General features: G+C 71.5%; 202 protein-coding genes, 2 tRNA genes, 10 pseudogenes and 1 riboswitch (2 of these 215 cut by a window edge). Of the genes and pseudogenes, 119 read left to right on the plus strand and 95 right to left on the minus strand.

Annotation, left to right across the window (positions count from 1 at the left end):
• A protein-coding gene (locus N6H00_RS25735; protein WP_443073033.1) for a SpoIIE family protein phosphatase crosses the window boundary here: on the plus strand, positions 1-293 show its 3' portion. 2,410 nt of this gene lie to the left of the window's left edge; only the last 293 of its 2,703 coding nucleotides appear in the window; its start codon lies beyond the left edge, outside the window; the stop codon is at positions 291-293.
• 240 nt (positions 294-533) lie between these two features.
• Here N6H00_RS25735 and N6H00_RS25740 read toward each other — a convergent pair whose 3' ends face one another.
• From N6H00_RS25740 to N6H00_RS25755, 4 genes are all read right to left on the minus strand, one after another.
• The gene (locus tag N6H00_RS25740; protein WP_268974201.1) at positions 534-1,304 is read right to left on the minus strand and encodes a succinate dehydrogenase/fumarate reductase iron-sulfur subunit; all 771 of its coding nucleotides are present in this window, start codon (positions 1,302-1,304) and stop codon (positions 534-536) included.
• Positions 1,301-3,277, minus strand: a complete 1,977-nt coding sequence (locus tag N6H00_RS25745; protein WP_268974202.1) for a fumarate reductase/succinate dehydrogenase flavoprotein subunit — start codon at positions 3,275-3,277, stop codon at positions 1,301-1,303. Before N6H00_RS25745 ends, N6H00_RS25740 begins: the two co-directional genes overlap by 4 nt.
• A gap of 15 nt (positions 3,278-3,292) precedes the next feature.
• Positions 3,293-4,138: a hypothetical protein gene (locus N6H00_RS25750; protein ID WP_268974203.1), complete on the minus strand. Its 846-nt coding sequence runs from the start codon at positions 4,136-4,138 to the stop codon at positions 3,293-3,295.
• A gap of 75 nt (positions 4,139-4,213) precedes the next feature.
• On the minus strand, positions 4,214-4,498 hold the full coding sequence (locus N6H00_RS25755) for a hypothetical protein (protein WP_268974204.1): 285 nt from the start codon (positions 4,496-4,498) through the stop codon (positions 4,214-4,216).
• A 307-nt stretch (positions 4,499-4,805) separates the two neighbouring features.
• On the opposite strand from N6H00_RS25755, the gene N6H00_RS25760 reads away from it, so the two are divergent.
• The 7 genes from N6H00_RS25760 to N6H00_RS25790 all read left to right on the plus strand — a co-directional run bounded on the left by N6H00_RS25760 (position 4,806) and on the right by N6H00_RS25790 (position 15,660).
• Positions 4,806-6,938 (plus strand): ABC transporter family substrate-binding protein, encoded by a 2,133-nt coding sequence (locus N6H00_RS25760; protein ID WP_268974205.1) that lies wholly within the window; start codon positions 4,806-4,808, stop codon positions 6,936-6,938.
• Between the two features lie 362 nt (positions 6,939-7,300).
• Positions 7,301-9,196 (plus strand): translational GTPase TypA, encoded by a 1,896-nt coding sequence (gene typA / locus N6H00_RS25765; RefSeq protein WP_268974206.1) that lies wholly within the window; start codon positions 7,301-7,303, stop codon positions 9,194-9,196.
• Between the two features lie 545 nt (positions 9,197-9,741).
• Positions 9,742-11,382 (plus strand): peptide ABC transporter substrate-binding protein, encoded by a 1,641-nt coding sequence (locus tag N6H00_RS25770; protein WP_268974207.1) that lies wholly within the window; start codon positions 9,742-9,744, stop codon positions 11,380-11,382.
• Between the two features lie 149 nt (positions 11,383-11,531).
• Positions 11,532-12,458, plus strand: coding sequence for an ABC transporter permease (locus N6H00_RS25775; protein WP_268974208.1), 927 nt, complete (start codon positions 11,532-11,534; stop codon positions 12,456-12,458).
• Complete coding sequence (locus N6H00_RS25780; RefSeq protein ID WP_268974209.1) at positions 12,451-13,440, plus strand: ABC transporter permease; 990 nt, start codon at positions 12,451-12,453, stop codon at positions 13,438-13,440. The genes N6H00_RS25775 and N6H00_RS25780 overlap by 8 nt, the downstream gene beginning before the upstream one ends.
• 11 nt (positions 13,441-13,451) lie before the next feature.
• A complete protein-coding gene (locus N6H00_RS25785) occupies positions 13,452-14,510 on the plus strand; it encodes an ABC transporter ATP-binding protein (protein WP_268974210.1) in 1,059 nt (352 codons plus the stop codon).
• Positions 14,503-15,660 (plus strand): ABC transporter ATP-binding protein, encoded by a 1,158-nt coding sequence (locus N6H00_RS25790; protein WP_268974211.1) that lies wholly within the window; start codon positions 14,503-14,505, stop codon positions 15,658-15,660. Before N6H00_RS25785 ends, N6H00_RS25790 begins: the two co-directional genes overlap by 8 nt.
• Before the next feature lie 83 nt (positions 15,661-15,743).
• On the opposite strand, the gene N6H00_RS25795 is transcribed toward N6H00_RS25790, so the two are convergent.
• On the minus strand, positions 15,744-16,001 hold the full coding sequence (locus N6H00_RS25795) for an ATP-binding protein (RefSeq protein WP_268974212.1): 258 nt from the start codon (positions 15,999-16,001) through the stop codon (positions 15,744-15,746).
• 24 nt (positions 16,002-16,025) lie between these two features.
• On the opposite strand from N6H00_RS25795, the gene N6H00_RS40230 reads away from it, so the two are divergent.
• The 9 genes from N6H00_RS40230 (at position 16,026) to N6H00_RS25840 (ending at position 25,676) form a co-directional block, all read left to right on the plus strand.
• Positions 16,026-16,466, plus strand: a complete 441-nt coding sequence (locus tag N6H00_RS40230) for a DUF397 domain-containing protein (RefSeq protein ID WP_329618555.1) — start codon at positions 16,026-16,028, stop codon at positions 16,464-16,466.
• Positions 16,467-16,553: 87 nt separating this feature from the next.
• Complete coding sequence (locus N6H00_RS25805; protein ID WP_268974213.1) at positions 16,554-17,495, plus strand: hypothetical protein; 942 nt, start codon at positions 16,554-16,556, stop codon at positions 17,493-17,495.
• A gap of 419 nt (positions 17,496-17,914) precedes the next feature.
• A complete protein-coding gene (locus N6H00_RS25810) occupies positions 17,915-18,832 on the plus strand; it encodes an aminoglycoside phosphotransferase family protein (RefSeq protein ID WP_268974214.1) in 918 nt (305 codons plus the stop codon).
• 279 nt (positions 18,833-19,111) lie between these two features.
• Positions 19,112-20,755, plus strand: a complete 1,644-nt coding sequence (locus tag N6H00_RS25815; protein ID WP_268974215.1) for a peptide ABC transporter substrate-binding protein — start codon at positions 19,112-19,114, stop codon at positions 20,753-20,755.
• A gap of 3 nt (positions 20,756-20,758) precedes the next feature.
• Positions 20,759-21,682, plus strand: a complete 924-nt coding sequence (locus N6H00_RS25820; protein ID WP_268974216.1) for an ABC transporter permease — start codon at positions 20,759-20,761, stop codon at positions 21,680-21,682.
• Positions 21,675-22,715: an ABC transporter permease gene (locus tag N6H00_RS25825; RefSeq protein WP_268974217.1), complete on the plus strand. Its 1,041-nt coding sequence runs from the start codon at positions 21,675-21,677 to the stop codon at positions 22,713-22,715. Before N6H00_RS25820 ends, N6H00_RS25825 begins: the two co-directional genes overlap by 8 nt.
• Positions 22,716-22,717: 2 nt before the next feature.
• Entirely contained in the window at positions 22,718-23,815 is a 1,098-nt protein-coding gene (locus N6H00_RS25830) for an ABC transporter ATP-binding protein (RefSeq protein ID WP_268974218.1), read from the plus strand.
• The gene (locus N6H00_RS25835) at positions 23,790-24,842 is read left to right on the plus strand and encodes an ABC transporter ATP-binding protein (protein ID WP_268974219.1); all 1,053 of its coding nucleotides are present in this window, start codon (positions 23,790-23,792) and stop codon (positions 24,840-24,842) included. The genes N6H00_RS25830 and N6H00_RS25835 overlap by 26 nt, the downstream gene beginning before the upstream one ends.
• A gap of 51 nt (positions 24,843-24,893) precedes the next feature.
• Complete coding sequence (locus N6H00_RS25840; protein ID WP_268974220.1) at positions 24,894-25,676, plus strand: GNAT family N-acetyltransferase; 783 nt, start codon at positions 24,894-24,896, stop codon at positions 25,674-25,676.
• Between the two features lie 84 nt (positions 25,677-25,760).
• On the opposite strand, the gene N6H00_RS25845 is transcribed toward N6H00_RS25840, so the two are convergent.
• The 5 genes from N6H00_RS25845 to N6H00_RS25865 form a co-directional block, all read right to left on the minus strand.
• Positions 25,761-26,879, minus strand: a complete 1,119-nt coding sequence (locus N6H00_RS25845) for an ABC transporter ATP-binding protein (RefSeq protein WP_268974221.1) — start codon at positions 26,877-26,879, stop codon at positions 25,761-25,763.
• Between the two features lie 12 nt (positions 26,880-26,891).
• Complete coding sequence (locus tag N6H00_RS25850) at positions 26,892-27,959, minus strand: ABC transporter ATP-binding protein (RefSeq protein ID WP_268974222.1); 1,068 nt, start codon at positions 27,957-27,959, stop codon at positions 26,892-26,894.
• Positions 27,960-27,981: 22 nt separating this feature from the next.
• Positions 27,982-28,959: an ABC transporter permease gene (locus N6H00_RS25855; RefSeq protein WP_268974223.1), complete on the minus strand. Its 978-nt coding sequence runs from the start codon at positions 28,957-28,959 to the stop codon at positions 27,982-27,984.
• A 98-nt stretch (positions 28,960-29,057) separates the two neighbouring features.
• Positions 29,058-30,848: an ABC transporter substrate-binding protein gene (locus tag N6H00_RS25860; protein ID WP_268974224.1), complete on the minus strand. Its 1,791-nt coding sequence runs from the start codon at positions 30,846-30,848 to the stop codon at positions 29,058-29,060.
• Between the two features lie 73 nt (positions 30,849-30,921).
• On the minus strand, positions 30,922-31,926 hold the full coding sequence (locus tag N6H00_RS25865) for an ABC transporter permease (protein WP_268974225.1): 1,005 nt from the start codon (positions 31,924-31,926) through the stop codon (positions 30,922-30,924).
• Between the two features lie 479 nt (positions 31,927-32,405).
• Between N6H00_RS25865 and N6H00_RS25870 the strand changes: the two genes are divergently transcribed.
• Positions 32,406-33,674 (plus strand): hypothetical protein, encoded by a 1,269-nt coding sequence (locus tag N6H00_RS25870; protein WP_268974226.1) that lies wholly within the window; start codon positions 32,406-32,408, stop codon positions 33,672-33,674.
• A gap of 33 nt (positions 33,675-33,707) precedes the next feature.
• Here N6H00_RS25870 and N6H00_RS25875 read toward each other — a convergent pair whose 3' ends face one another.
• The gene (locus N6H00_RS25875; RefSeq protein ID WP_268974227.1) at positions 33,708-35,870 is read right to left on the minus strand and encodes a S9 family peptidase; all 2,163 of its coding nucleotides are present in this window, start codon (positions 35,868-35,870) and stop codon (positions 33,708-33,710) included.
• 327 nt (positions 35,871-36,197) lie between these two features.
• Here N6H00_RS25875 and N6H00_RS25880 point away from each other — a divergent pair, with 327 nt between their 5' ends.
• The 4 genes from N6H00_RS25880 to N6H00_RS25895 all read left to right on the plus strand — a co-directional run bounded on the left by N6H00_RS25880 (position 36,198) and on the right by N6H00_RS25895 (position 40,203).
• Positions 36,198-36,392 carry a hypothetical protein gene (locus N6H00_RS25880; protein ID WP_268974228.1) on the plus strand — a complete coding sequence of 65 codons (195 nt, stop codon included), beginning with the start codon at positions 36,198-36,200 and terminating at the stop codon, positions 36,390-36,392.
• 62 nt (positions 36,393-36,454) lie between these two features.
• Positions 36,455-37,339 carry an N-acetyl-1-D-myo-inositol-2-amino-2-deoxy-alpha-D-glucopyranoside deacetylase gene (gene mshB, locus N6H00_RS25885; protein ID WP_268974229.1) on the plus strand — a complete coding sequence of 295 codons (885 nt, stop codon included), beginning with the start codon at positions 36,455-36,457 and terminating at the stop codon, positions 37,337-37,339.
• Entirely contained in the window at positions 37,336-37,704 is a 369-nt protein-coding gene (locus N6H00_RS25890) for a DUF6113 family protein (RefSeq protein WP_268974230.1), read from the plus strand. The genes mshB and N6H00_RS25890 overlap by 4 nt, the downstream gene beginning before the upstream one ends.
• Positions 37,705-37,899: 195 nt before the next feature.
• A complete protein-coding gene (locus tag N6H00_RS25895; RefSeq protein WP_268974231.1) occupies positions 37,900-40,203 on the plus strand; it encodes a peptidoglycan binding domain-containing protein in 2,304 nt (767 codons plus the stop codon).
• A 229-nt stretch (positions 40,204-40,432) separates the two neighbouring features.
• Here N6H00_RS25895 and N6H00_RS25900 read toward each other — a convergent pair whose 3' ends face one another.
• Complete coding sequence (locus N6H00_RS25900) at positions 40,433-41,269, minus strand: transglutaminase-like domain-containing protein (protein WP_268974232.1); 837 nt, start codon at positions 41,267-41,269, stop codon at positions 40,433-40,435.
• Between the two features lie 18 nt (positions 41,270-41,287).
• Entirely contained in the window at positions 41,288-42,301 is a 1,014-nt protein-coding gene (locus N6H00_RS25905; RefSeq protein ID WP_268974233.1) for a GNAT family N-acetyltransferase, read from the minus strand.
• Between the two features lie 114 nt (positions 42,302-42,415).
• On the opposite strand from N6H00_RS25905, the gene fdxA reads away from it, so the two are divergent.
• Both fdxA and dapC read left to right on the plus strand, forming a co-directional pair.
• A complete protein-coding gene (gene fdxA, locus N6H00_RS25910; protein ID WP_014054705.1) occupies positions 42,416-42,742 on the plus strand; it encodes a ferredoxin in 327 nt (108 codons plus the stop codon).
• 187 nt (positions 42,743-42,929) lie between these two features.
• On the plus strand, positions 42,930-44,051 hold the full coding sequence (gene dapC, locus N6H00_RS25915; RefSeq protein WP_268974234.1) for a succinyldiaminopimelate transaminase: 1,122 nt from the start codon (positions 42,930-42,932) through the stop codon (positions 44,049-44,051).
• A gap of 84 nt (positions 44,052-44,135) precedes the next feature.
• On the opposite strand, the gene N6H00_RS25920 is transcribed toward dapC, so the two are convergent.
• Positions 44,136-44,726, minus strand: a complete 591-nt coding sequence (locus N6H00_RS25920; protein WP_268974235.1) for an ATP-binding protein — start codon at positions 44,724-44,726, stop codon at positions 44,136-44,138.
• A 464-nt stretch (positions 44,727-45,190) separates the two neighbouring features.
• Between N6H00_RS25920 and dapE the strand changes: the two genes are divergently transcribed.
• Positions 45,191-46,261, plus strand: coding sequence for a succinyl-diaminopimelate desuccinylase (gene dapE, locus N6H00_RS25925; protein WP_268974236.1), 1,071 nt, complete (start codon positions 45,191-45,193; stop codon positions 46,259-46,261).
• Between the two features lie 209 nt (positions 46,262-46,470).
• Positions 46,471-47,223: a TIGR00730 family Rossman fold protein gene (locus N6H00_RS25930; protein WP_268974237.1), complete on the plus strand. Its 753-nt coding sequence runs from the start codon at positions 46,471-46,473 to the stop codon at positions 47,221-47,223.
• Between the two features lie 72 nt (positions 47,224-47,295).
• Here N6H00_RS25930 and folP read toward each other — a convergent pair whose 3' ends face one another.
• On the minus strand, positions 47,296-48,156 hold the full coding sequence (folP, locus tag N6H00_RS25935; protein WP_268977110.1) for a dihydropteroate synthase: 861 nt from the start codon (positions 48,154-48,156) through the stop codon (positions 47,296-47,298).
• 136 nt (positions 48,157-48,292) lie between these two features.
• Here folP and N6H00_RS25940 point away from each other — a divergent pair, with 136 nt between their 5' ends.
• Both N6H00_RS25940 and N6H00_RS25945 read left to right on the plus strand, forming a co-directional pair.
• Entirely contained in the window at positions 48,293-48,727 is a 435-nt protein-coding gene (locus N6H00_RS25940) for a DivIVA domain-containing protein (protein WP_268974238.1), read from the plus strand.
• Positions 48,724-49,320, plus strand: coding sequence for a DNA-3-methyladenine glycosylase I (locus N6H00_RS25945; RefSeq protein WP_268974239.1), 597 nt, complete (start codon positions 48,724-48,726; stop codon positions 49,318-49,320). The genes N6H00_RS25940 and N6H00_RS25945 overlap by 4 nt, the downstream gene beginning before the upstream one ends.
• 41 nt (positions 49,321-49,361) lie before the next feature.
• On the opposite strand, the gene N6H00_RS25950 is transcribed toward N6H00_RS25945, so the two are convergent.
• Positions 49,362-50,165, minus strand: a complete 804-nt coding sequence (locus N6H00_RS25950; protein ID WP_268974240.1) for an enoyl-CoA hydratase-related protein — start codon at positions 50,163-50,165, stop codon at positions 49,362-49,364.
• 355 nt (positions 50,166-50,520) lie between these two features.
• On the opposite strand from N6H00_RS25950, the gene N6H00_RS25955 reads away from it, so the two are divergent.
• Positions 50,521-50,688 carry a DUF3117 domain-containing protein gene (locus N6H00_RS25955; protein ID WP_003966491.1) on the plus strand — a complete coding sequence of 56 codons (168 nt, stop codon included), beginning with the start codon at positions 50,521-50,523 and terminating at the stop codon, positions 50,686-50,688.
• 174 nt (positions 50,689-50,862) lie between these two features.
• On the opposite strand, the gene N6H00_RS25960 is transcribed toward N6H00_RS25955, so the two are convergent.
• The gene (locus N6H00_RS25960) at positions 50,863-51,528 is read right to left on the minus strand and encodes an O-methyltransferase (protein ID WP_268974241.1); all 666 of its coding nucleotides are present in this window, start codon (positions 51,526-51,528) and stop codon (positions 50,863-50,865) included.
• A 130-nt stretch (positions 51,529-51,658) separates the two neighbouring features.
• Here N6H00_RS25960 and sigE point away from each other — a divergent pair, with 130 nt between their 5' ends.
• The 5 genes from sigE to N6H00_RS25985 all read left to right on the plus strand — a co-directional run bounded on the left by sigE (position 51,659) and on the right by N6H00_RS25985 (position 56,725).
• The gene (gene sigE / locus N6H00_RS25965) at positions 51,659-52,441 is read left to right on the plus strand and encodes an RNA polymerase sigma factor SigE (RefSeq protein ID WP_268974242.1); all 783 of its coding nucleotides are present in this window, start codon (positions 51,659-51,661) and stop codon (positions 52,439-52,441) included.
• The gene (locus tag N6H00_RS25970) at positions 52,438-53,373 is read left to right on the plus strand and encodes an anti-sigma factor family protein (protein WP_268974243.1); all 936 of its coding nucleotides are present in this window, start codon (positions 52,438-52,440) and stop codon (positions 53,371-53,373) included. Before sigE ends, N6H00_RS25970 begins: the two co-directional genes overlap by 4 nt.
• Before the next feature lie 302 nt (positions 53,374-53,675).
• Entirely contained in the window at positions 53,676-55,376 is a 1,701-nt protein-coding gene (locus N6H00_RS25975) for a S1C family serine protease (protein WP_268974244.1), read from the plus strand.
• Between the two features lie 100 nt (positions 55,377-55,476).
• Positions 55,477-55,947, plus strand: coding sequence for a sec-independent translocase (locus tag N6H00_RS25980; protein ID WP_268974245.1), 471 nt, complete (start codon positions 55,477-55,479; stop codon positions 55,945-55,947).
• A gap of 118 nt (positions 55,948-56,065) precedes the next feature.
• On the plus strand, positions 56,066-56,725 hold the full coding sequence (locus N6H00_RS25985) for a hypothetical protein (RefSeq protein ID WP_268974246.1): 660 nt from the start codon (positions 56,066-56,068) through the stop codon (positions 56,723-56,725).
• 87 nt (positions 56,726-56,812) lie between these two features.
• Here the strand turns inward: N6H00_RS25985 and N6H00_RS25990 are convergent, their stop codons facing one another.
• From N6H00_RS25990 to N6H00_RS26000, 3 genes are read right to left on the minus strand one after another with little or no spacing between them, the layout of a single operon-like run.
• A complete protein-coding gene (locus N6H00_RS25990) occupies positions 56,813-57,967 on the minus strand; it encodes an Mrp/NBP35 family ATP-binding protein (RefSeq protein ID WP_268974247.1) in 1,155 nt (384 codons plus the stop codon).
• 42 nt (positions 57,968-58,009) lie between these two features.
• The gene (locus N6H00_RS25995) at positions 58,010-58,540 is read right to left on the minus strand and encodes a DUF1003 domain-containing protein (RefSeq protein ID WP_268974248.1); all 531 of its coding nucleotides are present in this window, start codon (positions 58,538-58,540) and stop codon (positions 58,010-58,012) included.
• Positions 58,530-59,813 (minus strand): magnesium transporter MgtE N-terminal domain-containing protein, encoded by a 1,284-nt coding sequence (locus N6H00_RS26000; protein ID WP_268974249.1) that lies wholly within the window; start codon positions 59,811-59,813, stop codon positions 58,530-58,532. The genes N6H00_RS25995 and N6H00_RS26000 overlap by 11 nt, the downstream gene beginning before the upstream one ends.
• Before the next feature lie 220 nt (positions 59,814-60,033).
• On the opposite strand from N6H00_RS26000, the gene N6H00_RS26005 reads away from it, so the two are divergent.
• Positions 60,034-60,750 (plus strand): hypothetical protein, encoded by a 717-nt coding sequence (locus N6H00_RS26005; RefSeq protein ID WP_268977111.1) that lies wholly within the window; start codon positions 60,034-60,036, stop codon positions 60,748-60,750.
• A gap of 92 nt (positions 60,751-60,842) precedes the next feature.
• Here the strand turns inward: N6H00_RS26005 and N6H00_RS26010 are convergent, their stop codons facing one another.
• Positions 60,843-61,373 (minus strand): hypothetical protein, encoded by a 531-nt coding sequence (locus N6H00_RS26010; RefSeq protein WP_268974250.1) that lies wholly within the window; start codon positions 61,371-61,373, stop codon positions 60,843-60,845.
• Between the two features lie 85 nt (positions 61,374-61,458).
• On the opposite strand from N6H00_RS26010, the gene N6H00_RS26015 reads away from it, so the two are divergent.
• Positions 61,459-62,439 (plus strand): DMT family transporter, encoded by a 981-nt coding sequence (locus tag N6H00_RS26015; protein ID WP_268974251.1) that lies wholly within the window; start codon positions 61,459-61,461, stop codon positions 62,437-62,439.
• Here the strand turns inward: N6H00_RS26015 and corA are convergent.
• Complete coding sequence (corA, locus tag N6H00_RS26020; RefSeq protein ID WP_268974252.1) at positions 62,436-63,536, minus strand: magnesium/cobalt transporter CorA; 1,101 nt, start codon at positions 63,534-63,536, stop codon at positions 62,436-62,438. The two genes, N6H00_RS26015 and corA, sit on opposite strands and share 4 nt — an antisense overlap.
• Positions 63,537-63,985: 449 nt before the next feature.
• Between corA and N6H00_RS26025 the strand changes: the two genes are divergently transcribed.
• The 3 genes from N6H00_RS26025 to N6H00_RS26035 all read left to right on the plus strand — a co-directional run bounded on the left by N6H00_RS26025 (position 63,986) and on the right by N6H00_RS26035 (position 66,447).
• Positions 63,986-64,591: a suppressor of fused domain protein gene (locus N6H00_RS26025; protein WP_268974253.1), complete on the plus strand. Its 606-nt coding sequence runs from the start codon at positions 63,986-63,988 to the stop codon at positions 64,589-64,591.
• Positions 64,592-64,783: 192 nt separating this feature from the next.
• On the plus strand, positions 64,784-65,425 hold the full coding sequence (locus N6H00_RS26030) for a DUF6758 family protein (protein WP_268974254.1): 642 nt from the start codon (positions 64,784-64,786) through the stop codon (positions 65,423-65,425).
• A gap of 167 nt (positions 65,426-65,592) precedes the next feature.
• Positions 65,593-66,447, plus strand: a complete 855-nt coding sequence (locus N6H00_RS26035; protein WP_268974255.1) for a PHP domain-containing protein — start codon at positions 65,593-65,595, stop codon at positions 66,445-66,447.
• Positions 66,448-66,593: 146 nt separating this feature from the next.
• Here the strand turns inward: N6H00_RS26035 and N6H00_RS26040 are convergent, their stop codons facing one another.
• Complete coding sequence (locus N6H00_RS26040) at positions 66,594-66,746, minus strand: hypothetical protein (protein ID WP_268974256.1); 153 nt, start codon at positions 66,744-66,746, stop codon at positions 66,594-66,596.
• A 213-nt stretch (positions 66,747-66,959) separates the two neighbouring features.
• Between N6H00_RS26040 and N6H00_RS26045 the strand changes: the two genes are divergently transcribed.
• The gene (locus N6H00_RS26045; protein WP_268974257.1) at positions 66,960-67,889 is read left to right on the plus strand and encodes an NYN domain-containing protein; all 930 of its coding nucleotides are present in this window, start codon (positions 66,960-66,962) and stop codon (positions 67,887-67,889) included.
• Positions 67,890-67,929: 40 nt separating this feature from the next.
• Here N6H00_RS26045 and N6H00_RS26050 read toward each other — a convergent pair whose 3' ends face one another.
• Together N6H00_RS26050 and N6H00_RS26055 are read right to left on the minus strand one after the other, a co-directional pair.
• Positions 67,930-68,796: an alpha/beta fold hydrolase gene (locus tag N6H00_RS26050; protein WP_268974258.1), complete on the minus strand. Its 867-nt coding sequence runs from the start codon at positions 68,794-68,796 to the stop codon at positions 67,930-67,932.
• Positions 68,797-68,926: 130 nt separating this feature from the next.
• Positions 68,927-71,447 (minus strand): annotated as a pseudogene (locus N6H00_RS26055) (DEAD/DEAH box helicase).
• Between the two features lie 329 nt (positions 71,448-71,776).
• On the opposite strand from N6H00_RS26055, the gene N6H00_RS26060 reads away from it, so the two are divergent.
• Positions 71,777-72,610, plus strand: coding sequence for a ferritin-like fold-containing protein (locus tag N6H00_RS26060; protein WP_443073036.1), 834 nt, complete (start codon positions 71,777-71,779; stop codon positions 72,608-72,610).
• Positions 72,611-72,739: 129 nt separating this feature from the next.
• Here N6H00_RS26060 and N6H00_RS26065 read toward each other — a convergent pair whose 3' ends face one another.
• The 4 genes from N6H00_RS26065 to N6H00_RS26080 form a co-directional block, all read right to left on the minus strand.
• Complete coding sequence (locus N6H00_RS26065) at positions 72,740-73,012, minus strand: hypothetical protein (protein WP_268974261.1); 273 nt, start codon at positions 73,010-73,012, stop codon at positions 72,740-72,742.
• 218 nt (positions 73,013-73,230) lie between these two features.
• Positions 73,231-73,458: a DUF3107 domain-containing protein gene (locus N6H00_RS26070; protein WP_268974262.1), complete on the minus strand. Its 228-nt coding sequence runs from the start codon at positions 73,456-73,458 to the stop codon at positions 73,231-73,233.
• A gap of 175 nt (positions 73,459-73,633) precedes the next feature.
• Positions 73,634-74,275: a TetR/AcrR family transcriptional regulator gene (locus N6H00_RS26075; protein ID WP_268974263.1), complete on the minus strand. Its 642-nt coding sequence runs from the start codon at positions 74,273-74,275 to the stop codon at positions 73,634-73,636.
• A 137-nt stretch (positions 74,276-74,412) separates the two neighbouring features.
• On the minus strand, positions 74,413-74,643 hold the full coding sequence (locus N6H00_RS26080; protein WP_268974264.1) for a hypothetical protein: 231 nt from the start codon (positions 74,641-74,643) through the stop codon (positions 74,413-74,415).
• A gap of 145 nt (positions 74,644-74,788) precedes the next feature.
• On the opposite strand from N6H00_RS26080, the gene N6H00_RS26085 reads away from it, so the two are divergent.
• The 7 genes from N6H00_RS26085 (at position 74,789) to moeZ (ending at position 84,001) form a co-directional block, all read left to right on the plus strand.
• Positions 74,789-75,823 (plus strand): alpha/beta fold hydrolase, encoded by a 1,035-nt coding sequence (locus N6H00_RS26085; RefSeq protein WP_268974265.1) that lies wholly within the window; start codon positions 74,789-74,791, stop codon positions 75,821-75,823.
• Entirely contained in the window at positions 75,807-77,351 is a 1,545-nt protein-coding gene (locus N6H00_RS26090; protein ID WP_268974266.1) for a DUF3152 domain-containing protein, read from the plus strand. Before N6H00_RS26085 ends, N6H00_RS26090 begins: the two co-directional genes overlap by 17 nt.
• Before the next feature lie 204 nt (positions 77,352-77,555).
• Positions 77,556-79,481: a DUF3492 domain-containing protein gene (locus tag N6H00_RS26095; protein WP_268974267.1), complete on the plus strand. Its 1,926-nt coding sequence runs from the start codon at positions 77,556-77,558 to the stop codon at positions 79,479-79,481.
• On the plus strand, positions 79,478-80,803 hold the full coding sequence (locus N6H00_RS26100; RefSeq protein ID WP_268974268.1) for a hypothetical protein: 1,326 nt from the start codon (positions 79,478-79,480) through the stop codon (positions 80,801-80,803). Before N6H00_RS26095 ends, N6H00_RS26100 begins: the two co-directional genes overlap by 4 nt.
• A 120-nt stretch (positions 80,804-80,923) precedes the next feature.
• Positions 80,924-81,982 (plus strand): NAD-dependent epimerase/dehydratase family protein, encoded by a 1,059-nt coding sequence (locus N6H00_RS26105; RefSeq protein WP_268974269.1) that lies wholly within the window; start codon positions 80,924-80,926, stop codon positions 81,980-81,982.
• Positions 81,970-82,737 carry a spherulation-specific family 4 protein gene (locus N6H00_RS26110; protein ID WP_268974270.1) on the plus strand — a complete coding sequence of 256 codons (768 nt, stop codon included), beginning with the start codon at positions 81,970-81,972 and terminating at the stop codon, positions 82,735-82,737. Before N6H00_RS26105 ends, N6H00_RS26110 begins: the two co-directional genes overlap by 13 nt.
• An 85-nt stretch (positions 82,738-82,822) precedes the next feature.
• Positions 82,823-84,001, plus strand: coding sequence for an adenylyltransferase/sulfurtransferase MoeZ (gene moeZ / locus N6H00_RS26115; RefSeq protein ID WP_268974271.1), 1,179 nt, complete (start codon positions 82,823-82,825; stop codon positions 83,999-84,001).
• 114 nt (positions 84,002-84,115) lie between these two features.
• On the opposite strand, the gene N6H00_RS26120 is transcribed toward moeZ, so the two are convergent.
• The 3 genes from N6H00_RS26120 to N6H00_RS26130 form a co-directional block, all read right to left on the minus strand.
• On the minus strand, positions 84,116-85,732 hold the full coding sequence (locus N6H00_RS26120; protein WP_268974272.1) for an alpha/beta hydrolase: 1,617 nt from the start codon (positions 85,730-85,732) through the stop codon (positions 84,116-84,118).
• 72 nt (positions 85,733-85,804) lie between these two features.
• A complete protein-coding gene (locus N6H00_RS26125) occupies positions 85,805-87,313 on the minus strand; it encodes an alpha/beta hydrolase (RefSeq protein ID WP_268974273.1) in 1,509 nt (502 codons plus the stop codon).
• Positions 87,314-87,568: 255 nt separating this feature from the next.
• Positions 87,569-90,415 carry a flippase-like domain-containing protein gene (locus N6H00_RS26130; protein ID WP_268974274.1) on the minus strand — a complete coding sequence of 949 codons (2,847 nt, stop codon included), beginning with the start codon at positions 90,413-90,415 and terminating at the stop codon, positions 87,569-87,571.
• A 219-nt stretch (positions 90,416-90,634) separates the two neighbouring features.
• On the opposite strand from N6H00_RS26130, the gene N6H00_RS26135 reads away from it, so the two are divergent.
• The 5 genes from N6H00_RS26135 to nudC all read left to right on the plus strand — a co-directional run bounded on the left by N6H00_RS26135 (position 90,635) and on the right by nudC (position 101,043).
• On the plus strand, positions 90,635-91,015 hold the full coding sequence (locus N6H00_RS26135) for an MGMT family protein (protein ID WP_329618556.1): 381 nt from the start codon (positions 90,635-90,637) through the stop codon (positions 91,013-91,015).
• A gap of 621 nt (positions 91,016-91,636) precedes the next feature.
• Positions 91,637-94,852 carry an ATP-dependent helicase gene (locus N6H00_RS26140; RefSeq protein ID WP_443073242.1) on the plus strand — a complete coding sequence of 1,072 codons (3,216 nt, stop codon included), beginning with the start codon at positions 91,637-91,639 and terminating at the stop codon, positions 94,850-94,852.
• 152 nt (positions 94,853-95,004) lie between these two features.
• Positions 95,005-98,598, plus strand: coding sequence for a UvrD-helicase domain-containing protein (locus N6H00_RS26145; RefSeq protein WP_268974277.1), 3,594 nt, complete (start codon positions 95,005-95,007; stop codon positions 98,596-98,598).
• Between the two features lie 54 nt (positions 98,599-98,652).
• On the plus strand, positions 98,653-100,053 hold the full coding sequence (locus N6H00_RS26150) for a M20/M25/M40 family metallo-hydrolase (RefSeq protein ID WP_268974278.1): 1,401 nt from the start codon (positions 98,653-98,655) through the stop codon (positions 100,051-100,053).
• Positions 100,054-100,107: 54 nt separating this feature from the next.
• Positions 100,108-101,043 (plus strand): NAD(+) diphosphatase, encoded by a 936-nt coding sequence (nudC, locus tag N6H00_RS26155; RefSeq protein ID WP_268974279.1) that lies wholly within the window; start codon positions 100,108-100,110, stop codon positions 101,041-101,043.
• A gap of 35 nt (positions 101,044-101,078) precedes the next feature.
• Here the strand turns inward: nudC and N6H00_RS26160 are convergent.
• Positions 101,079-101,165, minus strand: a pseudogene (locus tag N6H00_RS26160) (NrdH-redoxin); the annotation flags it as partial.
• A gap of 62 nt (positions 101,166-101,227) precedes the next feature.
• Here N6H00_RS26160 and N6H00_RS26165 point away from each other — a divergent pair.
• Positions 101,228-101,857, plus strand: coding sequence for a recombinase family protein (locus N6H00_RS26165; protein WP_268974280.1), 630 nt, complete (start codon positions 101,228-101,230; stop codon positions 101,855-101,857).
• A 242-nt stretch (positions 101,858-102,099) separates the two neighbouring features.
• On the opposite strand, the gene N6H00_RS26170 is transcribed toward N6H00_RS26165, so the two are convergent.
• Positions 102,100-102,720: a recombinase family protein gene (locus N6H00_RS26170; protein ID WP_268977112.1), complete on the minus strand. Its 621-nt coding sequence runs from the start codon at positions 102,718-102,720 to the stop codon at positions 102,100-102,102.
• 108 nt (positions 102,721-102,828) lie between these two features.
• Here N6H00_RS26170 and N6H00_RS26175 point away from each other — a divergent pair, with 108 nt between their 5' ends.
• Positions 102,829-103,641, plus strand: a complete 813-nt coding sequence (locus tag N6H00_RS26175) for a sulfite exporter TauE/SafE family protein (protein ID WP_268974281.1) — start codon at positions 102,829-102,831, stop codon at positions 103,639-103,641.
• A 30-nt stretch (positions 103,642-103,671) separates the two neighbouring features.
• Here the strand turns inward: N6H00_RS26175 and N6H00_RS26180 are convergent, their stop codons facing one another.
• The 5 genes from N6H00_RS26180 to N6H00_RS26200 all read right to left on the minus strand — a co-directional run bounded on the left by N6H00_RS26180 (position 103,672) and on the right by N6H00_RS26200 (position 108,460).
• The gene (locus tag N6H00_RS26180) at positions 103,672-104,034 is read right to left on the minus strand and encodes an SDR family NAD(P)-dependent oxidoreductase (protein WP_268974282.1); all 363 of its coding nucleotides are present in this window, start codon (positions 104,032-104,034) and stop codon (positions 103,672-103,674) included.
• Between the two features lie 12 nt (positions 104,035-104,046).
• Positions 104,047-105,363 carry a phytoene desaturase family protein gene (locus tag N6H00_RS26185; protein ID WP_268974283.1) on the minus strand — a complete coding sequence of 439 codons (1,317 nt, stop codon included), beginning with the start codon at positions 105,361-105,363 and terminating at the stop codon, positions 104,047-104,049.
• Between the two features lie 3 nt (positions 105,364-105,366).
• Positions 105,367-106,209, minus strand: a complete 843-nt coding sequence (locus N6H00_RS26190; RefSeq protein ID WP_268974284.1) for a hypothetical protein — start codon at positions 106,207-106,209, stop codon at positions 105,367-105,369.
• A 27-nt stretch (positions 106,210-106,236) separates the two neighbouring features.
• Positions 106,237-107,283 (minus strand): aldo/keto reductase, encoded by a 1,047-nt coding sequence (locus N6H00_RS26195; RefSeq protein WP_268974285.1) that lies wholly within the window; start codon positions 107,281-107,283, stop codon positions 106,237-106,239.
• 310 nt (positions 107,284-107,593) lie between these two features.
• The gene (locus N6H00_RS26200; protein ID WP_268974286.1) at positions 107,594-108,460 is read right to left on the minus strand and encodes a helix-turn-helix domain-containing protein; all 867 of its coding nucleotides are present in this window, start codon (positions 108,458-108,460) and stop codon (positions 107,594-107,596) included.
• A 321-nt stretch (positions 108,461-108,781) separates the two neighbouring features.
• Here N6H00_RS26200 and N6H00_RS40595 point away from each other — a divergent pair.
• The 3 pseudogenes from N6H00_RS40595 to N6H00_RS26210 form a co-directional block, all read left to right on the plus strand.
• Positions 108,782-108,940 (plus strand): annotated as a pseudogene (locus tag N6H00_RS40595) (SDR family oxidoreductase); the annotation flags it as partial.
• A 310-nt stretch (positions 108,941-109,250) separates the two neighbouring features.
• Positions 109,251-109,622 (plus strand): annotated as a pseudogene (locus N6H00_RS40600) (DUF4158 domain-containing protein); the annotation flags it as partial.
• A gap of 238 nt (positions 109,623-109,860) precedes the next feature.
• Positions 109,861-112,250, plus strand: a pseudogene (locus N6H00_RS26210) (Tn3 family transposase).
• Positions 112,251-112,323: 73 nt separating this feature from the next.
• Here N6H00_RS26210 and N6H00_RS26215 read toward each other — a convergent pair.
• Positions 112,324-112,842, minus strand: a complete 519-nt coding sequence (locus tag N6H00_RS26215; RefSeq protein WP_268974288.1) for a hypothetical protein — start codon at positions 112,840-112,842, stop codon at positions 112,324-112,326.
• A 589-nt stretch (positions 112,843-113,431) separates the two neighbouring features.
• On the opposite strand from N6H00_RS26215, the pseudogene N6H00_RS26220 reads away from it, so the two are divergent.
• Positions 113,432-114,084: pseudogene (locus N6H00_RS26220) on the plus strand (XRE family transcriptional regulator).
• Between the two features lie 115 nt (positions 114,085-114,199).
• On the opposite strand, the gene N6H00_RS26225 reads toward N6H00_RS26220, so the two are convergent.
• On the minus strand, positions 114,200-114,457 hold the full coding sequence (locus tag N6H00_RS26225) for a mycoredoxin (protein WP_268974289.1): 258 nt from the start codon (positions 114,455-114,457) through the stop codon (positions 114,200-114,202).
• A 168-nt stretch (positions 114,458-114,625) separates the two neighbouring features.
• On the opposite strand from N6H00_RS26225, the gene N6H00_RS26230 reads away from it, so the two are divergent.
• The 4 genes from N6H00_RS26230 to N6H00_RS26245 all read left to right on the plus strand — a co-directional run bounded on the left by N6H00_RS26230 (position 114,626) and on the right by N6H00_RS26245 (position 118,114).
• Complete coding sequence (locus N6H00_RS26230; protein WP_268974290.1) at positions 114,626-116,920, plus strand: ATP-dependent DNA helicase UvrD2; 2,295 nt, start codon at positions 114,626-114,628, stop codon at positions 116,918-116,920.
• A gap of 141 nt (positions 116,921-117,061) precedes the next feature.
• The gene (locus tag N6H00_RS26235; RefSeq protein ID WP_268974291.1) at positions 117,062-117,328 is read left to right on the plus strand and encodes a hypothetical protein; all 267 of its coding nucleotides are present in this window, start codon (positions 117,062-117,064) and stop codon (positions 117,326-117,328) included.
• A gap of 115 nt (positions 117,329-117,443) precedes the next feature.
• Entirely contained in the window at positions 117,444-117,806 is a 363-nt protein-coding gene (locus N6H00_RS26240) for a WhiB family transcriptional regulator (protein WP_329618557.1), read from the plus strand.
• Entirely contained in the window at positions 117,803-118,114 is a 312-nt protein-coding gene (locus N6H00_RS26245) for a hypothetical protein (RefSeq protein ID WP_268974292.1), read from the plus strand. The genes N6H00_RS26240 and N6H00_RS26245 overlap by 4 nt, the downstream gene beginning before the upstream one ends.
• 205 nt (positions 118,115-118,319) lie before the next feature.
• Here N6H00_RS26245 and N6H00_RS26250 read toward each other — a convergent pair whose 3' ends face one another.
• Positions 118,320-119,777 (minus strand): ABC1 kinase family protein, encoded by a 1,458-nt coding sequence (locus N6H00_RS26250; protein WP_268974293.1) that lies wholly within the window; start codon positions 119,775-119,777, stop codon positions 118,320-118,322.
• Between the two features lie 76 nt (positions 119,778-119,853).
• Positions 119,854-120,975, minus strand: coding sequence for a ThiF family adenylyltransferase (locus N6H00_RS26255; protein ID WP_268974294.1), 1,122 nt, complete (start codon positions 120,973-120,975; stop codon positions 119,854-119,856).
• Positions 120,976-121,274: 299 nt separating this feature from the next.
• Between N6H00_RS26255 and N6H00_RS26260 the strand changes: the two genes are divergently transcribed.
• From N6H00_RS26260 to N6H00_RS26275, 4 genes are all read left to right on the plus strand, one after another.
• Complete coding sequence (locus N6H00_RS26260; protein ID WP_268974295.1) at positions 121,275-121,910, plus strand: M48 metallopeptidase family protein; 636 nt, start codon at positions 121,275-121,277, stop codon at positions 121,908-121,910.
• Between the two features lie 104 nt (positions 121,911-122,014).
• Positions 122,015-123,817, plus strand: a complete 1,803-nt coding sequence (locus N6H00_RS26265) for a TerD family protein (RefSeq protein ID WP_268974296.1) — start codon at positions 122,015-122,017, stop codon at positions 123,815-123,817.
• A gap of 11 nt (positions 123,818-123,828) precedes the next feature.
• Complete coding sequence (locus N6H00_RS26270; RefSeq protein WP_268974297.1) at positions 123,829-124,512, plus strand: AIM24 family protein; 684 nt, start codon at positions 123,829-123,831, stop codon at positions 124,510-124,512.
• A gap of 16 nt (positions 124,513-124,528) precedes the next feature.
• Positions 124,529-125,287, plus strand: a complete 759-nt coding sequence (locus N6H00_RS26275; RefSeq protein WP_268974298.1) for an AIM24 family protein — start codon at positions 124,529-124,531, stop codon at positions 125,285-125,287.
• 90 nt (positions 125,288-125,377) lie between these two features.
• On the opposite strand, the gene N6H00_RS26280 is transcribed toward N6H00_RS26275, so the two are convergent.
• Together N6H00_RS26280 and N6H00_RS26285 are read right to left on the minus strand one after the other, a co-directional pair.
• Positions 125,378-125,905: an NUDIX hydrolase gene (locus tag N6H00_RS26280; protein WP_268974299.1), complete on the minus strand. Its 528-nt coding sequence runs from the start codon at positions 125,903-125,905 to the stop codon at positions 125,378-125,380.
• Positions 125,902-127,386: a zinc-dependent metalloprotease gene (locus N6H00_RS26285; RefSeq protein ID WP_268974300.1), complete on the minus strand. Its 1,485-nt coding sequence runs from the start codon at positions 127,384-127,386 to the stop codon at positions 125,902-125,904. Before N6H00_RS26285 ends, N6H00_RS26280 begins: the two co-directional genes overlap by 4 nt.
• Positions 127,387-127,577: 191 nt before the next feature.
• Here N6H00_RS26285 and N6H00_RS26290 point away from each other — a divergent pair, with 191 nt between their 5' ends.
• The 3 genes from N6H00_RS26290 to N6H00_RS26300 all read left to right on the plus strand — a co-directional run bounded on the left by N6H00_RS26290 (position 127,578) and on the right by N6H00_RS26300 (position 130,821).
• Complete coding sequence (locus tag N6H00_RS26290; protein ID WP_268974301.1) at positions 127,578-128,687, plus strand: NAD-dependent epimerase/dehydratase family protein; 1,110 nt, start codon at positions 127,578-127,580, stop codon at positions 128,685-128,687.
• Between the two features lie 169 nt (positions 128,688-128,856).
• Complete coding sequence (locus N6H00_RS26295; protein ID WP_432280636.1) at positions 128,857-129,315, plus strand: molybdenum cofactor biosynthesis protein MoaE; 459 nt, start codon at positions 128,857-128,859, stop codon at positions 129,313-129,315.
• 411 nt (positions 129,316-129,726) lie between these two features.
• Positions 129,727-130,821: a YlbL family protein gene (locus tag N6H00_RS26300; RefSeq protein WP_268974303.1), complete on the plus strand. Its 1,095-nt coding sequence runs from the start codon at positions 129,727-129,729 to the stop codon at positions 130,819-130,821.
• Between the two features lie 33 nt (positions 130,822-130,854).
• Here the strand turns inward: N6H00_RS26300 and N6H00_RS26305 are convergent, their stop codons facing one another.
• Positions 130,855-131,418 (minus strand): PPA1309 family protein, encoded by a 564-nt coding sequence (locus N6H00_RS26305; protein ID WP_268974304.1) that lies wholly within the window; start codon positions 131,416-131,418, stop codon positions 130,855-130,857.
• Between the two features lie 134 nt (positions 131,419-131,552).
• On the opposite strand from N6H00_RS26305, the gene N6H00_RS26310 reads away from it, so the two are divergent.
• The 4 genes from N6H00_RS26310 (at position 131,553) to N6H00_RS26325 (ending at position 136,845) form a co-directional block, all read left to right on the plus strand.
• On the plus strand, positions 131,553-134,510 hold the full coding sequence (locus N6H00_RS26310; protein WP_268977114.1) for a UPF0182 family membrane protein: 2,958 nt from the start codon (positions 131,553-131,555) through the stop codon (positions 134,508-134,510).
• 69 nt (positions 134,511-134,579) lie between these two features.
• Positions 134,580-134,653, plus strand: a tRNA-Met gene (locus N6H00_RS26315).
• A gap of 181 nt (positions 134,654-134,834) precedes the next feature.
• Positions 134,835-136,667: a tetratricopeptide repeat protein gene (locus N6H00_RS26320; RefSeq protein WP_268974305.1), complete on the plus strand. Its 1,833-nt coding sequence runs from the start codon at positions 134,835-134,837 to the stop codon at positions 136,665-136,667.
• 101 nt (positions 136,668-136,768) lie between these two features.
• Positions 136,769-136,845, plus strand: a tRNA-Met gene (locus N6H00_RS26325).
• A gap of 130 nt (positions 136,846-136,975) precedes the next feature.
• On the opposite strand, the gene N6H00_RS26330 is transcribed toward N6H00_RS26325, so the two are convergent.
• Positions 136,976-137,389 carry a Fur family transcriptional regulator gene (locus N6H00_RS26330; RefSeq protein WP_268974306.1) on the minus strand — a complete coding sequence of 138 codons (414 nt, stop codon included), beginning with the start codon at positions 137,387-137,389 and terminating at the stop codon, positions 136,976-136,978.
• A 113-nt stretch (positions 137,390-137,502) separates the two neighbouring features.
• On the opposite strand from N6H00_RS26330, the gene N6H00_RS26335 reads away from it, so the two are divergent.
• Positions 137,503-139,017 (plus strand): catalase, encoded by a 1,515-nt coding sequence (locus tag N6H00_RS26335; protein ID WP_268974307.1) that lies wholly within the window; start codon positions 137,503-137,505, stop codon positions 139,015-139,017.
• A gap of 129 nt (positions 139,018-139,146) precedes the next feature.
• Here N6H00_RS26335 and N6H00_RS26340 read toward each other — a convergent pair whose 3' ends face one another.
• Together N6H00_RS26340 and hisN are read right to left on the minus strand one after the other, a co-directional pair.
• Positions 139,147-139,539: a CBS domain-containing protein gene (locus N6H00_RS26340; RefSeq protein WP_268977115.1), complete on the minus strand. Its 393-nt coding sequence runs from the start codon at positions 139,537-139,539 to the stop codon at positions 139,147-139,149.
• Positions 139,540-139,768: 229 nt separating this feature from the next.
• Positions 139,769-140,563: a histidinol-phosphatase gene (hisN, locus tag N6H00_RS26345; protein WP_268974308.1), complete on the minus strand. Its 795-nt coding sequence runs from the start codon at positions 140,561-140,563 to the stop codon at positions 139,769-139,771.
• A 225-nt stretch (positions 140,564-140,788) separates the two neighbouring features.
• Between hisN and N6H00_RS26350 the strand changes: the two genes are divergently transcribed.
• On the plus strand, positions 140,789-141,385 hold the full coding sequence (locus tag N6H00_RS26350) for a TetR/AcrR family transcriptional regulator (RefSeq protein ID WP_268974309.1): 597 nt from the start codon (positions 140,789-140,791) through the stop codon (positions 141,383-141,385).
• Positions 141,386-141,434: 49 nt separating this feature from the next.
• On the opposite strand, the gene N6H00_RS26355 is transcribed toward N6H00_RS26350, so the two are convergent.
• From N6H00_RS26355 to N6H00_RS26370, 4 genes are all read right to left on the minus strand, one after another.
• A complete protein-coding gene (locus tag N6H00_RS26355; protein ID WP_065964228.1) occupies positions 141,435-141,758 on the minus strand; it encodes a DMT family transporter in 324 nt (107 codons plus the stop codon).
• Positions 141,759-141,881: 123 nt separating this feature from the next.
• A complete protein-coding gene (rsgA, locus tag N6H00_RS26360; RefSeq protein WP_268974310.1) occupies positions 141,882-142,889 on the minus strand; it encodes a ribosome small subunit-dependent GTPase A in 1,008 nt (335 codons plus the stop codon).
• A gap of 12 nt (positions 142,890-142,901) precedes the next feature.
• Positions 142,902-144,281 (minus strand): 3-phosphoshikimate 1-carboxyvinyltransferase, encoded by a 1,380-nt coding sequence (gene aroA / locus N6H00_RS26365; protein WP_268974311.1) that lies wholly within the window; start codon positions 144,279-144,281, stop codon positions 142,902-142,904.
• A gap of 117 nt (positions 144,282-144,398) precedes the next feature.
• Positions 144,399-145,112, minus strand: coding sequence for a M50 family metallopeptidase (locus N6H00_RS26370; protein ID WP_268974312.1), 714 nt, complete (start codon positions 145,110-145,112; stop codon positions 144,399-144,401).
• Between the two features lie 49 nt (positions 145,113-145,161).
• On the opposite strand from N6H00_RS26370, the gene N6H00_RS26375 reads away from it, so the two are divergent.
• From N6H00_RS26375 to def, 8 genes are all read left to right on the plus strand, one after another.
• The gene (locus tag N6H00_RS26375) at positions 145,162-145,989 is read left to right on the plus strand and encodes an SOS response-associated peptidase (RefSeq protein WP_268974313.1); all 828 of its coding nucleotides are present in this window, start codon (positions 145,162-145,164) and stop codon (positions 145,987-145,989) included.
• A gap of 53 nt (positions 145,990-146,042) precedes the next feature.
• Positions 146,043-146,711, plus strand: coding sequence for an alpha/beta hydrolase family protein (locus tag N6H00_RS26380; RefSeq protein ID WP_268977116.1), 669 nt, complete (start codon positions 146,043-146,045; stop codon positions 146,709-146,711).
• A 311-nt stretch (positions 146,712-147,022) separates the two neighbouring features.
• Positions 147,023-147,709: a sigma-70 family RNA polymerase sigma factor gene (locus N6H00_RS26385; protein ID WP_329618695.1), complete on the plus strand. Its 687-nt coding sequence runs from the start codon at positions 147,023-147,025 to the stop codon at positions 147,707-147,709.
• Entirely contained in the window at positions 147,706-148,035 is a 330-nt protein-coding gene (gene rsrA / locus N6H00_RS26390) for a mycothiol system anti-sigma-R factor (protein ID WP_268974315.1), read from the plus strand. The genes N6H00_RS26385 and rsrA overlap by 4 nt, the downstream gene beginning before the upstream one ends.
• Positions 148,036-148,221: 186 nt before the next feature.
• The gene (locus tag N6H00_RS26395; RefSeq protein ID WP_329618558.1) at positions 148,222-149,661 is read left to right on the plus strand and encodes an HD-GYP domain-containing protein; all 1,440 of its coding nucleotides are present in this window, start codon (positions 148,222-148,224) and stop codon (positions 149,659-149,661) included.
• A 359-nt stretch (positions 149,662-150,020) separates the two neighbouring features.
• Positions 150,021-151,346: an HD-GYP domain-containing protein gene (locus tag N6H00_RS26400; RefSeq protein WP_443073243.1), complete on the plus strand. Its 1,326-nt coding sequence runs from the start codon at positions 150,021-150,023 to the stop codon at positions 151,344-151,346.
• 232 nt (positions 151,347-151,578) lie between these two features.
• On the plus strand, positions 151,579-152,565 hold the full coding sequence (locus tag N6H00_RS26405) for a tetratricopeptide repeat protein (protein WP_020868546.1): 987 nt from the start codon (positions 151,579-151,581) through the stop codon (positions 152,563-152,565).
• A gap of 138 nt (positions 152,566-152,703) precedes the next feature.
• Positions 152,704-153,333, plus strand: a complete 630-nt coding sequence (def, locus tag N6H00_RS26410) for a peptide deformylase (RefSeq protein ID WP_268974317.1) — start codon at positions 152,704-152,706, stop codon at positions 153,331-153,333.
• A 77-nt stretch (positions 153,334-153,410) separates the two neighbouring features.
• Here def and N6H00_RS26415 read toward each other — a convergent pair whose 3' ends face one another.
• The 3 genes from N6H00_RS26415 to N6H00_RS26425 form a co-directional block, all read right to left on the minus strand.
• The gene (locus N6H00_RS26415) at positions 153,411-154,421 is read right to left on the minus strand and encodes a ribonucleotide-diphosphate reductase subunit beta (RefSeq protein ID WP_268974318.1); all 1,011 of its coding nucleotides are present in this window, start codon (positions 154,419-154,421) and stop codon (positions 153,411-153,413) included.
• Between the two features lie 2 nt (positions 154,422-154,423).
• Entirely contained in the window at positions 154,424-156,856 is a 2,433-nt protein-coding gene (locus N6H00_RS26420; protein WP_268974319.1) for a ribonucleoside-diphosphate reductase subunit alpha, read from the minus strand.
• A gap of 135 nt (positions 156,857-156,991) precedes the next feature.
• A riboswitch (cobalamin riboswitch) is annotated at positions 156,992-157,151 on the minus strand.
• A gap of 37 nt (positions 157,152-157,188) precedes the next feature.
• Positions 157,189-158,697 carry an FGGY-family carbohydrate kinase gene (locus N6H00_RS26425; RefSeq protein WP_268974320.1) on the minus strand — a complete coding sequence of 503 codons (1,509 nt, stop codon included), beginning with the start codon at positions 158,695-158,697 and terminating at the stop codon, positions 157,189-157,191.
• 151 nt (positions 158,698-158,848) lie between these two features.
• Here N6H00_RS26425 and N6H00_RS26430 point away from each other — a divergent pair, with 151 nt between their 5' ends.
• The 4 genes and pseudogenes from N6H00_RS26430 to N6H00_RS26445 form a co-directional block, all read left to right on the plus strand.
• Positions 158,849-159,481, plus strand: a complete 633-nt coding sequence (locus N6H00_RS26430; RefSeq protein WP_268974321.1) for a histidine phosphatase family protein — start codon at positions 158,849-158,851, stop codon at positions 159,479-159,481.
• An 8-nt stretch (positions 159,482-159,489) separates the two neighbouring features.
• A complete protein-coding gene (locus N6H00_RS26435; protein WP_268974322.1) occupies positions 159,490-160,314 on the plus strand; it encodes a DeoR/GlpR family DNA-binding transcription regulator in 825 nt (274 codons plus the stop codon).
• Positions 160,315-160,365: 51 nt separating this feature from the next.
• Positions 160,366-160,779 (plus strand): annotated as a pseudogene (locus N6H00_RS26440) (FGGY family carbohydrate kinase); the annotation flags it as partial.
• Between the two features lie 726 nt (positions 160,780-161,505).
• Positions 161,506-162,501, plus strand: a pseudogene (locus N6H00_RS26445) (FGGY-family carbohydrate kinase); the annotation flags it as partial.
• Positions 162,502-162,516: 15 nt separating this feature from the next.
• Here the strand turns inward: N6H00_RS26445 and N6H00_RS26450 are convergent.
• Genes N6H00_RS26450 through N6H00_RS26460 form a run of 3 tightly spaced genes read right to left on the minus strand, consistent with a single transcriptional unit; the run spans position 162,517 to position 163,568 of the window.
• Entirely contained in the window at positions 162,517-163,023 is a 507-nt protein-coding gene (locus tag N6H00_RS26450) for a GNAT family N-acetyltransferase (protein WP_268974323.1), read from the minus strand.
• A 54-nt stretch (positions 163,024-163,077) separates the two neighbouring features.
• Positions 163,078-163,236: a DUF7196 family protein gene (locus N6H00_RS26455; RefSeq protein WP_268974324.1), complete on the minus strand. Its 159-nt coding sequence runs from the start codon at positions 163,234-163,236 to the stop codon at positions 163,078-163,080.
• A 44-nt stretch (positions 163,237-163,280) separates the two neighbouring features.
• Entirely contained in the window at positions 163,281-163,568 is a 288-nt protein-coding gene (locus N6H00_RS26460; RefSeq protein WP_268974325.1) for a hypothetical protein, read from the minus strand.
• A 395-nt stretch (positions 163,569-163,963) separates the two neighbouring features.
• Between N6H00_RS26460 and N6H00_RS26465 the strand changes: the two genes are divergently transcribed.
• The gene (locus N6H00_RS26465; protein WP_268974326.1) at positions 163,964-164,899 is read left to right on the plus strand and encodes an IPT/TIG domain-containing protein; all 936 of its coding nucleotides are present in this window, start codon (positions 163,964-163,966) and stop codon (positions 164,897-164,899) included.
• A gap of 132 nt (positions 164,900-165,031) precedes the next feature.
• Here N6H00_RS26465 and N6H00_RS26470 read toward each other — a convergent pair whose 3' ends face one another.
• From N6H00_RS26470 to N6H00_RS26480, 3 genes are all read right to left on the minus strand, one after another.
• Entirely contained in the window at positions 165,032-165,910 is an 879-nt protein-coding gene (locus N6H00_RS26470) for a patatin-like phospholipase family protein (RefSeq protein WP_268974327.1), read from the minus strand.
• Positions 165,911-165,979: 69 nt separating this feature from the next.
• Positions 165,980-166,906, minus strand: coding sequence for an oxidoreductase (locus N6H00_RS26475; RefSeq protein WP_268974328.1), 927 nt, complete (start codon positions 166,904-166,906; stop codon positions 165,980-165,982).
• Between the two features lie 41 nt (positions 166,907-166,947).
• Positions 166,948-167,391, minus strand: coding sequence for an ester cyclase (locus tag N6H00_RS26480; RefSeq protein WP_268974329.1), 444 nt, complete (start codon positions 167,389-167,391; stop codon positions 166,948-166,950).
• Between the two features lie 183 nt (positions 167,392-167,574).
• Here N6H00_RS26480 and N6H00_RS26485 point away from each other — a divergent pair, with 183 nt between their 5' ends.
• Entirely contained in the window at positions 167,575-168,249 is a 675-nt protein-coding gene (locus tag N6H00_RS26485; RefSeq protein WP_268974330.1) for a TetR/AcrR family transcriptional regulator, read from the plus strand.
• A 63-nt stretch (positions 168,250-168,312) separates the two neighbouring features.
• Here the strand turns inward: N6H00_RS26485 and N6H00_RS26490 are convergent, their stop codons facing one another.
• The 4 genes from N6H00_RS26490 to N6H00_RS26505 all read right to left on the minus strand — a co-directional run bounded on the left by N6H00_RS26490 (position 168,313) and on the right by N6H00_RS26505 (position 170,268).
• On the minus strand, positions 168,313-168,867 hold the full coding sequence (locus N6H00_RS26490) for a TetR family transcriptional regulator (protein ID WP_268974331.1): 555 nt from the start codon (positions 168,865-168,867) through the stop codon (positions 168,313-168,315).
• Positions 168,868-169,068: 201 nt separating this feature from the next.
• On the minus strand, positions 169,069-169,467 hold the full coding sequence (locus N6H00_RS26495) for a TetR-like C-terminal domain-containing protein (RefSeq protein WP_329618696.1): 399 nt from the start codon (positions 169,465-169,467) through the stop codon (positions 169,069-169,071).
• Positions 169,468-169,479: 12 nt separating this feature from the next.
• Entirely contained in the window at positions 169,480-169,671 is a 192-nt protein-coding gene (locus N6H00_RS26500) for a helix-turn-helix domain-containing protein (protein ID WP_268974332.1), read from the minus strand.
• A gap of 39 nt (positions 169,672-169,710) precedes the next feature.
• Entirely contained in the window at positions 169,711-170,268 is a 558-nt protein-coding gene (locus N6H00_RS26505; protein WP_268974333.1) for a TetR family transcriptional regulator, read from the minus strand.
• Positions 170,269-170,392: 124 nt separating this feature from the next.
• Between N6H00_RS26505 and N6H00_RS26510 the strand changes: the two genes are divergently transcribed.
• Complete coding sequence (locus tag N6H00_RS26510; protein ID WP_268974334.1) at positions 170,393-171,307, plus strand: SDR family oxidoreductase; 915 nt, start codon at positions 170,393-170,395, stop codon at positions 171,305-171,307.
• 12 nt (positions 171,308-171,319) lie between these two features.
• On the opposite strand, the gene N6H00_RS26515 is transcribed toward N6H00_RS26510, so the two are convergent.
• Entirely contained in the window at positions 171,320-171,520 is a 201-nt protein-coding gene (locus N6H00_RS26515; protein WP_268974335.1) for a DUF397 domain-containing protein, read from the minus strand.
• A gap of 1 nt (position 171,521) precedes the next feature.
• Positions 171,522-172,382 (minus strand): helix-turn-helix domain-containing protein, encoded by an 861-nt coding sequence (locus N6H00_RS26520; protein ID WP_268974336.1) that lies wholly within the window; start codon positions 172,380-172,382, stop codon positions 171,522-171,524.
• A 152-nt stretch (positions 172,383-172,534) separates the two neighbouring features.
• On the opposite strand from N6H00_RS26520, the gene N6H00_RS26525 reads away from it, so the two are divergent.
• On the plus strand, positions 172,535-173,026 hold the full coding sequence (locus tag N6H00_RS26525; RefSeq protein WP_268974337.1) for an ATP-binding protein: 492 nt from the start codon (positions 172,535-172,537) through the stop codon (positions 173,024-173,026).
• Positions 173,027-173,044: 18 nt separating this feature from the next.
• Here N6H00_RS26525 and N6H00_RS26530 read toward each other — a convergent pair whose 3' ends face one another.
• Entirely contained in the window at positions 173,045-173,713 is a 669-nt protein-coding gene (locus N6H00_RS26530) for a hypothetical protein (protein ID WP_268974338.1), read from the minus strand.
• A 203-nt stretch (positions 173,714-173,916) separates the two neighbouring features.
• On the opposite strand from N6H00_RS26530, the gene N6H00_RS26535 reads away from it, so the two are divergent.
• Positions 173,917-174,567 carry a hypothetical protein gene (locus tag N6H00_RS26535; RefSeq protein ID WP_268974339.1) on the plus strand — a complete coding sequence of 217 codons (651 nt, stop codon included), beginning with the start codon at positions 173,917-173,919 and terminating at the stop codon, positions 174,565-174,567.
• A 102-nt stretch (positions 174,568-174,669) separates the two neighbouring features.
• On the opposite strand, the gene mctP is transcribed toward N6H00_RS26535, so the two are convergent.
• The 3 genes from mctP to N6H00_RS26550 all read right to left on the minus strand — a co-directional run bounded on the left by mctP (position 174,670) and on the right by N6H00_RS26550 (position 177,546).
• On the minus strand, positions 174,670-176,283 hold the full coding sequence (gene mctP, locus N6H00_RS26540) for a monocarboxylate uptake permease MctP (RefSeq protein ID WP_268974340.1): 1,614 nt from the start codon (positions 176,281-176,283) through the stop codon (positions 174,670-174,672).
• Positions 176,280-176,540, minus strand: a complete 261-nt coding sequence (locus N6H00_RS26545) for a DUF3311 domain-containing protein (RefSeq protein ID WP_268974341.1) — start codon at positions 176,538-176,540, stop codon at positions 176,280-176,282. The genes mctP and N6H00_RS26545 overlap by 4 nt, the downstream gene beginning before the upstream one ends.
• Before the next feature lie 211 nt (positions 176,541-176,751).
• Complete coding sequence (locus N6H00_RS26550) at positions 176,752-177,546, minus strand: GntR family transcriptional regulator (RefSeq protein WP_268977119.1); 795 nt, start codon at positions 177,544-177,546, stop codon at positions 176,752-176,754.
• Positions 177,547-177,832: 286 nt separating this feature from the next.
• Here N6H00_RS26550 and N6H00_RS26555 point away from each other — a divergent pair, with 286 nt between their 5' ends.
• The 6 genes from N6H00_RS26555 to N6H00_RS26580 all read left to right on the plus strand — a co-directional run bounded on the left by N6H00_RS26555 (position 177,833) and on the right by N6H00_RS26580 (position 185,425).
• Positions 177,833-179,104, plus strand: coding sequence for an extracellular solute-binding protein (locus N6H00_RS26555; RefSeq protein WP_268974342.1), 1,272 nt, complete (start codon positions 177,833-177,835; stop codon positions 179,102-179,104).
• A 5-nt stretch (positions 179,105-179,109) separates the two neighbouring features.
• Positions 179,110-180,111 (plus strand): carbohydrate ABC transporter permease, encoded by a 1,002-nt coding sequence (locus tag N6H00_RS26560; RefSeq protein WP_268974343.1) that lies wholly within the window; start codon positions 179,110-179,112, stop codon positions 180,109-180,111.
• Complete coding sequence (locus N6H00_RS26565; protein WP_268974344.1) at positions 180,108-180,938, plus strand: carbohydrate ABC transporter permease; 831 nt, start codon at positions 180,108-180,110, stop codon at positions 180,936-180,938. Before N6H00_RS26560 ends, N6H00_RS26565 begins: the two co-directional genes overlap by 4 nt.
• A gap of 9 nt (positions 180,939-180,947) precedes the next feature.
• The gene (locus N6H00_RS26570) at positions 180,948-182,507 is read left to right on the plus strand and encodes a glycoside hydrolase family 3 protein (RefSeq protein WP_268974345.1); all 1,560 of its coding nucleotides are present in this window, start codon (positions 180,948-180,950) and stop codon (positions 182,505-182,507) included.
• 43 nt (positions 182,508-182,550) lie between these two features.
• A complete protein-coding gene (locus N6H00_RS26575; protein WP_268974346.1) occupies positions 182,551-183,621 on the plus strand; it encodes an SIS domain-containing protein in 1,071 nt (356 codons plus the stop codon).
• Between the two features lie 334 nt (positions 183,622-183,955).
• Positions 183,956-185,425, plus strand: coding sequence for a sensor histidine kinase (locus N6H00_RS26580; RefSeq protein WP_268974347.1), 1,470 nt, complete (start codon positions 183,956-183,958; stop codon positions 185,423-185,425).
• Between the two features lie 188 nt (positions 185,426-185,613).
• Here the strand turns inward: N6H00_RS26580 and N6H00_RS26585 are convergent, their stop codons facing one another.
• Entirely contained in the window at positions 185,614-185,871 is a 258-nt protein-coding gene (locus tag N6H00_RS26585) for a WhiB family transcriptional regulator (protein WP_014054815.1), read from the minus strand.
• A 317-nt stretch (positions 185,872-186,188) separates the two neighbouring features.
• Complete coding sequence (locus N6H00_RS26590) at positions 186,189-187,157, minus strand: diacylglycerol/lipid kinase family protein (RefSeq protein WP_268974348.1); 969 nt, start codon at positions 187,155-187,157, stop codon at positions 186,189-186,191.
• A gap of 102 nt (positions 187,158-187,259) precedes the next feature.
• Between N6H00_RS26590 and N6H00_RS26595 the strand changes: the two genes are divergently transcribed.
• The gene (locus N6H00_RS26595) at positions 187,260-187,796 is read left to right on the plus strand and encodes a hypothetical protein (protein WP_268974349.1); all 537 of its coding nucleotides are present in this window, start codon (positions 187,260-187,262) and stop codon (positions 187,794-187,796) included.
• Positions 187,797-188,197: 401 nt separating this feature from the next.
• Here N6H00_RS26595 and N6H00_RS26600 read toward each other — a convergent pair whose 3' ends face one another.
• The 4 genes from N6H00_RS26600 to N6H00_RS26615 form a co-directional block, all read right to left on the minus strand.
• Positions 188,198-189,103: an RNA polymerase sigma factor SigF gene (locus tag N6H00_RS26600; protein ID WP_432280637.1), complete on the minus strand. Its 906-nt coding sequence runs from the start codon at positions 189,101-189,103 to the stop codon at positions 188,198-188,200.
• A gap of 17 nt (positions 189,104-189,120) precedes the next feature.
• A complete protein-coding gene (locus N6H00_RS26605; protein ID WP_014054819.1) occupies positions 189,121-189,534 on the minus strand; it encodes an anti-sigma regulatory factor in 414 nt (137 codons plus the stop codon).
• 246 nt (positions 189,535-189,780) lie between these two features.
• Positions 189,781-190,338, minus strand: coding sequence for a GNAT family N-acetyltransferase (locus N6H00_RS26610; RefSeq protein WP_268974350.1), 558 nt, complete (start codon positions 190,336-190,338; stop codon positions 189,781-189,783).
• 113 nt (positions 190,339-190,451) lie between these two features.
• Positions 190,452-190,712 carry a UBP-type zinc finger domain-containing protein gene (locus N6H00_RS26615; protein ID WP_268974351.1) on the minus strand — a complete coding sequence of 87 codons (261 nt, stop codon included), beginning with the start codon at positions 190,710-190,712 and terminating at the stop codon, positions 190,452-190,454.
• 77 nt (positions 190,713-190,789) lie between these two features.
• On the opposite strand from N6H00_RS26615, the gene N6H00_RS26620 reads away from it, so the two are divergent.
• Positions 190,790-192,403 (plus strand): Na+/H+ antiporter, encoded by a 1,614-nt coding sequence (locus N6H00_RS26620; RefSeq protein WP_268974352.1) that lies wholly within the window; start codon positions 190,790-190,792, stop codon positions 192,401-192,403.
• 161 nt (positions 192,404-192,564) lie between these two features.
• On the opposite strand, the gene N6H00_RS26625 is transcribed toward N6H00_RS26620, so the two are convergent.
• Positions 192,565-193,155 (minus strand): N-acetylmuramoyl-L-alanine amidase, encoded by a 591-nt coding sequence (locus tag N6H00_RS26625; RefSeq protein WP_268974353.1) that lies wholly within the window; start codon positions 193,153-193,155, stop codon positions 192,565-192,567.
• Between the two features lie 188 nt (positions 193,156-193,343).
• Between N6H00_RS26625 and N6H00_RS26630 the strand changes: the two genes are divergently transcribed.
• From N6H00_RS26630 to N6H00_RS26640, 3 genes are all read left to right on the plus strand, one after another.
• Positions 193,344-194,255 (plus strand): glutaminase, encoded by a 912-nt coding sequence (locus N6H00_RS26630; RefSeq protein WP_268977121.1) that lies wholly within the window; start codon positions 193,344-193,346, stop codon positions 194,253-194,255.
• 92 nt (positions 194,256-194,347) lie between these two features.
• On the plus strand, positions 194,348-194,572 hold the full coding sequence (locus tag N6H00_RS26635; protein WP_268974354.1) for a hypothetical protein: 225 nt from the start codon (positions 194,348-194,350) through the stop codon (positions 194,570-194,572).
• Positions 194,569-195,333 (plus strand): helix-turn-helix domain-containing protein, encoded by a 765-nt coding sequence (locus N6H00_RS26640; protein WP_268974355.1) that lies wholly within the window; start codon positions 194,569-194,571, stop codon positions 195,331-195,333. The genes N6H00_RS26635 and N6H00_RS26640 overlap by 4 nt, the downstream gene beginning before the upstream one ends.
• On the opposite strand, the gene N6H00_RS26645 is transcribed toward N6H00_RS26640, so the two are convergent.
• Positions 195,322-195,717, minus strand: coding sequence for a VOC family protein (locus N6H00_RS26645; protein ID WP_268974356.1), 396 nt, complete (start codon positions 195,715-195,717; stop codon positions 195,322-195,324). The genes N6H00_RS26640 and N6H00_RS26645 overlap by 12 nt on opposite strands.
• 107 nt (positions 195,718-195,824) lie before the next feature.
• Positions 195,825-196,763, minus strand: coding sequence for a beta-ketoacyl-ACP synthase III (locus tag N6H00_RS26650; RefSeq protein ID WP_268974357.1), 939 nt, complete (start codon positions 196,761-196,763; stop codon positions 195,825-195,827).
• A 388-nt stretch (positions 196,764-197,151) separates the two neighbouring features.
• On the opposite strand from N6H00_RS26650, the gene N6H00_RS26655 reads away from it, so the two are divergent.
• Both N6H00_RS26655 and N6H00_RS26660 read left to right on the plus strand, forming a co-directional pair.
• A complete protein-coding gene (locus tag N6H00_RS26655) occupies positions 197,152-197,544 on the plus strand; it encodes an STAS domain-containing protein (RefSeq protein ID WP_268974358.1) in 393 nt (130 codons plus the stop codon).
• Positions 197,545-197,770: 226 nt separating this feature from the next.
• On the plus strand, positions 197,771-198,196 hold the full coding sequence (locus tag N6H00_RS26660) for an STAS domain-containing protein (RefSeq protein WP_268974359.1): 426 nt from the start codon (positions 197,771-197,773) through the stop codon (positions 198,194-198,196).
• Positions 198,197-198,304: 108 nt separating this feature from the next.
• Here the strand turns inward: N6H00_RS26660 and N6H00_RS26665 are convergent, their stop codons facing one another.
• Positions 198,305-198,517 (minus strand): hypothetical protein, encoded by a 213-nt coding sequence (locus N6H00_RS26665; protein ID WP_268977122.1) that lies wholly within the window; start codon positions 198,515-198,517, stop codon positions 198,305-198,307.
• Positions 198,518-198,751: 234 nt separating this feature from the next.
• On the minus strand, positions 198,752-199,417 hold the full coding sequence (gene snpA / locus N6H00_RS26670) for a snapalysin (protein WP_268974360.1): 666 nt from the start codon (positions 199,415-199,417) through the stop codon (positions 198,752-198,754).
• 305 nt (positions 199,418-199,722) lie between these two features.
• Here snpA and N6H00_RS26675 point away from each other — a divergent pair, with 305 nt between their 5' ends.
• A complete protein-coding gene (locus N6H00_RS26675; protein WP_443073044.1) occupies positions 199,723-200,859 on the plus strand; it encodes a LysR family transcriptional regulator in 1,137 nt (378 codons plus the stop codon).
• Between the two features lie 61 nt (positions 200,860-200,920).
• Here the strand turns inward: N6H00_RS26675 and N6H00_RS26680 are convergent, their stop codons facing one another.
• Positions 200,921-203,380, minus strand: a complete 2,460-nt coding sequence (locus N6H00_RS26680) for a SpoIIE family protein phosphatase (protein WP_268974361.1) — start codon at positions 203,378-203,380, stop codon at positions 200,921-200,923.
• 213 nt (positions 203,381-203,593) lie between these two features.
• Here N6H00_RS26680 and N6H00_RS26685 point away from each other — a divergent pair, with 213 nt between their 5' ends.
• The 3 genes and pseudogenes from N6H00_RS26685 to N6H00_RS26695 all read left to right on the plus strand — a co-directional run bounded on the left by N6H00_RS26685 (position 203,594) and on the right by N6H00_RS26695 (position 205,090).
• On the plus strand, positions 203,594-204,169 hold the full coding sequence (locus N6H00_RS26685) for a TetR/AcrR family transcriptional regulator (protein ID WP_268974362.1): 576 nt from the start codon (positions 203,594-203,596) through the stop codon (positions 204,167-204,169).
• Between the two features lie 169 nt (positions 204,170-204,338).
• Positions 204,339-204,434, plus strand: a pseudogene (locus tag N6H00_RS26690) (IS982 family transposase); the annotation flags it as partial.
• A 446-nt stretch (positions 204,435-204,880) separates the two neighbouring features.
• On the plus strand, positions 204,881-205,090 hold the full coding sequence (locus N6H00_RS26695) for a type A2 lantipeptide (RefSeq protein ID WP_268974363.1): 210 nt from the start codon (positions 204,881-204,883) through the stop codon (positions 205,088-205,090).
• 407 nt (positions 205,091-205,497) lie between these two features.
• Here N6H00_RS26695 and sodN read toward each other — a convergent pair whose 3' ends face one another.
• Positions 205,498-205,893, minus strand: a complete 396-nt coding sequence (gene sodN / locus N6H00_RS26700; protein ID WP_268974364.1) for a superoxide dismutase, Ni — start codon at positions 205,891-205,893, stop codon at positions 205,498-205,500.
• A gap of 159 nt (positions 205,894-206,052) precedes the next feature.
• Here sodN and sodX point away from each other — a divergent pair.
• Positions 206,053-206,361 (plus strand): annotated as a pseudogene (gene sodX / locus N6H00_RS26705) (nickel-type superoxide dismutase maturation protease); the annotation flags it as partial.
• 56 nt (positions 206,362-206,417) lie between these two features.
• Here sodX and N6H00_RS26710 read toward each other — a convergent pair.
• Positions 206,418-207,080: a CGNR zinc finger domain-containing protein gene (locus N6H00_RS26710; RefSeq protein ID WP_329618559.1), complete on the minus strand. Its 663-nt coding sequence runs from the start codon at positions 207,078-207,080 to the stop codon at positions 206,418-206,420.
• A gap of 120 nt (positions 207,081-207,200) precedes the next feature.
• On the opposite strand from N6H00_RS26710, the gene N6H00_RS26715 reads away from it, so the two are divergent.
• The gene (locus tag N6H00_RS26715; protein ID WP_268974366.1) at positions 207,201-207,977 is read left to right on the plus strand and encodes a class I SAM-dependent methyltransferase; all 777 of its coding nucleotides are present in this window, start codon (positions 207,201-207,203) and stop codon (positions 207,975-207,977) included.
• A gap of 127 nt (positions 207,978-208,104) precedes the next feature.
• Here the strand turns inward: N6H00_RS26715 and N6H00_RS26720 are convergent, their stop codons facing one another.
• From N6H00_RS26720 to N6H00_RS26730, 3 genes are read right to left on the minus strand one after another with little or no spacing between them, the layout of a single operon-like run.
• A complete protein-coding gene (locus N6H00_RS26720) occupies positions 208,105-208,866 on the minus strand; it encodes an amino acid ABC transporter ATP-binding protein (RefSeq protein ID WP_329618560.1) in 762 nt (253 codons plus the stop codon).
• Positions 208,863-209,801 carry an amino acid ABC transporter permease gene (locus N6H00_RS26725; RefSeq protein ID WP_268974367.1) on the minus strand — a complete coding sequence of 313 codons (939 nt, stop codon included), beginning with the start codon at positions 209,799-209,801 and terminating at the stop codon, positions 208,863-208,865. Before N6H00_RS26725 ends, N6H00_RS26720 begins: the two co-directional genes overlap by 4 nt.
• Before the next feature lie 46 nt (positions 209,802-209,847).
• Positions 209,848-210,801, minus strand: coding sequence for an ABC transporter substrate-binding protein (locus N6H00_RS26730; RefSeq protein ID WP_268974368.1), 954 nt, complete (start codon positions 210,799-210,801; stop codon positions 209,848-209,850).
• Between the two features lie 539 nt (positions 210,802-211,340).
• Here N6H00_RS26730 and N6H00_RS26735 point away from each other — a divergent pair.
• Together N6H00_RS26735 and N6H00_RS26740 are read left to right on the plus strand one after the other, a co-directional pair.
• Positions 211,341-212,573 (plus strand): NAD(P)-dependent malic enzyme, encoded by a 1,233-nt coding sequence (locus N6H00_RS26735; RefSeq protein ID WP_268974369.1) that lies wholly within the window; start codon positions 211,341-211,343, stop codon positions 212,571-212,573.
• Between the two features lie 226 nt (positions 212,574-212,799).
• Positions 212,800-213,762, plus strand: a complete 963-nt coding sequence (locus tag N6H00_RS26740) for a zinc-binding dehydrogenase (protein ID WP_268974370.1) — start codon at positions 212,800-212,802, stop codon at positions 213,760-213,762.
• 10 nt (positions 213,763-213,772) lie between these two features.
• On the opposite strand, the gene N6H00_RS26745 is transcribed toward N6H00_RS26740, so the two are convergent.
• The 3 genes from N6H00_RS26745 to N6H00_RS26755 all read right to left on the minus strand — a co-directional run bounded on the left by N6H00_RS26745 (position 213,773) and on the right by N6H00_RS26755 (position 216,772).
• A complete protein-coding gene (locus tag N6H00_RS26745) occupies positions 213,773-214,516 on the minus strand; it encodes an antibiotic biosynthesis monooxygenase (RefSeq protein ID WP_268974371.1) in 744 nt (247 codons plus the stop codon).
• 184 nt (positions 214,517-214,700) lie between these two features.
• On the minus strand, positions 214,701-215,846 hold the full coding sequence (locus N6H00_RS26750) for a PadR family transcriptional regulator (RefSeq protein WP_268974372.1): 1,146 nt from the start codon (positions 215,844-215,846) through the stop codon (positions 214,701-214,703).
• Positions 215,846-216,772 (minus strand): DUF4097 family beta strand repeat-containing protein, encoded by a 927-nt coding sequence (locus tag N6H00_RS26755; protein ID WP_268974373.1) that lies wholly within the window; start codon positions 216,770-216,772, stop codon positions 215,846-215,848. Before N6H00_RS26755 ends, N6H00_RS26750 begins: the two co-directional genes overlap by 1 nt.
• Before the next feature lie 360 nt (positions 216,773-217,132).
• On the opposite strand from N6H00_RS26755, the gene N6H00_RS26760 reads away from it, so the two are divergent.
• From N6H00_RS26760 to N6H00_RS26770, 3 genes are read left to right on the plus strand one after another with little or no spacing between them, the layout of a single operon-like run.
• Positions 217,133-219,991: a non-ribosomal peptide synthetase gene (locus tag N6H00_RS26760; protein ID WP_268974374.1), complete on the plus strand. Its 2,859-nt coding sequence runs from the start codon at positions 217,133-217,135 to the stop codon at positions 219,989-219,991.
• A 34-nt stretch (positions 219,992-220,025) separates the two neighbouring features.
• Positions 220,026-221,015, plus strand: coding sequence for an NAD-dependent epimerase/dehydratase family protein (locus tag N6H00_RS26765; protein WP_268974375.1), 990 nt, complete (start codon positions 220,026-220,028; stop codon positions 221,013-221,015).
• A 15-nt stretch (positions 221,016-221,030) separates the two neighbouring features.
• Positions 221,031-221,429, plus strand: coding sequence for a nuclear transport factor 2 family protein (locus N6H00_RS26770; RefSeq protein WP_268974376.1), 399 nt, complete (start codon positions 221,031-221,033; stop codon positions 221,427-221,429).
• A 68-nt stretch (positions 221,430-221,497) separates the two neighbouring features.
• On the opposite strand, the gene N6H00_RS26775 is transcribed toward N6H00_RS26770, so the two are convergent.
• Positions 221,498-222,118: a malonic semialdehyde reductase gene (locus N6H00_RS26775; protein ID WP_268974377.1), complete on the minus strand. Its 621-nt coding sequence runs from the start codon at positions 222,116-222,118 to the stop codon at positions 221,498-221,500.
• A gap of 116 nt (positions 222,119-222,234) precedes the next feature.
• Between N6H00_RS26775 and N6H00_RS26780 the strand changes: the two genes are divergently transcribed.
• Together N6H00_RS26780 and N6H00_RS26785 are read left to right on the plus strand one after the other, a co-directional pair.
• Entirely contained in the window at positions 222,235-222,951 is a 717-nt protein-coding gene (locus N6H00_RS26780; RefSeq protein ID WP_268974378.1) for a TetR/AcrR family transcriptional regulator, read from the plus strand.
• A 20-nt stretch (positions 222,952-222,971) separates the two neighbouring features.
• On the plus strand, positions 222,972-223,787 hold the full coding sequence (locus N6H00_RS26785) for an AfsR/SARP family transcriptional regulator (protein WP_268977124.1): 816 nt from the start codon (positions 222,972-222,974) through the stop codon (positions 223,785-223,787).
• A gap of 90 nt (positions 223,788-223,877) precedes the next feature.
• Here N6H00_RS26785 and N6H00_RS26790 read toward each other — a convergent pair whose 3' ends face one another.
• Positions 223,878-224,060: a DUF6104 family protein gene (locus N6H00_RS26790; protein ID WP_030823239.1), complete on the minus strand. Its 183-nt coding sequence runs from the start codon at positions 224,058-224,060 to the stop codon at positions 223,878-223,880.
• Positions 224,061-224,271: 211 nt separating this feature from the next.
• On the minus strand, positions 224,272-227,742 hold the 3' portion of the coding sequence (locus tag N6H00_RS26795) for a multifunctional oxoglutarate decarboxylase/oxoglutarate dehydrogenase thiamine pyrophosphate-binding subunit/dihydrolipoyllysine-residue succinyltransferase subunit (RefSeq protein WP_268974379.1). It continues 354 nt past the right edge of the window; 3,471 of the gene's 3,825 nt are visible here — the last part of the coding sequence; its start codon lies off the right edge, out of view — the gene reads right to left on this strand; its stop codon occupies positions 224,272-224,274.

Below are 227,742 nucleotides of genomic sequence, written 5' to 3' on the forward strand. Positions count from 1 at the left end.
GCGAGCTGGTGACGAACGCCCTGCGGTACGGCGAGGGCGAGATCCGGCTGCGGCTGCTGCTGGACCGCACGCTGGTGTGCGAGGTCTGGGACGGCGGTCTGGTCCAGCCCCGGCGGCGGCGCGCCCGGGACACCGACGAGGGCGGGCGGGGACTTCAGCTGGTCGGGCTGCTCAGCGCGGGCTGGGGAAGCCGGCGGACCCCGCTCGGCAAGACCGTCTGGTTCGAGCTGGCGCTCCCGGACGGCCAGTCCTCGGGACCGGACTCGGTGGAGGCGCTGCTCAGCCTGTGGTGACGACGGGCGGAGCCATCCATGGCGGGCCCGCCGGCACCCTGCTTCACCTGCCCGGACCCACCCATGGCGGGCCCCGCCGGCACCCTGCTTCGCCCGGCCCTTCGTCCGCGACGACCGGCCCCCTCCGGCCGACGAGCCGACCCGCGCGGGACCCTCCCGTCGCGCGCCGCGGGTCGGCTCGGGCGGCGGGCCGCCGTCGGCGGGCCCGCGACACGACGAGGGACGTCACCGCCCCGGCGGCTACTGCCCGCGACGGCGGATCTTGTTGCCGAGCCAGACCAGCGGATCGTACTTACGGTCCACCGCCCGCTCCTTGAGCGGGATCAGGGCGTTATCGGTGATCTTGATCTGTTCGGGGCAGACCTCCGTACAGCACTTGGTGATGTTGCAGTAACCCAGACCGTGCTCCTCCTGGGCGGCGCGCTTGCGGTCGAGGCCGGTGTCGGCCGCCGCGTCCAGCGGGTGCATGTCCAGCTCCGCGACCCGCATCAGGAAGCGCGGCCCGGCGAACGCCTCCTTGTTCTCCTCGAAGTCGCGCACCACATGGCAGGTGTCCTGGCACAGGAAGCATTCGATGCACTTGCGGAACTCCTGCGAGCGCCCCACGTCCTCCTGCCACATCCGGTACTCGCCCGGCCCCAGCCCCTCCGGCGGTACGAAGGACGGCACCTCACGGGCCTTGGCGTAGTTGAAGGACACGTCCGTCACCAGGTCCCGCACCACCGGGAAGGCGCGCAGCGGGGTGATGGTGATCGTCTCGTCCTGGTCGAACACCGACATCCGGGTCATGCACAGCAGCCGGGGCCGGCCGTTGACCTCGGCGCTGCACGACCCGCACTTGCCCGCCTTGCAGTTCCAGCGGACCGCCAGATCGGGGGCCTGGGTCGCCTGGAGCCGGTGGACGATGTCGAGGACGACCTCGCCCTCGTTGACCTCGACGCGGAAGTCCTTCAGACCGCCGCCGTCCCGGTCGCCCCGCCACACCCGGAAGTGGGCCTCATACGCGCTCACTGGGTCAGCTCCTCGTCCGTCAGGTACTTCACCAGCTCGTCCTTTTCGAACAGGTTCAGCAGATCGGGCCGGATGGGCGGCATCTCACGCCGCTCCAGCCGGATCTGGCCGCGTCCGGTGTCGGGTGCCGCCAGACCGCCCGAGGGGTCGGAGAGCCGGCAGACCAGATTGAGCCGCCGCCATGCGCGGTCCATCTCCGGACAGTCGTCGCGGGTGTGCCCGCCACGGCTCTCCGTCCGCTCCAGCGCGGCGCGCGCCACGCACTCGCTGACCAGCAGCATGTTGCGCAGATCGATGGCCAGGTGCCAGCCGGGGTTGAACTGCCGGTGCCCCTCGACCCCGGCGCGGCGCGCCCGGACCCGCAGATCCGCCAGCCGGTGCAGCGCCTCCTCCATCTCCTCGGCCCTCCTGATGATCCCCACCAGGTCGTTCATCGACTGCTGGAGCTGCTGGTGGAGGGTGTACGGGTTTTCCGGCGGCGCGGACGGCCCCGCGACGGCCTCCGTCGGTTCCCCCGCCTCCCCCGGCTCGCCGGCCTCGGCGCTGAACGGGCGCAGCGCCTCGGCCGCCGCCAGGTCCAGCTGGGCCTCGTCCGGCACCGGGCGGGCGCCGGAGGCCGCGACCTGTTGGGCGTACCGGGCCGCGTGGAGCCCGGCGCGGCGCCCGAAGACCAGCAGGTCGGAGAGGGAGTTGCCGCCGAGCCGGTTGGAGCCGTGCATACCGCCCGCGACCTCGCCCGCGGCGAACAGTCCGGGCACCCCGGTCGCGGCCGCGGTGTCCGGGTCGACGTCCACCCCGCCCATCACGTAGTGACAGGTGGGGCCCACCTCCATGGGCTCGGCGGTGATGTCGACGTCCGCGAGCTCCTTGAACTGGTGGTGCATCGAGGGCAGCCGCCGCTTGATCACCTCGGCGGACATCCGGGTGGAGACGTCGAGGAAGACCCCGCCGTGCGGGGAGCCCCGGCCCGCCTTCACCTCGGCGTTGATGGCGCGGGCCACCTCGTCGCGGGGGAGCAGCTCGGGCGGGCGGCGGTTGTGGTCCGGGTCCTCGTACCAGCGGTCGGCCTCGTCCTCGGACTGGGCGTACTTCTCCTTGAAGACGTCCGGGATGTAGTCGAACATGAACCGCTTGCCCTCGCTGTTGCGCAGCACCCCGCCGTCGCCGCGCACCGACTCGGTGACCAGGATCCCCTTGACCGAGGGCGGCCAGACCATACCGGTGGGATGGAACTGCACGAACTCCATGTTGATCAGCGGGGCGCCCGCGAGCAGGGCCAGCGCGTGGCCGTCGCCGGTGTACTCCCAGGAGTTCGAGGTGACCTTGAAGGACTTGCCGATACCGCCGGTGGCCAGCACCACGGCCGGGGCCTCCAGGGTGAAGAACCGGCCGGACTCGCGCTCGTAGCCGAAGACCCCGGCGACCCGGTCGCCGTCCTTGACGATGCGGGTGACCGTGCACTCCTGGAAGACCTTCAGCCGGGCCTCGTAGTCGCCGGTCGCGGCCTTGTCCTCCTGCTGGAGGGAGACGATCTTCTGCTGGAGGGTGCGGATCAGCTCCAGCCCGGTGCGGTCCCCGACATGGGCGAGACGGGGGTACTCATGGCCGCCGAAGTTCCGCTGGGAGATCTTCCCCTCCGGGGTGCGGTCGAAGAGCGCGCCCCAGGTCTCCAGCTCCCAGACCCGGTCCGGGGCCTCCTGGGCGTGCAGCTCGGCCATCCGCCAGTGGTTGAGGAACTTGCCCCCGCGCATGGTGTCGCGGAAGTGCACCTGCCAGTTGTCGCGCTCGTTGACGTTGCCCATGCTGGCCGCGATGCCGCCCTCGGCCATCACCGTATGGGCCTTGCCGAACAGCGACTTGCAGATGACGGCGCAGCGCATGCCCTGCTCGCGGGCCTCGATCGCGGCCCGCAGCCCGGCGCCGCCCGCGCCGATCACGACCACGTCCCACGCCTGCCGCTCGACTTGCGTCATCGATGAGCACCTCTCCTAGAAAAAGCGGGGATCGTCGAAGGCACCGCTGGCCACCAGATAGACGTAGAAGTCCGCGACGGCGACGCTGATCAGAGAGGCCCAGGCGAGCTGCATATGGCGCATGTTGAGCTCGCTCACCCAGCCCCAGAGCCGGTAGCGCACCGGATGCCGGGAGAAGTGCTTCAGCCGGCCGCCGACGATATGCCGGCAGGAGTGGCAGGAGAGGGTGTACGCCCAGATCAGCACGATGTTGACGAGCAGCACCAGCGTGCCCAGTCCCATATGGCCCCAGCGGCCGTGCTCGTCCCGGAAGCCGAGCACGGTGTCGTAGGTGAGGATCCCCGCGACGATCACCGCGAAGTAGAAGAAGTAGCGGTGGACGTTCTGGAGGATCAGCGGGAAGCGGGTCTCGCCGGTGTAAGTGGCGCGCGGCTCGGCGACGGCGCAGGCGGGCGGTGAGGCCCAGAAGCCCCGGTAATACGCCTTGCGGTAGTAGTAGCAGGTGAGCCGGAAGCCCAGCGGGAAGATCAGGATCAGCAGCGCGGGGGACAGGCCCCACCACGCGCCGAAGATCTCCCAGTTGGCGCCGCCCTTCATCGGTACGCAGTTCTGCGCGATACAGGGCGAGTAGAAGGGGGAGACGTACGGCTCGGCGTAGTAGTCGTCCCCGGCGAAGGCCCGCCAGGTGGAGTAGACGACGAACGCGAACAGCCCGGCGGCGGTGACCGCCGGAGCGAGCCACCAGCGGTCGCTGCGCAGATGGCGGCCGGGGATGGCGGCACGGGAGGCGCTGTGCACCCCGTGCGGGGCCGTCCGGCGGTCGGGGGGCGTGACGGCTTGCGGATCGGTGCCTGTGGCCAAGGGGAACTCCGCGGTGGAGTGGTGTGGGGAGACGGTGGGGCGCATCCCGCCGACGCGGGGCGCGCCGGACCGTCCCTAGGGCGCGTGGCGATCGCGCGCGCCGAGGCCCTCGTCATCGACGTCCGACCACAGCGCACTGTTGTACGGCGCGTCGGGGACCAGAACCATCTCGGGGCGTGATCGCTCCTCGGGAGCCGTCTCGCGCAACAGGGCGAGGCTCTCGCGCAGGTGGTCCGCGTCGGTGCGGACCCGGCGTATCTCCAGCCCGTCGGTGCCGACCCGCTGCTCCAGCCGGGAGACGGAGCGGACCAGGTCATCGAGACAGCGTTGGACGGCCGTCAAGTCGTCGTTCAAGGACATGACTTGCCCTCACTTCCGCGGTTGCGGTTGGCGACGCTCATGCGACAGCGAGTGTTACGCGCCGCGGTCGTGGTTGTGAAGGGATCTGTCGTGATTGGCGGAGCCACCGGCGCGATTCCGCCGCAGCGCGCCGGAGCGCGCGCCCGTCGCATTGATCCGGTCGGGTGATCCTTTCCCCTCGTGGCCGTCTCCGTGGCCGTCTCAGCGTGCTGTCCCATGAACCGTCGCTTTGAGTGAGGAGTATATGCGATCAACGTCACATTGTGCCAAATGCGCATATATCCGTCACCCTGCGGAGGTACGAGCCATGCCCATCGCCAAGCGCCGCCGCGCCATGTTGCTCGCCGCGGGGGTGATCCTGCCGCTTCCCGTGCTGACCGGCTGTAGCTCGGACGACGACGGCCCGCCGCCGCGCGCCGCCTGGGACATCGCCTCCGCACCACGCACCGGGACCACCGGCACCGGAACCCTGCGCTGGGCCCTGGACGCGATGCCCGCCACCTTCAACACCTTCCGGCCACAGGCCGACACGGGCACCCAGCGGGTCGCCGGCGCCGTGCTGCCCTCCCTCTACACCCTCGACGCCCGGGGCAGGCCGCAGCGCAACGGCGACTATCTGACCGCCGCCGACGTCACCTCGAGCGATCCCAGGCAGGTCGTGGTCTACAAGCTCAACCCCAAGGCGGTGTGGAGCGACGGGCGCCCGATCGGCGCGGAGGACTTCCAGGCCCAGTGGAAGGCGCTGCGCGGCACCGACGCGGCGTACGGGACGGCGCGCAACGCCGGATACGACCGGATCGCGAAGATCGAACCCGGGGACAAGGAGCACGAGGTCAAGGTCACCTTCGCCAAGCCGTACACCGACTGGCGCTCGCTGTTCACCCCGCTGTACCCGAAGAGCGTGATGGGCAACCCGGCGGTCTTCTCCGCGGCGGCCGGCAAGGGCCTCGCGGTCGGCGCCGGGCCCTTCATGGTGCGCCAGGTCACGGACACCTCCGTCACCCTCGTCCGCAACCCCCGCTGGTGGGGCGACCGGGCCCGGCTGAGCCGGATGATGTTCCTGGCGGTGCCGGCCGAGAAGCGGGCCGAGGCCCTGATCGCCGGGCAGCTGGACCTGGCCGAGGTGGACCGGACCACCGCCCGGCGCATCCGGGCCGCCAGTCCCGGCAAGCAGGCCGCGGGCGCCACCCGGGGCTCCTCGGCCCCGGGCGAGGCGGGCGCGCCGGAGCCGTCCGCCGGCGGTCGGGAGGCGGCGGACGGACGGGAGGCCGCCGGGGCGGCGGCGGGAGCCGGCGCCGGCACGAACCGGTCGCGGACCCGGGCGCTCGGCAGGTTCACCCTGCGCAAGGCCCTGGACCCCGCCTACACCCAGCTCGCCCTCAACGGCACCAAGGGCCCGCTCGCCGATGAGCGGGTGCGCCGCGCGGTGGCCCGCGCGATCGACCGCAAGGCCCTCGCGAAGCTGGTGCTGAAGCCGCTGGGGCTGCCGGCCGACCCGCTCGGCAACCATCTGCTGATGGCGGGCCAGTCGGGCTACAAGGACCACAGCGGTGCCCTCGGCGCCCCGGACACCCATGCCGCGCAGTCGCTGCTCGCCGACGCGGGCTGGCGGGCGAACGACGCGGGCCGGCAGAAGGCGCTCGACGGCAAGACGGACGACCGGGGCAGGCGGCGGAGCGCCCCGACGGCCATGGCCACGGACCCCGCCACGGCTCCGGCCACGGACTCGTACGCGTACTCACCCGGCACGGACCCGGACTCCTACGCGCCCGGCACGGACCCCGCCGCCCAGGGCGCCCCGAATTCCGCCACCGAGAGCGCCTCCGGCACCGCCACCGAGAGCGCCTCCGGTGCCGCCCCCGCGGCCGGGGACGCGGGGCGGTCCGGACGGGTCGGGGAGACGGCGGTCGTACGGAAGAAGGGGCGGCCGCTGGTGCTGCGCTTCGTCCTCCCCGACGACCGGACCGGCGCCCAGCTGCGCACGGTCGGCGAGCGCATCGCGCGGATGCTGGAGAAGATCGGCGTCCGTACCGAGATCACCAGGGTTCCGGGCGAGAGCTACTTCCGGGACCACATCGTCACCGGCGACTACGACCTGGCCCTCTACTCCTGGCCCGCCTCCGCCTACCCGGCCACCGACGGCCGTCCGATCTACGCCAAGCCGCAGCCCGCCGCCGACGGCTCCCTGGTCGTCGAGCAGAACTACACCCGGGTGGGCACGGACCAGATCGACCAGCTCTTCGACCAGGCGCTCACCGAGCTGGACGGCGGCACCTCCCGTTCCCTGGTCAGCCGCGCGGACTCGCGGATCTGGGCGGCGGCCGGATCGATTCCGCTCTATCAGCGCCCCCAGCTGGTCGCGGTGCGCAAGGGACTGGTCAACGCGGGCGCCTTCGGCTTCGCCACCCCCCGCTACCAGGACATCGGCTTCCGTCGCTAGGCCCTGTCTGACAAATAGCGCCGTCCGCCGGAGGCGGTGCTCGCGGCGTCTGGTGCAGGGGGTACCTCCCAGCGGTAGCTGGGGGAGCATCGCAAGGCGGAGGATCGTCCTCGTAGTGGGCCTACTCGGACGACTCCGACAACGCAGCGAGGTGCCGTGCCAGGCGTCGCGAGCAAGGCGGGATTTGTCAGACAGGGCCTAGAGCCGCTGGACAGGACGGCGGGCGCGGGGACGGGCTGCGGCATCCGTCCCCGCGCCCTCCCCGTACCATGGGGGTGAGGCCGAGGCGTGATCAGCCCGGCGGAAGGCGCGCCGCACCAGGAGCGCGCCGCCACCCACGAAACCGGGAGAAGCGCGCTTTCATGCCCACGCGCCACGACATTCGTAACGTCGCCATCGTCGCCCACGTCGACCACGGCAAGACGACCCTCGTCGACGCCATGCTCAAGCAGGCGGGTGCGTTCGCCGCTCACCAGCAGGTGGACGACCGGGTCATGGACTCCAACGACCTGGAGCGCGAGAAGGGCATCACCATTCTCGCGAAGAACACCGCCGTGAAGTACCACCCGGCGGACGGCGGCGACCCCGTCACCATCAACATCATCGACACGCCCGGCCACGCCGACTTCGGCGGTGAGGTCGAGCGCGGTCTGTCCATGGTCGACGCGGTGGTCCTGCTGGTGGACGCCTCCGAGGGGCCGCTGCCGCAGACCCGCTTCGTGCTGCGCAAGGCGCTCCAGGCCAAGCTGCCGGTGATCCTGTGCATCAACAAGACGGACCGCCCGGACTCCCGGATCGACGAGGTCGTCAACGAGGCGTACGACCTGTTCCTGGACCTGGACGCGACCGAGGAGCAGATCGAGTTCCCCATCGTCTACGCCTGTGCGCGCGACGGTGTGGCCTCGCTGACCAAGCCGGAGGACGGCACCGTCCCGGCCGACAGCGACAGCCTCCAGCCGTTCTTCTCCACCCTGCTGGAGACCGTCCCGGCGCCCGAGTACGACGCGGCCGCGCCGCTCCAGGCCCATGTCACCAACCTGGACGCGGACAACTTCCTCGGCCGGATCGCGCTGCTCAGGGTCGAGCAGGGCGAGCTGAAGAAGGGCCAGACGGTCGCGTGGATCAAGCGCGACGGCACCATCTCCAACGTCCGGATCACCGAGCTGCTGATGACCGAGGCGCTCACCCGCAAGCCCGCCGAGGTGGCCGGCCCCGGTGACATCTGCGCCGTCGCGGGCATTCCCGACATCATGATCGGCGAGACCCTGGCCGATCCGGAGAACCCGATCGCGCTGCCGCTGATCACCGTCGACGAGCCCGCCATCTCGATGACCATCGGCACCAACACCTCCCCGCTGGTCGGCCGTGGCCCCGGCGGCAAAGGCGCGGACAAGTCGGCCGTGAAGGACCGGAAGGTCACCGCCCGGCTGGTCAAGGACCGCCTCGAGCGCGAGCTGATCGGTAACGTCTCGCTGCGCGTGCTGCCCACCGACCGCCCGGACGCCTGGGAGGTGCAGGGCCGGGGCGAGCTGGCGCTGGCGATCCTGGTGGAGACCATGCGCCGGGAGGGCTTCGAGCTGACCGTCGGCAAGCCGCAGGTGGTCACCCGCGAGATCGACGGCAAGGTGCACGAGCCGGTCGAGCGCATCACCATCGACGTGCCCGAGGAGCACATGGGCGCGGTCACCCAGCTCATGGGCACCCGCAAGGGCCGGATGGACAACATGTCCAACCACGGCTCCGGCTGGGTCCGCATGGAGTTCATCGTCCCCTCCCGCGGTCTGATCGGCTTCCGCACCGAGTTCCTGACCTCGACCCGCGGCACCGGTATCGCGCACTCCATCCACGAGGGCCACGAGCCGTGGTTCGGCGAGCTGAAGACCCGTAACAACGGCTCGCTGGTGGCCGACCGCGCGGGCGCGGTGACCGCCTTCGCGATGACCAACCTCCAGGAGCGCGGTGTGCTGTTCGTCTCGCCGGGCACCGAGGTGTACGAGGGCATGATCGTCGGCGAGAACTCCCGCTCCGACGACATGGACGTCAACATCACCAAGGAGAAGAAGCTCACCAACATGCGGTCCTCCACCGCGGATGTGACCGAGTCCCTGGTCCCGCCGCGGCTGCTGTCGCTCGAGCAGTCCCTGGAGTTCTGCCGCGACGACGAGTGCGTCGAGGTGACGCCGGAGACGGTGCGCATCCGCAAGGTGGTGCTCGACCAGAAGGAGCGCGCCCGGACCGCCGCCCGCGCCAAGCGCTGAGGCGTACGGCCACGCCCCCGGGCGCTGACGCGTACGGTCGCGCGCCGGGCCCGGGAGGGGCCATGCCGCGCGCCGATGCGCACCCCCGGCGCCGGTCACTGAGCGTAGGCGCCCCACCGTGCGTCCGTGAGCTGCCAACGGCCCGGACCCACCGCTTCCACAGCGGGGGTCCGGGCCGTTGCCATGTCAGGAAGGTGTCAGTCAAGCGGTTATGCGGATTCGTGTGTCCGGATATCGGTGTCCGGGCTCCGCATGATGTGTTAACAGTCCGTTTCGCGTGTGTCTGTCTGGGGCAGTTTTGTCCGGATTTCGAAGCTCCGCGCGTAGATGCTGTGACCAAAGCGAGACCCATAAGGTGTGGTTTAAGGGCCGGACGTGCTCAATCATGGGGTCCATTGAGCTCGGGTCAATGGGTCACACGCTGTGGGGAGCGCGGACCTACGAGCGCATCTGGGGGGTTCCGGTCCCTTTCGCTGTCAGGGGTGTCAGCGTGTCTCCGGGCGCCCCCTCTCGTAGTGACAGTGGACTCCTGAGGAGGCAAACCCATGCGCGGTGCCAAGAGCGCCAAGTGGGTCGCGTTGGCAGCGGTTGTGGCGCTGGCCGCGACCGCCTGTGGTGGCGGCGACAGTGACAGCGGCAGCAATGACATGAACAAGGGCACGGCGGACCCGGACGGGATCATCACCGCCCAGCTCGGCGAGCCGCAGAACCCGCTCCAGCCGGCGAACGCCAAGGAGAGCCAGGGCAGCCGCGTGCTGCGGGCGATCTTCGCGGGTCTGGTGGACTACGAGCCGGGCACCGGCAAGCTGGTCTACGTCAACGCCGAGTCCGTCACGCCCAACAAGGACTCCTCGGTCTGGACCGTCAAGCTCAAGCCGGGCTGGAAGTTCCACAACGGCGAGACCGTGACCGCCAAGTCCTACGTGGACTCCTGGAACTGGTCGGCCAACGTCTCGAACAACCAGACCAACTCCAGCTGGTTCCAGGACATCAAGGGCTACGAGGACGTCCACCCGGACAAGGGCAAGCCCAAGGCCGACAAGATGTCCGGCCTCAAGGTCGTCAACGACAACGAGTTCAAGATCGAGCTCAACGGCCCGGTCTCGTACTTCGCCTACAAGCTGGGCTACGACGTGTGGGCCCCGCTGCCCACCGGCTTCTTCAAGGACCCCAAGGGCTTCGGTGAGAAGCCGGTCGGCAACGGCCCCTACAAGTTCGTCTCCTGGGACCACAAGAAGCTGATCAAGGTCCGCAAGTTCGAGGGCTACCAGGGCCCGAACAAGGCCAAGAACGGCGGCATCGACTTCAAGAACTACACCACCGCCGACGCGGCCTACTCGGACCTGCGCTCGAACAACCTCGACTGGATCGAGCAGGTTCCGACCACCGCGCTCACCAACTACAAGAGCGACCTGGGCAGCCGCGCGATCGACGAGGAGTACTCGGCGGTCCAGTCGATCGTCCCGGCCTTCTACACCAAGCAGTTCAAGGACATCGACCCCAAGGTCATCCAGGGTCTGTCCATGGCGATCGACCGTGACACGATCACCAAGACCGTGCTGCACGGCTCCCGCACCCCGGCCGACAGCTTCGTCGCCCGCGGAGTGCTCGGCTACAAGGCCGGCGCGCTGAAGGAGCAGGTCACCTACGACCCGGCCAAGGCCAAGGCGCTCATCAAGGAGGGCGGCGGCGTCCCGGGCAACAAGATCTCGATCCAGTACAACGCCGACCAGGACCACAAGCCCTGGGTGGACGCGGTCTGCAACAGCATCCGCAAGGCCACCGGCGTCGACTGCGTCGGCGACTCCAAGCCCGACTTCCAGGCCGACCTGAACGCCCGTGACAAGCACCAGGTCAAGTCCATGTACCGCGGTGGCTGGGTGCTCGACTACCCGGTCAACTCGAACTTCATGAGGGACCTCTACGGCTCCAAGGCGGCCGGTAACACCAGCGGCTACGCCAACAAGGAGTTCGACGAGCTCGCCGACAAGGCCGACAAGGCCGCCACCCTGGACGAGACCGTGAAGCTCTACCAGCAGGCGGAGCAGGTCCTCGCGAAGGACATGCCGGCGATCCCGCTGTGGTTCTACAAGGTCAACAGCGGCCAGTCCAACAAGATCCTGGGCAAGATCCCCTACGGCCAGGACGGCGACCCCATCTTCACCGACGTGCAGGTGAAGAAGTAATCATCGGGACCAGCCGGCCGGTGCCGCCGCTCCTCCCACCGGGGAGCGGCGGCACCGGTCCGCAGGCGTGAGGCCCGCAGCTCATCCCCCCACCCGCGTGGCGCAGACGAGACGTGGCCTTCGCCGCCCCCCAACGGCATGGAGGCATAATGGGGCGCTACGTCGCCAGGCGACTGCTCCAGATGATCCCGGTCTTCATCGGGACCACACTGATTATTTTCCTCATGGTCCACGTCCTCCCCGGTGATCCCATCCGGGCGATGTGGGGAGACAAGGCCGCGGACCCCGCGCAGGTCGCGTCGCTCCGCCATGAGTTCGGGCTGGACCAGCCCCTGTGGAAGCAGTACCTCGACTACATGGCCGACCTCTTCCAGGGAGACTTCGGCAAGACCTTCGGCGGCCGCCCGGTCTCCGAGGAGATGGGCATGGCCTTCCCGGTGACCCTCCGCCTCGCGGCGGTGGCCCTCACCATCGAAATGATCGTCGGCATCGGGCTCGGCGCCTGGGCCGGTCTGCGGGCCGGCCGCGCCGCCGACACCGGCGTGCTGATCTTCACGATGATCGTCATCTCGATGCCGGTCTTCGTCTTCGGCTACCTGGCCCGGTTCATCTTCGCCGACGAACTCGGCTGGCTGCCGCCGAACGTGCAGGACTCGATGGACGTCCAGCAGCTGCTGCTGCCCGGCTTCGTCCTCGCGATGCTCTCCATGGCGTATGTGGCCCGGCTGACCCGGACCACGTTCGCGGAGAACCTGCGCGCCGACTACATGCGCACCGCGCTCGCCAAGGGCCTGCCGCGCCGCCGGATCGTCGGCGTCCATCTGCTGCGCAACTCGCTCATCCCCGTGGTCACCTTCCTCGGCACCGACGTCGGCGCGCTGGTCGGCGGCGCGGTGGTCACCGAGGGCATCTTCAACGTCCAGGGCGTCGGCAATCTGCTCTTCAAGGCGCTCGGGCAGCGGGAAGGCTCCACCATCGTCGGCATCGTGACCGTCTTCGTTCTCGTCATCCTGCTGATCAATCTGCTCGTCGACCTGCTGTACGCGGTCCTGGACCCGAGGATCCGGTATGCCTGACGTGACCAAATCCCCGTCCGGATCGCCGTCCGGCACGGCAGTCGGCACGGCGGTCGACGCCGTGGCCCCGCCGACCGAGGTGGACACCGCCCCCGTTGCCGGCCCCGCCCCCCAGGGCAAGCCGCGCTCGCTGTGGGGCGACGCCTGGTACGAACTGCGCCATCGCCCGCTGTTCTGGATCTCGGCGGTGCTGCTGGTGCTGCTGCTGTTCATCGCGGCGTTCCCCGGCCTGTTCACCGGCGCCGACCCGCGCGACGGCGACCTGACCAACCACTTCCTCAGCAAGCCCGAGCTGACCCACTTCTTCCAGGCCGACTGGTTCGGCTACGACGGTCAGGGCCGCTCCATCTACGCCCGCGTCATCTACGGCACCCGCGCCTCGATCATGGTCGGCGTCGGCGTGACCGTGGTGGTGACCCTCTTCGGCGGTCTGCTGGGCATGGTGGCCGGGTACTTCGGCGGCTGGATCGACTCGATCATCTCCCGGCTCGTCGACATCTTCTTCGGTCTGCCGTTCCTGCTCGGCGCGATGGTCGTCCTGAACGCGTTCACCGAGCGCAAGGTGTACGTGGTCATCGCGGCCCTCGCCTTCCTCGGCTGGACGACGATCGCCCGGGTGATGCGCAGTTCGGTGATCACGGCCAAGCAGGCGGACTACGTCACCGCGGCGCGGGCGCTCGGCGCGGGCACGCCCCGGATCCTCTTCCGGCACGTCCTGCCGAACGCGCTGGCCCCCACCATCGTGGTGGCCACCATCTCCCTCGGCGCGTACATCTCCGCCGAGGCCACGCTGTCCTTCCTCGGCCTCGGCCTCGCCGACCCCACCATCTCCTGGGGCATCGACATCTCCGACGCCAAGGACGCCATCCGGGACAACCCGCATGTGATGCTGTTCCCGGCCGGAATGCTGAGCCTGACCGTCTTCGCATTCATCACGCTCGGCGACGCGGTGCGCGACGCCCTCGACCCCAAGCTGCGCTGAGGAGGGCGTACGTGACCACCATCGAGAAGACCGCGGACGACGCCGTCCGTCAGGGCGCCGGCGACGACGGCACCCCGCTGCTGGAAGTCCGCGACCTGCATGTGGAGTTCCACACCCGGGACGGTGTCGCCAAGGCCGTCAACGGCGTCAACTACAACGTCCACGCCGGTGAGACGCTCGCCGTCCTCGGCGAATCCGGCTCCGGCAAGTCCGTGACCGCCCAGGCGATCATGGGCATCCTCGACATGCCGCCCGGCAAGATCCCGCAGGGCCAGATCCTGTTCCGGGGCGAGGACATGCTCACCATGTCGGGGGAGGAGCGCCGCAAGATCCGCGGCCAGAAGATCGCCATGATCTTCCAGGACGCCCTCTCGGCGCTGAACCCGGTGCTCACCGTGGGCTACCAGCTCGGCGAGATGTTCCGGGTCCACCAGGGCCTGTCCAAGAAGGAGGCCAAGGCCAAGGCCATCGAGCTGATGGACCGGGTGCGCATCCCGGCGGCCAAGGAGCGGGTGAGTGACTACCCGCACCAGTTCTCCGGCGGTATGCGCCAGCGCATCATGATCGCCATGGCGATGGCGCTGGAGCCGGACCTGATCATCGCCGACGAGCCGACCACCGCCCTGGACGTGACCGTCCAGGCCCAGGTGATGGACCTGCTCGCGGAGCTCCAGCGCGAGTACCACATGGGTCTGATCCTGATCACCCACGACCTGGGCGTGGTGGCGGACGTCGCCGACAAGATCGCCGTGATGTACGCGGGACGGATCGTGGAGACCGCCCCCGTGCACGAGCTCTACAAGCGCCCCGCCCACCCGTACACCCGCGGTCTGCTGGACTCGATCCCGCGGCTGGACCGCAAGGGCCAGGAGCTCTACGCGATCAAGGGTCTGCCGCCCAATCTGCTCAAGATCCCCTCGGGCTGTGCCTTCAACCCGCGCTGCCCCAAGGCGCAGGACATCTGCCGTACGGAGGTCCCCGCCCTGGTACCGGTCACCGAGCAGGACGGCACGGAGCTGCCGGGCCGCGGCAGCGCCTGCCACTTCTGGAAGGAGACCCTCCATGGCTGACACCGAGAAGACCGAGACGGCCGTGGAGCCGGCCGCGGACGCCACCCCCAACGTCACGGAGGTGGAGACGGTCGACGCGGCCACCGAGGACGAGGCGGTCGCCGCGCTCGAGGCGAAGGTCGACCGCGGCGAGCCGATCCTCCAGGTGCGCAACCTGGTCAAGCACTTCCCGCTGACCCAGGGCATCCTCTTCAAGCGGCAGATCGGCGCCGTCAAGGCGGTCGACGGCGTCTCCTTCGACCTCTACCAGGGCGAGACCCTCGGCATCGTCGGCGAGTCGGGCTGCGGCAAGTCCACCGTCGCCAAGCTGCTGATGACCCTGGAGACCGCCACCGCGGGCGAGGTCTTCTACAAGGGCCAGGACATCACCAAGCTGTCGGGCCGCGCGCTGCGGGCCGTCCGCCGCAACATCCAGATGGTGTTCCAGGACCCCTACACCTCGCTCAACCCGCGCATGACGGTGGGCGACATCATCGGGGAGCCCTTCGAGATCCACCCCGAGGTGGCCCCCAAGGGCGACCGCCGCCGCAAGGTCCAGGAACTCCTGGACGTGGTGGGCCTCAACCCCGAGTACATCAACCGCTATCCGCACCAGTTCTCCGGCGGCCAGCGCCAGCGCATCGGCATCGCCCGCGGGCTCGCCCTCAACCCGGAGATCATCATCTGCGACGAGCCGGTCTCCGCGCTCGACGTCTCCGTCCAGGCACAGGTCATCAACCTGATGGAGGGCCTCCAGGACGAGTTCAACCTCTCCTACATCTTCATCGCCCACGACCTGTCCATCGTCCGGCACATCTCCGACCGGGTCGGCGTGATGTACCTGGGCAAGATGGCCGAGATCGGCTCCGACACCGAGATCTACGACCACCCGACGCACCCCTACACCCAGGCGCTGCTGTCGGCCGTCCCGGTCCCGGACCCGGAGTCGCGCGAGGGCCGCGAGCGCATCATCCTCACCGGCGACGTCCCCTCCCCGGCCAACCCGCCCTCCGGCTGCCGCTTCCGCACCCGCTGCTGGAAGGCCGAGGACAAGTGCGCCAAGGAGACCCCGCTCCTGGCCATCCCCGAGCGCTTCGCCGGCACGGATTCGCCGGCGGCGCACGAGTCGGCGTGCCACTTCGCGGAGGAGAAGGACGTGGTCCACGCCTGACGCTTCCGCGCGGGCCGCTGCCGAACGACGAGGGCCCGCCCGGACCGTGCTGATCACGGTCCGGGCGGGCCCTCCCCGTCGTTTCAGGCCCCGTCCGACTCGGTCCAATGCCGCACCCGGACGGGCGTCGGCGGGTTCAGCGTGAACCATACGTCCTTGCCGGTGACGCCCGCGTCCTTGCCGGTGTAGTCCTGTACCCCCCAGGTGCCGGAGCACGACTCGACGATCGTGAGGCCGCGCCCACCCTCGTCCTCGGCGGCAGCCGCCCCCGACTGCGGCAGCCCGCACCCGGAGTCCCACATGGTGACCCGGAAGTCGGACGGTGTGGGCTCCCAGTCCATGCCCTCCGCTAGGAAGGCGCACACATGTCTCAGCTCGCGTGGCGCAAGTCGAGCTTCAGCGAGGGCCACACCGACACCTGCGTGGAGATCGCCACCGACTCCACCGGCACCCGTCACCTCCGTGAGAGCGACGACCCGGAGGTCGTCATGGCTACGAACCCCGCCGCGCTCCGCGCGTTCCTGCGGGCCGCGAAGGCGGGGGAGTCGCACTCGACCCCGCCCCGCCCGGTACCCCTCGCCGCAGTGCTTGATCTGACGCAACTAATGCATCAAGCGATTCCAGGGGGTACCCCCAACCCCTGGCCCCCTGCTGTCCGGCATCGACACTGGCCTCCCGCGCACGGATGCCGCCACCCGCGCCCACATCAACCGGCCCGGCGGCCGGCGACGCGGCCCGCGCCCCGGCGGCTCCTTGTGCTCCAGCGGTTCCATGTGCTCCCGTCGGCTGATTCTCACTCCTCCTGAGTGATGACACGTATGCGCCCGGCGGTTGACGCCCGTGAGGGCAGGGTGAATGAGACTTGAACTCCCTTTCCTCAGTTGGGAGTTCAGGTGGACCGGTGGGATTGGGTCGGGCGGGTCGCGGCGTATGGGGCAGCGCTGGCGCTAACGCCCTACCTGCTGATCAAGGTGTCGTGGGTGGTCGGTTCGCTCTTGGGGCTGCTGCCGGTAGGGACCGGGTTCGGCAAGACGGAGTGGGTGGTGCTCAACAGCGCAACGATCGGTATGGCAGGGATCGGAATCGCGGTGGCGCTCGCGCTGGTGCGGCCGTGGGGGATGCGCATACCGGGAGCGCCGTTGGCTTTCTGCGCTTGGGTGGGGACGGGGTTCCTCGTCCCGGTGTTGCCGTACGCCGTTCTCAGTCCGCTGCTGGGCTCGGCGGATGGCAATCCGAACAGTGGGAGTGACGCCGGCCCGTCGATGCCGGTATGGGAGGCCGCGCTGGTTCAGATCGGGTTTGTAGGCATGGGGCTGGGTCTGGCCATCGCGCTGCCCACGTACTTGCGGCGGCGCTGGCCGGACGCGTTCGCGGGCCGGCTCGGGGACGGTGGGGAGAGCTCGCCAAGGGTGCTGCCATGGATGGCCGTGGTCGGTGCCGCAGTCGGTCTCATCTGGCTGTACTGGGCGGTGGGCGGCACCGTAGGTGTCGCCCACCGCGGCGAGCGGGACCTCGCTTGGTATGTGCTGTCCGGAGTTCTCGGGCTTTGGGCGTTCGTGGCGTCCGCCGCCACCTGGGCTGCCGTCCGAGGCCGGCCCGCACGAGTCCCTCGGTGGGGTCCAATGGCGCTCGGCTGGATTGGCTCGGGCTCATTGTTCGCCTGGAGCGGCTGGAAGCTTCCGTTCACCCTGTACCTGGCAGTCGCGCAACCGGCCGATGCGGCCCTGCCGGAAAACCTCGCGCTCGCGGCAGTCTTGCACCTCGCAGCAGTGGGGGCGGGCGCCGCAATGCTGCGAGCGCTCGTTCGTACGCGGCTGGTGTCATCGAACTCGTAGACGATCCTCTCTCCCGTGGCGCTGTGGCGGCTGGACGTCGCCCTGCGGGAGATGGTCGCTCCGCCGACGCATACAGGCCATGAAGCGTCATCGAGCGCGGAAGCTGTGCCAGAACCGATTCTCGTGAACAAAGCCAGGCGGTCGGCGACGGTGCCCGGCCCCTTATTCCCCGGTGTGACCGCCCACAGCTTTGGCAGGGGAACCGGTCAGCGCATGGCGGCGTCCATCCTGGCACTCTGCCGATCATGACTTCTGACCGAGGACCGTTTCCGTGCTGGTCTACAACGACACGGGGCACCTCCCCGATGAGCTTCGGTGGACCGGTTTTCCAGCGGACCTTCACCTCTGACGCCTCGGCCGTAATCGCTTGACGCAGATCCGCCCGGAACCAGGCCGCTCCCCGATTACCGTTGCTCCACATGACGGCCACCGAGATGGACATCACCGAGGACCTGATCCGGGATCTGCTGCGCGAGCAGCACCCCGACCTGGCGGATCGTCCCTTGAAGCTCGGAGCGCTCGGCTGGGACAACCAAGTGTGGCGGCTCGGTGACGACCTCGCCGTCCGGATGCCTTGGGCGACGCGGTCCGCGGACGCGCTGCTGCGCAAGGAACACGCCTGGCTGCCCCTCCTGGCCCCGCGTCTTCCTCTGCAAATTCCCGTCCCGCAGCGTCTTGGCGAGCCCTCCGAACGGTTTCCGCGGCCCTGGCTCATCACCACCTGGGTGCCGGGCGAGCCCGCCGACCGCGCCCCCGCTACGCGCGCCGCGGAGGCGGCCGTCACCCTGGCCGACTTCCTGACCGCCCTCCACCGCCCCGCTCCCGACGGGGCGCCCTCCGGCCGGGACCGCGGTGGCCGGTTGGCCGACACCGCCGAATACTTCACCCGAGAGCTCGCCTCGGCCACCGAATCGGGGCTGATCCGCGACCCGGACGCCGTTCGCGCGGTCTGGGAGGACGCCGCCGCCGCGCCGGACTGGGCAGGTCCACGCCTCTGGCTCCACGGCGACCTGCATCCAGCCAACATCCTGACCACGAACGGCACCTTCTCCGGCGTGATCGACTTCGGTGATCTCTTCGCCGGCGACCCGGCCTGCGACCTCGCCGCCGCCTGGATCCTGCTGCCGGACGGCGCCGTCGACCGCTTCCACCAGACCTACCAGCCGAGCCCGGACGCCGCGACGCTGCGCCGCGCCCGCGGCTGGGCGGTGCTGCGCGCCCTCGTCGGCATCCACGTCGGAGACGCCGGCGTCCACGGCCGCCCCGGAGGCAAGCCCACCTGGGGCCCACCCGCCCACGCCTCACTGCGACGCCTCATCGCATCGGCCCACCAGTGATCGGGCATCCCGCCGGCCCGACTGCGTGATCTCACGCAACTCATGCATCAAACGGCTTCCGGATATCCGGTAACAAGGCTTGAAACAGTGGCTGTTGATGCGGGACAGTGCTGAAGAAAGCGCTTGCCGAGCGAGGGACGTACCGCTCGGCTCGCGCTTCACCAAGCCTCCCCACCTCCGGCCCGCCACCCCGGACAGCGGTCATCGACGTGCGCCGCCGCCGCGGCCGATGTCAGATGGGCCTAAGGCGGATCTTGGACCGGATCCTCGGGAGGCGCCATGCGTCGCGGAGTCCCGTATTCCCTGCGTGTCAGGCGCACGCTGTCCGTCCTCTGCGTGTCCGCCGTCGCCCTGCCCCTGACGGCCTGTGGCGGCGGGGACGGTGGTGCCGAGCCCGGTGTCATCCGCTCGTCCTGGGGCGATCCCCCCAATCCGCTGGAGCCGGCCAACACCAACGACGTCCAGGGCGGCAAGGTGCTGGACATGATCTTCCGGGGGCTCAAGCGCTACGACCCGCGGACCGGCGAGGCCAAGAACGCGCTCGCGGACCGGATCGAGAGCTCCGACCAGCGGAACTACACCATCACCCTGAAGAAGGGCCGGCGGTTCGCCAACGGGGAGAAGGTCACCGCCGCCTCCTTCGTCGACGCCTGGAACTACGGCGCCCGGATCGACCACCAGCAGCGCAACGCGTACTTCTTCGAGTACATCGAGGGCTATGACAAGGTCCATCCCGCCTCCGGCGGCGCCCCTACCGCCAAGACCCTCTCCGGACTGCGGGTCAAGGACGAGCGGACCTTCACCGTCCGGCTCACCCAGAAGTTCTCCACCTGGCCCAAGACCCTGGGCTACAACGCCTACGTACCGCTGCCCCGGGCGTTCTTCGAGGACCATGCCGCCTGGCTGAACAAGCCCATCGGCAACGGCCCGTACCGGGTGCGGTCCTACACCAAGGGCTCGGTGATGAAGCTGCGCGCCTGGGACGGGTATCCAGGACCCGACAAGGCCCGTAACAAGGGGGTCGATCTGCGGGTCTACACCGACAACAACACCGCCTACACCGATCTCCAGGCGGGCAATCTCGATCTGGTCGACGACGTCCCGGCGCAGCAGCTGAAGTTCGTCCGCTCCGATCTCGGCGACCGCTACCTCAACCAGCCCGCCGGGATCATCCAGACCCTCACCTTCCCGATGTACGACCGCGCCTGGAGCGGCCCGGCCAAGGCGGGGCTCCGCCGGGGGATCTCGATGGCGATCAACCGGGCGCAGATCACCGAGCGGATCTTCCACGGCACCCGCACCCCCGCGACCGACTGGACCTCCCCGGTCCTGCGCCACCAGGGCGGCTACCGGCCGGGGCTGTGCGGGGGCGCCTGCCGCTACGACCCGGTCCGGGCGCGCAAGCTGATCAAGGCGGCCGGGGGGCTGCCGGGCGGCCGGATGACGATCACGTACAACGCCGACACCGGCTCCCACAAGGACTGGGTGGACGCGGTCTGCAACAGCGTCAACACCGTGCTGAGAAGCGACCGGGCGTGTCTCGGCAGACCGGTCGGCACCTTCGCCGACTACCGCAACAAGATGGCGGGCAAGAAGATGACCGGGCCGTTCCGGGCCGGCTGGCAGATGGACTATCCGCTGATCCAGAACTTCCTCCAGCCGCTCTACTACACCGGCGCCTCCTCCAACGACGGCCACTTCAGCGACACCGGCTTCGACCGGCTGGTGAACCAGGCCAACGCCGCCTCCGCCGACGGCCGGGCCATCGCCGGGTTCCAGGACGCGGAGAAGATCCTCGCCGCGCAGATGCCCGCCATTCCGCTGTGGTACCAGAACGGCAGCGCGGGCTATTCGCGGCGGCTCAGCCAGGTGGCGCTCAATCAGTTCAGCGTCCCGGTCTACGCGCAGATCAGGGTGGGCTGAGCCATGGGCCGCTATACGCTGCGGCGGCTGCTGCAGATGATCCCGGTGTTCATCGGCTCCACCTTCCTGATCTTCTTCATGGTGTACGCGCTCGGCGACCCGGTCGCCGCGCTCTTCGGCGACAAGGCCCCCGACCCCGCCACCGCCGCCCGCATCCGTAAGGACCTCTATCTCGACGAGCCGCTGTGGCGCCAGTACCTGCACTACATGGGGCAGATCTTCAGCGGGCACTTCGGTACGGCGTTCAACGGCCGGCCGGTGACCGAGCTGATGGCGAGCGCGTTCCCCGTCACCCTCCGGCTCACCCTGGTCGCGGTCGTCTTCGAGATGGCGCTGGGCGTCACCCTGGGCGTGCTCAGCGGGCTGCGCCGCGGCCGGGGACTGGACACCTCGGTGCTGCTGCTCACCCTGGTCGTGGTCTCCGTCCCGACCTTCGTCAGCGGCACGGTGCTCCAGTATCTGTTCGGCGTGAGCTGGGGCTGGGCCAGGCCGTCGGTCTCCCCCGAGGCGCCGCTGGGCGAACTGCTGCTGCCCGGGGTGGTGCTGGGGCTGGTGTCGCTCGCGTACACCACCCGCCTCACCCGTACCTCCATCGTGGAGAACGCCCGCGCCGACTACGTCCGCACCGCCGTCGCCAAGGGGCTGCCGCGCCACCGGATCGTCACCCGGCATCTGCTGCGCAACTCGCTGATCCCGGTGGTGACCTTCATCGGCACGGACATCGGCGCGCTGATGGGCGGGGCCATCGTCACCGAGCGGATCTTCAACATCCACGGGGTGGGCTACCAGCTCTACCAGGGCATCCTGCGCCAGAACTCGCCGACCGTCGTCGGCTTCGTGACCATCTTGGTGATCGTCTTCCTGCTCGCCAATCTGCTCGTCGACCTCCTCTACGCCGTGCTCGACCCGAGGATCCGGTATGCCTGAGCCTTTTGACACGCGCTACCCCATGAGCTACGACATGACCGAGGCGACCGCACCGGCCGACCGCGGCGGCGGCCCCGTGGACCTCGCCGTCTCCGGCCGCCGGCCCCTGACGGGCGGCCCCCGGCGCCGCCCCTTCCCCTGGCGCAAGGCGTCCGGCCGCCGCTCCGGAGGGCCGGCCGGAGCGGCGGCCGGACGGGGACTGTGGTCCGACGCCTGGCACGATCTGCGCCGCAACCCGGTCTTCATCCTCTCCGCGCTGATCATCCTCTTCCTCGTCGTGATCGCGATCTGGCCGCAGCTGATCGCGAGTGGTAACCCGTACCACGGCGACCTCGCCAAGGCGCAGGACGGCCCGGCCCCCGGCCACCCCTTCGGCTACGACCTCCAGGGCCGCGATGTCTACACCCGCACCGTCTACGGCGCCCGTACCTCCATCACCGTCGGCATCTGCGCCACCCTCGGTGCGGCGCTGCTGGGCAGTGTGCTGGGCGGGCTCGCCGGGTACTTCGGCGGCTGGTGGGACGCGCTGCTCTCACGCGTCGCCGATGTCTTCTTCGCCATCCCGATCCTGCTGGGCGGGCTGGTCTTCCTGTCCGTGGTCACCAGCGGCTCGGTCTGGCCGGTCGTCGGCTTCATCGTGCTGCTGGGCTGGCCGCAGATCTCCCGGATCGCCCGCGGCTCGGTGGTGACCGTCAAGGAGCACGACTACGTACAGGCGGCGCGGGCGCTCGGCGCGAGCGGCCGCCGGACGCTGCTGCGCCATATCGCGCCCAATGCCGTGGCCCCCGTGATCGTCGTCTCGACCATCGCGCTGGGCACCTACATCTCGCTGGAGGCCACGCTGTCCTTCCTGGGCGTGGGGCTCAAACCGCCCACCGTCTCCTGGGGCATCGACATCTCCTCCGCCGCCACCCAGATCCGCAACGCGCCGCACATGCTGATGTGGCCGGCCGGGGCGCTGTCCATCACGGTCCTGGCGTTCATCATGCTCGGCGACGCGGTGCGCGACGCCCTCGACCCCAAGCTGCGCTAGCCATGGCGGCCCGCCTGCTGGAGGTACGGGACCTCCGCGTCGAATTCCGCACCCGGGACGGGATCGCCGAGGCCGTCGGCGGGGTGAGCTACGGCGTGGACGCGGGCCGCACCCTCGCCGTGCTGGGCGAGTCGGGGTCCGGCAAGTCCGTGACCGCCCAGGCGGTCATGGGCATCCTCGACTCCCCGCCCGGCCGGGTCACCGGCGGCCAGGTGCTGTTCCGGGGGCGGGACCTGCTGACGATGGGCGCGCGGGAGCGCCGCCGGATCCGGGGCGCCGAGATGGCGATGATCTTCCAGGACGCGCTCTCCGCCCTCAACCCGGTGCTCCCCGTGGGCGCCCAGCTCGCCGAGATGTACCAGGTGCACCGCGGGATGTCCCGCAAGGACGCCCGGCGGCGGGCGGTGGAGCTGATGGACCGGGTCCGCATCCCGGCGGCGGGGCAGCGGGCCGGGGACTATCCGCACCAGTTCTCCGGGGGCATGCGCCAGCGCATCATGATCGCCATGGCGATGGCGCTGGAGCCGGACCTGATCATCGCCGACGAGCCGACCACGGCTCTGGACGTCACCGTCCAGGCCCAGGTCATGGAGCTGCTCGCGGAGCTGCGCCGGGAGTACGCCATGGGACTGGTCCTGATCACCCATGACCTGGGCGTGGTCGCGGACGTGGCCGACACCATCGCCGTGATGTACGCGGGCCGGATCGTGGAGACCGCTCCGGTGCGCGACCTCTACCGCCGCCCTGCCCACCCCTACACCCGGGGACTGCTGGACTCGGTGCCGCGCGTGGACCACCGGGCCGACGGGAGTAGCCGGGCGAACGGGGAGGACCACCGGGCCAATGGGGGCCACCGGGCCAACGGGGGCCACCGGGGCGAGCGGCTCTACGCGATCAAGGGAGCGCCGCCCAGCCCCCTGGCCATGCCCTCCGGCTGCCCCTTCAACCCCCGCTGCCCGCGCGCCCAGGAGATCTGCCGTGTCGAGCGCCCGCCGCTGTACGAGGTGACGGCGGCGGGCACGTCCGCCCCGTCCGGGCGGACCAGCGCCTGCCACTTCTGGAAGGACGAACTCGATGCCCTCGCCCCCCTCGACGCCTGAGTCCGCCACCGCGCCCGTCCTCGAGGTCCGCGACCTCGCCAAGCACTATCCGCTGACGCGGGGGGTGCTGGTGAAGCGGCGGATCGGCGCGGTCCGGGCGGTCGACACGGTTTCCTTCGCCCTGCGGCGCGGGGAGACGCTCGGCATCGTCGGCGAGTCCGGCTGCGGCAAGTCCACCGTCGCCAAGCTGCTGGTCGGCCTGGAGCGGCCGACCGCCGGGTCGATCCACTACCGGGGCGAGGACATCTCCCGGCTGTCCGGCCGGGCGCTGCGGGCGGTCCGCCGCAACATCCAGATGGTGTTCCAGGACCCCTACACCTCGCTCAACCCGCGCATGACGGTGGGCGACATCATCGGCGAACCCTTCGAGATCCACCCCGAGGCGGCGCCCAAGGGCGACCGGCGGCGGGCGGTCCAGGAGCTGCTGGAGGTGGTGGGGCTCAGTCCCGAACACCTCAACCGCTATCCGCACCAGTTCTCCGGCGGCCAGCGCCAGCGCGTCGGCATCGCCCGGGGCCTGGCCCTGCGGCCGGACGTCATCGTCGCGGACGAGCCGGTCTCGGCGCTGGACGTATCGGTGCAGGCGCAGGTGGTCAACCTGATGGAGAGCCTCCAGGACGAGTTCGGCCTGTCCTACGTCTTCATCGCCCACGACCTGTCGGTGGTCCGGCACATCTCCGACCGGATCGCCGTGATGTACCTGGGCCGCATCGCCGAAACGGGAACGGGCCCCGAGATCTACGACCACCCCACCCACCCGTACACCCAGGCGCTGCTCTCCGCCGTCCCGGTCCCGGACCCGGAGTCGTACCAGGGCCGCGAGCGCATCGTCCTGACCGGCGACGTCCCCTCCCCGGCCAACCCGCCCTCCGGCTGCCGCTTCCGCACCCGCTGCTGGAAGGCCCAGGACCGCTGCGCGGCGCAGGCACCGGCGCTGACGGTCCCGGCGGGCCTGCCGGGGGCGGCCGCGCATCCGTCGGCGTGCCACTTCGCGGAGGAGCGCCAGGTGGTGCGGACGCCGTCCTGAGCCGGCGGGATACGGCCGCTCCGGCGGGATGCGGCCGCTTATGATCGCGGGATGCCACGAGACGACCTTCAGCGGGTCCGGGACTTCCGGCTCTCCTTCGCCCGTCGCCAGGCGGCCGAGGTGCGGGAGGTACCGGGCGGGTTCCTGGTGCTGGACGTACGGTACGCGCGTTCCCATGAGCACAATCAGCTGCATGTCGTCGGGCCCGCCGACCCCGAGGGACTGCCCGGTCTCGCCGACGAGACCCTGGCGCCCTTGCCGCACCGCCGGATCACGGTCCATGACGAGGCCCTCGGGCTGGTCTGTGTGCCCGTGCTGGAGCGGGCCGGGTACCGCCACGTCACCGAGGTGCTGATGGTGCACACCGGCCCGGTGCCCAAGGCGTCGGCGGCCGATGTGGTGGAGCGGGAGCTGGGGCCGGAGCCGCATGGGCTGCTGCGGCGGGCGGTGACGGCGCAGCAGCGGCGGTGGATGCCGGACGCGGACGAGCGGACCGTGCACGACCTCGTGGAGCGGCGCGAGGCCCGGCGGGCGGGGGCCGAGGAGGTGCTCTTCCTGGCCGCCCATGACGACAGCGGCGAGGTCGTCTCGTGGGCCGATCTGTATCTGGCGCCCGCCGCCGGAATCGCCCAGATCGAGGAGGTGGTGACCGCCGAGCCGTACCTCCGCCGTGGCTACGCCGACGCCGTCGTGACCGCCGCGCTGCGCCGCGCGGCCGCCGCCGGATGCGCGCTGCGGTTCCTCGTCGCCGACCAGGACGACTGGCCGCTGCACTGGTACGGCCGCCGCGGGTTCACCGCCGTCGGCCGTACGCACGCCTTCACGCGCTGCTGAGTCGCCGCTTCACGCGCTGCTGAGCCGCCGTTTCACGCGCTGCCGGGCCGCCGTTTCACGCGCTGCCGAGTCAGCCGCTTCGGGTCACGGCTCCTTGCGCGGCGGCGCGTCCGGGCCCGCCTCGGCCGCGATCAGCGCCGGGTCGAGGACGACGTCCTCCGCGCGGGCCTGGAGGCTCGGGTCCTCGGGGAAGTGGCAGGCGGACAGGTGGCCCTCGCGGTTGCCGTCCAGCCGCAGCAGCGCGGGCTCCTGCCGGGCGCACAGGTCCTGGGCCTTCCAGCAGCGGGTGCGGAAGCGGCAGCCGGTGGGCGGGTTGATGGGGGAGGGCACGTCCCCGGCGAGCCGGATGCGTTCCCGGGGAGCGGCGTCCGCGGCGTCCTCGGCCATCACCACCGCCGCGTCCGGGACGGCGGACAGCAGGGCGTGGGTGTACGGGTGGCGGGGGCGGCGGTAGATGGAGTCGCGGTCGCCCACCTCGACCACCTTGCCCAGGTACATCACGGCGACGCGCTGGGAGAAGTGGCGTACTACGGCGAGGTCGTGGGCGATGAACAGGAAGGCGATGCCCAGGTCCCGCTGGAGCTGCTGGAGCAGGTTGACGACCTGCGCCTGGATGGAGACGTCCAGCGCCGAGACGGGTTCGTCGGCGACGATCAGCCTGGGTTCGAGGGCGAGCGCGCGGGCCACGCCGATGCGCTGGCGCTGGCCGCCGGAGAACTCGTGCGGGAAGCGGTTGTAGTGCTCGGGGTTGAGGCCCACGATCTCCAGCAGTTCGCGCACCCGGGCCTCCCGGCCGCCCGGCGGATCGATCCCGTTGATCTGCATCGGGCCGGAGATGATGGTGCCGACGGTCTGCCGGGGGTTCAGCGAGGAGTACGGATCCTGGAAGATCATCTGGATCTCGGAGCGGATCGGGGCGAGCTCCTTGCGGCCCGCGTGGGTGATGTCCCGGCCCCGGTAGGTGATCTTTCCGCCGGTGGGCTCCAGCAGCCGGGTGAGCAGCCGGCCCGTGGTGGACTTGCCGCAGCCGGACTCGCCGACCAGCCCGAAGCTCTCCCCGGCGTGCACGGTCAGATCGACCCCGTCGACCGCCTGCACGGCCCCGACCTTCCGCCTGACCGGGAAGCCACCCATGATCGGGAAGTGTTTGGTCAGCTTCTCGGCGACCAGGAGGGGTTCGGGGGTGCCCGACTCGATGCCCATTCGTCAGCGCTCCTAGCTCAGCCGGGGCTTGATCTGCTCGGTGAAGAGGGTCTGTTTCCGCTCGGCCGTCAGGTGGCAGGCGGCGCCCCGGCCGTCCGGGAGCACGGGGCGCTCGGTGGCACAGCGGTCGCCCGCCACCTGGTCCGGATAGGGGCACCGCGGATGGAAGGGGCAGCCCGGCGGCGGGTTGAGCAGGCTCGGCGGGGAGCCGGGGATGGGGCTGAGCGGCTCGTCCACGGCCGAGGACAGCCGCGGCATGGAGCCCAGCAGCCCCCAGGTGTACGGGTGCTGGGGCGCGCGCAGCACCTCGCGGACCGTACCGCGCTCCACGGCCCGGCCCGCGTACATCACCAGCAGGTCGTCGGCGGTGTTGGCGACCACCCCCAGGTCATGGGTGATGAGGATGATCGCCGAGCCGAACTCCTGCTGGAGGTCCTTCAGCAGATCCAGGATCTGGGCCTGGACGGTCACGTCGAGGGCGGTGGTCGGCTCGTCGGCGATCAGCAGATCGGGGTCGCAGACCAGCGCCATCGCGATCATCGCGCGTTGCCGCATCCCGCCGGAGAACTGGTGCGGATAGTCGTCCACCCGCAGCCGCGCGTTGGGGATGCCGACCTTCTCCAGCATCTCGATCGCGCGGGCGCGGGCCTCGCGCTTGGACGCGCCGGTGTGCTTGCGGTACGGCTCGGCGATCTGGCGGCCCACCGTGTAGTACGGCGACAGGGCGGTCAGCGGGTCCTGGAAGATCATCGCCATGGTGTTGCCGCGCAGCCGCTCCAGGGTGCGCTCGGGCGCCCCGGTCAGCTCCTGCCCATCCAGCAGGATCTCGCCGGTGACGGTGGTGGTGCGCGGGTCGTGCAGGCCCAGCACGGTGAGGTTGGTGACGGACTTGCCGGAGCCGGACTCGCCCACGATGCCGAGCGTCCGGCCGCGCTGAAGGTCGAAGGAGAGGCCGTCGACGGCCTTGACGACGCCGTCCTCGGTCGAGAAGCGGACGTACAGGTCGCGTACGGACAGGAAGGCGCCGGGGTCGGCCTCGGGGGGCGTCGCGCCGTCGTCGGGCTTGGTGAGTGTGGTCATCTCGGCAGCAGCTCCGGATCGGTCAGGCGAGGCGCACGCGCGGGTCGATGAAGGCGTAGGCGGCGTCGACCAGGATGTTGAACACCACGATGGCCGCGGAGCTGACCAGCATCACCCCCATCAGCATCGGCAGATCGGTGAGCTGGACGGATTCCACCGCCAGCCGTCCGATGCCGTGCAGGGTGAAGGTGTACTCGGTGACCATGGCCCCGCCGAAGAGCGATCCGAGGTCGATGCCGAAGATGGTGACGATCGGGGCGATGGCGCCGCGCCAGGCGTAGCGGAAGAAGACCGTACGGCCGGCCAGCCCCTTGGCCCGCGCCGTGCGGACATGGTCCTCCTGGAGCTGCTCGACCATCTGGGAGCGGGTCATCCGGCTGTAGTTGGCCATGAAGATCAGCGACAGCACCAGCCAGGGCAGCAGCATCCCGCTGAACCACTTCGCCGGATTGTCGGTGAAGGGGTAGTAGGCGGGCTGATCCATGATCCCCAGCCCGCTGACGAACCAGGCCAGGGCGAGCACCCCGACGAAGTAGATCTGCATCGAGGCGCCGAGCAGCGACAGTGAGCTGACGAACTTGTCGATCCAGGTGCCGCGCCGCCAGGCCGCGATCATGCCGATGCCGACGCCGAAGACCAGGAAGACGGCGGCGCCGCCGATGGCGAGCGAGAGGGTGGTGGGGAAGCGGTCCACGATGGTGCCCCAGACCGGCTCCTGGCTGACGAAGGAGTAGCCGAAGCAGGGGGCGTCGCAGTGTCCCACCGCGAAGTCCCGCCCGGCGACGATCCCCACCATGAACTTCCAGTACTGGACCGGCACCGGCTGGTCCAGGCCCAGATTCTTGTTGATCATGGCGAGCGAGGTGGGGTCGCAGTTCTTGCCGCAGGCGAGCCGGGCCGGTTCGGCGGGCAGGGCGAAGAAGAGGAAGAACGTGATCGCGCTGATCAGGATCAGGATCACGATCGCGCCGAGGGACCGGCGGGCGAGGAATCTCAACATGGCGTCGGTGATCTTCCGCTAGGGGCGGGGCCCGGCCGCACCGCGCCGGTGCGGGGGCGCGGTGCGGCCGGGTTCCGGTGGCCTGGTGACGGCCGCGGCTACTTGATGAAGACGGCCGTCGGGTCCACGGCGCCGTAGACCGAGTTGAACTTCACACCGCCCAGCCCTGAGCCCCAGAGGGTGAACAGCCGGTTGTAGAAGGTCGGGACGGCGGGGATGTCATCGGTGAGGATCTTCTCGCTGAGCTTGATCCACTCCGAGGTGGCCCGGCTCAGATCGCTGACCTTGGTCACCTTGGCGATCTCGTCGTTGACCGACGGGACGTTGAGGTGCGAGTAGTTCGCGGAGTCGTCGTAGACGTTCTCGCCGCCGTACACCGGCGGGACCACGGTCGAGGCGGACGGCCAGTCGGCACCCCACGAGGACCGGTACAGGTCGTACTTGTTCTTGACCTTCCCGATCTGCGTGTAATAGGTCGACTGGTCGATCTCCTTCTTCTGGACGTCGAACCCGGCCCGCTCCAGGGCCTGCTCGACGACCACCGAGGCGTCCTGGTGGGTGTCGCCGTTGCCGTAGGCGTAGACGAGCTCGTAGCCCTCCTTGCCCGCCTCCTTCAGCAGCTCCTTGGCCTTCTTGGCGTTGCCGCCCGGGTACTTCTTCTTCTGGAACGGGTCGAAGGAGGGGTCGTAGCCCTTGAGGGTGGGGCCGACCAGCCCGCCGCCGACCTCACCGGCCTTCGGGCCGCCGAACTGCTGGAGATACTGACCGCTGGGGAAGGCCCAGGCGATCGCCTCACGCACCTTCTTGTCCTTGACCCGATCGGTGTTGATCGAAACGACGTCCACATAGGGCTGCGTTTCGGTCAGCGACCGGGACATCGCCTCCTTGTCCTTCAGGACCGTGGAGATCTGCGAGGGGTCGACCGCGTTGGTCCACGTCATCCCGTTCCGGTCGGCGCCCTTGTCGGCCTGGAGCCGGCGGGTGGAGTCCACCCACTGGTGGCCGAAGGAGACGTCGAATGTGTCGACGTACTGATGGCGTATCGGGTCGGTCTTGGGGTCCCACTGGTCGTTCCTGACGAACTGGATGCCCTTGCCCGGCTTATAGTTCCGGATCTTGTACGGACCGGAGGCCAGTGGGGCCTTGTCGTACTTCTCCTTGGTGTCCTTGTCCGGCGGCACCGCCCCGATGTTGGGCATGGCGACCGCGAACGGCACCTCGGCGCGCGGCTGGTCGAAGTGGAAGACGATGGTCTTGTCGTCCGGGGTGTCCAGCACCGACGCGGGCAGATGCTTGCCCTTGTAGGGGCCGTCCGGAAGCGCCTCGCGGTACTTCTGGCCCTCACCGGAGAGCCACTGCTGGAGATAGGTCGGGCCGGCGGCCTCGAACGGCGCGTAGAGCCGCTCCACGGCGTGCCGGACGTCCTTGGAGGTGATGGGCGTGCCGTCCTCGTACTTCAGCCCGTCCTTGAGGGTGTACGTCCAGGTGCGGCCGCCGTCGGAGGACGTGCCGGTGTCGGTGGCGAGGTCGCCGACCAGCTTGGCCTTGCCCGTCTTGTCGTCGAACTGGTAGTTCGTCAGGGACCGGTTGTAGAGCGTCTGCATGATCAGCTCATCGCTGACGTAGATCTGCCCCGGGTCCAGGTGCTCGAAGGCGTCCCGCTGGAGCACCGTGACGGTGCCGCCCTTCTTGGCGCCCGGCAGGTCCTTGGCGGGGCCCGTGGAGTCGGCGGCGGTGCCCAGGGTGATGTCCTGGGACTCCATCGTGGGCTCCTTGGAGTCCTTGGGGTCCGAGCCGCCGCCTCCACTGCTGCACCCCGCGAGCGCCAGCGCCCCCGCGGCCAGGGCGGCGGCGTAGGTACGCGCTCTGCGACTGTTCTTCGGCGTCATCGTGGTCACTGCACCTGCCTCATCGGACGGAAGACTTGCCGTTCTCTGCCTTGGGCCCGTGCCGGCCCCCCGGTCACCGCGTGGTCTTCGGGTCCATCGCGTCCCGGACCGAGTCCCCGAGCAGGTTGAAGGCGACCACGAAGACCACCATGGCGATGCCGGGGAAGAACATGTAGGTGATGTCGCCCTCGTAGAAGTTCGCGCCCTTGGCGAACATCCGGCCCCAGTCGGGCGTCGGCTCCACCACGCCGACCCCGAGGAAGGACAGCGCCGCCTCCGCCGTCACGAAGTTCGGCAGCATCAGCGTGGCCTGCACCAGGATGGGCGTGACGAGGTTGGGCAGCAGCTCCTTGCGGACGATCCGCCACGGCGAGGCGCCGGTCACCCTGGCCGCCTCGATGAACTCCCGCTCCCGCAGCGACAGCACCTGGCCCCGCAGCAGCCGGGCCAGCTGCATCCAGCCCAGCAGCCACAACACCAGCACCAGGGCCGTCACCCGGAAATAGGTGGGCGTCTCCTTCTGCGGGCTGACGAACAGCGCGGTGACCACCGGCATGAAGGCGACGAAGAACAGCTGCTGGGGAAAGGACAGCAGCAGATCGATGAGGCGGCCGAGGAAGTAGTCGGTGCGGCCGCCCACGTAGCCCGCGACCACGCCGATCACGATGCCGGTGAGCGTGGACAGCGCGGTCGCGGCCAGCCCGATCAGCAGTGAGGTGCGGATGCCGTAGAGGAGCTGGGTCAGCACGTCGCGGCCCAGCTTGGGCTCGATGCCGAACCAGAACTCGCCGTCGATGCCCCCGTTGGGCTTCATCGGATAGCCGGTGAGGGGATCCAGCAGCTCGGGCCGGTCCAGGCCGTAGGTGGTGTACGGATCCTTGCCGTACAGCCAGGAGATCACCGGCGCCAGCACGGCGACGGCGAAGAAGAAGGCCACCACGCACGCGGAGATCACACCGGTGCGGTCGCGTCGGAAGCGCCGCCACATCAGCCGGCTGGGCGCCAGACCGGCAGGCGCCTCGCCCTCCGTGCCCGGGGCGGTCTTCTCGACCACACCGGTCTGGGATGGACTCGTCATCGTGTGGCGTCCCCCCGCACTGGTGTCACACACCGTCAACTGACGTTGTCTATGCGCGTCATGTCGTTGGCCCGCTCGCCATGGTGGTGCGGGCGTGTCGGGTTGAGCGGACTTTCGCAATCGGGGAACGGCCCAGTCAAGGGGCGGGGGAGGGTGGATGTGCCCCGCGTTCGAGTCTTGAGCGAAGATTTGGCAGATCGAGGTCCGGACGTGCTTGACAGAGATCCCCCATGGGGGACAAAGCATGGGCTATAGGGATGAAGCGCGTTAACGCACAGGCAACTTCACTGTCGCAACACCGATATACGGACGCGTCAGGCTGAACTGCGTACGGCCGTGCGGGTGCCGTAGACCGGCCGGGGCGCGCCATGTCGCCCCGGCCGGTCACCTGCCCCGGCGGTCGCCGGACGGTCACAATCCGTATTTTTCTTCGCCCCGCGACGGTTGCCCGGGGTGCCAGGCGGGGGAGACCTACGGCTATGGGGCAGGGACGGATACTCAACAGCGGAGCGCGCGTCTTCGGCGCACTCGTCTGCGCGGTCCTCGGGCTGATCTCGCTGGCGTGGATCATCCGCGATCTCGACAAGGCCGATGAGGCGAGCCATCTGTGGTGGACGTGGTCGGGGCTGCCGTTCCGGGCCGTCGGAGGGGTTTTCGGCTCCTCGCTGCTCGACCTCGTTCTGCTGCTGGTCTACGCGGTCGTCGGGATCACCGCCCTGCGTTCACCGGCCGCCGCGGGCGCGCTCGGCGCCGTCGCGGCCGTGACCGTCGCGGTGCGCCTGCCCAGCCTGTGGAATCTGAACTCCGACTGGCTGCAAGGCATCCCGGACGACCTGAAGACGCGGGCGAACCTCACCGCCTGGGCCCAGGTGGTGTTCGGGGGCCTGCTGCTGGCCGTGGTGGCCGCCGCCCGCCGCCCCGCCGACCTCGCCCCGCCCGGCGCGCCGGTCCCGCCCGCCGGCCGGCCGCCAGGCCGTCCCTCACCGGGGGCGGCGGTCACCGGCGCGCTGTTCCTCGGCGCCGTCGGGGCCGTCATCGCCGCCTGGCAGATCTACTGGGTCCAGGACCGGGGCTGGGACGTCTACGAGTACGCGCTCACCGGCGAGCACACCCTGCCCACCCTGCTCTCGGCGCCCGGTGCCTGGACCGCGTGGACGGCGGTCGCGCTGTGCCTGGCCGCCGCGGGCGCCGCGCTCGCGCGGGCCCCGCTGGCCCGGCCCCTGGGGATGACGGCGGCGGCGCTGGTCGTGGGGACCGGCCTCAGCGAGACCTCGCTCTACCTCAAGCTGGAGTACGTGGAGCACTTCGACGATCTGCCGACGGTGGGCGTGCTGAGCGTGCTCAGCGGCTTCTTCAACGTGATCGCGGGGCTGATCGCCCTGCTCGCGCTGGCGCGGCGGGGTGTGCACGAGGGCGTCGAGGGCGTCGGGAGTGCCGCGTACGGCCCGTACGGCCCGTACGGCGGCGCGCCCGCGTACGGCGGCTACGACGGCCGGGGACCCGGCGGCTACGACGGCCACGGGCCCGGGCCCTACGGGGACCAAGGGGGCGGCGGTTACGGCTCCGGGGGCTACGACGGCGGCGGGTACGGCGGCGGGGGTTACGGCGGTGGCGGCTCCGGCGGCGGGGGTTACGGTCCGCCGCCCGCCACGCCGCCGCTGACGCCCCCTCCGCCCCGGACCCCGCCGGCCGCGCCCCCGCCGCCGGCCGCACCGCCCCCGCCGCCGTCGCCCCCGCCGGGCTGGTGACGGCGGACCGGCGAGGGCCCGGGGCCGCGCGGGCTACCGCAGCCCGAGCGACCGCTTGAGGAAGTCCACCTGGAGCAGGAGCAGATTCTCCGCGACCTGCTCCTGCGGGGTCATATGGGTCACCCCGGACAGCGGCACCACCTCGTGCGGACGGCCCGCGGCCAGCAGCGCCGAGGAGAGCCGCAGGGCGTGCGCGACCACCACGTTGTCGTCCGCCAGACCGTGGATGATCATCATCGGCCGGACGGTCTCCGCGGCGCCCGACAGCCCCTCGTCGGTCACCAGCGAGTTGGCCGCGTAGACCTCGGGCTGCTCGTCCGGATGACCCAGGTACCGCTCGGTGTAGTGGGTGTCGTACAGCCGCATATCGGTGGCCGGGGCGCCCACCACGGCCGCGTGGAAGACGTCGGGACGGCGCAGCGCCCCCAGCGCGGCCAGATAGCCGCCGTAGGACCAGCCGCGGATGGCCACCCGGCCGAGGTCCAGCGGATACCGTTCGGCGAGCGCGGTCAGCGCCTCGATCTGGTCCTCCAGCGGGACGGCCGCCATCTCGTCGCGCACCGCCTTCTCCCAGGCGGGGGAGCGGCCGGGGGTGCCGCGGCCGTCCGCGACGATCACCGCGAAGCCCTGGTCGGCGAACCACTGCGAGGTGAGATGGGCGTTGTGTGAGGCGAGCACGCGCTGGCCGTGCGGTCCGCCGTAGGGGTCCATCAGGACCGGCAGCGGTCCGTCGCCCTCCTGGTAGCCGCTGGGCAGCAGCACGGCGCAGGGGATGTCCCGCTTGCCCGCGAAGACGAGGTCGGGGCGGGCGGTGATGACGGGCCGCTCCGCGCACGAGTCGATCTCGGCGAGGCGTTCGGCCGCGCCGTGGTCGCCGGGCCGGAGGATCTCCACGCTCACCCCCGGCCGCTCCACCCTCGTGGAGGACAGCGCGATCACCTCGCCGCCGCGCACGGCGGAGTGGACCGCCGGGACGGGCTGCTTGCCGACCGGCTCCCAGCCGCCCTGGTCGCCGCTGCCCCGGAACCAGGCGCGGTGGACATCGATCTCGCCCGGGTGCTCGGGCAGGGGCGCCCCGGCCCCCGGGGAGGCGGAGAAGAGGACGTCGTCCGTGCCGATGTCGAGGACCGCGCGTACCTGGAGGGCGTCGGAGGTGAGTTTGCGGTCACCGACCATCAGCACCCGGGCGCCGCCCTCATCCGCGATGCGGACGAGCCGTCCATCTTCCGTCCAGGCCGGGACGCCGGGGAAAAGTTCCAGCCAAACCGCGTCCTCGTCGGCGTGGACCGTGCTGGTCCGTCCGGTCTCGGTGTCCACGGCCAGGTACAGCTGGCTGCGCTGGTCCCTGGCCTGGACCAGAAGCAGCGGCGGACCGTAGGCGGACCAGTGCACCCGCGCGAGGTACGGATAGCGCTCCCGGTCCCACTCGATCTCCGTACGGGAGCCGTCCAGACCGAGCAGAACCAGCCGTACTTCGGCGTTGGCGGTGCCCGCGGCGGGATAGGCGATCTCCGTCGGCTGCCGGCCGGGGTGCGCCGGGTCGGCGATCCACCAGCGCTGGACGGGGGCGTCGTCGGCCCGTGCGACCAGCAGGGCGTCGCTCTCCGGCGACCACCAGAAGCCGCGTGAGCGGCCCATCTCCTCGGCCGCGATGAACTCCGCGAGGCCGTAGGTGACGGTGTCGCCCTCCGGCTCCGCGAGGGCCCGGTCATCCTCGCCGTCGACGCCCGTGACCCGCAGCGCCCCGCCCGCCGCATAGGCGATGCGGCGGCCGTCGGGAGAGGGCCGCGGGTCCACGACCGGGCCGGGAACGCGCAGCTCACGAGTGGTTCCGGAGACCAGATCGGTGGTGAAGAGCCGCCCGGAGAGGGCGAACGCGGCCCGCTCCACCGCCGTGTCGACCCCGTAGCCGACCACCCCGGCCGACCCCTCGCGGCTGCGCTCGCGCCGCGCCCGCTCCTCGGGGGACAGCTCCTCGTCGGCGCCGCCGAGCAACTCGGCCGGGTCGGCGGCGGGGTATTCACGCTGCCCGGTGAGGTCGTACACCCACAGGAGGCCGGTCCGGTCGGTGCCCGAGCGGGAACGCAGGAAGACGACGCGTGAATCGTCGGGGGCCACGGTGAGGGCCCGCGGTGTCCCGAGGGTGAAACGTTGGGTGCGCGCGTGCTGCCGTGGGAACGAGAGCTGTCCGGTCATGGGGCGAGCGTACGGCCAAGGATCATCGGCGAGGAAGCGCGGGCATCGAGGGGCGGGACGGCGTCGCCCGCGGTACGGCCGGCCGGGGGGACGCCGGTCCCGGACCGGCCAACGCGCCGCGCACGAAGGCGAGATGGCGCATAACCAACGAGAACCGGTCCGCTGGAAGCCGAAGTTGGTGCGATCAGGCATGCGCCCCTGTCATGCTCCCGTGCACCGAGTCGTGTGCGCGCAGCCATAGTTATGATCGATTGCGCATAGTGGGTAGGCCCCCTGTGGCATCTATATGTTGTCTGTCCGAGTGCGTGTACCTGGAGGTGAGCCGCTGTGGCGCTCTCGATCTCGATGTCAGTGCTGCTGCTGATCATCGTCTTCCTGCTCGTCAACAAGGCCGGGCTGAAGGCGGTGCACGCGGTCGTGTGCGTCCTCCTCGGCTTCTATCTGGCCAGCTCCTCGGTCGCTCCGACGATCGACGACCTCACCACCAACGTGGCGGACATGATCGGCGGAGTGAAGCTCTGACGCCGAGCGGGACCGGGGCGTGCGTTTCATGGGCACTGGTGTGCGAATCGTAGGCTGTGCCCATGACCGTTCTTCCCGCCCGTCGTCTGCTCCTGGTGCACGCACATCCGGACGACGAGTCGATCAATAACGGCGCGACCATGGCGAAGTACGCCGCCGAGGGCGCACACGTCACCCTGGTGACCTGCACCCTCGGTGAGGAGGGCGAGGTCATCCCGCCTGCCCTCGCGCATCTCGCCGCCGACCGCGACGACGCGCTCGGACCGCACCGGATCGGCGAACTCGCCGCGGCCATGGACGCCTTGGGGGTCGAGGACCACCGCTTCCTGGGCGGGCCCGGCCGCTATCGCGACTCCGGAATGATGGGTGCCCCGCAGAACGACCGGCCGGACTGCTTCTGGCAGGCCGACCCGGACGAGGCCGCGGGGCATCTGGTGGCCGTGGTCCGCGAGGTCCGGCCGCAGGTCCTGGTGGCCTACGACACCAACGGGGGGTACGGACACCCCGATCACATCCAGGCGCACCGCGTGGCGATGCGCGCCGTGGAACTGGCCGCCGATCCGGCCTTCCGCCCGGACCTCGGCGAGCCGCATGACATCGCCAAGGTCTACTGGAACTGCGTGCCGCGCTCGGCCGTCGAGGAGGGCTTCGCCCGGCTGCGGGCGGCGGGCCGGGACTCCCTCTTCTCCGGTATCGCCACGGTCGACGACGTCCCCGGAGTGGTGGCGGACGCGGAGGTCACCGCGGTCATCGACGGCACCCCCCACGCGGAGGCCAAGGCGGCGGCGATGCGCGCCCACGCCACCCAGATCGCGGTGGACGGGCCCTTCTTCGCGCTCTCCAACGACCTGGGGCAGCCGATGTTCATCCATGAGCACTACCGGCTCGTCAAGGGCGAGGCCGGGGCGGACCGCGAGGACGACCTGTTCGCGGGGGTGACGGCATGACGGCCCTGCGTCTGGGTGCGTACGCCCTGCTGGCCCTGGCCGGGGCGCTGGTCGGCGTCGCGGGTGCGCTGGTCCAAGCGGCGTGGTTCCCCGGCGGGTTGCTGCTCGCACTGCTCGCGGTGGCGGGCCTGTGCTACGGCGGGGTCAAGGTCATGGGCGCCCGGATGGGCGGCGGAGTGCCCGCGGGGGCCTGGGCGGTGGTCGTGCTGCTGCTCACCTCCTCCCGTCCGGAAGGGGACTTCCTTTTCGGCGCGGGGCTCGGTTCGTACGCCTTTCTCCTCGGCGGGATGTTCATCGGTGTGATGTGCGCCACGCTTCCGTTGGTTCCGCAACCTCCCGGTTCGCCGGTCCGACTTGGTAAGTGACGTGACGTTTTCGGCATGCGTCCCCGGCGCTCGGCGGCCCGTCGGACATGCGGCGAAGGGTGCGCCACGGGCGTACCGGATGCGGCGATACGACGGTCGTCAAGTGCGCCTCCGCGCCGCCCAGTAAGGTGGTGCCGCCGCCGAGCCGCCCGCGCGAGGTCTGACGGGCGGCGGAGCTAACTGGGAGAACCTGCTTTGAGCCGTGAATCTGACAGTTCGTCCTCCGGGCCCCGGGAGGGAAGCGGCGGTGCCGCCTACCCGTCGGGCACCCCGCCGTACGGATCCCGCCAGTACCCCTCGCCGAGCCCCGTGCAGGACGCCCCGCAGGGTGGCTCCGGTGACGGGCAGGCGCGTGCCGCGGCCAAGCCGGAGGAGCCGAAGACCGAGACCACGCTGACGACCCGGATCAAGATCAACATTCCGGGGTCGCGGCCCATCCCGCCGGTGGTCATGCGCACGCCCGTCGCTGAGGACGGCGTACCCGCGCCGCGCTCCGGCGAGGACGCCGCCGCCGAGCGCACCAGCGCCCTGCCCCGCGTCGACTTCACGCCGACGCCGGAGCGCGGTGTGCCGGCCGAGCCCGGCGGGGCCAAGGAGACCTCCGAGCCCCGGGAGAAGAAGAGCGGCAAGAGCGAGGGGGAGCGGACCAGCGACTGGTTCTCCCCGCGCAAGCCCAAGGGAGGCGGCTCGTCCGCCACCGGCGGCATGCCGACGCGGCCGAAGCCCTCGGCCCCGGCCCCGGAGACCACCCAGCAGTTCCCGGCGCCGGACACTACGCAGGGTTTTGCGGCCCCGGACGCCACCCAGGGTTTTGCGGCCCCGGACGCCACCCAGGGTTTTGCGGCGCCGGACACCACGCAGGGCTTCCCGGCCCCGGACACCACGCAGGGTTTTGCCGCGCCGGACACCACGCAGGGTTTCCCGGCCCCGGACACCACCCAGGGTTTCCCGGCACCGCAGCCGGGTGGCGGGCCCGTCGCCGACCTGCCGTACTTCACCGACGGCCAGGCACCGGCCGCCGGTCAGCCCGAGCCGGGCGGATCCACCACCGGCCCGGCCACCGGCGACATGTTCATGCCGCCGTCCCCTGGTGCCGGTCAGCGTGACAGCGAGCTGCTGGCCCCGCCCGGACCGGGCCTCGCGAGTGATCCGTACGGCGGTGACCGGCAGTCCCCTCCGGGCGGTGTGGGGCCGCTGGCCGGGGCCGGTGCGGCCGCCCAGCCGCCGACCCCGCCGGGCGGTTCGCCGCTGTCCGGCAATCTCGGCGCCACCACTGGCGCGGGCCCGCTGACCGGCCCCGGCGCGGGGAAGGCGGGCGACCTCGGCACCGAGCCGTCCTCGCCGTTCCGCGACCCCGAGCCCACGCCGGGCGGCGGGGTGCCGCCCACGCAGGTCTCCAGCGACACGCTGGTCAGCGGGGTGCCCGTGGTACCGCCGGCCGAGGGCAGGGCCAAGCCGCCGTCCCCGCCCGCCGCGGGCGGCCCGGGGGCTCCGGCACCCGGCGGCGACAGCGCCCCGGCGCCGTCCGCCCCCAAGGCGGGCAAGCCCAAGAAGAAGGGCCGCTCCAAGGTCGTCATGGCCGCGGGTCTGCTGTTCGTGGTCGTGGGCGGGGCCTACGCCGCCGGTCTGGTGATGAACCACGCCGATGTGCCCAACGGCACCACCGTCCTCGGCATTGACATCGGCGGCACCTCCAAGGAGGTCGCCGTCGACAAGCTCGACACCGCGCTGGGCAAACGCACCACCGCCCCGCTGACGGTGTCGGTCGACGGTCAGCAGAAGGAGATCAAGCCCTCCGTCGCGGGCCTGGCGCTCGACACCGAGGCCACGGTCCGGAACGTCGCCGGCCGGGACTACAACCCGGTCACCGTCATCGGCTCGCTCTTCGGCGGCACCCATGAGGCCGACCCGGCGGTCACGGTCGACGAGGAGAAGCTGCGGGACGCCCTGGAGCGGCTCGCGGGCGACTCCGGCACGGCCCGCGAGGGCGGCATCACCTTCACCTCCGGCCGGGCCGTCCCGGTGTACGGCAAGGAGGGCAAGGCGCTGGACGTGGACAAGGCGGTCAAGGCCGTCTCGGACGCGTTCCGGCAGCGCGCCGAGACCGGCCAGAACAAGGCCATCACCCTGCCGGTGAGCGTGCGGCGCCCCACGGTCAGCAAGGCCGAGGTCGACAAGAAGATGAAGAGCTTCGCCGAGCCCGCGATGTCGGGGCTGGTCACGGTCCAGACGGACCCCCAGCACTCGATCCCGTTCGGCCCGGACAAGTCGCTGCCGAAGATCCTCTCCATGCGGGTGGTCGACGGCCAGCTGGTGGAGCACTACAACCTGACCGTCCTCAAGGAGCTGTACGGCAGCACCTTCGACGGCGTTCTGCTCGAGCGGGGCGACGGTTCGAAGAAGCCCGTCACCCCGGAGGACGTGGAGTCGGCGCTGCGGATGGCGCTGCGCGGCAAGACGCCCAGCGAGCGCATCGGCATCATCGGCAAGGACAACTGACCACGCCGGCAAGCACAGACCGAACGACGCGGCCCCCGCCCGGCACCGGGCGGGGGCCGCGTCATGTGGCTGACCCGGCCGAGTGGACCGACGGCGGCGATCCGAAGTGCCGCCCCGGCGGGCGCCGCCGGACGGCCGCCGGGGCCGGTGGGCGGCGACGGCCGTGTCGGGGCGGCGGGTGTGGCGGTGAACCGTGGCCGAGGCGGCGCGGAAATCCGTCGGAAGGGCCCTAGTTGAGCAGTGCGCGGGCCGCGCGGGCCTGGCGGCGCACGTCCTCGGCGGCGTCGGGCTCCACCGCCGCCACCACCTCCGCGTACTCCTCCAGCTCCTTGGCGCCGGTCACGAAGTCGCCCCGCTCCACGAGCAGCCGCGCCCGCTCGTAGCGCAGCTTCGCGGGGTGGCTGGGCAGCAGCAGGGACAGCTCGACCGCCCAGAGCTGGACATCGGTGCGCTCGGGGCGGGCGGACGCCCAGGCGCGGATGTTGTTGAGGATGCGCAGCACGATGTCCAGCGGCCCGGCCGGGGTCAGCATCGACGGCGGGAGCGGGGTGCCCGTGGCCCCCGACACCAGCGTCGCCGCGTCCTCGTCCGACAGCGGCCGCCCGCCGTCGAACGGATCGGCCAGCACATGGCTGCCGTACGGGTCGCCGAAGCCGACCACGAAGCGGCCCGGCAGCCCCAGCCCGTACACCGGCGCGCCCGCCCGCCGCGCCACCTCCAGCCACACCACGGACAGCAGGATCGGCAGCCCGCGGCGGCGCCGCAGCACCTGGTGGAGGAGCGAGGACTCCAGCCGCCGGTACTCTGCCGCGCCGCCCCGGAAGTCATGGCGCTCGCCGAGGAGGCGGGCCAGGGCTGCGGCCCAGTCCTCGGGGCCGCCGGGGGAGAAGGGGAGCTGACCGGCCAGCCGGTCGAGTTCGATCTGCGCTTCGTCGATTCCCGCCTCGTCCAGTCCGGGGTCGGCCTCCATGCCCACCAGCAGGCACAGCAGCGCCAGATCGGGGCGCTCTTCGCGGGCCGCGTCGGCGAACCGCCGGCGGCGGGAGGTGTCGTTCATCCGTGGCATAGCCGCCTCGTACCCCGCTCAGGGCACATCCTCCCGGGGTGCGCGCCAGTGATGGTAGACGTGATGGACGGTGAACCCCATGCCCTCGTACAGGGCGTTCGCACCGCCATTGTCCGTCTCCACCTGGAGATACGCGGCCGAGGCGCCCTCGTCGAGCGCCTTGCGGGCCAGTGCGGTCATCACCGCCTTGGCCAGGCCCTGGCGCCGCCGCTCGGGGGCGGTCTCCACGGCGGCGAACCCGGCCCAGCGGCCGTCCACCACACAGCGCCCGATCGCGGCCGGGGCGCCGCCGCCTTCGCCCGCTATGGTCGCGAACCACACCGACGGGCCGCCCGACAGCACCGCCCGCGCCTCCGGGGAGGGCTCGGCGGACCGCTGGTAGCGGGCCATCCAGGCGTCGTCGAGACGGCGGGAGAGGGTGACGGCGGAGATGTCGGCGTCCAGGTCGGCGATGGGGGCGAGCGCCGCGATCCGTATCTGTACGGAGACCTCCCGCGTCCAGCCACGGCTCTCCAGCTCGGCGGCGAGCACCTCCTGGGTGCCCTCGGCGCCCGTGCTGACCTGGATGTACGCGGGCAGCTCGCGTGCCGCGTACCATTCGATCACCCGGCGCAGCGCCGCGTCCAGATCCATCCCGGGGTCGCCGAGGGGCAGCACCGAATTGGCGCGCCGGGTGAATCCGCCGGAGGCGCGCAGCGTCCACTCGCCCAGCTGCTCGCCGACCACCGGCGGCCAGCCGCGGGCGGCGACCCGGTCCAGCTCGGGCGCGTTCGCCGCGGGACCGCGCCGGCGGGCCGGAGCGGCGGGCACCACTTTGCCCGCCACCAGGGACGACTCGGCGAGGCGCACCGCCTCACCGGTACGCCGGGTGATCGCCAGCGTACCCTCGGTCCACGATGTGAGCACCCCTACCACGTCGGTGAAGGTGGCGGCGGGCTCGCGCTCCCCGGTCAGAACTCTGACCGAGACGCGTTTTCCCACGTCATCGGGGGTGATCCGAACTTCAAGACGTCCGCCAGTGGTGAAATCCACAGCTCTGTCAGCCCCTCGTGTGCGTCTGGTACCCAAGAACGGCGATACTAGGTGCGGGCATCGACGACGCCGCGCTCCCGCGCGATAGCAGCCCTAACGAGGAGGAACGTCAGCGTGACCTACGTCATCGCGCAGCCTTGTGTCGACCTGAAAGACAAGGCGTGCATCGAGGAGTGCCCCGTCGACTGTATCTACGAGGGCCAGCGGTCCTTGTACATCCACCCGGACGAATGCGTCGACTGCGGGGCCTGTGAGCCGGTCTGCCCGGTCGAGGCGATCTTCTACGAGGACGACACTCCCGAGGAGTGGAAGGACTACTACAAGGCGAACGTCGAGTTCTTCGACGAGCTCGGTTCGCCCGGTGGTGCGAGCAAGCTGGGCCTGATCGAGCGGGACCACCCCTTCATCGCCGCGCTTCCGCCGCAGGAGCACGACGAGTGACCCTGCCCCGGCATTAGTGCCCGGTAGCAGCCGGCGGTCCCGTATGGCCTGTGGCCTGCGGGACCGGGCTGTTTCCCGGGCGAACCCCGGCGTCCAGCGGCTTCCCGGTGTCCACCGGGTTTCCCGGTGGACACCGGGCCCCCCGGGCTCCTCGGTCCGGGCAGTTCAGAAGAAAGCGAGCCACCCCGTGCCACCCGTCTCCGCCCGTCTCCCGGTCTTCCCCTGGGACCGGCTCGAACCGTACAAGGCGACCGCCGCGGCCCACCCCGACGGCATCGTCGACCTCTCGGTGGGCACCCCCGTCGACCCGGTTCCCGAGCTGGTCCGCGCGGCGCTCGCCGACGCGGCGGACAGCCCCGGCTATCCGACCGTCTGGGGCACGGCCGCGCTGCGGGACGCCCTCACCGGCTGGGTGGAGCGGCGGCTGGGCGCGGCCCGGGTGGCCCACACCCAGGTGCTGCCGGTGGTCGGCTCCAAGGAGCTGGTGGCCTCGCTGCCGTCGCAGCTGGGCCTGGGCCCCGGCGACCGGGTCGCCTTCCCGCGGCTCGCCTACCCCACGTACGAGGTGGGCGCGCGGCTGGCAGGCGCCGAGCCGGTGCCGTACGACACGCAGACATTTGCGGCTGGCGCCGCGGGCACGGAGCTGGACCCGGCCGGGCTGAAGCTGCTGTGGCTCAACTCCCCGTCCAACCCCACCGGCCGGGTGCTCTCCAAGGACGAGCTGCGCACCGCGGTCGCCTGGGCCCGTGCGCACGGGGTGCTGGTGGTCAGCGACGAGTGCTATCTGGAGCTGGGCTGGGAGGCGGACCCGCTCTCCGTGCTCCACCCGGAGATCTCCGGCGGGTCCTTCGAGGGCCTGGTGGCGGTCCACTCGCTGTCCAAGCGGTCCAATCTGGCGGGCTACCGGGCGGCCTTCCTCGCCGGTGACGAGGCGGTGCTGGGCGAGCTGCTGAAGATCCGCAAGCACGGCGGGATGATGGTGCCCGCGCCGGTGCAGGCGGCCACGATCGCGGCGCTCGGCGACGACAAGCACGTGGCGGAGCAGCGCGACCGTTACGAACGGCGCCGCGCCGCGCTGCGCTCGGCGCTGGAGGGCCACGGCTTCCGCATCGAGCACAGCGAGGCGTCGCTGTATCTGTGGGCGACGCGGGACGAGCCGTGCTGGGACACCGTGGGCGCCCTCGCCGAGCTGGGCATCCTGGTGGCGCCGGGCGAGTTCTACGGTGCGGCGGGGGAGCGGCATGTGCGGGTCGCGTTCACGGCGACCGACGAGCGGGTCGCGGCCGCGGTCCGCCGCCTGGCGGGCTGAGGGCGCGCCGCCTGGCGGGCTGAACAGCGGAAGGGGCCCGGGGGGGTTACGACTCCCCGGGCCCCCGCTCGTCGTCCCGCCCGATCAGCCGAGCAGCGGCAGGCCCTTGATCGGCAGACCCTTGACCGGGAGGTCCGGGCCCTGCTGGGCGCTGGGCGCGGGAGCCTCCGCGGCGGCCGGGGCGGCGGCAGCCGGGGCGGCGGCGCGGGCGGACCGGACCGCCGTGCCCTTGCCCTTGGCGTGGGCGCCGCTCTTGCCCTTACCGTGCCTGGGAGCCTTGCCCTCGCCCTTACCGGCGACCTTGGCGTGGGCGGGCTTGGCGTGGGCGGCCTTGTGACCCTTCGCTGCCTTCGCATCCTTGGCGGGCTTCGCCGGCTTGGCGGGCTTGGCCGCCGGGGCCGGGTGCGCCGGGGCGGCCCTGCCCGGCAGGATCTCCTTGATGGTTCCGCCGGCCTTGCCGCTGACGTCACCCGCCGTGCTTCCGACCTGCTGCGAGGCGGCATCGGCGACCTCACCGACGGTGGCGGCGTCCAACGAGGACAGCCCCAGCTTGGGGGTCTGCGGCTGGGCCGGCTCCGCCGCACTCGCGGCGCCGGCGGCACCGACGACAGGAGCCGCGCTCGCCGCGACCAGCAGTGCGGTCCGGGCGATCCGACGGGTGAGAGGGAGGGACATGGTGCTCCTTTGACGGAGGGACAATCGGCGTGGGATGTCCGGTGATTCGGACGCTGTGAATATCGCGTGAGCCACCCGAAGGTTGCGGTATGCCAAGGTAAAGAGTTGGCAACGCATCGCATTATCCTTTTCTGCGCGTCATACGCCCGGACCATTCCTTCGTATGCGCCACCGAATGCCCGGACAACCGCTCTGAACTGCGGTGATCCCGTGCGCTATCGCGCCGGAACGATCCGTGCCGCCGCCCCGGAAAACCCCTTGGCCGAACTCCGGTCGGCCGTGGAATTCCGCGCATTCCGTTCACGCCCGCGGTAAGAGAGACGTTCGATGCGCAACTCGTCCGAGTGGGCCACCGCCCAGTGCGGATCCCCCGGCCGCGCAGCCTCGTGCGCTCCCGGGCCGCCGGGTGGGACCCCGGGCCCGGGGCCACAGGGCGGCAGTGGCGACCGGCTAGGGTCGCGGGTATGGCACATCCAGCACTCGACCTGTCCCTGGACGCGGCCCGGCTCACCGCCCGGCTCGTCGACTTCCCCTCGGTCAGCGGTGAGGAGAAGGCGCTCGCCGACGCCGTCGAGCAGGCCCTGCGGGCCCTGCCACACCTGACCGTCGACCGGGACGCGGACGCCGTCGTCGCCCGGACGAACCTCGGGCGGGACGAGCGGGTCGTGCTGGCCGGTCATCTGGACACCGTGCCGATCGCCGACAACGTGCCCTCCCGGCTCGACGAGAACGGGGTGCTGTGGGGCTGCGGCACCTCCGACATGAAGTCCGGCGTCGCCGTACAGCTGCGCATGGCCGCCACCGTGCCCGCCCCCAACCGCGACCTGACCTTCGTCTTCTACGACCACGAGGAGGTCGCCGCCGAGCTCAACGGGCTGGGCCGGCTGGCCAGGAACCACCCGGAGTGGCTGGCCGGCGACTTCGCCGTGCTGCTGGAGCCCACCGAAGGCAAGGTCGAGGGCGGCTGCCAGGGCACGCTGCGGGTGGAGGTGACCACGCGGGGACGGCGGGCCCACTCCGCGCGCAGCTGGCTCGGGGAGAACGCCATCCACAAGGCCGCGCCGATCCTGGACCGGCTGGCCGGCTACGTCCCCCGGCGAGTGGAGATCGACGGGCTCACCTACCGCGAGGGCCTCAACGCGGTACGGATCGACGGCGGTCACGCGACCAACGTCATCCCGGACTTCTGCACCGTGACCGTGAACTACCGGTTCGCCCCCGACCGTTCGGAGGAGGAGGCGGTCGCGCATGTGCGGGAGGTCTTCACCGGCTTCGAGGTCGAGTTCACCGACAGCGCGCCCGGCGCGCTGCCCGGTCTCGCCCATCCGTCGGCCGCCGCCTTCGTGGACACGCTCGGGGTGGAGGTGGCCCCCAAGGACGGCTGGACCGATGTCGCCCGCTTCTCGGCGCTCGGCGTGCCCGCCGTCAACTACGGGCCCGGCGATCCGAAGCTCGCGCACACCCGCGAGGAGCATGTGCCGGTCGCCGCGGTCCTGGCGGCCGAGGAGCGGCTGCGGGCCTGGCTGACCCGCTGACGGTACGGCCGGCGGCCCGCCACGGCCGGTGGTCCGGGCACGGCCGGTGGTCCCGCCACGGCCGGCGGCGCCTGGCGCGGCGGGGCACCGTGTGATCAGCGGTTCGGTGGGTGAGCGTGGCCCGGATTTCGACTCCGGGCCGCCCGCCGGGGCCTACTCTGAACCACAGGTCTTTGACCAGATCTTGGTCTTGGCGAAGGGAGCACACAATGGGCAACGCCGAAGAAGAGCGAGCGCTGCACGAGCAGCGTCTGGGCCCGGTCGTGCGCCGCCGCCACCAGATGCGACCCGGTACGACCGATCAGCGGCTGCTGGACACCCAGGGGGCCACCCACTGGGTGCACGAGGACCCGTTCCGGGTGCTGCGCATCCAGTCGGAGTTCGTCGAGGGGTTCGGCACCCTGGCGGAGCTCGGCCCGGCGATCAGCGTGTTCGGTTCCGCCCGTACGCCCGAGGGTTCCCCGGAGTACGAGGCGGGGGTGCGGATCGGCCGGGCCCTCGCCGAGGCGGGCTTCGGAGTGATCACCGGCGGCGGCCCCGGCGCGATGGAGGCCGCCAACCGCGGCGCGAGCGAGGCGGGCGGCGTCTCGGTCGGCCTGGGCATCGAGCTGCCGTACGAGCAGGGCCTGAACCCATATGTCGACATCGGGGTCAACTTCCGCTACTTCTTCGTACGGAAAACGATGTTCGTGAAGTATGCCCAGGGGTTCGTGGTGCTCCCCGGGGGGCTCGGCACGCTCGACGAGTGCTTCGAGGCGCTCACCCTCGTCCAGACCAAGAAGGTCACCCGCTTCCCGATCGTCCTCTTCGGCAGCTCCTACTGGCAGGGGCTGGTGGACTGGGTCACGAACACCCTCATCGGGCAGGGCAAGGCGTCCTCGCAGGACCTGGAGCTGTTCCACCTCACCGACGACATCGACGAGGTGATCGATCTGGTGACCAAGGAGTCCGGTGGCGTCTGACCGCGCCCTCCTTACGGCTCTCTCCGGCTCCTTACGATTCCGTTCGGCCGGACCGGCCGCTAAGGGCCCGGTTCAGGCCAGTCCTCGGCGGGCGACCGCCGGGGGCCGGTGGCCCGCGATGGCCGACACCATGTCCAGCACCTGACGGGTCTCGGCCACCTCGTGCACCCGGTAGACCCGGGCCCCCAGCCAGGCCGATACGGCGGTCGTCGCGAGCGTGCCGATCAGCCGCTCCTTGACCGGGCGGTCCAGGCTCTCGCCGACGAAGTCCTTGTTGGACAGCGAGACCAGGACGGGCCAGCCGGTCTCCGTGAGCTCGCCCAGCCGGCGGGTGGCCTCCAGCGAATGACGGGTGTTCTTACCGAAGTCATGACCCGGGTCGATCATGATCCCGTCGCGCCGCACCCCCAGCGCGACGGCGCGCTCCGCGAGCTCCAGGGTGACCCGCAGGATGTCCTCCACCACGTCGTCGTAGCCGATCCGGTGCGGCCGGGTGCGCGGCTGGGCCCCGCCCGCGTGGGTGCACACCAGCCCGGCGCCGTAGCGGGCGGCGACCTCGGCCAGTTCGGGGTCGACCCCGCCCCAGGCGTCGTTGAGCAGATCCGCGCCCGCCGCGCAGACCGCCTCGCCGACCTCATGGCGCCAGGTGTCCACGCTGATCACCACGTCCGGGTGGCGCCTGCGCACCTCGGCCACGAAGCCCACCGTGCGCCGCACCTCCTCCTCGGCGCTGACCTCGTCACCCGGCCCGGCCTTGACCCCGCCGATGTCGATGATCGCGGCGCCGTCCGCGACCGCCTGCTCCACCCGGTCCAGGGCGGGCTCGTCGCGGAACGTCGCCCCCTGGTCGTAGAAGGAATCCGGCGTCCGGTTCACGATCGCCATGATCACCCGCTCGTTCTCGCCGAACTCACGTCGTCCCAGCCGCAGCATCCGTACTTCCTTCACGTCTTCTTCCAGGTTGCGGGCAGCGACGATAACTGTCGGAGGGGCATGGCACGATCGAGGCAGACAGTCATCGAGGCCGACCGACACAGACTCAACCATGCATCTCGGGGAGACGATCACCGTGTTCTTGTTCTTGCTGATCGCGCTGGTCGTGGTGGTCGGCGGGGTCACGCTCGCCGTCGTCGGTGGCGGTGACGGCCCGCTGGCCGAGGCACCCCCGGACCGGCTGGACGATCCGCTGCCCGCCGACCGGCCGCTGGCGCGCGGCGATGTGGAGGCGCTGCGGCTGCCCATGACGCTGCGGGGCTACCGGATGGCGGACGTCGACGATGTGCTGGGCCGCCTCGGCGCCGAGCTCGCCGAGCGCGACGCCCGGATCGCCGAGCTGGAGGCGGTGCTCGCGGGCGCGCCCCCCAAGCCGTCGTCGCCTCCCATCCCGTCGTCGCCACCCCAGCCGTTGTCGCCGCCCTCCGTGCCCGGCTCCGATCCGCTGGCGGGCCCCGAGGGTGGCGACCACGGCTTCCAGGCGCGCGGTGACGAAGGGCGTGGCGCATGAGCGGGCAGGGCGTGGTCCCGGGGCCGGACGGGCTGCCGCGCTGTCCCTGGGGCCTGGAGGCCGAGACCATGGCCGACTACCGCCTCTACCACGACACGGAGTGGGGCCGTCCGGTCCACGGCGATGACGCGCTCTATGAGCGGATCTGTCTGGAGGCGTTCCAGTCCGGGCTGTCCTGGCTGACGATCCTGCGCCGCCGGGAGGGGTTCCGGGCCGCCTTCGCCGACTTCTCGATCGAGAAGGTGGCGGAGTTCACCGAGGCCGATGAGCGGCGGCTGCTCGCCGACCCCGGCATCATCCGCAACCGGGCCAAGATCACCGCCACCATCGCCAACGCCCGCGCGGCGGCCGAGCTGGCCCCCGGTGAGCTGGACGAGCTGATCTGGTCCCACGCCCCGGACCCCGGCGGCCGCCCGGTCCCGCGGACCACCGCCGACGTCCTCGCGATCACCCCGGAGTCCACGGCCCTCAGCCGCGAGCTCAAAAAGCGCGGCTTCCGCTTCGTCGGACCCACCACCGCCTATGCGCTGATGCAGGCGTGCGGCCTGGTCAACGACCATCTCGCCGACTGCCATATCCGCGCCGCGGTCTGATCGCCCCGGCGCCCTGCGCCCGGCGGGCCGGGTCGAGCCGGTCAGCGGCCGGTGAACCGCGGCTTCTCCTTGTTCACGAAGGCGTTCACCGCGATGGCGTGGTCGTCCGACGCCCCCGCGCGGCGCTGAAGTTCGTCCTCCTTGCCCAGGGCCTCGGTGAGGGTGTGGCCCGCGGCGAAGGCGAGGGACTCCTTGAGCGCCGCATAGGCCGCGGTGGGGCCCTCGGCCAGTCGCCGGGCGACCGCCGCCGCCTCGGTGGCGAGTTCGGCGGCCGGCACCACCCGGTGGGCGATGCCCAGGTCGAGCGCCTCCTGGGCGTCGATACCGCGCGGGAAGAGCAGCAGGTCCGCGGCGCGGCCGTAGCCGATCAGCCGCTGGAGGGTCCAGGAGACCCCGGAGTCGGCGGTCAGCGCGACCCCGGCGAAGGACGTGTTGAAGGAGGCGGTGTCGGCGACGATCCGGTAGTCGGCGGCGAAGGCGAAGCCCGCCCCGGCGCCCGCCGCGACACCGTTGACGGCGGCGACCACCGGCTTGGGCATCCCGGCGATCGCGGTGACGATCGGGTTGTAGTGCAGCGACACCGTGCTCATGGTCGAGCCCTCGCCGCTGCCCTCGCGGTCGGCGGCCAGCAGCCCGATGTGCTCCTTGAGGTCCTGGCCGACGCAGAAGGCGCGGCCGGAGCCGATGAGCAGCACGGCCCGCACCGCCGGGTCCTCCGCGGCTTCCAGCAGCGCGTCGCGCAGCGCCACCTTGGTGTCGATGTTCAGGGCGTTCATCGCGTCGGGACGGTTGAGCGTGATCGTCGCGAGTCCCTCGGTGAGGTCGTAGAGCACGGTGTCGGCCATAGCGGTCCTCCGGGGATGGGGCTGGGTCGCGGGCGGCTCGGGCGGCGGCCGCACCGGCGGGGGCGTCACCGGCCCCGCCGCGGCGGTCAGCGCACAGCATGCCGGAGATCATGACCGACCGACATGTGACCTGCGTCAAAGAACCGACCCTTCGTTCGGTGACAGCGGGCGTACGCTACCGCGATCCCCTCCCCGAATTGGGTGGTTTTGGGCTGGCGCTCCGCACAGGCGTTGCCGACCGATGTTGGTCATCGGGTCGTGCCATGCGGGATAATGAGGGGGAAGCAACGTGTTCGATGCCGGTGACACCTGGGTTGTCGGCTGCGATGAGCTGGTTTCAGGAAGGGGAACGAGCATGGCGGCCATGAAGCCGCGGACGGGCGACGGCCCGCTCGAGGTGACCAAGGAGGGGCGGGGCATCGTCATGCGCGTTCCGCTCGAAGGCGGCGGTCGGCTCGTCGTCGAGCTGACACCGGACGAGGCCGACGCCCTCGGCGACGCCCTGAAGAAGGTCGTCGGCTGAAAGGCTTGAGGCCCCACCATCACCCGTGCGCTGCCCCGGCGGCCGGTACGTCAGGTACCGACCGCCGGGGCAGTGCTTGTTGAGGGGCCCGGTACGGGCCGGGGGCGCCCCGGCGCGAGCGCGGGAGCCTTGTCCGGGAGCCGCGGGAGCGGGGGACCGGCCGTCCCGGCCGTCTCAGCCCCGCTTGACCGCGCAGAGCAGACCGTCGCCGACCGGCAGCAGGGACGACTGGAGCACGGTGGACTCGCGTATGGTCCGCAGCAGCTCACGCACCCGCAGCACCTCGGTGGGCTGTGCGGCGGAGTCCACGGTCCGCCCGTTGGCGAAGACCCCCTCGAAGCAGACCAGCCCCCCGGGGCGCAGCAGGCGCAACGATTCACCGAGGTAGTCCAGGCATTCCAGCCGGTCGCCGTCGCAGAAGACCAGGTCGTATCCGCCGTCGGCCAGCCGGGGCAGTACGTCGAGGGCGCGGCCGGGGATGAAGCGCGCCCGGTTCCCGGTGAACCCGGCCGCGCGGAACGCCTGCCGGGCGAACTGCTGCATCTCCGGTTCGGTGTCCACGGTGGTCAGCACGCCGTCCGGACGCATTCCCCGCAGCAGATGGATGCCCGAGACGCCCGTCCCGGTGCCGATCTCGGCGACGGCCTTGGCGTCGGCGGCGGCGGCGAGCAGCCCCAGCGCGGCGCCGGTGCCGGCCGACACCGAGCGCAGCCCTGACTCCCGGGCCCGGTCGCGGGCCCAGTGAAGGGCTTCGTCCTCGGCGACGAACGCGTCGGCGAACGCCCAGCTCGTCTGCCGGTTGCCGGTAATGACCCTCTCCTGTCCCCGTAGTTGGCGCAACGGTGACTGTATCCGCTGCGCACGGGAACCCGCAGATGGGACCAGGCGTTGTAGAGGCCGGGGGGACCGTATGGATCACGACCAAATGCAGGCCAAAAATGCTTATCCGGAGCTAACGGGCGAGGTGGATATGGTAGGGGCTCTACTGGACACCACCAGAGCCGACAGGGGAGGTGCGGCTGCGGCCGGTGACCGGAGAGTGCTGAGGCGCTTTCGCAGGTCAGCGGGCGAGCCGAAATCCGTGACCAACAACGCTGACCGTTCCGGTTCCGCCGATTCCGCCACCACCGCGACCTTCGCCACGGACGCGGACGCGCCGGCGTGGACGCCTCCCACCTGGGAGGAGATCGTCAGCACCCACAGCGCACGGGTCTACCGCCTCGCCTATCGGCTCACCGGTAACCAGCACGACGCCGAGGATCTCACCCAGGAAGTGTTCGTCCGCGTCTTCCGCTCGCTGTCGACGTACACCCCGGGCACGTTCGAGGGCTGGCTGCACCGCATCACCACCAATCTCTTCCTCGACATGGTCCGCCGCCGGCAGCGCATCCGCTTCGACGCTCTCGGCGAGGACGCGGCGGAGCGGCTCCCCAGCCGCGAGCCCTCTCCCCAGCAGCACTTCAACGACACCCACTTCGACGCCGATGTGCAGCAGGCGCTGGACACCCTGGCCCCGGAGTTCCGCGCGGCCGTGGTGCTCTGTGACATCGAGGGGCTGTCGTACGAGGAGATCGCGGCCACTCTGGGCGTCAAGCTGGGCACCGTGCGCAGTCGCATCCACCGCGGCCGCTCGCATCTGCGCAAGGCGCTGAAGCACCGCGCCCCCGCGGCGCGGACCGCACAGCAGGAGGTCGCCGGGGTGGCGCCGAGTGTCACGGCCCCCCGGCTGAGCGGGGAGGTCGGAATCGCGTGACCCGATCAGGCGGTCCGTCCCCCGCCGAGCAGCATCTCGGCGACCGCCTTGCGGCTCTGGTCGACGGTGAGCTGGGGCATGACGCGCGCGAGCGCGTCCTCGCCCACCTCGCCACCTGCTGCAAGTGCAAGGCGGAGGCCGATGCTCAGCGTCGGCTGAAGAATGTGTTCGCCCAGACGGCGCCCCCGGCCCCGTCCGAGGGCTTTCTGGCGCGTCTGCAGGGCCTGCCGGCCGCGGGCGGCGAGGACGGTATGGGGGGCGGCTCCCCTTTCGGTTCCTCGGGCCTCTTCGGTCCGCGCGATATGCGCGGCACCTCGCGGGACGTCCGTGAGGTGCGCGATGTCCGGGAGCCGGAGGAGAGACAGAGACGGGAGCGGACGTTCGCCTTCGTGCCCGTGATGCCCCCGGGCACCGCGATCGCACCGGCGGCGTCGGCGCGCGCCTCGCGTCAGCGCGGCTTCAGGATCCATGAGGTGGAGCGCCCGGCCCCGCGCCGCAGGTTCGCTTTCGCGGCGGCCGGAGCGGTCTCCCTGGCGGCCTTCGCGCTCGGCGCGGCCCTTCCCCTGGAGGCGGCGGTCGACCCCCCGGGAGCCTCGGCCGACGGCGCCGACTCCGCGGTCACCCCGGTCGGCACCGATCCTGTGGTGAACGCGGGCGTCCGCGAGCGGACCCGCCAGGAAGTCGGGCTGCTGGCCACCACCGACACCCGGACGGTCACCCCGTCCCCCTCGGCCACCCCGCATCCACCGGCCCTGCGCCAGCCCGCCGGGGCGGCGCTGAATCCGCTGATACAGCCGATTCTTTCGGTCACGGAGCTGCTGCGGATGTCGAACTCCACGCCCCCGGCTCCCGCGCCGACCCAGCTGGAGGTCCCGTCCCGGCCCGCCTCGGGCAGCTCGCCGTATCCAGGGGCCACCCCGCCTTCGAAGTAGCACGCCGGCGAGGACGGCGCGTCTTCGCCGGTCATGACCTCGTCTGCGCGGATCATGACAAGGACATGCGGTCCGCCCTGCGCGAGCGACGCCGGACCTGGTTGAATCGCCCCCGGGCAGTGCGGCGGTGCCTTCGAGCCTCCGGGCGCTTGGACGTTCCGGCTCCGGGCACCTCCCGGCGGTAGCTTGGGGCAAGCTGTTGGGCGCCTGCCGTCATGCCCCGGGTGCTTGGTCTTTCCGGCTGGGGGCACCGCCCAGCGGTAGCTGGGGGAGAACCGAGCCCAAAAAAGGGGGGCCTGAACATGGACGAGCCGAAGCCGAAGTGGTGGAGCCGTCCGGCCGCGCGGCCCGGTGAGCGGCCGACCGGCGCGGTGGACGGCGCCGAGGGGCGTACCGTCGAGGAGCGTACGGAGCCGGCCGCCGCCGGGGCGCCGCCGGAGCCGCTGGACGGGCCCGAGGAGGGCCGGGCGCCCGAGGAGCGGTCGCCGCGGCCGCTGCACGAGCCCGACCCGTACAGCACCCCGCCCTACGGCGACCCCGGGCCCTGGGCCCCGGCCCCGCCCGTCCAGCACCCGGCGGCGACCCCCGCGCAGGGCACCCAGCTGCCGCCGGGGACGACCCAGGCGCCGCCCCCGGCCCCCGGGACGACCCCACCCCATGGCACCCCCCATGGCACCGTCCCGCCGCCCGCCGCGGGGGCCGTACCGCGGCAGAGCGCGCCCCCGCCCCTGCCGCACCCCGGGATGACCCCGCCGCACGGCACCCAGCTGCCCGCGGGGCCCGGAGAGCCCCACCCGGGCGCCCTGGTCGCGCAGCCCGCCCCGACCGCCCAGTGGCGCGGTTACGACCCCTGGGCCGTGGTCCCGCCGCCCGCCGCGCCGGCGAAGACGGTCTCCCGCCGCCGTGCCTGGCTCGCGGTGCTGCTGATCGCCTTGGTCGCGGGGTGTGTCGGCGGCGGTATCGGCGCGTACGCGGAGCGGGACAGCGCCTCCGGGGGCGTCGAGGTGAAGCTGCCGCAGGCCCCGGCCGAGAAGCAGACCAGGGCGCCGGACAGTATCGCCGGGATCGCCGCGCGTTCGCTGCCCGGTGTGGTGACCATCCATGTGCGCGGCAGCTCGGAGGAGGGCACCGGCACCGGCTTCGTCCTGGACAAGCAGGGCCATATCCTCACCAACAACCATGTCGTGCAGCCCGCCGGGACGGACGGCGACATATCGGTGACCTTCAACAGCGGCCAGGACGCCGACGCCGAGGTCATCGGGCGCGACGCCGGTTATGACCTCGCGGTCGTCAAGGTCGACGGGGTGTCCGGGCTCACCCCGCTGCCGCTGGGCAACTCCGACTCCGTGCGCGTCGGCGACCCCGTCGTGGCCATCGGCGCCCCCTTCGACCTGGCGGGCACGGTCACCTCCGGGATCATCAGCGCCAAGGAGCGTCCCATCACCGCGGGCGGCGAGGAGGAGGACGGCAGCGACGTCAGCTATGTCGACGCGCTCCAGACCGACGCCCCGATCAACCCGGGCAACTCCGGCGGTCCCCTGGTCGACAGCAAGGCGCGGGTCATCGGGATCAACAGCGCGATCCGGGCGGCCGACGACGGCTCGGGCCTCGGCGGCGGCCAGGGCGGCAGCATCGGTCTGGGCTTCGCCATCCCGATCAACCAGGGCAAGCGGGTCGCCGAGGAGCTGATCAACACCGGGAAGGCCACGCATCCGGTGATCGGCGTCACGCTCGACATGGGGTACACGGGCGACGGCGCCCGGGTGAACACCGAGGGCGCGGGCGGCGGCCCGCCGGTCACCTCCGGCGGCCCCGGTGACAAGGCGGGGATCGAGGCCGGTGACGTGATCACGGAGGTGGACGGCGTCCAGGTGCACAGCGGACAGGAGCTGATCGTGAAGATCCGCAGCCACCGCCCCGGGGACCGGCTGAAGCTCACCGTCGAGCGCGATGGCGAGGAGCACACCGCGGAGCTGACACTGGGCTCGGCGAGCAGCGGCTGACGCCCGATGTTGGTCCGGGCGTCTCCCGCGCCGCCCCCACCGCCAGGTACGGTGTTGAGTGGCCCAGGCCGGGGCCACAGACGTCTTGAGGAGCTGCAAGGTGCTGGACATAGGACCTCTCGAGCTTGTCGCGCTCGTTGTCCTTGCGGTGATCGTCTTCGGCCCGGACAAGCTTCCGAAGGTGATTCGGGATGTGTCGGGGTTCATCCGGAAGATCCGGGAGTTCTCCGACAGCGCCAAAGAGGACATCCGTTCCGAGCTGGGGCCGGAGTTCAAGGACTTCGAGTTCGAGGACCTCAACCCCAAGACGTTCGTGCGCAAGCATGTGCTGGACTCCGATGAACTGGGCCTGAAGGAGATCCGTAACGGCTTCGACCTCCGCAAGGAGATGGCCGAGGTCGCCGACGCGGTGAACGGCCGGGAGAGTGATCCCCAGCAGGGCTCTTCAGGGGCCTCGGGCAGCACTCCGCCGTCCCTGTCCAAGGGTGGCTCCAGCACGCCTGACCTGCTGCGCAAGCGCGAGGAGCCGAAGCGCGACGAGCATCCGCCGTTCGACTCAGACGCCACTTGATCCCCCCGTATGCGGGGGCTGGTTGACCCGTATGGCTATCCTCCCTTTGTCCGGGGTGAGGGTCGCCCGAGGGGGGCGGGCCGCCCACGACGCAGGGCAATGAGGAGGCCGCGCGCACATGGAGACCACGGGTCGGCTAGGGGTACGAGGGGTTGCGGCGGCCACGCGAGGGGTGCCCGCCGAGGCCCGGCGGAGCGTCGAGGGCTATCTGATGGCCGACTTCCCCTGGTACGGACTTGACGAGGCGTTCACCGGACCCCGCTGGCTGATGCAGGTGGGCACGGCCGCCGACGGCATCGTGGAGTACGGCTCGACCGGCCATGGCGAGGAGCCGTCGCTGCGGGTCGAGACCGAGATGGACCAGCAGCGCTTCACGGTGGTCGTCACCGTCGCCGGCCGCCCGGTGCGGGACAGCGCCGACGGCACCGGCAAGCTGGAGGCCACCTCGGTCTCCTCCGCCGCCTGGCTGGCCGGCTCCGGTCTGCTGTCGTGCACCTGGCCCACCCGGATGGAGCGGGCGCTGCGCCAGGACTGGCTGGACCAGCAGACCGCGCTCGCCTGGGAGCTGGCGGACGATCTGGCGGGTGAGGGCTGGTCGGGGCTGTCCCTCCCGGTGGACGGAGTGCCGGCCGACTTCCACTACCGCGAGTCGGAGTACGGCTGGGTGCTGGCCGGATCGGCGGGCCAGAACGTGCACATCGGCGCGTACGGGCGCGGGATGAGCGCCTACGGCCTGGGGTTCGCGGTGGTCAAGGACATCACCCGCTACGACGCGTAGCGGCCGGCCCATGGCATGGGCGCATACGGCGGGGGCGGCCCTTGAGGAGGGCCGCCCCCGCCGTATGCCGTGCCGGGCCGCGTGGTCTCAGAACTTGTTGCGCGGGGTGACGCCCAGGGACATGCCCGCGAGGCCGCGCTGCCGTCCGCCGATCTTGCCCGCGATCGCCTTGAGCGCGCTGCCCGCAGGGGAGTCCGGGTCGGTCAGCACGACCGGCTTGCCCTCGTCGCCGCCCTCGCGCAGCCGTACGTCGATCGGGATGGCGCCCAGCACCGGCACCGTCGTACCGGTGGTCCGGCTGAGCCCGTCGGCGACCAACTGGCCGCCGCCCGTGCCGAAGACGTCGACCATCTCGTCGCAGTGCGGGCAGGGCAGCCCGGACATGTTCTCCACCACGCCGACGATCTTCTGATGGGTCTGGACGGCGATCGCGCCGGCCCGCTCGGCCACCTCGGCGGCGGCCTGCTGCGGCGTGGTCACCACCAGGATCTCGGCGTTGGGCACCAGCTGGGCGACGGAGATCGCGATGTCGCCGGTGCCCGGCGGGAGGTCGAGCAGCAGCACATCGAGGTCGCCCCAGTAGACGTCGGCCAGGAACTGCTGGAGCGCGCGGTGCAGCATCGGGCCGCGCCAGACCACCGGGGCGTTCCCGGGGGTGAACATCCCGATCGAGATCACCTTCACGCCGTTCGCCGACGGCGGCATGATCATGTTCTCGACCTGGGTGGGCCGTCCTTCGGCGCCCAGCATGCGGGGCACCGAGTGACCGTAGATGTCGGCGTCGACCACACCGACCTTGAGCCCGTCGGCGGCCATCGCGGCGGCCAGGTTGACCGTCACCGAGGACTTGCCGACCCCGCCCTTGCCGGAGGCCACCGCGTAGACCCGGGTCAGCGAGCCGGGCTTGGCGAAGGGCACCTCGCGCTCGGCCTGGCCGCCGCGCAGCGAGGCGGCCAGCTCACGCCGCTGCTCATCGCTCATCACCTCGAGGCTGACCGTGACATCGGTCACACCCTCGACCCCGGCGACCGCCGTCCGCACGTTGCCGGTGATCGTGTCCCGCATCGGGCAGCCGGAGACCGTGAGGTAGACCACCACCGCGACCGAGCCGTCCGCCGCGATCTCGACGGATTTGACCATGCCGAGTTCGGTGATCGGCTTGTGGATCTCCGGGTCGTTGACCGTGGCGAGCGCGGCGCGCACCGCGTCTTCGCTCGGCGCTGGGAGGGTGTCGGTAGCCATACGGAGATGGTACGGCGCCGCGAGCGGGGTGCGGGATGGCCGTCAGCGGTCGCGTTCCTCACTCGGCCGGGTCTCGCCGTGGCCGCCCGGCCGCGGGGCGGCCCGTCCGCCGTCCGGCTCCTGGCGCAGGTCCTCCAGCTGGTCGCGGAGCCAGTCGCGGGTGGCGACCTCGCCCAGGCCGGTCCGCAGCGCCGCGATCTCCCGGGTGAGGAACTCGGTGTCGGCGATGGACCGCTCGTTCTGTTTACGGTCCCGTTCGAGGTTGACGCGGTCGCGGTCGGCCTGCCGGTACTGGGCCAGCAGGATCAGCGGGGCGGAGTACGACGCCTGGAGGGAGAGCATCAGCGTCAGGAAGATGAACGGGAAGGGGTCGAACCGCAGCCGCGGCGGCGCCAGGAGGTTCCAGGCCAGCCATAAGGTGACGAAGACCGTCATCCAGGCGATGAACCGCCCGGTGCCCAGGAAACGCGCGATCCGCTCCGACGCCTTGCCGAACGCCTCGGGGTCCCAGCGCGGCAGCGGGCTGCGGCGCCGCGCCCTGGGCCGGTCCAGACGGCTGCTGTCACCGTCCATCGGCGGTCTCCGGCAGTGCCATGCCATTGTGCAGCTCGCGCTCCCGCCAGTCGGACGGCAGCAGATGGTCCAGCACATCGTCGACCGTCACCGCGCCGAGCAGGGAGCCGGTCTCGTCCACCACGGGCGCCGCGAGCAGGTTGTAGGTGGCCAGATGGCCGGCCACGACGGGCAGCGAGGTGTCCGGCGGCAGCGTCGGCAGATCGGTGTCGACGGACGAGCCGACGAGGGTGAACGGCGGGTCGCGCAGCAGCCGTTGGAAGTGGATGGTGCCCAGATAGCGTCCGGTGGGCGTCTCGTCGGGCGGGCGGCACACATACACCTGGGCGGCGAGCGCGGGGGTCAGGTCCTGTTCGCGCACCCGGGCGAGGGCGTCGGCGACGGTGGCGTCCGGGCGCAGCACGATCGGCTCGGTCGTCATCAGACCGCCCGCCGACCCCTCCTCGTACGACATCAGCCGGCGCATGTCCGCCGCGTCACGGGGGCGCATCAGGCCCAGCAGCCGCTCCTTGTCGGGTTCGGGCAGCTCGGAGAGCAGATCGGCCGCGTCGTCGGGGTCCATGGCTTCCAGGACGTCGGCCGCGCGCTCCTCCTTGAGCTTGCCGAGGATCTCCACCTGGTCGTCGTCGGGCAGCTCCTCCAGGACGTCCGCGAGCCGGTCGTCGTCCAGGGCCGCCGCCACCTCGCCCCGGCGCTTCGCGGACAGGTGGTGCAGCACATTGGCCAGGTCGGCGGGGCGCAGCTGCTCGAAGGTGGCCAGCAGGTTCTCCGCGCCCTGCCCCTGCTCCTCCAGTGAGAAGCCGGTGACCGCCGACCAGTCCACGGTCAGCGTCTCGCCGCGACGGCGCAGCGCACCGGTCTTGCCGCGGCGTATGAAGACCTTGTCGATCTCCCACTCGCGGCGCGCGGGCAGCTGGGTCATCGACACGTCGAGGACCGTGACCGCCTCCCCGGTCTCGACCAGCCGCACCGTGCGGTCGAGCAGTTCGCCGAGGACCAGGGTCTCGGTGGGGCGCTGTTCGAAGCGGCGCATGTTGAGTACGCCGGTGATGATGACCTGGCCGGACTCCACACCGGTCACCCGCGTCATGGGCAGGAAGATCCGGCGGCGGCCGACCACCTCGACCACCAGGCCGAGCACCCGCGGCGGGCGGCCGGCCAGCCGCAGCATCGCCACGACATCGCGCACCCGCCCCACCTGGTCGCCGTTCGGGTCGAAGACGGCGACGCCCGCGAGATGCGAGACGAAGATCCGGGGGGCGCCTGCCGGCATGCCCTGCCTCCCCTCGTATGTGGGGTTTCGCGGCGATATACGGTACTGATTCGCTCTTCTTCGGGTTCAGGCTAACGTGCCCGCACCTGACCTGCCGCTGGACGGAGGCGCCGCGGCATCCTGCGGACACCGCTGGACGGCACCGGTACGCTGCCCTACTGCACCGGCATCAGGAGGCAGAGCGGACGTGCGCACCCGGAACAGGGCTGTCGTTGCGGCGATGTGCGCGGGGTTGGCCGCGACGCTCGCCGCGTGTGGCGGCGGGGAGAAAGACCCCGACGCGGGAACGAACGGCGTGGGAAAGCTTCCCGCCGCGAAGATCGAGAGCAAAGCCCGTAAGGCGGCCGAGGACGCGGATTCGGTGCGGCTCTCCGGCAGTCTCGTCACCAAGGGAGTCACCTACAAGCTCAATATGCGGCTGAAGTCCGACGGCGGCACGGGCCAGGTCTCCACCAAGGGCTCCACCTTCGAGCTGCTCCGCGTCGACAAGGAGCTCTACCTCAAGGCCGACGCGGACTTCTGGTCGCACGACGGCGAGGACGCGGGGGACAGCGGCTCGGACACGGACGACGCGGCCGACAAGCTCGACAACAAGTATGTGAAGGTCCCCTCCGACGACCCCTCCTACCAGCGGCTCAGCGGCTTCACCGATATGAGCCTGCTGCTGGACGGGCTGCTCGGACTCCAGGGTGAGATCGCCACGGGCGACCACGGCCAGGTGGGCGGCGTGCGGACGATCCGCATCAGCGCCGGCGAGGACGGGGCGGGCGGATCGCTCGACGTCTCCCTGGAGGGCCGGCCCTACCCGCTCCAGCTGCGGCGGGCGGGCGGCGCGGGCGTGATCCGGCTGGCGGACTGGAACAAGGACTTCCAGCTCACCGCCCCGGCGAAGGGCCATGTCCTCGACTACGGGCAGCAGCTCCCGGGGACGCCGTAGCCGCGCGCGAGCGCGTTCGTGGCATCCGTAAGGACGCCACCGTCCGTGGGACCGGAGTCCGTGAGACCGGCGGCGTCCGTAAGGGAGCGGTTCTAGCCCTTGCGGACGCGCTTCTTGCGGCGGGCGAGAAGCTTCGGGAGGGCCGCCGGGATCGGGCGGCGGGTGATCGCCGGGGACGGCAGCGGGGCCGCCGCCAGGGAGTCCGTGGGGTGCTCGGCCAGCGCCCCGGGCGCGGGCTCCAGCCGCAGCACCCGGCATTCGCGCGCCCAGCGCTCCGCGATGTGGTCGGCGTCCACCGCGTTCAGCCGCTTGCCCTTGAGCTCGTCGACCACGGCTGTCCACGCCTCGTCGCCCGGCGCCAGCTCGACCACCCGCGCGGGCCAGCTGACCAGGCGCCCGCCCTTGTCCTTGCTGCGCACCGTCACGGTGGCGGTTCCGCCGTCGGCCAGACCCAGGTCGCGCAGGGGCTGCTCGTCGGGGCCGTCCCCGACGAGACAGGCCGCGCCCTCGTGCCAGATGTGCCACAGGGCGCGCGGGGCACCCTCGGTGCCCTGGACCCAGATGAGGGCGGACTTCTTGGCCGCCTCCTCGACAAGGGCACGGTCCATCGGCGTCTGCGTCATGCCGACAGCCTAGGCCAGCCACGCGCCCGTTCCAGCCAGTGAAATGTCAGTTCCGTCATACGACCATGGGTCTTACTCTGGCGCCGTGTCCACCGCTCGTACCGCCCGTACCGCAGCCCACCCCGCCACCCCCACCGCGCCCGGTGACGGCGGCCGTGTCCCCGGCGCCGTTCCTCTGGACATCGCGCTCCTTACGGTCGCCATCGCGGGGGTCTCGCTCTCCGCGCCGCTGGCCGCCGCGACGGCGGCGCCCGCGCTGGCCATCGCCTTCTGGCGCAACGCCATGGCCGTGGGCGCGCTCACCCCGTTCGCGCTGTGGCGCCACCGGGGCGAGCTGCGCGGGATGGGCCGCCGGGCGGTGCTGCTGTCGGCCGGGGCGGGGGCACTGCTCGCGGTGCACTTCGGGACCTGGCTGCCGAGCCTGCACATGACCTCCGTCGCCTCCTCGACCGCCCTGGTGACCACGACCCCCATCTGGACGGCGCTGCTGCTGCGGCTGCGCGGTCACCGCCCGCCCGCGCTCGCCTGGCTGGGCATGGGGCTCGCGATCCTCGGTGTGGTGATTCTCACCGGGGTCGACCTGTCCGCCTCCCCGCGCGCCCTGCTGGGCGACGCGCTCGCGCTGCTGGGCGGGATGGCGGCGGCCGGTTACGTGCTGCTCGGGGCGGAGGTGCGCCGTTCGGTGAGCACCACCGCGTACGCCTACGTCTGCTACGCCACCACCAGCGTGCTCCTGCTGGTCACCTGCCTGGTGGCGGGCGCGGAGCTCGGCGGCTACAGCGGCAGCACCTGGCTGCGACTGGTCGCCCTGATGGTCACCGCACAGCTGCTGGGGCACACCCTGATCAACCGGGTGGTCAAGGGCCTGGGCCCCTCCGTCACCTCGACCGCGATCCTCCTGGAGACCCCCGGGGCGGCCCTGATCGCTGCCCTGTGGCTGGGCCAGCTGCCGTCCGTGGCCGCCTACCCGGCGCTCGCGGTGATCCTCGGCGGACTCGCGCTGGTCATCATGGCGGACGGGAAGAGCCGTACGGACGGCCCCCGAGCCGGTTCCGGAGTCTCCTAGAGCCAGCCGTTGCGCTTGAAGCCGCGGTGGATCGCGAAGCAGATGCCCACCGTGACGATGAGCACGGTCGGGTAGCCGAACTTCCAGCGCAGCTCCGGCATGTAGTCGAAGTTCATGCCGTAGATCCCCGCGATCATCGTCGGCACGGCGAAGATCGCCGCCCAGGACGTGATCTTCCGCATGTCCTCGTTCTGCGCGACCGTCGCCTGCGCCAGATTGGCCTGGAGGATCGAGTTCAGCAGATCGTCGAAGGCCAGCACCTGCTCGCTGACCCGCGCCAGGTGGTCCGCGACATCCCGGAAGTACGTCTGGATGTCCGGGTCCACCAGCCGCATCGGACGCTCGCTCAGCAGCTGCATCGGCCGCAGCAGCGGCGAGACGGCCCGCTTGAACTCCAGGACCTCGCGCTTGAGCTGGTAGATCCGGCCCGCGTCGCCGCCCCGCCGGGAGGTCGCCGCGGAGAAGACGTCGATCTCGACCTCGTCGATGTCGTCCTGGACCGCGTCGGCGACCGCGAGATAGCCGTCGACGACCTGGTCGGCGATGGCGTGCAGCACCGCCGAGGGGCCCTTGGCCAGCAGCTCGGGGTCCTGCTGGAGCCGGTGGCGCAGGGCGCGCAACGAGCCCTGGCCGCCGTGCCGCACGGTCACGATGAAGTTCCGGCCGGTGAAGCACATCACCTCACCGGTCTCCACCACCTCGCTGGTCGAGGTGAGTTCGGCGTGCTCGACGTAGTGGATCGTCTTGAAGACGGTGAAGAGGGTGTCGTCGTACCGCTCCAGCTTGGGCCGCTGGTGCGCCTGCACCGCGTCCTCGACCGCCAGCGGGTGCAGCCCGAACTCCTGGGCGATGCCCGCGAACTCGCGCTCGGTGGGCTCGTGCAGCCCGATCCAGGCGAACCCGCCCTCCTCGCGGACCCGCTCCATGGCCTTCGCCGGGCTCACGTGGTCGCTGACCCGCTTGCCGTCGCGGTAGACCCCGCAGTCGACCACGGCGCTGGTGACCGACGGGTCACGCGTCGCGTCGTAGTCGCTGGAGGCGCGGGCACGGCGCAGGGCGGGGCGGACGGCTGCGCGCAGGTCACGGATCATCGACATGACGGGCTCCTTCACGGGCCGGCCGTCAGCGGCGGGCGCGCGGCGCAGCGCTGCGCCCGGAAGGTGGACGTACGGCATCCCCGTGCCCGTACGTCCGCAAAGCGGGCGGCGCTCCGTGCGATGGCGCTGACGGAAGTTCGCGGAACTGAACAAAGCGGTTCGAAGGCGCTCTACCGTCAGATGCCCTGGATGCGAGATGGCTTCGCGTGTTTCACCGCCGGGCGGCGGGGTACGGAAGGTTTCAGATCATGCGGTCGCATACCAAGGGGAAACGACGGGAGAACTGTCGGTACTGCACGGTCGACTAGGATCCACCGCAGCCCCACCTCCTCCGGCCGGTCCCCCATGAGGGACGACGTGTAACTCCCTGGGCAGGGATTAAGGCTATCAGTCGGCAGAACCGTTACGTCGCCGCTTTGCCTGTTCGATACGCGATCTATGCTCACCGCATGTCAGACGTTCTTCAGCTGGTCGAGACCCGGTTGATCACCGCGCTGGGCGAGCCGGACGCCCGCGCGGGCATCACGTTCCTCGGCGCCGACCGCATTGACGTGCTGCGATTCCGGGACGAGAACGCCGTGATCCGCTATGCCACCCTCGGCATGTCGGACCATCCGATGACCAGCCCGACCGCCACCGTCGCCGACCCCCTGCGCGGGCCGCGCGCCGAGCTGGTGCTGACCGTACGGGCCGGCGGCCGCGGCCCCGACCTCTCCGTCCTCGACGAGGTGCTCCGCCCGCTCGCCGTGCTGGCCGCCTCACCCCAGGTCGAGGGGGTCGTGGTGACCCCCGGCGCGTCGCTGGACCTCGGCGGGCCGCTGTGGCCCGGGGCGGCCTTCACCTCCGTCCTCGTCGCCGAACCGGGCGGTCTGGTCGAGGACTTGGAGCTGCTCGAACCGATGGAGCCGGTGCGCTTCCTGCCACTGCTGCCGATGACCGCGAACGAGGCGGCGTGGAAGCGGGTGCACGGCGCCGGCGCCCTCCAGGACCGCTGGCTGCGGCACGGCACGGATCTGCGCGATCCGGTGCGCACCGGGGTGCCGTTGGGGGACTGAGGCGCCGCTGCCCTCGCGTACGGAGTCCGCGCGCCGTCTCGTACGGAAACCCGCGCGCGCCGTCTCGTACGGAAAGCCCGCGGGCGAGGGGCGGCGGGCGAAGGGCGGCGCGCGGAAACTCCTGCGGGAAGTGACCTCCGGACGGGTGATCGTCCTTGACGCGAGGACGACCGGGGAGGACCGTGGGGCCCTATGAGGGGCGAACCCAGTTGCCCGAAGTGCGGTGGCCGGGTGCGAGCGCCCGGTCTCTTCACCGACTCCTGGCAGTGCGGAGTGCACGGCACGGTGCACCCCCTCCAGCCGGTCGTTCCGCCGAGCGTCGAAGCACTCGTGGTGGTCACCAACCGCGCCCGGGTGCCCGTATGGATGCCCTGGCCGCTGCCCGTGGGCTGGCTGTTCACCGGTGTGGCGTGCGCCGGGGACGACCGCAGCGGCGGCCGCGCCACCGCCGTGGCCTGCTCCGGCCCCGGACCGCTGGGCGGCCCGGGGGAGCTGCTGCTGATCGCCGAGGAGCTGGGCGTCGGGCTCGGCGCGCGCTTCGCGGGGATCCCGGGGCCCGATCCGGGGCCGGGGATGCGGGTGGACAAGCCGCCGCACGTCAAGGTGCTGGCCGCCGGGCGGCCCACCCCGCTGTGGCATGTCGAGGGCACCCCGGACGACCGCGCGGTCTTCGCGGGCGAGGCGTGCGGGCTGTGGCTGTGGGCGGTCGTCTGGCCCGAGCAGACCGGGTTGCTGATGTACGACGAGATGGTGCTCACCGATCTGCGGGACGCCGGGGCCGAGGTCGACCTGGTGCCCTGCGGCGCGCTCTCCCCACGGCTGCTGTCGCCCTGACACCCCGGCCCCCGTTCGCCCGGTGGCCGCTCCGGCGTTCGTCCTGCGTGCTCGCCCCACAGGTGCTCACGCGGTGACGGCCGGGGGCACTGGACCGCCGTGTCCGGCCGGTGGTTATGCTGAGGCGTCCCGCCGGTCCACCCCGAACGCAGCTTGGAGTCCGAGCCGTGCGCATCGATCTGCACACCCACTCCACTGCGTCGGACGGTACGGACACCCCCGCCGAGCTGGTGCGCAACGCAGCCGCCGCAGGGCTGGACGTCGTCGCGCTCACCGACCACGACACCGTCGGCGGCTATGCGGAGGCCACCCGGGCGCTGCCCGCCGGGCTGACGCTGATCACCGGCGCCGAGCTGTCCTGCCGCCTCAACGGTGTGAGCCTGCACATGCTGGCGTACCTCTTCGACCCGGCCGAGCCCGAGCTGGCGAGCGAGCGTGAGCTGGTGCGCGACGACCGGGTGCCCCGGGCGCGGGCCATGGTCGGGAAGCTGCGCGAGCTGGGCGTGCCGATCACCTGGGAGCGGGTGGCGGAGATCGCCGGGGACGGGGCCGTAGGACGGCCGCACATAGCCACCGCACTGGTCGAGCTGGGCGTCGTGGCGAGCGTCTCGGACGCCTTCACCCAGGACTGGCTGGCCGACGGCGGCCGGGCACACGTGGAGAAGCACGAGCTGGACCCCTTCGAGGCGATCCGGCTGATCAAGGGCGCGGGCGGGGTCGCGGTCTTCGCGCACCCGCTGGCCGTCAAGCGGGGCCAGTGCGTACCGGAGAGCGCGATCGGCGAGCTGGCGGCGGCGGGCCTGGACGGTATCGAGGTCGACCACATGGACCACAGCGAGGACACCCGGGCCCGGCTGCGCGGTCTCGCCGCCGAGCTCGGACTGCTCACCACCGGCTCCAGCGACTATCACGGCAGCCGTAAGACCTGTCGGCTCGGCGAGCACACGACCGACCCCGAGGTCTACGGCGAGATCGTGCGCCGGGCGACCGGGGCCGCCCCGGTGCCGGGCGCGGCCGGCTGAGCGCACCCCCGCGCACGCGGCGGGGGATCGTCAACGGGGCCACCGCCACCCGAATGGTCCACACCCTCTGACATCGCACGAGCGCCCCCGTACCGTCACGTACGGGGGCGCTCGATGCTCTGTCGCGGCTGGAGGGCCTTACGGCACTACCGGGCAGCGGTGTCGGCTGGACGGATGTAGATGCGCTGGCCGATCGCGGCGGCCTGCTGCACGATCCGGTTGACGGAGGCGGCGTCTACGACGGTGCTGTCAACGGCGCTGCCATCGACATCGTCAAGGCGCATGATCTCGAAGCGCAAAGCTTCTCCCTTCGTCTGATCCTCCTGAAGGAGAACTGATGTGTACGGAGCCGCGCAGCGTCGCTGCCGCGCCCTCCTGTACGTGTTCAACCAGAGGGTGCCCCGAAAACATTCCCTACGCTAATAAAAATTTTTCGCTGCCTAAGTATCCGCTGGTGGCGGAGCAGGGTGCGGTTGTGCCTCTCACACGGCCGCCCGGAGAATGAACCGCGTATGAGTGAAGCCATGCCTCCGGGCCAACCAGACCTCGCCTCGATCGCCGCGGGCATCGAGCGCACGAACGAGCTGCTCCAGCGCGTGCTCGCCGAGGTCGCGACCACGCCCTCGACGCACGCGATCTTCGTGGACGCGGGGTACGTCTACGCGGCCGCCGGCCGGCTCGTCGCGGGCACGGAGGACCGCCGCGCCTTCGAGCTGGACGCCGAGGGGCTCATCGAGGCGTTCATCGACAAGGCGCGCACGATCTTCCCGGACAGCAGGCTGCTGCGCGTCTACTGGTTCGACGGCGCCCGGCGCCGGATCCACACCCCGGAGCAGCAGAGCATCGCGGAGCTGCCCGACGTCAAGGTCCGGCTGGGCAACCTCAACGCCAACAACCAGCAGAAGGGCGTCGACTCCCTCATCCGCTCCGATCTGGAATCCCTCGCCCGCCACCGCGCCATCGGCGACGCCGTGCTGATCGGCGGCGACGAGGACCTGGTCTCCGCCGTCGAGGCGGCCCAGGGCTACGGGGCGCGCGTCCACCTATGGGGCATCGAGGCCCTGGAGGGGCGCAACCAGGCCGAGCCGTTGCTGTGGGAGGTCGACAGCCAGCGCACCTTCGACCTCGACTTCTGCAAGCCGTACGTCACCCGGCGGGCCGCCGGCTACGAGCCGAACGGCGACGCGCCGCTGTGCGGGCCCGCCCCGACCCGGGACGAGGTGCGCTTCGTCGGGGCGCAGATCGCCGCCCAGTGGCTGTCCTCACGCGGCCGTGACACGCTCGCGGAGCTGCTGCCGGGCCACCCGTATCTGCCCGGTTCCGTGGACCAGGAGCTGCTGATCGACGCGGAGGGGCTGCTGCGGCTCTCCCTGCGCGCCCACGCCGATCTGCGGCGCGCCCTGCGGGACGGCTTCTGGGAGCATCTACAGGCGCAGTACTGAGCCGATCCGGCCCTGGCCGATCCGATCCGCCGCCTCCGGCTCAGCCCAGGTCGCGCCAGAAGCCGATCAGGGCCTCGGCGGTGAGGTGGGCCCGCTCGGTGTTGGGGGAGTGCCCGGCACCCTCGATCACGGTCCGGCGGGCGGCCAGCCGTCCGGCCATCTCGTCCATCAGCGGCACCGGCCAGGCGTAGTCCGCCTCGCCCGACAGCACATGGATGCGCAGCCGCACCGCCGCCAGCTCATCGACCCGGTCCGGCTCATCGGTCAGCTGCCGTCCCGTGACGATCAGCTGCTCCGGTACGGTGCCGAGCCAGCGCTGACGCAGGAACTCCGCCACCCCCGGCGGGGTCGCCGCGTCGGCCGCCTCGGGCGGATCCAGCTCGCGCATCGCCTGCCATACGGACTCCATGTCCATCACGGTCAGCGCGTCGATCAGCAGCTTGATCCGGGCGCGCTGCGGGGCGGAGATGGCCGCCGGGCCGGAACTCATGATCGTCAGTGAGGCGAACGCCCCGGGATCGCGCAGTACGGCGGCCCGCGCGATCAGACCGCCGAGCGAATGCCCGAGCAGATGGACGGGGTCCCCGACCTCCGCGCTCACGGCGGTGGCCTGCGCGAGAACGTCCTGTGCCAGCTCGTCCAGGGCGTACGCGGCCTCCTTACGGGGGCCGGGAGTCTCGTACTGCCCCCGCCCGTCGACGGCGACGACCCGGAACCCGGCCGTGGCGAGCGGCTCCAGCAGCGCGATGAAGTCCTCCTTGCTCCCCGTGAACCCCGGGACCAGGAGGACGGTCCCGCGCGCGGCCGAAGCGGGCCGCGCGTCATGGACGGCGAACTCCCCGCGCGAGGTCCGGAGCCGGTACGCGCGGGCGCATGCGGGCAGTGTGAGAAACGGCGGCCTGCTCATGGGCACGAGGCTATACAGGGCGCGGGAAACGGCACGTGAACGGCCAGGGGCCCGCGCCGCGGTGTCGCGGAACGGGCCCCTGGCCGTGATCTGCCGCCGCCGGCCGCATGTGCCGCGCAGCGCTCTTGGCTCAGCCCTCGGCCGTGACCTCGACGGCCTCGGCCGCCTTGGTGCGCGTGCGGCGCCGGGGCTTGGTGGCCTCGGTGGTGCCTTCGGCGGTCTCGGCCGCCGGTTCTGCCGCGGTTGCCTTGGTGCGGGTGCGCCGCCGGGGCTTGGTGGCCTCGGTGGTGCCTTCGGCGGTTTCGACGGCTGCCTCGGCCGTCTTGGCCGCCGGTTCCGCCGTGGTTGCCTTGGTGCGGGTGCGCCGGGGCTTGGCGGGGGCTTCGGTGGCTTCCGTCTCGGGCTGCGCGTCGGTGGTGGTGGCCTTGGTGGTGGCGCGGGTGCGGCGCTTGGGCTTGGCCGTCTCGGTGGTGCCTTCGGCGGTTTCGACGGCTGCCTCGGCCGCCTCGGCTGTCTTGGTGCGCGTACGGCGCCGGGGCTTGGTGGCCTCCGTGGCGTCGGCTGCCTCGGCCGTCTCGACGGCCTCAGCGGCCTTGGCGCGGGTGCGGCGGCGCGGCTTGGCGGTGGCCTCTGCGGCCTCCGGCTGCGTCTCGACGGTCTCGACGGCCTCGACGGGGCTTGCAGCCTCCGCCGTGCCCTCGGCCGCTTCCACGGCCGTCTGGGCCGCCTCAGTGGCCTTGGCGCGGGTGCGGCGGCGCGGCTTCGCCGGGGCCTCCACGGCTTCCGGGGTCGCCACGGCCTCCATGGCCTCCGGGGTCGCCACCGCCGGGGCCGCTGTCTCCGCCGCCTCGATGTCGACGGCGGCGGACGCGGATTCCTCCGTCGTGGTGCCTTCGGCGGTCTCGACGGCCGCTGTCGCCGACTCGGCGGCCCTGGCGGCACCCCGGGTGCGGCGACGGCGCGGCTTGGCGGCGACCTCGTCGGACTCCGCCTCCGTCTGGGGCGCCGCCGTGCGGGTCGCCTCCGCTTGGGTCGCCTCCGCCGTGTCGACGGCGGTCGTGTCGACGGCGGTCGTGGCCGCCTCGGAGCGGGACGTCGTCACACCGCCGCGCGTACGGCGGCGCCGACGGAGCCGGCGGGGCTCGGTGGCGTCTTCGGCGGTGTCGGTGGCGGACTCGGCCGCCGTCGCCCCCTCCGGGGCGCCCGTGCCGTCCACGGCCACACCGCCGCGGGTGCGGCGCCGTACCCGGCGGCTGCGCGCGGGGCGCTGCTCCGTGGCCGGAGCGGCGGCCCGGCGGCCGCGGCCGGCCCGGCCCCCGGTCTCGCCCAGGTCCTCGATCTCCTCGGCGGCGAGTCCGGCCCGGGTGCGCTCGGCGCGCGGGAGCACACCGGTGGTGCCCTCCGGGATGCTCAGCAGCTCGTAGAGGTGGTCGGAGGTGGAGTACGTCTCCTCCGGCTCGTGGAACGGCAGGTCCAGCGCCTTGTTGATCAGCTGCCAGCGCGGGATGTCGTCCCAGTCGACGAGCGTGATGGCGATACCCGAGGCGCCCGCGCGGCCCGTACGGCCGATGCGGTGCAGATAGGTCTTCTCGTCCTCGGGGGACTGGTAATTGATCACATGCGTGACGCCCTCGACGTCGATGCCGCGCGCGGCGACGTCGGTGCACACCAGCACGTCGACCTTGCCGTTGCGGAAGGCGCGCAGCGCCTGCTCGCGTGCCCCCTGGCCGAGGTCGCCGTGGACCGCGCCGGAGGCGAAGCCACGGCGCGCGAGCTGATCGGCGATGTCGGCGGCGGTCCGCTTCGTACGGCAGAAGATCATCGCGAGGCCGCGGCCCTCGGCTTGCAGCACGCGCGCCACGACCTCCGGCTTGTCCAGGGAGTGGGCACGGAAGACATGCTGCGTGATGTTGGCCACGGTCGCGCCCTCGTCGTCCGGCGCGGTGGCCCGGATGTGCGTGGGCTGCGACATGTAGCGCCGGGCCAGGCCGATGACGGCGCCCGGCATGGTGGCCGAGAACAGCATGGTCTGGCGCTTGGCCGGAAGCATGTTGATGATCTTCTCGACGTCGGGCAGGAAGCCCAGGTCGAGCATTTCATCGGCCTCGTCCAGGACGAGCGCCTTGACGGCGGAGAGCCGCAGCTTCTTCTGACCGGCCAGGTCCAGCAGCCGGCCCGGGGTGCCGACGACCACGTCGACGCCCTTCTTCAGGGCCTCGACCTGCGGTTCGTAGGCGCGGCCGCCGTAGATCGACACGACGCGGACGGCGCGGACCTTCCCGGCGGTCAGCAGATCGTTGGTCACCTGCTGGCACAGCTCGCGGGTGGGGACGACCACGAGCGCCTGCGGGGCGTCGGCCAGCTGCTCGGGCTTGGCCCGGCCGGCCTCGACGTCCGCGGGGACGACGACGCGCTCCAGCAGGGGGAGGCCGAAGCCCAGCGTCTTACCGGTGCCGGTCTTGGCCTGGCCGATGACGTCGGTGCCGGAGAGGGCGACCGGAAGCGTCATTTCCTGGATGGGGAACGGGGACGTGATGCCGACGGCTTCCAGGGCCTCGGCCGTCTCGGGGAGGATCCCGAGTTCTCGGAAAGTGGTCAGGATGCTTGCCTCTTCTGTGAGACGCGGCGAGAGGCGGCGAAGGGGGTCGCACGGCGCCCGGTGCACCGGCCTTGGGGGCGGCCGGTTCGGCGCGGGACCACGGCCTTCGCTCGAGCGCTCACGCCGCGAGCGGGTCCCTCCTGCCGTGCGCATGAGGGATGCGCGCCGCGCGGAGGGCGGTCGGGTTTGGAGCCGATCGGGCCACCGACCGGGCATCCGCATTCGTGGAACAACCCGCCGATACTCGACGGGCGCATTTACCACTGTACCCCGGAAGTGCGCATCTGTGACCGGGCCATCCGGTGCGGGGCGTCGGCGGGCGTGGCTGACCAGGCCCTTCCTCGGGGCACGGGCCTTCCTCGGGGCCCGGAGCGGACTATTGTGCGCTCCATGGAGACGCCTGACACGCCTGAGACGCCCGCCGCGACCGCCGGAGACCGCACCGGGGACCGCACCGCGGGCCGCGCCGGGGACCACGCCGCATCCGGGGCGGGCAGCGGGGAGAAGACCCCGGAGCCCACCGGGGTCGCCGCCCAGGACTGGGACACGGCAGCCGCCGATCCGCAGTACCGGGCCGCCGTGGTGGATCTGCTCGGCGCCCTCGCCTACGGCGAGCTGGCCGCCTTCGAGCGGCTGGCGGAGGACGCCAAGCTGGCGCCCACGATCGGGGACAAGGCCGAGCTGGCGAAGATGGCGTCCGCCGAGTTCCACCACTTCGAGCGGCTCTCGGGCCGGCTCTCGGCGATCGGCGAGGAGCCGACGGCGGCGATGGAGCCGTTCGCGGCGGCCCTGGACGGCTTCCACCGCCAGACCGCGCCGTCCGACTGGCTGGAGGGCCTGGTCAAGGCGTACGTGGGCGACTCGATCGCCAGTGACTTCTACCGCGAGGTGGCGGCCCGGCTGGACGCCGACACCCGCGGTCTGGTGCTTCAGGTGCTGGACGACACCGGCCACGCCTCGTTCGCGGTCGAGAAGGTGCGGGCCGCGATCGAGGCCGATCCGCGGGTCGGCGGGCGGCTGGCGCTGTGGGCGCGGCGGCTGATGGGCGAGGCGCTGTCGCAGGCCCAGCGGGTGGTCGCGGACCGCGACGCGCTCTCCACGATGCTGGTGGGCGGGGTGGCCGACGGCTTCGACCTGGCGGAGGTGGGCCGGATGTTCTCGCGGATCACCGAGGCCCACACCAAGCGGATGGCCGCCCTGGGACTTGCCGCATAGGCCCGGACGACCGCGGAACGAGGGGCTCCGGCGGCCGGTGGCGCTCCGGAGCCCGGTCGATCACCCTTGGTCAGGGTTGATTACGGTCGAGTCGGTCGATCAGGACTGGTCGCGATTGGTCACGTTTGGTCACGCCGGGACGGAACGCCGACGGCGGGCGCCGGCGGGGCGGATGAGCAGCGACAGCAGGGCCGCCGCGAAGCCGAGCGCGACGACCAGCACCGCCGCGGTGTGTCCCGAGCCCAGCACCGTGTGGGTCAGCAGGGCGCCCAGCAGCGCGGCGGCGGGGCCGGTGGACAGGACGAGACGCCGCGCGGGCAGCCGCCGGGGGAGCCGATGGAGCGCCCCATAGGCGATGACGAGACCGATCAGTGCCGAGCCGAGCGCTTCCCAGAACAGCATTGGCGCGTCCTTCCCGTGAGCGGACCGGACCGATACGTGATCACGTGTCGGTCGTGCGACGTCCTACCCGTGCCCGAGCACGGGCAACCCTGTCCGTGGGGGCGGTCTGGAGCGTTTTGAGCATTCGGGGCGGGCGCCGTGGAGCTCCTGGAACGGCGCGAAAAAAAGCGGGGCTCGGTCGTTGACCGAGCCCCGGCGCCGTCGGGTGAGTGAAACCCTCAGGCCGCGCCGAAACCGACCTTGCGCGCGGTCGGCTCGCCGAGTTCGACGTAGGCGAGCCGGTCGGACGGGACCAGGACCTTGCGGCCGTGGTCGTCCTCCAGGGTCAGCACCTGAGTCTTGCCACCGAGCGCGTCGGCCACCAGGCGCTCGACCTCCTCGGCAGACTGCCCGCTCTCCAAGGTGATCTCGCGGGGCGCGTGCTGCACGCCGATCTTGACCTCCACGGCCTTGTCCCTCCGACGGTCAGTTGAGTGCGCGGCCACCCGCGCTGTACCCAGCACACATTAGCCGGGCCGGGACACCCGCCGGGGGCCGCGGGGGCACGCCCGCAGCGAACACGCTCGCCGCCGCGAACTCGCGCCCTCGCGGCCGGGAATGGCGCCCCGGGCGCCCGGGTGCTCAGTGACCGCCTTCGGCCCCGTGCAGCGGGAACCCCGCGATACCGCGCCAGGCCAGCGAGGTGAGCAGCTGTACGGCGGTGTCCCGGGGGACGGCGCTCTCGCTGGAGAGCCAGTAGCGCGCGACCACCTGGGAGACCCCGCCGAGGCCCACGGCGAGCAGCATCGACTCGTCCCTGGACAGCCCGGTGTCCTCGGCGATGACCTCGCTGATCGCCTCGGCGCACTGGAGCGAGACGCGGTCCACGCGCTCGCGCACCGCGGGCTCGTTGGTCAGATCGGACTCGAAGACCAGCCGGAAGGCTCCGCCTTCCTCCTCGACGTAGGCGAAGTACGCCTCCACGGTCGCCGCGACGCGCTGCTTGTTCTCAGTGGTCGAGGCGAGCGCGGTGCGCACGGCCTGGAGCAGGGCCTCGCAGTGCTGGTCGAGCAGGGCCAGATACAGCTCGAGCTTGCCCGGGAAGTGCTGGTACAGCACCGGCTTGCTGACTCCGGCGCGCTCGGCGATGTCGTCCATCGCGGCCGCGTGGTAGCCCTGGGCGACGAAGACCTCCTGGGCGGCTCCCAGGAGCTGATTACGTCGGGCTCGGCGCGGCAGGCGCGTACCCCGCGGGCGCGCCTCGGTCTGCTCGATGGCTGTCACGCCGCCTCCCAATGAATGATGCCTGTGCACGGTGTCCACCGCGCCCGCCATCGTACTTTCGGGTAACAGGGCGGCGCGCTGTTCGTGCGGAGAATTTCACGGACCGGACTCTATGAAAAGCCCACAAACGGTGCTGGTCACCGGTAGTCCTCCTCGCTCTCCTCGACGACCCGGCCCTGTTCTGCCCGGTCGGCCTCGTTGGCTTCCAGGAGGTCGTCGGCCCTGGGCGGTTGGTCGCGGTGGGGGAGCACCTCGCGATGCTGTTCGAAGGCGTCCGCCTCGGGAGCCTCGACGTCGTACACGGTGGTCTCGTCGGTGTTCTCGACCGAGTCCTCGAAGGTGTCGGGGTCGCTGGGGTCGATGGACATGTACTCCCCTTCCCTGTGGCGGCTTCCCAGGGGCGGGTGATCGCCCCTGTGTCTTACGAGCCTAGGAGAGGTCACTTTCGGACGCTACGCAGTCTGTGAGCGTGAACACACGATCGTGCGCGTGATCGTCTCGTAACATTGCCGCATGTCTTCGACCGAGCCGCCGGAAGCCCGCCTCGTCGCGGCGGTCCCGCCCGCGAGGCCCGTGCGGGTCGGAGCGGGTGAGAAGCTGCGGACCGCCTCCCTGTCGGGGCTCACGATGACCGTAAGGTGCCGTCCGCCGTCGGCCTCCGGGCTGCCGCCCGCCCTCTTCGTCCACGGCCTCGGCGGCTCCTCGCAGAACTGGTCCGCGCTCATGGAACGGCTCGCCGACCGGGTCGAGGGCGAGGCACTCGACCTCCCCGGCTTCGGCGACTCCCCGCCGCCGGACGACGGCGACTACTCCATAACCGGCCATGCCCGCGCCGTGATCCGCTACCTCGACGCCTACGACCGCGGGCCCGTCCATCTGGTCGGCAACTCGATGGGCGGCGCGATCACCACGCGCGTCGCGGCGGTGCGGCCCGATCTGGTCCGCACCCTCACCCTGGTCTCGCCCGCGCTGCCCGAGCTGCGCCCGCAGCGCACCGCGGTGCCCACCGCGATGCTCGCGGTGCCCGGGGTGACCCGTCTGTTCACGCGCTTGACCAAGGACTGGGACGCGGAGCGGCGCACCCGCGAAGTGATGATGCTCACCTATGGCGACCCCGCGCTGGTCGGCCAGGAGGACTTCGCCTACGCGGTGGAGGAGTTCGAGCGCCGGCTCGCCCTTCCGTACTTCTGGGACGCGCTCAGCCGCTCGGCGCGCGGTGTGGTCGACTCGTACACCCTGGGCGGCCAGCACTCCCTGTGGCGGCAGGCCGAGCGGGTGCTCGCCCCGACGCTGCTCGTCTACGGCGGCCGCGACCAGCTGGTGTCCATCAGGATGGCGCAACGGGCGAACGCCACCTTCCGCGACTCGCGTCTGCTGACGCTGTTGGACGCCGGGCATGTGGCGATGATGGAGTATCCCGAGGCGGTGGCGCGCGGGATGCGCGAGCTGCTCGATGAGGTTGACGGACGAGATGACCGGGACAGCCGGGAGGCGCGGGGGGCCGTACCGGTGTCCGAAACGGACGGGAGCGGTGCGGCGCGTGGGTAAGCACAGCGCACGTGGCAGCCAGGAGGACCGGGAGCGCCGGTCCGCCGCGGCGGGCTCCGGCCAGGGACACGGTTCGGGCCCGGAGTTCGCCGAGCACGCCGCGCCCGGCGTACTCGGCGCGGCACCCGTGGTGGACGACGGACCGGGGACCGGGCGCCGTCGCCGCACGGTCCCGAGGCCCGCGGCGGCCGCAGACCCCGGTGTGACCCCGCCGCAGGGCGTGCCGAGGCTGCCGTACGGAGCGGGCGGGCCGGCGGTGCGTGGCGGACATCCGGAGCAGCGTGAAGCGGGCGGCGCCTGGGGCGACTTCCGGGGCCGCGGCCCCGGAGGCCCGGGAAGCGGTCCTGGCGGTCCCGCTGGGGCCAGTGGCCCCAGCGGTCAGCGACCTCCCCACGGCATGCGCACCATGAAGCCGCCGCAGCGCCCGACGACGGGCGGCACGGGCGGGGTGGCCGGTCTGATGCCCGGTCCGCGCAAGGAGTACATCGAGGCGTTCGACGCCCCCGACGCCCGGGACGGCGACGGCGAGGACGTCTTCGCCGCCGGGGGGCCGGGCGGAGTGCCCCCGCAGCGCCGTACGCAGCGCGAGACCGGCCCCTCCGACGGGGCCGGCGGTGGCTCGGGCGACGGCGGGGGCGGATCGGGTGACGACGGTAAGGGGGCCGCGGGCAAGGGCGCGCGCGGTGCCGCCAAGGGCGGTAAGGGGCGCACGTTCACCGGTGTCGCCGCCGCGGCCGTGACCACCGTGCTGGCCGTCGTGGTGGCCGGGCAGGTCGCGAGCGGACCGCACAGCGGCGGTAAGGCGCAGGCCCAGGGCGGCACGGAGCACGGTGACGACACCGCCGCCCGTGGCGCCCACGACCCCAACGCCGACGACGGCCGCGGGGCGGCGAGCTCCGCGCGCCCGGCCGCCCCCGCCACCTACGACGAGAAGATGGCGGCCGTCTATCCGCTCGACCCCGACCTGCGCGGCTCCGGCGCCTTCCAGACCATCGGCGGGCACGACAAGGCGCCCGGCCGGGGCCAGGTGCTGCGCTACCGCGTCGATGTGGAGAAGGGGCTGCCGCTCGACGGCGAGCTGTTCGCCGAGGCCGTGCAGAAGACGCTGAACGACGACCGCAGTTGGGCGCACGGCGGCGTTCGCACCTTCGAGCGGGTCTCGTCCGGGCACGCGGACTTCATCATCACCCTGGCGAGCCCCGGGACCACGGCGGTGTGGTGCGCCAAGTCGGGCCTCGACACCACCGAGGACAACGTCTCGTGCGACTCGGCGGCGACCGAGCGCGTCATGATCAACGCCTATCGGTGGGCGCGGGGCGCGAAGACCTTCGGCGACGACAAGATGTACTCGTACCGCCAGATGCTCATCAACCACGAGGTCGGCCACCGTCTCGGCCACAACCACGAGATCTGCTCCGAGCAGGGCGCGCTCGCGCCGGTGATGATGCAGCAGACCAAGTTCCTGACGACCGACGGCGTCACCTGCCGCCCCAACGCCTGGCCGTTCCCCAAGGGCTCCAAGGGCTGACGGCCGCCGGCCGGCCCCTATAGCGCGCCGCAACGCCTGAGATCCCGATAGGTCACGTGCGTTCACCCCTTCCGGTGGTGCGACGGACAACCGTCCGTCGCGCCATGGCCATACGCGCATAACGTGCTCCCGCTGCCTGACGGCGGCCGCCGCCGGTGAGGGCGGCGGGACGAACGGCCCGTTTGGGAGATCGGGGGTGCGCTCATGCGCGTGGGACTGCTTACGGAGGGTGGTTATCCGTATGCGAACGGTGATGCGCGGGTGTGGTGCGACCGGCTGGTGCGCGGGCTCGCCCAGCATGAGTTCGAGGTGTACGCGCTCAGCCGCGGTCCCGGTCAGCGGGCCGGGGGCTGGGGCGATCTGCCGCGGCACGTCAGCCGGGTGCGCACCGCGCCGCTGTGGGGCGAACCGGAGCGCCGCCGGGGCGGCCGCGGCGGCCGTCGGCAGCGGCGGCGGTTCGCCGAGCACTTCGGGGAGCTGGCCGCGGCGATCAGCGTGCCTTACGGTTCCGGTGCGCCCCATGGCTCCGGTGCGCCCCATGGCTCCGGTGCGCCCGGCCGCCGCACGGCCCTGGCGGACCGTTTCGCCCACGGTCTCTACGGCCTCGCCGAACTGGCCGCGGAGTACGGCGGGCTGTCCGCCGCGCTCTGCTCCGAGGACGCCGTAAGGACGCTGGAGCGGGCGTGCCACACCACCGGGGCGCCGCACGGCGCCCATCAGGCGCGGGTCGCCGATCTGCTGATCGTGACCGAGGCGCTGGAGCGTGCGCTGCGCCCGCTGTCGCTCGACTGGTACGGCGGCTCCGCCGGCGACCCGGGGCTGTCCGGGGCCGATCTGTGCCACGTGGCGACCGGCGGCGCGGCCGTGCTCCCCGGGCTGCTGGCCAAGCGCCGCTTCGGCACACCGCTGCTGCTCACCGAGTACGGCGTACGGCTGCGCGAGCGCTATCTGGCGGGGGCGGCCGACGCGGCCGCCGGCCGGCCGCCCTCCGGGCCGGTACGGACCCTGCTGGCCGCGTTCCACGGCCGGCTGGCCGCCGAGGCGTACGCACGGGCGGACCTGATCACCCCCGGCAACACCCATGCGCGCCGCTGGCAGGAGCGGTGCGGCGCCGACCGGGAGCGGCTGCGCACCGTCTATCCGGGCATGGACGCCACCCGCTTCGCGGAGGTCGGCGAGCAGGGCGCGGCCCAGGCCGGCGGGGACGACCGGGCGCTGGTCTGGGTGGGCCGGATCGAGCCCGCCAAGGACGTCATCGCCCTGCTGCACGCCTTCGCCGAGGTGCGCCGATGGCAGCCGGACGCACGGCTGAGGATCATCGAGACCCGGCGCGGCGAGGGCCCGGAGGCGGACAGCTATCCGGCCCACTGCCGGGCGCTCGCCGACCATCTCTTCCCCGACGAGGCGGCGGACGCCCACTCCGCCGGGGACAACCCGGTCTCCTTCGAACGGCTCGGCGAGCCCGAGGTGCCGACCCTGGCCGACGCCTATGCGGCGGGCGGCGTGGTGGTGCTCTCCAGCGTGGTGGAGGGCTTTCCGGTCGGGCTGGTCGAGGCGATGCTCTGCGCACGGGCCACGGTGTCCACGGATGTGGGCGCGGTGTGCGAGGTCATCGGCGGCACCGGTCTCGTGGTGCCCCCGCGCAATCCCCGGGCGCTCGCGGACGCGTGCCTGGCGCTGCTGGGCGACCCCGAGCGCTGTGCGCGCCTGGGCGCCGCCGCGCGCGCCCGTGCGCTGGAGCTGTTCACCGTCGAACAGAACGTCGCGGCCTTCCGCGGCATCTATCTGGAGCTGATGTCGCACTGCCCGGTGCGGCGCGACGAGGTCGGCGAGGGCGGTGGGCCGCTGCCCTTCGCTCGCCCCGCCGAGGCCCATGTCCCGGGCCGCTGGACCGCGGGCCGCGACGGCGGCCGCCTCGGCCACAGGCGGCCCGGCCCGGCGGACCCCCGCCCCGCCTCGGAGCACTCCCCCGCCTCGGAGCACGCCTCCGTCTCGGAGCACGCCTCCGTCTCGGAGCACGCCTCCGCCTCCGAGCACGCCCCCGCCCCGGAGCACTCCCCCGCCTGGGCCGACCCACCGCCGCCCGAGCCGCTGGGCGTGGGTCCGCGGCCGTCCGAGGAGGGCGCATGACCAGACCTCCCCGGTGGGACGGCCCGCTCGGTCCGGCCTCCTCCGATCGCGATCGGGCCCTGGCCGCCCTGGCCGGGTCCCGGGTGCCCGTCTCCCGGCGGCCGGACGAGACGTCTCCGCGCACCGGCGCCGGGACGGGGCGGGGAAAGGGACGGCGGGGGCCGGCCGATCCGGTGCGGGCGCTGATGCACCGGCACCACGACCTGTGCGCCCGCGCCGTCGATCCACTGGAGATCGCCGCCGGGCTGGAGGCCCTCGGGGTGACGGACCGCACCGCCGCCCGCTTCCGGCATCGCGATGTCTTCTCGCTCGCCGAGGAGCTGTACGCCCGGGTGCCGCGCGCCGAGGAGCCCGTGCCCCCGGCCGCCCCCGCGCCCGGCCGCGTGCTGGGGGCGCGGATGGCGCTCGGGGCGCTGTGGCTGCTGCCGGGGGCGCTGTGCGCGGCGACCGCCTTCGGCGTCCTCCGCGCCGGTGCCGCCCGTAAGGATGCCGTCGCGGGCCTCGCCCTGGGCGCGTCCGGCGCGGCGCTGGTGATCGTCGCCCTGTGGCTGTGTCTGAGCCGTGGCCCCCTCCGCGTCCGGGGGAGCGGGTTCGGGGGCCGTATCGCGCACGCCCTGTGTGTCGGCTGGCTCCTGGGTTACGCCGCCGTCGGGGACCGGCTGCTCGCCGGGGTGGTCGACGGACGCCGTCCGGACGGAGCGGCGCCCGCGGCCGAGGCCGCCGTCGTCCTCGCCCTGGCGGTGGCGCCCGCCGCGGGGTGCGCTCGCTGGTTCGCCGTAAGGGCGCGCCGAAGGCTGACGGCCAGCCGTGGGCTGGAGGAGTTCGCGGCGGGGATGCGCCCGCCGTTCGCGGGCGTGGTGACGGCCTTCCTCTGCGGTCTGCCGGCCCTGGTGCTCGCGGCCCGGCTCACGGTGCCCGGATCACCTCCGGCCGTCACGCCTCCCACGGCGGCCGAGGCGGCCGCCATGGCGCTCTGCGGACTGCTGTTCCTCGCCCGGCTGCTCGCCGTCCACGGCTTCCGCGGGGCCGCGCTCATCGGCCTCGCCCTGGCCTGCGCGGTCCAGGCCGCGGCCCTGGCGACGGCCGCGGCCGCCCGGCTGCCGGGTGCCGCACCGCTCGGTGTGCCCGTGGCACGGCTGACCGCCGCCCAGGGCGCGGCCGCCGTCCCCGCGGCCGCCTGCGGCGCCGCCGCGCTCGCGCTGCTGGTGTACGCCTTCGGCGCGCTCTGCCGGGCCTCGGCCCACGGCGGCCCCGGCGACCGGGCCGCCCGGACCACCGGTACCGCGCGCACTGCCCGTACCGCCCCGAATCGCGCCCCGTAAGGCGCCCACCGAACCCGCCACCCCCCGTCCTTCCCCTGATGAGTCCGTAATGAGTTCGAGGAGCAACCACATGAGCTGCGACATGACCGATCAGCGCGCCGGTACGGGGAGGCGCGACCGATGAGAGTCCTGTTGCTCGGATCCGGCGGATTTCTCGGCCGCTATGTGGCCGAACACCTGCTCGCCGACCCCGCCGTCCAGCTCACCGCGCTCGGCCGCGGCGATGACGCCGATGTGCGGTTCGACCTCTCCAGCGGCAGCCCCGGCGCGCTCACCCGCTTCCTCAACGCGGTCCACCCCGGTGTCGTGATCAACTGCGCCGGGGCGACCCGCGGCGGGGCGCGCGAGCTCACCCGGCACAACACCGTCGCCGTCGCGACCGTCTGCGAGTCGCTGCGCCGCAGCGGCTGTGGCGCCCGTCTGGTCCAGATCGGCTGCTCCTCCGAGTACGGGCCCTCGCAGCCCGGTTCCTCGACCGCCGAGGACGCCGTGCCGCGCCCCGGTGGCCCGTACGGCGTGAGCAAGCTCGCCGCGACCGAGCTGGTGCTGGGCTCCGGGCTGGACGCGGTGGTGCTGAGGGTCTTCTCACCGGTGGGGCCCGGCACCCCGGCCGGTTCGCCGCTGGGCCGGCTCGCGGAGGCGATGCGGCGCGCGATGCAGTCCGGGGAGAGCGAGCTCAAGCTGAGCGGCCTCGGTGTGCAGCGCGACTTCGTGGACGTACGGGACGTGGCGCGGGCGGTCCACGCGGCCTCGCTGTCGGCCGCGCAGGGCGTGGTCAACATCGGCAGCGGGCGCGCGGTGAGACTCCGCGAGGCGGCCTCCGTGCTCGCCCGGGTCGCGGGCTTCGGCGGCGCCCTGCACGAGATCGACAGCCCGCCGGGGCGCGGGGGAGGGCAGCACGTCACGGCCGCCGCCGGGCATGTCCCGGCGCCCGCCCACGCCCATGGCATGGCCCACGCCACCGCCCACGGCCCCGCGTCCGCCCACGCCCCGGCAGCGGTTGAGCACGGCGGCTCCGGAGGCGCCGGCGGCGCGACCACCTACCCCTATCCGGACGGCTGCGGCAGCTGGCAGCAGGCCGATGTGCGCACCGCCCGCGACCGGCTCGGCTGGCGCTCCAGGATTCCGCTGGAGGAGTCGCTCGCCGACATCTGGATGGAGGCGGCATGTCGCATCTGATCCCCACGGGTCCCCGGCGCGACGTCCCGGCCACCGCCGCCCGGCTGGGCTTCGGCGTGCCCGGCTACGCCCACCCCCTGGTCGCGCCCACCGAATGGGCCGAGCTCGCCCGCCCCGGAGCGCCCCTGCACTGGGCGGTCCTCGACGTCGCGCGCGGTCCCGGCGCGCGCCGGGACCCGCACTGCCTCACGGCGGCGGCCCGGCTGCGCGCCGCGGGCGTGCGGGTGCTGGGCCACCTCGACCTGAGGTGCGGCACCCGCCCGTTTGGCGAGCTGATCAGTGACGCGAACCACTTCCTGGACTGGTACCGGGTCGACGGCTTCTGCCTGGACCGCTGCCCGGTGGACCGCCCCGGTCTGCCGGACGTCCGCCGTACGGCGACCACGCTGCGCGCGCTGCTGGGCGGGGCGTATCTGGTGCTCGGCCAGGGCGTCCATCCGCATGAGGGCTATATGGAGCTCGCCGATCAGCTGGTGACCTTCCGGGGCCCGTGGGCCGACTACCGTTGGTCCCAGGTGGCCGAGTGGACGGCCGGATACCCGCCCGAACGGTTCTGTCACCAGGTGCACGGCGTCCCCCGCCGGCACCTGGAGGAGGCGCTGCGGATCGCCTGCTGGCAGGGCGCGGGCACGGTCTACTTCACCGACCGGATGGCCCGTCCGGGGGGACGGACCCGTGCCGAGTCCCCCTGGGAGGCCCTGCCCGGCTACTGGGACGAAATCGTCTCGCGACTCGGACCACGTGTCATGGAATGAGATGGGGCGTGGCAGTGTTACGAGAAGAAAACCTCCCCGCTCACGCGGGGGTGAACCGTCTGCTCCCTCCCCTTACGGAGTCCCCGTGTCGCTGCCACCCCTGGTCGAGCCGGCTGCCGAGCTCACCGTCGACGAGGTCCGCAGGTACTCACGCCATCTGATCATCCCGGATGTCGGGATGGACGGGCAGAAGCGGCTGAAGAACGCCAAGGTGCTCTGTGTGGGCGCGGGCGGTCTCGGCTCTCCGGCCCTCATGTACCTCGCCGCGGCCGGCGTGGGCACCCTCGGCATCGTGGAGTTCGACGAGGTCGACGAGTCCAACCTGCAGCGCCAGATCATCCACAGCCAGGCGGACATCGGCCGCTCCAAGGCGGAGTCCGCCCGTGACTCGGTCCTCGGTATCAACCCGTACGTCAACGTCGTGCTGCACGAGGGCCGCCTCGAGGCCGACAACGTGATGGAGATCTTCTCCCAGTACGACCTGATCGTGGACGGCACCGACAACTTCGCCACCCGCTATCTGGTCAACGACGCCTGCGTGCTGCTGAACAAGCCGTACGTATGGGGTTCGATCTACCGCTTCGACGGCCAGGCGTCGGTCTTCTGGTCCGAGCACGGCCCCTGCTACCGCTGCCTGTACCCGGAGCCCCCGCCGCCCGGCATGGTCCCGTCCTGCGCCGAGGGCGGTGTGCTGGGCGTGCTGTGCGCCTCCATCGGCTCGATCCAGGTCACCGAGGCCATCAAGGTGCTCACCGGCACCGGTGACCCGCTGGTCGGGCGTCTGATGATCTACGACGCTCTGGAGATGACCTACCGCCAGGTCAAGGTCCGCAAGGACCCGGACTGCGCGGTCTGCGGCCAGAACCCGACCGTCACCGAGCTGATCGACTACGAGGCGTTCTGCGGTGTGGTGTCGGAGGAGGCCCAGGAGGCGGCGGCCGGTTCGACGATCACTCCCAAGCAGCTCAAGGAGTGGATCGACGACGGCGAGAACATCGACATCATCGATGTCCGCGAGCCGAACGAGTACGAGATCGTCTCGATCCCCGGCGCCCGGCTGATCCCGAAGAACGAGTTCCTCATGGGCGGTGCCCTCCAGGACCTCCCGCAGGACAAGAAGATCGTCTTGCATTGCAAGACGGGTGTCCGATCGGCGGAAGTCCTGGCCGTCCTGAAGTCCGCGGGCTTCTCCGACGCCGTCCACGTGGGCGGCGGCGTGATCGGCTGGGTCAACCAGATCGAGCCCGAGAAGCCGGTCTACTGATCCGGTCAGATCTGCGCCGATCCCTCTGATCTGATCAGCTGACGCATCGCGTACAAGGGGGCCGGATCGCCGTCGAGGCGGCGATCCGGCCCCCTTACCGATGCGCTGGACGCCTTACCCGCAGGTCGTGCCGGCGGCGGGCACCTTCCCGTCCAGCAGATAGGCGTTCACGGTCCTCGTCATACAGGTGTTGCCGCTGTTGTACGCGCCATGGCCCTGCCCCTTGTAGGTGACCTCGACGCCCACGCCCTCGCCCAGCTCCTGGACCATCTTCCGGGCCCCCTCGTACGGGGTGGCCGGGTCGCCGGTGTTGCCGACCACGAGGATCGGCGCGGAGCCCTCGGCGCTGACGTCAGGGGTGTCCGTGGTGCCGTCCGCGGGCCAGCCGGTGCAGGCGAGCAGGCCCCAGGCCAGATACTCGCCGAAGACCGGTGACGCCTTGCGGAAGCGCGGCAGCTGCGCCTTCACATCGGCCACGGTGTAACGCTGCCGGTCGTCCACGCAGTTGATGGCGGCATTGGCGGCGTTGATGTTGCTGTAGTGGCCGTTCTCGTCTCGGCCGGACATCGAATCCGCCATGGCGAGCAGCAGATTGCCCTTGCCGAGCCGCATCGCCTCCTGTAGCCCGAGCGTGAGGTATTTCCAGCTCTCCTTGTCGTAGAGGGCGGCGGCGATACCGCTCAGCGCCCCGTCCTGGGTGAGCTTCCGGCCGCTTTCGGTGGGCAGCGGCTTGGTGTCGAGCTGCTTCAGGAAGGCGGCGATCCTGTCGGTGCCCGCTGCCGGGTCGCCGCCGGTCGGACAGGCCGTGCCCTTCTCGGCGCAGTCCTTCAGATAGTTGTCGAGCGCGAGCTGGAACCCCTTCGCCTGGCCGTAGGAGCCCTGTTCGGGGTCCTCGGTGGGGTCGACCACGGCGTCCAGGACCGCGCGTCCCACCCGGTCGGGGAAGAGATGGGCGTAGACGCCGCCGAGTTCGGTGCCGTAGGAGATGCCGAAGTACGACAGCTTGTCGTCGCCGAGCACCTGCCGCATGAGATCCATGTCACGGGCGGCGCTCACGGTGTCCACATGGGGGAGCACCTTGCCCGAACGCTTCTCGCAGCCCTTGATGTACTTCTTGGCGTCCGCCAGGGCGGTCTTGACCTCGGCGGCGTCGTCCGGAGTGCCGTCGACGGCGTCCGAGGCGTCGATCTCCGCGTCGCTCTGGCAGGTCACCCCGGCGCTCTCGCCGACCCCGCGTGGATCGAAGCTCACCAGGTCATAGCGCGTCCGCAGCTTCTCGTAGTCGCCGGCGAAACCGGGCAGCGAGGAGACACCGGAACCGCCGGGTCCGCCGAAGTTGAACAACAGGGAGCCGATGCGCTTGCCCGGTCCGGTGGCCTTGGCGCGGATCATGGCCAGATCGATCGTCTCGCCCTTGGGTTTGGCGTAGTCCAGCGGCGCCTTGAGCGTGGCGCATTCCCACTCGCTTCCCGGCTTCTCACCGGTGCCCTGCTTCGCGGTCGGGGCAGGGCAGGACGACCAGTCGAGCTTCTGACCGGTGAGCGAGCCCGGCAGCCCGGAGCCCGACGGGGAGGCCGGGGCCGGCGTCGATGCGGACGCCGAGGGCTTGGACGACGCCTTGCCCTGCTCGCTTCCCCCGTCGTCGTCGCAGCCCGCGACGGCGACGAGGGCGGCCACGGCGGTCATGGAGACCAGCGCCCTGGTCCGTATGGTGCGTGAGGAACTCGGCATATCCGGAGATCCTATGAGGAGACGGGGGCGAAAAGGTCAGCGCTTCTTCTCAATACCGTCACGGTTGACCTTTCAGGTGCAGACCTTTCCCTTCTTGGGCACCTTGCCGTCCAGCAGATAGGCGTTGACGGTCTTTCGGACACAGGCGCTTCCGCTGTCGTACGCCCCATGGCCCTCGCCCTTGTAGGTGAGCTCGACCCCGACGCCGGGCCCCAGCTCCTTCACCATCCGCCCCGCCCCCTCGTACGGGGTGGCCGGGTCGCCGGTGTTGCCGACGACCAGGATGGGGGCGGCGCCCTTGGCGCTGACGTCGGGTGTGGTCCAGGCGCCGCGGACCGGCCAGTCGGTGCACTGGGTGAGGCCCCACGCCATCATGTCGCCGAAGACGGGGGAGACCTTACGGAAGGCGGGCAGCTTCCGCTCGATGTCCGGGACCGTGTAGCGCTGCTTGAAGTCGGCGCAGGTGATGGCGGTCAGGGCGGACTGGAGGGTGCTGTAGTGGCCGTCCGGGCTGCGTCCGTTCATGGCGTCGCCCAGGGCCAGCAGAATCCTGCCGTCGCCCTGCTGGGCGGCCGCGATCCCCTGGGTGAGGTACTGCCAGTACTGCCGGGAGTACAGGGACTGCGCGATACCGCCGTCGGCCAGGGACTCGGTCAGCTTCCGGCCGCCGTAGCCGCGCACCGGCCGGGCGTCGAGCCGCTTCAGCAGCGAGCGGATCCGGGTCTGGGTGGGGCAGCTTTGGGCGCCGCCCTTGGCGCACGCCTTCAGATAGTCGCCGAGGGCACGTTGGAACCCCTTGGCCTGGCCGAGCGCACCCTGCTCGGGCGTCTGCGTGGGGTCCACGACGCCGTCGAAGAGGGCGCGCCCCACCTTCTTCGGGTACAGGTGGGCGTAGACGCCGCCGAGTTCGGTGCCGTAGGAGACGCCGAAGTAGTGCATCTTCTTGTCGCCGAGGACGCGCCGCATCAGGTCCATGTCACGGGCGGCGTTGGTGGTGCCGACGTACGGCAGGACCGTGCCGGAGTTCTTCTCGCATCCGGCGGCAAAGGTCTTGACCCGGCGGACCAGGCTCTTCACCTCGGTGTTGTCGTCCGGGGTGGAGTCGGCGGCGTAGTTGGCGTCGAGCTGCCGGTCTCCGAGGCAGCGCACCCCGCTGCTGCGGCCGACCCCGCGCGGATCGAAGCTGACCAGGTCGTACCGGGTGCGCAGCTGCTTGTAGCCGGCGGCGAGGGCCGGAAGGGTGGCCACGCCCGAACCGCCGGGCCCGCCGAAGTTGAAGATGAGGGAGCCGATGTGCTTGCCCGGTCCGGTGGCCTTGGCGCGGATCATGGCGATGCCGATGGCCCGGCCGCGGGGCTTGCGGTAGTCCAGCGGCACATGGAGCGTCGCGCACTCCCAGTCCTTGCCCGGCGCCTTGGTGGCGGCCGCGTCCTGGCTCGTCGAAGGGGTGGGGCAGGCTGACCAGTCGAGCTTCTGATGGGCCGAGGTGTCCGGCCGCCCGCCGCCACCGCATCCGGCGGCCAGGAGGGCCGGCAGCAGGGCGGCGGCGGACAGCGCACCGATGCGCAGAAGTCGGGACACGGCGGCTCTCCCGTGGGTGGCGGTGTACCGCCATCCTGAGGGCCGCGGGCGCCCCACGCGCGCACAGCGGGGGCGTACGGGTGAGGGGGGTCCAGTTGGCCGGGGCGGGCCCCGGAGGGCTCCAGCGGGGCCCCCACGGCTCCGTACGGGCTCCCTGACGGGCCCTCGCGGGTCCTTGTGGGCGAAGGTCCTCGCTGGCGAAGGGTCTTCGTGACGAGGTCTTCGTGACGAAGAGGGTCTGGCGGGAGAGGGCCCCTACAGCGCCTCTTTGCGGGTGAGGTGGGTGAAGGCCAGCCAGCCGGGCAGCACCGGCAGCCAGAAGACCATCAGCCGGAAGAGGAGCACCGCGGGCGCGGCGGTCTCGTACGGCAGCCCGGCGAAGGTCAGACCCGCGATCAGGGCCGCCTCGACCGCGCCCACACCGCCCGGGGTGGGCGCCGCCGACCCCAGGGCGTTGCCCGCGAGGAAGACCACGGCGATGCTCGCGTAGCTCAGCTCACCGCCGAACGCGCGGATCGAGGAGTCGAGGCACATCACGTTCGCGGCGGTCAGCAGCAGTGTGCCGCCGATGCCGGCGAGCAGCTTCTTGGGCCGCTGGAGCACGTCCAGCATGCGCGGGATGACGCCCGCGAACAGCGACCGCAACCGGCTGGAGACGAACTTCCGCAGCACCGGAATGGCGGCCACCACCAGGGCGAGGACGGCGGCCGTCAGCAGCCCGGCGATCACGGTCCGGGACGGCGAGAGCGCCGGGGTGCGCTCGGTCCCGGTGATGTAGCCGAAGGTCAGCAGCAGCACGATATGGCTGGCGAGCCCGAACAGCTGGGAGGCGCCCACACTCGCCACCGCGAGCCCCGGCCGCACCCCCGCGCGCTGTAGGAAGCGGGTGTTCAGGGCGACCCCGCCGACCGCCGCGGGCGCCACCAGCTTCACGAACGAGGCGGCGACCTGCGCAAGCACCGTCCGCCCGAGCGGCACCTTCTCCGGGACGAAGCCGAGCAGGCTCAGCGCCGCGGCCACATAGGTCACTGCGGAGAAGACGAGCGCGAAGACGACCCAGATCCAGTTGGCCTCGCCGACCAGGGCGCCCAGCTTGAGATGGGTGAACTGCGACAGCAGGAAGTACGCGGCGAAGGCCCCCGCGCAGAAGCTCACCAGGGTGCGCGGTTTGATGCGCTCCAGCCTTACGGGCTCTATCGGAGCCTGCGGCCGCACCAGCAGCACCTGCTGCCGGATCTGGGAGAGCAGATCCTCCTCGCGGGCGTCCTCCAGCGCCTCCTCCATGGCGCGCTTCTCCGCCTGCTTCTCGGCCTTGGCGGTCTTGCGGCCGCTGGTGACCGCCTCCGCACCCACGGCCTCCAAGGCCTCCTGCGCCTCGGTTTGGCGGGCCTCCTTGGCGGCGCGCGACGCCTCCAGGACGGCCTCCCGCTGGCGCTGGGCGCGCTCGCGGGCGAGCTGGCGCAGGGTCGCGCGGGTGCCCCGGCCGAGCGCCAGGGGCTGTAGCAGCGGAAGGCTGTCGGCGACCGCGTCCGGCCCGAGGACCTCGACCGCGGCGGCCACCGAGCGCTCAGCGCCCACGCGCAGGCCCAGGGTGGTGAGCAGCTGCGCGATGTCCATCCGCAGCACCACATCGCCGGCCGCGATCTCACCGCCGCGCAGATCGGTCAGGACGACCGTGCCGTTGCGGTCGACCAGCAGGGCGTCGCTGTCCAGCCGCCGGTGGGCGATGCGCCGCGACTGGAGGGCCTGGACCTGGTGCCAGGCCCCGGCCAGCAGCTCGTCGGTGATCGCCTCGTCCGGCAGGGCGTGCAGCGGACGGCCGCCGACGTGCTCGTAGACGAGCATCACCGCGTCCGGGCCCAGCTCGGAGGTGGCGATCAGCTTGGGCGCGTTGGCCCCGGACGCGATGGCCGCATAGGCGAGCAGCGCCTCCTGCTCCAGCGCCTGGCGCAGCGACTGGAGGCTGCGCGGCGGGGTGATCGTCCGCAGGGTCAGCCGCTGCCAGACGCCGTAGAAGAAGCCCTGGGCCTGTTGTTCCCGGTCGACGACGGTGACGTCCAGGGGCGGGCCGTCCTCCAGGGTGACCAGATAGCGGCGGCCCCGGTCGACGTGGTGGCCGTGTTCGTCCTCGGGCTCCTCGGCCCGCATGGCGCTGACCGGTTTGAAGCCGACCCGGCGCAGCCCGGCGAGCAGGTTCTGGCCGGTGGGGCGCACATTGGGGGAGCCGACGGCGTAGAGCGTGCCGTAGGCCACCGTCCAGCCGATGAGCACCGTAAGGATGATCGAGAACGGTGTGGTGTAGCCGCCCACGAGCACCGCGAAGGCGTCGAGCAGCAGCACGCACCACATGGCCACCCGCCAGCGGGGGCGCCGGGCCATGCCGACGGCCGTCATATAGGCGATGACGGGGGCGAGATAGCCGTGCACGGGGTCGCTGAAGGTGCCGCCGGGCGCGGGCTGGGTGAGCGCCTCACGGAGCGAGCCGGGGGCGCCTCTGGCGACCCAGAGGTCCATGGTGAGGGACACACCGTGGGCCAGCACCGCGGCCAGGACACCGTCGGCGATCCGCAGCCCGTCCCGTTTGATCAGCCGCTCGAAGGCGAAGGCCACCGGCAGCACGAGGACGGCCACACCGGCCGTGAGCCCCGCGAAGTCGATCAGCAGCGGGGGCGCCTGGTTGGCGCCGTGCCCGATGTCCTTCTCCAGACCCGCGGTGGTGCCGTGGGCGAAGGCCGCGATGGCCAGCACGACGGCCATGCCGAGGACCCCGAGGAGCAGCCGCAGCAGATCGGAGGGGCGGTGCACCCGGGCGGGCAGCAGCGGCTCGTCCCCGGAGACCCGGTCCACATGACCCTCCGGTCCGTCCGAATCCTCTGGTCCGTCCGGGTTCTCCGGTCCGTCTATGTCCTCCGGTCCGTTGGGGTTCTCCGGCCCGTGTGCGTCCTGCGGTCCGTTTGGGGCGCAGCGGTCGGCGGCGTCCGGGGCGTCGGCACGGCCACCGGACGGTGCCTCGGAGCGCGACAGCGCCTCAGGGGTGCGGGCCTCCTCCTCAGGAGGCTGCGCACCCTGCTGCTTCGCCGTCTCTTCTTGATCTCGTATCACCAGTCACCGCCCGGAAGATGGTGGCATGCCCGGGCTGCGGAGGGGGGCATCAGGGTGCATTTCGGGGACGTGGACCCCGAATGGTACGCCCTGCAAGGGATTCCCGCACAATGCGTGATCGAACCACCACTCGACCCGAAACGGGCCCGCGGCCACCGCTCGCGGGATACCCGGGGTACTTTCGCGCGGCTCTCGGCGGGATGCGGCAGGATGAGCCGGATGAGCCGGGAAAGCAGGGAGCGGGAAGCCGACGACGGGGCCGATGAGCTGCCCGAGTACGCCGAACGGGTGCTGGAGGTGGCCGAGCTGATCCCCTCCGGCCGCGTGATGACCTACGGGGACGTCGCCGAATGGCTGGAGCAGGGCGGCCCGCGCCAGGTGGGCAGGGTGATGGCGCTCTACGGGGGCGCCGTGCCGTGGTGGCGGGTGGTGCGCGCGGACGGTGTGCTGCTGCCCGGCAACGAGCTGAGCGCTCTTGAGCACTACCGCGAGGAGGGCACCCCGCTGCGCCAGGCGGCACGCTCGTCCGAGGGGCATGTGCCGCGGATCGACATGGCTCGTGCCCGGTGGGACGGGAGCGGGCACGACCACACTCCGTAGCGCCATATGGGCCAGCGGCCGTACAGGTGTACGGCAGGCTCTCGGTCGTGCCGGTGCGCGGCGGCAGGCGGCTGTGCCGGAGGCGGCGGGTGTCTGCCCGTACCGATGTGCGACGGGACCGCGGCCGTACCGATGTGCGGTGGGTCCGCGGCCGCGCGGGGTGCCTGGCCGTGCCGGGGCGCGGTGGAACGCAGCTGTACCGGTGCGCGGCGGCAGTGCGGCTGTGCCAGTCTGCGGCGGTCTCGCGGCCGTACCGATATGCGGCGGCTCCTGGGCCGTGCCGTATCGACGTACGGCGGCAGCGCAGCCGTGCCGGGGCGCGCGGGGTGCCCGGCCGTGGCGGGACGTGGCGGAAACGTAGGCGTGCCGGGGCGCGGCGGCAGCGCGGTCGTACCGGCGTGCGGCGGGCCCGCGGTCGTACCGACGCACGGCGGCAGCACGGTCGTACCGGCGGTATCCACAGCCATACGGGTGACTCCCCGCCTCGCATGAGAGGCTGTCCCGCACCCAGCAACCCACCAGGACCGGCGATCCCACGTGAGCTCCTCCCCCTCGTCTCTTCCGCGGCAGCGGCAGGCGCGGCAGCCGTCCGCACGGCAGTCGACGTCGGGCGTCTACCGCCTGCTCCGTCATCGGCCGGAGCCGGGTGCCCCGCCTGTCCTGGACGCACGGCAGCGCGCCGCGGTTGAGCATCCGGGCGGTCCTCTGCTGGTGCTCGCCGGGCCCGGCACGGGCAAGACGACGACGCTCGTGGAGGCGGTGGCCCGCCGGGTGCGCGAGGGTGCGGATCCCGAGCGGCTCCTGGTGCTCACCTTCAGCCGTAAGGCGGCCGTCGAACTGCGCGACCGTATGGCCGCGCGCCTGGGCGGCGCGAGCGCGCCGCAGGCCACGACCTTCCACTCCTACTGCTACGCCCTGGTCCGCGCCCACCAGGACGTCGATCTCTTCGCCGATCCGCTGCGGCTGCTCTCCGGACCGGAACAGGACGTCGTCGTCAGGGAGCTGCTTGCCGGCCAGGCCGAGCTGGCCGGCGAGGGCCGGGCCTCCGTCCGCTGGCCCGACGAGCTGCGCGCCTGCCTGACCACCCGGGGCTTCGCCGACGAGGTGCGCGCGGTGCTCGCACGCAGCCGGGAGCTGGGCCTGGGGCCACGGGCGCTGGGGGAGTTCGCCGAGCGCGCCGGGCGCCCCGACTGGACGGCGGCGGCGGGCTTCCTCGCCGAATATCTCGACGTCCTGGACGCCCAGGGGGTGCTGGACTACGCGGAGCTGGTGCACCGCGCGGTGCTGCTCGCCGGGCGGCCGGAGACCGCGGCCGAGCTGGCGGGGCGGTACGACGCCGTGTTCGTCGACGAGTACCAGGACACCGACGTGGCCCAGGGCCGGCTGCTGCGGGCGCTCGCGGGCGGCGGCAGGACCCTGCTCGCCTTCGGCGACCCCGATCAGTCGATCTACGCCTTCCGCGGCGCCGATGTGGGGAACATCCTCCGCTTCCGCGAGGACTTCCCGCGGGCGGACGGCCGGCCCGCGGATGTGGCGGTTCTCACCGTCTCCCGCCGCTCGGGCGCCGCCCTGCTCGCGGCCACCCGGCAGATCACCGGCCGGATGCCGCTCACCCGGCTGCCCGCGCGGGCCGTAAGGGCCCATCGGGAGCTCGCGGCCACCCGCGGCGGCGGCCGCGTCGAGGTGTGCACGTACCCCACCGTGGGCGCCGAGCTCGACAACGTCGCCGACATCCTGCGCCGCGCCCATCTGGAGGACGGGGTGCCATGGAGCGAGATGGCCGTCCTGGTGCGCGCCGGGGGGCGCTCGATCCCCGGTGTGCGCCGTGCGCTCACCTCGGCCGGAGTCCCCGTCGAGGTGGACGGCGATGACATCCCGCTGCGCCATGAGCCCGCCGTGGCCCCCCTGCTGACGGCGCTGCGGGCCGCCGCCACGGCCGCGTTGCCGGACAGCGGCGGGCTGTCCGCGGCCCTCGGCGTCGAGACCGCCCTGACCCTGCTCACCTCGCCCCTCGGCGGTATGGACGCCGCCGATCTGCGCCGCCTGGGCCGCGCGCTGCGCGAGGAGGAGCGGTCCGCCGGGCGGGCGGTGCCGCGCCCCTCCGACGTCCTGCTCGCCGAGGCGCTCGCCGAGCCGGAGCGGCTGGCCGTCCACGACCCGGTGTACGCACGCGGCGCCCAGCGGCTCGGGCAGCTGCTGCGCACGGCCCGGGAGGCGCTGGCCCGGGGCGGCACCGCCGAACAGGCGCTGTGGGTGCTGTGGGACGGCACCTCCTGGCCCGGCCGCCTGGAGCGGGCCGCACAGCGCGGCGGCCCCGCGGGGCGGAACGCGGACCGCGACCTGGACGCGGTGTGCGCGCTGTTCGAGACCGCCGCCCGTGCCGAGGAGCGCACCGGCGGCCGCGGCGCCCTCAACTTCCTGGAGGAGATCGACGCCCAGGACATCGCCGCCGACACCCTCTCCCGCCGGATGGTGCGCCCCGACGCCGTACGGCTGATGACCGCCCACCGCTCCAAGGGGCTCGAATGGGCCCTGGTGGTGGTCGCGGGGGTGCAGGAGGGGCTGTGGCCCGATCTGCGGCGGCGCGGCTCACTCCTGGAGGCCGACCGGATCGGCCGGGACGGGCTCGCCGAGCCGCTGCCGCCGGGGGCGCTGCTGGCCGAGGAGCGGCGGCTGTTCTACGTGGCGGCGACCCGCGCGAAGGAGCGGCTCGTGGTCACCGCCGTCAAGGCCGCCTCCGAGGACGGCGACCAGCCCTCCCGCTTCCTCGGCGAACTGGGCGTCCCGCCCACCGATGTCACCCAGCGGCCGCGCCGTCCGCTCTCCGTCCCCGCGCTCGTCGCCGAGCTGCGCGCCACCACCGTCGACCCGGACGCCTCCGAGGCGCTGCGGGAGGCCGCCGCGCGCCGGCTGGCGCGGCTCGCGGCGCTGCGTGACGAGGAGGGCCGGCCGCTGGTCCCGGCCGCCCACCCGCACCGCTGGTGGGGGCTCTACGAGCCGACGCACAGCGAGGTCCCGCTGCGCGACCGGGGCCGGCCCGTGGCGCTGTCCGGCAGCGCGCTGGACCAGCTCGTCAACACCTGCTCGCTCCAGTGGTTCCTGGGGCGCGAGGTGAAGGCGGACGCCCCCTCGACCGCCGCCCAGGGCTTCGGCAACGTCGTGCACGTCCTGGCCGACGAGGTCGCCTCCGGCCGCACCCCGGCCGATCTCGCGGTCCTCATGGAGCGCCTGGACTCCGTATGGGACGCGCTCGCCTTCGACGCCCCCTGGAAGTCACGGCAGGAGAAGGAGCACGCACGGGCGGCCCTGGAGCGCTTTCTGCACTGGCATGTGATGGAGCGCGGCCGCACCCCGGTCGCCACGGAGCACTCCTTCGACGTCACGCTCGAAGCCGACGCCTATAAGGTGCGCATCCGCGGCAGTATGGACCGCGTCGAGACGGACGGTGAGGGGCGCGCCTACGTCGTCGACTTCAAGACCGGCAAGCAGGCCGTGACCCGCGGCGATGTCGAGCGCCACCCCCAGCTGGCGGTCTATCAGCTGGCGGTGCGTGAGGGCGCCGTCGACGACCTCTTCGACGGCCGGCGCCCCGAGCCGGGCGGGGCGGAGCTGGTCCAGCTGCGGCAGGGCGCCGCCAAGAAGGACGGCGGCGACGGCGTCCCCAAGGTCCAGGCCCAGGAGCCGCCGGACGGGGAGTGGGTGGGGGAGCTGCTCGCCACCGCGGCCGGGCGGGTCCTCGACGAGCGTTTCACCCCGAGCACCGGCGACCACTGCGAGCGCTGCGCCTTCCGCGGCGCGTGCAGCGCCCGCGCGGAGGGCCGCCATGTGGTCGACTGACGCCCCGGAGCATCCGCTGACGGGGACGTCGGGGACATCGGTGACGACGGGGCGTCCGGTGACGACAGGGCGTCCGGTGCCGCGGACGACCGGGATGATCGGGACGACGGGGACAGCGGGGCCTGTCGGTGGGCACAGATAGCCTCACTGGAGTGTCAGCCCGCATCACCGATCCGGAGGAGCTCAAGGAACTCCTCGGGATCCCGTTCACCCCGGAGCAGGTGCAGTGCATCACCGCACCGCCCGCCCCGCAGGTGATCGTCGCCGGGGCGGGCTCCGGCAAGACCACAGTGATGGCGGCCCGCGTCGTCTGGCTGGTGGGCACCGGGCAGGTCGCGCCCGACCGGGTGCTCGGCCTCACCTTCACCAACAAGGCCGCCGGAGAGCTGGCGGAGCGGGTCCGTAAGGCCCTCGTCACGGCAGGCATCCTGGACCTGGACCCGGACCCGGGCGCCGCCGAGGAGGCCGCGGGCGAGCCCGCCATCTCCACGTACCACGCCTTCGCCGGTCAGCTGCTCAAGGATCACGGGCTGCGCATCGGCCTGGAGCCGAGCGCCCGGCTGCTGGCCGACGCCACCCGGTTCCAGCTCGCCGCCCGCGTCCTGCGCGCCGCCCCCGGCCCGTATCCGGCGCTCACCCGCCCCTTCTCCGACCTGGTCACCGATCTGCTCGCGCTCGACGCCGAGCTCGCCGAGCACCTCGTCCCCGCCGGGCGGCTGCGCGCGTACGACACCGAGCTGCTGCGGACGCTGGAAGGGACGCGGCTCACCAACGAGGCGCTGCGCAAGGTGCCCGAGGCCGCCCGTGCCCGCCAGGAGCTGCTGGGCCTGGTCGAGGCGTACCGCGAGGAGAAGCGCCGCCGCGATCTGCTCGACTTCGGCGACCAGATCGCCCATGCGGCCACCCTGGCCCTCGACCACCCGGAGGTCGGCCGGATCCTGCGCGAGCAGTACGCGGTCGTCCTGCTCGACGAGTACCAGGACACCTCCGTTGCCCAGCGGCTGCTGCTGTCCGGTCTCTTCGGCGGCGGCACCGGACACCCCGTCACCGCCGTCGGCGACCCCTGCCAGGCCATCTACGGCTGGCGCGGCGCCTCCGTGGCCAACCTCGACGACTTCCCCGAGCACTTCCCGCACGCCGACGACCGCCCCGCGCGGCGCTTCGCGCTCAGTGAGAACCGGCGCAGCGGCGGCCGCCTCCTGGACCTCGCCAACGGGCTGGCCGCCCCGCTGCGCGCGATGCACGAGGGCGTCGAGGCGCTGCGCCCCGCGCCCGGCGCCGAGCGGGACGGATCGGTGCGCTGCGCGCTGCTGCCCACCCACGCCGAGGAGCTGACCTGGCTCGCCGACTCCATCGCCCACCTGGTGCGCACCGGCACCCCGCCCGGTGAGATCGCGGTCCTGTGCCGTACGGCGGGTGATTTCGCGCAGATCCAGGGCGCCCTGGTGGAACGGGACATCCCGGTGGAGGTGGTGGGCCTGTCGGGGCTGCTGCATCTGCCGGAGGTCGCCGATCTGGTGGCCGTCTGCGAGGTCCTCCACGACCCCGGGGCCAACGCCGCGCTGGTGCGACTGCTCACCGGGCCGCGCTGGCGGATCGGCCCACGCGACCTCGCACTGCTCGGCCGCCGCGCCCGCGCGCTGGTCTCCCACGGCGGGCCGGACGGGGCGGAGGGCGACCCGGACCGACGGCTCGCCGAGGCCGTCGAGGGCACCGACCCCTCCGAGGTGATCTCCCTCGCCGACGCCCTCGACACCTTTCTGGAGGCGGGCGGCGGCCCGGACGACGGACTGCCCTTCTCGGCCGAAGCACGGGTGCGGTTCGCCCGGCTCGCCGCCGAACTGCGCGAACTGCGCCGCTCGCTGGCCGATCCGCTGATGGACGTGCTCCACCGGGTCCTGGCCACCACGGGCCTCGAGGTCGAGCTGTCCGCCTCACCGCACGCCCTGGCCGCGCGCCGCCGCGAGACGCTCGGCAACTTCCTGGACGTCGCGGCCGCCTTCGCGGGCCGGGAGGGCGGCGCGGCCGTGGAGGGCGAGGCCACCCTTCAGGGCTTCCTCGGCTTTCTGCGCACCGCCGCGCAGTATGAGAAGGGGCTCGACAACGCCCTTCCCGGCGGCGAGAACACCGTCAAGGTGCTCACCGCCCACAAGTCCAAGGGGCTGGAGTGGGACGTGGTGGCGGTGCCGGGGCTGGTCGCCAAACAGTTCCCGAGCGAACAGTCCCGCGAGTCCTGGACGGCGAACGCGAAGGTCCTGCCGCATGCGCTGCGCGGGGACGCGCGGACCCTGCCGGACGTCACCGCCTGGGACAGCAAGGGGATCGCCGCCTTCAAGGACGCCATGAAGGGGCATCAGGGGACCGAGGAGCTGCGGCTGGGCTATGTGACCTTCACCCGGCCGCGCTCGCTGCTGCTCGGCTCCGGCCACTGGTGGGGCCCCACCCAGAAGCGGCCGCGCGGCCCGTCCGCCTTCCTGGCCGCGCTGCGCGAGCACTGCGAGGCGGGGTACGGCGAGGTCGAGGCATGGGCCGAGCCGCCGGAGGAGGGCGCCGAGAACCCGGCCCGGCAGGAGGCGGCGGCCGACCGGGCCTGGCCGCTTCCGCTCGACCCGGCCGCCTTCAGCCACCGCCGCCGCGCGGCCGATGTGGTGCTCGCCCATCTGGCGCGCATCGAGACGGCGGAGGGTCCGCACGAGGACCTCCCTACGGACGCGGCCGAGGACCCGCACGAGGACGCGCCGTATGACGAGGACCCGCACGAGGACGTGCCGTACGACGAGGACCCGCACGAGGACGCGCCGTATGACGAGGGCCTGTACGACGACGCGCCTTACGACGACGGCCCGTACGACGACGAGCCTTACCGCGGTCCTGACGACGCACCGGACCCCGGTGTGTCCGACATCACGCACGGCTCGGCCGAGGGCGAGCTGGCGCCCGAGGAGGTCCGGCTGGTCGGCTCCTGGGACCGCGATCTCGAGGCGCTCGCCGGAGAGCTGCGCCGTGCCCGTGAGACCGTGCACGAGGTGCCCCTGCCGGGGACGCTCACCGCCTCGCAGCTGCTGCGTCTCGCCGCCGACCCGGACGGCTTCGCACGGGAGCTGGCCCGCCCGATGCCCCGGCCGCCGCGCCCCGCCGCGCGGCGCGGCACCCGCTTCCACGCCTGGGTCGAGTCCCGCTTCGAGGCGCTGCCGCTGCCCTTCCTGGGCCCGGACGAGTTGCCGGGCGGCGAGGACGACGAGGCGGAGATCGCCGACGAGCGGGAGCTGGCCGCGCTCAAGGAGGCGTTCGCGCGTACGCCGTACGCCCGTCGCACCCCGTACCGCGTGGAGGTGCCGGTCCAGCTGACCCTGGCGGGTCGCACCGTCCGCGGCCGGATCGACGCGGTGTACCGCGAGCCCGGAGCGGGCCCCGACGGCGGCCCGCGCTACGAGATCGTCGACTGGAAGACCGGCCGCTCCCAGGACGCCGACCCGCTCCAGCTGGCCATCTACCGCCTCGCCTGGGCCGAGCAGCACGGACTGCCCCTGTCGGCGGTCACGGCGGCCTTCGTGTACGTGCGCAGCGGCGAGGTCGTCAGGCCCACCGGGCTGCCCGGCCGGGCCGGGCTCGAGCGCGTCCTGCTCGGGGAGACGGGCAGCGAGGCGGGCGGCGAGCCGGAGGACGGGTACGAGTACGGGAACGGCGGCGCGATCGGGAATGACCGTATCCACGACGGAACCGTGACCGAGAGCGAGCACACATGAGCGCCCCGGAGGCCCCCGCCCTCGCTTCGTCGCGGGCCGGATAGGCTCGCGTGTATGAGCAACACCCCGGACCCGGACAATGCCGTCCGCGCCTATGTGGACGGCCACGGCGCCGCCTTTCTCGACGAACTCTCCGAGTGGCTGCGCATCCCGTCCGTGTCCGCCGACCCCGTACGCGCCGACGACGTCCGACGCAGCGCGCAGTGGCTGAGGGACCACCTGGCCGCGACGGGCTTCCCAGTGGCTGAGATATGGGACACACCCGGCGCTCCGGCCGTGTTCGCCGAGTGGCCGTCCGGTGATCCCGACGCCCTTACGGTGCTCGTCTACGGCCACCACGACGTCCAGCCCGCCCACCGCGAGGACGGCTGGCGCACGGACCCCTTCGAGCCCGTCATCGAGGACGGCAGGCTGTACGCCCGCGGCGCCGCCGACGACAAGGGGCAGGTGCTCTTCCACACCCTGGGGATACGCGCGCATCTGGCCGTGACCGGCCGCCGCGCACCCGCGGTGAACCTCAAGCTGCTGATCGAGGGCGAGGAGGAGTCCGGCTCCCCGCACTTCCCCGAGCTGATCCGCTCCTACGCCGACCGGCTGGCCTGTGACGTCGTGATCGTCTCGGACACCGGGATGTGGTCCGAGGACACCCCGACCGTCTGCACCGGGATGCGGGGGCTGGTCGACTGCCAGATCGATCTCCACGGCCCCGGCCAGGACATCCACTCCGGCTCCTTCGGCGGTGCGGTCCCCAACCCGGCCACCGAGGCCGCCCGGCTGGCCGCCGCACTGCACGACGCCGACCGTAAGGTGGCGATCCCCGGCTTCTACGACGGCGTCGTGGAGCTGACCGACCGCGAGCGCGAGCTCTTCGCCGAGCTGCCCTTCGACGAGGCGGACTGGCTGCGGACCGCGCATTCAGGCGCCACACTCGGTGAGGCGGGCTACTCCACCCTGGAGCGGATCTGGGCCCGCCCGACCGCCGAGGTCAACGGCATCGGCGGGGGCTACCAGGGGCCGGGCGGAAAGACCATCGTGCCCTCGGCCGCCCAGCTGAAGCTGTCCTTCCGGCTGGTGGCCGGCCAGGACGTGGAGAAGATCCAGTCGGCCGTGCGGGACTGGGTCGCGGCCCTGCTGCCGGCCGGTATCCGCCATGAGATCACGTTAGGGGGCGCCACCCGCCCGTGTCTGACCCCGCTGGACCACCCCGCGCTCCAGTCGGTGGTCCGCGCCATGGGGCGCGCCTTCGGCCAGAAGATCCGCTTCACCCGCGAGGGCGGATCGGGGCCCGCCGCCGATCTCCAGGACGTCCTCGGCGCTCCGGTGCTCTTCCTGGGCATCTCGGTGCCGTCCGACGGCTGGCACGCGCCCAATGAGAAGGTCGAGCTCGGCCTGCTCATGAAGGGCGCCGAGGCGGCGGCCCACCTCTGGGACGATCTCGCGGAGAATGGACGGTAAAAGCTCGCTTATGTACGTGAATCACCCGTTTCGCAGGGGGAGTTGGAAGCAGCCGTGACCACCTGGACCGACCGCGCCGCCGACCGGCCGATCACGCTCAGCGCTCCGAGCGGCATCGACCGCTCCGCGCACCACCGCTTGGACGAGGCGTGGCTGGCCGCGGCGTGGAGCCACCCGACGACGCGTGTCTTCGTGGTCTCCGGCGGCCAGGCCCTGGTCGACGACACCTCGGATGGTCGCACCGAGCTCGTCATGACCCCGTCCTTCGAGGCCCCGCACACCGAGAACCACCGCTACTTCCTGGGCACCGACCAGGAGGGCGTGCGCTATTTCGCGCTCCAGAAGGACTCCCTGCCGGGGCGGATGGACCAGTCGGCACGCCCGGCCGGGCTGCGCGAGGCGGGGGTGCTGCTGTCCGAACGCGACGCCGGGCTGCTGGTGCACGCGGTCGCGCTGGAGAACTGGCAGCGGCTGCACCGCTTCTGCTCACGCTGCGGTGAGCGCACGACGATCGCGGCCGCGGGCCACATCCGCCGCTGCCCGGCGTGTGGTGCCGAGCACTACCCGCGGACCGACCCGGCCGTGATCATGCTGGTGACGGACGAGCGGGACCGTGCGCTGCTGGGGCGCCAGGTGCACTGGCCGGAGGGGCGCTTCTCGACGCTGGCGGGCTTCGTGGAGCCGGGCGAGTCGATCGAGCAGGCCGTGGTCCGCGAGGTGGCGGAGGAGGCGGGCGTCGAGGTCGGCGAGGTCGAGTACGTGGCCAGCCAGCCGTGGCCGTTCCCGTCCAGCCTGATGCTCGGCTTCATGGCGCGCGCCACGTCCTCCCACATCCAGGTGGACGGGGAGGAGATCCACGAGGCGCGCTGGTTCTCCCGGGACGAGCTGCGGGCCGCGATCGAGTCCGGGGAGGTCCTGCCTCCGTCCGGTATCTCGATCGCGGCCCGGCTGATCGAGCTCTGGTACGGCGAGCCGCTGCCGCGAGGCTGACGCAGCGGCCGGCCGTGGCCTGACGCGAGCCTGACTCAGAGGCCGACCTTGGCCTTGACCTGCGCCAGCGAGGGGTTGGTCAGGGTCGACCCATCGGCGAAGAGAACGGTCGGCACGGTTTGTAGACTTTCCTCCTGCTTGTGGCGGCCAGGGAGGGCCGCCCATGTCTTGGGGAGGGGCAAGGGTGAGCGCCAAGCCCAGGGCGCTTGGCGTGGTCCGTCTGTCTGTAGGCAACGAGAACCAGACCGGCGAGGAAACGCAGCGCACACGCATCAGCAAGCGGGCGGACGCCGAAGAGATGGAGTTGGTCGACTTCGCCGTCGACATCGACGTGTCGGCGTCCATCTCGCCGTGGGTGCGCCCGTCCCTGGGGGACTGGCTCAACAACAAGAAGGATCAGTTCGACCACATCATCATCCTGAAGATCGACCGCATCGCGCGGTCGGTCCGCCACCTCTCGGACATCATCGAGTGGTGCGAGGCGAACGGTAAGGGGCTCATCTCTTGCGAGGAGGGATTCGACCTCTCGAAGCCGTGGGGCAAGACCATCGCCAAGATCCTGGCTGTGGTCGCAGAGGCCGAACTGGACGCCATCAAGGCCCGCAACAAGGCTTCCCGGGAAACCATGCGGAAGACCGGCCGCTGGCCGGGTGGCCTTGTCCCCTTCGGACGCAGAGCGGTGAAGGGCGACGCAGGCTTCACCCTGGAACTCGACCCCGAGTACGGCCCGACGCTGATCGAGATGATCCGGCGCTTCATCGAGAAGCCGAGCTTCTCGGCCGTCGCCGACTGGCTGAACGAGGGGTGCCGTTAACGAGCGGCGAACCAGGTGCCAAGTAACCCGCCAGTAGCCTTCGGATCGAAGGGGTGCTCTCACCGCACGGTCTCGGGCTCGGCACGGCGGGCCGGGGAGTTCGCCAGCCTGGAGGGCGGTGAAGTCGGCGTGCGCCTGCTCGATGACTTCGGGATACGCCTCGCGTTTGGCGTTCTCGGTCAGGGCCCGGTAGACGCTGGCCACGGACGGGTTCTGTCCCTTGCGCTTGCCGGTGGGGATGATCAGGTCGGGCTGGATCTGCTCGACGGACTCGCCGAGCGCGCGGCGGCGGAGCACGGTGTGGAGCATGTCGTCGGTGATGACCGGCGGCCGGCCCCGCCGTACTTGCCGTTGCGGGCCGCGGTGTCGAGCCCTTCGAGCGTCGATTCCCGGATGTTCCCCCGCTCGGTCTCCGCCATCGCCGCGAAGAACGCGAACAGCAGCTTGCCGGGGCCGCTGGGGTCGTACATGCCGGTCAGGGGGCCGTGGAGCATCTCCAGGACCAAGCCGTGCGCGGTCAGGTGGTCTGCGAGCGCGGTCAGCTCGGCCGCATCCCATCCCAGTCGCTTCATCTCGAACACCGTGAAGAGCACCCGGCAGTGCGGGGCGTGGGCCTTGATCTCCCGAGCCGTCTTGAGGGCCTCCTCGAACCGGGGGCGGACCCGGATGCGGGTGCTGATCTTCTCGTTGAAGACGTCCACGACCGTGCAGGTGGCGGGCCACCAGGGAATGGTGTCCGGCTCGATGTAAAGGCTCCGGGTGCTCACCCCCAGCATCCGGACCCGGTGCTGGGTGGCGGCCGGAATCAGGACGGCACGCTCGGGCGGGACGGTCCAGGTGCCCGCAACGGTGTCGACGACCATGACCCCGGTTGCGCCGTTCCTCACCTCACCACCGTACTGGCTGAGACGCGAAGGAACAGTGCCGACCTTCGCATGCGAGAAGGCAGGCCACCCTGGTGGGATGGTCCCGTGGACGTTGTGATGTTGATCGGGATCGGACTCCTCACCGGGGTGACGACGGTGTTGTTCGGGTTCGGCGGCGGGTTCGCCGCGGTCCCGGTAGTGGTGTGGGCGGACGCCGCGCTCGGCGCGGACGCGATGCGGGTGGCCACGGCCACCTCGGCCCTGGTGATGGTGGTGAACGCGGCGTTCGCGACCGCCGTCACACCCCGGCAGGTGCTCGGCGCCCTCCGCGGCAGCACCGGGCTGCTTCTCCCGCTGGCGGCCGGCGCCTCGGTTGGTGCGCTCGCCACCCGCCTCGCCCCACCGGCGCTGGTCCTCTGGCTGTTCGTCGCGTACGTGGCCATCACCATCGTCGACCTGCTGCTGCGGCCCGGCTTCCTGCGCCCCCGCACACACATCGGGGGGCCGGCGGGCGGACCGCGTCCGCTGCCGGCTGTTCTCGGCGCACCCGTCGGCGCGGTCGCGGCTTTCCTCGGCGTAGGGGGCAGCGTCATGACCGTCCCCGCGATGCGGCGCGCCGGGCACACGATGCACGTGGCGAGCGCGCTGGCCAACCCCCTCACCTTGGCCATGGCGCTCCCGGCCACCGCGGTCTCGCTCAGCGGCACCGGGCTCCCGACCTCCGCCGATGCACACGTCCGCCTGGTGGGCCTCGTCGACCCCAGTGCCGCCGCGGCCGTGCTTGTCGGCGCCCTGCCGGTCATCGTGGTGCTGCGTCGGCGCCCACCGCGCATCCCCGACCAGATCTACGCCTGGGCGTACGTCGGGCTGCTCACCGTAGTGGTGGCGGCGATGTTGCTATCGGACCTCTCACGGTGACGGCGTGACCGGTACGGGAGCACGGGCCAGTCACCAAGACGGTGGCCGGCGCGGCGCTGCCAGTGAGTGACGGGAGAACTGCGTCAGTTTCGCCGCGCAGCGCATCGACGTCAGGTCGATCGCGTGCACCGGAGCGACGGTGGACAGGTCGCCGGGCGTCGGGGGGTACTCCAGGACCTCGATCGGGCCGAGTGAGGCTTTCGCAGCAGCGATCGTCGCAGTGAGACGGGGGCGGTCGGTGACATCGGCTTCGAAGGCTTCGGCGCGTGTGCCTTCGCGGCACAGCTCGTCGGTCAGTTCGGCGAGCGTGTCGGCGTTGCGGCCTACGAGGGCGAAATCGAATCCTTCCCGCGATCGAGCGGCCCAGACCGCGACCCTCGCCGATGACGGCAAGTGTTCCCTGGTTTATGGGCTCCTCCTCTCCTCAGCGATCTCGCCAAGGATCTCGTGGGCGACCGTGCGGCCGACGTCGGCGCTGGCCTCGATGCCGCCTGCTTTCTGCTTGACCGCGTCACCGACGTTCCACAGATGCGCGATCGGGGTGGTGTAGGGGATTTCTGTGCCTGCGGCTGCGCGCTGGGCGGGTTCCTGGTCGCGCAGGACCCGGGTGGCGACGATGCGGGCGTCACTGAACCCGTCGACGTGAGTGTGAAGGTCTTCGGTCAGCAGCGCGATCTCGCTGTCGTTGTCGAAGTCCCGCAGAGCCGGTTTGGGTACCCCCCACGCCGAGTACAGGTGCCATCCCGATGGCGCCCGCTCGGGACAGACCGCGCTCATGCTGATGATGGAGCGCAGCTGGCGGGTCCGCGCGAACATCGTGATCCCGTCGGCGCCGGGCAGCAGTTCGCGGCGTGAGGCGAAGTCGACCACGAGGAAGGGGGCCGGCCGCATACGCCCGACACGGCGCACGTACTCCTGCGGGAGCGCCACGTCCTCGCCGAGGAGCTCGACCGTCATCTGCGGACCGGTGTCGGAGACCACGTGGTCGCAGCGGACCTCGATCTCCTCGTCCCCGGACCGGATCGTCGCCCCCGTGGCAATGCCGTTCGCCACGTGGATGCGCAGCGCCGTCGTCTCGCACCGGACCTCACCGCCGTGACGGCGTATGCCTTCGGCGATCGCACGAGGAAGGCCGACGGTGCCCTCCGGACAGAACGCCGAGTCCTGCGAGCTGGTGGTCGAGGCGAGCAGGCTCAGCAGTGCACGGGCCGGGGCCTCGTGGGCGTTGGCGGCGAGCAGGCTCGCGCACATCGTGTCCACGACGGAGTGCACGGTGAGGTTGCGGGTGATGCGGTGCAGCCATTGATCGACGCGAATGTCGTCCACCGTGGTGCCCAGGCGCTCGGCGAGCCGGGGCAGGCGCCGCAGGGCGCGGCGCGCGAGGCGTTGGAGGGGCCTGCGGGCCCAGCCGCGCATCCCTCTGCTCCCGTCGAGGCGCAGCCGACCGATCCGCAGGGTCAGCAGGCGACGTGGGCGGCGGAGCTCGACGCTGCCGCCCACGAGTTCGGCGGTGCGCACCGCCAGGCCGCGGGATTCGATCATGGCCGCGCCGGTGTTGAGCGAGAATCCGTCGACCTCGATGGTCGAGGCGCGCCCTCCCACCCGGTCGTGCCGTTCGACGACGAGAACCCGCTTCCCGGCCGTGACCAGGTGCGCCGCTGCGGACAGCCCGCCGATGCCCGCTCCGACCACGAGGACGTCGGTGTCGATGGTCCGGGTCATCGCTCAGGCCATCGCCGTGCCGGTACCGAGTCGAGCGATGATCTTCCCGTCGGTGCCGAGCGGGTACATGTCGACCGTCACCATCCCGGTCTCGTGTCCCCCCGCGCGCCGCAACCGCCAGCGGCTCTCGGTGAACAGGAACCAGTCACGGGAGTACCAGTTGGTGTGCTGCAGATCGATGACGGCGAACTCGTCATAGAACGCCTCGTAGTAGCCGCGCAGTTCGCCGAGCCTATCCAGCCTCAGCGCGGGCGATGCCACCGCGGTGTAGGGGCGCAGGGCGCTGGAGAAGTACTCCTGCTCGCTGTAGAAGCCCATGATGTCCTCGACATCCCCGGAGCGCAGCGCCTTGGTGTGGGCGTCGAGGAGCCGGTGGCGCTCGCGGTCGGTCAACGGGGCCGCGGTGCGCTGCTGCATCCACGCCAGCTCCGAGGAGATTCCGTCGCTGCCGTCGGTGACCAGCAGGGACAGCACGTCGGCGTCGATGTCTTCGCCGGTGGCGAGGTTGCGGCCGTGGTAGGTGGAGTCCCACAGCGACCACCAGGTAGTGGCGAATTTGGCGTGCAGAAAGTACTGCTGGTGCTGTGAGGCGCTGAACAGCCAGTCATAGTGGCCGGCAATTCCCTCGCGGTCGGAGACCACGTTGAGGTAAGGGCGGCCGTCGTCGTCGACCTGGTTGGCCACCCACATGTGGCCGTCGGAGAACCGCAGGCTCTCGGTGGGGGCGACGGTCTCCATGACCGTCGCCGGATCGTTGCTCCACTCCGACTCCGCGTGCCACTGCGCGCGGCGGAGATTCTCCAAGACCTGGTCGGTGTGGTCGGTGTACGGGTCGCTTATGGTCATGGCGTATCGGTCTTCCTGGTCGTGGAGTCAGAGGGTGGCGCCGACCTGCGGGTCGGTCACGTCGAGGCCGAGCTCGACGGCGTCGTGCACGAGCATGTCGTAGGGGAATCCCTTCGGCCGCAAGCTGACCTCGCCGAGACGGGCGAGGTGCTCGTCGGACAGGTCCAGCTCGGCGCCGGCGAGGTTCGCCGCCAGCTCGCCGGTGTCGCGTGCGCCGAGGACCGGGATCGCACCGGTGGCTCGCACCCAGGCCACGGCGACGGTGACGGTAGATGTCCCGATCTCCGCGGCGATCGCGGCGACGGTCTCCACGACAGCCTGCGCCTGCCGGTCGTGGATCACCATGCCCTCGGGTGACTGCGGCCCACCGACGAGCATGACGCGGTGCTGGGCGTTCATCTCCTCGGTGATCTCGTAGCTGATCGGCAGGTCACCGGAGAGCAGGCCGCCGGACAGCGGTGAAGCGGCCAGCATCGCCATGCCGCGTGCCCGCGCCAAGGGCAGGTGCTCCCGCTCCGGTGCGCGCTCCAGCAGGTTGTAGTGCATCTCCAGGACAGCGGGGCGCGCCCAGCCGCGGTGCTCGGCGACCGCGGCGGCGCCGGCGGCGCGCCAGGCGGGGAAACTGGAGAACCCGACGTGCAGGACTTTGCCGCTGCGCACGAGCGAGTCAAAGGCGTGCATGAGGTCCTCGACCGGGGTCACACCGTCGTCGGTGTGGGCGAGCAGCACGTCGATGTAGTCGGTTCCCAGCCGCCGCAGGCTGCCCTCGACCTCAGCCCGCAGAGCCTTACGGTGCTGCCCGGCGGCCGCGATGGCGGGCTTCCCCAACGGCGTCCTGCCATACTTCGACACCACGACGAACTCTTCACGTCGGCCAACCATGACTTCGCCGACGAGAGTCTCACCCTCGCCGCCGAGGTAGCGGCTCGACGTGTCGAACAGAGTGCCGCCGGCGTTTACGAACGCCGCGGCGGTGTCACGTGCAGCCGCCCGGTCCCACGCTCCCGACCTGGTTCCAAGCCGACCCGTACCCAGCGCAAGTTCGGACACCTGAATTCCGGTGGTGCCCAGCAATCTATTCCTCATTACATCTCCATACGATTTGTCATGGCCGAAGCCATACACACAGACTCGGGATGAGATCCGGATGACGGACGACTACGGAAAGCCCGCCGGCTTGGCACGGTGCGATACCGCGGCACCATTGCAGCGATGCTTCCCGCACACCGACAGCGCCTTCGGCCAACCGGAAACCTCACCGAACGTGACGCTGCGGTGACGGTGCGAAGGTCCCTATTTCTCCCATCGCGGCCCGTGTCGGCAGCCGGGGCGCTGGCACCCCAGGACGGTCTGCGTCTGACAGAAGCAGATTGACGCGTACACCTCAGGAGAGCCCAACGCTCCCCAGGTCTGAAGCCAAGGTGGACAGCAGAGGGAGGCCGTCACCGCGGTGCGCGTCAGGCGCGGTGCTGTAGGTCCACAGGTACTGACCGGGATCGCTGGAGACCGCGAACGACTCCTGATCCAGTTCGAGCTCACCGACCGCCCCGTGACGGAACCGCCGGACTACGCGTGTGCACGGCTCCACCTCGTGCTCGGCCCACAGCCGGGCGAACTCCTCGCTGCGCACCGACAGCACTCCCACGACGTGCTCAACCCGCGACGGGACGACCGTGCTCGCGGCCCGCAGGTTTCGCACCACCCCGGCCGCCGCGGCGAGCCAGTCGACGAAGAAGCCGTCGGCCACCGGGTCCAGGAAGACCATGCGCGCCATGTGGTCGACCGCCTCGAAGTCGGCGAACAACGCCCGCGCCAAGGTGTTAGCGGCCAGTACTGCCTGATCGGCCGTGACGACCAACGCAGGCACCGCCTGCATCTGATCCAGCAGACTGGCCAGCTGCGGAGCGACTTCCTCGGTGATCTCCTCGGGCCGGACGCGCGAGGCGGCCGCGAGCCGGTGCAGGTGATCGGTGGCGGCAGCATCCAGACGCAGGGCCCGGGCGAGCGCCCCGACCACTTCGGGCGAGGGATGCATCTCCCGGCCACGTTCGAGGTGCACGTAATAATCGGTACTCACCCCCGCCAGCAGCGCGACCTCTTCGCGGCGAAGCCCCGGCACCCGACGCACCGGACCCGGCGGAAGCCCGGCCTGGGCTGGGGTCAGGCGATCCCGCCGAGCACGCAGGAACTCGCCCAGCGACGAGTTTCCCGCCGCCGTAAGCCATCCTCGCGGTCCCAATTCGTTGCCCATGGCCACAACCGTAAGCGCGACGGCGAAAAGTTCAGGGGGTGCGTGCCACCCCCTCAAAAACCCATTCAGGTCCCCCGCGGCAGCGCCCCCCGGGCCCCGCCGGTTCCCAACCTGCGACCGCGCTTGGGCGATGACCCTGTAAGTGCCTGGGCACTATGAAAACCTGCGCCGGGCAACGCCCAGGTACCCGACAGTGCCCTCGCCGCGACCGACGACGACTGGCAGGCGAACCTCGAAGCCAACCTTCTGTCCGTCGTCCGCCTCGATCGCATCCTCGTCCTGTCCCGCACATGACGGCGCAGGGGCACGGCGCCGTCGTACATGTGTCCTCGAACGCCGCCCGCTACCCCCAAGCCCAACGGCGTCCCCTACGTTGCCGCCAAGGCCGCCCTCAACTCCTACAGCAAGAGCCTCGCGCTCGCCTGCGGCCCGCGCGGCGTACGCGTCACCGCGGTCATGCCCGGTGTCATCCGGACCGACGCCGTCGAGGCCAACCTCCGGCGCACCGGGACGCAGAGCCTGACTGGCATACCCTGCGGGGGTGGCGATCGCATCCGGCGCGACCTCGGCATCCCGCTGCCCATGCGCTCCAGGCGCCCGGGTGGGGAGTCCCCGCCCGGGCGCCTGGCCATCCGGCCGTGTTTCTTACCAGGCCCGCCCGGCGCGCCGGGGCACTTCGCCGATACCCGCGCCCGCTGTACACCGCCGGCCCTACCGTCCAGCCCGACAAGTGATCACGGGGGCATGCGGAAGGAACTGCACAGTGGGGCGGGATCTGGGTCTGGACGGGGTGGTCGACCACTTCACCCTGTCCAGCGACGAGGCGGGCTGGTTACGGAACAAGACCGGCGCTACCAGGCTGGGCTTCGCCATTCAGCTCAAGTATTTGACCTGGCGCGGCCGGTTTCCCCGAATGCGCCTGGAGCTGCCGTCCGACGCGGTCGAGCACGTCGCCAAGCAGGTCGGCGTCGCCGTCTCCGAGCTGGGGTTCTACGACTTCACCTCCCGCGCAGCCAAGCGGCACCGCAGCGAGCTGCGGGATCTGACCGGCTGGCACGAGTGCGCCAAGACCGACCTGGTCAAGCTCGTCTCGCACCTGGTGGACGTGATCTGGCACGACGAACGCCGCGAGGAACAGGTGCGGGCCGAGTTGCTGCGGCAGATGCGCGCGGACCTGATCGAGCCGCCGACCGCAGCCCAGGTCAACACGATCATCCGCTCCGCGCTCCATCAGGCCGACGAGCGCGCCGTCGCCGAGGTCGCCGACCGGCTCGCGCGGGCCGAGGACTGCACCCGCCGCCTGGACGCACTGGTCTTCACCGACCTGACCGGCACTGGGCAGGCCGAGGCGACCGCGGCGGACGGCGACACCCCCGGAGGACGAAGACGAGGTGGAGTCCGTGCTCTCGGACATCAAGGCCCACCCGGGCAACGTCAGCCTCAACTCGCTGCTGGACGAGATATCCAAGCTGGGGCAGGTCCGCGCCGTCGGCGTCCCGGAGAACGCGTTCACCGGCATCGGCGCGCAGGTGATCAACGCCTGGCGGGCGAGAGCGTCGGCGTCCTCCCCGAGCCACCTGCGGCGCTTCGCCCCCGAGGTGCGGCACGTCCTCTTGGCCGCGCTGCTGTTCCAGCGGCAGCGGGAGATCACCGACATCCTGGTGGAGCTGCTGAACTCCACCGTGCACCGCATCAACGCGCGAGCGGAGAAGAAGGTGACCGAAGCGTTCGTCGCCGAGTTCACCAAGGTCCGCGGCAAGGCCGGACTGCTCGGGAGGATCGCCGCCGCCTCCCTCGGCGCCCCCGAAGGGTCGGTGCGCGAAGTGATCTACCCGGCCGTCGGCGGCGAGAAGACGCTGAAAGACCTGGTCGCCGAGATGAAGGCGACCAACGCCGCCTTCGCCCGCTCCAAGCGGGAGGTATTCAAGTCCTCCTACAGCAACCACTACCGGGCCGGGCTGATGAAGCTCCTCGGGGTGCTGGACTTCCGCTCCTCCAACGACCGGCACAAGCCCGTCATCGAGGCCCTGGCCCTGATCGAGCGGCACAAGGACTCCTCCACCACCTACCTGCCGCTCGGCGAGACCGTCCCCCTTAACGGCGTGGTCCGCAAGGACTGGACGGAGTTTGCCCTCCACACCCCCGACAAGGGGCCGGCACGCGTCATGCGCACCGTGTACGAGGCGTGCGTCTTCCAGGCCCTGCGCGACCGGCTGCGCTGCAAGGAGATCTGGGTGGTCGGCGCCGACAAGTGGCGCAACCCCGACGAGGACCTGCCCGACGACTTCGAGACCCGGCGCGCGGAGTATTATGAGAAGCTGAACAAACCGCGGGACGCGAAGGTGTTCACCGCCCAGCTCCAGAGCGAGATGCGCGACGCGCTTGGCGCCCTGGACACCAAGCTGCCGAAGCTGCCCTGGGTGACCATCAGCGGCAAGCACCGCAACGGCGCGATCACGTTCACCGAGCCCGAGCCGCAGAAAGAGCCGAAGAACCTGCGAAAGCTCAAGAAGGCGATCCGCAAGAAGTGGGGCACCGTCGCCCTCATCGACATCCTGAAAGAGGCCGCCCTGCGCACCGGGATGCTCAAGGCCCTCGCCCCGGTCGGCACCCGCAAGGCCATCGACGAGGCCAAGCTCCTGGAACGCCTGCTCCTGATCGCGTACGCGTACGGCACCAACTCCGGGATCAGCTCGGTTGCGGCCAGCGAGCACGGGCACAGCGAGGAGGAACTGCGCTACACCGCCCGCCGCTACCTGACCGCGGTCGGCCTCAAGGCCGCCGGTGTGGAGATCGCCAACGCTACCTTCGCCGCCCGCCAGGAAACAGTGTGGGGGCAGGGCACCACCACCGTCGCCTCGGACTCCACGCACTTCAAAGCCTGGGACCGCAACATCTTCACCGAGTGGCACTCCCGCTACGGAGGCCGGGGCGTGCTCGAGTACTGGCACATCGAGAAAGGGTCGATGGCCATTCACAGCCAGCTTCTCAACTGCACCGCCTCCGAGGTCGCCGCCGCGATCGAGGGCATGATGCGCCACGCCACGACGATGCAGGCCGAGGGCAACTACGTCGATTCACACGGCCAGTCGGAAATCGGGTTCGGACTGACGAGGCTCCTGGGCTACGACCTGCTGCCCCGCATCAAGCAGATCAACAAGGCCAAGCTCTACCGGCCGGGCCGCGAGGACGAGGACACCTACGACAACCTCGCCGACGCGATGACCCGCCCGATCCGCTGGGACGTCATCGAGAGCAACTACGACCAGCTCATCAAGTACGCCACCGCCATCCGGGTCGGCACCGCCACCACCGAGGCGATCCTGCGGCGCTTCACCCGCACCGCCCACCCCGTTTACCAGGCCATGCTGGAGGTCGGCAAAGCCCAGAAGACCATCTTCTCGCCCGCTACCTGCGCGACCGCGACCTCCAGCGCGAGATCCAGGAGGGCCTCAACGTCGTCGAGGGATGGAACGGCGCCAACGACATCATCTTCTTCGGCAAGAGCGGCGAACTGTCCAGCAACCGCCGTGACCAGCAAGAACTGTCCCTTCTCGCGCTCCATCTCCTGCAATCGGCCCTGGTCTACGTGAACACCCTGATGATCCAGGATATGTTCGCCGACCCCGAATGGGCTGACGCGCTGACCGACGAGGACAAACGGGCCCTGACCCCGCTGTTCTGGATGCATATCCAGCCGTATGGCGAGGTGCGGCTGAACATGGGCAGCCGCCTCCAACTCGCCACCCCCGTCCCCCAGGACCCGGATCCCGAGCCCACCGCAGCCTGATGCGATGTCAGTGCCCCACGCCACGCTGGCCTCCTCGCCGACCGGCAGGGGGCCAGCGTGGCGTGTGCGTTGGTCAGTGCGGGGTCAGGCAGTTCGGGTCGGTGCAGCCAGCGGCCAGGGCCAGCGTGCGGTCTGCGGGCGGCGCGTCCAGCCACTCTGCGCGCATGGCCTGGAGCCGGGTGATGTCCGAGGCCAGATCCGGCAGCTCGGATCGGAGGGCGCCGGCCCACTGCTGGGTGAGCGCACGCCCGTTGACGTACAGCTCGCCGTCCCGGCCTCCGACGGCGAACAGTACGCCGCTACGCTGGGCAGGGATGACCATCGCGCCCGCCGGTTCGGAGACCTTGCCCTGGCGCACCAGCACCGCAGTAGCGGCCTGGGCGTCGGCCAGGGCCTTCTCGTCCAGTGGCGGCATCGGATCGGGACCGGAGGGCAGCACCAGGGTCATCACACCGTCCTCGGGCGCCCCGTCCAGGCCCCGACCGGCGAGCTGGATGTTCTCGTAGAAGGTGACCATCCCGGCCAGCAGCGGCATCTCCGTCCGCAGCCGCTCGGCCACCGACGGGGTGAGTCGTTCGCCGTTGGCAAGCACCTGGCCGCTCTTGCCGGCCGCGACCGAGCACTTTTCCGTCCGGGGTGAAGGGGTACTTGTCTCAGCGCCGCTCTCCATCAGCCCGGTGTCCACCGCATGGTCCCAGGCACGCCAGATGCGCTTGATCTCGGCCTGCGGGAAGGGCGGGGCCGTCTCCGGCCGGGCCCCGGGCTGGCCAGGCGGTCAACGAGCAGCCCCGCGCCCCGGATACGACCGCACCACCTGAACGGCCCCGCTTACAGCGGCTGGCCCCGATCAACCAGACAAGCCACACAGAAACGTGAAAACCCGCCCAGGAAACTACTGGCGGGTCACTTGGCACCTGGTTCGCCGCTCGTTAACGGCACCCCATGTTCCGGATCGATCATGACCATTGCGGCGACGTTCAAGGCGTTCCTCGGGCGTCATGTCGATGTCACCCCGAGGGCGTCAAACCGGTGTCATTGTAGGCGTGACGTGGCTACCCTCGGATCATGACGACTCCGGTCGAGCGGAGCGAATCCCCAACGACGTGCTGACTTCTGTGCGCAAGTCGATGAACCTCAGCCAAGACGAGTTCGCCCGGGGCTGACGCGGCGCAGGCGAGGAGTTGGGGGAGCCGAACGACGCCTCCAGGCGACTCGTGCAACGCTGGGAGTCCGGGGAGACCAGGACATGCCGCCCGCTGTATGCGCGGGCACTGAAGCGGTTCACCGGCCGTTCCCCCGAGTCGCTGGGGTTCGCGATCCCGATGGCACGCGTCCACTCAGACGGGGCAGGAGGCCACGACATGGAGGCTGAGGAAGTCGGCACGGCCGACGCTGAAGCCCGGAGACGGAGCCGCAGAGCGAGTACGCGGGCATCTGGCTGTCCCGGTACGAGTTCTACTCGTCCAGCCGCGACGAGATGTTCGACTGCAAGCATCACGTCGTGATCGTTCAGCACGGCAACCGGCTGACAGCCCAGAGCCTGCCCGGAGCGTGGACCAACCCGGACAGCCCGTTGTCTCTGGACCTCACCGTTGACCGGAACGTCGTCACCGGTACGTGGACCGAGCAGACGGCGGCTGACGGGTACTACCAGGGCGCCCGGTACCACGGTGCGATTCAGCTGCTGATCGAGCCGACGGGCCGACGTATGGCGGGCAAGTGGGTCGGGTTCGGCAAGGACTTTGACGTGAACACGGGCCCGTGGGAGCTGCGCCTACTCGACCGGTCCACAGGGCGCGCAAGCATTGAGCGGTACTCGACCCTCCCGGATTGAGGCAGATGTGCCCTTGCGCTGGCCCATCCCCTTCTGAAGGGCTGAGCAAGACAGCAGACGACCCCCGTCGAACTCGATGACGGGGGTCTCTTTGCGTGCGGTGGGGAGCGGGTCGTCAGGCGCTGAGCGCCTGCTTCACCTGAGCGAGGCTCGGGTTCGTCATCACGACTTCGGCGCCACCATTGGCGGGAACTACCTGAACCGTCGGCACCGTCTGGTTGCCGCCGTTCGCCTTCTCGACGAAGGCCGCGGACTCCGGGTCCTGCTCGATGTTGATCTCGGTGTAGGCGATCCCCTCGCGGTCCATCTGCCCCTTCAGACGGCGGCAGTAGCCGCACCAGGTGGTGCTGTACATCGTCACAGTGCCGGCCATCGGTCTTCGCTCTCCTCGGGGTCGTGGTGGGTGGGCAGAAGGTGAACGCTCACCTTTCGCCGGTCATTCCCGGCGTTCTCCTGCGTTCTGCGGCGTTCATACGACCGGAAGGCCATGGCTGTGGACAACCGGCACGGGCGTCCCCCAGGGACCTGGCAGCATGGCGGGGTGACTGCAGCAACGTCCTCCACTCTGTTCCCGCAGGGCTCCACACCGGGCACCTACGCGGCCACGCCGCGTGACGCCGACGCGGTGCTCGAGGGGCTCGACCCCGAGCAGCGCGAGGTGGCGACGTCCCTGCACGGCGCGGTGTGCGTGCTGGCCGGGGCCGGCACCGGCAAGACCCGCGCCATCACCCACCGGATCGCCTATGGGGTGCGCGCGGGCATACTCCAGCCCGCCAGTGTGCTGGCCGTCACCTTCACCAACCGCGCGGCGGGGGAGATGCGCGGCCGGCTGCGGCAGCTCGGCGCCGGCGGGGTGCAGGCGCGCACCTTCCACTCCGCGGCCCTGCGCCAGCTGCAGTACTTCTGGCCCAAGGCGGTCGGCGGTGAGGTGCCGCGGCTGGTCGAGCGCAAGGTGCAGCTCGTGGCCGAGGCCGCCGCGCGGTGCCGGGTCCGGCTGGACCGCAATGAGCTGCGGGACGTGACCGGCGAGATCGAATGGTCGAAGGTCACCCAGACCGTGCCCGAGGACTATCCGGCCGCGGCCGCCAAATCCGGCCGGGAGGCCCCCCGCGACGCCGCCGAGATCGGCCGGATCTACGCCACCTATGAGCAGCTGAAGCGCGACCGCGGCGTGATCGACTTCGAGGATGTGCTGCTGCTCACGGTCGGTGTGCTCCAGGAGCGGCCGGACATCGCCGATCAGGTGCGCCGCCAGTACCAGCACTTCGTGGTCGACGAGTACCAGGACGTCAGCCCGCTCCAGCAGCGGCTGCTGGATCTGTGGCTCGGTGAGCGGGACAGCCTGTGCGTGGTCGGCGACGCCAGCCAGACCATCTACTCCTTCACCGGCGCCACCCCCGACCATCTGCTGAACTTCCGCATCCGCCATCCCCGGGCCACGGTGGTCAAGCTGATCCGGGACTACCGCTCCACCCCGCAGGTGGTGCACCTGGCCAACGGACTGCTCTCCCAGGCCCGCGGCCGCGCCGCCGAGCACCGGCTGGAGCTGGTCTCCCAGCGGGAGCCGGGCCCCGACCCGGTCTACACCGCCTACGCGGACGAGCCGGCCGAGGCCGAGGGCACCGCCCGCCGGATCCGTGAGCTGATCACCCCGGTGGAGCAGGGGGGCGGCGGCGTCCCGCCGAGCCAGATCGCGGTCCTCTACCGGGTCAACGCCCAGTCGGAGCTGTACGAGCAGGCCCTGGCCGACGCCCAGGTGCCCTATCAGCTGCGCGGCGCCGAGCGGTTCTTCGAGCGGCCCGAGGTGCGCGAGGCGGGGCTGCTGCTGCGCGGCGCGGCCCGCGGCGGAAGCGCCGACCCGGCCCTGGAGGACGCGGACATCCCGTCCCAGGTGCGGGCCGTGCTGGGCACCCGGGGCTGGACGCCCGAGCCCCCGGCGGGGTCCGGCGCGGTGCGCGATCGCTGGGAGTCCCTGGCCGCCCTGGTGCGGCTCGCCGAGGACTTCGCGCGGAGCCGGCCCGGGGCCACGCTGTCCGATCTGGTGGCGGAGCTCGACGAGCGGGCGGCGGCGCAGCACGCCCCCACCGTCGAAGGCGTGACCCTCGCCTCACTCCACGCGGCCAAGGGCCTCGAATGGGACGCCGTCTTCCTGGTCGGTCTCACCGAGGGCATGATGCCGATCACCTACGCCAAGACGGAGCCGCAGATCGAGGAGGAACGTCGGCTGCTCTATGTGGGGGTCACCCGCGCCCGTCGGCATCTGACGCTGTCCTGGGCGCTCTCGCGGACTCCGGGCGGCCGGGCCTCCCGTCGCCCCACCCGCTTTCTCAACGGGCTGCGGCCCGGCTCCCAGGCCCTGGGCGCCCGTACCCCGGGCGGGGGCGGCGGGATCGAGCGCGGGACGGCGGCCCCGGGCGGGGGCGGCGCGGTGCGCAGGCGGCGCGGTCCGGTCCACTGCCGGGTGTGCGGCCGGGTGCTGACCGACGCGGGCGAGATGAAGCTGATGCGCTGCGAGGACTGCCCGTCCGAGCTGGACGAGGCGCTCTATGAGCGGCTGCGCGACTGGCGGGCGGAGCAGGCGGGGCTGCTGGGGCAGCCGGCCTACTGCGTGTTCACCGACAAGACGCTGCTGGCGATCGCCGAGGCCGCTCCGGGAACCGCATCGGAGCTCGTCGGCATCTCTGGTGTCGGAAGACGGAAGCTCGACCGGTTCGGAGCCGACGTTCTCGCGCTGTGCGCGGGCCGGGAACTGCCCTCGGCATGCGATGGCGAGGGGAGCGGCGGTGCCGGAGGAAGCCATTCGGGTGAGCCTTGGCAAAACTCGACGGAAAAATAGTTTGCGCGCGTGGAGGCCATACCCATAGCCTTCCGAGCACGGAGACAACGCCCCTTCCGGGAGCCGAGGATTCCGTGTTGTACTGAACACCCCGGACTGGTTTCGATCGGTCCCCGAGACGCCGAGAGGAGGCGAAGACCAATGATCAGCTTCATCAACACCATCAAAATGGCCGATCGATCGGTCGTCGCCACCTGCCTGCTCGGCGCCGCACTTCCTGGCACCGGTATGTCCGGCGCCAATGAGGCGCGTCTCAGCGAGCGACCGATCCAGGCACCTGCGGTAGCGGCAGCGGCACGGGCAATCGCCTATGCCTTTGCGGCCAATGGTGCCGAATCCCGGGCGCAGCAGCAGCACCACAAGACGTGGGCCTTCCGCAGGCTCGAACCCTGGAGTTATCCAGCCTGATACAGGATCAGGTCGGCACCTTCCAGGGCCGCGGAACCCACACCGGGATCCGCGGCCCTTTTGATTTGCCACAGCCCGGCCAACAGCCGGACCGAAGAGACGAGGAACACACACCGTGCAACTCAACGCACCCGCCCCGTCCGCATCGACCGACCTGAACCGCCCGCCTGACCCTTCGGAGGACTCCTTGACCCCGCTCACCGCCCTCACCGAACTCGATGAGGCCATCGACAACCTGGGTGTAGCCGTTCCGTGCCGTTCGTACGACCCGGAGGTCTTCTTCGCCGAGTCCCCGGCCGACGTCGAGTACGCGAAGTCGCTGTGTCAGACCTGCCCGCTGCGTGAGGCATGCCTCGCCGGGGCCAAGGACCGCCGTGAGCCCTGGGGCGTCTGGGGTGGCGAGCTCTTCGTCCAGGGCGTGGTGGTGGCCCGCAAGCGGCCGCGTGGCCGCCCGCGTAAGAACCCGGTCGCGGCATGAGCACCATCGGCACCATCGATCGCCCAGCGACGCACGACCCCATGAAGCAGGTCCCGACGATGACCCCACCGGTCTCCGAAACCCCCGCACCTGATACCTCCGGCGCGCCCGAGTCGCGCCAGAACAGGAACCGAGAGATGCAACTCATCCAAGAAGCCCTGGCGCGTGCGCATATGCACGACCGGCTGCATGAAGCCGAGTCCGAACGAAGGGCCGTTCGGCTCGCCGCCGCCCGCCGGATGCAGCGCCGCGCGGAGCGCGCCTCGCGCCGCGCCCGCCGCGCCCTGGCCATGGCCGTCATGCAGTGACCATGTGCGGCACCGACCACACACAGGGCTGATACGCAGACGCGCCGACCAGGTCATACACCGACCTGTCGCGCGACCCCGGGGGCCGGTCCGATCGGACCGGCCCTTCGGCTGTCCCGGAGCGGCCGCGCTCCGGGCGAACGCCCGCCCGGTGGCGGAGGCGCGGGGCAGAGGCCCGGCCGGGCGGGCGCGGCCGGGCGCGAGCTCAGGCCGTCTCGGTGCCCTGCCCGGCGTCGGCCTTCTCGGCGCCTTCCCCGACGCGGTCCTCGGCGTTGTCCGCGGCGCGGTCCTCGGCGTGGTCCGTGGCGCGGTCCTCGGACGCCGGGCCCACCGCGAAGCCGGGTACCCATGCCTCCAGCTCATTCCGCATCCGCACCGCGGCGCCCAGCTGGCACAGCACCCCGATCGTGCTCAGGGTCACCCGGTGAATCAGCAGATAGGCGGGCGGCAGGTTCAGTTGATTGCCCAGCTCGTAGACGGGGGAGCGACGATCGGCCATCCGCGCCGCCTGGCTGCGCAGCCACTGCCGGTCGAAGACGAACACATCGGTCTGGGCCGGTTCGAGCATCGGCAGCAGGAAGTCCAGCAGATCGTCGGGGTCGATCTCGATCGTCGGCTTGACGAACCCCTCCTCGCGCATCAGCTCGTAGACCCCCGCGGCGTCGCCGTCGAGCGCCAGGCGCAGCGCGACGCCGATGGGCTCCGGGAGCCCTTCGGGGAGCCGGTTCACCGAGCCGAAGTCCAGAACCCCCAGCTTCCACCGCTCCGGCGGCCCGTCCGGGTCGTCACCGGTCAGCAGCCGGAAGTTCCCCGGATGCGGATCGGCGTGCAGCAGCCCGGTGCGGGACGCCCCCGAGAACAGAAAGCGGGCCAGCAGCTGTCCGGCGCGATCCCGCTCCTCCTGTGTGCCGTCGGCTATCACCTCGGAGAGCGGTATCCCCTCCATCCATTCGGTGATCAGTATCTGATCGCTCTGGTGCACCACCTCGGGCACCACGATCTCCGCGTCCTGCGCGTACTCCTCCGCATGGGCCCGCTGGGACGCGGCCTCCAGCTCGTAGTCCAGCTCCTCGGCGACGCGCTCGCGCAACTCCGCGATCAGCGGCTTGATGTCCAGCCCCGGCACCAGCGGACCCAGCACCCGGGCGAACCGGCTCAGTTGGTTGAGGTCGGACAGCAGCGCCTCGCCCGCCCCCGGGTACTGCACCTTGACCGCCACCGTGCGCCCGTCGTGCCAGACCGCCCGGTGGACCTGCCCGATCGAGGCGGCCGCCGCCGGCTTGTCCTCGAATTCCTGGAACAGCTCCGCCCAGTCCGGCCCCAGCCGCTCCGCCAGCGCCGCGTGGACCGTGCGCGTGGGCATGGGAGGGGCCGCTTCCTGGAGCTTGGTCAGGGCCGCCCGGTAGTGCTTGGCTATCTCCTCGGGCAGCGCCGACTCGAAGACCGACATGGCCTGGCCGAGCTTCATGGCCCCGCCCTTGAGCTCGCCGAGGACCTTGAACATCTGCTCGGCGGTACGCTGCTGGACCTCGCGTGCGACGATCTCCGCCGGCCGCCCCCCTATCCGCTTCCCGAGCCCCCACGTGGCGCGCCCCGCGAATCCCAAGGGCAGCGTCGCCAGTTTGGCGGTACGGGTGATCGCCTTGCGCGGCAGATCGGTCATGCGCCCCTCCAACTACAGCCGTGCCATTCCGGGGATGTGGCCCCCGGCCCCCCGTCGCCCCATGTGCAGGCGTCGGTCACCCGGACATTGTCGCGTGCGATGCCTCTGCGGCCGAGGCATATACGGCATCCTCCTCCCCGGCCGCCCCGCAGCCGCATCCGGGATGTGCTTCGACCGGACGCGCCTCCCAGACGAGAGAGGGGAGCGCCAACTCCCACCGGACCCCCGCGCCCCCGGAGGGCCGACCGTCCAGGAAGGCCAGCGCCTGCACTGCCGCGAACCCCGCCACCACCATCGCCAGCGCCGCGTCACAGGCCGGGGCGGTCCGCCGGCGGCCGGACCGCCACTGCGCGAGCATCCGTGGCCAGGCGGGCTCCCGCTCGGCACGGCCCGCCGCGGCGCAGCCCGCACAGGGCGAGATACCCGGCACCACCAGCGGTCCCACCACCCCGGTGGCCTCGATGACCCCCGCGTAGAGATGGGGGGTCCCGGAGGCGAGCAGCGGCTCGGCCGGCTCCGGCGCCGGTGCGTACGCCGCGAGGCCGTCACGCGGGGCGATCACCACAAGGGCCAGCCCCGGCTCCCCCGCGGAGGTCCGCTCCCGCGCCGGGCTGCGCGGGAGCGGACCGGGCGCGGCCTGTCGCACCACGCGGCGCGCGGCCAGATCCCGCCGCTCCCCGATCTGATCCGCCGACAGCCCGCCGGGAGCCACATCCCAGGGCTCGACACGGCCCCCGTCCACCACATCGACCCGGCCGATCCCCTCGGCCGACAGCACGGCCGCGACCGCCGCCCCGACCCGCCCGGCGCCCCGGACCTGCACTCGCGTGGCCCGCCGGGCGGCGAGCAGCCGCGCGGCCGCCCCGGGCTCGGGATGCAGCACCGACAGCGAGCCCGCGTCCGGCCGCAGCCGGTCCAGGGCCGCGGCGGGCTCACCGCCGTCCCTCGGCTCGTCCAGCAGACCGGCCGCCGCCAGCCGGTCCACCAGTGCGTCGGCCCGCCCCTCCGGCAGTCCGATGGCTCGGGCCTCCTGCCGCAGCAGCGGCAGACCGCGCGTGCCGTCCAGCAGCTCCAGGAAGCTGCCCGTGGCCGTGTCCACCGGCCCCATCACCACCGCATGCGCGCGGGCCACCCCGAACTGCACCGTGTCCCGACTGCGCCAGCCCCGCCGCAGCGCGGGCTTGAGCATGGGATGCATCCCCGTTCCCCCCGTCGATGATGTATGTATGTTCGAGTCGAATCTTGCCTGTTCATGTGATGTCGTCATGAGCTGTGCCGGTTCGCTTCCGTTGAACCGCCCTCAGCATGCGGGTTGGTGCGGTTGCTCCGCGGAACGTTGTCCACAGGCCGTGGAATAAGTCGTACTAGTCCGGCTGTACAACCCCGGTCAGCCCATTCCCGCCCAGTCGTACAAGCCGTGCACACCGTGGAGTGGTTCGGTTCGCAACCGACGTGCGGGGCGGGACTTCCCCGGCTGCCAGCGGGTAACGTCGGGGCGTGTCCGCCGATCCGTCCCCTCGCACCGCGGCCGAGAACCCCTCGCGCGGCGCCGCGAGCGCACCGCGCACCGTCCCGAGCCCGCCGAGCCGAGGCGCGGGCGCGAGCGCGAGCGCGGTCGAGGTCCGCCGGAGCACCCGGCGGCGCAGGACGGTCTCCGCCTATCGCGAGGGCGACCGCACCGTCGTCCTCATCCCCGCCCGGATGTCGGAGGCGGAGGAGCGGCGCTGGGTGAGCGTCATGCTGGAGAAGCTGGCGGCGCAGGAGAGCAAGCGGATGCTGGGCGACGCGGAACTGGCCGCCCGCGCCGAGTGGCTCTCCGGCCAGTACCTGGACGGGCGGGCCCGGCCCGCCTCCGTCCGCTGGGTCACCAACCAGAACACCCGATGGGGGTCGTGCACCCCCGCCGAGGGCAGCATCCGGCTCTCGCACCGGCTCCAGGGCATGCCGGAGTACGTCGTGGACTACGTGCTCCTCCACGAACTGGCCCATCTGCTGGTGCCGGGGCACGGACGGCGTTTCTGGCAGCTCCTGGAGGCGTATCCGCGGACCGAGCGGGCGCGGGGCTACCTCGAAGGGGTGGTCGCCGCCGGGCGGTTGCCGTACCTTTCCGGGGCCGGGGACGACCAGCCGTGAGGGAACCACGCCCGGCTCTCCAACGTCGCTCATAGTCGGCGGCAGCGGCTAGCCTGGCGCGACAAACGCACTCACCGTATCGGGATGGGGGACGGTCCTCACGTATGGCCAGGGAATTCCAGCGGGGCCACAAGGCCAGGATCAGTGATCTGACGGCCGGGAGGGATCTGTACGTCGGGGTGCAGATCGCCGGACCCGGCCTGAGCTTCGACATCAGCTGCTTCGGTCTCGATGCCAACGAGCGGCTGTCGGACGACCGCTACTTCATCTTCTACAACCAGCCGAAATCCCCTGAAGAAGCGATACAGCAACTCGGGGCGCAGGCCGGTGACACGGACTCGTTCCGCGTCACGCTCGACAGCATCCCGTCCACCATCCAGAAGCTCTCCTTCACCGCGACCATCGACGGCGCCGGGCAGATGTCGCAGATCGGTCCCGGCTACCTCCGGATCGTCGCGGGCGGCGAGGAGGTGGCCCGGTACTCCTTCACCGGCTCGGAGTTCAGCACCGAACGCGCGGTGATGCTGGGCGACTTCTACCTCAAGGACGTGTGGCGGTTCGCCGCCGTCGGTCAGGGCTTCGACGGCGGACTGGAGGCGCTGCTGAAGAACTTCGGCGGTGAGGTGGCCGAGGAGGAGCCCGCCCCCGCGCCCGCCCAGGGCGCCGCGCCCGGCTTCGCACCGCCCGGCCAGGCGGCTCCCGCCCCCGGCTTCGCACCCCCGGCCGCGACCGCACCCCCGGCCGCTCCGGCCCCGCCCGCACCGCAGCCCGCCCCCGCCTTCGGCGCTCCCCAGGCAGCGCCGCCCCAGGGGCCGCCGCCTCAGGCATCACCGCCCCAGGGGCCGACGCCCCAGGGGATGCCCTCCCCGGGCACGCCTCCGCAGGGCACGCCGCACGGCACCCCGCCCCAGGGCACGCCCCCGCAGGGCGTCCAGCCGCCCGTCCCCGGCACCCCGCAGATGCACGGCGCCCCGACCATCGCCGCGCCCATGGCGCCGCCCGGCCAGGTCCCGCCCCCGGGTCAGGTCCCGCCGCCCGCTCCACCGGGCCAGTTCCCGGGCCAGCAGCCCCAGTTCGGCCAGCCGCCGGGCCAGACCCCGCCCGCCCCCGCGCCGTACGGCCAGCCACCCGCCCAGCCGTATCCGGGCCAGCCCGGCCAGCCCGCCCAGCCGTACCCCGGTCAGCCCGCCCCTTACGGCGGCCAGGGCCAGCCACAGGCCATGGGCGTGCCCCAGGGCGGTGGCGCGCCCGGGGTCCAGGCCGCGCTCGCCCAGTACCGCGAGGCGCCCACCGGTCAGCGCTGGACGCCGCAGAACCCCCGGATGATGAGGGTCGACCTCGGCGTCGGCGGACAGCCCGTGCTCGCCCGCCAGGGCACGATGGTGCTCTACCAGGGCAAGGTCGACTTCAGCTACAAGGGCGCCGGCTTCCGCGGCCGGATCGTCGGCAACGCGACCGGCCAGGAGATGCAGCTGATGCGTTGCACCGGCCAGGGCCAGGTCTTCCTCGCCGAGAACGCCGCCGAACTCCACCCGATCGAGCTCCAGGGCGACGCCATCTGTGTGGCCGCCGAGAACGTGCTCGCCTTCGACGAGTCGCTGCACCACGAGGTGCGCCGGATCGAGGGCCACGGCATCCCCGGCGGCGCGCTGTTCACCCTCCAGTTCCAGGGCACCGGCACCGTCGTGGTGAAGACCGAGGGCACGCCGGTCGTCCTCCCGGTCACCCCGACCACCTTCGTCGACAGCAACGCCATCGTGGCGTGGTCCGCCGGAGCACAGGTGATCATCTCCAGCCAGGTGCGGCTGCGCCGCAGCGCCTACCCCGGACACAGCGGGGAGACCGTGAACCTCCAGTTCCGTGGTGCGCCCGGCAACTTCATCGTCGTCCAGCCCTACGAGGTCTGAGGGAGCCCGTCATGGACCAGCAAATGATCTCGGGCTTCGCCCCCGCCCCGGTCGCCGCCCGTATGGAGAACCACGGCGCCAGCATGCTCAAGGTCGCCATGCAGAGCGGCCAGGACCTCTTCGCCCGCACCGGCTCGATGGTGGCCTACGAGGGCTTCGTCCAGTACGAGCCCAACCCGCCCGCGGTACGTCAGATGGCCTCCCAGTGGCTCACCGGTGAGGGCGCCCCGCTGATGCGGTGCAGCGGCGACGGGCTGCTCTACCTCGCCGACTACGGGGCCAACGTCGTCTGCATCAACCTCAACGGCGACGCACTGTCGGTCAACGGCACCAACCTCCTGGCCTTCGACGCGCACCTCCAGTGGGGCGTCGAACGGGTCAAGGGCATCGCCAAGTTCGCCGGGCAGGGCCTGTTCAACGTGGGCGTCTCCGGCACCGGCTGGGTCGCCCTGACCTCCCGCGGCAATCCCATCGTCGTCGACTGCGGCCGTGGCGAGGACGAGACCTATGTGGACCCGGACGCGCTCGTGGCCTGGTCCTCCGGGCTCAAGGTGAAGGGCAAGCGCAGCTTCAAGGCGTCGTCCCTGATCGGCCGGGGCAGCGGCGAGGCGTATCAGCTCGGCTTCTCCGGGCAGGGCTTCGTCGTCGTACAGCCCAGTGAGGACAGCACCGACCGGCTCCGGGCCCGGGGCTGAGGGGGAGGGACACCAGATGCAGAGCCCGCTTTTCGCCTTCACCGAGGCCCAGACACAGGACCGCTACGCGCTCCAGAACCCGCACCTGCTGCGGGTCGCCCTGAGCGGCCATGAGGATGTGCTCGCCCGTAAGGGCAGCATGGTCGCCTACCAGGGGCTCATGGAGTTCGACGGTGAGTACCAGACGCCGGGGCAGCGCAGCGCGCGGAGCCGCTCCGGTGAGGGCCTGGACCTGATGCGCTGCTCCGGGCAGGGCACGGTCTACCTGGCCAACCTCGCCCAGCACATCCATGTGATGGACGTGGACCACGAGGGGCTGACCGTCGACAGCTCCTATGTGCTCGCGCTCGACTCCACGCTGCACTGGGAGACGATCGCGGTGGACAGCCAGTACGGGATCTCCGGATCCGGTAAGTACAACCTCAACATCTCCGGCCAGGGCAAGGTCGCGCTGATGACCTCGGGGGAGCCGCTGCTGCTCCAGATCACCCCTGACAAGTACGTCAGCGTCGACGCGGACGCCATCGTCGCCTGGTCCAGCTCGCTGCGGGTCCAGATGCAGGCGCAGACGCACTCCTCGGGCGTCTGGCGGCGGCGCGGCAACACGGGCGAGGGCTGGGAGCTCAGCTTCCTCGGCCAGGGCTATGCCCTGGTGCAGCCCAGCGAGCTGCTGCCGCCGCAGAACGCGGTGATCGGGGGCGGTATGGCCGCGCAGTTCGGCATGGGCCAGCAGGGCGCCCGCGGGCAGAACCAGGGCAACATCTTCAGCAACTGACCGGGACCACCGACGCGACGGCCGCGGACCCTCTCGGGTCCGCGGCCGCCTCGCGCTCCAGGCTCGCTCCGGTTCGCCCCGGCTCGCTCCTCAGATCAGCGCACGTGTGCGCGTCACCAGGTGCCGCACCGACTCATCGGCCACGCCGGCCACCTCCGCGTAGCCGAACCAGCGCAGGTCCAGCGACTCGTCGCTGATCGCCGCCACCGCGCCCCGGGGCGCCACCGCCGCGTACTGGACGTCCAGGTGCCAGGCGCAGGGGGTGTGGTGCCGGTCGAGCCGCACCGGGCCGCCGGGGAGCAGCGTCAGCCCCTCGATCCCGGACTCCTCGGTGGCCTCGCGCAGCGCCGCGCCCGCGAGCGTGGTGTCGTCCGGCTCGCAGTGGCCGCCCATCTGGAGCCACATCCGCAGCTTCCGGTGCAGGGTGAGCAGCACGCGGTCCCGGTCCGGGTCGATCACCAGCGCGCTCGCCGTGATGTGGCCGGCCGTGCACGCCTTCCACATGCCGTCCGGGTAGGCGGCCAGATGGTCGCCGTACTGCCGCCGCAGCCGCTCCTGGGCGGCGTCGGGCGCGGGCCACTCGGTGAGCACCCGCGCCGCGTCCTGGTGCAGACTCACTTCTCGCCGTCGCCCCGGTCGTCGTCCTTACGGTCCTCACGGTTCTCGCGGCTCTCACGGTCCTCGCGCTCCTTGCGGAGGCCGGGACGGTCGGGGCCGTCCTTGTGGGCCCCGCCGCCCGCCGCCTCGCCGAGCATCTTGTCCAGCTCGGAGAAGTCCAGCTGCTCACGGTGGACGAAGCCGTCCGGGTCGTCGAGGTCCTGCGCCGTCGGCAGCATGTCCGGGTGCGCCCACAGCCCGTCGCGCCCCTCCAGGCCGCGCGCGTCGGTCAGGGAGGCCCACAGCCGGGAGGCGTCCCGCAGCCGGCGCGGCCGCAGCTCCAGGCCGATCAGCGTGGCGAAGGTCTGCTCGGCGGGGCCGCCGCTCGCCCGGCGCCGCCGCAGCGTCTCGCGCAGGGCGTCGGCGGACGGCAGATGCGGCTTGGCGGCGGCGTGCACCACCGCGTCCACCCAGCCCTCCACGAGGGCCAGAGCGGTCTCCAGACGGGCCAGCGCGGACTTCTGCTCGGGAGTGTCCTCGGGCTGGAACATGCCCTGTTGCAGCGCCTCCTGGAGCTGCTCGGGGTGGGTCGGATCCAGCTGGCCGACCGCGTCCTCGAGCTTGGCGGTGTCGACCTTGATGCCGCGGGCGTACCCCTCGACCGCGCCGAAGAGGTGCGAGCGCAGCCACGGCACATGGGCGAACAGCCGCTGATGGGCCGCCTCGCGCAGCGCCAGGTACAGCCGGACCTCCTCCTTGGGCACGCCGAGACCGGAGCCGAGCACCGCGATGTTGACCGGCAGCAGCGCCGCCTTGCCCGCCGGGCCCAGCGGCAGCCCGATGTCGGTCGAGCCGACCACCTCGCCGGCCAGCACGCCCAGGGCCTGCCCGATCTGGGTGCCGAACATGGCGCCGCCCATGGAGCGCATCATCCCGAGCAGCGGGCCGGCCATGGCCTGCATCTCCTCGGGGAGCACATCGCCCATGGCGGCACCGACCCGCTCGGCGACCGGGTCCACCAGGTCCTTCCACACCGGCAGGGTCGCCTCGACCCATTCGGCGCGGCTCCAGGCCACCGCGCTCGCGGAGCCGGAGGGCAGCGAGGTGACGCCGTCCAGCCACAGGTCCGCCAGGCGCACGGCCTCCTGGACCGCGTCCCGGTCGGTGGGGCCGACGCTCTCGTCCTTGCTGCCGTCGGCGGTGCCGCGTGCGACGGTCTGCCGGGCGATGTCCTTGGCCATGTCCCAGTTCACCGGGCCGCCCTCGTAGGAGAGCATCTGCCCCAGCTGCTGGAAGGCGGCGCCCAGGTCGCCCGGGTTCAGCGAACCGAACATCGCGGCGAACGGATTCTCCGCACCGCCGCCCGCGCCACCGGTGCCGCCGCCGAACCCGAAGGGATTCGGGGGGCCCTGCTCGCCGCCCTGGCCGCCCTTCTTCTTGCCGTCGTCGCCGTCCTCCGGCTCCTCCGGCGGGAGGCCGAATCCGAATGGGGTGTCACTCACGGGTTTCCTCGGCTCGTTGGGCCACCGGCCCTGGGCCGGTGGCGGATGCCCGACATCACCACCCAGCCTAGACACCTCGCCGGTTTCCGGGCTCGGTGCTTCGCTGATCGCCGCCCTGCGGCAGGATGGACGTCACCTGGTACGTATGCGTGCATGCGCTGCGTACTGAAGACAACCGCTGGAGACGCCCGGTGAGTTCCCCAGACCGAGAAGTTCGCGTTGCGCGAAACGATACGGCCCCTGCCGCACGACGCCCCGTCGTGGCGGTGACCGGTGCCGCCTCGGGCCCAGGTGCCCTGCTCACGCAGCGGCTCGCGGAGTCCGAAGAGGTCAAGCAGGTCCTGGCCATCGATGAACGCCGCGGTGAGGTGACCGAGGCGCAGTGGCATGTGCTGGACGTCCGCGATCCGGCCATCGCCGAGAAGCTGCGCGGCGCGGATGTGGTGGTCCACCTCGCCGTCGACCTGGACCTGGGCACCGACCCCGCCGCCCGCACCGCCTACAACGTGCGCGGCACCCAGACCGTCCTGACGGCCGCCGCGGCGGCCGGGGTGCGCCGGGTGGTGCTGTGCACCTCCGCGATGGTCTACGGGGCGCTGCCCGACAACGACGTGCCGCTCGCCGAGGACGCGGAGCTGAGGGCGACCGCCGAGGCCACCGGCGTCGGCGATCTGCTGGAGATCGAGCGGCTGGGGGAGCGTGCGCCCCGGGCGCATCCGGGGCTGAACGTGACCGTGGTGCGCCCGGCGGTCCTGGTCGGCGGCACGGACACCGCGCTCACCCGCTATTTCGAGTCACCGCGGCTGCTGGTGGTCGCCGGGTCCCGTCCCACCTGGCAGTTCTGTCATGTGGAGGACCTGGTCGGCGCCCTGGAGTACGCCGCCCTGGAGAAGGTCGAGGGTGAGCTCGCGGTCGGCTGCGAGGGCTGGCTGGAGCAGGAGGAGGTCGAGGAGCTGTCCGGCATCCGGCGCATGGAGCTGCCGTCGGCGGTCGCCCTGGGTGCCGCCTCCCGGCTGCACCGGCTCGGTCTGACGCCGTCCCCGGCCGGAGACCTCGCGTACACGATGCACCCCTGGGCGGTCAGCGGCAGCAGGCTGCACGCGGCGGGCTGGCGGCCGCGCTGGACCAACGAGGAGGTCCTGGCGGAGCTGCTGGAGGAGGTCGCAGGCCGCCATACGGTCGCCGGCCGGCGCCTGGGCCGTAAGGACGCCACGACGCTGGGCGCCGCGGGCGCGACGGTGGCCCTGGTGGGCACCGCGGCGATCGTGCGCCGCGCCCGTAAGGCGCGCCGCCGGGCCTGACGCGGCCCGGCAGGAGGGTGCACCACCTGGCTCGGCGCGGGCTCGGCGAGGGTCTGGCGAGGGTTTGGCGAGGGCGCGGCCGGAAGATGTTTTCCGGGATTCGACATCCGGTTGTTTCATTCATTCCACTCATTCCACGAGCGCGGGACGGTACGGCACGATGGACGACATGGCACATGCGTACGATCACCCCGGAGAACTCGCGGCCGCCGACCCCATCCGGCTGCTGGCCGTCCGTGACACACCGCTGTCCGTGGACGAGGTGTTCGGGGCGGTGGGCGATGCGGCGGCGGGCGGCACGGCGCTGTTCGTGGGCACCGTGCGCAACCACGACGGCGGCGCGGAGGTCGGCGCCCTCGGCTACTCCGCGCATCCGACCGCCGAGGCCGAGCTGCGCCGGGTGGCCGAGAAGGTGGCGGCCGACTTCCCGGTGCGCGCGCTGGCCGCCGTGCACCGGGTGGGCGACCTGGTGATCGGCGATCTGGCCGTGGTGGTGGCCGTCTCCTGCCCGCACCGCGCGGAGGCGTTCGCCGCCTGCCGCCGGCTGATCGACGATCTCAAGCGCGAGGTCCCGATCTGGAAGCACCAGACGTTCGCCGATGGCACCGAGGAATGGGTCGGGGCGTAGTGGGCATACGGCCGCTAGGCACGGAAGGGTGTACTCCACTTGCGTAACCCGCACCCTGCCGTGAGCGTTGACGGTGCAGAGGATTAATCTGCTCATCTGTCAGTCGCGGTCCTCGCGTCGCGATGTTCCAAGGGGTCGGGAGGCTGCTGTGGGTGCGCTTCTCTGGTTGCTGATTCCGCTGTCCGCAGCGATAGCCGCGGCCATATACGCCGGCATAGCCGCCCGAGCCGGCACCCGGAAGACCGGGGGGGATGTAGCTGAACTGGCCGGATACGCCCGCTTCCGCGAGGCGATGGAGCGCCGGCCCCACGATTCGGACGCCGCGGTCTGACATCGCGCCCCCGTTCGCGCCGCCCCTCGTACGGACGGCCCCGACGGTGGACTGACGGACGCGTCCCGTACTGTCGTTCCATGCCACGCCGCACCGCGACGATGCTCGCCTCCCTTCTGATGCTGATCGCGCTGCTCTGCGCCGGAGTGCTGATCCCGGTGCCGTATGCGGAGATGTCGCCCGGGCCGACGTACAACACCCTGGGTGAGCACAACGGGGAGTGCGTGCTCCAGATCTCCGGCCACAAGGGCTGTGAGACCACCGGTGGCCATCTGAACATGACCACGGTCCGCGTCACCGGCTCCGAGTACCGGATGAACCTCGTGGAGGCCGTCTACGGCTGGCTGGCGCACGATGACGTGGTCGTGCCGCACAGCACCCTCTACCCGGACGACAAGACCCCGGACGAGGTCGACCAGCAGAACGCCGAGGAGTTCACCCAGTCCCAGGAGTCGGCCAAGGTCGCGGCGCTGCGGGCGCTGAAGAAGCCGGTCACCGCGCATGTGATCGTCGGCGCCGTGCAGAAGGGCGCGCCGGCCCAGGGCAAGCTGCACGCGGGCGATGTGATCAAGTCGGTGGACGGCACGGCGGTCGGCGAGCCCGATGACGTCGCCAAGCTGGTCACCAAGCACAAGCCGGGCCAGAAGGTGGTCTTCTCGGTCGTCCCGGCCAAGGACGCGGCCGCGGCGGAGAAGCGCGGTAAGGAGCCCACCGGCGAGGAGCGCGTCACCATCACCACCACGAAGGCGGACGAGGGCGCCTCCCGCGCCATCGTGGGCATCCAGGCCGGGGTCGACTACACCTTCCCGTTCCGGATCGACATCAAGCTGGCGGATGTGGGCGGCCCCAGCGCGGGTCTGATGTTCGCCCTGGGGATCGTGGACCGGCTGTCGTCCGGGGATCTCACCGGCGGGAAGTTCATCGCGGGCACCGGCACCATCGACGACAAGGGCACGGTCGGCCCGATCGGCGGGATCGAGATGAAGACGATCGGCGCGCGCGACGCGGGCGCCCGCTTCTTCCTCACGCCGAAGGAGAACTGCGCGGCCGCCGCCAAGGACGTGCCCAGTGGGCTGCGGCTGGTGAAGGTGCACACGATCGACGACGCCCTCAAGGCGCTCGAGAAGATCCGTAAGGGGGACACCGCCGGTCTGCCGAAGTGCACGACGGACTGAGCGGCGCCCCCGTCGAGGGGTCGGTCGGGGGAGTCAGTCGGTGGCGAAGGTGGCGGCGAGCGCGTCCGCCAGGCCCGGCACCAGACCGGCTCCGGTGAGCACCTCGGTCGGGGAGTCCTTCTCCCGCAGCCGCAGGGCCGACTCACGGGTGCCGTCCCGCAGCACGGCGACGGTCATCCGGACCTCCTGGCGGTCCGGATGGTCGGCGACCCACGTGGCCAGCTCGGTCTCGTCCAGGTTCTCGGGCACGGAGCTCTCGGCGGACGGGGGCAGCATCTGCCGCTCCACGGTCAGCGCGCAGCCGGTCACGGCGTCCGGCCAGGCGATAGTGGCGAGGAACTCGTCGAGCGGGGCGCCGGAGGGCAGCTCGTCCTGCTCGATGGGGGTCAGGGGGGCGGTCTCCGCACCGTCCTCGTCAAGGCCGAGCTGAGCGGCGAGGCCGGGCTCCTCGGTGCGCAGCCGGGCGGTGTCGACGAGTGCGAAGAGCCGGGCGGGCTGGTCCCAGCCGATCCCCGAGGCGTATTCGTCGATCTCGAGGACGGCTCGGGTCAGTGGATTCGAGGCCAGCGGGCCGGAGCCGGGGGTTGCGTTGGACATGGTTCATATCGTGCCCTGTTCGGACCCGGAAACGGGAACTGAGTAAAGCCTGAGTAAGTTGCATCAGGTGGGCCCTGGAGTTCAGGGTCCCTCAATCGACAGCGAACTTCGAGGTGCGCACCTTGGCTTTCCAGATGCCGGACCGCGGCGGAGGCCCGACGGGGCCGCGGATCAGAGTCGGTCGACCGTCCCGGCGTGCCCGGACCCTGCTCATGACCCTGGGTGTGCTGGCCGTGTTGGCCATGCTCTTTGTCATGTTTGCCGGGTTTTGGACGGATTGGCTCTGGTATCGCTCACTTCATTACTCTTCCGTCTTCAGTACCACGCTGAAGACGAAGATCGGGCTGTTCTTCGTCTTCGGCGTGCTGATGGCCACGGCCGTCGGGATCAACATCTGGCTGGCGCACCGGCTGCGGCCGCCGCTCAGCGCGATGTCCATGGAGCAGCAGAGCCTGGACCGCTACCGGATGGGCATCGCCCCGTTCAAGAAGTGGGTGCTGCTCGCGGTCACCGCCCTGGTCGGGCTGATCGCCGGCGCCTCGGCGGCCGGCCAGTGGCGCATCTGGCTGCTGTGGGTCAACGGAGTGCCGTTCGGCCAGAAGGACCCGCAGTTCCACAAGGACGTGGCCTTCTACGCCTTCGATCTGCCCTGGTACCGCTTCCTGCTGAGCTTCGGCTTCGCGGCCACGGTGGTCTCGCTCATCGCCGCGGCCCTGGTGCACTACCTCTACGGGGGCCTGCGGGTCACCAGCCCCGGTGCCCGTGCGACCGCCGCCGCCACCGGCCATCTGTCGGTGCTGCTGGGTGTCTTCGTCGCGCTCAAGGCGGTGGCGTACTGGCTGGACCGCTACGGCCTCGCGGTGAAGTCCAGTGACTTCAAGGCGACGGGCAACTGGACGGGGCTGCGCTATGTGGACGCCAACGCCTATCTGCCCGCCAAGACGATCCTGTTCTGCATCGCGGCCATCTGCGCGGTGCTCTTCTTCGCGACGCTGTGGCGCCGCACCTGGCAGCTGCCGGTCATCGGCTTCGGCCTGATGGTGCTGTCGGCGATCCTGATCGGCGGGCTCTACCCGGCGATCGTGCAGAAGTTCCAGGTCCAGCCGAACGAGCAGGCCAAGGAGGCGCCGTACATCAAGAAGAACATCGAGGCCACGCGGCAGGCGTACGGCATCGATGACTCCAAGGTGGCGGACTACTCCGGCAAGAACGACAGCGAGGGCGGCGAGGCGCTCCGCAAGGCCGCCAATACGACGGCCAGTTACCGGCTGATCGACCCCAGCGTCATCTCGCCGACCTTCCAGCAGCTCCAGCAGGAGCGCAAGTACTACCAGTTCCCCTCGACGCTCGATGTCGACCGCTACAAGGGCGCGGACGGCAAGGACCAGGACACCGTCGTCGGTGTGCGCGAGCTGAACCTCAACGGCATCCCCAAGCGGAACTGGATCAACGACCACTTCACCTACACCCACGGCTACGGCATCGTGGCGGCGAAGGGCACCACGACCGATCCCAACGCGGACCCGGCCGGCTCCCCGGACTTCACCGAGTCCGGGCTGCCCACCAAGGGCTCGAGCGGCGGCGGGGTCGGCACCTACACACAGCAGGTCTACTACGGCGAGAAGACCGATCAGTACTCGATAGTCGGCGGCCCCCAGAAGGAGCTCGACTACGAGAAGAACGGCGAGAAGACCACCAGCTACAAGGGCAAGAGCGGGGTCAGCCTGTCCAACCCGATCAACCGCGCCGCCTACGCCGTGGCGTTCGGCGAGCCCCAGATCCTCTACTCGGGCGCGATCGGCGACGGTTCGCGGATCCTGTACAACCGCACACCCAAGGAGCGCGTGGAGAAGGTCGCCCCCTGGCTGACCATCGACGGTGACGCCTATCCGGCGGTGGTGGGCGGCCGGATCCAGTGGATCGTCGACGCCTACACCACGTCCAACGGCTATCCCTACGCCTCGCGGACGACCCTGGGTGACAGCACGGCCGACTCGCTGAGCGACGGGGACCGGTCGGTGGTCGCGCAGCAGAACAAGGTCAACTACATCCGCAACTCGGTCAAGGCGACGGTGGACGCCTACGACGGCACCGTCAAGCTCTACGAGTGGGACACCAAGGACCCGGTCCTCAAGACCTGGGAGAAGGCGTTCCCGGGCACGGTCGAGCCCAAGGAGAAGATCAGCGGCGAGCTGATGGAGCATCTGCGGTACCCGCAGGACCTGTTCAAGGTCCAGCGCGAGCTGCTGACCCGCTACCACGTCACCGACCCCAAGCAGTTCTACAGCGGCAGTGACGCCTGGCAGGTGCCGGACGACCCGACGCAGAAGGACGGGGACGCGGTCCCGCCGTACTACCTCAGCATGAAGATGCCCGACCAGAAGGCGCAGACGTTCTCGCTGACGACGACCTTCACCCCCAACGGGCGTCCCAACCTGGGCGCGTTCATGTCGGTCGACGCCGATGCCAACAGCAAGGACTACGGCACGATAAGACTGCTGAAGGTCACCTCCAACGTGCCCGGTCCACAGCAGGTGCAGAGCGAGCTCAACGGTGATCCGGAGGTCGCCGAGTTCGTCCGGAACCTCAGGGGCACCGACTCCGACATCGAGTACGGCAATCTGCTCACCGTCCCGCTGGAGAAGGGCTTCCTCTACATCGAGCCGGTCTACGCCCGCGGTGGCAGCGCCAACTACCCGCTGCTGAAGAAGGTGGGCGTCTCCTACGGCAAGGAGACCGTCTTCAAGGACACCCTGGGCGAGGCCCTGGACGCCGTCTTCGGCGAGTCGTCCGAGGAGCAGCCACCGGGCGACGGCGGCCAGGAGGAACCGCCGTCGAGCACCAACCCGACGGTCAAGGAGGCTCTCAAGGACGCCCAGGACGCCTATCAGGACGCCCAGGACGCGCTCCAGAAGCAGCCGCAGGACTGGGAGGCGTACGGCAAGGCCCAGGAGGAGCTGAGGAAGGCGCTGGACCGCGCCGCCAAGGCGGAGCAGAAGGCGGCCGACACGCAGGGGCAGAAGCAGAACCAGCCACAGAGCCAGAGCGCCGGTGACGGCTCCGGCTCCGGCTCCGGCAGCAAGGGCAGCTGACCCTTGCCGACCTGGGAGAACGGCCGGGCGGCCGGTCCCGCGCGTCGTGATACGGTGGTCGTAACACGACGCGGGGTGGAGCAGCTCGGTAGCTCGCTGGGCTCATAACCCAGAGGTCGCAGGTTCAAATCCTGTCCCCGCTACTGACAGACAAGGCCCGGATCCGCAAGGATCCGGGCCTTGTCGTGTGTTGTATGAGCGTCCACTCGGGGAATGCGGATACAAGCGTTTGGGTTGTCTCTCTGTGGGCATGTCGACAAAACGCTGAAGTGACCTCCTCGGCTGCGGTATACCAGGTGTACGCCGGATGCGGGTGATGCCACGATGGGATTTATGGGGGACAGGGTCAGTCTGTTGGAGACAGGGCGTTTTGCGCACACGCACGACGATGCCGAGGAGGAGACCCGGCACCGGCGCGCCGCCGAGGCCGGTGACACCGGCGCGATGAGCGCACTCGGCGCGCTGCTGCTGCGCCGCGGTGACCTCGACGGCGCCGAACCGCATCTGCGGGGCGCCACCGCGGCGGGCGACCGTGCCGCCGCCAACAACCTCGGTGTTCTGCTGCACCAGCGGGGCTACGCCGACGAGGCGGCCGGCTGGTGGCGCATCGCCGCCGTCGCCGGATCCGCCGCCGCGGCCCACGCGCTGGGCCGCCACCACCGTGAGCGGGGCGACGAGCCCGCCGCCGAGTACTGGCTGCGCCAGTCCGCCGAGTCCGGGCACACCCTGGGCGCGTACGCGCTGGGCGATCTGCTGGAGCACCGCAGCGACATCGGCGCCGAGCGCTGGTTCCGCGCGGCCGCCGAGCGCGGCCACCGCGAGGCCGCGTACCGGCTCGCCCGCATCCTCGACGACCGAGGCTCTGACGGTACCGAGGGAGCCGAGGGGACCGGCAGGGCGGGCCGGGAGGAGGCCGAGCAGTGGTACCGGCAGGCCGCCGCGCGCGGCCACCGCCGCGCCGCCCTCCACCTCGGCACGCTGCTGGAGGAGCGCGGGGAGACCAAGGAGGCCGGCCGCTGGTACCTGATGTCGGCCAAGGACGGTGAGGCCCGTGCCGCCTGCGCGCTGGGCTTCCTGCTGCGCGACGCGGGCGACACCGACAGCGCCGCCGTCTGGTGGCACCGCGCCGCCCAGGACGGCGACGGCAACGCCGCCAACGCGCTGGGGGCGCTGCACGCCGACCGGGGCGAGCCCCAGACCGCCGAGCGCTGGTACCGCGCCGCGCTCGACGCCGGGGACATCAACGGCGCCTACAACCTCGGGCTGCTCTGCGCCGAGCAGGGCCGGACCGCACAGGCCGAGCAGTGGTACCGCCGCGCCGCCTACGCGGGCCACCGCGAGGCCGCCAACGCGGTCGCCGTGCTGCTGCTCCAGCGCGGCGACGCGGCGGGCGCCGAGCCGTGGTTCTCCAAGGCGGCCGAGTCGGGCAGCGTCGACGCCGCGTTCAACCTGGGCATCCTGTACGCGGGCCGGGGCGAGGAGCGGGCGGCCCGGCAGTGGTACGAGCGGGCCGCCGCCGACGGGCACACCGAGGCGGCGTTGCAGGTCGGTCTCGCCCTCCAGCGGGAGGGCGACCTCCAGAGCGCCGAGCGCCATCTGCGCTGCGCCGCGGGGGGCGGCAGCGCCGAGGGCGCCTTCCGGCTGGCCGCGCTGCTGGACCGCTCGTCGGTCGGCGGCGACCCGGCGACCGGCACCGGCTTCGGCTCGTCCGGGACGCGCTTTCCGATCCCGCCGCCGGACGACGGCTCCGGGCCGCACGTCTCCGAGTACGAGGAGTGGTACGAGCGCGCCGCGCGCCAGGGTCACCGGCGGGCCCAGGTGCGCGTGGGCATGTTCGCGGCCGCGCGCGGCGATGTGGTCGAGGCCGCGCGCTGGTACCGCGCGGCGGCCGAGGCGGGCAGCAGCAACGGCGCCTTCAACCTGGGGCTGCTGCTGGCCCGGGAGGGCAGCGAGCCGGAGGCCGCCCTGTGGTGGACACGCGCCGCCGAGGCCGGGCACGGCCGGGCCGCGCTGCGGCTCGCGCTGCTCGCCGCCCGGCGCGGCGCCCTCGCCGAGGGGCAGCGGTGGTGTGCGCGGGCGGTCGAGCTGGGCCCCGCGGAGGTCGCCGAGCGCGCCGCACGGCTGTGGGACGCGCTCCAGCAGGAGCTCACGGCGTAGCGCTCCGGGCCGGATCCCCGGCCCGGAGCCACCGGCGGGCGTCCCGCCGGTAACCGGTTTGCTCGTGTCGTCCGCCCCGGGTTAAGGTTGGTGCACACCGACGCGGGGTGGAGCAGCTCGGTAGCTCGCTGGGCTCATAACCCAGAGGTCGCAGGTTCAAATCCTGTCCCCGCTACCACGACGAAGGCCTGGATCCTCAAGGATCCGGGCCTTTCGTCTGTCGCTTCTGCCGTGGTCCTGACCGTCCTGCTTGTGCTGTTCGTCCCGCTTGTCCCGCTCGTCCGGTCCCGGGGCCGTCGCGCCGTTCCTCAGGCCGCGCAGTCGGGGCACAGTCCCCGGTAGGTCACCTCGACCGCGGAGATCGCGAAGCCGAAGCGCTCCTGTGCGGGCAGGTCGGCGAGCGGGTCGCCGGACGGGTGGACATCACGGATCATGCCGCAGCGCGCGCACACCAGGTGCTGATGCGCGTGATGGGCGTTGGGGTCGTAGCGCTTGGCTCTGCCGTCCGTGCTGACTTCGACCACCTCGCCGAGCGAGACGAGCTCGCCGAGGGTGTTGTAGACGGTCGCGCGGGAAATCTCGGGCAGCCGCTCGGCCGCCCGTGCGTGGACTTCGTCGGCGGTGTAGTGCACGTGGTCCCCGTCGAGGACCTCGGCGACGACACGCCGCTGCGCCGTCAGCCTCCAGCCACGTCCCCTGAGCCGTTCCAGCAGGTCACTCATGCCATTCACCTATCAGTCAGATAAGGACAAGGGTAGCAGCGGGTGAGTCCTTGGCCAGATCGGGTATCACTCTCCAACGCTTCTTGACTTAGACAATGTCCAATGTAGGATCGATGCCAGCCCCAGACCAGGGACAGAATGCGAGTACGCAGGAGGCGCACGTGACGGTCCAGGACAACATCACTGGTCCGCTGACCACGGAGTCCGGGGCTCCGGTGGCGGACAACCAGAACAGCGAGACGGCGGGCGCCGGCGGTCCGGTCCTCATCCAGGACCAGCACCTGATCGAGAAGCTCGCCCACTTCAACCGCGAGCGGATCCCGGAGCGGGTCGTGCACGCGCGGGGCGCCGGTGCGTACGGCACCTTCACCGTGACCGCGGACGTGACGAAGTACACCCGCGCGGCGTTCCTCTCCGAGGTCGGCAAGCAGACCGAGACGTTCCTGCGCTTCTCGACGGTGGCCGGCAACCTCGGCGCGGCGGACGCGGTGCGCGATCCGCGCGGTTTCGCGCTGAAGTTCTACACCGAGGACGGCAACTACGACCTCGTCGGGAACAACACCCCGGTGTTCTTCATCAAGGACGCCATCAAGTTCCCCGACTTCATCCACACCCAGAAGCGCGACCCGTACACCGGCTCGCAGGAAGCGGACAACGTCTGGGACTTCTGGGGGCTCTCGCCCGAGTCCACCCACCAGGTGACCTGGCTGTTCGGCGACCGCGGCATCCCCGCCTCGTACCGCCACATGGACGGCTTCGGTTCGCACACCTACCAGTGGAACAACGCCGCGGGCGAGGTCTTCTGGGTGAAGTACCACTTCAAGACCGACCAGGGGATCAAGAACCTCACCACCGCCGAGGCGGCCGAGACCGCGGGTCTGGACCCGGACAGCCACCAGCGCGATCTGCGCGAGGCCATCGAGCGCGGTGACTTCCCGACCTGGACCGTGCAGGTGCAGATCATGCCGGCGGCCGAGGCGGCGAACTACCGCTTCAACCCGTTCGACCTGACCAAGGTCTGGCCGCACGCGGACTACCCGCCGATCGAGATCGGCAAGCTGGAGCTCAACCGCAACCCGCGGAACATCTTCGCCGAGGTCGAGCAGTCGATCTTCTCGCCGGCGCACTTCGTGCCGGGCATCGGCCCGTCCCCGGACAAGATGCTCCAGGGCCGCCTCTTCGCGTACGGCGACGCGCACCGCTACCGCGTCGGCATCAACGCCGACCACCTGCCGGTGAACCGTCCGCACGCAGCCGAGGCACGCACCCACGCCCGGGACGGCTTCCTGTACGACGGCCGGCACGCGGGTGCCAAGAACTACGAGCCCAACAGCTTCGGCGGTCCGGCGCAGACCGACCGGCCGCTGTGGCAGCCGTCCCCGGTCTCCGGTCTGACCGGTGACCACGAGGCGCCCTCGCACGCCGAGGACGACGACTTCGTCCAGGCCGGCAACCTCTACCGGCTGATGTCGGAGGAGGAGAAGGAGCGCCTGATCGAGAACCTGGCGCAGAACATCGCCAAGGTCTCCCGCGACGACATCGCACAGCGGGCGATCGAGAACTTCCGCAAGGCGGACGCCGACTACGGCAAGCGGCTGGAGGCCGCGGTCCAGGCCCTGCGCGGCTGACGGACGCCTGCCGTACCCACCGGAGAGGCCGGACGCCACTGGGCTCCGGCCTCTCCGCGTGCCGGGTGCCGGGTGCCGGGTGCCGGGTGCCGGGCGCCGGGTGCCGGGCGCGGTGTGCCAGGGGGTGCCTCAGGCCGGGACCGGCTCGGGCGCCGGGGCCCAGCAGCGGATGATGTCGCGCACCGACACCACTCCGACCGGGTCGCCCGCGTCGAGGACGATCAGATGGCGGAAGCCGCCCTGGGTCATCGTGCGGGCCGCCTCGTCCAGCGTCCACCCGGGGGCGGCGAAGACGACGTCGGCGGTGGTGTGGGCGTGCGCGGTCTCCTGGTCCGGGTCCTGGCCCGCCCCCAGGGAGTTGAGGATGTCGCGCTCGGTGAGAATCCCCAGGCCGCTGGTGTCGGGATCGAGCACGATGGCCGATCCGACCCGGCGTGCGGACATCAGCCGGGCGGCCTGACGGAGTGTATGGGCCGGGCCGATGGTGAGGACCACCGAGCTCATGGCGTCACGGACGTGCATGGGCATGGATGGAGCCACCTCCTTGGGGAATCCATTCGCGAATGCCCGGCGCCGGAGGCGCCTGTGAATGGATGCACAAGTTCACAAGGTCGTGGATTCTCATGTTCACATGCCTGGGAAGGGGCAACAAGGGCGCGCGGAAGCCGATCTGCCGCTCAGCGCGCCCCGCGCTTCGGTTCCCACTCCGGTTCGCGCTCCGGTGATCCTCGGCGCCGCCTCGAGGGCCCCTTCAGGACCGCAGATAGTCCAGCATCGCCCCGTGCAGCAGCCCGTTGGACGCCGCCGCGTCGCCGCTGTTCGGACCCGGTACGCCGTCGAGTCCGGTGAAGCGGCCACCCGCCTCCTGGACGATCACCGCGTTGGCCGCCATGTCCCACAGCGACAGTTCCGGTTCTGCGCAGATGTCCACCGAGCCCTCGGCGACCATCATGTACGGCCAGAAGTCGCCGTAGCCCCGGGTGCGCCAGCAGGCGCGGGTCAGATCGAGGAAGCCGTCCAGCTTGCCGCGCTCCTCCCAGCCGCTGAGCGAGGAGTAGGCGAACGACGCGTCGGAGAGCCGGCTCACCCGCGAGACCGCCAGCCGGGTCGCGGACGACAGGCTGCGCCCGGCGTACGCCCCCAGCCCCTCGGCGGCCCACCAGCGGCGCCCCAGCGCCGGTGCGGAGACCACCCCGACCACCGGCCGGTCACCGCCCTCGCCGCGCTCCATGAGAGCGATCAGGGTGGCCCAGACGGGGACCCCGCGCACATAGTTCTTGGTGCCGTCGATCGGGTCGACCACCCAGCGCCGCGGACCGCTGCCCTCGCTGCCGAACTCCTCGCCCAGCACCGCGTCACGCGGCCGGGCGCGCTGGAGGGAGCTGCGGATCAGCTCCTCGGCCGCCTTGTCGGCCTCGCTCACCGGCGTCATATCGGGTTTTGTCTCGACCTTGAGGTCGAGCGCCTTGAACCGCTCCATGGTGGCCGAGTCGGCGGCGTCGGCGAGGACGTGGGCGAGGCGCAGGTCATCGTGGTAGTCGGGCATGGCCGAACAGTATCGAGACACGGTGCGGCGGAGCCACGCGACTCCACATGACCTGGGTCCCGGGCCGGATGACCAGGGCTCCGGGCCGGATGACCAGGGCCTCGGACCGGGCGGGTCGGCCCGCGCGGGGCTGTCGACCGGGCTCTTGACTTCATCTGGCGGTCCGTCAATTCTGTCGGGCACATGCCCGGCCGGGAGGCGACGATGGCCGCTCTGGAGGCGACGATGCCCACAGCGCGTGAATCCTTACTCGACGCGGCCTTCGCCGCCCTCGACGGCCGTCCGTGGCCGAGGGTCACGATGGCCGAGGTCGCGGCGGCGGCCGGGGTCTCCCGGCAGACCCTCTACAACGAGTTCGGCAGCAAGGAGGGCCTCGCCCGCGCTCTGGTGCGGCGCGAGGCCGACGCGTATCTGCGCGGGGTCGAGCGGGCGCTGACCGGGGTGCCCGGCGCGGTGGCGCCCAGGGAGCGGCTGGCCGCCGCGGCGGTGTGGACGGTCCGCTCGGCGACCGAGAACCCGCTGGTGCGGGCGGTGCTCACGGGCTGCTGGAACGACCGGCTGCCGACGCCCGTGACACCCGTGACGCCCGTAAGTACGGTGCCGTCCGGGAAGGCGGCGTCGTCCGGGCCGCTGCCCGCGCCGGGCGAACTGCTCGGCCAGGCGCGGGACCGGGCGGTGCGGCTGCTGGCGAGCGACTGGCCGACCGGCGCGGTGGAGCTGCCGCTGGCCTGTGAGGCGGTCGCCAGGCTGGCCCTGTCGTACGTGGTGGCGCCCGCCCCGGCGGCGGATGTGGCCCATATGGTGCGCACGGTGCTGGCCTGAGCGGCCGAAGCCGGCGGCTCGCCGCCGAAGCCGTGGCGGCCAGGGCTGGTCAGTGGGCCGAGCCGGAGAGCTGGAGCCCTATCACGCCGACGATCACCAGGGTGATGGAGACGATCTTGAGCGTGGAGACGAGATCGCCCAGGAAGACCATGCCGTAGATGGCGGTCCCGGCGGCCCCGATGCCCGTCCACACCGCGTACGCGGGCCCCACGTCGAGCTTCTTCAGGGACAGCGTCAGCAGCCCGAAGCTGCCGAGCGCGAACGCGCAGAACGCGATCGTCGGCCAGAGGCGGGTGAAGCCGTGCGAGAGCTTGAGACAGACGGCGAAGCCCGTCTCGAGGAGCCCGGCGACCACGACCAGCAGCCACGCCATACGATGCCCTCCCGTACCGCCGTCGGCTGCTTTCGTCCGGGCGTACCCGGTCGCCTTGGATCCGCCTTGGATCACTTGATGCGATTATCCATTTACCGCCGGGGGTGGACGGCAAACACTCGCCTAGTCGCCCTCCCGCCGCTCCCGCGTGGCCAGCAGCCGCCGCAGGGAGTACAGCCGGGCCGGTTCGGCGTGGCCGTCGGCCACCCACTGGTCCAGCGCGCAGTCCGGCTCGTCGTGGCTACAGGCGCGCGGACAGCCCTCGGTGCCCGGCTCCAGGTCCGGGAAGGCGTGGATGACCCGCGCCGGGTCCACATGGTGCAGGCCGAAGGACCGTACGCCCGGGGTGTCGATCACCCACCCCTTGTCGTCCGGCAGGGGGAGCGCGAGCGCGGAGGTGGTGGTGTGGCGGCCGCGGCCGGTGACCGCGTTCACCCGGCCGGTGGCCCGCTGGCGGTCCGGGACCAGCGCGTTCACCAGCGTCGTCTTGCCGACGCCCGAATGGCCGACGAAGACGGTGACCCGGTCCGCCAGCCGCTCCCGCACCCGGTCGGCGGCGTCGCCGTCGGCCAGCTCGTCACGGCTGGTGACGACGTAGGGGATGCCGAGCGGCTCATAGGTCTTCAGCAGCTCCTCGGCGGGCGCCAGATCGGACTTGGTGAGCACCAGCAGCGGCTCCAGGTCCGCGTCGAAGGCGGCCACCAGGCACCGGTCGATCAGGCGCGGACGCGGTTCCGGGTCGGCCAGGGCGGTCACGATCGCGAGCTGGTCGGCGTTGGCGACCACGACCCGCTCGTACGGGTCGTCGTCATCGGCGGTCCGGCGCAGCACGGAGGAGCGCTCATGGACCCGTACGATCCGGGCGAGCGTGTCCTTGGCGCCGGAGAGATCGCCGACGACCGCGACCCGGTCGCCGACCACGACGCCCTTACGGCCGAGTTCGCGGGCCTTCATAGCGGTGATGGTGCGGTCCTCGACCAGGACCGTGAGCCGGCCGCGGTCGACCGTCAGCACGAAACCATCGGCGGCGTCCTCGTGCTTGGGGCGGATGCTGGTACGCGGCCGGTTGCCCCTGCGGTTGGGGCGGATCCGTACGTCGTCCTCGTCGGTGTGCTTGCCGTAGCGGCGCATGGGTCCAGGCTCTCAGGATCTCCGCGCCGAGGTCGTCGTCGCGTCGAGCATGCCGGACCACAGGCCGGGGAAGTCGGGGAGGGTCTTGGCGGTGGTCGCCACGTTCTCGACCAGCACGCCGTCGATGGCCAGGCCGAGTACGGCGGCGGCGGTGGCCAGTCGGTGGTCCTCGTAGGTGTGGAAGATCCCGCCGTGCAGCGGGCGTGGGCGGATCCGCAGTCCGTCCTCGGTCTCGGTGACCTCCCCGCCGAGTTCGTTGATCTCCTTGGCGAGGGCGGCGAGCCGGTCGGTCTCGTGCAGCCGCAGATGCGCGATGCCGCTCAGCACCGACTCGGAGTCGGCCAGCGCCGCGACCGCCGCGATCACCGGGGTCAGCTCGCCGACCTCGTGCAGATCGGCGTCGATCCCGGTGATCCGGCCGGTACCGGTGAAGGTCAGACCGGTGTCGGTGAGCTCGCAGGAGCCGCCCATCTCGGTGAAGATCCGGCGCAGTTCGTCCCCGGGCTGGGTGGTGTGCTCCGGCCAGTCCGGGATGGTCACCCGGCCGCCGGTGACCAGGGCGGCGGCCAGGAACGGCGCCGCGTTGGACAGATCGGGCTCGACGACCAGGTCGCGGCCGAGCAGCGCGCTCGGCGCCACCCGCCACACCCCCCGCTCGCCGCCGGCCTCCGGGGTGTCCACCCGCGCGCCCGCCGCGCGCAGCATGTCGACGGTCATCCGGATGTGCGGCAGGGAGGGCAGCGCGGCGCCGATGTGGCGCACCTCGACGCCCTGGTTGAAGCGCGGCGCGGACAGCAGCAGCGCGCTCACGAACTGGGAGGACGACGAGGCGTCGATCCGGACCGGGCCGCCGTCCAGCGCCCCGCCGCCGTGCACGGTCAGCGGCAGCGCGCCACGGCCGTCGTCGTCGATGCGGGCGCCGAGGGCGCGCAGCGCGTCGATCACGCCGTGCAGCGGACGCTCATGGGAGCGGGGGTCGCCGTCGAAGTGGACGGGTCCGTCGGCCAGCGCGGCGACCGGCGGCAGGAAGCGCATCACGGTGCCGGCGTTGCCGACGTCGATGGTGGCCGGGCCGTGCAGCCCGGCCGGGATGACCCGCCAGGCCTCGCCGCCGCCGGAGGGGCCGCTCGAGCCGAGGGCGCCGCCGTCGGACACCGTCTCCTCGATGCCGACCCCCATGGCACGCAGCGCGGCGGCCATCAGGAGGGTGTCGCGGGAGCGGAGCGGGCGGCGCAGCCAGCCGGGCTCGGCGGCGAGCGCGGCCAGGATCAGACCGCGGTTGGTAACCGACTTGGATCCGGGCACGGTGACGGTCGCGTCCACCGCTCCGTCGGCGGTCGGAGCGGGCCAGAGGGCGGTGTGGTCGCCCGGGGAGGTCTCAATGCCGGTCATGGGTCTCACTTTAGTGGTTCGCCCAGAGTGCCAATCCTGATCGAAAGTGGCGAAACCCAGTCGAAACACGGCGCTGGTACAAGGCTCCGAAAGTGGCGCGCCCGGGAGACGTACGGGTCACAGCCCCAGCAGCCAGCGGCCCCCGGCGAGCAGCGAACACAGCGAGACGGCGTGGAAGAGCAGCAGCCAGGCGCCGGCCGGAATGCCCGTCAGCCGGGCCAGCTGATCGGGGTCGGAGTCGTACGCGCCCCCGTGCCGGCGCTTGCGCTGGAGCTCGAAGGGCGGCCGCACGCCCCCCAGGAGAAGGAACCAGACCACGGCATACGCGAACCCCGCCTGGACGTCGGGCCCGGTCAGCCAGGAGACGAGAAAGAAGGCGCCGCCGCTGATGACGACCGTAAGGACGCCATAGGTGTTGCGGATCATCACCAGCATCGCGGCCAGCAGCGCCGTCGTCCCCCACAGCAGCAAGGTGATGTGGTCCGCCGCCAGCAGCCAGGCGCCGCCGAGGCCCAGCAGCGACGGAGCGGTGTAGCCGGACGCCGCGGTGAGGATCATGCCCAGGCCGGTGGGCTTGCCGCGGGAGACGGTCAGCCCCGAGGTGTCCGAGTGCAGCCGTATGCCGTCCAGTCGCCGTCCGGCGAGCAGGGCGACCAGGCCGTGGCCGCCCTCGTGGGCGATGGTGATCGCGTTGCGGGCTATGCGCCAGGCGGTGCGGAAGACGACGACCGCGAGCGCGACGATCCCGGTGGAGACGACCAGCCAGGTGGTGGGGTCGGGCTGGGTGCCGGTCACCCGGTCCCACAGGTCGGCGGCGTTCGTTGCGTCCATGTGCAGGCGGCTCCTCGGATCGGGTAGGGGTCGTGGCAGTGTGGCACCTATGTGCGGTCGATACGCAGCGAGCCGGAGGCCGGAGGATCTCGTCGGGCTCTTCGGAGTGCAGAAGTGGGAGCCGGAGGAGACTCTGGCGCCCGACTGGAACGTGGCGCCCACCAAGGACGTGTACGCGGTGCTCGAACGTCCGCTCCGCAACGGACCGGACGCCGACGAGCCGCGCCCGGTTCGCCAGCTGAGGGCGCTGAAGTGGGGCCTGGTGCCGTCCTGGGCCAAGTCGCCCGAGGGCGGGGCCAAGATGATCAACGCACGGGCCGAGACCGTGCACGAGAAGCCCTCCTACCGGCGCCCCTTCGCCTCACGGCGGTGCATCCTGCCCGCCGACGGCTACTACGAGTGGGTCACCGGGGCGGGGGAGCGGCAGCTGGAGGAGAAGGGCAGGCGCAAGCGGCCCCGCAAGCAGCCGTACTTCGTGACGCCGGTGGACGGTTCGGTGATGGCCATGGCCGGGCTGTACGAGTTCTGGCGGGACCGGACGCTGCCGGACGAGCACCCCCGGGCATGGTGGGTGACCTGCACGGTGATCACGACCGAGGCGGACAAGGAGCCCTTCGGCGGCGTGGCCCGGGAGGAGGGGCCGCGGTCGCTCGCCGAGATCCACCCGCGGATGCCGCTGGTCCTCACCGAGGACCGCTGGGCCTCCTGGCTGGACCCGGCCCGCACCGACGTCGGCGATCTGCTGCCGCTGCTGGCCCCGCCGCCCTCCGGGCTGCTGCGGGCGTACCCGGTCGCGACCGGGGTGAGTGATGTCCGTAACAACGGCCCCGAGCTGCTGAAGGAGCTCGAGGCCCCGGAGGAGGGCACGCTGTTCTGATGGCCGCGAAGAAGACGGAAACGACGGGAACGACGGGAGCGGCGGGAACTCCGATGGCGGCGCGGCGGACGGAGCCGCCACGGGTGACGACCGAGACGGTGCCGACCCCGGCCGGGGACGCCCGGATCACCTGGCACCACGCCCCCGGCGCCGATGCCCTGCTCGCCGCGAGCCACGGCGCCGGCGGGGGCATCGAGGCGCGGGACCTGCGCGCGCTGGCCGAAGCGCTCCCCGGGCGCGGGGTGAGCGTCGCGCTGGTCGAGCAGCCGTGGCGGGTGGCGGGCAAGAAGGTCGCGCCCGCGCCCTCGACCCTCGACACCGGATGGCGCGCCGTGTGGCCCGCGCTGGAGAAGGCCGGGCTGCCGATCGTGGCGGGCGGCCGCAGCGCCGGGGCGCGGGTGGCCTGCCGCACCGCCCGGGAGCTGGGCGCCAAGGCCGTGCTGGCGCTGTCGTTCCCGCTGCACCCACCGGGCAAGCCGGAGCGGTCCCGGGCCGGGGAGCTGCTGGACGCGGGCGTGCCGACGCTGATCGTCCAGGGCGGCCGGGACCCCTTCGGGCGGCCGGAGGAGTTCCCCGAGCTGCCCGCGGCCATGGAGCTCGTCGAGGTGCCGTACGGCGATCACGGCTTCGGTCTGCCGAAGTCGGCGGAGCTGGATGAGCCCGCGGCGCTCGCCCTGATCACCGGCGCGGTCGCCGACTGGCTGCCGCGCGCCCTGGGCTGATCCGCACGGGCCGCTGACCCGCACGGGGCCGGGAACCGGGCGGAACCGGTCGCCGGGGGCGGGAATGCGACGGCGGTGGTCCGTGTTGTACCGGGCGTTGGCCATCAGCGTGTAAGAAGCACCTACGAGGAAAGGGAGTCCCCCGCATGGGTTCGCTTGCTTGCCCGGCCCGTCCGCAGGCCGCTGACCTGGACTGGTCCCAGCTGCAGGCGGCGCAGTCCGTGAAGATCGGAGCGGCGGGCGGACCGGATCGTCGTCTATTCTCCGATTCGAGCGGGTCCACATCCGGCCCCGACACGAAGCTGGAGGAGGTGGGTCAGGTCACTGGGACCGACGCAGGGACCGACGGCGTGACCGAAGAGACGGTCGAGCGGTCGCATGAGACGTCCGCGGAGCGCAGCGCGCGCTTCGAGCGGGACGCCCTTGCCTTCCTGGACCAGATGTACTCGGCCGCGCTGCGGATGACCCGTAACCCGGCCGACGCCGAGGATCTCGTACAGGAGACCTACGCCAAGGCGTACGGGTCCTTCCACCAGTTCCGCGAGGGCACCAACCTCAAGGCGTGGCTCTACCGCATCCTGACCAACACCTTCATCAACTCGTACCGCAAGAAGCAGCGGGAGCCCCAGCGCAGTGCGGCCGAGGAGATCGAGGACTGGCAGCTCGCGCGCGCCGAGTCGCATATGTCGACCGGTCTGCGGTCCGCCGAGTCGCAGGCCCTCGACCACCTGCCCGACTCCGATGTCAAGGAGGCCCTTCAGGCCATCCCCGAGGAGTTCCGCATCGCGGTCTATCTCGCGGACGTCGAGGGCTTTGCGTACAAGGAGATCGCGGACATCATGGGTACACCCATCGGTACGGTGATGTCCCGTCTGCACCGTGGGCGCCGCCAGCTGCGCGGTCTGCTGGAGGACTATGCCCGTGGCCGTGGGCTGGTTCCCGCGGGCGCGTCCGCCGGGGCGGACGAGTCGCACGATCGGAAAGGCGCGGACTCATGAGCTGCGGAGAGCCGCATGAGACGGACTGCTCCGAGGTTCTCGACCACCTCTACGAGTTCCTCGACCACGAGATGCCGGACGGCGACTGCGCCAAGTTCGAGGTGCACTTCGACGAGTGCTCCCCGTGCCTGGAGAAGTACGGCCTCGAGAAGGCCGTGAAGAAGCTCGTCAAGCGGTGTTGCGGCCATGACGACGTGCCCAGCGACCTCCGCTCGAAGGTGATGGGGCGGATCGAGCTGATCCGCTCCGGGCACGCGGTGCCCGAGCGTGAGATCACCGCGGAGACCAACGCTCCGGCCAACGCCCCGACCACTGCCCAGGAGTGAGGCCCTCCCTCCCCCTCGGTGATCAGATCATCACTCGAAGGGTGTAATCGGACAGTAGCTCCGGGTGGTGCGCCGCACTCCGTCTTAAGCTCCCCAACCAACCTCACCCGCCCCTCCGGGACGGGCGGGGCGGGTGAACGGACCTGGATGGGGAGGGACACCGTGCGGGCACTACGGGCTCTACGGGTGCGACAAGCGCTCCGGGCACTGCCCCTGGGGGCGCGGGCGTATGTCCTGTGCGCCGTGCTCGCGGCGGGATGGTGCGCCGCCCCCGCCGTACGGTCCCCAGCGGCCGTTCCCTGGGCCACGGCCGCCCTGCTCGCCGCGGTCCACACCGTGGGGTCCAGGGTCAGGGCCCGATGGCCCGAATGGTGCAGCCCCGTCCTCCTGGCCGGGGCTTTTCTGCTGCCGCCCGCCGCCGCGGCGCTGGTCGCCGCGCCGGGCGCGCTGCTGACCCGGGTGGAGCGGCCCCCGGCCGGGCTGCGGCGGGCGTGGCGCGCCGCGCGGCTCTCGCTGGCCGTCTGGGCCGCCTCGTACGCCTTCGCGGCCCTGCGCGGCCCACGGGCCCTCGCCGCCCTGGGGGACCTCGGCGGCGCCCGGGACCCCGGCGCGCCCGGCTTTCCGTACGCGCTGACGGCCGCCGTCGCCGCCGCGCTCGTCCTGGGCCTGACCGCCACCGTTCTGGAGGGCGGGGTGCTGGTCACCGCCGAGCGCCGCTCCCCGCGCGCCGCCTGGTCCGCCCCGCTGCCCGGGGCGCTCGCCCCGTACCTGGTGCACGGGCCCGCCGGGCTGGCCATGGCGGTGCTGTGGCGCAGCCCTTACGGACCGGCGGCGGCCCTGCTGGTGCTGCTGCCGATGTACGTCTGCGCCTGCGGCTTCGTGCTGTACCACCGCGAGAGCGCCGCCCACCAGGCCACCATCCGGGCGCTGGTCCAGGCGGTGGACATCAAGGACCGCTACACCCGGGGCCACAGCGAGCGCGTCGGCCGCGCCTCCGCGATGATCGCCCGCGAGCTGGGCATGAGCGGCGACCGGCTGGAGGCGCTGCGGATCGCGGGCATCCTCCACGACGTGGGCAAGCTCGGCGTCCCCACCCGGCTGCTGCGCAAAGACGGCCCGCTGACCCCCGACGAGCGCCGGGTGATCGAGCTGCACCCCGAGTACGGCGACGAGATGGTGCGCGGCATCGGCTTCCTGGGCGAGGCGCGGGCCGCGATCCTCCACCACCATGAGCGGCTGGACGGCAGCGGCTATCCGTACGGGCTGGCCGGGGCGCAGATCCCGGAGTTCGCCCGGGTGGTCGCGGTCGCGGACGCCTTCGACGCGATGACCTCGACGCGTACGTACAGCCGGGCGCGGCCGGTGTCCACGGCGGTCGAGGAGCTGAAGCGGTGCGCGGGAACGCAGTTCGACCCCCGGATGGTGCGGGCCCTGGCCCGCGCCCTGGACCGCCACGGCTGGCACGCGACGGTCACCGCGGACGCCCCCGAGGAGCGAGGAAACGTCCCGGCAGACTCCCTGGGCCCGCCGCCGGAGGCGTCCGCGCCACTGGTACGCGCCGCGGTGGGGGCCGGGCCGGACGCCCCCGGCCCGTCGCCGCGCCTGAGCCCCGGCGGCGGATCATGAGCCCCGCCCCGGACCCCACGGGGGCCGACCCGACCGGCCCCGACCGAACCACCCGGCCACCCCACCCCCCGCACACCGCCGCCCCGCACACCGCCGCCCCGGACAGCGCCGCCCTTGGGACCGGCCGGGACGGGGACGTGGCGTGGTGGGCCGCCGAGGGTGTGGACCGGGACGAGGGCGCGGCCGGGGTGATCGCTAAGGGGGCGGCTCAGGACGGGGACGCCGTGCGGTGGGTCGCCGAGGGGGTGGGCCGGGGCGCGGTCTCGCGGCGCCGCCGCGGGGGGCTGCTCGCGGAGCGGCATGTCCGCGCGGTGTGCCGGGCCCGCCGGGCACGGCACACCGCATACCCCGGGGACCGCATATCGCGGCGCGGGCACGGTGGCCTTACCGTCGTCGCGGTGTACGGCGCGGCGGGGGCGCTCGCCGTGGTCGCGCTCGTATGGACCGAGTGGCACGGGGTGCGGCAGCCGGCGGCGGCGCTCGCCTTCGGGGTGCTCATCGCCGTCGGGGAGGCGATCCGGTGCGTCGACGCACCGTCCGCGCGTCAGCCCGCGCGTCAGCCCGCGCGGCCGCGCACCGGCGGGGCGCACGATCCGCGCGGTGAACCCGCGCCCGTCGCCGCCGCGGGCGCCCTCGGCTACGCCCTGGTCGGGCGGCTCGGCGGGGAACCCACCACCTTCGGTGTCCTCCAGGTGGTCACCGTCGTCATGGCGGCCACTCTGGCCGGGCTGGTGGTGCCGCTGGCGCTGGGCCGTCCGGCCGATCCCGGTCACGCCGCTCGCCGGGTACTGACCGTCGCGTTCGCCGCCACCTGCTTCCAACCGCTGCACCAGACCGGACGGTTGGCCTCCTGGTTCGGGCACGGCCCGTATGCCGTCGGCTATTTGCTCGCTCTGCTGGCCCTGACCGCCCTGTGTGACGCGGTCCTGGCCGCCGCCCTCGCCCGTGCCCGCACCGGCTGGCCTTACGGACCGCTGCTCGGCGACGAGCTGCGGGCGCAGCAAGGGGTGGCGGCCGCGGTCTGCGCGACCGGGGTGGTGATGGCGCTCACCGTGGCCGTCGCCGGGCTGTGGCCGCTGCCGGTCCTGGCGGTGCCGCTGCTGCTGATCCAGTACTCCTACCGCCGCTACGCGGGGATACGGGCCACCTACCGCCAGACCATCGCCTCCCTGGCCCGGTCGACCGAGATAGCCGGGTACACCCCGGCCGGTCACGCCCTCAAGGTGGCCGCCCTCAGCCGGGCGGTAGGGCGTGAGCTGGGGCTTTCCGGGGCCCGGCTGACCGTGCTGGAATACGCGGCGCTGATGCACGACATCGGCCAGCTCTCGCTGCTCGACCCGGTGCCGGCCGGGGCCACCGAGCAGCTGCCCGCCGCCGAGCAGCGCAGAATCGCACTGCTCGGCGGCGCTGTGGTGCGCCAGACCGGGGTACCCGCCGAGGTCGCGGTGGTGGTCGAGCGCCAGGCGGACCCGTACCGCGAGCAGCCGCTCGCCGCGCGTATCGTGCGCGCGGTGAACGCGTACACCGAGCTGGTGAGCCGGCCCGCGGCCGGGGGAGCGGCCGGGGCGGCCGCGCTGCGCGCCCTGGAGCGGCTGCGGCTGGCCACGGCGCGCGACTTCGACCCGGTGGTCGTGGAGGCGCTCGCCGCGGTGCTGTCGCGCCAGGTGTACGGCCGTCCCCGGTGAGAACTCGCGGGTAATGAGCGGGCTTCCCGAGGGGCATGGTTGGATGCGAGGAGAGGGGTGTCGGGCCGATGGCCGGTGGCAAGGAGGTGTGGTGGGCTTCGCATCCCGGCCGCAGGGTGAGGGGCCGGGCTGAGATGTCCGCGAATGTGTGGCAGGTTGTCTTCAAGGGAGGGCGACGCCGTCCGCGAAGGCATCTGGTACGGGACGACTTCGATACCGGCAGGCGGGAATCGTGAAGATCTTCGGCAAGGTACGGCACCGGCCGTCCGCCTCATGGCGGCAGGCCACGGACCGTGCGTTCACGCTCATCGGCGACGGCCGGTACGAGGACGCGGGCGCGCTGCTGACCCGCGCCGCCGACCTGGAGCCCTGGCTGTCGGAGTCCTGGTTCAATCTGGCGCTGCTGCACAAGTTCCGGCACGACTGGGAGCAGGCGCGCGCCGCGGGGCTGCGCGCGGTCGCGCTGCTGGACCGCGAGACGGGCGCTCCCGACTGGTGGAACGTGGGCATCGCGGCCACCGCGCTCCAGGACTGGCCGCTGGCCCGCCGTGCCTGGCAGGCGTACGGGCTGAAGGTGCCCGGAGAGGCGTCCGCGTCCGGGGAGCCGCTCGGCATGGAGCTGGGCAGCGCGGCGGTAAGGCTGTCACCGGAGGGCGAGGCCGAGGTCGTCTGGGGCCGCCGGCTGGATCCGGCCCGGATCGAGGTGCTGTCCATCCCGCTGCCGTCGTCCGGGCGGCGCTGGGGCGAGGTGGTGCTGCACGACGGTGTGCCGCACGGTGAGCGCGTGACCTCCGCGGGCCCCGCCTATCCGGTCTTCGACGAGATCGAGCTGTGGGCGCCGTCCCCGGTGCCGACCTGGGTGGTGCTGCTGGAGGCGGCCACCGAGGCCGACCGGGACGCCCTGGAGCGGCTCGCCGCGGACGCGGGCTTCGCGGCCGAGGACTGGTCGTCGTCGGTGCGGCTGCTGTGCCGCTCCTGTTCGGAGAGCCGGATGCCCAGTGACGAGGGCGAGGGCGAGCACCTGGACCCGCACGACCACAGCGAGCCGGGCCACCCCGGCCCGCTGGGACACCGTATGGCGGGCTCGGGCTCGCTGTGGGTCCCCGAGCGCGAATGCGGTATCGCGGCGCCCGGCGGGCTGGTGCGGGGGCTGCTGGACGGCTGGGTCGCCGACAGCCCGGACACCCGGGAGTGGCGGGACCTGGAAGAGGTCTGCTGACCGTCCGCGTCGCTGAGCCCCACGTCCGCCGGCCGTCCGCCGGCCGCCCCTCGGGGCGGCTCGCCCCGCGCCCGGCCGCGTCGTGCCCGTACCCTGTAGGGCGACGCATCACGGTTGAGGGAAGGCATACGGCGGACGATGTCGCAGCAAGGTACGAAGCAGCAGGTGGACGACGAGTTCATCGTGGACACGGAGGACTGCGAGGAGCGCGAGCGGGCCTTCCGCGAGCGCGGCACCGCCCGCCCGATCACCGTTGTCGGCAATCCGGTCCTGCACCGGGAGTGCAAGGACGTGACCGTGTTCGACGACGAGCTGGCGCGGCTCGTCGACGACATGTTCGCCAGCCAGCGGGCGGCGGAGGGCGTGGGCCTGGCCGCCAACCAGATCGGTGTCGACCTCAAGGTCTTCGTCTACGACTGCATGGACGACGAGGGCGTTCGCCATGTGGGCGTGGTGTGCAACCCGGTGCTGGACGAGCTGCCGGCCGAGCGCCGGGTGCTGGACGACTCCCATGAGGGCTGTCTGTCGGTCCCCACCGCCTACGCGTCCCTCGCCCGCCCCGACTACGCGGTGGTGCGCGGCCAGGACCTCGACGGCAAGCCGATCGCGGTGCGCGGCACCGGCTATTTCGCGCGCTGTCTCCAGCACGAGACCGACCACCTCTACGGCTACCTCTACATCGACCGGCTCTCCAAGCGCGACCGTAAGGACGCGCTGAAGCAGATGGCCGAGGGCACCGCCCGCTATGAGACGGTGCCCAACGACTGAGCGTGCCGTATCTCACAGGGCCGGACACCCGCCGCGGGGTCCGGCCCTGTGTCATGAGGGCGGGCTCGGAAGGCCGCTCAGAAGTCGTCGTCGAAGGCGACCGAGCCCTCGACCGCGACCTGGTAGGCCGAGGCGCGGCGCTCGAAGAAGTTGGTCAGCTCCTGGACGTTCTGGAGTTCCATGAAGGAGAACGGGTTCTCGGAGCCGAAGACCGCGGGGAAGCCGAGGCGCTGGAGGCGCTGGTCGGCCACGCACTGGAGGTATTCCCGCATCGACGCGGTGTTCATCCCCGGCAGCCCGTCCCCGCACAGATCGCGGGCGAATTGCAGCTCCGCCTCGACGGCCTCCTTCAGCATGTCGGTGACCTGCCGCTGGAGCTCGTCGTCGAACAGGTCCGGCTCCTCCTCGCGGACGGTGTCCACGACCGAGAAGGCGAACTCCATGTGCATCGACTCGTCGCGGAACACCCAGTTGGTGCCCGTCGCCAGGCCGTGCAGCAGTCCGCGCGAGCGGAACCAGTAGACGTAGGCGAAGGCGCCGTAGAAGAACAGCCCCTCGATACAGGCCGCGAAGCAGATCAGATTGAGCAGGAAACGGCGGCGGTCGTCCTTGGTCTCCAGCCGATCGATCTTCTCCACCGAGTCCATCCAGCGGAAGCAGAACTCCGCCTTCTCCCGGATGGAGGGGATGTTCTCGACGGCGGCGAAGGCCGCGGCGCGGTCGTCCGGATCGGGGAGGTAGGTGTCCAGCAGCGTCAGATAGAACTGGACGTGCACCGCCTCCTCGAAGAGCTGCCGCGAGAGGTACAGCCGCGCCTCGGGGGAGTTGATGTGCTTGTAGAGCGTCAGCACCAGGTTGTTGGCCACGATCGAGTCGCCGGTAGCGAAGAAGGCGACCAGACGGCCGATCAGATGTTGTTCACCGGGGGAGAGTTTGGCGAGGTCGGCGATGTCCGAGTGGAGGTCGACCTCCTCCACGGTCCAGGTGTTCTTGATCGCGTCGCGGTAGCGGTCGTAGAACTGCGGGTACCGCATCGGCCGCAGGGTCAGTTCGAAGCCCGGGTCGAGCAGGTTCTTGGTGTCACTCATGGTTACTGGCAGGCCTCGCAGGACTCGGGGTTTTCCAGGGAGCAGGCGATGACCTCGGGGCCGGCGGTCGCCTGCTGGGCGGGGACGGGGACGGGGGCAGGGGCAGGGGCGGTGGCCGCGGCCCCGCCGCGTGCGCTCTGGGCGATCCGGGTGGCCGGACGTGAGCGCAGGTAGTACGTGGTCTTGATGCCGCGCTTCCAGGCGTACACGTACATCGAGCTGAGCTTGCCGATGGTCGGCGAGGCCATGAAGAGGTTCAGCGACTGGCTCTGGTCCAGGTACGGGGTGCGGGCCGCCGCCATGTCGATCAGGGCCCGCTGCGGGATCTCCCACGCCGTGCGGTACAGCTCCCGTACGTCGGCGGGCACCCAGGTGAGGTCCTGCACCGAGCCGCTGGAATCGCGCAGTGCCTCCCGGGTCCGGGCGTCCCAGACGCCCAGCTTCTTGAGGTCGTCCACGAGGTAGGAGTTGACCTGGAGGAACTCCCCGCTGAGCGTTTCGCGCTTGAAGAGGTTGGAGACCTGCGGCTCGATGCACTCGTAGACGCCCGCGATGGAGGCGATGGTCGCGGTCGGCGCGATCGCCAGCAGCAGCGAGTTCCGCATCCCGGATGTCGCCATCCGGGTGCGCAGCGCCTGCCAGCGCTCCGGCCAGGTGGCCACCGCGTCCGGGTAGTGGTCCGGGTGCAGCACACCGCGTGCGGTGCGGGTCTCGGACCAGGCGGGGAGCGGGCCGTGGCGCTCGGCGAGCTCACAGGACGCCTCGTAGGCGGCGAGCATGATGCGCTCGGAGATCCGGGTGGACAGCTCCTTGGCCTCGGGCGAGTCGAACGGCAGCCGCAGCCGGAAGAAGACGTCCTGGAGCCCCATGAGGCCCAGGCCCACCGGACGCCAGCGGGCGTTGGAGGCCCCCGCCTCCTGGGTGGGGTAGAAGTTGATGTCCACCACGCGGTCGAGGAAGGTCACGGCGGTGTGGACGGTGGCGTCCAGGCGCTCCCAGTCCATCTGCCCGTCCGCGCCGAGGTGCGCGGCGAGGTTGACCGACCCGAGGTTGCACACGGCGGTCTCGCCGTCGTCGGTGACCTCCAGGATCTCGGTGCACAGGTTCGAGGAGTGGACGACCCGGCCGGGCTCGGCGGTCTGGTTGGCGGTGCGGTTGGCGGCGTCCTTGAAGGTCATCCAGCCGTTGCCGGTCTGCGCGAGGGTGCGCATCATCCGGGCGTACAGCTGGCGGGCCGGGACCCGCTTGACCGCCTTCCCCTCGGCCTCGGCCTTCCGGTACGCGGCGTCGAACTCCTCGCCCCACAGGTCCACCAGCTCGGGGGCGTCGGACGGGGAGAACAGCGACCAGTCGGCGTCCGCCTCGACCCGGCGCATGAACTCGTCCGGGATCCAGTGGGCGATGTTGAGGTTGTGGGTGCGGCGGGCGTCCTCGCCCGTGTTGTCCCGCAGCTCCAGGAACTCCTCGAGGTCCGCGTGCCAGCTCTCCAGGTAGACGCAGGCCGCGCCCTTGCGCCGGCCGCCCTGGTTGACGGCGGCCACCGAGGCGTCGAGCGTGCGCAGGAACGGCACGATGCCGCCGGAGTGCCCGTTGGTGCCCCGGATCAGCGAACCGCGGGCCCGGATGCGGGAGTAGGACAGGCCGATGCCGCCCGCGTGCTTCGACAGCCGCGCCACCTGGTGGTAGCGGTGGTAGATGGAGTCCAGCTCGTCCAGCGGGGAGTCCAGCAGATAGCAGGACGACATCTGGGGATGCCGGGTGCCGGAGTTGAACAGCGTGGGGGAGCTGGGCAGGTACGACAGCGTGCTGGTGAGCCGGTACAGCTCGGCCACGTCGTCCAATGCCCGCTCCGAGAGGTCCTCGGCGAGCCCGCAGGCCACGCGCAGCAGGAAGTGCTGCGGGGTCTCGATCACCTGGCGGGTGAGCGGGTGGCGCAGCAGGTAGCGGCTGTAGAGGGTGCGCAGTCCGAAGTAGCCGAAGCGGTCGTCGGCGCCGTCGGCCAGGGCCCGCTCCACCAGCGCGTCCAGCCGCCCGGCGTGGGTGGCGGCGAACTCCGCGGTGGAGTCGGCGATCAGGCCCTCGCGGTGGCCCACGGCCACGGAGCCGGAGAAGGAGACCGCGCCCTGCCCGGCCGCCTCCTGGGTGATGGTGACCGCCAGCAGCCGCGCGGCCAGCCGCGAGTACTCCGGTTCCTCGGCGATCAGCCCGGCCGCCGCCTCGGTCGCGAGGGTGCGCAACTCCGCCTCGTCCGAACCGGGATGGCGGCCGCGCAGGGCGGCGGCCGCGACCTTTCCGGGGTCGGTGGCGGGCAGGTCGGCGGTGAGGCCGGTGAGGGTCCGCAGCAGGGCGGTCCCGGGCGCGTCGCCCGCTGCCCGGGGAACCGCTGCCTGAGAATCCGCCTGTTGTGAAACCGGATCGGCGGGCGCGATGGTCACTGAAGTGCTCTCCCTCGCTCGGCTGAGGCCACGAGGGGGGGCGATGGGCGCGCGCGGGCATGCCGGTGCCGCACTCCTCGTACGCCGGGCACACCACGCAGCGTCCATCGGCCCAACCCACGAGGCCGGGGGACGTGTTCTGAACGGCCGTCGGCAGGTGCTCGGACTCATGGGTACGCCGCATAAGCGCACACATACACCGTTGCGGGACAGTTCCGGATTCGCACCGGATTCCCCTGCGGCGACAGCGAGCATGAGCATACATCTTGTGTCGGCCGGCGCACGTGCCCCCACATGTTGTGTCGGGAGGTGCGGAGTTTCGTGCGAATGTGCTAGTGCGTTCCGTAGGCGGCCCATGACCTGGGGCCCGTCGCGCGCCATCCGTCGAGCGCCTCGTCGAGCCGGGCGCGGTAGCCGGCGTAGCCGTCCTCGAAGAGCTCGCGGAGATCCGCACGGGGTTCGACGGTGCGCGCGTCGGCCTGCCAGCGCTCCGCGTCGACCGGGTCGCCGAGGGCCCGCCAGGCGACCGCCACCGCGCCCCGCGCACCCACCTCGGGCTCGTTCGGGATGCGCACCGGGCGGCCGATGACATCGGCGAACAGCCGGGCCCACGCCGTGGACCGGGTGCCGCCGCCGCACAGCGCCAGGCCCGCGGAGAGCCCGGCGGCCTCCAGGCAGTGGCGTGCGGCGTAGGCGACGGCTTCGCAGACCGCGCGGACCGCGTCGGCGCGGGTGGCGCCCAGTGTGAGCCCGTCCAGCCGCCCCCGCGCGGCGGGTTCCACGAACGGCGCGCGCTCCCCGGCGCCGGACAGGAAGGGCAGCGCGGTCACGCCGTTGGCGCCGGGCGGTGCGGCCTCGAGTATCGCGTCCAGCTCGGCCGTGGTCGCGCCGGTGAACTCCAGCACCCACTCCAGGGCCGCGGTGCCGACCATCGCGGGCATGGCGCGCAGCCAGCGGTCCGGATCGGGGGTGCACAGCCACATCCCCGCCGGATCGCCGGCCGGGTCGATCCGCGCGCTGTCGGTGAGTACCTGGCTGGCCAGGGTGGTGCCGACGATCAGCAACCCGTCGCCCACCTCGCGCACCCCGCTGCCGATGGCGCAGGCCGGGAGGTCGTACGGGCCCGCCGTGACCGGCAGCCCGGCCGGCAGTCCCAGCAGCCGCGCGCCCGCCCCGTCCAGCCGCGCGACCGCGCCCGGGGCGGCGGGCGGCGGCAACAGCCGGGCGTATGCGGCGATGCCGCACACGTCCAGGGCCTGGGTCACGTACTGACGGGTGGTCACGTCCAGGAACGGCAGTGAGGCGTCGGAGGCGTCCACGCCGATGACGCCGGTCAGCCGCTGGGCGACCGCGTCCACGCAGTAGCCCGCGACCTCGGCCCGCGCCAGGGCCTCCGGCTCGTGCTCGGCCAGCCAGGCCAGCAGCGGGGCGTGGCAGCCGGGGAACACCCCCGAGCCGGTGAGGGCGTACAGCGCCCGCAGGGTGCCGTCCTCGCCCCAGCGGGCCACGGTGTCGCCCGCCCTGCCGTCCATCCAGGAGATCGGCGGACGCACCGCCCGGCCCGCCGCGTCCCGCAGCCACATGCCGTCCCCCTGGCCGGTGAGCGCGAGTGCGGCCGGCGGGCCGGGGAGGGCGGCGGCGACCTCCCGGCACACCTCGCCGACCGTGCGCAGCACGTCCTCCAGGTCCTGCTCCACCCGGCCGCCGGGCAGCCGCTCCAGCCGGCTGGGGCGGCTCGCGGAGGCCACCGCCCGGCCGTCCCGGCCGAAGGCCACGGCCTTGGTGACGGAGGTGCCGACGTCGACTCCGATGATCACGTCGTGGGCGGCGAGGACGCGCATGGGTGGCCTTCCTTCCGGCGTGCTTCGGGGTGTGCTTCGGCGTAGGTCCGGGTGTTCTTCCGGGTGTTCTTCGGCGTTCCATAACACGGGCGATGCTAGATTTAACATCTACAACTTGATCAGACAATGCCCGACACAGGGGAGGCCCCGGATGAGCGCCCGACTGCTGCTCGTACGCCACGGCGAGACCGTGTGGCACGCGGAGAACCGCTACGCCGGCACCTCCGACATCGACCTGACCGAACGGGGGCATCGCCAGGCCCGCGCGCTCGCCCGGTGGGCCGGGCGGCGCGGCGCGGACGCGGTGGTCTGTTCCCCGCTGAGCCGCGCCCGGCGGACGGCCGAGCCGGCGGCGCGGGCGCTGGGCCTGGTGCCCGAGGTGATCGAGGACCTGCGCGAGCTCGACTTCGGCTGGGGCGAGGGCCGCACCATCGCCGAGCTGGAGGCGGAGGACCCGGCCGCCGTCGCGGCGTTCCGGCGCGACCCCGAGACCGGTGCCTTCCCCGGTTCCGAGCCGCCCGGCCGGGCGGCGGCGCGGGCGGTGGCCGCCCTGCGCGGGCTCGCCGCCGCGCACGAGGGCGGCACGGTGCTCGTCGTCGCCCACAACTCCCTGCTGCGGCTGGCGCTGTGCGCGCTGCTCACCATCCCCGTCGGCCGCTATCGCCAGGTCTTCCCCCGGCTGGACAACGCGGCGGTGACCGAGGTCGAACTGGCCGGTGGGATGACGGCGCTGCGCTCCCTGAACGTGCCCACGGAGACCGTTCCGGCGGCCGGTGCGGAATGATTTCCGGCATGACCGCGACCGGAGCGCCCGGCGGCCGGACCCACCCCCAGGCCCACCCCCAGGCCCGCCCCCAGGACGCGCGCAGACAGCTGATCACCGAGTACGTCCTGGAACACGCCACCGCCACCGCGGCCGAGCTGGCCGGGCTCACCGGGGTCAGCCTGATGACGGTGCACCGCGACCTGGACGAGCTGGCCAGGCTCGGTGTGCTGCGGAAGTTCCGGGGCGGCGTCTCGGCGCTGCCCTCGTCGGTCTTCGAGTCCAGCCTGGACTACCGGCTGGGCGTCAACCGCGCCGAGAAGGAGGCGGTCGCGGCGGCCGCAGCCGAGCTGGTCGAACCCGGTATGTCGGTGATGCTGGACGACTCCACGACCGCGCTCGCCCTGGCCCGGCTGCTCGTCGACGCCGCGCCGCTGACCGTGGTGACCAACGCCCGGCGGGTGCTGGAGGTCTTCGCCGGGGTGCCGCGGACCCGGCTGATCGGGCTCGGCGGGGAGTACTCCCACACCCATGACTCGTTCCTCGGCGTGCCCTGCGCGGAGGCGATCGGGGGGCTGTCCGTGGACATGGTGCTGGTCAGCACCTCGGCGATGGACGCGCGCACCACCTACCACCAGGAGCAGGACGTGGTGCTGGTCAAGCGGGCGATGCTCGCGGCCGGCAGCCGCAAGGTGCTGCTGATGGACGCCTCGAAGACCCGGCGCACGGCGCTGCACCGGCTGTGCCCGATGGACGACTTCGACCATCTGGTGGTGGACGACGGGATCGAGGCGGAGCTGCTGGGTGAGCTGCGGGAGCGGGTGGATGTGCGGGTCGCGGGGCCTGCTTCTTAACGATGCTGATGTTAACTTAACGCCATGCGTGTGGCAGCTACGGGATCCGAGATGGTGGCCGGGATCGACATCGCCACGGCGGCGGTGCGGGTGATGTGCGTGGACGCGCACGGAAGGGTGCGCTCGGAGGGCCGCGCGCCCCTGCCCCGCCCGACGCGGAGCGCGGGCGGGCGCGGCGAGCAGGACGCGCGGGCCTGGTGGCCCGCCGTCGCGGCGGCCCTCCGCCAGGCGACGGCCGCGCTCCCGGCGGGCGGCCGGGAGGTGGTGGCCGTCGCCACCTCGGCGACCTCCGGCACGGTCGTCCTGGCGGACGGCGCGGGCGAACCGCTCGGCCCCGCCCTGATGTACGACGACCGCCGCGCCGCCGAACTCAACGCCCACGCCCAGCGGCTGGGCGCCCCGCGCTGGCAGGCCCTGGGCCTGACGGTCGGCCCGACGGCGGCACTGGGCCGCATCGCCTGGCTGGCGGAGGCCGAAGGGACCACCGACAGCCGCCGCGCCGGCCGCGGCCGGCCGCAGCACGCCGGGCCGAAGCCCCTGCCCGGCGACCAGCCGACACCCGCCGCCGACGAAGGCCCACGCCTTCCGGGCGACGATGCGGGTGCGGCGGGTGCCGCGGGTGCCGCGGGCGACGGCGGCCCGGCGGATGCGGCGGGCGCGGCGGGTGGTGCCGGTTCGGTGGGCGAGGCGGGTGCGGCGGGGCTGGCGGGCGAGCCGGTCGACGGCGGTCTCGCGTGCGGCGGTCTGGCGGGTGCTGCGAGTGCGGTGGGCGACGGCGGCCCGGCGGATGCGGCGGGCGCGGCGGGTGGTGCCGGTTCGGTGGGCGAGACGGGTGCGGCGGGGCTGGTGGGCGAGGCGGGCGACGGCGGTCTCGCGTGCGGTGGTCTGGCGGGCGCGGCGAGTCCGGTGGGCGACAGCGGGTCGGCGGATGCGGCGGGCGCGGCGGGTGGCGGCGGTTCGGTGGGCGAGGCGGGTGCGGCTGGTCTGGCGGGTGCGGCGGGCGACGGCGGTTCGGCTGGCGGGACAGGGGCGGTTGGTCTGGCGGGCGAGGCGGGCGACGGCGGTCTCGCGTGCGGTGGTCTGGCGGGCGACAGCGGGTCGGCGGGCGACAGCGGGTCGGTGGGCGACGGGCTGGGTGGGGGCCGGTCCTCCGGGCGCGGGCTGGGTGGGGGCCGGTCCTCCGCCGACGGGCGGGGCCGGCATCTGCTCCATACCCCCGATCTCATCGCGTGGCGGCTCACCGGCGGGCCCGTTGCCACCGACTGGAGTCACGCCCTCAAGAGCGGCTACGACGCACGCGTGGGCGAGTGGCCGGGCGAGGTCCTGGACGCGCTGGGCGTGCCGTCCCACTGGTTGCCCGCCGTCGAGCCGCCGACCACCGAAGTCGGCACGGTGTGTGCGGCCGCCGCGCGCGAGACCGGGCTGCCGGTGGGCTGTGCGGTGCGCCTGGGGATGACGGACGGCTGCGCCGGGCAGATCGCCACGGGGGCCGTGCGGCCCGGTCAGTTCGTGGGCGTCCTCGGCACCACGTACGTCCTCAAGGGCGTCACCCGGGAGCTGGTCGTCGACCCGGTCGGCGCGCTCTACAGCCACCGCCACCCCGACGGCTGGTGGCTGCCGGGCGGCGCGTCCAATACGGGCGGCGAGGCCCTCGCGGACGTCCCCGCCGGTCAACTCGCCGCCCTCGACTGTGCCGCGGCCGCCCGCGGACCCGCGTCCGTGGTCGCCTACCCCCTGCGCCGCGAGGGCGAGCGCTTTCCGTTCGTCAGCGGTGGGGCGCGCGGCTTCGTCCTGGGCACCCCGGCCGACGACGCCGACCGCCACCGCGCCGCCCTGGAGGGCGTCGCCTTTCTGGAACGCCTCGCCATCGAGCGGGTGCGGGAGCTGGGCGTCGCGGTGGAGGGCCCGCTGTGGGCGGCGGGCGGCGGCAGCCGCAGCCCGGTGTGGACCCGTATCCGCGCCACCGCCCTCGGCATGCCCCTGCGCGTCGCCGACCACGCCGAAACCGCCTTCGGCGCGGCCCTCCTCGCCGCCTCCGGCACCCTCCACCCGGACCTCGCGGCGAGCGCCGCCGCGATGGTCCGTACCGGCCGGGACATCGAGCCCGACGAGACCGAACGCGCCGCCCTCGACGCCTCGTACGCCGCCTTCACCGCCGCCCTGCGCGAGCGCGGCTGGCTGCGCTAGGCGCCCGGTCCGCCGTCAGAGCTCCACGGTGAACGCCCAGAGCGTCAGGTCCAGGTCCGCTGTCGGCGCCCAGTCCCGCTCCGGCGCCCGGACGAAGCCGAGTCGTCCGTACAGCCGGTGGGCGGCGGTCATCGACTGCTGGCTGCTGATCACGATCCGCTCGAGGCCCAGCTCCCGCCCCCGGTCCAGACAGGCCCGCACCAGCGCCTCGGCCGCGCCGCGCCGTCGCGACTCGGGGCGGACGGCCAGCATCCGGAACTCGCCCTCGCCGGGCCGGGCCAGCTCCGCGTACGCCCCGCCGTGCACCGCGAACGCCACGGCGCCCAGCACCTCGTCGCTCGCCCCGTCCGCCGCGACCAGCAGCTCGGCCCGCGCGGCCCGGCGCCGGGCGTCGCGCAGTGTGGCGAGGTACGGATCGCTGTCCCCGAAGTCCAGCAGCCCGTCACCGAGGTAGGCCCGCGCGGTGAGCTCCCCGATGTCGTCCAGCTCCTCGTCCCGCGCGTGCCTGATCGTGATGTCCATGCCCGCAGTGTGCCGCACACCACCGACAGCCGGGCCGCCGTGCCTTCGGCGTCGTCACTGGGTGACGGCGGTGATCACTCCGGTGGAACCCGCGCGCCGGTTGGCCGCCTCGGCTTCCTGGTAGGTGACGTATCGCCGGACCGTGCCGTCCGGCAGCGTCAGTTGGTAGACGACGACGGTGTGAGGTGTTCCGCCACCACAGTTGCAGGCCATGGCTGTCTGTTCCTTTCCTCAAGCGCGCCCTGTCGGGGCCGGTGTCAGTCCAGCCACCGCGAGGCGACGCCCGTGAGGTAGGAGAGCGTCAGGGCGGCGGCCGGCAGCTGGAACCAGGCGGTGGTGTCCAGCAAGGTCGCGTACACGGCCGTGGCACCGGCGACCCATGTGCTGGTGCACCAACCGCAGTTGACCAGGTAGGCGGGGCGTGAGTCGTCACCGAAGCGGTCGGCGACCCAGCATCTGAAGCCCGCTGCCAGCGTGTCCTTGGTGATGAAGCGGGTGATCCGGCAGGTGGTGCCGAGGGCGAGGAGGAACGCTGCGAGGCTCATGGGATCGTTCCCTCCCCGGCCGGTCGTACGAGGGGTCGGCACTGCCGATACCACCCATTACAAGCGCTCACCGGGTCCGCCGGTATGCGCCAAACGAGTGATGGGCGCCTTGAGGGGCTTGAGCGACGCCGATGTGCGTGGATAACTGGAAAGTGGCCGCGCCAGGCTGCCTGATACCTCGCCGGCCATCTCAGGAGCCGGGCGTTCCGCCCGTCGCTCCGCCTTCACCGCGCACCGCCCCCGCGCCCCGGCCGGCCGCCCGGCAGCTCTTCGTTCCTCCGGCGCCGGCCTGCCTCAACCGCGCGGTGGCGACAAGGCGTTCACCAGCAGTGGCCCATGACGTCGGCATGCCGTCGGCGCACCGGGCATCCGACCCTTCCCCAGGAGGACCGACCATGACCTCGACCGCACTCGCAGCCGCCACCCCGACCGCGGGCTACTGGCCGCCGACCCCGGTGGGGCCGCCGACGCTGCTCGCCCTGGTCCCCGACTCGGGGCCCGCCGCCGGTGGGAACTACGTCCGGCTGTTCGGGCAGAACCTGCGTGGCGTCACCGGTGTGTCCTTCGGCGGCACCCCCGCCACCATCGTCTACCAGGACTACCCCGGCGGGGGCGGTTGGGGTGGCGGCGGCGGTTGGGGCGGCGGGGGTGGCTGGGGTGGTGGCGGCGGCTGGCCCGGTGGCGGCGGCAATCCCGGCTACGACGTCATCGTGGTGATAGCCCCGCCGCATGCGGCCGGGACCGTCCAGGTCACCGTCACCACCGGCGCCGGCACCAGCAACTCCCTGCCGTACACCTACGTGGCGCCGCCCCCGCCCGCCGCCGTCTCCATCACCCCGGCCGTGGGCCCGACCACCGGCGGCACCGTGTACGTGATCAACGGCACCAATCTGACCGGCGTCACCAGCGTCACCTTCGGCGGGAACGCCTCGACCATCCTGGCCATCAACCCCGCCGGCACCAGCCTGGTCGGCGTCTCCCCGGCGGGCCCGCCCGCAGGTGGCAACGTCACCGTCGCGGTCACCGGCCCCGGCGGCACCAGCATCATCCCCGGCGGCTTCACCTACTTCGTCGCGCCGCCCCCGCCGGTTCCCACCGCCATCACTCCCGCCACCGGGTCCGTGGCCGGCGGTACCGCGTTCACCATCACCGGCACCAACCTCGGTGGCGTCCTGGGCGTGCTGTTCAACGGCGTTCCCGCCACCGGCGTGACCGCCACCGCCACCACGGTCACCGGCCTCACCCCGCCCGGGGCGGCCGGCAACGCGACCGTCACCCTGGTGACGGCCTTCGGCACCGCCACCGTCCCCGGCGGCTTCACCTACGTCTGACCGGTCACCTCCGACCCACCGCGGCGGTCACCGGGCCTCGTTCCCACGGCCCGGTGACCGCCCGTCGGCGCCCAGGACATCCCCACTACGACGACGATCCCCTGCGCTGACAGCCGAGTGGTTGTTTGTCCCTTACCGCAGCGCCGCGACCTGCTGGGCAGCCCTGCGGCCGTCGTCCAGGCCGATCTGGGCGGCGCGGGGGCGCAGTCGTTGGTCGAGAAGTTCTCCGGCGACTTCGGTGAAGTCCGGGCCGTCGGTGATCCTCACGATGCGTAGTCCCTGTCGTTCGAGCTCGTCGAGTTCCGCGTCTTCGGCCACGTTGGCGAGTGCTCCCGCGCGAGGGCCGATGAAGATGATGGCGTCGAGGTTCTTCTCCTTGGCCAGTGCGGCGGTGCTGGGGAGGCGGGGGGCGTCGCAGTAATGGGCGCCGTCGAATGGGACCGGTGGCAGGAAGCCGGGTACGGCGCAGGATGAAGCGACGGCTGTGGGCAGATCAATGCCGTCGCTTCGCGTCCACAACACGGTCTCGCCGGTTTCACAGCGCACGCTGGTGATGCGCAGGTCCCCCTCCGGCCAGACGGGAAGCGGCAGTACGGACCGCCACATGTGCATGGCCGCGTCGTGGTCCAGGTCGCGTGCAGCGGTCATGGCGAGATGGCCGATGGCGCGCGCTCGCTCGATGCTCGGCCCCTCGGGGGAGAGCATCAAGCGCATGATGTCCGGTGGAACCGCGCTGGTGCCGCCGCTGGTGTCAGTGGTGGTGCCGGAGGTTGGTTCGGGCATCGGTGCCAGTGAGGTGAGCAGGGCGCCGCTTTGTTCGGCGCGGGCGCGCTCGACCAGGTCGACGCCGCCCATGGCCATCGCCGCGACGTAGGCGCCGGCCGATGTGCCAACGGCGACCGAGCAGGCCGAGGGGGTGAATCCCGCGTGCTCGCGCAGGGCGGCGAGTACACCGGTCTCCCAGGCGATGCCGACCCAGCCGCCTCCGCCGAGGATCAGTCCGGTGTTCATGTGCAACTCCTTGCGTGGGTGGGGTGTTGGCCGAGGGTGTGTGCTCCCCATGTGCCAACTGATGGGGGTCTACGGGGCTGTTCCGGTGCCGGGGTCGAAGGGGACGCCGGTGAGCTGTTCGCTCACCGTCCACAGCCGCCTGGCCTCATCGGTGTCGTTGACGCCTTTGGGGAGCTTGGCGAGTTTGGGGGTGCCGGAGGTCTGGTCGCGTCCGGCCGGGCCGATGAATTGTCCGGAGCTGACCTCCGTACTGGTCGCTGCGTACAGGAGGGGCCAGGCGGCACCGTCGGCCGATCCCATGAACAGGCGCGCGGCGACCGGGGTGACGATGCGGCTCAGTGCCCCGGTGCCGTGCTGCTGCAGTCCGGTCATCGCCGATCCCGGGTGGACGACGAGTGCCGCGAGGCGGCTGTGTGCGGTCCGGCGGGCGAGTTCGAGGGTGTAGACGATGTTGGCGCGCTTGGATTTCGCGTAGGCGCCCATGGCGCGGTAGCTCTTCTCGCTCATCAGGTCGTCGAGTCTGCCCATCGGCCATCGTGCGGCGATGGCGCTGACGGTGACCACGCGCGGTGCGGCGGAGCGGCGTACGGCGGGCCAGACCTGGGCGTCGAAGGCGAAGTGGCCCAGGTGGTTGGTGCCGACCGTCATCTCGAAACCGGCGCGTGTCAGCTGCCGCTCGGGCAGGTTCATCACGCCGGCGTTGTTGAACAGCAGGTCGATCGTCTCGGTCTCGGCGATGCGAGTGGCGGCGTCACGGATGGAGGAGAGGTCGGCGAGGTCGAGCAGCAGTGTGTCGGTCCGGGCCCCGGGTGCGGCAGCGCGCACGGTCTGGGCGGCCTGATCCAGTGTGGTCTGGCTGCGTCCCGCCAGGATGACGCGGGCGCCGTGCCGGGCCAGGACGCGCGCGGTCTCCAGCCCGATTCCGCTGCTCCCGCCGGTGATCAGCGCGGTGCGGCCGCTCTGGTCGGGGATGTCGTCAGGCGTCCAGTGGTTCATCGCTGTGCCTCTCTGCCGGTTCGTTGTGTCCTGTGCGCGGGTCATCCGGCGCTCGGAAGGGTCGTGATGCCGAGCTGGAGAAGCAGTCCGAGGATGTCCTCGGTGAAGGTGGCTTCGGCGATCTTGTGGTTCTTGATGCGGTACACGCCGGTGCCCAGCCATTGGGCGTGCTTGCCGGTGGGAGCGGTGCCCATGAAGGCGCCGGTGTGGGTGCCGCTGTTGGTGAACAGCAGCACGACGGTGTCGCCCTGCGCGACGGCCTGGATGACGTCCAGGCGCATGCCGGTGAAGGCGCCGGCGGCGTTGGCCGCCATGAAGTTCTTGTAGGCGTCGATGCCGTGGTACTCGCCCAGGCTGCCGCCGCGCCAGATCATGTCGTCGGCCCAGAGCTCGTCGATCGTGTCGAGGTTGCCTCCGTTGACGACTTCGTCGACGAAGCGCCTGACGACCGCGATGTTCGCTTCGGTGCTTGCGGCGGGGCTCATGGTGTTTCTCGCTTTCAGGGGTGCTGTGGCAGTCCCATGCGTAAGTAGAAAGCTACTTACATCCCTGCATGAAGCGGCCCGGCCAGCGGCCGGATGCCTGGCCCAGGCGGTCTTCCGGCGCATCGCCAACGTAAGGGACCGGTGGTCTGATGTCAAAAGACCGGCAGTCTGTAATGTGGAGGCATGACGAACTTCCAGCGTGCCCGCAGTGAGGAGCAGCGCGAGATCCGGCGCCAGGCAGTGCTGGACACCACCGCGGCCATGCTCGAGGAGATGCCCGCCGGTGCCGTCAGCCTCAATGAACTGAGCCGCCGTGTCGGACTGGCGAAGTCCAACGTGCTGCGCTACTTCGAATCCCGCGAAGCGATCCTGCTGGAGCTGCTGGACCGCGCCTGGCAGCAGTGGATCGCCGACCTGCCCGCCCTCCTCCACGCCGGCATCGACCAGGCGGCGTCCGTGGACCGGCGCACGGAGCAGTTCGCCACCGTCGTGGCCCGCTCCCTCGCCGAGCGCCGGGTTCTGTGCGACCTGCTGAGCGCACAGGCGGGCGTGCTGGAGCACAACGTCTCCGCCGAGGTGGCCGCCCGCTACAAGCGCGCGGCCGTGGCCAACGTCGCCGCCATCGCCACGCTGACCGGCCGCTACCTGCCCGAACTGGGCGAGCACGCCCCCCAGCTGACCGCAGCCATGATCATGGCGATCGGTGCCGTATGGACGCACGCCCGCCCCTCCGAGGCGATGCTCGCCGCCTACCAGGCCGACCCGTCACTCACCGCGTTCAAGCTGGACTTCGTCACCGCCCTGCAAGACATGCTGGCCACCCTCACCGTAGGCACCATCGCCCGCACCTCCCTTTGACCCACCCACGGTGGAGCAACGTCGCGGACAATACGGCCGTCAACCGCCCCGCGGCCCAGGCCGTCACAGAGCGGTGAGGGCGCGCACCGTCGCCACGATCGCGCGACGCCGCACGTCGTGCGCCGTGCCGGGCTCGGGCACCGGGGACGCGTCCGAGCCCAGCAGGGAGAGGTGCACCACCAGCGCCAGCAGTTCCTCGGCCGGCAGGGCCCGCGTGGTCTGCCCTGCCTCCTGAGCCGCCACCAGCTTGCGGACCTTCTCGCCCTGGGCTGCGACGATGCGTTCGGGGAGCTGGGTTGTCGCCCGCTCGAGCCGGTACCAGGCGGCCAGCCGGACCACCTTGGGGTGGGCCTGGTGGTGATCGAAGAGCGCGCCGGCGTACTCCGCGAGATCCTCGGGCGTGATCGGAACGGCATCGACCGACTCGGCCGCGAGCTCGCTGAACACCGCGTCGAACAGCCTGAGTTTGTTGCCGAAGTACCGGTACAACAGCGCGCTGTTGACCCCCGAAGCGCCGACGATCCGCTCCACACGGGCGCCCGCGATGCCGTGCTCGGCGAACTCCTCACCGGCTGCTTCCAGCAGGCGTCGCCTGGTCTCGCGAGCGTTTCGTGCCATGCCGCCATCCTAAGGAGGCTTTCCGAAGGGCGGTCTCGCGCAGGCCCGTCAGCCACGCGCGATCGCGCTCCGCACCGCACCGGTCACCGGGGTCGTTTCACCGGGCCTGGTGATCGGCGGCGCTGCCCAGTCGAGTGACGGTGCGCGCCTCGTGGTCGCCGGCGGCTCCCTCGTGGCCCGCACCGGCCCCACCCCCGGTGGTCATGCGCTCGCGGCGCCCTCGAGGGAGCCGGAGAGGAGGACCGCGATCGCGTCGTCGACGATCGCGCGCGCCTGGTCGATCGTCGCCCGCCGGGACGTCACGAGCGCGGAGGTGCCCTGAACCGTCGCGGACCAGAGCAGCGTCAGCCGGCCGACCTCGTGCTCGGCGAACACACCGGCCGCCACTCCGGCCCGGATGACCTCGCTGTCGGTCACGAACAGCCGCTCCGCCGCCTCCTTGACGGCGTCCGGAGGGTCGTTGACCTTCGCGGCGAACATCAGGTCGAGCAGCGCGGCATCGCTCACCGCGAAGTCCAGACCCGCTCGGGCGGCCGCGCGAAGGGTGTCCCGGTAGTCACCCCGCGCCTGTGCGGTGGCCGTGGCGATCGCGTCGGCCAGTCTGCGGAAGCCTCATTCGGCCAGCGCGTCGAGCAGGGCGTTCCGGTCGATGAAATGGCTCCGGGGGGCGCCATGGCTGACGCCCGCCTCCCGCGCGAGCTCCCGGAGCGACAGCGCGTCGATCCCGCGCTCACGGAGCACGAGCTCCGCCTGATCGAGCAGCACCGCACGGAGGTTCCCATGGTGAAACGGCCGTACGGACATGTCTGGAGGCTACCGCATATGGGCATGGCCCACGGGCCTTCACTGTGAGAGTGCGCGCAGATCCTCGAAGGCTTGGCCAAGATGCGCGTCCAGGCTCTGCGAGGGGTCGTCGATCCACGCCTGGGCCGCGTGGTGGAAGGTGGCCCAGCCGGTCTGAGCGGCCAGGCGGGCCTGCCGGTCGGCCACGCCGCGCCGTCGCAACGCCTCCGCCAGGGCATCGGCGAGTGACGCGCCCTTGGCCAGATCGCGTTCGCGCAGCGTAGGCGTCGCCGCGATGATCTCCAGCCGGGGTTCGGAGAACGGCCGGTTCTCCTCGAGGATCCGGCCGGCCTTCCGGAAGGCGCACAGCATCACGTCGAACGGCCGCAGACCCTCGGGCGCCTCGGCCACCTCCTGCGTCAGCGTGGCGCGCAGATCGGCCTCGCCGTCGAAGAGCACCTCGCGCTTGTCCGGGAAGTGCCGGAAGAACGTGCGCTCGTTGACGCCGGCGCGGGCGGCGATCTCGGCCGTCGTGGTCTTGTCGAATCCGCGCTCCCGGTACAGCTCCATGGCCGCCTGCTGAAGGCGGCGGCGCGCTTCTGCTCCGCTCCGTGGCACGCCGCGAAACTACCACATGTGTCAGTGACTGGCGCTACTTGACGTCAGTCACTGGCGCTACTTAATGTCAGCGACTGGCGCTAAGTAGCGCCAGTCACTGACATTAAGTGGGAGTGAAAGCCTCATGCATGTCTTCGTCACCGGTGGTTCCGGCCTGACCGGCCCCACCGTCGTCGCCGAGCTCGTCGCGGCCGGCCACACCGTCACCGGTCTGGCCCGCTCGGACACCGCCGCCGCCCGGCTGGAGTCACTGGGCGCCACCCCGCACCGCGGTTCCCTGGACGACCTCGACAGCCTGCGCGGCGGCGCCGAAGCCGCCGACGGCGTCCTGCACATGGCCTTCGGCGGCGACTTCGCCGACCCCGACGACATGATGCGGCGCGACCGGACCGCGATCGAGACGCTCGGCCAGGCGCTGGCACACTCGGGCAAGCCGTTCGTCAGCACCTCCGGCACGCTGGTCATGCCCGCCGGCCGGGAGAGCACCGAGCAGGACGCGCCCGACCCGGCCGGAATCGCCGGCTTCCGCATCCCGGGCGAGCGCGCCTGCCTGGACTTCGCCGCCCAGGGCGTCCGCGCGAGCGTGGTCCGGCTCGCCCCCACCGTCCACGGCCCCGGAGACTACGGCTTCATCGGCAAGCTCGTCGCCACCGCCCGGCAGACCGGCGTGTCCGCCTACGTCGGCGACGGCGGCAACCGGTGGCCCGCGGTGCACCGACGCGACGCGGCGATTCTGTTCCGCCTCGCGCTGGAGAAGGCACCGGCGGGCAGCGTGCTGCACGGAGTGGCCGAAAGCGGCGTCCCCTTCAGGCGCATCGCGGAGACGATCGCCCGCGGCCTCGGCCTGCCCACGGCCTCACTGACCCCCGACGAGGCCGCCCCGCACTTCCACAGCCCGTCGCTGGCCACGTTCTACGGCTTCGACGGGCCCGTCTCCAGCGCCCACACCCAGCAACTGCTCGGCTGGTCCCCCACCCACCCGACCCTGCTCGACGACCTGGAACACGGCGACTACCTCACCACGCCGCCAGCCTCCTGATCACCTCACGCTCTACGCTGCGCCGAGGTGGTCGAGTCGTCCCGCCTTGGCGCTGCGTATGAGGGCGGCGAGGGCGGTGGGGGTGGTGGTGAGGATGGTGTCGGGTTCGTCGCTCTCGCGGAGCCGGATGGTGGCGTTGTCGGGGGCGGAGACGTAGAGGCAGGCGTTGCCTTCCCCGCTGAACGAGGACTTGCGCCAGTCGTGAGTGGACAACTCATTCACCTTTCATGTTGCGGATGATGTTGCGGATGAGATCGCGGGAGTGCGCTTCCGTGAGCGCAACCGTCTCCATGCGATCCAGTACCACGCGATACCTCTCCAGTTGTGCTGCGGCGTCGAGGAGTTCGGAGCCATGCTCCGTATCCAGTTGCACGGTGTCCAGTTGAGGGACGGGGCCCACGGCGTAAAGGATCGACTGTCCCGAGCCTGGGAAAGACCCGGCCTCGAAGGGGATCACGACCACCTTGATGTGCTCGTGCTCGCTCATCTCCAGGATGTGCTGCAACTGTGCTCGTGCCGTTTTCGCTCCACCGAAACGCATGCGCAAAGCAGCTTCATGGACGATCGCCGTATATGGCGTCGGCTTGTCGCGATAGAGGATGCCCTGGCGCTTGATGCGCTGTGAGACCCGGTGCTCCACCTCTGGCGGCGGCAGAGTCGGTACGACCTGGCGGAAGATTTCACGAGCGTGCTCGGCCGTCTGGAGCAGACCGGGTAGGTGCGCGATGTACGCCGTGCGCAGTGCCACGGCGTGGTGTTCGAGCTCGGCCAAGTCGAGCAATCCAGTGGGGAGGACTTCCCGGTACTCCTCCCACCAGCCACGCTTGCGCTGCGCCGCCATGTCGATGAGCGCCGTGATCAGAGCCTCGTCCGCGCACGCGTAGTTTCGCGCCAGCGCGCGCAGCCGGTCCGCGCTCACGCCCAACCGGCTCGCCTCGATATTGCTGATCGTCGTCTGGTTGGTGCCGAGCAAACGCCCGGCCTCGGTCGACGACATCCCAGCGCGCTCGCGCAGCCTGCGCAGCTCGGTGCCGAGGCGGAGTTGACGTGCGGTCGGAACGCTTCTCATGGGCATCTGCCGATTCTCCCTACTCATGCGCAACAGGCGTGTCACTCACACGAGTGGTATATGCACCCCTTTTCCTTCGAGGGGTAAATACCTTAAGGGTTGCAGGCTACGGTGTGTGCCCGGACACCGTCCAACTCCACGCACAAACCGGAGACTTCATGCCCACCGCAGCAACGGAAAACCCCTGGTCCTACTCACTCCGCCTGCCCCACGACCCCCGGGCCGCCGCCATCGCCCGGATCACCCTCCGTGCGGTACTCGCGCGCCACGACATGGGCGCACTCACCGACCCCGCGACCCTGCTCACCAGTGAGATGGTCACCAACGCGTACCGCCACACCACCGGCCCGGCCGAAATGCGTATCCGCGCCGTGGAGGAGGGCCGGCTGCGGATCAGCGTGTGGGACACCAATCCGGACATCCCGCCGCCCTTCGACAAGCCCCCGGCCCTCTTCGACCGCTCGTCCGCCCTCGCGGAGGCCGCCGCGAACACCGAGGCCACCTATGGGCGCGGACTCCTCATCGTCCGGATCTGCGCCGACAACTGGGGCGGTTACGCGCTCGCCGACGGGCTGTTCGGCAGGAGCGGCAAGCTGCTCTGGTTCGAACTGGACCCGACGCCCTGCGATGCCTTCGGGTTCGCCGCCTGACGAGGGGACGTGCCGGTGTCAGGCCGGGGTGAGCGCCGGGGGGAAGTCCAGGTCCGGCTCGTCGTATGAGCCGCTGTATCCCTGCTCCTCCTCCTGCTCCCGCTTCTCCTCCGGCCAGTTGGGGTCCATCGCGCAGGACGATGTGCTGACGAAGCCGGAGAGTCGCTGGTATTCCGGTTCCCAGGTGACGCTGATCGCGTAGCCGCCGTCGCGCTCCGCTCCTACGCTCCACTCCTCGATCTGCTCGTTCTTGCCGTACTCCGTGATGTGCCATCCCTTGGCCTCGAGGCGGTCGCGCACCCCGCGCAGGGCGGGGAGCGCGACCGCCTTGCGCACCTTGCTCAAGGTCCACTCCTGGTAGAGCCGGTACGCGCCGTCCACGGGCGGGTCGGCGAAGCTGAACAGGCCGTCCGGGTAGCAGTCGTTGGACCCGTAGGTGTTGTTGGTGAAGACGTCGACGTAGCCGCCTTCGAGGGTGCGGTCGATGCCGAGTGCGGCATAGGCGTCCTGGGAGTAGCCGGAGAGCCGGCGCGCCGTCTTCTTCGGGTCGACGTCGGGATAGGTCGAATCCGTGCTCGCGTACGCGATCAGGGCCATGGCCACGGACAGCACAAGGAGCACCACGCTGGCGCACCCGGTTCCGCACCCGCCGCGGCTCTTTCCGGCGGAAGCCTCGCTCTCGGTCATGTACCGGACAGTAGGTCGCGGCCCCGGCGGGCCGGATCCGCGCGCCCCCTCAGTACGGCGTAGGTACCCGTACTCATACGAACGGGCCTCCGCGCACCGCATTAGCCGTCATTAGCGGTCCGTTAGCAGAACGCCAATCCGGTCTTCGAAACTAAAGATCGTCCGGCAGCGAGCCGAGAGAACAGAGCAACAGGAGCACCACGATGAACACCGCCACCGTCACCAAGCGCTTCCGCGGCCGCGCCGGCCGCCGCATCGCCGCCGCCCTCGTCGCCGCCGCGGCGCTGGGCCTGGGCGCCACGGCCTGCGGTCCCGAGGACTCCGAGTCCGCGGGTTCCTCGAACTCCTCGGCCTCGGCCTCGGCCACGAGCGGCTCCTCCTCGGACAGCTCCGGCTCGCAGGGCCAGGACAGCGGCAGCACCGGCGGCGGGTCCGCCTCGAACGGTGGCGGGTCCGCCTCCAGCGGTGGCGGGTCCGCCGCCACCAGCGGCGGGTCGGCGTCGACCAGCGGCGGGTCGGACGCCACCGGCGGCGGTGTCGCCAACGCGGGCAACCACCACACGTACGTCGGCAAGCTGCAGTACCTCGCGCCCGGCAAGCTGATTGTCCATCCCGATGACGGCAGCACCGACCAGGCGTTCTTCGTCTCCAACGCCACACAGGTCCTCGGCGCGGCCGCGATCTGCGGCGAGGAGTCCGGCCACGTGGCCCTCGGCGAGGACGGCTACGGCACCACGAAGTGCACCGTGGACGATCTGGAGAAGGCCGCGAAGACCGGCAGCGTGACCGTCCGCGTCACCATGAGCACCAAGTCCGGCGGTGCCGAGACGGTCGAGGAGAAGTACCACCCGTAAGCCCCCGCACCCCGCACCTCGCGCCACACGAATGGGCCGCCGGCTCCCACGAGGGAGCCGACGGCCCATTCGACGTCACACCGCGCGGCCCGCCGCCAGGCGTCAGTGGCCGCCCGGGGACCCCGCCGTGGCCGGTGGGAGGTCGGCCTGGACGCCCGGGTCGCCCACGTCCGCCTTGTAGTCGGCGGCGGTGGTCTCGTCGATGCCGTCGGGGGCCTTGACCGCGCGCAGCACCAGCGTCAGCACGACGGTCACCAGCACGTTGAGCACGATGGCCGTGAAGCCGATGTAGCCGATCTCCCCGATGCCGGGGATGTCCGCGGTGTTGCCGAAGTGCTTCTGGGTGCCGCTCGGGGTGTCGTACGCCTTCCACGTTCCGTAGATCATGCCGACCGCCCAGCCCGCCAGCAGCGCCCAGCGGTGGAACCAGCGGGTGAACAGGCCGCCGACCAGGGCCGGGAAGGTCTGGAGGATCCAGATGCCGCCCAGCAGCTGGAAGTTGATCGCGACGGTCTTGTCCATGCCCAGCACGAAGATCAGCGCGCCGACCTTCACCAGCAGCGAGACCAGCTTGGAGACCTTGGTCTCCTCCTCGGCCGTGGCGTTCGGCCGCAGGAAGTCCTTGTAGATGTTGCGGGTGAACAGGTTCGCCGCGGCGATGGACATGATGGCCGCCGGGACGAGGGCGCCGATGCCGATCGCGGCGAAGGCGACCCCGGTGAACCAGTCGGGGAACATGTCCTCGAAGAGCTGCGGGATGGCGAGCTGGCCGTTCTCGACCTCCACCCCGGCCGCGATGGCCATGAAGCCGAGCAGCGCCAGCAGCCCCAGCATCAGCGAGTACAGCGGCAGGATCGTGGTGTTGCGGCGGATCACCTCGCGGCTGCGGCTGGAGAGCGTCGCGGTGATCGAGTGCGGATACATGAACAGGGCGAGCGCCGAGCCGAGGGCCAGGGTGCCGTACGCCCACTGGCCCTCCGCGCCGGGCGCGATCGCGCCCGTGCCGGCCTTCGTGAACTTGTCGCTCGCCGCGCTGAAGATGTCGTCGAAGCCGCCCAGCTTGATCGGGATGTAGATGATCGCCACCGCGATGACGATGTAGATCAGCGTGTCCTTGACGAAGGCGATGAGCGCGGGCGCGCGCAGACCCGAGGAGTAGGTGTACGCCGCGAGCACGCCGAAGGCGATCAGCAGCGGCAGGTCCTTGATGAACCAGTTGGTGTTCTCCCCGCCACCGACGCCCATCACGTCCAGCACCGCCTGGATGCCCACCAGCTGGAGGGCGATGTACGGCATGGTGGCGAGGATGCCGGTGATCGCGACGGCCAGCGACAGCCCCTTGGAGCCGAACCGGCCGCGGACGAAGTCCGAGGTGGTGACGTACCCGTGCTTGTGCGACACCGACCACAGCCGGGGCAGGAAGGTGAAGATCAGCGGGTAGACCAGGATGGTGTACGGGACCGCGAAGAAGCCGGACGCGCCCGCCGCGTAGATCGCCGCCGGCACGGCGACGAAGGTGTACGCGGTGTAGAGGTCGCCGCCGAGCAGGAACCAGGTGATCCAGGTGCCGAAGCTGCGGCCGCCCAGTCCCCATTCGTCGAGGTTGTTGGCGTTCTCGGCGGCGCGCCAGCGCGCGGCCAGGAACCCCATGACCGTGACGGCCACGAAGAAGATGATGAAGACGGCGAGTGCGACGCCGTTCACGCCGTCGTTCATGCCGAGTCGCCTCCCTTGCGCGCCCGCTGCTCACGGCGGACCAGGACGTAGGCGACCGAGGTCAGCGCGGCCGAGACCGGCACCCAGGCCATCTGGTACCAGTAGAAGAACGGAATCCCGATGAGGGTCGGCTCGACCTTGGAGTACGAGCTGACCCAGAGCATCCCGACAAAGGGTGCGATCAGGCACAGAGCGGCCACGACGCGCGTAGGCGTGACGACCGGTCTCCTGCCCGGTGTAGTGGAGGTGTCTGACATGTGGCGGGCTCCCGTCCCCTCGGCTCATCACCTGCGTCACAGCTGATCATTCGTGTAATGCGCAGGAAATCTAAGCCCGTGGCTGGGTAGCCGTCACTACTTGTCCGTATATCGAAATGAGAAAGTAAGCCGGTGAGCGGTGCGGCGCCGGTCGGAGGCGGGGCACACCCCGGGGCGGCCGGCCGGAGGTGCGGCACACCCCCGGGGCGATTCAGCCGTGCGGCCGCTGGAGCCGGGCCACGAACTTGTAGCGGTCCCCGCGGTAGACCGACCGCACCCACTCCACCGGCTCCCCGGACGCGTCCCGCGAATGGCGCGAGAGCATCAGCATCGGCAGCCCCACATCGGTGCCCAGCAGCCCCGCCTCGCGCGGGGTGGCCAGCGAGGTCTCGATGGTCTCCTCGGCCTCGGCCAGCCGGACGTCGTAGACCTCGGCCAGCGCCGTGTAGAGCGAGCTGTACTTGACCAGGCTGCGGCGGAGCGCGGGGAAGCGCTTGGCGGACAGATGGGTGGTCTCGATCGCCATCGGCTCACCGCTGGCCAGCCGCAGCCGCTCGATGCGCAGCACCCGCCCGCCGGTGGCGATGTCCAGCAGTCCGGAGAGCCGGTCGTCCGCGGTGACGTAGCCGATGTCCAGCAACTGGGAGGTGGGCTCCAGACCCTGGGCCTTCATGTCCTCGGTGTAGGAGGTGAGTTGCAGCGCCTGGGAGACCTTGGGCTTGGCCACGAAGGTGCCCTTGCCCTGGATCCGCTCCAGGCGCCCCTCGACGACCAGCTCCTGGAGCGCCTGGCGCACGGTGGTGCGCGAGGTGTCGAACTCGGCGGCCAGGGTGCGCTCCGGGGGGACCGGGGTGCCCGGTGGCAGGGTCTCGGTCATCTCCAGCAAATGGCGCTTGAGGCGGTAGTACTTCGGGACGCGCGCGGTGCGCGCCCCGCCGGAGCCGTTGCCGCCGCTCTCGGCCGTCGTGGTGGCCGCCGCTGCCGCCGTTGCCCCGTCGGTCTCCATCGCGCGCCCTTCCGACTCCTGGTCCGCCACTGTCACCGGCACCGGCGTCCGCCGCCGTCGCCCGCGTCCGCCGCCGTCACCGGTCCTTTGAAAAATTCAGCGCCTCACATCGTGGCACGCTCCCGGCTCCGGGCGACCGTTCGGTCCGGATGTCGGGAAGTGTCGGTCCGGTAACGGAGCCGAGGGTGACTCTTATACACCCTTGACACCCCTAAAGGTCTAGGCCAAGCTGCGGGCACTGGTCTGGACCATTAAACCCCTCATCCGGCCATTTGAGGAGAGTGCTGTGAAGCGTGGGCTCATAGCGGCGACGGGTGTCGCGGCAATGCTGGTATCCGTCGCGGCCTGTGGGTCCGGCGACGATGACGACAAGGCCGGAGCGGACGGTTTCAAGGGACAGACACTGACCGTCTGGGCGATGGACGGCTCCACGCCGGACGGTTGGACGAAGGATGTCAAGGCCGCTTTTGAGAAGAAGACCGGCGCCAAGCTGAAGTTCGAGATCCAGCAGTGGAACGGCATCCAGCAGAAGGTCACCACCGCGCTCTCGGAGTCCGACCCGCCGGACGTGCTGGAGATCGGCAACACCCAGACCCCCTCCTACGCGCAGACCGGCGGCCTGGCCGAACTGGGCGACCTCAAGAAGTCGATCGGCGCCGACTGGTCCGAGTCGATCAACAAGTCCGCGGTCTACGACGGCAAGCAGTACGCGGCGCCGTGGTACGCGGCCAGCCGGGTCGTCCTCTACAACAAGAAGATCTGGGCCGAGGCCGGGATCAAGGACACCCCCAAGACCCGTACCGAGTTCTTCCGTGACCTCGACGCCATCAAGAAGAAGACCGACGCCGAGCCGATCTACCTCCCGGGCCAGAACTGGTACTTCTTCGACGGGCTGACCATCGGCACCGGCGCCGACCTGGTCAAGAAGGACGGCGACAAGTGGGTCTCCAACCTCGCCGACCCCAAGGTCGGCAAGGCCATGGACATCTACAAGCAGTACCAGTCCTTCAGCCAGGCCCCCAAGGACAAGGACGAGGCCACCCCGCAGCAGGGCGAGGTCTTCGCCAAGGGCAAGACGGGCGCCTTCATCGGCATGGGCTGGGAAGCCGGTGTCGCGATCAAGGCCAACCCGAAGATCGAGAAGGACATCGGCTACTTCACCATCCCGGGTGAGACCGCCGACAAGCCCGAGGGCGTCTTCCTCGGCGGCTCCAACCTCGCCGTCGCCGCGGGCAGCAGCAAGCAGGAGCTGGCCAAGGAGTTCCTGAAGATCGCGCTCAGCGACACCTACGAGGGACAGCTCGCCAAGGAAGGCGGCGTGATCCCCAACAAGGACTCGCTCCAGGACCAGCTCAAGGGCAACGCCGCCGCCCAGGCGGCCGCGCCGGCCACCGCGAGCGGCGGCACCACCCCGCTGATCCCCGAATGGGCCGCGGTGGAGAACGCCCCGAACCCCATCAAGACCTATATGACCGCGGTGCTGAACGGTAAGGCGCCGGCCGACGCGGCCAAGTCGGTCGAGGACGAGATGAACAAGCGCCTCAGCCAGGAGCACTGAGCGCGATGGCCGTGACCACCGAACGCAAGGACCCCGGCCCGGCGGCGGCCGGGGTCCGCCGGAGCGGGGCACCGCCGGCCCCGGGCCCCGGGGCCCCGGGCACCCCCGGGCGCGGACGGCTGACCGGCGCCGCCCCGTACCTGCTCCTGCTGCCCGCGCTGGCGGTGACCGCCGTCCTGCTGGGCTGGCCGCTGGTCAAGAACGGCATGCTGTCGTTCCAGAACCTCAATATGCGGCAGCTGATCCAGCACCTCACCGAGTGGAACGGGGTCGACAACTACCGCGAGACGCTGACCAGCGAGGACTTCTGGCGCGTCACCCTGCGGTCGGTGATCTTCACCGGGGTCAACGTGGTGCTGATCATGGTGCTGGGCACCCTGGTCGGACTGCTGCTGGCCCGCCTCGGCAGCAGGATGCGGCTGCTGCTCTCGGTCGGTCTCGTCCTGGCCTGGGCGATGCCCGTCATCGCCGCCACCACCGTCTTCCAGTGGCTGTTCGCCACCCGCTACGGGGTGGTCAACTGGGTCCTGGACGCCCTCGGCTGGCACTCCATGGCGGACTACAACTGGACCGGCGACCAGTTCTCCACCTTCTTCGTCATCACCGTGCTGATCGTCTGGCAGTCGATCCCCTTCGTGGCGATCAACCTCTACGCCGCGACCACCACCATCCCCGGCGAGCTGTACGAGGCGGCCGCGCTGGACGGCGCCGGCACCTGGAAGAGCTTCACCTCGGTGACCTTCCCCTTCCTCAAGCCGTTTCTGCTGGCCACGACGTTCCTCGAAGTCATCTGGGTCTTCAAGGCGTTCGCCCAGGTCTTCGCGATCAACGAGGGCAATCCCGAACGGCTCACCGAAACCCTCCCCGTCTACGCCTTCATCGAGGGCATGGGCAATCAGCACTACGGCATGGGCGCCGCGATCTCGCTGCTGACCATCGTGGTCCTGCTCGCGCTGACCTCCTACTACCTCCGGATCGTGCTCAGGCAAGAGGAGGACGAGCTGTGAAGCGCTCGCCGCTCGCCCGGCTGTGGCCCAACGCGACCGCCGTCGTGCTCTTCATCGGCTTCGCGTTCCCCGTCTACTGGATGTTCACCACGGCCTTCAAGCCGACCTCGGACATCATCTCCGAGGACCCGGTGTGGTTCCCGACCGCGGCCACTTTCGAACACTTCCAGAAGGCCGTCGACGCCGACAATTTCTGGACGCTGGTGGGCAACTCCCTCACCGTCACCGTCTCGGCGGTCGCCCTCTCCCTGGTGATCGCGCTGCTCGCCTCGTTCGCCCTGGCCCGGCTGCGGTTCAAGGGGCGCCGCGGCTTCCTGGTGACCTTCATGATCGCGCAGATGGCGCCCTGGGAGGTCCTGGTCATCGCCATCTACATGCTCGTACGCGACGGCGACATGCTGAACAGCCTGCTTCCGCTCACCCTGTTCTACATGGTCATGGTGCTGCCCTTCACCATCCTCACGCTCCGCTCCTACGTGGCCGCGATCCCCAAGGAGCTGGAGGAGTCGGCCATGGTCGACGGCTGCACCCGTACGCAGGCGTTCATCCGGGTGATCTTTCCGCTGCTGGCACCCGGCCTGATGGCCACCTCGCTCTTCGGCTTCATCACCGCCTGGAACGAATTCCCGCTCGTCCTCATCCTGAACAAGGACCCGGAGGCCCAGACGCTCCCGCTGTGGCTGTCCAGCTTCCAGACCGCCTTCGGCGACGACTGGGGCGCGACCATGGCGGCCGCCTCGTTGTTCGCCATCCCGATCCTGCTCCTGTTCCTGTTTCTGCAACGCAAGGCGGTCGGTGGGCTCACTTCCGGCGCTGTGAAGGGATGATCCCGACATATGACGACCCTCACGCACGACTCCGCCACCCTCACCCGCGACGCACTCGCCGTTCTCCAGCCCGGCTTCACCGGCACGGCCGCCCCCGACTGGCTGCTGCGCCGGCTCGGCGAGGGGCTCGCCTCCGTCGGCCTGTACGGCCGCAACATCGCCACGCCCGAGCAGCTGGGCGCCCTCACCGCCCAGCTGCGCGCCGAGCGCCCCGACGTCCTGGTGGGGATCGACGAGGAGGGCGGTGACGTCACCCGGCTGGAGGTGCGCACCGGCTCCTCCTTCCCCGGCAACCTCGCGCTCGGCGCCGTCGACGACCCGGAGCTGACCCGCGCCGTCGCCCGCGAGCTGGGCCGCCGCCTCGCGGAGTGCGGCGTCAACCTCAACTGGGCGCCCTCCGCCGACGTCAACTCCAACCCCGACAACCCGGTCATCGGCGTGCGCTCGTTCGGCGCCGAGCCCGACCTCGTCGCCCGGCACACCGCCGCGTACGTCGAGGGCCTCCAGGGCGCCGGGGTCGCCGCCTGTACCAAGCACTTCCCCGGCCACGGCGACACCGCCGTCGACTCCCACCACGCCCTGCCGCGCATCGACGCCGATCCCGACACCCTGGCCGCCCGCGAACTGGTGCCCTTCCGCGCCGCCATCGCCGCCGGGACCAAGGCCGTGATGAGCGCCCACATCCTGCTGCCCGCGCTCGACCCCGCCCTGCCCGCCACCCTCAGCCCCGCCGCACTGCACGGACTGCTGCGCCGGCGCGTGGCCGACGGCGGACTCGGCTTCGAGGGACTGATCGTCACCGACGGCATGGAGATGCGGGCCATCGCCGACGCGTACGGCATCGAGCGCGGCAGCGTCCTGGCGATCGCCGCGGGCGCCGACGCCATCTGCGTGGGCGGCGGACTCGCCGACGAGGACACCGTGCTGCGGCTGCGCGACGCGCTGGTCACGGCCGTCATCGAGGGACGGCTCGCCGAGGAGCGGCTGGCCGACGCGGCGGCCCGGGTGCGCGCCCTGGGGGAGTGGACGCGGCACTCCGTAGGACCGCGCGCGGCGCACGGCGTCGAGCCCGCCGCGGGGGTGGGGCTCGACGCCGCGCGCCGCGCGCTCCGCGTCACCCCGGCCGGGCCGTCGTACGAGCCCCTGACCGGACCCGGCTACGTCGTCTCCCTCACCCCGGTCGCCAACATCGCCGTCGGCGACGAGACCCCCTGGGGCGTCGCCGCCGAACTGACCCGGCTGCGCCCCGGCACCGGGACCGCCACCTACGGACAGCAGGACGCCGAGGACCGGGGCGTCCCGGCCCTGATCGAAAATATGCTCGACACCGCGGCGGGCCGTAGGATCGTCGCTGTGGTCCGCGATGTCCACCGTCACCCCTGGATGGCCGACGCGCTGGACGCCCTGCTCACCGCCCGGCCGGAGACGGTCGTCGTGGAGATGGGGGTGCCCCAGGCGCCGCCCGCCGGAGCGCTGCACATCGCGACCCACGGTGCCGCCCGGGTGTGTGGACGGGCGGCCGCCGAGGTGATCGCCGGCATCGGCGCCGACGACCGCCCCGGGGACTGACCCCCCTCAGCACAGCCGGTACAGCCACCTGGAGGCACCCAGCATGTCCGCCACGACGACGGGCCAGCGCAGCGACCAGCCGGGCCGGATCATGTCCGGCGAGATGGCCGAGCAGCCCGCCGTGCTGCGCCGCATCCTCGACCAGGGCGCCCCGAGGATCCGCGAGGTCGCGGAGCGGATCGCCGCCCGCAACCCGCGCTTCGTCCTCCTCACCGCCCGGGGCACCTCGGACAACGCGGCGCTGTACGCCAAGTACCTGCTCGAAGTGGTGCTCGGCAAGCCCTGCGGGCTCACCTCCATGTCCACCACCACCGCGTACGGCGCCCGGCCGGACCTCACCGACGTGCTGGTGATCACCGTCAGCCAGTCCGGCGGCTCGCCGGACCTGGTCGCCTCCACCGAGGCCGCCCGCGCGGCCGGCGCGATCACCCTCGCGGTGACCAACAACGCCGACTCGCCGCTCGCGGCCGTCTCCGAATTTCACATCGACGTCCTGGCCGGGCCGGAGAAGGCGCTGCCCGCGACCAAGACCTACACCGCCGAACTGCTCGCCCTCTACCTCTTCGTGGAGGGGCTGCGCGGCGGCGACGGCGCGGCCGCCAAGGTGCTGCCCGACCTCGCCCAGCAGATCCTCGACCGCCAGGACGAGGTCCGGCAGCTCGCCGCGCGCTACCGCTTCGCCGAGCGGATGGTCCTCACCTCCCGGGGCTACGGCTATCCGACCGCCAAGGAAGCCGCCCTGAAGCTGATGGAGACCAGCTACATCCCGGCACTCTCCTACTCCGGCGCCGATCTGCTGCACGGCCCGCTCGCCATGGTCGACAACATCTCGCCCGTCATCGCGATCGTCACCGAGGGCAAGGGCGGCCAGGCGCTGCGGCCGGTCCTGGAGCGGCTGCGCGGCCGGGGCGCGGACCTCGTCGTCATCGGCAGCGCGGCGGAGGTGGAGCGGGCCTCGGCGGGGTTCGCCCTGCCGACGGAGGGGGTCGCCGAGGAGGTCCAGCCGATCCTGGAGATCCTCCCGCTCCAGATGCTGGCGTACGAGGTGACGATCGCCCGCGGCCAGGACCCGGACGCCCCCAGGGCGCTGGCGAAGGTGACGGAGACCCGCTGAGACGCACGCGCTCAGACGCACCCGAAAAGGCTCCCGCCGCCTCGGAGGAGGCGGCGGGAGCCTTTTCGCGCTGGGAACACCCGCGGGCCGCGGCGCCAGGGCGGGACCCTCAACCCACCCGGCACCGCAGCCCGGAGTTGCATCGGCCGAGCGGCCGACCTGAGGTTCCCGGGCGGTCAGGGCAGAGCGCTCCGGGTCCCCCGATCCGTCCTCCTGTGCGGGGAGAACGGAAGATCGCAGTGTCGATATTCTGGACTAGACCACTGCTGTCTGTCCATGCTTATGCGCGAATGGGCTCATCCCCCGATGAGGGTAGGCTCGCAACGTGCCCTCCATGAACGACCTCGTCCGCCAGCACACCGCCCTCGACGACTCCGACCTCGAGTGGCTCCACCTGCTGGTCTCGGAGTGGCAGCTGCTCTCCGACCTCTCCTTTGCCGATCTCGTCCTGTGGGTCCCCACCAGCGACGGCACCCGGTACGTCTCCGTGGCGCAGATGCGGCCGAACACCGGCCCCACCTCCTACCAGGACGACATGGTCGGCCATCTCGTTCCCCGCGGCCGTCGCCCGATGCTCGACGCCGCCCTCGACGAGGGCCGGATCGTCCGCGAGGGCGACCCCGAGTGGCGCGAGGAGGTGCCGGTGCGGGTGGAGTCCATCCCGGTCCGGCGGGAGAGCCGGGTCCTCGGTGTGATCGCGCGGAACACCAATCTGCTGACCGTACGGACCCCCAGCCGGCTGGAACTCACCTACCTCCAGAGCGCGTCCGACCTCGCCCAGATGATCGCCGCGGGATCGTTTCCCTTCCCCAACCAGCAGGTCGACATGGACGCCTCGCCGCGCGCCGGCGACGGGCTGATCCGGCTCGACGCGGACGGGGTGGTCCAGTACGCGAGCCCCAACGCGCTTTCCGCCTACCACCGGCTGGGGCTCGCCGCCGATCTCGTCGGTCACCATCTGGGCCGGACCACCGCCGAACTCGCCCCGGTGCGCGGCCCGGTGGACGAGGCGCTGGTGAAACTGGCCAGCGGCTGGGCGCCCCGGGAGTTCGAGGTGGAGGGCGGCGACGGGGTCATCCAGCTGCGGGCCATCCCGCTCAAGCCCAAGGGGCTGCACATCGGCTCGCTCGTCCTGCTCAGGGACGTCACCGAACTGCGCCGCCGGGAGCGCGAGCTGATCACCAAGGACGCCACCATCCGGGAGATCCACCACCGGGTGAAGAACAACCTCCAGACGGTGGCGGCGCTGTTGCGGCTACAGGCCCGCCGGATGGACTCCGCGCAGGGGCGGGAGGCGCTCAACGAGGCGGTGCGCAGGGTCGGTTCGATCGCGATCGTCCACGAGACCCTTTCGCAGAACCTCGACGAGCGGGTCGAGTTCGACGACATAGCCGACCGGGTGCTGTCGATGGTGGCCGAGATATCGCCCGGCAAGGTGACCGGCAGCCGCACCGGACGCTTCGGCATCCTCGACGCCGAGGTCGCCACCCCGCTGTCCATGGTCCTCACCGAGGTGCTGCAAAACGCGCTGGAGCACGGCTTCGGACCGGGGGAGCAGGGCACGGTCGAGGTCTCGGCGGTGCGCGGTGGCGGCGGCGAGGAGAGCCGGCTGATGGTGATCGTCCAGGACGACGGGCGGGGGCTGCCGGAGGGATTCGATCCGCAGCGGGCCGGAAACCTCGGGCTCCAGATCGTCCGCACGCTGGTGGAGGGTGAGCTGGGCGGGACCTTCGACATGGTGCCCGCCCCGGAGCGCGGCACCCGCGTGGTGCTGGACTTCCCGGTGGGCGCCGAAAAGCGCTGAGACGCCGACCACAACAAGTGAAAAGCGACGCTGACCACAACAAGTGAAAAGCGACGCTGACCACATCAAGCACCCGACCACATCAAGCACTGAGCCCCGGACCGTTCCGGTCCGGGGCTCAAAGCTCATGATGCTGTGCGCATGGGGGGTACTACGCGCTGCGGCTCGGGGGCCACGGGGTGCGGGCTTCAGGCGCTGGCGTTGCGTGCCCGGTTGCGAGCGGCACGGCGCTTCATCGCGCGGCGCTCGTCCTCGCTCATTCCACCCCAGACGCCGGAGTCCTGGCCGGACTCAAGCGCCCACTGCAGGCACTGCTCCATGACGGGGCAGCGGCGGCAGACGGCCTTGGCTTCCTCGATCTGCAGCAGCGCAGGACCGGTGTTGCCGATGGGGAAGAACAGCTCGGGGTCTTCCTCGCGGCAAACGGCGTTGTGACGCCAGTCCATGGCTGCTCCATCTCCTCGTATTGCGGGCTCGTTGCTTGTGAATGTGAACGCTTTCACGAATCCCTCGACAAGGGTAGGGACGCCGACCAGTCAGGACTGGTGCGGTCCCGTGGATTGAGGAGGGGGTTCGGGCTCTCAAGGGGGCCTTCCGGAGGCCGTCCCGATCGCCAAGAAGAGATTCGCAAACCTCGGCGGCGGATACAACCCCTTCCGGAAAGTTTTTTTTGATTCCTTGGTGTCGGCTCTGTCACAGCCGTACTTCCGGTGGGTGGATCCCAGGCTAAACGTTCGACTGGAAGGACTTTTTGGGGTCTGACTCACACAATCACACGCAGTGCACGGCGTACGCCTGTGAACGTCACGCTCGTACGCAGTCCCAGATGGTCACCGTCCATCTGGAACGGCAGTGGCGCCTGGGATTGCAAGGTGAAGTCCGTCAGATCGTGGAGCGACACCGCGCCCTTGCCGCGCGGTCCGCGCTCGGGGCTCGACATCAGCAGCTGGGTCGCATAGCGGGTCATCGCGGGCGCCGACAGCTTGGCCAGTCCCAGCACGTCGAGGGCGGTGTCGAAGGACGCCTTGGGGGCCGCGTAGACCGGGCGGTTGCCCAGATAGGTCCAGGGGGCGGTGTTGCAGACTATTGACAGCGCCAGCTCCTCGATCGGGTCCTCACCCGGCCGCTGGAGGGTGATGGTGCCCTGTCGCCGGTGCGGCTCCCCGATGAACTGCCGCACCATTTGCCGTATGTAAAGGGCATGCGTGGACCGCCTGCCGCGCTCGCGCTGCTGCTCGACCCGGCCGATGACGCTCGCGTCGAAGCCGAGGCCCGCGCAGAAGGTGAACCAGCGGGCCGGAACCGACTCGTCCCGGGTGCCCGGCGTACCGGCCGCGAGTCCGAGGCCCACGGTCCGCTCGGTGCCGTCCCGCAGTGCGTCCAGCAGGGCGCCGGTCGCCTCGACGGCGTCGTTGGGCAGCCCGAGCGCGCGGGCGAAGACATTGGTGGAGCCGCCCGGGACGACCGCGAGCCGGGGCAGCTCACGCGGGGCGGGGCCATGGTGAAGCAGTCCGTTGACGACCTCGTTGACGGTGCCGTCGCCGCCCAGCGCGACCACCAGTTCATGGGTGCCGCCGTCGACCGCCCGCCGGGCCAGATCGCGCGCATGCCCCCGGTACTCCGTGGTCGCCACATCGAGCTTCAGATCACTGGCGAGCGCGTGGATCAGAACGTCCCGGGTGCGGGCACTGGTGGTGGTTGCTGCCGGGTTGACCACGAGAAGTGCGCGCATGCGCGCCAGCCTACCCATCCGAGCCGACCGGCCCCAGGGGGGTCCGACCCTTCCGCCGGATCTGCGCGGCGTCCACGGCGCGAAGGCGGCTAGGCTGCTGGGGTGAGCAGTAAGAAGTCCGCTACCGCGAAGAAGGCGCAGAGGGCCACGGCGCAGCAGGCGACCGGGCGCAAGGCCGCGGCGCGGCCGGCAGCCAAGGCCACCGAGGCCGACAAGGCGACCGACGCCGCCGACGCCGCGCCCACCGGGCCCCGCCCCGCCCGGCTCACCGCCGCGGCGGTGCTGGCCGCCGTGGAGGGCGTGGTGCTGCTGGGCTTCGGCGCCTATGTGCTGATCATGGGGCTGACCGGAGATCCGGAGAGCCCCCAGCAGGCGGAGATGCTCGGGGTCACCGTGGTCGCGCTGGCCCTGCTCCCGCTGCTGGCGGCCCGCGGGCTGTGGCTGCGCCGCCGCTGGAGCCGCGGCCCCGCGACGATCACCCAGCTGATGGCGCTGCCGGTGGCCTGGACGCTGATGCAGAACGGCGGCGGGCTGATCGCCGCCGGTGTGGCCACCGCCGTCGCGGCCCTCGCCGTCCTGGCGCTGCTGATCAACCCGACGGCGACCGAGGCCCTCGGCATCGGCCCTCGCGACGCCTAGGGCGCCGTCCGCCCGGAGGGCGGGCCCCGCGGCGTCTGGTGCGTGTGATCGCGAGGTGGAGGGTCGTCCTCGTAGTGGGCCAACTCGGACGATCCCGACAACGCGGCGAGCGCGCGTGCCAGACGCCGCGGGGCAGGCGGGACTTTCGGAACACGTCCCAGGGGGCCGGGCCCGCCAAGGTTCTGCGCCGCTCACCGTCCTGGCCGGCCGCCCCCGCTACCGCTGGGAGGTGCCCTCGGCGGCGCCGCCGAACCGACAGAACGGTCGCAACCGACCGGACCCGCACCGGGACACCTCGCCACCGGGCACACCTCGACGGACGCGGTACCGGGGTCTTCTGACGGCGCCCGGCCGCGCGGCCGGTGCCCGGGAGAGCCGGGCACCAGGGGCCACGTGGGCTCCTACTCCTCGACCAGCAGCTTGTCGCGCAGTTGCGCCAGGGTGCGGGCCAGCAGCCGGGAGACATGCATCTGGGAGATGCCGACCTCCTGCGCGATCTGCGACTGCGTCATATTGCCGAAGAAGCGCAGCAGCAGGATCTTCTTCTCGCGCGGCGGCAGGTCCTCCAGCAGCGGTTTGAGTGACTCGCGGTACTCGACGCCCTCCAGCGCCTCGTCCTCCGCGCCGAGGGTGTCGGCGACCGCCGGGGACTCGTCGTCGGTGTCGGGTACGTCCAGGGACAGGGTGCTGTAGGCGTTGGCGGACTCCAGCCCCTCCAGCACCTCCTCCTCGGAGATGGACAGATGCTGGGCCAGCTCATGGACGGTCGGGGCGCGGCCATGCCGCTGGGAGAGCTCCGCGGTGGCCGTGGTCAGCGACAGCCGCAGCTCCTGGAGCCGGCGCGGCACCCGCACCGCCCAGCCCTTGTCGCGGAAGTGCCGCTTGATCTCGCCCACGACCGTGGGCGTCGCATAGGTCGAGAACTCCACCCCGCGGTCCGGATCGAACCGGTCCACGGACTTGATCAGCCCGATGGTGGCGACCTGGGTGAGATCGTCCAGCGGCTCGCCGCGGTTGCGGAAGCGCCGGGCCAGGTGCTCCACCAGGGGCAGATGCATACGCACGAGGTGGTTGCGCAGCTCGGCCCGCTCGGAGGAGCCCTCCGGCAGCCGTCGCAGCTCGGCGAACATCGCCCGCGCGCCGCTCCGGTCATGCGGATCGTGCTGCTGATGCGCCTGCTCGTGCTGATCCATGTGGTCCGCCCGCTCTGGTCGGTCTCCTGCCGCCTCCGAGTCCGCGGGATGCGGCCGGGACGGCGGGTGCGGGATGGCCGGGGTACCCACTCCCCGCGATGATGCAGTGCTCACGGAGCCCCCTTGTTCCGTCACGGCTGTCCGGGGCCGGCGCCGCGCTCCTTGTACAGGCTGATGCTGACCGTTCGGTCCTCGGCCACGGTCGAGTCCACCTTGCCCGCCAGTGCGGAGAGCACCGTCCAGGCGAAGGTGTCGCGCTCGGGGGCGCGGCCGTCGGTGGTCGGAGCCGAGACGGTCACCTGAAGTGCGTCGTCGATCAAACGGAAGACGCAGCTCAGCACACTGCCGGACACGGCCTGTTGCAGCAGGATCGCGCAGGCCTCGTCAACGGCGATACGCAGATCCTCGATTTCGTCGAGGGTGAAGTCCAAGCGGGCTGCGAGGCCGGCGGTCGCCGTACGCAGCACCGACAGATAGGCACCCGCAGCGGGCAGCCGGACTTCCACGAAGTCCTGGGTCCCGGGCTCGCCTGCGATCTGGGACACCCTCACCTCCAAGGTGACACAAGCTTGTTGAGCTGAGCTGATTGGAGCGTCGGCCCCGAACCCTTATGGTGGAGGGTGGACGGACCGGCGCTGTATGTAGTTCGGCTGCGACGCTATCGCGATCTGCGGTGCGATGTCGCCCGGACGAAGCACGGCCCCCATCACGGGTGAACCCCGCCCCGCAAAGTCGCGATATCACTCATAGTAAGCACATGAGTACGCAGCGTGGCTAGAGGGTTGGCGGTCTCAATTCGAAAGAGATGTCGCCTCACTCGCGGAATCGGTGTTCACAGTGGTGCTCACGGCGGTGCCCATGGCCTGCGCGGCCAGCGCTCGCAGGGGCTCTCCCGAGAGCCTGCGCACCGTCCATTCGTCCATCGGCTCCGCGCCGAGCGCGGCGTAGAAGCCGATCGCGGGCTCGTTCCAGTCGAGCACCGACCATTCGAAGCGGGCGTAGCCCCGCTCCACGCAGATCCGCGCCAGCTCGGCGAGCAGTGCCTTGCCGTGGCCGCCCCCGCGGGCCCGCGGGGTGACGTACAGGTCCTCCAGATACACGCCATGGGTGCCTGTCCAGGTGGAGAAGTTACGGAACCACAGGGCGAACCCCACGGGCCCGGCGGGCTCTCCGGCGCCGCCGGCCTCCTCGGCGATCAGCGCGAAGACCGCGGGATGCGCCCCGAAGAGCGCCTCGCGCAGCTGTTCCTCGGTGGCCTTCGCCTCCTGCGGAGCCCGCTCGTAGGCCGCCAGCTCCCGGATCATCGCGTGGATCGCCGGGACGTCGGACGGCGTCGCTGATCGGATCATGTGGTGAAGGCTAGCGGGCCGCGGCGACAAACGCGGCAGTCGATTCCGCAAGAGCGCGGAAAACGCGCGGGCCGCGACGGCCCAGGGGGTCCGGCCCCACCCGGCGCCCGGCCCTACACGATGAGCTGATCCACATAGCACCAGCGCCAGTCCTCACCCTCCTCGAAGCTGCGCATCACCGGATGGCCGGTCGCCTCGAAGTGGTGGGTGGAGTGCTGGTACGGCGACGAGTCGCAGCAGCCCACATGGCCGCACACCAGACACTTCCGCAGCTGGACGGGGTGGCTGCCGACCGCCAGGCACTCGGGACAGGTGCTGGTCTCCGGCTCCGGCTCGGGGCGCGGCAGTACGGGAACATGCGGACAGTCGCTCATGATTGCCAGACTAAAGCGCCGCGCGAGCGGAACACATGGACGACCGACGGGACGACCGCCGGGGACGGGGCCGGGCGATGGACGTAGTGCCGCTGTTGATGCTGGTCGCGGGGAGCGCGGTGGTCGCCGGCGCGGCCCGCCGGACGCCGGTGCCCGCACCGCTGTTGCTGGTGGCGGTCGGGCTCGTCGGCTCGTACGTACCGGGGGTGCCCGACTACACCCTGGACCCGCATGTCGTGCTGCCCCTGGTGCTGCCGCCGCTGCTGCACACCGCGGCGCTGGACAGCTCGTACCTGGATCTGCGCGCCAATCTGCGGCCCGTCGCGCTGCTCTCGGTCGGCTACGTCCTCTTCGCCACGGTCGCGGTCGGCGCGGTCGCCCATCTGGTGATCCCGGGCCTGCCGCTGGCCGCCGCCCTGGTGCTGGGCGCGGTGGTCGCACCGCCGGACGCCGTGGCCGCCACCGCCATCGCCCGCCGCATCGGGCTGCCCTCCCGGCTCACCACGGTGCTCCAGGGCGAGTCGCTGTTCAACGACGCGACCGCGATCACCGCCTACCGGGTGGCGGTGGCCGCGGCGGTGGGGGAGGGGGTCAGCTGGACCGAGGGGGTGCGGGAGTTCGTCTTCGCGGCCGTCGGCGGGGTCGTGGTCGGTCTGATCCTGATGGTGCCGCTGCATTGGCTCCGCACCCGGCTGCGGGACCCGCTGCTCCAGAACACCCTGTCGCTGCTCATCCCCTTCGTCGCCTACGCCGCCGCCGAACAGGTCGGGGCGTCGGGCGTGCTCGCCGTCGTGGTGGTCGGGCTCTACCTCGGACACCACTCCTGGCAGGTCGACTTCGCGACCCGGCTCCAGGAGGCGGCGGTCTGGCGGATGATCGACTTCATCCTGGAGTCGGTGGTGTTCGCGCTGATCGGGCTGCAACTGCGGGTCGTGGTGGCCGGTCTGGGGGAGTACGGGGCGGGCCAGGCCGCCTGGTACGCGGCCGTCGTCTTCCTGACCGTGGTGGCCGCCCGCTTCGTCTGGGTCTTCCCGGCGACCTTCCTGCCGCGGATGCTTTTCCCCGGCATCCGCGAGCGCGAGCCCGGCACCGACTGGACCGCCTCGGTCGTCGTCGGCTGGGCCGGGATGCGCGGGGTGGTCTCACTGGCCATCGCCTTCTCGATCCCGCAGACCGTGCACGGCGGAGGGCCCTTCCCGGCCCGCAACCTGATCCTCTTCCTGACCTTCACCACCGTCATCGGCACCCTGGTCGGCCACGGGCTCACCCTGCCCTCCCTGATCCGGCTGCTCGGACTGCCGGGCCGCGATCCACGGGCCGAGACGCTCGCCGAGGCGCAGGCGCAGAACGCGGCGTCGCTGGAGGCCGAGCGCCGGCTGGACGAACTGCTCGGCGATGAGCGCAACGCCCTGCCGCCGCCGCTCGCCGCCCGGCTGCGCACGGTGCTGGAACAGCGCCGCAACGCCGTATGGGAGCGGCTCGGGGCGGTCAACGAGGTGACCGGCGAATCGGCGGACGACACCTATCGGAGGCTGGCCCGGGAGATGATCGAAGCCGAGCGGAAGGTGTTCGTGGACCTGCGGGACGCCCGGCGGATCGACGACGAGATGCTGCGGTCGCTGCTGCGCCGGCTGGACCTGGAGGAAGCGGCGCTCTACCGGGAGGGGGCCACGGAGGATGAAGGGGCCTGAGCCCCACGCGAGGGCGCCTGAGGCTCCTTGCGAGGGTGCCTGAGCCCCGTGCCAGGGCGTGTGAGCCCCGCGCGAGGCCCGTGCCAGGGCGCGTGAGTCCCGTGCCAGGGCGCCTGGGGCCGGAGCCCCCGCCCCTCCGTGGCCGTCCGCCGTCCCCGGCGCTACTTGAGCCGCTCGCGGATCCGGGCGCGCATCGCGTCCATCGTGAAGCCCCGCGGATCCACCTTGCCCGGCTGCCATTCGAGGTGGCCGATCACCGAGCGCTCGGTCCAGCCGTGATGGCGGCACACGGCGGCCGCGGCCCGTGCGATCGCGTCCAGCTGCTCCTCGGGCCACGGGTCCTCGCCATCGCCGAGGTTCTCGCACTCGAAGCCGTAGAAGGCGCGGTTGCCGTCGGTATTGGCCTCGTTGTCCGGCGGCAGCGCCTTCTCGGCGATCACCGCCCGCAGGACGTCGTCGTCGCCCAGCCCGGCGTGGTTGGCGCGGCCGTAGCCGACCAGGTGGACCCCGCCGTCCTTGGCGATCACGCCGTGGCACAGCGGGCCGGGCAGCGACTCGAAGCCGTCCCGGCAGATCTCCACCGTCTCCTCGGTGCCGGAGGTGACGGTGTGGTGGATCATCACCCCGTGCACCGGGCCCCACGGCCCCTTGTGGTTTCTGTTGTGCTGCCGCCAGTCGCCGACCTGCGTCACCCGCACGCCCTCGTCCGTCAGCGCCGCCAGGAAGTCCCCCGCGGACATGGGTGAGGCCATGACCGCCTCCGTTCTGGTCGTACGGCGGGCCCCGGTCGCGGCCCGCCTGGTTCACCTGTGGGCTTACCCATCGCACATCGATAAACACATGGAGTGATGGACGGTCGGGTGAGGGTTTTGGGTGAGGGTTATCGTGCGAACCGATCCATTCGCTCGCCGTCGCACGGGAGACGCACCGCACCATGACGATGGACTACCAGGCAGTGCTGGAGGAGGTCGCGGCCCATGTGAAGCCGCGGATCGGCCGGGGCCGGGTGGCCCAGTACATCCCGGCGCTCGCCTCGGTGGACCCGGACCGCTTCGGGATCGCCCTCGCCGACACCGACGGCCGGGTCGCCGGGGTCGGCGACTGGGAGCGGCCCTTCTCGGTGCAGTCCATCTCCAAGGCGTTCAGCCTCGCGCTGGTGCTCGCCGAGGACGGCGAGAAGCTGTGGCGGCGGGTCGGCCGGGAGCCCTCGGGCAACCCCTTCAACTCCCTGGTGCAGCTGGAGTACGAGAACGGCATCCCGCGCAATCCGTTCATCAACGCCGGGGCGCTCGTCGTCACCGACCGGCTGCACACCCTTACCGGCGACGCCAGCACCACCATGCTGGACTTCCTGCGCGCCGAGAGCGGCAATCCGGACCTCGCCTTCGACCAGGAGGTCGCCGCCTCCGAGGCCGCCCATGGCGACCGTAATGCCGCCCTCGCCCACTTCATGGCCGGCTACGGCAACCTCGACAACCCCGTGCCGACCGTCCTGGAGCACTACTTCTGGCAGTGCTCGATCCGGATGAGCTGCCGGGACCTGGCGCTGGCCGGCGGTTTCCTGGCCCGACACGGGCTGCGCGCGGACGGTTCGCGGCTGCTGTCGCGCAGCGAGGCCAAGCGGGTCAACGCGGTCATGCTCACCTGCGGTACGTACGACGCGGCCGGTGACTTCGCCTACCGCGTCGGGCTGCCGGGCAAGAGCGGCGTCGGCGGCGGCATCGTCGCGGTGGTCCCCGGCCGCTGCACGCTGTGTGTCTGGAGCCCCGGCCTCGACGCGCGCGGCAACTCGGTGGCCGGAGTGGCGGCCCTGGACCACTTCACGACGCTGACCGGCTGGTCCGTCTTCTGACGTCCTTCCGGCCGCTGACGGGCGGAGGTGGCGCCCGGCCCGGCACGGCGGGAGCATGGAGGGTAGTGGTGGTGAGCAGGAGGTGTACCGCCATGCAGCATGAGATGCGCGGCGAATACGAGGAGGGCAGCTCCGGGCGGGTCGCGGGCGCACCGGTCAAGATCTGGCACATGGTCCGCGCCAACGGAACGACGGCGATGTGCGGACGGGAACTGGACCCGGACGCCGAGACCCAGGCCGCCGACCTGTGGGCCACGGGCGATTCGGGCCCCTTCTGCCACTCGTGCGGTGCGATGTATCTGCGCGAGGTCCCTTGAGCGCGTACCGGGAACGGAGGGCGCTGATCGGCGGCGGCGCCGTGGTGTGGACCCGTACGGCCGGCGCCGGACCGCAGCGGGTGCTCCCGGACGGCTGCACGGATCTGATCTGGAGCGACGCCGGACCGGCCGGCGAGCTGTTCGTCGCGGGTCCGGACACCCGCGCCCATCTGGCCTCCGGCCCGCCGGGCAGCCGCGCCGTGGGCCTGCGGTTCGCCCCGGGTACGGGTCCCGCCGTGCTCGGCGTACCGGCGCATGAACTCCGGGACCAGCGGGTGCCGTTGGCCGCGCTCTGGCCGGACGCGGAGGTCCGGCGGCTGGCCGAGCGGATCGCCGAAGGGATCGGCGAGGGGATCGGCGGGCGGATCGCCGGACGGGGCGCCGGGCGCGAGGCGGCTCCGGGACGCGTCCTGGAGGAAGCCGCCCTGGGCCGGCTGCGGACGGCGGAACCCCCCGATCCGGTGCTTGCCGCGATCGTCGCGGGGGTCTCGCGCGGGACGGGAGTGGCCCGGATCGCCGCCGCCGTGGGGCTGGGAGAGCGGCAGCTGCGCCGCCGCTCCCTCGCCGCGTTCGGCTACGGCCCCAGGACGCTGGGCCGGGTGCTCCGGCTGAACCGCGCCCTGGACCTGGCGCGCACCGGTGTCCGCTTCGCGGAGGTCGCGGCGGCGGCGGGCTACGCCGACCAGGCCCACCTCGCCCGCGAGGTGCGGACACTGACGGGCGTCCCCCTGGGCCGTCTGCTCCAGGGGTCAGGAGGGTAGCGGGGCGAAGAGGTCCACGCCGTTGCCGTCGGGGTCGAGGACCACCGCGTAGCGTTGCCCCCACACCGCGTCCCACGGCTCCTTCTCCCCGCGCGCACCCGCCGCCACGAGGTCCCGGTAGGTCTTGTCCACCTCGGCCGGGCTGTCGCAGAGGAAGGCCAGTGACACCCGGTGGGATCCGGCCGGCGGTGTCCAGTCCGGGTCGAAGGAGCGCACCGTCTCGACGGTGTCCCACATCAGCCGCGTCCCGCCGGGCAGGGTGGCCTCGGCGTGGGGCTGGGTGTCGGCCTCGGCGGGGAGGTCGAGGCCGAGGCTGCGGTAGAAGGCGAGGGACGCCGCCATGTCGGCGACGACCAGGCCGATGGCGTTGAATCGTGCTGTCATGCGGGCAGCGTAGGCAGCGCGCCGGCCGCCGGTCTTGAACGAATCGGACCTCCCGGCCGGGACCGCCGGGAGCCGCCGGGGGCCGTCGGGGGACCGCCGGGGCGCTGTCAGGGGCAGCGGATGACCTGGCCGGCGTACGACAGATTGCCGCCGAAGCCGAAGAGCAGCACCGGGGCGCCGGAGGGGACCTCCCCGCGCTCGACGAGCTTGGAGAGCGCGAGCGGAATGCTGGCCGCCGAGGTGTTGCCGGACTCCACCACATCGCGGGCGATCACCGCGTTGACCGCGCCCAGCTTGCGGGCGACCGGTTCGACGATCCGCAGATTGGCCTGGTGCAGCACCACCCCGGCCAGGTCCTCCGGGGCGGTACCGGCCCGTTCGCACACCTTCCGCGCGATCGGCGGCAGCTGGGTGGTGGCCCAGCGGTAGACGGTCTGGCCCTCCTGCGAGAAGCGGGGCGGGGTGCCCTCGATGAGGACCGCGCCGCCCATCTCCGGTACCGAGCCCCACACCACCGGGCCGATGCCCGGCCGCTCGGCGGCCACCACCACGGCCGCGCCCGCGCCGTCGCCGGTCAGGACGCAGGTGGAGCGGTCGGTCCAGTCGGTGGCCGCGCTGAACTTCTCCGCACCGATCACCAGGGCCGCGGTGGCCGCCCCGGCCCGGATGGTGTGGTCGGCGGTGGCGAGGGCGTGGGTGAACCCGGCGCACACCACGTTGAGGTCCATGGTGGCGGGGCAGGGCAGCCCGAGCCGGGCGGCGACGCGGGCCGCCATGTTGGGGCTGCGGTCGATCGCCGTGCAGGTGGCGACGAGCACGAGGTCGATGTCCGAGGGGGCGAGGCCGCTGTGGGCCAGCGCCTTGGCGGCCGCCGCCGCGGCCATCTCGTCGACCGTCTCGTCGGGGCGGGCGAGGTGCCGGGTGCGGATGCCCACCCGGCTGCGGATCCACTCGTCGCTGGTGTCGACCATGGCCGCGAGGTCGTCGTTGCCGAGCACTTTCGCGGGCTGGTAGTGGCCGAGCGCCAGTACGTGCGAGCCGGTCATCGGTCATCCCCTTCGCGCCAGTGCCGACATATCCACGCCTTTTGCGGGGATCTCGACGCACAGTCTGCGGTGTGTCCAAGCTTGAGGGGAGCAGACGTGCCGTGCGCTCGGGTTACTCACCAATCCTGGCCGCCGAGATCTGGAGCTTTCGGCCTTTCCCCGGCGGCGGGCCGAGGGCTGGGCGGCGGAAGGGAGCGACACCTGACCGTGGCTCAGGACAGGTGAGGGGTCTTAATAGGTCAACGTCATGTGCCTGGCCGTTCGTTGACTGGTCAGCCGGTAGATGGGTATGTCACCTACTGAAGGGCCGGCCTGGACCCCGGCGATGACCGGCGTGGCCGCGGGCTCCGGTGTCGCGCGCCTCCACCAGGTGGTCAAGGAGGCTTGCATGTTCGATGATCGGCCCGCCTTCGGCGTCCGAGTCCACGTGGTCGGCGGCGTCACCGTCGCCGAGATCGCGGGAGAGCTGGACATCTTCGCCGCGGGGCGGATCGTGGCTCGGCTCGACTCCCTCGCTCAGGTACGGTGCCCGGATCTGGTCCTGGACCTGCGGCCGGTCACGTTCCTGGACTGCGCCGGATTGTCGTTACTGTGCCGATTGCGCAATCGTGCGCTGGAGCGGGACGGGCGGCTGCGGCTCGTCATCGACGAACCGCGGTTCCTGCGACTGCTGCGCATGGTCCGGCTGGACGACGCCTTCGAGGTGCTGGAGGATCTGACGCCGGCGATCGCGGGGGCCGCGGGTCCGGCGACCGGAGGGGGCGGTGACGCCCTCGCCTAGGGCAAAGCTGACGAAGTGTCAATAACAAGAACCGAAATTCACTCGAACGGGCGGTCTTGACTCGTCGAATTCCGCGTCCCTGCCTCTGTAACCGGTGGTCACCCCTTTACGCTCGCGGGACGTCGCCTAAGGACCCGGCGGATTCGCACTCGATGCCCGACCCTGCCCGCTTCCGGGGACCCTGACAAGGTGAGGGGGTAGTGTGCCGTTCCGAGGGGATTTCGCGATGACGCAGCCAGGCGCCTCCCGGTATGCGCCGGTGCCGCCGGTTCACGGCGCTCATGCCGCCGCCGCGGACGGCGTCGCGGATGACACCGCTCCTCGCGTTCATACGTACCGGACCGGCGGGTACACCGTGGTGGAGCTCCATGGCGAGATCGACATCGCCGGGCTGGGGACTGTGGGGCCGTCGCTGGACGCGGCCACGACCGGGGACGAGCCCGCGGTGATCGTGGACTTACGGCCGGCCGCCTTCTTCGACTGTTCGGGCCTGGGACTGCTGTGCCGGGCCCATCGGCGTGTGGGGGAGCGGCACGGACGGATGCGGCTGGTCTGCGACAACGCCTTGGTCCTCCGCACCCTGCGGGCGGGGCGGCTGCTGGATGTGCTCCGCCCGGTCGCCACGCTGGACGAGGCGCTGCGACAGGAGTAGGCACCAGGAGCGGGGGCGGGCCTGGCCTGTGCGGCGGGGTGTCGTCGGGTCTCCGGCCGCTCCCGGGCCCGGCGGTCGGTCGGTCCCAGGTCCGGCGGCCGGTCGGCCTCAGATCCGGCCGTCCCGGGGAGGGGGCATCCGATGGCCCCGGTGCTGCCGTCCACGGCCCCAGGGGCGATGGCGGGACCGGCCGCCGCCCGGGTGGACGTCGTGGCTCTCGGCGGACATGCGGTTGCCGTTCTGGACATTGGTCCGGTGGATCAGCAGGGCGCCCACGGCGATCAGCGCGAGGATCACGACCACGGTGATCACGGTCTCCATGGTGCTCACCCACTCCCTGGGGCCGGGCCCCAGCTGGAGGGAATCCGGCCGGCTTGTTCGGAATGCTCCTGGTGTTTACACGGTACCTCCGGGCAGAGGCGGCGTCGTTTCTCGCCGGCCGCTCCCCGTGGGGTGCTCATCGGCGTCCGCGCACGCCGAACGCCCGCACCCGGCGTCGGGAACCAGGTGCGGGCGGTCAGGCCCTGATCCAGGGGATCAGTGGGTTCGGCGGGCTCAGCGGGCCGCGGCCGTCTGCTTCTCGATCGAGGCCAGACCGTTGGCCCAGAGCTGGTTGACGCGGTTGATCTCGTCCTGGTTCGGCTGCGAGTTGGTGCAGGAGGTGCCGGGGCCGCCACCGGACATCAGCTCGCTGCACGGACCCGAGTAGTGGTCCGGGAGGCCCAGCACATGGCCGGTCTCGTGCGCGGTGACCCGGGTGGAGTCGTACTCCTGGTTCTGGGCGTAGTCCAGGAAGACGTAGCCGCTGCCGTGGCCGTCGGTGCTCGCGTACGAGCCCCTGGCGTCGTTGCCCTCGCGGTAGGTGAAGTCCGGGTTGCTGCCCTCCTGGAGCTTCACGTTGCTCACCGCGGCGTTCCATATCTGGGTGGAGCGGGCTATCACCGACTGGAAGGTCGGGGCCTGGCTCGCGCTGTAGGTCACCGTGACGGCCGCTGACGTGCTGGGCGACTTCGCCCGCTTGGCCAGCGCCGACTTCATCACGGCCTTGATGAAGGCGTCGGTGTCGGCCCGCTCCGCACCGCTCGGGGTGTAGGCGGCGGTCGCGGCGCCCCGCTGAGCCGTGGTGTGGTCGGGCGTGGCGGCGGACGCGGGTACGGCGGCCAGGCTCGCCGCCAGGCCGAGGCCGATGGTCGCGGACAGCGCCAGCTTGGGGAGTGACATGTGGGGGGCTCCTCATCGTCCTCGGGCCCCGGTCGCCGTGTGGGGTGGCGACCGAGGCCGTGGGATGAACTCTTGGCTGACGCAGAGTCTTGAGGAGATCCGGCCGTACGCGGAGATATCAACTGGTGATAGGACCAGGGCATATCCCTCGCCGGCATCCGGGAGCCTGCCCGACAGCCCCCGTTTGACCGCCAGTTGACCGGTGTTTGACCACCGATTGATCATTTACGGTATGGGTTTGGTGCGGTTTCAGGCTCTGGTGTGACCGATAAAGGCGCAGTTATGCTCTCGCCGTGGAGCTCGAGGTGAGGCACCTCCGTGCACTGTGCGCCATCGCCGACACCGGCAGCCTACGGAAGGCGGCGCGTCAACTGGGCATGACCCAACCCTCCTTGACGACCCAGCTCCGGCGTATCGAGAACACCATCGGCGGCCGGCTGTTCTCGCGCGAGGTCACCGGCAGTCGGCCGACCCCGCTCGGACGGTCCGTGCTGTGCCGCGCCCGGCCGATCGTGGCCGAGATGAACGCCCTGGTCAGCGAGGTACGGCAGGAGGCGGGACGGACCGCCGACGCCCGGTTGCGCATCGGCAGCACGGGCAGCCGGGCCGTGGTCGGCTGGCTGCGCAGGCTCCGCGCCCGTTATCCGGAGGCGGACACCACCATCCACATCGACGTCTCCGCCAACGCGCTGCTCCAGATGGTGGCCGCCAACCAGCTGGACGTCGCCTTCGTCCACGAGGTCGAGGGCGCGCCGCTGCGGGTGCCCGAGGGCGTGGAACGCCGGGTGCTGGTGGCGCGGGAGCCGCAGTTCGTCGCGCTGGCCGAAACCCATCCGGCCGCCGCGCGGCCCGTGGTGCCCCTCGCCGAGCTGGCCGCCGACCAGTGGATGGTCGATCCCAGCGTGGACGGCGAGGGCCCCGGGCTGCGCCGGGTGCTGGCCGCGGCGGGGCTCAACCCGAGGGTGGTGTACGGGGACTATCTGACCGCCGCCGATCTGGTCGCCTCGGGCGAGGTGGTCACCCCGTGCCAGCCCACCGCCCGGTCCCGTCAGGGCGTGGCCGTGCGTCCGCTGCACGGCGATCCGCTGACGGTCCGGCTGTTCCTGGCCTCACGGGTGGCCCCGGCGGCCCGTACAGCGCCCGCCGCCGGACCCGCCGAGCCCGTTCGCCCTGCCGACCCCGCCGCCGAATCCGCCAGCGGACCCGCCGGACCTGCCACCGGACCCGCCACGTCCGCCCCGGGCGCGGCGCCCGGTGATCCTCTCGACGTCGACGCCCTCTTCGGCGACCTGGAGGACGCGTACTTCGAGATCGCCTGGGCCAGCCCCACGTACCGCCAGTGGCTGGTCCGCAACGAGAGCCCGCTGCTGCGCTTCCACGACGCCCGGACGCACGAGGCGTTCGACGCCATGGGGCTCGCCGGGCCCGCCGAGGTCTCGTAGCGCGCGAGTGCGGCCGGACGCACCGCGAGTACGGCCGGACACTCCGGCCCTGGTGACGCCCTCAGGTCAGGCCCGGGAACTCGGTGGGCAGCCCGACCGGGAGTGTCTGCTCCGACCAGATCGTCTTGCCCTCGGTGGTCTGCCGGCTGCCCCAGCGCTGGCTGAGCCGTGCGACCAGCAGCAGACCGCGGCCGCCCTCGTCGAAGGTGCGGGCGCGGCGCATGTGCGGGGCGGTGTTGGAGGCGTCGGAGACCTCGCAGATCAGCGCGTGGTCATGGATGAGCCGCAGCTGGATGGGCGGGACGGCGTGCCGGATGGCGTTGGTGACCAGCTCGCTGACGACCAGCTCGGTGGTGAAGACGGCCTCGTCGAGCCCCCATTCGGTCAGCCGCGCCGTGACATCCCGGCGGGACCGGGCCACGTACGCCGGGTCGGCGGGCACGTCCCAGGTGGCCACGTGCGCCGCGTCCAGGGTGCGGACGCGGGCGAGCAGCAGCGCGACGTCGTCCAGTACGCCCTGGCTGGGGAGGAGTGCCCGCAGAACGGAGTCGCAGGTGCCGTCCAGGGTGCCGACGGGGTGGGCCAGCGCGTCGGCCAGCAGCAGACGCCCCTCGTCCACATCGCGCTCCCAGCCGCCCATCAGTCCGTTGGTGTAGAGGGCGAGCACGGCGTTCTCGGGGAGTTCGGTCTCCATCGTCTCGAACGGCAGCCCGCCGACGCCCAGTGGCGGTCCGACCGGCACCGGCAGGAACTGCACGCTGCCGTCGGGCCTGGTCAGCGCTGGGGCGGGGTGCCCGGCCGCGGCCAGCGAGCAGCGGTGCGAGACCGGGTCGTAGACGGCGTACAGACAGGTGGCCCCCACGTCCCCGGTGGTCTCCCCGGCCCCGGTCTCCGCGGCCAGATGGATCACCAGGTCGTCCAGGTGGGTGAGCAGTTCGTCCGGTGGCAGATCGACATCGGCGAGGGTGCGGACCGCCGTCCGCAGCCGGCCCATGGTGGCCGCCGCCTCGATGCCATGCCCGACCACATCGCCCACGACCAGCGCGACCCGTTCCCCGGACAGCGGGATGACGTCGAACCAGTCCCCGCCCGCCCCCGCGCACGGCCCCGCGGGCAGATAGCGGGAGGCGACCTCGACCGCCGCCGGCTGGGGCAGGGACCGCGGCAGCAGGCTGCGCTGGAGGGCCAGGGCGGTGTCGCGTTCCCGGGTGAAGCGGCGGGCGTTGTCCACGCAGACGGCGGCCCGGGTGGTGATCTCCTCGGCCAGCAGCGCATCGTCATGGGTGAACGGCTCGGGGGTGCGGTGGCGGGCGAACACGGCCACCCCGAGCGTCGTGCCCCGCGCCCGGATCGGCACCGACATGATCGAGTGGATGCCGTACCGATGGAGCGTACGCGCGCGGTCGGGCTTCAGCGCGCCCCATGCGGCGATCGTGGGGTCGGTGACCGCGTGGATGACGGGCCGCTCCGCCAGCAGGCATTCGACCATCGGCGAGACCTCGGGGTAGCTGTCCACCTTCCCCACCTCCACCACGGATTCGGGGCTGCCCTCGTAGATGGACCGCCGGGCGGCGCGGCGCAGCCTGACCGGGCCGGTGAGCGGCCCGGACGGCAGCTCCTCTTCCTGGTCCAGCCGCTCCAGCAGATCGACGCTGGCGTAGTCGGCCAGCCGGGGTACGCAGACGTCGGCGAGCTCCTGGGCGGTCTGGTCGATGTCGAGGGTGCTGCCGATCCGTTCGCTGGCCGCGCTCAGCAACAGCAGCCGCTGGCGGGCCAGATACTGCTCGGTGATGTCGTGCGAGGCCAGGCAGACCCCCTCCACCTGGCCGTCGTTCCCCCTCAGCGCGACGTACCGGATCGACCAGGCGTGCTCCTTGGCCTCGCCGCCGGCGCGCAGGTACGTCTCCACATCGCGCCGCTCGCCGGTGGCCAGCACCTGGTGCAGAACCGTTTCGAGCTCCTCGCTCTGGAGCTTGCCGCCGATCTCCGTGAGCCGCAGGCCGCGCATCTCCGCTTCGGAGAGGCCGAGGACGCGGGTCATCTCGATGTTCGCCTTGCGCAGCCGCAGCCCGGCGTCGTAGATCGCTATGGGGCAGGGCGACTGTGCGTAGGCCCAGAGCACCAGCGTCTCGTCGTCGGGCCCGGTGGGCGGATTCTCCGCCCGAGGCGCCGCGGTCACCAGCAGCCAGTCGCCCTGCGGCGGTCCGCGGTGCGCCAGTATCCGCACCGGCACCTCATGGCCGTCCCGATGGCGCAGCGTCACCGTCCCGTGCCACCGGGGCTGGGTCCGGGCCCGGCGGACCTCGGCGGTCGCGGTGTCGCCCGGATGGGCCAGCAGCTCGGCGGCGGGCCGGCCCACGACCTGTGCGGGCGCATGTCCGAGCAGCCGATGGGCACCCTCGTTCCAGCTGGTCAGTGTCCCGTCATCGCTGACGGTGGCCCTCGCCGTCCCCGTCTCGTCGAAGCCCGCATCGGCGAAGCCGCCCCACTCCTGCGCGGAGCCGTTGTCGTGGCGCTCCATGCTCGCCATCCCTCCGGGGACGGCACCGGGTCCGTCCCCCAGGATCCCCTTCCAGCCTCGTCCACTCCGGGCCGGGCATCAACCACAGAGCGGACCGGAGCGGAGGACGCCGCCGGGTCGGACCCGGCCGGCCGCCCTGACCGGCGGGCCCCGCCACGTAACCTCGGTACGATACGGAGGGCCCCGCCATTTCGCAACCCCGGAGGTGACGCCATGCCCGCCCAACGTGCGGACGCCCGGCGCAACTACGCGCGCATCCTCGCCGTGGCCGAGGAGGAGGTCGCCGCGCACGGCGCCGACGCCTCCCTGGAGCAGATCGCCCGCACCGCCGGGGTCGGCTCGGCCACCGTGCGCCGCCACTTCCCCACCCGGCGCGCGCTGCTGGAAGCGGTCTTCCACGAGCGCATCGACGCCCTGGCCGTCCGCGCCCGCGAACTGGCGCAGGCGGAGGACGTACGGGCCGCACTGCTGGAATGGCTGGACGCGCTCACCGCCTACTCCGCCTCCGCGCGGGGCCTGGCCACCGCGATGCTGTGGGACCAGGAGGCCGATCCGGCACATGAGAACGCCTGCGTGGCGACCCTCTCCGAGGCGGGTGAGCCGCTGCTGCGCCGGGCCGAGGAGGCCGGCGCGGTGACCCCCGGGGTGACCGCGGCCGACCTGCTCACGCTGATCGCCGGCATCGTGCTGGCCACCGAGCGCCACCCGGACCCCGCCACCGAGGCGGACCGGCTGCTGCGCCTGGCCGTGGCGGGGATCAGCCCAGGGGGTGAGGGGACCACGGGCTGAGGTGGCCCATCGGGCGATGCGCCCGGTCACCAGCCGCGGGCCGCGCGGTGGAGACGATCCCGGACGCGTACGACATCCGGGTTGGCGTCGGCGCCTGGGCGCTGGACCAGGAAGAGGGTGTTCAGCGGCGGCTCATCCGGGTCGCGGAGCGGGACGAGGCGGCCGGTGGGTGTGCACCCTCCAGGGCCTGCCCGTCGCCTTGGCCCTGACCGGGGCGAGAGCCGACGAACGCGAGACCCTGCGGGAACCGCTCGCCACCGAACCACACTGTGGATCCGCAGGGCGAACCGCAGATGCGTATCGTCCTTCAGCGGGTGCAGGTCCCGTGCGAAGGGCCGCTCGTCGTCGGCGGGGCCGGTGCCGCCCATGTGCGGCCAGCTGCGTATCTCACTACAGCACGAGATACAGCCCGCACCCGGACCCATCAGGCACATCGACAAAGATCACCCTGACGAGCCGAAGTCAGTAGTTCTGTCATGTCTACGGACGTAAGTGACGTGCCTGATCACCGGTTTGGTGCGGGTGTGACGTGTGGGGGACGCGTGGCGCAGTTGAAAGTGAGTGACTGGTTATCGGCGAGTCGGATCCGCAGGTTCTCCGTGTCTGTGGATCTGTCTCTCCGGTACGGGTGGGGAGCCCTGCCCGTACCGGAGTCCGCGCCGGTCCCGGTCGCCTCATGCAAAGAAATTACTGACAAAGGAAGCGTGCTTCATGAGCAACCGAGCCCAGATCGAGACCCGCGAGATATCCGACGCCGACCTGGACGGCGTGGCCGGCGGCGTGGCCGGTCTGGCCCTGCAGGGCGGCCCGAGCTACCTGGAAGGCATCGGCAGCGCCGAGCTGGCCGGCCACAGCCTCACCGTGGACGGTGCGGCGGACCTGCGCAGCGGCCAGGCAGGCCTCAACGTCACCGCCGTCTGATCAGCCGTAACGGCTGAGCATCTTTGATGCCTGAACCCCCTCGGCGCACTGTCGCCGAGGGGGTTTCGTCATACGCAGGCGCCTCGCGGCCGTATGCGCGGGGCGAGGTTGACCCGGCCCTGCGTGTACACCTCCGCGTTCTCCTCCAGTCGGTAGGAGCGGTGGGTCACGGCGAGCGCGGATTCGTACTCGTGCCGCAGGTCCCGCAGCGTGACGTGCAGGGCCCCTGTGCGGACTGCTGCACTCGCTGCTCCGAACGAAACCGAAGCAGCCTGACACGAACCGGACCCGCCGAGCAGACCGCACCCGGTCCGTCATGGGCGCCGTGTTGGGCGGCCTGCGGACCGGGTGCGGGCAGGGAGACGCTGCAGGTAAACGAACTACAGGTCAGAGGGCATGATGCGAGATCAGGCCTTCTTGGTCTCCCAGAAGATCTTGTCGATCTGGGCGATGTAGTCCAGCGCCTTCTGCCCCGTGGCCGGGTCGGTCGAGCCCTTGGCCGCGCTCAGGGCCTTGAGGGTGTCGTTGACCAGCTGGTGCAGCTCCGGGTACTTCTCGAAGTGCGGGGGCTTGAAGTAGTCGCTCCAGAGCACCGAGATGTGGTGCTTGGCGAGCTCCGCGCGCTCCTCCTTGATGGTGGTGGCGCGGGCGCGGAAGTGCGGGTCCTCGTTGGCCTGGTACTTCTCCTGGATGGCCTTGACGGACTCGGCTTCGATACGGGCCTGGGCCGGGTCGTACACACCGCAGGGCAGGTCGCAGTGCGCACTGACCTGAACCTTCGGGGCGAACAGGCGGGAGAGCATAGAGCTGTCCTTCCATTCGTGATCGTCTTCTCAGGTGCGACATTACTCCGTGGGGGAAGCCTTTTCTCGGGTGCCCCGGGGGGCTTAGGTCAAAAGTCCGGTGTCAGGCTGGGACGCCTGGGATCGTGGTGGGTGCGGGTGAGGACCGGAGGTGCCGTGATGCGGGAGCAGCTGGGCGATCGCGGGCAGGAGCGTGACCGTGACCAGCGCGGACTGCTGCGGATCGGGCTGGCGGAGGTGTACAACCCCTCCATGCAGCCGACGCTGTACCCCGGCGACCAGCTGGTGGTGCGCTACGGGGCGCCCGTGCGGCCGGGGGACGTGGTGGTGCTGCGCCATCCGTTCCGGCAGGACCTGCTGATCGTCAAGCGCGCCGTGGAGCGGCGCGAGGGCGGCTGGTGGGTCAAGGGCGACAATCCGTATGTGAAGAACGACAGCCGGGAGTTCGGCGTCGTGCCGGACGAATTGGTGGTCGCCCGCGCCTGGGTGCGGCTGCGGCCGCGGCCGGGTGCGGGGCGCGGCGGTCAGCGGTCGGTGGCCGGGCTGGTCTCCTGGGCGGTGTCCGCCGTACGGCCGGTGCGCTCGCGGTCCTGGCGCCGGCCGCGCTCGGCGTCGGCCGTCCGCTCGGCGTCCAGGCGTTTGCGCGCACGGTAGGCGGCGACGTTGGCGCGGGTCGCGCAGCGGTCGGAGCAGTAGCGCCGGGATCGATTTGTCGATGTGTCGAGATAGGCGTTGCGACAGGGTGACGCCTCGCAGATGCCCAGCCGGTCGGCGCCCAGTTCGGTGAGGTGGAAGGCCAGCCCCATGGAGGCGGTGGCGGCGTATCCGGCGCCCGCGTTGGCGGCGTAGTCCGCGATGTGCATATGCCACTTGGGGCGGCCGTCCTCGTCGCGGATCTCATGGCCGGAGATCTGCGGGCTCACCGGGAACTCGATGAGCAGCGCGTTCAGCAGATCCACCGCCAGCACCTCGTCGCCCTCCGCCGCCGCCTCGAAGACGGCGCGCAGCCGGGCCCGGACCGACCTCAGCCGGGTGACATCGGCGTCCGTCGCCCGCCGGGCCGCCTGCCGGCTCTCGCCGAAGAGTGCCCGTACGGCCTCCACCGAGGTCAGGGTGTCCGTGCCGCGGCTGGGCTCCTCGCTGTTGACCAGGCGCACGGCGAGATCCGAGTAATAAGCCAGTTCCACTTGTGGTCCTTACGACGGGCGGTCTAGAGTCGGCAACAGGCGGGTAATGGGTGTTCTGCTTACGAGGGTATTACGGGGCAGGATCGCCGCAGATGACGACGCATGGCATGGAGGGGCGCGATGACGGACACCGTCGCCGTAGCGGACTGGCAGGCGTGGCAGCGGAGCTGGGACCGGCAGCAGGAGTGGTACCTCCCCGATCGTGAGGAGCGGTTCCGGGTGATGCTCGACGCGGTCGAGGCCGTCGTCGGTCCGGAGCCGAGGATTCTCGACCTGGCATGTGGCACGGGCAGTATCTCGGACCGGGCCCTGCGCCGGTTCCCGGGCGCCACCACCACCGGCATCGACCTCGACCCCGCGCTGCTGACGATCGCCCGCGGCCACTTCGCGGCCGAGCCGCGCGCCGAGTTCGTCACCGCCGATCTGCGCGACCCCGGATGGACCGAGCGGCTGCCGCACCGTGCGTACGACGCGGTGCTCACCGCCACCGCGCTGCACTGGCTGCGCTCCGAGGAGCTGCGGGTGCTGTACGGGCAGGTGGCGGGGGTCGTACGGGAGGGCGGGGTGTTCCTCAACGCCGACCACATGCCCGATCCGGCCACCCCCCGGCTCAACGCCGCCGACCACGCGTACCAGGAGGCACGGCGGGTCCGGGCCAAGGCCGAGGGCGCCCAGGACTGGGCGGACTGGTGGCAGACCGCCGCGCGGGACGAGGCGCTGGCGGAGCCGGTCGCCGAGCGCTTCACGATCTTCGGCAACCCGGCGAACGGCGACCACGCGGACGGGGAGACGCAGCCCGTCGCCTGGCATGTGGACGCGCTGCGCGCGGCGGGCTTCGGGGAGGCGCGGGCCGTCTGGTGCTCGCCCTCGGACTCGATGGTGCTCGGGCTGAAGTGATCCGAGGCGGCCCCCTGACCGGCGGCGGGGAAAACCGCGCGAGGGCGGTACGGGCACCTGCCCGCACCGCCCTCGGGGTCCGCACCGCCCTCGGGTCCGTCACGGCGTTCGCGGCGGCTGGAGCACGCTAGAGCACCTTGGAGAGGAACGACTTCGTCCGCTCGTGCCGCGGATGGGTCAGCACCTCCCGGGGGTGCCCGGACTCCACGACCACCCCGTCGTCCATGAAGACGACCGAGTCCCCGACCTCGCGGGCGAAGCCCATCTCGTGCGTCACGACGATCATCGTCATGCCGTCCTCCGCGAGCCCGCGCATCACATCCAGCACATCGCCGACCAGCTCCGGGTCGAGTGCCGAGGTGGGCTCGTCGAAGAGCATCAGCTTGGGCTCCATCGCCAGCGCCCGCGCGATCGCGACCCGCTGCTGCTGGCCGCCGGACAGCTGGGAGGGGTAGTTGCCCGCCTTGTCGGCGAGGCCCACCCGGTCCAGCAGCTTCCTCGCGCGCTCCCGGGCGACCGCCTTGGCCTCGCCCTTGACCTGGACCGGCGCCTCGATCACGTTCTCCAGCGCGGTCATGTGCGGGAAGAGGTTGAAGCGCTGGAAGACCATGCCGATGTCGCGTCGCTTCGCGGCGACCTCGCGGTCCTTGAGCTCGTAGAGCTTGTCGCCCTTCTGGCGGTAGCCGACCAGGTCGCCGTCCACGTACAGCCGCCCGGAGTTGATCTTCTCCAGGTGGTTGATACAGCGCAGGAAGGTGGACTTCCCGGAGCCGGACGGGCCGATCAGACAGAACACCTCACGCGGGGCGACCTCGAGGTCGATGCCCTTGAGGACCTGCACCGCGCCGAAGGACTTGTGCACGCCTTCGGCCTTCACCATGGCGGTCATGCGCTGACCCCTCCCCGGCGGTTGGAGAACGAGAGCAGATTGGCGCGGACGCGCTGGAACGGGGTGGCGGGCAGGTTCCGGCTGGAGCCACGCGCGTAGTACCGCTCCAGGTAGTACTGGCCCACGCTCAGCACGGAGGTGAGGATCAGATACCAGGCGGCGGCGAGGAAGAGCATCTCCGCCGTGGCGCCGGAGTTCTGGCCGACCTCGGAGGTGGCCTGGAGCAGATCCCAGTACTGCACCGCGATCACCAGCGAGGTGGTCTTGAGCATGTTGATGAACTCGTTGCCGGTGGGCGGCACGATGACCCGCATCGCCTGCGGCAGCACCACCCGGCGCAGCGTCTTGGCGTGGCTCATGCCCAGCGCGTGGGCGGCCTCGGTCTGGCCCTCGTCGACGGACTGGATGCCGGCCCGGCAGATCTCCGCCATGTACGCGGCCTCGTTCAGCCCCAGGCCCAGCAGGGCGGCCAGGAACGGGGTCATGAAGTCCGACCACTCGTCCTTGTAGATCGGCATGATGTCGATGTAGTCGAACACCAGGCCGAGGTTGAACCAGACCAGCAGCTGCACATAGACCGGGGTGCCGCGGAAGAACCAGATGTAGCCCCAGGCGATGGAGGCGGTCACCGGGTTCTTCGACAGCCGCATCACCGCGAGGACGACGCCGAGGGCCACGCCGAGCACCATCGAGAGGATGGTGATCCAGACGGTGTTGCGGACGCCCTTGAGGATCTCGCCGTCGAAGAAGTAGTCCGGAATGGCGCCCCAGTTGACGTCGCCCCGGGCGAAGGCGGAGACGAGCAGGACGAGCAGGGCGATGGCGATGACCGCGGCGACCCAGCGGCCGTAGTGCCGCACCGGGATGGCCTTGATCTTCTCTGCCGCCGGGGGCGAGGCGTCGACCGGACCGGTCTTTTCGATCTTAAGTGTCACGGATGGTGCCTTTCAGCGCGAGCGCGTGGACGGAGGGAGGGCCGGATCACTTGCCGCCGTTGATGATGGCCTTGGTGACCGCGCCGTCCTGGACGCCCCACTTCGCGATGATCTTGTCGTACTCGCCGTTCGCGATGATCAGGGCGAGTGCCTGCTTGAGGGCGTCGCGCAGCTGGGTGTTCTTCTTGGCGACGGCGATACCGTACGGGGCCGCCTCCACCTGCTCGCCCACGAGCTGGAAGTCCTTGCCCCCGCCGGAGGTCTTCACCGCGTACGCGGCGACCGGGAAGTCGCTGGAGCCGGCGACGGCGCCGCCGCCGCGCAGCCGGGTCTGGGCCTCGGTGTCATTGCCGAACGCCTCGACCGAGATCTTGCCCTTCTTCTTCTGCACGCACTTCTTCGACTCGGCCTTGGCCAGGTCGTGGGAGACGGTGCCGCGCTGCACGACGATCTTCTTGCCGCACAGGTCGTCCCAGGTCTCGATGCCCTTGGTGTCGCCCTTCTTGGTGTAGATCGAGACACCCGCGGTGAAGTAGTCGACGAAGTCGACGCCCTCGCCCGCCTTCTTGCCGGTGTCCGGGTCCACGCCCTCCTGGCGGCCCTTGTTGTCGGTCATGGCCGACATGGCGATGTCATAGCGCTTGGAGCGCAGGCCCGAGAGCAGGGTGTCGAAGGTGCCGTTGTTGAACTCGAACTTCACCCCGAGCACCTTGCCGAGCGCGTCGGCGAGGTCCGGGTCGATGCCCATGACCTTGCCGTCCTTCTTGAACTCGACCGGCGGGTAGTTGATGTCCGAGCCCACCTTGATCACGCCGGCGCTCTGGATCTCCTGGGGGAGCAGATTGAAGAGCGGGGCCGTGTTGGTCCTGGTGCCGCCGGTGGCCTTGTCGGTCTGGTCGCCGCAGCCCGTCAGCAGCAAGGCTCCCGCCACCGCTATCGCGCCGACGGGGGCCATCCGGGACTTCGTGGTGGCTCCACGGCGCGTGAAGCTGGCGGTCATGCTCGTTCCTCCGGCAGGGTGAGAGGTCGTGGGAGATGGCGGGAACACGTTTGTGGGTGTCGCGATCTCGTGTGATTGGGGCATCTTGTCATCGGACGGACTCATGCGGGTCACCGGCCATGTCAAAATCGGGTAACGGGCGATCCCCGTGGTGCACAACCGGACAGCGGACTCCGGCCGGACAGTGGCGGTCGGAAACGCGGGGCGGGCTCATGATCACGCGGAGAACAGCGCGTGACGGGGGCATGGACTTTCACTGGAGCTTCGCCCGCCTTGAGGCGTCATGCCTGTTTTCCGGTGTCTGCGCACCAGAACTCGGTCGTCCCTTGGCACAGGCTTCGGGTAGAACGGACGGCTACACCCCCTCACCCGGGGCTCAGGGCGTGTGTGCGACGCGCCCGGCGTCCGCGTCCCCATCCATGCGGTGATCATCCGCACCGATGCGGCGATCATCCGCCGCAGGGGAACCGACGCGGTGCTCGCCCGCTCCGAACCTGGGGCGGATACCCTCGACAGAAAAACGACAAAGGGGTCAAATAGTGGCAGCGGAGATGGCGAATCCTCGCAGCGACAGTATGAGTGGCAGCGGCGAAGGGGCCGAAGGAGTGACCGACGGAGAGCCCTTCGATCCGGCGTTCGCCCTGCACCGCGGCGGCAAGATGGCGGTCCAGGCGACCGTGCCCGTGCGCGACCGGGACGACCTGTCCCTCGCGTACACGCCGGGCGTGGCCAAGGTCTGCAGCGCCATCGCGGAACAGCCCGAGCTCGTCCACGACTACACCTGGAAGTCCCAGGTCGTCGCCGTGGTGACGGACGGCAGTGCGGTGCTGGGGCTCGGCGACATCGGTCCGGAGGCGTCCCTTCCGGTGATGGAGGGCAAGGCGATCCTCTTCAAGGAGTTCGGCGGGGTGGACGCGGTGCCGATCGCGCTCGACTGCCGGGACGTGGACGAGATCGTGGAGACCGTCGCCCGGTTCGCGCCCTCGTTCGGCGGCGTCAATCTGGAGGACATCTCCGCGCCCCGCTGCTTCGAGATCGAGCGCAAGCTCCAGGAGCGCGTCGACATCCCGATCTTCCATGACGACCAGCACGGCACGGCGGTGGTCACCCTCGCCGCGCTGCGCAACGCCGCCAAGCTGACCGACCGGTCGCTGGGCCAGCTGCGCGCCGTCATCTCCGGAGCGGGCGCCGCCGGTGTCGCCATCGCCCGGATCCTCACCGAGGCGGGCATCGGCGACGTGGCCGTGTGCGACCGCAAGGGCGTCGTCTCGCAGGACCGCGAGGACCTCACCGACGTCAAGCGGGAGCTGGCCGGTTTCACCAACAAGGCCGGGCTCACCGGCTCCCTGGAGGCCGCGCTGGACGGCGCCGACGTCTTCATCGGCGTCAGCGGCGGCACGGTCCGCCAGGAGGCCGTGGCGAAGATGGCGCCGGGTGCCTTCATCTTCGCGATGGCCAACCCCAACCCGGAGATCCACCCGGACGTCGCCCACCAGCACGCGGCCGTGGTGGCCACCGGGCGCAGCGACTTCCCGAACCAGATCAACAACGTCCTCGCCTTCCCCGGCATCTTCGCGGGCGCCCTCCAGGTCCGGGCCTCCCGGATCACCGAGGGCATGAAACTCGCGGCCGCCGAGGCGCTGGCCGCCGTGGTGGCCGACGAGCTGAGCGCGGACAAGGTCATCCCCTCGCCGTTCGACGAGCGGGTCGCCCCGGCCGTGACCGCGGCCGTCGCCGCGGCCGCCCGCGCGGAGGGCGTCGCCCGCCGCTGACGCCCCCAGCCACGGCCGTCGACGGCCGCCGCCGACGGGCCGGGCCGCACCCTCTCAGGTGGAGGGTGCGGCCGGCCCGTGCTGTGTCCGGTCCGCGGGCTGTGGCTGGGCCGTGCTGTGTCCGGTCCGCGGGATGTGGCTGGGCCGTGCGCCGTGTCCGGTGGGCGAGCGGGGTCACATCGTGGCGTGGTTCCGTGGCGTCCCCGTGCGGCCTAAGGTCGGGATCATGTTCGCTGCCTATGCCGCACGTATCGACCGTGACCAGCCGCTGAGCGGCCTCGAACTGGGGGAGCGTCCCGAGCCGGAGGCGCGGCCCGGCTGGACGACCGTGAACGTCAAGGCCGCCTCGCTCAACCACCACGACCTGTGGTCGCTGCGCGGTGTGGGCCTCGGCGAGGAGTCGCTTCCGATGATCCTCGGCTGTGACGCGGCCGGGATCGACGAGGACGGCAACGAGGTCGTCGTCCACTCCGTCATCGGCCAGAGCGGACACGGCGTCGGGCCCGACGAACCCCGCTCCATCCTCACCGAGCGCTACCAGGGCACCTTCGCCGAGCGGGTGGCCGTCCCCAGCTGGAACGTGCTGCGCAAGCCCAAGGAGCTCTCCTTCGAGGAGGCCGCCTGTCTGCCCACGGCCTGGCTGACCGCGTACCGGATGCTGTTCACCAACGCGGGCGTGCGTCCGGGCGACAGCGTCCTGGTCCAGGGCGCCGGCGGCGGTGTGGCCACCGCCGCGATCGTGCTGGGCGCGGCCGCCGGGCTGCGGGTGCTGGCCACCAGCCGGGACGAGGCCAAGCGGGCCCGCGCCGTCGAGCTGGGTGCCGAGGGCGCGTACGAACCGGGCCAGCGGCTGCCGCGCCGGGTGGACGCCGTGATCGAGACGGTGGGCGCGGCCACCTGGTCGCATTCGGTGAAGTCCCTCAAGCCGGGCGGCACCCTGGTGATCTCGGGGGCCACCAGCGGCCCCAACCCGGAGGCCACCGAGCTCAACCGGATCTTCTTCCTGGAGCTGAAGGTCGTCGGCTCGACGATGGGCGGCAAGGACGAGCTGGAGGACCTGCTGAGCTTCTGCGCCGCCCGCGGGGTACGACCGGTGATCGACACGGTGCTGCCGCTGGACCGGGCCCGTGAGGGGTTCGAGAAGATGGCGGGCGGCGATCTGTTCGGCAAGGTCGTGCTGACCGTCTGACGGACATCGTTCACGGCGCCGACCGCGGCACGAAGCTCCGCAGGAACCGGTAGCCGCGGGACGTGGAACCCACCAGACCGGGGACGTCGCGCACCCGGTCCCAGGCGGACGACCCGGCGCGCGGCCCATCGGCCGCCATCGCCGCCTCGTACGCCTCCGCGCCGGTCCAGCGGGCGTAGGTGAGCACCCGGGCGCGATCGGTGCTCAGATGGCCCTCGCCGTCGACGATCAGATGGAAGTCGGCGGCGAGCAGGCCGGGGTCGGGCTCGCTCTCCAGAGCCTCGACGACCAGGTCGACCCAGGACCGGCGGAGCCGGGGGTCGGGGTCGTCGAAGTCGATCTCGACCAGGACGATCAGCCCGGGGTCCGCGGTGCCCACGGGGGCGGCCGGTGCCGAGAAGCTCGGGTAGCGCTGGTAGTGGGAGAGGCCGAGCCGCTTGATGTCCGGGACCGCGCTGTCGATCGCGTCGTTGCGCTCCTGACGCCGGGTCCGGAAGAAGACGTGGTACGCCGCCTCGCTGGTCCACTGGGAGTGGTGCATCAGCGTATCGCCGTCCGTGCCCGCGTAGACGTTGTAGGAGAGCAGGTCGGGGCTCGGCCAGGGGCGGTTGTCCCAGGTGGTGGCGATGGCCTCGACCGCGGCCCGCTGCCGCTCCGGTGTGCCCACGCTCCAGGTGCTGAACAGCGCGGCGCCCACCTCGGGCCGGGCGGGGTCGGGCAGCGGGCCGGGACCGGTGCTGGTCGGGGCAGACATGGCGGTCTCCTCGCGGTCGGTGAAGTCGGGGACGTCGGTGACGTCTGGGGACGTCGGGGGACGTCTGGGGACGTCGGGAACGCTGATCGGGGTCGGAGGGGCGCCCCCGTGGTGCGCCCCTCCGACCCCGATCCTCAAACTTCAACCGCGCTTGAAGTCAACAGGGAGCGGACGGAGTCCGGTCCTACGCCCGTCCGCCCCGCAGCAGCTCGCCGATCCGTGCCGCGGCCGACCCCAGCTGATGGCGGGCGTCGGCCAGTTGGGCATCGGTCACCCCGTGGTCGCGGGCCGCGTCGCGGATGTCGTCGCGGAACCGGTCGAGCAGCCGTTCCAGATCGCGGACGGGGTCACCGGAGGGGGCGAAGTCCCTGGCCCAGTCGGGCTCTCGCACCCCGGCCGCGCCACGGTCGTCCCCGGCCGCGCCGCCGTCGTCCCCGGCCGGCCGCGCTTCCTCGCGGCCGCCCTCCGGCTTCGTCAGGTCCACCCGCTCGGCCGTGACCTTCGGCCCGGACGTCTCGTCGTCCCAGCCTCCGCCCCAGTCCCAGCCGCGGTCCGAGCCCTGGCCGGAGCTTCGGTCCGGGCTTTGGTCCGAGCGCGGGGTGCCCTGCCGGGAGATCCGGCCCATCGCGCGCGACACCTCGGCCAGTCCCTCGCGCACCGCCTGCTGCCAGTCGCCCGCCCGGATGTGCTCCTGCGTCTGCTCCTGGACCCGCCGGGCGATCCGCTGGACCTCCTCGCGTGCGAACTCCTGCGCGTCCTTGGCCTGCTTACGGGCGCGCTGCGCGTCCTGCCGTGCCCGCCGGCTCTCCTCCTTCGCCCGGCGCGCCTGCTCCTTCCACTCCTCCTTCGCGCGCCGCATCTCCTCCTTCGCCTGCCGCCAGGTCTCCTTGTCGCCCCACGCCCCCTCCCACGGGCCGTGTGTGTCCTGGGTGTCGCCGGAGGCACGGGTCCGCTGGGCCGCCTCCCGCATCTCCCGCCGCAGATCGTTCGCGGAGCCGCGGACGTCCTCCCGGATCTCGGCGGCGAGTTCGGCGACCGACTCGCGGATCTCCAGCTCCAGGTCGGCCAGCTCACCGCCGCGGTCGGCCAGTTCGGCTCGTCCGGCGTCGGTGAGGGAGTAGACCTTGCGGCCGCCCTCGGTGGTGTGGGTGACCAGGCCCTCGGACTCCAGCTTGGCCAGCCGTGGATAGACGGTGCCGGCCGAGGGCGCGTACAGCCCCTGGAACCGCTCCTCCAGCAGACGGATGACCTCATAGCCGTGGCGCGGCGCCTCGTCGAGCAGCTTGAGCAGATACAGGCGCAGCCGGCCGTGCGCGAATACGGGTGGCATCAGAGGACCTTTCCCTCGGGGCCGTCGGTGGTGGCCGTGTCCGTGGCCGTGGCCTTGTCCGTGTCCGTGTCTGTGTCCGTGGCCTTGTCCGTGTCGTCCTCGGACGGTGGACGGCGCAGCAGCGCGATGGCGCCCGAGACGGTGGTGGCCTTGAGGCTGCCACGGCCCGCGCCCAGCCGGCCGGTGATCCGCTTGGCCCCCCACTGGCCGCCGACCCGCAGAGCGTCGAAGCCGTTGGTGAGCGAGCCGCTGGCCGTGTTGGCCTCGACCTCGGCGTCGGCGGGGTGCGGCAGCCGGATGGCGATCTCGCCGGAGACGGTGGTGAGCCCGATGTCGGAGCCCTTCGGGGCGGGCGCCAGGTCGAGCACCATGTCGCCGCTGACCGACTCGGCCCGTACGGAGGGCCCCGAGCCCTCGATCACGGTGAGGTCGCCGGAGACGGAGTGGAACCGCAGCTCGCCGGTGACGGCCTGCGCCTCGACCCGGCCGGAGACGGTGTCGGCCTGGACCGGCCCGGTGAGCCGGAGCAGGGTGAAGTCGCCGGAGACACCGCGCAGGTCGGCCCGGCCCGCCAGCCCGGAGACCACGGCGGAGCCCCCGATGACGCCGACCGTGGCGTCGGTCCCGGCCGGCACGGTGAGGGTGACGTGGACGGTGCGGTCCCACTGTCCGAGCCACTTGCGGAAGCCCTTCCAGGGGAAGCCCTTCCAGGTGAGGTCGGGATAGCCGACGCGCAGCGTGCCGCCGACGTGGGTGACCTCGAGCGGATGGCCGTCGATCTGTGTGACCTCGAGGCGGGCGGGGCCGGTGCCGGCGCCGACCACGTTGACCGTGCCGCCCGCGATATGGACGTCGAGCGTGGACACCGGGTCGTCGAGGGTGAGCTTCTGTGGCGCGGTGATCGACCACTCTGATCGGGCTGACATCCCTGGCCTCCCCTGGCTGGACGTGCGATACGCCGACTGGACGCAACATATCGTGTCTCTGCTCAACACGATATATCGCGGTCGCGCGGAGTCAAGCCTGGTCCGGTGTCGGCTGCCCTCCGCTCCGGCCGCGCTCCGCTTCTGCCGTGCCGTGCCGTGCCGTGCCTGGCCCGGCTCCGCGCACATTTCCCCCACGGGGGCCGGGGTGCCCTCTTCCTTCCCCTCTCCGGGAAAAGCCTCCGCTCCAGGAATATCCCTAGAGTCACGCTAGAGTCCTGGTCGAGCATCATGGAGGACGAATGTTCGATACTGTTACCTTCGTTAACCTCGGAATCGGGAAGGAAGAGAGCCGTGGGGGTAATGACGACATCACCCTTGAAAAGCTCGGCGCCAGAGGAAACCCCGGAGCCGCGCTCGGTCGCCGGGTTGCTGCTGCGGGCGGCGCGCGACCACCCCCATTCGGGGGTGCGCTATCTGACCGGGCCGGCGGCGGATGAATCCATACGCCAGTCCTATCCGGAACTTCTGGAATCGGCGCTCGTTCTCCTCTCCGCACTCCGGGACCGGGGATTGCGGCCGGGGGACAAGGCGGCCCTGCTGCTGGACCGTCAGCCGGAATTCCTGGCCGTCTTCTGGGCCTGTCTGCTGGGCGGCTTCGTACCCTGCCCGATGGTGCCGATTCCCGGCGACCCGGCCCGCTGGGCCGCCCAACTCGCCCATGTGAACCGGCTGCTGGACGGCCCCCTGCTGGTCACCACCGAGGCGATGCGTGCCGAGCTGCCCGATGTGCCCGGACTCGCGGTGGCCGTGGTGGAGGAGGTGCGGGAGGCCGGGGAGTCCGCCGGCGCCGGGCGCGGGCAGCCGCCCGCCGTGCACTCCGCGGCCCCGGAGGACCTCGCCCTGCTGGTGCTGACCTCCGGCTCCACCGGGAATTCCAAGGCGGTCATGCTCACCCATGGAAATATTCTCGCGGCCATGGCCGGAAAGGCGGGAAAGCAGCGGCTCACCGCCGCCGACACCACCTTCAACTGGATTTCCTACGACCATGTGGCCGCACTGCTGGAAGCGCATATGCTGCCGCTGTACGTGGGTGCCGAGCAATTGCACGCGGAAGCCGCGGTCATTCTCGAGGAGCCGCCGCGGTTCCTCCGGATCATCTCCCGGCACAAGGTCACGATGACCTTTACGCCGAATTTTCTCCTCGGCCCGCTCAATGCCGCCGCCCGTGATATGGCGGAGGAGATATCCGCGGGTGGTGAAGGGCTCGATCTCAGCGCGCTGCGCCATATCATCAGCGGCGGCGAGGCGAATGTCGTCGCGACCGGCGAGGCATTCCTCGACCACTACGCCCCGTACGGTCTGCGGAAGACCGCGCTCTGGCCCGCCTTCGGCATGACCGAGACCTGCGCCGGCAGCGTCTACAACCGCGCGTTCCCCGCCACCGACGCGGGCCAGGAGTTCGCCAACCTCGGCACCCCCGTCGAGGGTCTGCGGATCCGGATCGCGGATGACGACCACCGGGCGCTGCCCGCGGGCGAGATCGGCGAACTCCAGCTCAGCGGGCCGATGATCACCACCGGCTACTACCGCGACGAGGAGGCCACCCGGGCGGCCTTCACCCCCGACGGCTGGTTCCGCAGCGGCGACCTGGGCCGGATCGACGAGGGCCGGCTCACCCTCGTCGGCCGCAGCAAGGACAGCGTCATCGTCAATGGCGTCAACTACTTCAGCCATGAGATAGAGGCCGCCCTGGAACAGCTCGACGACGTGGCCGGCGGCTATGTCGCGGCGTTCCCGACCCGCCGCCCCGGCAGCGACACCGAACAGCTGGTGATCGCCGTCAGCCCCGAACCGGCGGACGACGACGAGGCCGGGCTGCACCGCATGATCACCGCGGTGCGCTCCACCGTCGTGATCCACTGGGGCTTCCGGCCGTTCCTCATCCTGCCGCTGCCCAAGGACGCCTTCCCCAAGACCAGCCTCGGCAAGACGCTGCGCCGGCGGATGCGCCACCGCCTGGAGTCCGGCGCGTACGACGAGGTCATCGCGCGGGTCGCGGAGCTGACCACGCGCCGGCTCGGCGGCCACACCCCGCCCGAGGGCGAGACCGAGCGGGTTCTCGCCGAGATCTACGCCGAGATGTTCGACACCGTCCCGGAGCGGATCAGCGCCACCGCGAGCTTCTTCGACCTGGGCGGCACCTCGCTGGACATCCTGCGGCTGCGGCGCCAGGTGCACCGGCGCCTGGGGGTCGCCGAGCTGCCGGTCATCACGGTGCTCACGGCGCCGTCGGTGCGACAGCTCGCCGCCCGGCTCGGCGCCCGGCTCACCGACGGCGGCGCGCCCGCCGCCGCGGCGTACGACCCGGTCGTACCGCTCCAGACCGGCGGCGAGAAGACCCCGCTGTTCTGCGTCCACCCCGGGGTCGGCGAGGTGCTGGTCTTCGTCAACCTCGCCAAGTACTTCGTCGGCGACCGGCCGTTCTACGCGCTGCGCGCCCGTGGCTTCGACGAGGGCGAGCAGCCCTTCACGAGCTTCGAGGAGATGGTGGACTGCTATGTGGCGGCCATCCGCGCCCGCCAGCCGCACGGCCCGTACGCCGTCGCCGGCTACTCCTACGGCGGCGCCGTGGCCTTCGAGATCGCCAAGGCGCTCGAGGCCGAGGGGGAGCGGGTCGACTTCGTCGGCAGCTTCAACCTCCCCCCGCACATCAAGTACCGCATGGAGGAGCTCGACTTCGTCGAGACCGCGACCAACCTCGCCTTCTTCCTCGACCTGATCAACAAGAAGCAGTCGCTCGACCTGCCCGCCGAACTGCGCCCGCTGCCCAAGGAGGAGCAGCTCGCGCGCCTGCTGGGGCTCGCCCCGCGCGCCCGGCTGGACGAACTCGACCTGGACCTGGCCACGTTCACCGGCTGGGCGGAGCTGGCCCACGGCCTCACCGCGCTCGGCCGCGACTACCACCCCAGCGGCACCACCCGGTCCATGACGGTCTTCTACGCGATCCCGCTGCGCGGCACCAAGGAGGACTGGCTGGAGCACGAGCTGCGCCGGTGGGACGAGCACACCAGGGAGCCGAACCGGTACGTGGACGTACCCGGAGAGCACTACACACTGATGGGCCCCCGGCATGTCGCGGCCTTCCAGGCCATCCTGCGCGCGGAACTCGACCGTGCGCTGAGCGACGCGGACCGGGCCCGGACCACGGACCAGGTATGAGCCCGATGGGGCGAGGCACAAGGAGAAGAGCAGGGTGGAAGGCAAGAAGATCCTGATCACCGGAGGCACCGGGCAGGTCGCCCGGCCGGTGGCCGAGGCACTGGCCGAGCGCAATGAGGTGTGGTGCCTGGGCCGGTTCGGCACCCCGGGCGTCGAGAAGGAACTGAACGACCACGGGATCACCACGCACCACTGGGACATGGACGACCTGGGCGCGGCGGCGTACGAGGGGCTGCCGGACGACTTCACCCACGTCCTCCACTCGGCGGTGCGGCGCGGTGAGGACGGCGACGTCACCGCGGCCGTCGAGGTCAACTCGGTGGCCTGCGGGCGGCTGATGAGCCACTGCCGGAAGGCGGAGGCGTTCCTCTTCGTCTCCACCGGAGCGCTCTACAAGCGGCAGACCCTCGACCATCCGTACACCGAGGACGACCCCGTCGACGGGGTGGCCGACTGGCTGCCCGCCTACCCGGTGGGCAAGATCGCCGCAGAGGGCGCGGTACGGGCGTTCGCCCATGTGCTGAACCTGCCGACGACCATCGCCCGGCTCAACATCGCCTACGGCCCCGGCGGCTACGGCGGGGTGCCGATGCTCTACTTCAAGCGGATGCTCGCGGGTGAGCCGATACCGGTGCCCCGGGCGGGCCAGAACTGGTGCTCGCTCCTCCACACCGACGATCTCGTCGCCCAGGTCCCCGCTCTGTGGCAGGCCGCCCGGACCCCGGCCACGCTGGTCAACTGGGGCGGGGACGAGGCGGTCGGGATGACCGACTGCGTACGCCATATGGAGGCGCTCACCGGGGTGCGGGCCCGGCTCGTGCCGAGCGAGGTCACCCGCGAGACGTATCGGTTCGACCCCACCCGGCGGCGGGAGATCACCGGCCCCTGCCGGGTGCCGTGGCGCGAGGGCGTGCGCCGCACGCTCCAGGCGCACCACCCCGAGCGCCTTCTGCCCGAGCACCACCTGCCCGAGCAGCTTCCGTCCGAGCACCATCTGCCCGAGCCGCCGCGCGGCGCCGTCTGAGGAGTGGCGAACACCATGGCATCACCGAACATCGAGGCCATCCGCGCCTCCTACGCCGGTTTCCGCGAGCGCGACATCGAGGGCATCCTGTCGGGCCTGCACCCCGATGTGGAGTGGGTCCATCCGAAGGGGATGGACAGGTACGGGCTCGGTGGCACCAAGCGGGGCCATGCGGGGGTCAAGGAGTTCCTCGCCCATGTGCCGACCGTGCTGGGCGGGATGAGGCTCACGCCGAGGGAGTTCATCGAACAGGGCGACCGGGTCGTGGTGTTCGGCACCCGTGAGGTGACCTCGCTGCGCGGTACGACCGTGACCCTGGACTTCGTCCACTCGTGGACGATGCGGGACGGCAAGGCGGCGCGGATGGAGGACATCTTCGACACCGTGGCGTTCCATGAGCTGATCGAGAGCTGACCGGAATCACCCACCGGTCGCCCGCGCCCGCGCCTCCTCGGCGCGGGCGCGGGCGACCGTTTCAGGTCTCAGACCGTACGGAAGACCTCCTCGTACTCCAGCCGCGGCAGCCGGCCCAGCCAGGCGTCCGGACCCGGCTTGCCGATGTTGACCACACAAACCGCCGCGTGCCGCCCGTCGCCGAAGAACTCCTTGGAGACGGCCGCGTGGTCGAAGCCGACCATCGGCCCGGCGGCGAGCCCCGCGGCGCGTACGCCCAGGATGAAGTAGCCCACCTGAAGGGCGGTGTTGAAGTGCGCCGACGCCTCCCGGACGCCGGGGTCGGCGAAGATCGCCTGCGGGTTCTCCAGGAACGGCACCAGCCGCGGCAGCTCCTCATGGAAGTCCAGGTCCGCGGCGAGCACCGCCACCAGCGGCGCCTGGGCCGTCTTCTCCTGGTTCCGCCCCGTCATATGCGCCACCAGCCGGGCGCGCGCCTCCTGCGAGCGCACCAGGACCACCCGCAGCGGCTGCTGGTTCATCGAGGTGGGGGCGTACTTGACCAGCTCGTGGATCGCGCGCACCTGCTCCTCCGTCACCGGCTCGTCGGTGAAGGTGTTGGCCGTGCGGGCGTCCAGGAACAGCTGCCGCTGTGCCTCCGGCGCCAGGGTGAGGGGGCTCAGTGCCGCGCTGCTCTCCGGTGCGCTCATGGAGCTCTCCTTGGTGAATTCATTGGACTGGACGGCCTAGTCCACTGCGATGAGCGAAGGCTAGACTCACAAGTCCATCGGAGGCAAGACCGGCTCGGAACAAGGAGGTTGGGCCGTTGCGGACGGACAACGGTCCCCGGCGCAGCGCCGCGGGGCGGCCCGCGGGCCCCCAGCCCGCCAAGCGGCAGGCGATAGTGGAGGCGGCCGTGGCCGTCTTCCTGCGCGAGGGATACACCCGGGCGAGTGTGGACGTCATCGCGGACGAGGCCCGGGTGTCCAAGCAGACCGTCTACAACCACTTCGGCGGCAAGGAGCGGCTGTTCATCGCCGCCGTCGAGGAGGAGCGGGAGCGGGTGGCGGCCGGTTTCGCCGCCAGTGCCCCGGACGTCCCCGGACCGGACCGCGCCCAGGCGCCCGGCGCTCCCGGTACTTCCGCCGCTCCCGGCACCGGCCCGTACGACGGCGGCGAGGCCCACGCCGCCCTGACCGCCTTCGGCCGCCGGGTGCTCGCCGTACTCCTCGACGAACGCGCCTCCGCCCTGCGCCGCCTGGTGATCTCCGAGGTCGCCCGGCACCCCTCGCTGCGCCCCGCGTGCGCGGAGGGGGAACCCCGCCAACTGGTCGCGTACGTCGCCGAGATGCTCGCCCGGCGCACCGACCGCGGTGAGCTGAGCGTGCCGGACCCGGCCACCGCCGCCCGGCAGTTCGTGGCCCTGATCGTCCAGCAGGGGCTCCACCAGTCGATGTACGGCACCCACCCGCTCGCCGATGAGGCGGCCGCGGCCATCTGCGAGAGCGCCGCCGATCTGCTCGTCCGCGCCTACCGCCGATGACGTCCGACGAGGTGCCTGCCCTGCGCGGGAGCGTGCTCGGACCGCTGACGCTCGGCCTCGGCGCCCGGTCCGGGGTGCCCAGCGCGATGAAGCCGCGCAAGGTGCTGTCCCTGCTGCTGCTTCACGCCGGGCGGATGGTGCCGGTGCGGTCGCTGATGGCCGAGCTGTGGGGCGATCAGCCGCCACGTACCGGACCGACCACCCTCCAGACGTACATCCTCCATCTGCGCAAGCTGCTCGCCGAGGTGCTGGGGATGCCGTCGGCCGCCGTCGCCCGGGACGTGCTGCAGACCCGGCCCGGCGGATACGCCATGGTGGTGGGGCCGGGCCGGCTGGACGTCCATGAGTACCGCGATCTCGTGGCCGAGGGCGAATGCGCGCTGGGAGCCGGCGACGAGCGGACGGCGGACACCGCCTTCCGGCGGGCGCTGGCCCTCTGGCAGGGCCCGGCCCTGGTCGACGTCACCCCGCACGGCCGGCCGCTCCAGGCGGAGGTCGCCCGGCTGGAGCAGTCCCGGCTGACGGTCACCGAGCGCGGTATCGAGACCCGGCTGCGGCTCGGCGGCCATCTGGAGGTGCTCAGCGATCTCGCCTCGCTGGTCGTGGAACACCGCTTCCACGAGGGGCTGTACGGGCAGTACATGCTCGCCCTCCACCGCTCCGGCCAGCGCACCCGCGCCCTGACCGTCTACCAGCGGCTGCGGACGGCGATGACGGAGGAACTGGGGCTGGAACCCTCGTCGAGGCTGCAACGGCTGCAACAGGCGGTGCTGGTGTCCGACCCCCGGCTGGACCACGAGGCCGGGGCGCCGGGGCGCGGTCCGGTGGTGGCGTGACGGTGGCCGGCACGGCCGCGCCGCCCTCGGACGGCACGGCCCACGCAGGCCACGACCCTCAGGGGGCGTCGCCCTCGGACTCCCTCGTCCTCAGACGTCGTCGTCCTCCTCGTCGAGCCGGGCCAGCCAGGTCGCCAGCCGCTCCACCGGGACCTCGAAGTCCGGGTTGAGGTCGACGAACGTGCGCAGCTGCTCGGCGAGCCACTCGAAGGTGAACTCCTCGTCGCCGCGTCGCTGCTCCAGCTCCTCGATACCGCGATCGGTGAAGTACAAGGGTCGCTCCGGAAGGGATGGTGTGGATGTGCCAGCCCAGGATATGCGGCAGCGTCGAGCGGCACCGTGCGGTGCTCGGCGGACGGGGTCCGCTGACCCTGTCGGCCCAGACCGGGACGTCGAGCCGCCGCCCAGCCGAGCGGGGCCCCGTACGCCGGAAGGCCCGGCCCCGCGCGATGCGGGACCGGGCCTTCCGGGACGAACGCGGGAATCAGATCTCGAAGACCTCGTTCACCAGCGTCTGCTGCTCCGCCTGGTGCCGCTTGTTCGACCCCACCGCGGGCGAGGACGAGTGCGGACGGGAGACCCGGACCAGGCGCTCGGCGGCGGGGACGTCCGCGCCGACCGACAGCTCCAGGTGGTCGATCAGGTTGAGGGCGATGAACGGCCAGGCACCCTGGTTGGCCGGCTCCTCCTGCGCCCACACGAACTTCTCGACGCCCGCGTACTTGGCGATCTCGGCCTGGAGCTCCGCACCCGGCAGCGGGTACAGCCGCTCCAGCCGGATGATGGCCGTGTCGTTCGCACCGCGCTTGTCCCGCTCGGCGGCCAGGTCGTAGTAGACCTTGCCGGAGCAGAAGACCACCTTGCGCACCGCGGCCGGGTCGACCGTCTCGTCGCCGATCACCGGGCGGAAGGAGCCGGTGAGGAACTCCTCGGTCTTCGACGCCGCGGCCTTCAGGCGCAGCATCGACTTCGGGGTGAAGACGACCAGCGGCTTGTGGTGCGGGTTGTGGACCTGCCAGCGCAGCAGGTGGAAGTAGTTCGACGGCAGCGTCGGCATGGCGACCGTCATGTTGTTCTGCGCGCACAGCTGGAGGAAGCGCTCGATACGGGCCGAGGAGTGGTCCGGGCCCTGGCCCTCGTAGCCGTGCGGCAGCAGCAGGGTGACGCCGGAGGTCTGGCCCCACTTCTGCTCGGCCGAGGAGATGAACTCGTCGACGATGGTCTGCGCGCCGTTGACGAAGTCACCGAACTGCGCCTCCCACATGACCAGCGCGTTCGGGCGGGCCAGCGAGTAGCCGTACTCGAAGCCCATCGCCGCGTACTCGCTGAGCAGCGAGTCGTAGACGTTGTAGCGCGCCTGGTCCTCGGTCAGGTACAGCAGCGGGGTGTAGTCGTCGCCGGTCTCGCGGTCCACCAGCACCGCGTGGCGCTGGCCGAAGGTGCCGCGGCGGGAGTCCTGGCCGGCGAGCCGGACCGGGGTGCCCTCCATGAGCAGCGAGCCGATGGCGAGGGTCTCGCCCATGCCCCAGTCGATCGTGTCGTCCTCGATCATCGCCGCGCGCCGCTGGAGCTGCGGAAGCAGCCGCGGGTGGACGGTGATCCGGTCGGGGACGTTGACCTGGGACTCGGCGATCCGCTTGACGACCTCCTGGGAGACGGCCGTCTGGACGGTGACCGGGAACTCCGCCTGCGGCTCGGGGACCTCGGCCGGGGCCGGGGCCGAGACCGCGTCGCGGACCTCGGTGAAGACCTTCTCCAGCTGGCCCTGGAAGTCCTGAAGCGCCTGCTCGGCCTCTTCCAGCGTGATGTCGCCGCGCCCGATCAGCGACTCGGTGTAGAGCTTGCGCACCGAACGCTTCTTGTCGATCAGGTCGTACATCAGCGGCTGGGTGAAACCGGGGTTGTCGGTCTCGTTGTGGCCGCGGCGGCGGTAGCAGATCAGGTCGATGACCACGTCCTTGTTGAACGCCTGGCGGAACTCGAAGGCGAGCCGCGCGACGCGCACGACGGCCTCCGGGTCGTCGCCGTTGACGTGGAAGATCGGCGCCTCGATCATGCGCGCCACGTCGGTGGCGTACATCGAGGAGCGGGACGCGGCCGGGGCGGCGGTGAAGCCGACCTGGTTGTTGATCACGATGTGCACGGTGCCGCCGGTGCGGTAGCCGCGCAGCTGCGACATGTTCAGCGTCTCGGCGACCACGCCCTGGCCCGCGAAGGCCGCGTCGCCATGGAGGGCGACGGGCAGCACGGTGAAGTCGGTGCCGGCCTTGCCGATGATGTCCTGCTTGGCGCGGACCACGCCCTCCAGGACCGGGTCCACCGCCTCCAGGTGGGAGGGGTTGGCGGTCAGCGAGACCGCGATCTGCTCGCCGTCCAGACCGGTGAAGGTGCCCTCGGCGCCCAGGTGGTACTTGACGTCGCCGGAGCCGTGCATCGACTTCGGGTCGAGGTTGCCCTCGAACTCACGGAAGATCTGCGCGTACGACTTGCCGACGATGTTGGCGAGGACGTTGAGCCGGCCGCGGTGGGCCATGCCGATGACGACCTCGTCCAGGCGCGACTCGGCGGCCGCGTCCAGCACCGCGTCCAGCAGCGGGATGACGGACTCGCCGCCCTCCAGGGAGAACCGCTTCTGGCCGACGTACTTGGTCTGGAGGAAGGTTTCGAACGCCTCCGCCGCGTTCAGCCGGCGCAGGATGCGCAGCTGCTCCTCGCGCTCCGGCTTGTCGTGGCCGCGCTCGACCCGGTCCTGGATCCACTTGCGCTGCTTCGGGTCCTGGATGTGCATGAACTCGATGCCGGTGGTGCGGCAGTACGAGTCGCGCAGCACGCCCAGGATGTCGCGCAGCTTCATCATGGTCTTGCCCGCGAAGCCGCCGACCGCGAACTCGCGCTCCAGGTCCCACAGGGTGAGCCCGTGCTCGATGATGTCCAGGTCGGGGTGCTTGCGCTGGCGGTACTCCAGCGGGTCGGTGTCGGCCATGACGTGGCCGCGGACCCGGTAGGCGTGGATCAGGTCGAAGACCCGCGCCGCCTTGGTGACGTCGTCGTCGTGGCTGACGTCGATGTCCTTGAGCCAGCGGACCGGCTCGTAGGGGATACGCAGCGCCTTGAAGATCTCGTCGTAGAAGTCGTTCTCGCCGAGCAGCAGCTGGCTCATGATCCGCAGGAACTCGCCGGAGGCGGCGCCCTGGATCACCCGGTGGTCGTAGGTGCTGGTCAGCGTCATGACCTTGGAGATGCCCAGCTTGTTCAGGGTGTCCTGGGAGGTGCCCTGGAACTCGGCCGGGTACTCCATCGCGCCGACGCCGACGATCAGGCCCTGGCCGGGCATCAGCCGCGGCACCGAGTGGACGGTGCCGATGCCGCCGGGGTTGGTGAGGGAGGCCGTGACGCCGGTGAAGTCGTCCATCGTGAGCTTGCCGGCGCGGGCGCGGCGGACGATGTCCTCGTACGCCTGCCAGAACTCGAAGAAGTTGAGCGTCTCGGCCTTCTTGATCGCCGCCACCACGAGCTGGCGGTCGCCGTTGGGCTTGACCAGGTCGATGGCGAGGCCGAGGTTGACGTGCTCGGGCTTGACCAGGGTCGGCTTGCCGTCCTTCTCGGTGAACGAGTAGTTCATCGAGGGCATCGCCTTCAGCGCCTGCACCATGGCGTAGCCGATCAGGTGCGTGAAGGACACCTTGCCGCCGCGGGCGCGCTTGAGGTGGTTGTTGATGACGATGCGCTGGTCGAACAGCAGCTTGACCGGGACGGCGCGCACCGAGGTGGCCGTCGGCAGCTCCAGCGACGCGTTCATGTTCTTCGCCACGGCGGCGGAGGGGCCACGCAGCGTGACCAGCTCCGGGCCGGCGGAGGGCGCGGCGGGCTCGGCCTTCTTGGCGGAGACCGTCGGCTCGGCCGGGGTCGGCTTGGCCGGGGCGGGCTTGGCGGGAGCGGCCGGGGCGGCCTTCGC

Origin of the sequence: Streptomyces sp. S465 (genome assembly GCF_026898115.1) — a bacterium.
In the GTDB taxonomy this organism is placed as follows: domain Bacteria; phylum Actinomycetota; class Actinomycetes; order Streptomycetales; family Streptomycetaceae; genus Streptomyces; species Streptomyces luomodiensis.

Coding starts and splice junctions, on each gene's coding strand:
- N6H00_RS25745 (WP_268974202.1), bottom strand. CDS start 3,277: ATGACGCAAGTCGAGCGGCAGGCGTGGGACGTGGTCGTGATCGGCGCG.
- N6H00_RS25755 (WP_268974204.1), bottom strand. CDS start 4,498: ATGTCCTTGAACGACGACTTGACGGCCGTCCAACGCTGTCTCGATGAC.
- N6H00_RS25760 (WP_268974205.1), top strand. CDS start 4,806: ATGCCCATCGCCAAGCGCCGCCGCGCCATGTTGCTCGCCGCGGGGGTG.
- typA (WP_268974206.1), top strand. CDS start 7,301: ATGCCCACGCGCCACGACATTCGTAACGTCGCCATCGTCGCCCACGTC.
- N6H00_RS25770 (WP_268974207.1), top strand. CDS start 9,742: ATGCGCGGTGCCAAGAGCGCCAAGTGGGTCGCGTTGGCAGCGGTTGTG.
- N6H00_RS25775 (WP_268974208.1), top strand. CDS start 11,532: ATGGGGCGCTACGTCGCCAGGCGACTGCTCCAGATGATCCCGGTCTTC.
- N6H00_RS25780 (WP_268974209.1), top strand. CDS start 12,451: ATGCCTGACGTGACCAAATCCCCGTCCGGATCGCCGTCCGGCACGGCA.
- N6H00_RS25790 (WP_268974211.1), top strand. CDS start 14,503: ATGGCTGACACCGAGAAGACCGAGACGGCCGTGGAGCCGGCCGCGGAC.
- N6H00_RS25795 (WP_268974212.1), bottom strand. CDS start 16,001: ATGGACTGGGAGCCCACACCGTCCGACTTCCGGGTCACCATGTGGGAC.
- N6H00_RS40230 (WP_329618555.1), top strand. CDS start 16,026: ATGTCTCAGCTCGCGTGGCGCAAGTCGAGCTTCAGCGAGGGCCACACC.
- N6H00_RS25810 (WP_268974214.1), top strand. CDS start 17,915: ATGACGGCCACCGAGATGGACATCACCGAGGACCTGATCCGGGATCTG.
- N6H00_RS25815 (WP_268974215.1), top strand. CDS start 19,112: ATGCGTCGCGGAGTCCCGTATTCCCTGCGTGTCAGGCGCACGCTGTCC.
- N6H00_RS25820 (WP_268974216.1), top strand. CDS start 20,759: ATGGGCCGCTATACGCTGCGGCGGCTGCTGCAGATGATCCCGGTGTTC.
- N6H00_RS25825 (WP_268974217.1), top strand. CDS start 21,675: ATGCCTGAGCCTTTTGACACGCGCTACCCCATGAGCTACGACATGACC.
- N6H00_RS25830 (WP_268974218.1), top strand. CDS start 22,718: ATGGCGGCCCGCCTGCTGGAGGTACGGGACCTCCGCGTCGAATTCCGC.
- N6H00_RS25835 (WP_268974219.1), top strand. CDS start 23,790: ATGCCCTCGCCCCCCTCGACGCCTGAGTCCGCCACCGCGCCCGTCCTC.
- N6H00_RS25840 (WP_268974220.1), top strand. CDS start 24,894: ATGCCACGAGACGACCTTCAGCGGGTCCGGGACTTCCGGCTCTCCTTC.
- N6H00_RS25845 (WP_268974221.1), bottom strand. CDS start 26,879: ATGGGCATCGAGTCGGGCACCCCCGAACCCCTCCTGGTCGCCGAGAAG.
- N6H00_RS25850 (WP_268974222.1), bottom strand. CDS start 27,959: ATGACCACACTCACCAAGCCCGACGACGGCGCGACGCCCCCCGAGGCC.
- N6H00_RS25855 (WP_268974223.1), bottom strand. CDS start 28,959: ATGTTGAGATTCCTCGCCCGCCGGTCCCTCGGCGCGATCGTGATCCTG.
- N6H00_RS25860 (WP_268974224.1), bottom strand. CDS start 30,848: ATGACGCCGAAGAACAGTCGCAGAGCGCGTACCTACGCCGCCGCCCTG.
- N6H00_RS25865 (WP_268974225.1), bottom strand. CDS start 31,926: ATGACGAGTCCATCCCAGACCGGTGTGGTCGAGAAGACCGCCCCGGGC.
- N6H00_RS25870 (WP_268974226.1), top strand. CDS start 32,406: ATGGGGCAGGGACGGATACTCAACAGCGGAGCGCGCGTCTTCGGCGCA.
- N6H00_RS25875 (WP_268974227.1), bottom strand. CDS start 35,870: ATGACCGGACAGCTCTCGTTCCCACGGCAGCACGCGCGCACCCAACGT.
- mshB (WP_268974229.1), top strand. CDS start 36,455: ATGACCGTTCTTCCCGCCCGTCGTCTGCTCCTGGTGCACGCACATCCG.
- N6H00_RS25890 (WP_268974230.1), top strand. CDS start 37,336: ATGACGGCCCTGCGTCTGGGTGCGTACGCCCTGCTGGCCCTGGCCGGG.
- N6H00_RS25900 (WP_268974232.1), bottom strand. CDS start 41,269: ATGCCACGGATGAACGACACCTCCCGCCGCCGGCGGTTCGCCGACGCG.
- N6H00_RS25920 (WP_268974235.1), bottom strand. CDS start 44,726: ATGTCCCTCCCTCTCACCCGTCGGATCGCCCGGACCGCACTGCTGGTC.
- dapE (WP_268974236.1), top strand. CDS start 45,191: ATGGCACATCCAGCACTCGACCTGTCCCTGGACGCGGCCCGGCTCACC.
- N6H00_RS25930 (WP_268974237.1), top strand. CDS start 46,471: ATGGGCAACGCCGAAGAAGAGCGAGCGCTGCACGAGCAGCGTCTGGGC.
- folP (WP_268977110.1), bottom strand. CDS start 48,156: ATGCTGCGGCTGGGACGACGTGAGTTCGGCGAGAACGAGCGGGTGATC.
- N6H00_RS25945 (WP_268974239.1), top strand. CDS start 48,724: ATGAGCGGGCAGGGCGTGGTCCCGGGGCCGGACGGGCTGCCGCGCTGT.
- N6H00_RS25950 (WP_268974240.1), bottom strand. CDS start 50,165: ATGGCCGACACCGTGCTCTACGACCTCACCGAGGGACTCGCGACGATC.
- N6H00_RS25955 (WP_003966491.1), top strand. CDS start 50,521: ATGGCGGCCATGAAGCCGCGGACGGGCGACGGCCCGCTCGAGGTGACC.
- sigE (WP_268974242.1), top strand. CDS start 51,659: ATGGTAGGGGCTCTACTGGACACCACCAGAGCCGACAGGGGAGGTGCG.
- N6H00_RS25975 (WP_268974244.1), top strand. CDS start 53,676: ATGGACGAGCCGAAGCCGAAGTGGTGGAGCCGTCCGGCCGCGCGGCCC.
- N6H00_RS25985 (WP_268974246.1), top strand. CDS start 56,066: ATGGAGACCACGGGTCGGCTAGGGGTACGAGGGGTTGCGGCGGCCACG.
- N6H00_RS25990 (WP_268974247.1), bottom strand. CDS start 57,967: ATGGCTACCGACACCCTCCCAGCGCCGAGCGAAGACGCGGTGCGCGCC.
- N6H00_RS25995 (WP_268974248.1), bottom strand. CDS start 58,540: ATGGACGGTGACAGCAGCCGTCTGGACCGGCCCAGGGCGCGGCGCCGC.
- N6H00_RS26000 (WP_268974249.1), bottom strand. CDS start 59,813: ATGCCGGCAGGCGCCCCCCGGATCTTCGTCTCGCATCTCGCGGGCGTC.
- N6H00_RS26005 (WP_268977111.1), top strand. CDS start 60,034: ATGTGCGCGGGGTTGGCCGCGACGCTCGCCGCGTGTGGCGGCGGGGAG.
- N6H00_RS26010 (WP_268974250.1), bottom strand. CDS start 61,373: ATGACGCAGACGCCGATGGACCGTGCCCTTGTCGAGGAGGCGGCCAAG.
- corA (WP_268974252.1), bottom strand. CDS start 63,536: ATGTCGATGATCCGTGACCTGCGCGCAGCCGTCCGCCCCGCCCTGCGC.
- N6H00_RS26025 (WP_268974253.1), top strand. CDS start 63,986: ATGTCAGACGTTCTTCAGCTGGTCGAGACCCGGTTGATCACCGCGCTG.
- N6H00_RS26030 (WP_268974254.1), top strand. CDS start 64,784: ATGAGGGGCGAACCCAGTTGCCCGAAGTGCGGTGGCCGGGTGCGAGCG.
- N6H00_RS26045 (WP_268974257.1), top strand. CDS start 66,960: ATGAGTGAAGCCATGCCTCCGGGCCAACCAGACCTCGCCTCGATCGCC.
- N6H00_RS26050 (WP_268974258.1), bottom strand. CDS start 68,796: ATGAGCAGGCCGCCGTTTCTCACACTGCCCGCATGCGCCCGCGCGTAC.
- N6H00_RS26065 (WP_268974261.1), bottom strand. CDS start 73,012: ATGCTGTTCTGGGAAGCGCTCGGCTCGGCACTGATCGGTCTCGTCATC.
- N6H00_RS26080 (WP_268974264.1), bottom strand. CDS start 74,643: ATGTCCATCGACCCCAGCGACCCCGACACCTTCGAGGACTCGGTCGAG.
- N6H00_RS26085 (WP_268974265.1), top strand. CDS start 74,789: ATGTCTTCGACCGAGCCGCCGGAAGCCCGCCTCGTCGCGGCGGTCCCG.
- N6H00_RS26095 (WP_268974267.1), top strand. CDS start 77,556: ATGCGCGTGGGACTGCTTACGGAGGGTGGTTATCCGTATGCGAACGGT.
- N6H00_RS26100 (WP_268974268.1), top strand. CDS start 79,478: ATGACCAGACCTCCCCGGTGGGACGGCCCGCTCGGTCCGGCCTCCTCC.
- N6H00_RS26105 (WP_268974269.1), top strand. CDS start 80,924: ATGAGAGTCCTGTTGCTCGGATCCGGCGGATTTCTCGGCCGCTATGTG.
- N6H00_RS26110 (WP_268974270.1), top strand. CDS start 81,970: ATGTCGCATCTGATCCCCACGGGTCCCCGGCGCGACGTCCCGGCCACC.
- N6H00_RS26120 (WP_268974272.1), bottom strand. CDS start 85,732: ATGCCGAGTTCCTCACGCACCATACGGACCAGGGCGCTGGTCTCCATG.
- N6H00_RS26135 (WP_329618556.1), top strand. CDS start 90,635: ATGAGCCGGGAAAGCAGGGAGCGGGAAGCCGACGACGGGGCCGATGAG.
- N6H00_RS26150 (WP_268974278.1), top strand. CDS start 98,653: ATGAGCAACACCCCGGACCCGGACAATGCCGTCCGCGCCTATGTGGAC.
- N6H00_RS26170 (WP_268977112.1), bottom strand. CDS start 102,720: ATGGTCGTCGACACCGTTGCGGGCACCTGGACCGTCCCGCCCGAGCGT.
- N6H00_RS26185 (WP_268974283.1), bottom strand. CDS start 105,363: ATGACCCGGACCATCGACACCGACGTCCTCGTGGTCGGAGCGGGCATC.
- N6H00_RS26190 (WP_268974284.1), bottom strand. CDS start 106,209: ATGACCATAAGCGACCCGTACACCGACCACACCGACCAGGTCTTGGAG.
- N6H00_RS26200 (WP_268974286.1), bottom strand. CDS start 108,460: ATGGGCAACGAATTGGGACCGCGAGGATGGCTTACGGCGGCGGGAAAC.
- N6H00_RS26225 (WP_268974289.1), bottom strand. CDS start 114,457: ATGGCCGGCACTGTGACGATGTACAGCACCACCTGGTGCGGCTACTGC.
- N6H00_RS26235 (WP_268974291.1), top strand. CDS start 117,062: ATGATCAGCTTCATCAACACCATCAAAATGGCCGATCGATCGGTCGTC.
- N6H00_RS26245 (WP_268974292.1), top strand. CDS start 117,803: ATGAGCACCATCGGCACCATCGATCGCCCAGCGACGCACGACCCCATG.
- N6H00_RS26250 (WP_268974293.1), bottom strand. CDS start 119,777: ATGACCGATCTGCCGCGCAAGGCGATCACCCGTACCGCCAAACTGGCG.
- N6H00_RS26255 (WP_268974294.1), bottom strand. CDS start 120,975: ATGCATCCCATGCTCAAGCCCGCGCTGCGGCGGGGCTGGCGCAGTCGG.
- N6H00_RS26265 (WP_268974296.1), top strand. CDS start 122,015: ATGGCCAGGGAATTCCAGCGGGGCCACAAGGCCAGGATCAGTGATCTG.
- N6H00_RS26270 (WP_268974297.1), top strand. CDS start 123,829: ATGGACCAGCAAATGATCTCGGGCTTCGCCCCCGCCCCGGTCGCCGCC.
- N6H00_RS26275 (WP_268974298.1), top strand. CDS start 124,529: ATGCAGAGCCCGCTTTTCGCCTTCACCGAGGCCCAGACACAGGACCGC.
- N6H00_RS26295 (WP_432280636.1), top strand. CDS start 128,857: ATGGCACATGCGTACGATCACCCCGGAGAACTCGCGGCCGCCGACCCC.
- N6H00_RS26300 (WP_268974303.1), top strand. CDS start 129,727: ATGCCACGCCGCACCGCGACGATGCTCGCCTCCCTTCTGATGCTGATC.
- N6H00_RS26305 (WP_268974304.1), bottom strand. CDS start 131,418: ATGTCCAACGCAACCCCCGGCTCCGGCCCGCTGGCCTCGAATCCACTG.
- N6H00_RS26310 (WP_268977114.1), top strand. CDS start 131,553: ATGCCGGACCGCGGCGGAGGCCCGACGGGGCCGCGGATCAGAGTCGGT.
- N6H00_RS26320 (WP_268974305.1), top strand. CDS start 134,835: ATGGGATTTATGGGGGACAGGGTCAGTCTGTTGGAGACAGGGCGTTTT.
- N6H00_RS26330 (WP_268974306.1), bottom strand. CDS start 137,389: ATGAGTGACCTGCTGGAACGGCTCAGGGGACGTGGCTGGAGGCTGACG.
- N6H00_RS26335 (WP_268974307.1), top strand. CDS start 137,503: ATGCCAGCCCCAGACCAGGGACAGAATGCGAGTACGCAGGAGGCGCAC.
- N6H00_RS26340 (WP_268977115.1), bottom strand. CDS start 139,539: ATGCACGTCCGTGACGCCATGAGCTCGGTGGTCCTCACCATCGGCCCG.
- hisN (WP_268974308.1), bottom strand. CDS start 140,563: ATGCCCGACTACCACGATGACCTGCGCCTCGCCCACGTCCTCGCCGAC.
- N6H00_RS26350 (WP_268974309.1), top strand. CDS start 140,789: ATGCCCACAGCGCGTGAATCCTTACTCGACGCGGCCTTCGCCGCCCTC.
- N6H00_RS26355 (WP_065964228.1), bottom strand. CDS start 141,758: ATGGCGTGGCTGCTGGTCGTGGTCGCCGGGCTCCTCGAGACGGGCTTC.
- rsgA (WP_268974310.1), bottom strand. CDS start 142,889: ATGCGCCGCTACGGCAAGCACACCGACGAGGACGACGTACGGATCCGC.
- aroA (WP_268974311.1), bottom strand. CDS start 144,281: ATGACCGGCATTGAGACCTCCCCGGGCGACCACACCGCCCTCTGGCCC.
- N6H00_RS26370 (WP_268974312.1), bottom strand. CDS start 145,112: ATGGACGCAACGAACGCCGCCGACCTGTGGGACCGGGTGACCGGCACC.
- N6H00_RS26375 (WP_268974313.1), top strand. CDS start 145,162: ATGTGCGGTCGATACGCAGCGAGCCGGAGGCCGGAGGATCTCGTCGGG.
- N6H00_RS26380 (WP_268977116.1), top strand. CDS start 146,043: ATGGCGGCGCGGCGGACGGAGCCGCCACGGGTGACGACCGAGACGGTG.
- rsrA (WP_268974315.1), top strand. CDS start 147,706: ATGAGCTGCGGAGAGCCGCATGAGACGGACTGCTCCGAGGTTCTCGAC.
- def (WP_268974317.1), top strand. CDS start 152,704: ATGTCGCAGCAAGGTACGAAGCAGCAGGTGGACGACGAGTTCATCGTG.
- N6H00_RS26415 (WP_268974318.1), bottom strand. CDS start 154,421: ATGAGTGACACCAAGAACCTGCTCGACCCGGGCTTCGAACTGACCCTG.
- N6H00_RS26425 (WP_268974320.1), bottom strand. CDS start 158,697: ATGCGCGTCCTCGCCGCCCACGACGTGATCATCGGAGTCGACGTCGGC.
- N6H00_RS26430 (WP_268974321.1), top strand. CDS start 158,849: ATGAGCGCCCGACTGCTGCTCGTACGCCACGGCGAGACCGTGTGGCAC.
- N6H00_RS26435 (WP_268974322.1), top strand. CDS start 159,490: ATGACCGCGACCGGAGCGCCCGGCGGCCGGACCCACCCCCAGGCCCAC.
- N6H00_RS26450 (WP_268974323.1), bottom strand. CDS start 163,023: ATGGACATCACGATCAGGCACGCGCGGGACGAGGAGCTGGACGACATC.
- N6H00_RS26455 (WP_268974324.1), bottom strand. CDS start 163,236: ATGGCCTGCAACTGTGGTGGCGGAACACCTCACACCGTCGTCGTCTAC.
- N6H00_RS26460 (WP_268974325.1), bottom strand. CDS start 163,568: ATGAGCCTCGCAGCGTTCCTCCTCGCCCTCGGCACCACCTGCCGGATC.
- N6H00_RS26465 (WP_268974326.1), top strand. CDS start 163,964: ATGACCTCGACCGCACTCGCAGCCGCCACCCCGACCGCGGGCTACTGG.
- N6H00_RS26470 (WP_268974327.1), bottom strand. CDS start 165,910: ATGAACACCGGACTGATCCTCGGCGGAGGCGGCTGGGTCGGCATCGCC.
- N6H00_RS26475 (WP_268974328.1), bottom strand. CDS start 166,906: ATGAACCACTGGACGCCTGACGACATCCCCGACCAGAGCGGCCGCACC.
- N6H00_RS26480 (WP_268974329.1), bottom strand. CDS start 167,391: ATGAGCCCCGCCGCAAGCACCGAAGCGAACATCGCGGTCGTCAGGCGC.
- N6H00_RS26485 (WP_268974330.1), top strand. CDS start 167,575: ATGACGAACTTCCAGCGTGCCCGCAGTGAGGAGCAGCGCGAGATCCGG.
- N6H00_RS26490 (WP_268974331.1), bottom strand. CDS start 168,867: ATGGCACGAAACGCTCGCGAGACCAGGCGACGCCTGCTGGAAGCAGCC.
- N6H00_RS26500 (WP_268974332.1), bottom strand. CDS start 169,671: ATGTCCGTACGGCCGTTTCACCATGGGAACCTCCGTGCGGTGCTGCTC.
- N6H00_RS26510 (WP_268974334.1), top strand. CDS start 170,393: ATGCATGTCTTCGTCACCGGTGGTTCCGGCCTGACCGGCCCCACCGTC.
- N6H00_RS26520 (WP_268974336.1), bottom strand. CDS start 172,382: ATGCCCATGAGAAGCGTTCCGACCGCACGTCAACTCCGCCTCGGCACC.
- N6H00_RS26525 (WP_268974337.1), top strand. CDS start 172,535: ATGCCCACCGCAGCAACGGAAAACCCCTGGTCCTACTCACTCCGCCTG.
- N6H00_RS26530 (WP_268974338.1), bottom strand. CDS start 173,713: ATGACCGAGAGCGAGGCTTCCGCCGGAAAGAGCCGCGGCGGGTGCGGA.
- N6H00_RS26535 (WP_268974339.1), top strand. CDS start 173,917: ATGAACACCGCCACCGTCACCAAGCGCTTCCGCGGCCGCGCCGGCCGC.
- mctP (WP_268974340.1), bottom strand. CDS start 176,283: ATGAACGACGGCGTGAACGGCGTCGCACTCGCCGTCTTCATCATCTTC.
- N6H00_RS26545 (WP_268974341.1), bottom strand. CDS start 176,540: ATGTCAGACACCTCCACTACACCGGGCAGGAGACCGGTCGTCACGCCT.
- N6H00_RS26550 (WP_268977119.1), bottom strand. CDS start 177,546: ATGGAGACCGACGGGGCAACGGCGGCAGCGGCGGCCACCACGACGGCC.
- N6H00_RS26560 (WP_268974343.1), top strand. CDS start 179,110: ATGGCCGTGACCACCGAACGCAAGGACCCCGGCCCGGCGGCGGCCGGG.
- N6H00_RS26570 (WP_268974345.1), top strand. CDS start 180,948: ATGACGACCCTCACGCACGACTCCGCCACCCTCACCCGCGACGCACTC.
- N6H00_RS26575 (WP_268974346.1), top strand. CDS start 182,551: ATGTCCGCCACGACGACGGGCCAGCGCAGCGACCAGCCGGGCCGGATC.
- N6H00_RS26580 (WP_268974347.1), top strand. CDS start 183,956: ATGAACGACCTCGTCCGCCAGCACACCGCCCTCGACGACTCCGACCTC.
- N6H00_RS26585 (WP_014054815.1), bottom strand. CDS start 185,871: ATGGACTGGCGTCACAACGCCGTTTGCCGCGAGGAAGACCCCGAGCTG.
- N6H00_RS26590 (WP_268974348.1), bottom strand. CDS start 187,157: ATGCGCGCACTTCTCGTGGTCAACCCGGCAGCAACCACCACCAGTGCC.
- N6H00_RS26610 (WP_268974350.1), bottom strand. CDS start 190,338: ATGATCCGATCAGCGACGCCGTCCGACGTCCCGGCGATCCACGCGATG.
- N6H00_RS26615 (WP_268974351.1), bottom strand. CDS start 190,712: ATGAGCGACTGTCCGCATGTTCCCGTACTGCCGCGCCCCGAGCCGGAG.
- N6H00_RS26620 (WP_268974352.1), top strand. CDS start 190,790: ATGGACGTAGTGCCGCTGTTGATGCTGGTCGCGGGGAGCGCGGTGGTC.
- N6H00_RS26625 (WP_268974353.1), bottom strand. CDS start 193,155: ATGGCCTCACCCATGTCCGCGGGGGACTTCCTGGCGGCGCTGACGGAC.
- N6H00_RS26630 (WP_268977121.1), top strand. CDS start 193,344: ATGGACTACCAGGCAGTGCTGGAGGAGGTCGCGGCCCATGTGAAGCCG.
- N6H00_RS26635 (WP_268974354.1), top strand. CDS start 194,348: ATGCAGCATGAGATGCGCGGCGAATACGAGGAGGGCAGCTCCGGGCGG.
- N6H00_RS26645 (WP_268974356.1), bottom strand. CDS start 195,717: ATGACAGCACGATTCAACGCCATCGGCCTGGTCGTCGCCGACATGGCG.
- N6H00_RS26650 (WP_268974357.1), bottom strand. CDS start 196,763: ATGACCGGCTCGCACGTACTGGCGCTCGGCCACTACCAGCCCGCGAAA.
- N6H00_RS26655 (WP_268974358.1), top strand. CDS start 197,152: ATGTTCGATGATCGGCCCGCCTTCGGCGTCCGAGTCCACGTGGTCGGC.
- N6H00_RS26660 (WP_268974359.1), top strand. CDS start 197,771: ATGACGCAGCCAGGCGCCTCCCGGTATGCGCCGGTGCCGCCGGTTCAC.
- N6H00_RS26665 (WP_268977122.1), bottom strand. CDS start 198,517: ATGGAGACCGTGATCACCGTGGTCGTGATCCTCGCGCTGATCGCCGTG.
- snpA (WP_268974360.1), bottom strand. CDS start 199,417: ATGTCACTCCCCAAGCTGGCGCTGTCCGCGACCATCGGCCTCGGCCTG.
- N6H00_RS26680 (WP_268974361.1), bottom strand. CDS start 203,380: ATGGAGCGCCACGACAACGGCTCCGCGCAGGAGTGGGGCGGCTTCGCC.
- N6H00_RS26685 (WP_268974362.1), top strand. CDS start 203,594: ATGCCCGCCCAACGTGCGGACGCCCGGCGCAACTACGCGCGCATCCTC.
- N6H00_RS26695 (WP_268974363.1), top strand. CDS start 204,881: ATGAGCAACCGAGCCCAGATCGAGACCCGCGAGATATCCGACGCCGAC.
- sodN (WP_268974364.1), bottom strand. CDS start 205,893: ATGCTCTCCCGCCTGTTCGCCCCGAAGGTTCAGGTCAGTGCGCACTGC.
- N6H00_RS26715 (WP_268974366.1), top strand. CDS start 207,201: ATGACGGACACCGTCGCCGTAGCGGACTGGCAGGCGTGGCAGCGGAGC.
- N6H00_RS26720 (WP_329618560.1), bottom strand. CDS start 208,866: ATGACCGCCATGGTGAAGGCCGAAGGCGTGCACAAGTCCTTCGGCGCG.
- N6H00_RS26730 (WP_268974368.1), bottom strand. CDS start 210,801: ATGACCGCCAGCTTCACGCGCCGTGGAGCCACCACGAAGTCCCGGATG.
- N6H00_RS26740 (WP_268974370.1), top strand. CDS start 212,800: ATGTTCGCTGCCTATGCCGCACGTATCGACCGTGACCAGCCGCTGAGC.
- N6H00_RS26745 (WP_268974371.1), bottom strand. CDS start 214,516: ATGTCTGCCCCGACCAGCACCGGTCCCGGCCCGCTGCCCGACCCCGCC.
- N6H00_RS26750 (WP_268974372.1), bottom strand. CDS start 215,846: ATGCCACCCGTATTCGCGCACGGCCGGCTGCGCCTGTATCTGCTCAAG.
- N6H00_RS26755 (WP_268974373.1), bottom strand. CDS start 216,772: ATGTCAGCCCGATCAGAGTGGTCGATCACCGCGCCACAGAAGCTCACC.
- N6H00_RS26760 (WP_268974374.1), top strand. CDS start 217,133: ATGACGACATCACCCTTGAAAAGCTCGGCGCCAGAGGAAACCCCGGAG.
- N6H00_RS26770 (WP_268974376.1), top strand. CDS start 221,031: ATGGCATCACCGAACATCGAGGCCATCCGCGCCTCCTACGCCGGTTTC.
- N6H00_RS26775 (WP_268974377.1), bottom strand. CDS start 222,118: ATGAGCGCACCGGAGAGCAGCGCGGCACTGAGCCCCCTCACCCTGGCG.